The sequence below is a fragment of the Micromonospora sp. NPDC092111 genome (assembly GCF_044755745.1).
Taxonomy (GTDB): Bacteria; Actinomycetota; Actinomycetes; order Mycobacteriales; family Micromonosporaceae; genus Micromonospora.
In genome coordinates this window covers 1-230,686 of record NZ_JBIVRQ010000008.1, presented here as the reverse complement: position 1 = coordinate 230,686, position 230,686 = coordinate 1, and the positions used below count along the sequence as shown (strand labels likewise).

185 protein-coding genes, 1 tRNA gene, 3 pseudogenes and 1 riboswitch (1 of these 190 cut by a window edge) are annotated in these 230,686 nt (G+C 74.1%); of the genes and pseudogenes, 89 read left to right on the top strand and 100 right to left on the bottom strand.

Annotation, left to right across the window (positions count from 1 at the left end; translation table 11 throughout):
* The 4 genes from ACIQG9_RS18395 to ACIQG9_RS18380 all read right to left on the bottom strand — a co-directional run.
* A protein-coding gene (locus tag ACIQG9_RS18395; RefSeq protein WP_400403675.1) for a LacI family DNA-binding transcriptional regulator crosses the window boundary here: on the bottom strand, positions 1–526 show its 5' portion. The gene continues 476 nt to the left of window position 1, outside the view; 526 of the gene's 1,002 nt are visible here — the first part of the coding sequence; its start codon is at positions 524–526; its stop codon lies off the left edge, out of view.
* Between the two features lie 411 nt (positions 527–937).
* Complete coding sequence (locus ACIQG9_RS18390; protein WP_400403673.1) at positions 938–2,500, bottom strand: Na+/H+ antiporter; 1,563 nt, start codon at positions 2,498–2,500, stop codon at positions 938–940.
* 95 nt (positions 2,501–2,595) lie between these two features.
* A complete protein-coding gene (gene kynU, locus ACIQG9_RS18385) occupies positions 2,596–3,849 on the bottom strand; it encodes a kynureninase (protein WP_400403671.1) in 1,254 nt (417 codons plus the stop codon).
* Positions 3,850–4,024: 175 nt separating this feature from the next.
* Positions 4,025–5,662, bottom strand: a complete 1,638-nt coding sequence (locus tag ACIQG9_RS18380) for a copper resistance CopC/CopD family protein (protein ID WP_400403669.1) — start codon at positions 5,660–5,662, stop codon at positions 4,025–4,027.
* A gap of 160 nt (positions 5,663–5,822) precedes the next feature.
* Here ACIQG9_RS18380 and ACIQG9_RS18375 point away from each other — a divergent pair, with 160 nt between their 5' ends.
* Positions 5,823–6,497, top strand: coding sequence for a formylglycine-generating enzyme family protein (locus ACIQG9_RS18375; protein ID WP_400403666.1), 675 nt, complete (start codon positions 5,823–5,825; stop codon positions 6,495–6,497).
* A 51-nt stretch (positions 6,498–6,548) separates the two neighbouring features.
* On the opposite strand, the gene ACIQG9_RS18370 is transcribed toward ACIQG9_RS18375, so the two are convergent.
* Together ACIQG9_RS18370 and ACIQG9_RS18365 are read right to left on the bottom strand one after the other, a co-directional pair.
* Entirely contained in the window at positions 6,549–7,985 is a 1,437-nt protein-coding gene (locus ACIQG9_RS18370) for a cellulase family glycosylhydrolase (RefSeq protein WP_400403664.1), read from the bottom strand.
* A gap of 293 nt (positions 7,986–8,278) precedes the next feature.
* The gene (locus tag ACIQG9_RS18365) at positions 8,279–9,295 is read right to left on the bottom strand and encodes a LacI family DNA-binding transcriptional regulator (protein ID WP_400403662.1); all 1,017 of its coding nucleotides are present in this window, start codon (positions 9,293–9,295) and stop codon (positions 8,279–8,281) included.
* 396 nt (positions 9,296–9,691) lie between these two features.
* Here ACIQG9_RS18365 and ACIQG9_RS18360 point away from each other — a divergent pair, with 396 nt between their 5' ends.
* The 6 genes from ACIQG9_RS18360 to ACIQG9_RS18335 all read left to right on the top strand — a co-directional run bounded on the left by ACIQG9_RS18360 (position 9,692) and on the right by ACIQG9_RS18335 (position 23,348).
* The gene (locus tag ACIQG9_RS18360; protein WP_400403659.1) at positions 9,692–11,398 is read left to right on the top strand and encodes a polysaccharide lyase family 1 protein; all 1,707 of its coding nucleotides are present in this window, start codon (positions 9,692–9,694) and stop codon (positions 11,396–11,398) included.
* 412 nt (positions 11,399–11,810) lie between these two features.
* A complete protein-coding gene (locus tag ACIQG9_RS18355) occupies positions 11,811–14,426 on the top strand; it encodes a discoidin domain-containing protein (RefSeq protein WP_400403656.1) in 2,616 nt (871 codons plus the stop codon).
* A gap of 203 nt (positions 14,427–14,629) precedes the next feature.
* Positions 14,630–18,742 carry a SpoIIE family protein phosphatase gene (locus ACIQG9_RS18350; protein ID WP_400403654.1) on the top strand — a complete coding sequence of 1,371 codons (4,113 nt, stop codon included), beginning with the start codon at positions 14,630–14,632 and terminating at the stop codon, positions 18,740–18,742.
* Complete coding sequence (locus tag ACIQG9_RS18345) at positions 18,739–19,038, top strand: STAS domain-containing protein (protein WP_400403653.1); 300 nt, start codon at positions 18,739–18,741, stop codon at positions 19,036–19,038. The genes ACIQG9_RS18350 and ACIQG9_RS18345 overlap by 4 nt, the downstream gene beginning before the upstream one ends.
* 289 nt (positions 19,039–19,327) lie before the next feature.
* Complete coding sequence (locus ACIQG9_RS18340) at positions 19,328–21,445, top strand: cellulase family glycosylhydrolase (RefSeq protein ID WP_400403651.1); 2,118 nt, start codon at positions 19,328–19,330, stop codon at positions 21,443–21,445.
* A gap of 265 nt (positions 21,446–21,710) precedes the next feature.
* On the top strand, positions 21,711–23,348 hold the full coding sequence (locus tag ACIQG9_RS18335; protein WP_400403647.1) for an ABC-F family ATP-binding cassette domain-containing protein: 1,638 nt from the start codon (positions 21,711–21,713) through the stop codon (positions 23,346–23,348).
* Positions 23,349–23,476: 128 nt separating this feature from the next.
* Here the strand turns inward: ACIQG9_RS18335 and ACIQG9_RS18330 are convergent, their stop codons facing one another.
* Both ACIQG9_RS18330 and ACIQG9_RS18325 read right to left on the bottom strand, forming a co-directional pair.
* Positions 23,477–25,225 carry an ABC transporter ATP-binding protein gene (locus tag ACIQG9_RS18330; protein ID WP_400403644.1) on the bottom strand — a complete coding sequence of 583 codons (1,749 nt, stop codon included), beginning with the start codon at positions 25,223–25,225 and terminating at the stop codon, positions 23,477–23,479.
* Positions 25,222–26,967, bottom strand: a complete 1,746-nt coding sequence (locus ACIQG9_RS18325) for an ABC transporter ATP-binding protein (RefSeq protein WP_400403642.1) — start codon at positions 26,965–26,967, stop codon at positions 25,222–25,224. Before ACIQG9_RS18325 ends, ACIQG9_RS18330 begins: the two co-directional genes overlap by 4 nt.
* Positions 26,968–27,138: 171 nt before the next feature.
* Here ACIQG9_RS18325 and ACIQG9_RS18320 point away from each other — a divergent pair, with 171 nt between their 5' ends.
* A complete protein-coding gene (locus tag ACIQG9_RS18320; protein WP_400403639.1) occupies positions 27,139–28,248 on the top strand; it encodes a hypothetical protein in 1,110 nt (369 codons plus the stop codon).
* 113 nt (positions 28,249–28,361) lie between these two features.
* Entirely contained in the window at positions 28,362–31,667 is a 3,306-nt protein-coding gene (locus ACIQG9_RS18315; RefSeq protein ID WP_400403636.1) for a BTAD domain-containing putative transcriptional regulator, read from the top strand.
* Between the two features lie 42 nt (positions 31,668–31,709).
* On the opposite strand, the gene ACIQG9_RS18310 is transcribed toward ACIQG9_RS18315, so the two are convergent.
* The 4 genes from ACIQG9_RS18310 to ACIQG9_RS18295 form a co-directional block, all read right to left on the bottom strand.
* Positions 31,710–32,375: a hemerythrin domain-containing protein gene (locus tag ACIQG9_RS18310; protein ID WP_400403634.1), complete on the bottom strand. Its 666-nt coding sequence runs from the start codon at positions 32,373–32,375 to the stop codon at positions 31,710–31,712.
* Complete coding sequence (locus ACIQG9_RS18305; protein ID WP_400403632.1) at positions 32,372–32,635, bottom strand: hypothetical protein; 264 nt, start codon at positions 32,633–32,635, stop codon at positions 32,372–32,374. The genes ACIQG9_RS18310 and ACIQG9_RS18305 overlap by 4 nt, the downstream gene beginning before the upstream one ends.
* A gap of 148 nt (positions 32,636–32,783) precedes the next feature.
* Positions 32,784–33,878, bottom strand: coding sequence for a CaiB/BaiF CoA transferase family protein (locus ACIQG9_RS18300; RefSeq protein WP_400403821.1), 1,095 nt, complete (start codon positions 33,876–33,878; stop codon positions 32,784–32,786).
* A gap of 181 nt (positions 33,879–34,059) precedes the next feature.
* Positions 34,060–35,001, bottom strand: a complete 942-nt coding sequence (locus ACIQG9_RS18295; RefSeq protein ID WP_400403629.1) for a serine hydrolase domain-containing protein — start codon at positions 34,999–35,001, stop codon at positions 34,060–34,062.
* Between the two features lie 81 nt (positions 35,002–35,082).
* Here ACIQG9_RS18295 and ACIQG9_RS18290 point away from each other — a divergent pair, with 81 nt between their 5' ends.
* Positions 35,083–35,673, top strand: a complete 591-nt coding sequence (locus ACIQG9_RS18290; protein ID WP_400403626.1) for a hypothetical protein — start codon at positions 35,083–35,085, stop codon at positions 35,671–35,673.
* Positions 35,670–38,726 carry a M48 family metalloprotease gene (locus tag ACIQG9_RS18285; protein ID WP_400403623.1) on the top strand — a complete coding sequence of 1,019 codons (3,057 nt, stop codon included), beginning with the start codon at positions 35,670–35,672 and terminating at the stop codon, positions 38,724–38,726. The genes ACIQG9_RS18290 and ACIQG9_RS18285 overlap by 4 nt, the downstream gene beginning before the upstream one ends.
* Here ACIQG9_RS18285 and ACIQG9_RS18280 read toward each other — a convergent pair.
* The 3 genes from ACIQG9_RS18280 to ACIQG9_RS18270 are packed head-to-tail and all read right to left on the bottom strand — an operon-like array spanning position 38,680 to position 41,494.
* Entirely contained in the window at positions 38,680–39,591 is a 912-nt protein-coding gene (locus ACIQG9_RS18280; protein ID WP_400403620.1) for a DMT family transporter, read from the bottom strand. The two genes, ACIQG9_RS18285 and ACIQG9_RS18280, sit on opposite strands and share 47 nt — an antisense overlap.
* Positions 39,588–40,316 carry a polysaccharide deacetylase family protein gene (locus tag ACIQG9_RS18275; protein WP_400403618.1) on the bottom strand — a complete coding sequence of 243 codons (729 nt, stop codon included), beginning with the start codon at positions 40,314–40,316 and terminating at the stop codon, positions 39,588–39,590. The genes ACIQG9_RS18280 and ACIQG9_RS18275 overlap by 4 nt, the downstream gene beginning before the upstream one ends.
* Complete coding sequence (locus ACIQG9_RS18270) at positions 40,313–41,494, bottom strand: glycosyltransferase (protein WP_400403616.1); 1,182 nt, start codon at positions 41,492–41,494, stop codon at positions 40,313–40,315. Before ACIQG9_RS18270 ends, ACIQG9_RS18275 begins: the two co-directional genes overlap by 4 nt.
* 1,029 nt (positions 41,495–42,523) lie before the next feature.
* Here ACIQG9_RS18270 and ACIQG9_RS18265 point away from each other — a divergent pair.
* The 12 genes from ACIQG9_RS18265 (at position 42,524) to ACIQG9_RS18210 (ending at position 73,085) form a co-directional block, all read left to right on the top strand.
* Positions 42,524–48,691 (top strand): amino acid adenylation domain-containing protein, encoded by a 6,168-nt coding sequence (locus tag ACIQG9_RS18265; protein WP_400403614.1) that lies wholly within the window; start codon positions 42,524–42,526, stop codon positions 48,689–48,691.
* Positions 48,688–56,577, top strand: coding sequence for an amino acid adenylation domain-containing protein (locus ACIQG9_RS18260; protein ID WP_400403612.1), 7,890 nt, complete (start codon positions 48,688–48,690; stop codon positions 56,575–56,577). Before ACIQG9_RS18265 ends, ACIQG9_RS18260 begins: the two co-directional genes overlap by 4 nt.
* Complete coding sequence (locus ACIQG9_RS18255; RefSeq protein WP_400403610.1) at positions 56,574–63,782, top strand: amino acid adenylation domain-containing protein; 7,209 nt, start codon at positions 56,574–56,576, stop codon at positions 63,780–63,782. The genes ACIQG9_RS18260 and ACIQG9_RS18255 overlap by 4 nt, the downstream gene beginning before the upstream one ends.
* Positions 63,779–65,005, top strand: coding sequence for a cytochrome P450 (locus tag ACIQG9_RS18250; RefSeq protein ID WP_400403609.1), 1,227 nt, complete (start codon positions 63,779–63,781; stop codon positions 65,003–65,005). Before ACIQG9_RS18255 ends, ACIQG9_RS18250 begins: the two co-directional genes overlap by 4 nt.
* A gap of 147 nt (positions 65,006–65,152) precedes the next feature.
* Positions 65,153–65,365, top strand: a complete 213-nt coding sequence (locus ACIQG9_RS18245; RefSeq protein ID WP_400403607.1) for an MbtH family protein — start codon at positions 65,153–65,155, stop codon at positions 65,363–65,365.
* Between the two features lie 121 nt (positions 65,366–65,486).
* The gene (locus ACIQG9_RS18240; protein ID WP_400403605.1) at positions 65,487–66,752 is read left to right on the top strand and encodes a KamA family radical SAM protein; all 1,266 of its coding nucleotides are present in this window, start codon (positions 65,487–65,489) and stop codon (positions 66,750–66,752) included.
* Between the two features lie 212 nt (positions 66,753–66,964).
* The gene (locus tag ACIQG9_RS18235; protein WP_400403603.1) at positions 66,965–68,206 is read left to right on the top strand and encodes an MFS transporter; all 1,242 of its coding nucleotides are present in this window, start codon (positions 66,965–66,967) and stop codon (positions 68,204–68,206) included.
* Positions 68,207–68,475: 269 nt separating this feature from the next.
* Positions 68,476–69,213, top strand: coding sequence for a lytic polysaccharide monooxygenase (locus tag ACIQG9_RS18230; protein ID WP_400403601.1), 738 nt, complete (start codon positions 68,476–68,478; stop codon positions 69,211–69,213).
* Between the two features lie 64 nt (positions 69,214–69,277).
* Complete coding sequence (locus ACIQG9_RS18225) at positions 69,278–69,844, top strand: DUF305 domain-containing protein (protein ID WP_400403599.1); 567 nt, start codon at positions 69,278–69,280, stop codon at positions 69,842–69,844.
* Between the two features lie 702 nt (positions 69,845–70,546).
* Positions 70,547–70,864 (top strand): TraR/DksA family transcriptional regulator, encoded by a 318-nt coding sequence (locus ACIQG9_RS18220; RefSeq protein ID WP_400403598.1) that lies wholly within the window; start codon positions 70,547–70,549, stop codon positions 70,862–70,864.
* A gap of 277 nt (positions 70,865–71,141) precedes the next feature.
* Positions 71,142–72,401, top strand: a complete 1,260-nt coding sequence (locus tag ACIQG9_RS18215) for a hypothetical protein (protein ID WP_400403596.1) — start codon at positions 71,142–71,144, stop codon at positions 72,399–72,401.
* A gap of 171 nt (positions 72,402–72,572) precedes the next feature.
* Positions 72,573–73,085 (top strand): DinB family protein, encoded by a 513-nt coding sequence (locus ACIQG9_RS18210; RefSeq protein ID WP_400403594.1) that lies wholly within the window; start codon positions 72,573–72,575, stop codon positions 73,083–73,085.
* A gap of 157 nt (positions 73,086–73,242) precedes the next feature.
* Here ACIQG9_RS18210 and ACIQG9_RS18205 read toward each other — a convergent pair whose 3' ends face one another.
* Genes ACIQG9_RS18205 through ACIQG9_RS18195 form a run of 3 tightly spaced genes read right to left on the bottom strand, consistent with a single transcriptional unit; the run spans position 73,243 to position 75,651 of the window.
* A complete protein-coding gene (locus tag ACIQG9_RS18205) occupies positions 73,243–74,052 on the bottom strand; it encodes a MerR family transcriptional regulator (RefSeq protein ID WP_400403592.1) in 810 nt (269 codons plus the stop codon).
* Between the two features lie 43 nt (positions 74,053–74,095).
* Positions 74,096–74,857 carry an ABC transporter permease gene (locus ACIQG9_RS18200; RefSeq protein ID WP_400403590.1) on the bottom strand — a complete coding sequence of 254 codons (762 nt, stop codon included), beginning with the start codon at positions 74,855–74,857 and terminating at the stop codon, positions 74,096–74,098.
* Positions 74,854–75,651, bottom strand: a complete 798-nt coding sequence (locus ACIQG9_RS18195) for an ABC transporter ATP-binding protein (protein ID WP_400403587.1) — start codon at positions 75,649–75,651, stop codon at positions 74,854–74,856. Before ACIQG9_RS18195 ends, ACIQG9_RS18200 begins: the two co-directional genes overlap by 4 nt.
* Positions 75,652–75,808: 157 nt before the next feature.
* Between ACIQG9_RS18195 and ACIQG9_RS18190 the strand changes: the two genes are divergently transcribed.
* The gene (locus ACIQG9_RS18190) at positions 75,809–76,735 is read left to right on the top strand and encodes a diacylglycerol kinase family protein (RefSeq protein ID WP_400403585.1); all 927 of its coding nucleotides are present in this window, start codon (positions 75,809–75,811) and stop codon (positions 76,733–76,735) included.
* Here the strand turns inward: ACIQG9_RS18190 and ACIQG9_RS18185 are convergent.
* The 3 genes from ACIQG9_RS18185 to ACIQG9_RS18175 form a co-directional block, all read right to left on the bottom strand.
* Positions 76,698–77,726 carry an EamA family transporter gene (locus tag ACIQG9_RS18185; RefSeq protein WP_400403582.1) on the bottom strand — a complete coding sequence of 343 codons (1,029 nt, stop codon included), beginning with the start codon at positions 77,724–77,726 and terminating at the stop codon, positions 76,698–76,700. The two genes, ACIQG9_RS18190 and ACIQG9_RS18185, sit on opposite strands and share 38 nt — an antisense overlap.
* 162 nt (positions 77,727–77,888) lie before the next feature.
* Positions 77,889–78,581, bottom strand: coding sequence for a TetR/AcrR family transcriptional regulator (locus ACIQG9_RS18180; protein ID WP_400403579.1), 693 nt, complete (start codon positions 78,579–78,581; stop codon positions 77,889–77,891).
* A 77-nt stretch (positions 78,582–78,658) separates the two neighbouring features.
* Positions 78,659–79,423 carry an HAD family hydrolase gene (locus tag ACIQG9_RS18175; RefSeq protein ID WP_400403576.1) on the bottom strand — a complete coding sequence of 255 codons (765 nt, stop codon included), beginning with the start codon at positions 79,421–79,423 and terminating at the stop codon, positions 78,659–78,661.
* Positions 79,424–79,508: 85 nt separating this feature from the next.
* Between ACIQG9_RS18175 and ACIQG9_RS18170 the strand changes: the two genes are divergently transcribed.
* The 3 genes from ACIQG9_RS18170 to ACIQG9_RS18160 all read left to right on the top strand — a co-directional run bounded on the left by ACIQG9_RS18170 (position 79,509) and on the right by ACIQG9_RS18160 (position 85,466).
* Positions 79,509–82,310 (top strand): DEAD/DEAH box helicase, encoded by a 2,802-nt coding sequence (locus ACIQG9_RS18170; RefSeq protein WP_400403573.1) that lies wholly within the window; start codon positions 79,509–79,511, stop codon positions 82,308–82,310.
* A 166-nt stretch (positions 82,311–82,476) separates the two neighbouring features.
* Positions 82,477–82,920, top strand: a complete 444-nt coding sequence (locus tag ACIQG9_RS18165; RefSeq protein WP_400403570.1) for a helix-turn-helix transcriptional regulator — start codon at positions 82,477–82,479, stop codon at positions 82,918–82,920.
* A gap of 170 nt (positions 82,921–83,090) precedes the next feature.
* Entirely contained in the window at positions 83,091–85,466 is a 2,376-nt protein-coding gene (locus ACIQG9_RS18160) for an ATP-binding cassette domain-containing protein (RefSeq protein WP_400403568.1), read from the top strand.
* 168 nt (positions 85,467–85,634) lie between these two features.
* Here the strand turns inward: ACIQG9_RS18160 and ACIQG9_RS18155 are convergent, their stop codons facing one another.
* Entirely contained in the window at positions 85,635–86,588 is a 954-nt protein-coding gene (locus tag ACIQG9_RS18155; RefSeq protein WP_400403565.1) for a 5'-3' exonuclease H3TH domain-containing protein, read from the bottom strand.
* 109 nt (positions 86,589–86,697) lie between these two features.
* Positions 86,698–87,963, bottom strand: a complete 1,266-nt coding sequence (locus ACIQG9_RS18150; RefSeq protein ID WP_400403563.1) for an MFS transporter — start codon at positions 87,961–87,963, stop codon at positions 86,698–86,700.
* An 84-nt stretch (positions 87,964–88,047) separates the two neighbouring features.
* Between ACIQG9_RS18150 and ACIQG9_RS18145 the strand changes: the two genes are divergently transcribed.
* The 4 genes from ACIQG9_RS18145 (at position 88,048) to ACIQG9_RS18130 (ending at position 91,937) form a co-directional block, all read left to right on the top strand.
* Positions 88,048–88,941, top strand: coding sequence for a winged helix-turn-helix transcriptional regulator (locus tag ACIQG9_RS18145; protein ID WP_400403559.1), 894 nt, complete (start codon positions 88,048–88,050; stop codon positions 88,939–88,941).
* 115 nt (positions 88,942–89,056) lie between these two features.
* A complete protein-coding gene (locus tag ACIQG9_RS18140; RefSeq protein WP_400403554.1) occupies positions 89,057–90,172 on the top strand; it encodes a M24 family metallopeptidase in 1,116 nt (371 codons plus the stop codon).
* Positions 90,169–91,311, top strand: a complete 1,143-nt coding sequence (locus ACIQG9_RS18135; protein ID WP_400403550.1) for an acyl-CoA dehydrogenase family protein — start codon at positions 90,169–90,171, stop codon at positions 91,309–91,311. The genes ACIQG9_RS18140 and ACIQG9_RS18135 overlap by 4 nt, the downstream gene beginning before the upstream one ends.
* 131 nt (positions 91,312–91,442) lie before the next feature.
* Positions 91,443–91,937: an Lrp/AsnC family transcriptional regulator gene (locus ACIQG9_RS18130; RefSeq protein WP_400403547.1), complete on the top strand. Its 495-nt coding sequence runs from the start codon at positions 91,443–91,445 to the stop codon at positions 91,935–91,937.
* Between the two features lie 136 nt (positions 91,938–92,073).
* Here ACIQG9_RS18130 and ACIQG9_RS18125 read toward each other — a convergent pair whose 3' ends face one another.
* The gene (locus tag ACIQG9_RS18125) at positions 92,074–92,640 is read right to left on the bottom strand and encodes a histidine phosphatase family protein (protein ID WP_400403544.1); all 567 of its coding nucleotides are present in this window, start codon (positions 92,638–92,640) and stop codon (positions 92,074–92,076) included.
* A gap of 166 nt (positions 92,641–92,806) precedes the next feature.
* Here ACIQG9_RS18125 and ACIQG9_RS18120 point away from each other — a divergent pair, with 166 nt between their 5' ends.
* On the top strand, positions 92,807–92,998 hold the full coding sequence (locus ACIQG9_RS18120; RefSeq protein ID WP_400403541.1) for a CsbD family protein: 192 nt from the start codon (positions 92,807–92,809) through the stop codon (positions 92,996–92,998).
* Positions 92,999–93,098: 100 nt separating this feature from the next.
* Here ACIQG9_RS18120 and ACIQG9_RS18115 read toward each other — a convergent pair whose 3' ends face one another.
* Positions 93,099–94,505, bottom strand: a complete 1,407-nt coding sequence (locus tag ACIQG9_RS18115; protein ID WP_400403538.1) for a KamA family radical SAM protein — start codon at positions 94,503–94,505, stop codon at positions 93,099–93,101.
* A gap of 156 nt (positions 94,506–94,661) precedes the next feature.
* Between ACIQG9_RS18115 and ACIQG9_RS18110 the strand changes: the two genes are divergently transcribed.
* The 9 genes from ACIQG9_RS18110 (at position 94,662) to ACIQG9_RS18070 (ending at position 104,883) form a co-directional block, all read left to right on the top strand.
* Positions 94,662–95,711, top strand: a complete 1,050-nt coding sequence (locus ACIQG9_RS18110; protein ID WP_400403818.1) for a zinc-binding alcohol dehydrogenase — start codon at positions 94,662–94,664, stop codon at positions 95,709–95,711.
* 5 nt (positions 95,712–95,716) lie between these two features.
* Positions 95,717–97,282, top strand: coding sequence for an amidohydrolase (locus tag ACIQG9_RS18105; RefSeq protein WP_400403535.1), 1,566 nt, complete (start codon positions 95,717–95,719; stop codon positions 97,280–97,282).
* A gap of 66 nt (positions 97,283–97,348) precedes the next feature.
* Positions 97,349–98,908, top strand: coding sequence for a lysine 5,6-aminomutase subunit alpha (locus ACIQG9_RS18100; protein ID WP_400403533.1), 1,560 nt, complete (start codon positions 97,349–97,351; stop codon positions 98,906–98,908).
* Positions 98,905–99,657, top strand: a complete 753-nt coding sequence (locus ACIQG9_RS18095) for an OAM dimerization domain-containing protein (protein WP_400403532.1) — start codon at positions 98,905–98,907, stop codon at positions 99,655–99,657. Before ACIQG9_RS18100 ends, ACIQG9_RS18095 begins: the two co-directional genes overlap by 4 nt.
* On the top strand, positions 99,654–100,046 hold the full coding sequence (locus tag ACIQG9_RS18090; RefSeq protein WP_400403529.1) for a hotdog domain-containing protein: 393 nt from the start codon (positions 99,654–99,656) through the stop codon (positions 100,044–100,046). Before ACIQG9_RS18095 ends, ACIQG9_RS18090 begins: the two co-directional genes overlap by 4 nt.
* Complete coding sequence (locus tag ACIQG9_RS18085; RefSeq protein ID WP_400403526.1) at positions 100,043–101,368, top strand: glutamate mutase L; 1,326 nt, start codon at positions 100,043–100,045, stop codon at positions 101,366–101,368. The genes ACIQG9_RS18090 and ACIQG9_RS18085 overlap by 4 nt, the downstream gene beginning before the upstream one ends.
* A gap of 482 nt (positions 101,369–101,850) precedes the next feature.
* Positions 101,851–103,452: an apolipoprotein N-acyltransferase gene (gene lnt / locus ACIQG9_RS18080; protein WP_400403523.1), complete on the top strand. Its 1,602-nt coding sequence runs from the start codon at positions 101,851–101,853 to the stop codon at positions 103,450–103,452.
* A gap of 30 nt (positions 103,453–103,482) precedes the next feature.
* Positions 103,483–104,256: a polyprenol monophosphomannose synthase gene (locus ACIQG9_RS18075; RefSeq protein WP_400403521.1), complete on the top strand. Its 774-nt coding sequence runs from the start codon at positions 103,483–103,485 to the stop codon at positions 104,254–104,256.
* A 93-nt stretch (positions 104,257–104,349) separates the two neighbouring features.
* Positions 104,350–104,883 carry an FxsA family protein gene (locus ACIQG9_RS18070; protein WP_400403518.1) on the top strand — a complete coding sequence of 178 codons (534 nt, stop codon included), beginning with the start codon at positions 104,350–104,352 and terminating at the stop codon, positions 104,881–104,883.
* 81 nt (positions 104,884–104,964) lie between these two features.
* Here ACIQG9_RS18070 and ACIQG9_RS18065 read toward each other — a convergent pair whose 3' ends face one another.
* The gene (locus ACIQG9_RS18065; protein WP_007070998.1) at positions 104,965–105,306 is read right to left on the bottom strand and encodes an RNA polymerase-binding protein RbpA; all 342 of its coding nucleotides are present in this window, start codon (positions 105,304–105,306) and stop codon (positions 104,965–104,967) included.
* 242 nt (positions 105,307–105,548) lie between these two features.
* On the opposite strand from ACIQG9_RS18065, the gene ACIQG9_RS18060 reads away from it, so the two are divergent.
* The gene (locus ACIQG9_RS18060; RefSeq protein WP_400403515.1) at positions 105,549–107,606 is read left to right on the top strand and encodes a molybdopterin-dependent oxidoreductase; all 2,058 of its coding nucleotides are present in this window, start codon (positions 105,549–105,551) and stop codon (positions 107,604–107,606) included.
* Here the strand turns inward: ACIQG9_RS18060 and ACIQG9_RS18055 are convergent.
* The 6 genes from ACIQG9_RS18055 to ACIQG9_RS18030 form a co-directional block, all read right to left on the bottom strand.
* Complete coding sequence (locus ACIQG9_RS18055) at positions 107,594–108,733, bottom strand: hypothetical protein (protein WP_400403512.1); 1,140 nt, start codon at positions 108,731–108,733, stop codon at positions 107,594–107,596. The two genes, ACIQG9_RS18060 and ACIQG9_RS18055, sit on opposite strands and share 13 nt — an antisense overlap.
* A 320-nt stretch (positions 108,734–109,053) precedes the next feature.
* Complete coding sequence (locus ACIQG9_RS18050; RefSeq protein WP_400403509.1) at positions 109,054–111,258, bottom strand: glycosyl hydrolase family 95 catalytic domain-containing protein; 2,205 nt, start codon at positions 111,256–111,258, stop codon at positions 109,054–109,056.
* Positions 111,255–112,313: a LacI family DNA-binding transcriptional regulator gene (locus ACIQG9_RS18045; protein ID WP_400403506.1), complete on the bottom strand. Its 1,059-nt coding sequence runs from the start codon at positions 112,311–112,313 to the stop codon at positions 111,255–111,257. The genes ACIQG9_RS18050 and ACIQG9_RS18045 overlap by 4 nt, the downstream gene beginning before the upstream one ends.
* Positions 112,310–114,787, bottom strand: a complete 2,478-nt coding sequence (locus ACIQG9_RS18040; RefSeq protein WP_400403503.1) for a glycoside hydrolase family 3 C-terminal domain-containing protein — start codon at positions 114,785–114,787, stop codon at positions 112,310–112,312. The genes ACIQG9_RS18045 and ACIQG9_RS18040 overlap by 4 nt, the downstream gene beginning before the upstream one ends.
* Positions 114,788–115,023: 236 nt before the next feature.
* A complete protein-coding gene (locus ACIQG9_RS18035) occupies positions 115,024–116,244 on the bottom strand; it encodes an ROK family protein (RefSeq protein ID WP_400403500.1) in 1,221 nt (406 codons plus the stop codon).
* A 297-nt stretch (positions 116,245–116,541) separates the two neighbouring features.
* Positions 116,542–118,878, bottom strand: coding sequence for a TIM-barrel domain-containing protein (locus ACIQG9_RS18030; RefSeq protein ID WP_400403497.1), 2,337 nt, complete (start codon positions 118,876–118,878; stop codon positions 116,542–116,544).
* 165 nt (positions 118,879–119,043) lie between these two features.
* On the opposite strand from ACIQG9_RS18030, the gene ACIQG9_RS18025 reads away from it, so the two are divergent.
* A complete protein-coding gene (locus tag ACIQG9_RS18025; RefSeq protein WP_400403815.1) occupies positions 119,044–121,056 on the top strand; it encodes a beta-galactosidase in 2,013 nt (670 codons plus the stop codon).
* 4 nt (positions 121,057–121,060) lie between these two features.
* Here ACIQG9_RS18025 and ACIQG9_RS18020 read toward each other — a convergent pair whose 3' ends face one another.
* Positions 121,061–121,711: a LysE family translocator gene (locus tag ACIQG9_RS18020; protein WP_400403813.1), complete on the bottom strand. Its 651-nt coding sequence runs from the start codon at positions 121,709–121,711 to the stop codon at positions 121,061–121,063.
* Between the two features lie 113 nt (positions 121,712–121,824).
* On the opposite strand from ACIQG9_RS18020, the gene ACIQG9_RS18015 reads away from it, so the two are divergent.
* A complete protein-coding gene (locus tag ACIQG9_RS18015) occupies positions 121,825–122,373 on the top strand; it encodes a GNAT family N-acetyltransferase (RefSeq protein WP_400403495.1) in 549 nt (182 codons plus the stop codon).
* Positions 122,374–122,472: 99 nt separating this feature from the next.
* On the top strand, positions 122,473–122,958 hold the full coding sequence (locus ACIQG9_RS18010; protein WP_400403493.1) for a DUF1992 domain-containing protein: 486 nt from the start codon (positions 122,473–122,475) through the stop codon (positions 122,956–122,958).
* 33 nt (positions 122,959–122,991) lie between these two features.
* On the opposite strand, the gene ACIQG9_RS18005 is transcribed toward ACIQG9_RS18010, so the two are convergent.
* Positions 122,992–123,759: a maleylpyruvate isomerase N-terminal domain-containing protein gene (locus ACIQG9_RS18005; RefSeq protein ID WP_400403491.1), complete on the bottom strand. Its 768-nt coding sequence runs from the start codon at positions 123,757–123,759 to the stop codon at positions 122,992–122,994.
* A gap of 55 nt (positions 123,760–123,814) precedes the next feature.
* On the opposite strand from ACIQG9_RS18005, the gene ACIQG9_RS18000 reads away from it, so the two are divergent.
* Positions 123,815–125,110, top strand: coding sequence for an MFS transporter (locus ACIQG9_RS18000; protein ID WP_400403489.1), 1,296 nt, complete (start codon positions 123,815–123,817; stop codon positions 125,108–125,110).
* Positions 125,111–125,515: 405 nt separating this feature from the next.
* On the opposite strand, the gene ACIQG9_RS17995 is transcribed toward ACIQG9_RS18000, so the two are convergent.
* The 6 genes and pseudogenes from ACIQG9_RS17995 to ACIQG9_RS17970 form a co-directional block, all read right to left on the bottom strand.
* Positions 125,516–125,842, bottom strand: coding sequence for a hypothetical protein (locus ACIQG9_RS17995; RefSeq protein ID WP_400403487.1), 327 nt, complete (start codon positions 125,840–125,842; stop codon positions 125,516–125,518).
* Between the two features lie 112 nt (positions 125,843–125,954).
* Positions 125,955–126,977 (bottom strand): hypothetical protein, encoded by a 1,023-nt coding sequence (locus ACIQG9_RS17990; protein WP_400403485.1) that lies wholly within the window; start codon positions 126,975–126,977, stop codon positions 125,955–125,957.
* The gene (locus ACIQG9_RS17985; RefSeq protein ID WP_400403483.1) at positions 126,974–127,330 is read right to left on the bottom strand and encodes a PadR family transcriptional regulator; all 357 of its coding nucleotides are present in this window, start codon (positions 127,328–127,330) and stop codon (positions 126,974–126,976) included. Before ACIQG9_RS17985 ends, ACIQG9_RS17990 begins: the two co-directional genes overlap by 4 nt.
* A gap of 97 nt (positions 127,331–127,427) precedes the next feature.
* Entirely contained in the window at positions 127,428–128,444 is a 1,017-nt protein-coding gene (locus tag ACIQG9_RS17980) for a MerR family transcriptional regulator (protein WP_400403481.1), read from the bottom strand.
* Positions 128,445–128,450: 6 nt separating this feature from the next.
* Complete coding sequence (locus tag ACIQG9_RS17975; protein WP_400403479.1) at positions 128,451–129,119, bottom strand: HEAT repeat domain-containing protein; 669 nt, start codon at positions 129,117–129,119, stop codon at positions 128,451–128,453.
* A 91-nt stretch (positions 129,120–129,210) separates the two neighbouring features.
* Positions 129,211–129,576 (bottom strand): annotated as a pseudogene (locus ACIQG9_RS17970) (MarR family transcriptional regulator); the annotation flags it as partial.
* Here ACIQG9_RS17970 and ACIQG9_RS17965 point away from each other — a divergent pair.
* Positions 129,515–129,994 carry a DUF4097 family beta strand repeat-containing protein gene (locus tag ACIQG9_RS17965; RefSeq protein ID WP_400403477.1) on the top strand — a complete coding sequence of 160 codons (480 nt, stop codon included), beginning with the start codon at positions 129,515–129,517 and terminating at the stop codon, positions 129,992–129,994. The pseudogene ACIQG9_RS17970 and the gene ACIQG9_RS17965 overlap by 62 nt on opposite strands.
* 149 nt (positions 129,995–130,143) lie before the next feature.
* Entirely contained in the window at positions 130,144–130,497 is a 354-nt protein-coding gene (locus ACIQG9_RS17960; protein ID WP_400403475.1) for an alpha/beta fold hydrolase, read from the top strand.
* 103 nt (positions 130,498–130,600) lie between these two features.
* Here the strand turns inward: ACIQG9_RS17960 and ACIQG9_RS17955 are convergent, their stop codons facing one another.
* Entirely contained in the window at positions 130,601–132,124 is a 1,524-nt protein-coding gene (locus tag ACIQG9_RS17955) for a glycosyltransferase family 39 protein (RefSeq protein WP_400403473.1), read from the bottom strand.
* 106 nt (positions 132,125–132,230) lie between these two features.
* Here ACIQG9_RS17955 and ACIQG9_RS17950 point away from each other — a divergent pair, with 106 nt between their 5' ends.
* The 4 genes from ACIQG9_RS17950 (at position 132,231) to ACIQG9_RS17935 (ending at position 134,957) form a co-directional block, all read left to right on the top strand.
* Entirely contained in the window at positions 132,231–132,716 is a 486-nt protein-coding gene (locus ACIQG9_RS17950) for a GNAT family N-acetyltransferase (RefSeq protein ID WP_400403471.1), read from the top strand.
* Between the two features lie 180 nt (positions 132,717–132,896).
* Positions 132,897–133,358 carry a MarR family winged helix-turn-helix transcriptional regulator gene (locus ACIQG9_RS17945; RefSeq protein ID WP_400403469.1) on the top strand — a complete coding sequence of 154 codons (462 nt, stop codon included), beginning with the start codon at positions 132,897–132,899 and terminating at the stop codon, positions 133,356–133,358.
* A gap of 76 nt (positions 133,359–133,434) precedes the next feature.
* Positions 133,435–133,857 carry a DUF6069 family protein gene (locus ACIQG9_RS17940; RefSeq protein WP_400403466.1) on the top strand — a complete coding sequence of 141 codons (423 nt, stop codon included), beginning with the start codon at positions 133,435–133,437 and terminating at the stop codon, positions 133,855–133,857.
* Between the two features lie 104 nt (positions 133,858–133,961).
* A complete protein-coding gene (locus ACIQG9_RS17935) occupies positions 133,962–134,957 on the top strand; it encodes a tyrosine-type recombinase/integrase (RefSeq protein WP_400403463.1) in 996 nt (331 codons plus the stop codon).
* Between the two features lie 63 nt (positions 134,958–135,020).
* On the opposite strand, the gene ACIQG9_RS17930 is transcribed toward ACIQG9_RS17935, so the two are convergent.
* Positions 135,021–136,727 (bottom strand): acyl-CoA dehydrogenase family protein, encoded by a 1,707-nt coding sequence (locus ACIQG9_RS17930; protein ID WP_400403460.1) that lies wholly within the window; start codon positions 136,725–136,727, stop codon positions 135,021–135,023.
* A 110-nt stretch (positions 136,728–136,837) separates the two neighbouring features.
* Here ACIQG9_RS17930 and ACIQG9_RS17925 point away from each other — a divergent pair, with 110 nt between their 5' ends.
* On the top strand, positions 136,838–137,296 hold the full coding sequence (locus ACIQG9_RS17925) for a hypothetical protein (protein WP_400403457.1): 459 nt from the start codon (positions 136,838–136,840) through the stop codon (positions 137,294–137,296).
* Positions 137,297–137,301: 5 nt separating this feature from the next.
* On the opposite strand, the gene ACIQG9_RS17920 is transcribed toward ACIQG9_RS17925, so the two are convergent.
* From ACIQG9_RS17920 to ACIQG9_RS17905, 4 genes are all read right to left on the bottom strand, one after another.
* Entirely contained in the window at positions 137,302–138,018 is a 717-nt protein-coding gene (locus tag ACIQG9_RS17920) for a thymidine kinase (RefSeq protein WP_400403456.1), read from the bottom strand.
* A 56-nt stretch (positions 138,019–138,074) separates the two neighbouring features.
* Entirely contained in the window at positions 138,075–139,463 is a 1,389-nt protein-coding gene (locus ACIQG9_RS17915; protein WP_400403454.1) for an MFS transporter, read from the bottom strand.
* Between the two features lie 16 nt (positions 139,464–139,479).
* The gene (locus ACIQG9_RS17910; protein WP_400403453.1) at positions 139,480–140,247 is read right to left on the bottom strand and encodes a glycerophosphodiester phosphodiesterase; all 768 of its coding nucleotides are present in this window, start codon (positions 140,245–140,247) and stop codon (positions 139,480–139,482) included.
* 80 nt (positions 140,248–140,327) lie between these two features.
* Positions 140,328–141,104 (bottom strand): lysophospholipid acyltransferase family protein, encoded by a 777-nt coding sequence (locus tag ACIQG9_RS17905; protein ID WP_400403450.1) that lies wholly within the window; start codon positions 141,102–141,104, stop codon positions 140,328–140,330.
* Positions 141,105–141,281: 177 nt separating this feature from the next.
* Here ACIQG9_RS17905 and ACIQG9_RS17900 point away from each other — a divergent pair, with 177 nt between their 5' ends.
* The 3 genes from ACIQG9_RS17900 to eis all read left to right on the top strand — a co-directional run bounded on the left by ACIQG9_RS17900 (position 141,282) and on the right by eis (position 145,041).
* Positions 141,282–142,694, top strand: coding sequence for a cytochrome ubiquinol oxidase subunit I (locus ACIQG9_RS17900; RefSeq protein WP_400403447.1), 1,413 nt, complete (start codon positions 141,282–141,284; stop codon positions 142,692–142,694).
* A 15-nt stretch (positions 142,695–142,709) separates the two neighbouring features.
* Entirely contained in the window at positions 142,710–143,708 is a 999-nt protein-coding gene (gene cydB, locus ACIQG9_RS17895; RefSeq protein ID WP_400403444.1) for a cytochrome d ubiquinol oxidase subunit II, read from the top strand.
* A gap of 124 nt (positions 143,709–143,832) precedes the next feature.
* Complete coding sequence (gene eis / locus ACIQG9_RS17890; protein ID WP_400403441.1) at positions 143,833–145,041, top strand: enhanced intracellular survival protein Eis; 1,209 nt, start codon at positions 143,833–143,835, stop codon at positions 145,039–145,041.
* A gap of 50 nt (positions 145,042–145,091) precedes the next feature.
* Here the strand turns inward: eis and ACIQG9_RS17885 are convergent, their stop codons facing one another.
* The 3 genes from ACIQG9_RS17885 to ACIQG9_RS17875 all read right to left on the bottom strand — a co-directional run bounded on the left by ACIQG9_RS17885 (position 145,092) and on the right by ACIQG9_RS17875 (position 147,179).
* Positions 145,092–145,781, bottom strand: coding sequence for a hypothetical protein (locus ACIQG9_RS17885; protein ID WP_400403438.1), 690 nt, complete (start codon positions 145,779–145,781; stop codon positions 145,092–145,094).
* A 67-nt stretch (positions 145,782–145,848) separates the two neighbouring features.
* Positions 145,849–146,307, bottom strand: a complete 459-nt coding sequence (locus tag ACIQG9_RS17880; protein ID WP_400403435.1) for a peroxiredoxin — start codon at positions 146,305–146,307, stop codon at positions 145,849–145,851.
* 44 nt (positions 146,308–146,351) lie between these two features.
* Positions 146,352–147,179, bottom strand: a complete 828-nt coding sequence (locus ACIQG9_RS17875) for a patatin-like phospholipase family protein (RefSeq protein WP_400403432.1) — start codon at positions 147,177–147,179, stop codon at positions 146,352–146,354.
* A gap of 78 nt (positions 147,180–147,257) precedes the next feature.
* Here ACIQG9_RS17875 and ACIQG9_RS17870 point away from each other — a divergent pair, with 78 nt between their 5' ends.
* The 3 genes from ACIQG9_RS17870 to ACIQG9_RS17860 all read left to right on the top strand — a co-directional run bounded on the left by ACIQG9_RS17870 (position 147,258) and on the right by ACIQG9_RS17860 (position 150,682).
* Positions 147,258–147,986 (top strand): SDR family NAD(P)-dependent oxidoreductase, encoded by a 729-nt coding sequence (locus ACIQG9_RS17870; RefSeq protein WP_400403429.1) that lies wholly within the window; start codon positions 147,258–147,260, stop codon positions 147,984–147,986.
* A gap of 641 nt (positions 147,987–148,627) precedes the next feature.
* Complete coding sequence (locus ACIQG9_RS17865) at positions 148,628–149,623, top strand: tyrosine-type recombinase/integrase (protein ID WP_400403426.1); 996 nt, start codon at positions 148,628–148,630, stop codon at positions 149,621–149,623.
* 168 nt (positions 149,624–149,791) lie between these two features.
* The gene (locus ACIQG9_RS17860; RefSeq protein ID WP_400403423.1) at positions 149,792–150,682 is read left to right on the top strand and encodes a bifunctional 5,10-methylenetetrahydrofolate dehydrogenase/5,10-methenyltetrahydrofolate cyclohydrolase; all 891 of its coding nucleotides are present in this window, start codon (positions 149,792–149,794) and stop codon (positions 150,680–150,682) included.
* A 4-nt stretch (positions 150,683–150,686) separates the two neighbouring features.
* Here ACIQG9_RS17860 and ACIQG9_RS17855 read toward each other — a convergent pair whose 3' ends face one another.
* A complete protein-coding gene (locus ACIQG9_RS17855) occupies positions 150,687–151,466 on the bottom strand; it encodes an endonuclease/exonuclease/phosphatase family protein (RefSeq protein ID WP_400403421.1) in 780 nt (259 codons plus the stop codon).
* Between the two features lie 186 nt (positions 151,467–151,652).
* Between ACIQG9_RS17855 and ACIQG9_RS17850 the strand changes: the two genes are divergently transcribed.
* The gene (locus tag ACIQG9_RS17850) at positions 151,653–152,426 is read left to right on the top strand and encodes a sulfite exporter TauE/SafE family protein (protein WP_400403418.1); all 774 of its coding nucleotides are present in this window, start codon (positions 151,653–151,655) and stop codon (positions 152,424–152,426) included.
* Positions 152,427–152,451: 25 nt separating this feature from the next.
* Here ACIQG9_RS17850 and ACIQG9_RS17845 read toward each other — a convergent pair whose 3' ends face one another.
* A complete protein-coding gene (locus tag ACIQG9_RS17845; RefSeq protein WP_400403415.1) occupies positions 152,452–153,066 on the bottom strand; it encodes a malonic semialdehyde reductase in 615 nt (204 codons plus the stop codon).
* 97 nt (positions 153,067–153,163) lie between these two features.
* Here ACIQG9_RS17845 and ACIQG9_RS17840 point away from each other — a divergent pair, with 97 nt between their 5' ends.
* Positions 153,164–153,523 carry a winged helix-turn-helix transcriptional regulator gene (locus tag ACIQG9_RS17840; RefSeq protein ID WP_400403413.1) on the top strand — a complete coding sequence of 120 codons (360 nt, stop codon included), beginning with the start codon at positions 153,164–153,166 and terminating at the stop codon, positions 153,521–153,523.
* Positions 153,524–153,527: 4 nt separating this feature from the next.
* Positions 153,528–154,319 carry a GNAT family N-acetyltransferase gene (locus ACIQG9_RS17835; RefSeq protein ID WP_400403411.1) on the top strand — a complete coding sequence of 264 codons (792 nt, stop codon included), beginning with the start codon at positions 153,528–153,530 and terminating at the stop codon, positions 154,317–154,319.
* Positions 154,320–154,337: 18 nt separating this feature from the next.
* On the opposite strand, the gene def is transcribed toward ACIQG9_RS17835, so the two are convergent.
* Both def and ACIQG9_RS17825 read right to left on the bottom strand, forming a co-directional pair.
* Positions 154,338–154,847, bottom strand: a complete 510-nt coding sequence (gene def, locus ACIQG9_RS17830; RefSeq protein WP_400403408.1) for a peptide deformylase — start codon at positions 154,845–154,847, stop codon at positions 154,338–154,340.
* Positions 154,848–154,899: 52 nt separating this feature from the next.
* Entirely contained in the window at positions 154,900–155,655 is a 756-nt protein-coding gene (locus ACIQG9_RS17825) for a TetR/AcrR family transcriptional regulator (RefSeq protein ID WP_400403406.1), read from the bottom strand.
* A gap of 60 nt (positions 155,656–155,715) precedes the next feature.
* On the opposite strand from ACIQG9_RS17825, the gene ACIQG9_RS17820 reads away from it, so the two are divergent.
* Both ACIQG9_RS17820 and ACIQG9_RS17815 read left to right on the top strand, forming a co-directional pair.
* Positions 155,716–158,442 (top strand): DEAD/DEAH box helicase, encoded by a 2,727-nt coding sequence (locus ACIQG9_RS17820; protein ID WP_400403403.1) that lies wholly within the window; start codon positions 155,716–155,718, stop codon positions 158,440–158,442.
* Complete coding sequence (locus ACIQG9_RS17815; protein ID WP_400403400.1) at positions 158,439–159,227, top strand: hypothetical protein; 789 nt, start codon at positions 158,439–158,441, stop codon at positions 159,225–159,227. The genes ACIQG9_RS17820 and ACIQG9_RS17815 overlap by 4 nt, the downstream gene beginning before the upstream one ends.
* Position 159,228: 1 nt before the next feature.
* On the opposite strand, the gene ACIQG9_RS17810 is transcribed toward ACIQG9_RS17815, so the two are convergent.
* Positions 159,229–160,425: a chorismate-binding protein gene (locus tag ACIQG9_RS17810; protein ID WP_400403398.1), complete on the bottom strand. Its 1,197-nt coding sequence runs from the start codon at positions 160,423–160,425 to the stop codon at positions 159,229–159,231.
* A 123-nt stretch (positions 160,426–160,548) separates the two neighbouring features.
* Here ACIQG9_RS17810 and ACIQG9_RS17805 point away from each other — a divergent pair, with 123 nt between their 5' ends.
* Entirely contained in the window at positions 160,549–160,749 is a 201-nt protein-coding gene (locus ACIQG9_RS17805; RefSeq protein WP_400403395.1) for a DUF5999 family protein, read from the top strand.
* Between the two features lie 121 nt (positions 160,750–160,870).
* On the opposite strand, the gene gcvP is transcribed toward ACIQG9_RS17805, so the two are convergent.
* The 17 genes from gcvP to ACIQG9_RS17720 form a co-directional block, all read right to left on the bottom strand.
* Entirely contained in the window at positions 160,871–163,693 is a 2,823-nt protein-coding gene (gcvP, locus tag ACIQG9_RS17800; protein WP_400403392.1) for an aminomethyl-transferring glycine dehydrogenase, read from the bottom strand.
* 75 nt (positions 163,694–163,768) lie between these two features.
* A riboswitch (glycine riboswitch) is annotated at positions 163,769–163,866 on the bottom strand.
* A 125-nt stretch (positions 163,867–163,991) separates the two neighbouring features.
* A complete protein-coding gene (locus ACIQG9_RS17795; protein ID WP_400403389.1) occupies positions 163,992–164,855 on the bottom strand; it encodes an NAD-dependent protein deacetylase in 864 nt (287 codons plus the stop codon).
* 79 nt (positions 164,856–164,934) lie between these two features.
* The gene (locus ACIQG9_RS17790; RefSeq protein WP_400403386.1) at positions 164,935–165,582 is read right to left on the bottom strand and encodes a DivIVA domain-containing protein; all 648 of its coding nucleotides are present in this window, start codon (positions 165,580–165,582) and stop codon (positions 164,935–164,937) included.
* The gene (locus tag ACIQG9_RS17785; protein ID WP_400403384.1) at positions 165,579–166,808 is read right to left on the bottom strand and encodes a globin domain-containing protein; all 1,230 of its coding nucleotides are present in this window, start codon (positions 166,806–166,808) and stop codon (positions 165,579–165,581) included. Before ACIQG9_RS17785 ends, ACIQG9_RS17790 begins: the two co-directional genes overlap by 4 nt.
* Positions 166,809–166,810: 2 nt before the next feature.
* Positions 166,811–167,995, bottom strand: a complete 1,185-nt coding sequence (locus ACIQG9_RS17780; RefSeq protein ID WP_400403810.1) for a nitric oxide synthase oxygenase — start codon at positions 167,993–167,995, stop codon at positions 166,811–166,813.
* A gap of 410 nt (positions 167,996–168,405) precedes the next feature.
* The gene (locus ACIQG9_RS17775; protein WP_400403381.1) at positions 168,406–168,996 is read right to left on the bottom strand and encodes a MerR family transcriptional regulator; all 591 of its coding nucleotides are present in this window, start codon (positions 168,994–168,996) and stop codon (positions 168,406–168,408) included.
* A 199-nt stretch (positions 168,997–169,195) separates the two neighbouring features.
* Positions 169,196–169,660 carry a bifunctional nuclease family protein gene (locus ACIQG9_RS17770; RefSeq protein WP_091241020.1) on the bottom strand — a complete coding sequence of 155 codons (465 nt, stop codon included), beginning with the start codon at positions 169,658–169,660 and terminating at the stop codon, positions 169,196–169,198.
* Between the two features lie 173 nt (positions 169,661–169,833).
* Positions 169,834–170,529, bottom strand: a complete 696-nt coding sequence (locus ACIQG9_RS17765) for a MerR family transcriptional regulator (RefSeq protein WP_400403378.1) — start codon at positions 170,527–170,529, stop codon at positions 169,834–169,836.
* Between the two features lie 50 nt (positions 170,530–170,579).
* Entirely contained in the window at positions 170,580–171,032 is a 453-nt protein-coding gene (locus tag ACIQG9_RS17760; protein WP_088993873.1) for an FHA domain-containing protein, read from the bottom strand.
* Between the two features lie 220 nt (positions 171,033–171,252).
* The gene (gene gcvH / locus ACIQG9_RS17755) at positions 171,253–171,633 is read right to left on the bottom strand and encodes a glycine cleavage system protein GcvH (protein ID WP_400403807.1); all 381 of its coding nucleotides are present in this window, start codon (positions 171,631–171,633) and stop codon (positions 171,253–171,255) included.
* 53 nt (positions 171,634–171,686) lie between these two features.
* Positions 171,687–172,661, bottom strand: a complete 975-nt coding sequence (locus ACIQG9_RS17750; protein WP_400403375.1) for a DUF881 domain-containing protein — start codon at positions 172,659–172,661, stop codon at positions 171,687–171,689.
* A gap of 9 nt (positions 172,662–172,670) precedes the next feature.
* The gene (locus ACIQG9_RS17745) at positions 172,671–173,003 is read right to left on the bottom strand and encodes a small basic family protein (protein ID WP_067311500.1); all 333 of its coding nucleotides are present in this window, start codon (positions 173,001–173,003) and stop codon (positions 172,671–172,673) included.
* Positions 173,000–173,944, bottom strand: a complete 945-nt coding sequence (locus ACIQG9_RS17740; protein WP_400403371.1) for a DUF881 domain-containing protein — start codon at positions 173,942–173,944, stop codon at positions 173,000–173,002. The genes ACIQG9_RS17745 and ACIQG9_RS17740 overlap by 4 nt, the downstream gene beginning before the upstream one ends.
* On the bottom strand, positions 173,941–174,585 hold the full coding sequence (locus tag ACIQG9_RS17735) for a CDP-alcohol phosphatidyltransferase family protein (protein WP_400403369.1): 645 nt from the start codon (positions 174,583–174,585) through the stop codon (positions 173,941–173,943). The genes ACIQG9_RS17740 and ACIQG9_RS17735 overlap by 4 nt, the downstream gene beginning before the upstream one ends.
* Positions 174,586–174,926: 341 nt before the next feature.
* Complete coding sequence (locus ACIQG9_RS17730; RefSeq protein ID WP_400403366.1) at positions 174,927–175,397, bottom strand: MarR family transcriptional regulator; 471 nt, start codon at positions 175,395–175,397, stop codon at positions 174,927–174,929.
* Between the two features lie 36 nt (positions 175,398–175,433).
* Positions 175,434–176,633, bottom strand: coding sequence for a PP2C family protein-serine/threonine phosphatase (locus ACIQG9_RS17725; protein WP_400403364.1), 1,200 nt, complete (start codon positions 176,631–176,633; stop codon positions 175,434–175,436).
* Positions 176,634–176,706: 73 nt separating this feature from the next.
* Positions 176,707–177,453, bottom strand: a complete 747-nt coding sequence (locus tag ACIQG9_RS17720) for an SAM-dependent methyltransferase (protein ID WP_400403362.1) — start codon at positions 177,451–177,453, stop codon at positions 176,707–176,709.
* Between the two features lie 118 nt (positions 177,454–177,571).
* Here ACIQG9_RS17720 and ACIQG9_RS17715 point away from each other — a divergent pair, with 118 nt between their 5' ends.
* The 3 genes from ACIQG9_RS17715 (at position 177,572) to ACIQG9_RS17705 (ending at position 179,195) form a co-directional block, all read left to right on the top strand.
* The gene (locus ACIQG9_RS17715) at positions 177,572–178,453 is read left to right on the top strand and encodes a universal stress protein (protein ID WP_400403359.1); all 882 of its coding nucleotides are present in this window, start codon (positions 177,572–177,574) and stop codon (positions 178,451–178,453) included.
* 71 nt (positions 178,454–178,524) lie between these two features.
* Positions 178,525–178,734 (top strand): phosphatidylethanolamine-binding protein, encoded by a 210-nt coding sequence (locus ACIQG9_RS17710; RefSeq protein ID WP_357775868.1) that lies wholly within the window; start codon positions 178,525–178,527, stop codon positions 178,732–178,734.
* The gene (locus tag ACIQG9_RS17705) at positions 178,731–179,195 is read left to right on the top strand and encodes a hypothetical protein (protein WP_400403355.1); all 465 of its coding nucleotides are present in this window, start codon (positions 178,731–178,733) and stop codon (positions 179,193–179,195) included. Before ACIQG9_RS17710 ends, ACIQG9_RS17705 begins: the two co-directional genes overlap by 4 nt.
* 8 nt (positions 179,196–179,203) lie before the next feature.
* Here ACIQG9_RS17705 and ACIQG9_RS17700 read toward each other — a convergent pair whose 3' ends face one another.
* Positions 179,204–179,404: a hypothetical protein gene (locus tag ACIQG9_RS17700; protein WP_400403352.1), complete on the bottom strand. Its 201-nt coding sequence runs from the start codon at positions 179,402–179,404 to the stop codon at positions 179,204–179,206.
* A gap of 125 nt (positions 179,405–179,529) precedes the next feature.
* Here ACIQG9_RS17700 and ACIQG9_RS17695 point away from each other — a divergent pair, with 125 nt between their 5' ends.
* Positions 179,530–180,186 (top strand): hypothetical protein, encoded by a 657-nt coding sequence (locus ACIQG9_RS17695; protein ID WP_400403350.1) that lies wholly within the window; start codon positions 179,530–179,532, stop codon positions 180,184–180,186.
* 18 nt (positions 180,187–180,204) lie between these two features.
* Here the strand turns inward: ACIQG9_RS17695 and ACIQG9_RS17690 are convergent, their stop codons facing one another.
* The 9 genes from ACIQG9_RS17690 to ACIQG9_RS17650 form a co-directional block, all read right to left on the bottom strand.
* Positions 180,205–180,396 (bottom strand): hypothetical protein, encoded by a 192-nt coding sequence (locus ACIQG9_RS17690; RefSeq protein WP_400403826.1) that lies wholly within the window; start codon positions 180,394–180,396, stop codon positions 180,205–180,207.
* 116 nt (positions 180,397–180,512) lie between these two features.
* Positions 180,513–180,710: a hypothetical protein gene (locus tag ACIQG9_RS17685; RefSeq protein WP_400403347.1), complete on the bottom strand. Its 198-nt coding sequence runs from the start codon at positions 180,708–180,710 to the stop codon at positions 180,513–180,515.
* Between the two features lie 102 nt (positions 180,711–180,812).
* Positions 180,813–182,573, bottom strand: coding sequence for a selenocysteine-specific translation elongation factor (gene selB / locus ACIQG9_RS17680; RefSeq protein WP_400403344.1), 1,761 nt, complete (start codon positions 182,571–182,573; stop codon positions 180,813–180,815).
* 1 nt (position 182,574) lies between these two features.
* A complete protein-coding gene (selA, locus tag ACIQG9_RS17675; RefSeq protein ID WP_400403342.1) occupies positions 182,575–183,873 on the bottom strand; it encodes an L-seryl-tRNA(Sec) selenium transferase in 1,299 nt (432 codons plus the stop codon).
* Between the two features lie 24 nt (positions 183,874–183,897).
* Positions 183,898–183,990, bottom strand: a tRNA-Sec gene (locus tag ACIQG9_RS17670).
* 45 nt (positions 183,991–184,035) lie between these two features.
* Entirely contained in the window at positions 184,036–185,142 is a 1,107-nt protein-coding gene (gene nrfD / locus ACIQG9_RS17665; protein WP_400403339.1) for an NrfD/PsrC family molybdoenzyme membrane anchor subunit, read from the bottom strand.
* Complete coding sequence (locus ACIQG9_RS17660; protein WP_400403336.1) at positions 185,139–186,251, bottom strand: 4Fe-4S dicluster domain-containing protein; 1,113 nt, start codon at positions 186,249–186,251, stop codon at positions 185,139–185,141. Before ACIQG9_RS17660 ends, nrfD begins: the two co-directional genes overlap by 4 nt.
* The gene (gene fdh, locus ACIQG9_RS17655; RefSeq protein ID WP_400403333.1) at positions 186,244–189,549 is read right to left on the bottom strand and encodes a formate dehydrogenase; all 3,306 of its coding nucleotides are present in this window, start codon (positions 189,547–189,549) and stop codon (positions 186,244–186,246) included. The genes ACIQG9_RS17660 and fdh overlap by 8 nt, the downstream gene beginning before the upstream one ends.
* 229 nt (positions 189,550–189,778) lie before the next feature.
* On the bottom strand, positions 189,779–190,372 hold the full coding sequence (locus tag ACIQG9_RS17650; protein ID WP_400403332.1) for a hypothetical protein: 594 nt from the start codon (positions 190,370–190,372) through the stop codon (positions 189,779–189,781).
* A 955-nt stretch (positions 190,373–191,327) separates the two neighbouring features.
* Here ACIQG9_RS17650 and ACIQG9_RS17645 point away from each other — a divergent pair.
* The gene (locus ACIQG9_RS17645) at positions 191,328–191,660 is read left to right on the top strand and encodes a hypothetical protein (RefSeq protein ID WP_400403804.1); all 333 of its coding nucleotides are present in this window, start codon (positions 191,328–191,330) and stop codon (positions 191,658–191,660) included.
* Entirely contained in the window at positions 191,657–192,310 is a 654-nt protein-coding gene (locus tag ACIQG9_RS17640; protein ID WP_400403329.1) for a nucleotidyl transferase AbiEii/AbiGii toxin family protein, read from the top strand. The genes ACIQG9_RS17645 and ACIQG9_RS17640 overlap by 4 nt, the downstream gene beginning before the upstream one ends.
* A gap of 295 nt (positions 192,311–192,605) precedes the next feature.
* Here ACIQG9_RS17640 and ACIQG9_RS17635 read toward each other — a convergent pair whose 3' ends face one another.
* Positions 192,606–193,508: an SDR family oxidoreductase gene (locus ACIQG9_RS17635; RefSeq protein ID WP_400403327.1), complete on the bottom strand. Its 903-nt coding sequence runs from the start codon at positions 193,506–193,508 to the stop codon at positions 192,606–192,608.
* 231 nt (positions 193,509–193,739) lie between these two features.
* Here ACIQG9_RS17635 and ACIQG9_RS17630 point away from each other — a divergent pair, with 231 nt between their 5' ends.
* Entirely contained in the window at positions 193,740–195,542 is a 1,803-nt protein-coding gene (locus ACIQG9_RS17630; RefSeq protein WP_400403324.1) for a bifunctional metallophosphatase/5'-nucleotidase, read from the top strand.
* A 153-nt stretch (positions 195,543–195,695) separates the two neighbouring features.
* Positions 195,696–196,730 carry an NAD(P)-dependent alcohol dehydrogenase gene (locus tag ACIQG9_RS17625; RefSeq protein ID WP_400403322.1) on the top strand — a complete coding sequence of 345 codons (1,035 nt, stop codon included), beginning with the start codon at positions 195,696–195,698 and terminating at the stop codon, positions 196,728–196,730.
* A gap of 31 nt (positions 196,731–196,761) precedes the next feature.
* Here ACIQG9_RS17625 and ACIQG9_RS17620 read toward each other — a convergent pair whose 3' ends face one another.
* The gene (locus ACIQG9_RS17620; RefSeq protein ID WP_400403319.1) at positions 196,762–197,937 is read right to left on the bottom strand and encodes a geranylgeranyl reductase family protein; all 1,176 of its coding nucleotides are present in this window, start codon (positions 197,935–197,937) and stop codon (positions 196,762–196,764) included.
* A 136-nt stretch (positions 197,938–198,073) separates the two neighbouring features.
* Between ACIQG9_RS17620 and ACIQG9_RS17615 the strand changes: the two genes are divergently transcribed.
* Together ACIQG9_RS17615 and ACIQG9_RS17610 are read left to right on the top strand one after the other, a co-directional pair.
* Positions 198,074–198,310 carry a hypothetical protein gene (locus tag ACIQG9_RS17615; protein WP_400403316.1) on the top strand — a complete coding sequence of 79 codons (237 nt, stop codon included), beginning with the start codon at positions 198,074–198,076 and terminating at the stop codon, positions 198,308–198,310.
* Positions 198,311–198,356: 46 nt separating this feature from the next.
* Entirely contained in the window at positions 198,357–199,814 is a 1,458-nt protein-coding gene (locus tag ACIQG9_RS17610) for an MFS transporter (RefSeq protein ID WP_400403313.1), read from the top strand.
* 302 nt (positions 199,815–200,116) lie between these two features.
* Here ACIQG9_RS17610 and ACIQG9_RS17605 read toward each other — a convergent pair whose 3' ends face one another.
* Positions 200,117–200,707, bottom strand: a complete 591-nt coding sequence (locus ACIQG9_RS17605; protein WP_400403311.1) for a hypothetical protein — start codon at positions 200,705–200,707, stop codon at positions 200,117–200,119.
* A gap of 1,164 nt (positions 200,708–201,871) precedes the next feature.
* Between ACIQG9_RS17605 and ACIQG9_RS17600 the strand changes: the two genes are divergently transcribed.
* Entirely contained in the window at positions 201,872–203,500 is a 1,629-nt protein-coding gene (locus ACIQG9_RS17600; RefSeq protein ID WP_400403309.1) for an alkaline phosphatase D family protein, read from the top strand.
* A 79-nt stretch (positions 203,501–203,579) separates the two neighbouring features.
* Here ACIQG9_RS17600 and ACIQG9_RS17595 read toward each other — a convergent pair whose 3' ends face one another.
* From ACIQG9_RS17595 to ACIQG9_RS17570, 6 genes and pseudogenes are all read right to left on the bottom strand, one after another.
* Complete coding sequence (locus tag ACIQG9_RS17595) at positions 203,580–204,272, bottom strand: hypothetical protein (protein ID WP_400403307.1); 693 nt, start codon at positions 204,270–204,272, stop codon at positions 203,580–203,582.
* A 215-nt stretch (positions 204,273–204,487) separates the two neighbouring features.
* Positions 204,488–205,582, bottom strand: a complete 1,095-nt coding sequence (locus ACIQG9_RS17590) for a DUF3626 domain-containing protein (protein WP_400403305.1) — start codon at positions 205,580–205,582, stop codon at positions 204,488–204,490.
* Between the two features lie 43 nt (positions 205,583–205,625).
* Positions 205,626–206,081 carry a VOC family protein gene (locus tag ACIQG9_RS17585; RefSeq protein WP_400403303.1) on the bottom strand — a complete coding sequence of 152 codons (456 nt, stop codon included), beginning with the start codon at positions 206,079–206,081 and terminating at the stop codon, positions 205,626–205,628.
* A 9-nt stretch (positions 206,082–206,090) separates the two neighbouring features.
* A pseudogene (rho, locus tag ACIQG9_RS17580) lies at positions 206,091–207,203 on the bottom strand (transcription termination factor Rho); the annotation flags it as partial.
* A 621-nt stretch (positions 207,204–207,824) separates the two neighbouring features.
* Positions 207,825–208,454, bottom strand: a complete 630-nt coding sequence (locus ACIQG9_RS17575) for an MBL fold metallo-hydrolase (RefSeq protein WP_400403301.1) — start codon at positions 208,452–208,454, stop codon at positions 207,825–207,827.
* A complete protein-coding gene (locus tag ACIQG9_RS17570; RefSeq protein WP_400403299.1) occupies positions 208,451–209,539 on the bottom strand; it encodes an S-(hydroxymethyl)mycothiol dehydrogenase in 1,089 nt (362 codons plus the stop codon). The genes ACIQG9_RS17575 and ACIQG9_RS17570 overlap by 4 nt, the downstream gene beginning before the upstream one ends.
* Positions 209,540–209,800: 261 nt before the next feature.
* Between ACIQG9_RS17570 and ACIQG9_RS17565 the strand changes: the two genes are divergently transcribed.
* Positions 209,801–211,249 (top strand): cryptochrome/photolyase family protein, encoded by a 1,449-nt coding sequence (locus ACIQG9_RS17565; RefSeq protein WP_400403297.1) that lies wholly within the window; start codon positions 209,801–209,803, stop codon positions 211,247–211,249.
* 50 nt (positions 211,250–211,299) lie between these two features.
* Here ACIQG9_RS17565 and ACIQG9_RS17560 read toward each other — a convergent pair whose 3' ends face one another.
* From ACIQG9_RS17560 to ACIQG9_RS17550, 3 genes are read right to left on the bottom strand one after another with little or no spacing between them, the layout of a single operon-like run.
* Positions 211,300–212,166, bottom strand: coding sequence for an alpha/beta fold hydrolase (locus ACIQG9_RS17560; RefSeq protein ID WP_400403295.1), 867 nt, complete (start codon positions 212,164–212,166; stop codon positions 211,300–211,302).
* The gene (locus ACIQG9_RS17555) at positions 212,163–213,062 is read right to left on the bottom strand and encodes an SDR family NAD(P)-dependent oxidoreductase (protein WP_400403293.1); all 900 of its coding nucleotides are present in this window, start codon (positions 213,060–213,062) and stop codon (positions 212,163–212,165) included. The genes ACIQG9_RS17560 and ACIQG9_RS17555 overlap by 4 nt, the downstream gene beginning before the upstream one ends.
* A gap of 47 nt (positions 213,063–213,109) precedes the next feature.
* A complete protein-coding gene (locus ACIQG9_RS17550) occupies positions 213,110–214,594 on the bottom strand; it encodes a flavin-containing monooxygenase (RefSeq protein WP_400403291.1) in 1,485 nt (494 codons plus the stop codon).
* Positions 214,595–214,707: 113 nt separating this feature from the next.
* Here ACIQG9_RS17550 and ACIQG9_RS17545 point away from each other — a divergent pair, with 113 nt between their 5' ends.
* On the top strand, positions 214,708–215,397 hold the full coding sequence (locus ACIQG9_RS17545) for a TetR/AcrR family transcriptional regulator (RefSeq protein ID WP_400403289.1): 690 nt from the start codon (positions 214,708–214,710) through the stop codon (positions 215,395–215,397).
* Between the two features lie 19 nt (positions 215,398–215,416).
* Here the strand turns inward: ACIQG9_RS17545 and ACIQG9_RS17540 are convergent, their stop codons facing one another.
* The gene (locus tag ACIQG9_RS17540; protein ID WP_400403287.1) at positions 215,417–216,898 is read right to left on the bottom strand and encodes a PLP-dependent aminotransferase family protein; all 1,482 of its coding nucleotides are present in this window, start codon (positions 216,896–216,898) and stop codon (positions 215,417–215,419) included.
* A gap of 29 nt (positions 216,899–216,927) precedes the next feature.
* On the opposite strand from ACIQG9_RS17540, the gene ACIQG9_RS17535 reads away from it, so the two are divergent.
* The 4 genes from ACIQG9_RS17535 (at position 216,928) to ACIQG9_RS17520 (ending at position 219,714) form a co-directional block, all read left to right on the top strand.
* Complete coding sequence (locus ACIQG9_RS17535) at positions 216,928–217,542, top strand: LysE family translocator (protein WP_400403285.1); 615 nt, start codon at positions 216,928–216,930, stop codon at positions 217,540–217,542.
* 11 nt (positions 217,543–217,553) lie between these two features.
* Positions 217,554–218,252: a B3/4 domain-containing protein gene (locus ACIQG9_RS17530; protein ID WP_400403278.1), complete on the top strand. Its 699-nt coding sequence runs from the start codon at positions 217,554–217,556 to the stop codon at positions 218,250–218,252.
* Positions 218,253–218,359: 107 nt separating this feature from the next.
* Positions 218,360–218,764 (top strand): VOC family protein, encoded by a 405-nt coding sequence (locus tag ACIQG9_RS17525; RefSeq protein WP_400403275.1) that lies wholly within the window; start codon positions 218,360–218,362, stop codon positions 218,762–218,764.
* Complete coding sequence (locus ACIQG9_RS17520) at positions 218,761–219,714, top strand: RNA polymerase subunit sigma-70 (RefSeq protein ID WP_400403272.1); 954 nt, start codon at positions 218,761–218,763, stop codon at positions 219,712–219,714. Before ACIQG9_RS17525 ends, ACIQG9_RS17520 begins: the two co-directional genes overlap by 4 nt.
* Before the next feature lie 33 nt (positions 219,715–219,747).
* On the opposite strand, the gene ACIQG9_RS17515 is transcribed toward ACIQG9_RS17520, so the two are convergent.
* Positions 219,748–219,951: a hypothetical protein gene (locus tag ACIQG9_RS17515; protein ID WP_400403269.1), complete on the bottom strand. Its 204-nt coding sequence runs from the start codon at positions 219,949–219,951 to the stop codon at positions 219,748–219,750.
* 54 nt (positions 219,952–220,005) lie between these two features.
* Positions 220,006–220,272, bottom strand: a complete 267-nt coding sequence (locus ACIQG9_RS17510; RefSeq protein ID WP_400403267.1) for a hypothetical protein — start codon at positions 220,270–220,272, stop codon at positions 220,006–220,008.
* A 227-nt stretch (positions 220,273–220,499) separates the two neighbouring features.
* Between ACIQG9_RS17510 and ACIQG9_RS17505 the strand changes: the two genes are divergently transcribed.
* The 3 genes from ACIQG9_RS17505 to ACIQG9_RS17495 all read left to right on the top strand — a co-directional run bounded on the left by ACIQG9_RS17505 (position 220,500) and on the right by ACIQG9_RS17495 (position 222,560).
* Positions 220,500–221,390, top strand: coding sequence for a pentapeptide repeat-containing protein (locus ACIQG9_RS17505; protein WP_400403265.1), 891 nt, complete (start codon positions 220,500–220,502; stop codon positions 221,388–221,390).
* A 50-nt stretch (positions 221,391–221,440) separates the two neighbouring features.
* Positions 221,441–221,692 carry a hypothetical protein gene (locus ACIQG9_RS17500; protein WP_400403263.1) on the top strand — a complete coding sequence of 84 codons (252 nt, stop codon included), beginning with the start codon at positions 221,441–221,443 and terminating at the stop codon, positions 221,690–221,692.
* Between the two features lie 139 nt (positions 221,693–221,831).
* The gene (locus ACIQG9_RS17495; RefSeq protein ID WP_400403260.1) at positions 221,832–222,560 is read left to right on the top strand and encodes a tyrosine-protein phosphatase; all 729 of its coding nucleotides are present in this window, start codon (positions 221,832–221,834) and stop codon (positions 222,558–222,560) included.
* On the opposite strand, the gene rnhA is transcribed toward ACIQG9_RS17495, so the two are convergent.
* Together rnhA and ACIQG9_RS17485 are read right to left on the bottom strand one after the other, a co-directional pair.
* On the bottom strand, positions 222,488–223,036 hold the full coding sequence (gene rnhA / locus ACIQG9_RS17490; protein ID WP_400403257.1) for a ribonuclease HI: 549 nt from the start codon (positions 223,034–223,036) through the stop codon (positions 222,488–222,490). The genes ACIQG9_RS17495 and rnhA overlap by 73 nt on opposite strands.
* Positions 223,037–223,167: 131 nt before the next feature.
* Complete coding sequence (locus tag ACIQG9_RS17485; RefSeq protein ID WP_400403254.1) at positions 223,168–224,355, bottom strand: lycopene cyclase family protein; 1,188 nt, start codon at positions 224,353–224,355, stop codon at positions 223,168–223,170.
* Positions 224,356–224,488: 133 nt separating this feature from the next.
* Here ACIQG9_RS17485 and ACIQG9_RS17480 point away from each other — a divergent pair, with 133 nt between their 5' ends.
* Positions 224,489–225,562, top strand: coding sequence for a Gfo/Idh/MocA family oxidoreductase (locus ACIQG9_RS17480; RefSeq protein ID WP_400403251.1), 1,074 nt, complete (start codon positions 224,489–224,491; stop codon positions 225,560–225,562).
* 266 nt (positions 225,563–225,828) lie between these two features.
* On the opposite strand, the pseudogene ACIQG9_RS17475 reads toward ACIQG9_RS17480, so the two are convergent.
* Positions 225,829–226,278, bottom strand: a pseudogene (locus tag ACIQG9_RS17475) (MFS transporter); the annotation flags it as partial.
* 556 nt (positions 226,279–226,834) lie between these two features.
* Here ACIQG9_RS17475 and ACIQG9_RS17470 point away from each other — a divergent pair.
* From ACIQG9_RS17470 to ACIQG9_RS17460, 3 genes are all read left to right on the top strand, one after another.
* The gene (locus ACIQG9_RS17470; RefSeq protein ID WP_400403249.1) at positions 226,835–227,323 is read left to right on the top strand and encodes a hypothetical protein; all 489 of its coding nucleotides are present in this window, start codon (positions 226,835–226,837) and stop codon (positions 227,321–227,323) included.
* Positions 227,324–227,418: 95 nt separating this feature from the next.
* On the top strand, positions 227,419–228,054 hold the full coding sequence (locus ACIQG9_RS17465) for a class F sortase (RefSeq protein ID WP_400403246.1): 636 nt from the start codon (positions 227,419–227,421) through the stop codon (positions 228,052–228,054).
* Between the two features lie 80 nt (positions 228,055–228,134).
* Positions 228,135–229,220, top strand: coding sequence for a magnesium and cobalt transport protein CorA (locus tag ACIQG9_RS17460; RefSeq protein ID WP_400403801.1), 1,086 nt, complete (start codon positions 228,135–228,137; stop codon positions 229,218–229,220).
* A 10-nt stretch (positions 229,221–229,230) separates the two neighbouring features.
* Here the strand turns inward: ACIQG9_RS17460 and ACIQG9_RS17455 are convergent, their stop codons facing one another.
* A complete protein-coding gene (locus ACIQG9_RS17455) occupies positions 229,231–230,235 on the bottom strand; it encodes a phosphotransferase family protein (protein WP_400403244.1) in 1,005 nt (334 codons plus the stop codon).
* Positions 230,236–230,686 lie beyond the last annotated feature (451 nt).

Here is a 230,686-nt window from a genome sequence, read left to right as displayed (position 1 = left end):
CGAGGGCGAGCAGGTGACCGGCGGCGGCGCGGGCGCCGGCGGCGTTGGTGGTCCGTACCGAGGGGAAGCGCGGCTGGTGGGCGCGGTCGTCGATGAGGATCACCGGCAGGCCCCGCCGGTGCAGCCCGGTGATGTAGTCGAGGGTGCCCTCGGGCTCGACGACCAGCAGACCGTCGAACGCCTTCGCCGAGACCTGGGAGGCGAACCGCCGCATCGACTCGTCGCCCCGGTTGCAGGTGAACAGCAGCAGGCCGTAGCCCTCGGTCTCGACGACGTCGACCGCGCCCTGCAACACCTCGCCCATCCACGGCCAGGTGAGGGCGGGCACCAGCATCCCGACCACCCGGGTCCGGCCCCGGGCCAGCCCGACCGCCCGCGCGCTGGGCACGTAGCCCAGGGCGGTGATGACGGCGCGCACCCGGTCGGCGGTCCGCGCGTCCACCTCGCCCTTGCCGTTGAGCACCCGGGACACGGTGGTCTTGCTCACCCCCGCCCGGGTGGCGACGTCGGCGATGGTGATCGGCACGGGGGCTCCCGGGACGCAGGGGGTGGGGTGGTTCGGAACCGGTTGCGGAAGCGGTTCCGTCGCAGTCAACCGAAGTGGCAGTGGTCACGTCAATAACAGCCAGGTAACAAAACATGACTAATTTCAAGAGTTCAAATAAGTGGCCGGGGTTGAGCTGGGTCGATGCCGTCCGGACCGGGTCCGGATCGCCCGGCCGGGCGGCGCCCAGATCCGTGCCGAGCCGCCCCGACCATCGGCGGCGGCTGTCCGGCACCGGACAGTGCGGTGTGGCCGGCGGCGTGACGCTCACCCGCCGACGGGCGTGGAAGGCCGCCGGTGCCGCCGTGCGGGGTACGGCCGGGGGTGCCGACCGGCCAGGTTCGACCGTACGGCCGCCGGAGAGCCCGGACCGGGTCCAGCGGACGGCCGAGGTCACTCCTCGGTCGGCGGACCCAGCAGCCGGATCTCCTCGTTGTCCATCGCGGCCTGCACCTCGCGTAGCACGCTGTCGTCGATCTCGTTGCTGTCGCGCAACCGGGTGACCTCGCGACGCTTGCGGTCCAGTACCTCCAACCGGAGTCGACGGTCCAGCTCGCGGGCCCGGTCGGCCTCCTCCCCCCGGTCGGCCGACGCCGCCTCGTCGAGATGCCGCTGGTAGTCCGCACGGAGCTGGTCGACCGCGTCCGGGGCGGCGTCGATCCCGGCGGCGACCTCGGGCAACGCCCTCAGGGCCGCCTCGGTGGCCTTCCGCCGGGCGTGCCGGACCTCGTCGCCCCGGCCGGCGTCACCCCGCAGGCCGGCCCAGCGGGCCACCGCCGGCAGGGTGGTGCCCTGCACCAACATGATCGACACGATCACCACGGCGGTACAGAAGATGATCAGGTCCCGTTCCCGCACCGGCCTGCCGGTGCCGGTGGCCACCGGCACCGCGAGCGCGGCGGCCAGCGAGACCGCACCCCGGAAACCCGCCCATCCGGCGGCGACCCGCACCTTCCGGTCCACCCGAGCGCCCCGGCCGACCACCGGCAGGCCGTACGAGAAGAGCTGCAACCAGACCAGCCGGACCGCGACCACCATGACGGTGACCGCCGCCGCGATGGTCACCGCCTGCACCACCGACTTGCTGGTCAGGCTCTCCACCGCCCGGGGGATCTGCATGCCGAGCAGCACGAACAGCGAGCCGTTGATCAGGAAGGTGGACAGGTCCCAGAAGGCGTACGCCAGCACCCGGGACCGGGCCCGGATGACCCTCGGCCCGGCGTAGGAGACCACCAGGCCGGCCACCACGACCGCCAGCACCCCGCTGGCGTGTACCGCCTCGGCGAGCAGGAAGGCGGTGAACGGGGTGAGCACGCTCAGCGCACCCTCCGGCAGCGGGTCGTCGAGGCGTCGGCGGATCAGCACCACCACCAGGCTGACCACCAGCCCGGCGGCGATGCCGCCGGTGGCCGAGCCGACGAACCGGCCGAGGAACCCGAGGATCCCCGGCGCGGTGCCGCCGACGATCAGGCCCACCGTGACGGAGAAGAGCACCAGCGCGGTGCCGTCGTTGACCAGGCTCTCCGCGCGCAGCGTGGTGAGGATCCGGCGGGGCATCCGCTTGGCCAGGCCGGCCACCGCCGCCGCGTCGGTCGGGGCGAGCACCGCGCCGAGCACCCAGGCCGCCGCCGGGCTCATGCCCAGCGCCTGCGCGACCACGGACACCGCCACCATGGTCACCACGACCAGCGCCACCGCCAGCGACGCGATCACCAGCACGTTCGCCCGGATCTCCCGCAGGCTGATCACCAGGCTCTCCCGGTAGAGCACGGCGGGCAGGAACAGCAGCAGCACCACCTCGGGTTCGAGCACCACGTGCGACAGCGGCGGCAGCAGCGCGAGCAGCCCGCCCATGGTGATCAGCAGCACCGGCGGCGCGACCCGGTACCGGCCGCCGAGGGTGGTGCCGACCAGCACCGTGGTGCCCAGCACCACGATCAGGACCAGTACCTGCACGGCACACCCCCGCCTCCACCCGCGCCACCCGACATGCTGGTACGAAGTCGGGGTGCGGCGCGGTGGAATCCGGTATCTGCCCGGGGCGGCCCGACTCAGGTGACCCGGGTCGGCTCCGCCGGCACCTCGGTCCAGGCCCGCCGTTCGGCGATGTCCCGCAGCCGGTGCATGGCGTCCCACACGTCGACGTAGCGGGTGTAGAGCGGCGCCGGGCCGAGCCGCAGCCGGTCGGGCTCGCGGTAGTCGCCGACCACCCCGGCCGCCGCCAGGGCCCGGGAGATCCGCAGTGCCTCCGGGTGGCGCAGCGAGACGTGCCCGCCGCGCCGGCCCTGGTCGCGGGGGGAGGCCAGGTGGAAGCCGTGCGGCGCGAGCCAGGCGTCGGCCAGGTCGATCATCAGCCGGCCCAGCCGCACGGACTTGTCGCGGACCCGGTCCACGCCGGCCACGGCGAGCACGTCCAGCGCCGGGTCGAGGGCGGCCATCCCCAGCACCGGCGGCGTGCCGACCAGGAACCGGTCCGGGCCCGGGGCGGGCTCGTAGTCGGCGGACATCCGGAACTGGTCGCGCTGCCCGAACCAGCCCCAGATCGGCTGCCGCAGCGACTCCTGCAGCTCCCGCCGGACGTACAGGAAGGCCGGCGCGCCAGGGCCGCCGTTGAGGTACTTGTAGGTGCAGCCCACGGCCAGGTCGACCCCGTTGGCGGTCAACTCCACCGGCACCGACCCCACCGCGTGCGACAGGTCCCACAGCACGTACGCCCCGACCCGGCGGGCCGCGGCGGTGACCGCCGCGATGTCCAGCAGCGCCCCGCAGCGGTACGACACGGCGGAGAGCACCACCAGGGCGACGTCCTCGGTCAGCGCCGCCTCCAGGGTCGCCGGGTCCAGCCCCTCGTCGAGGTCGGACGGGAGCATCCGCAGGGTGTGTCCGCGCTGCGCGGCGAGCCCCTGGAGCAGGTACCGGTCGGTGGGGAACTCCTCGGCGTCGGCGAGGATGGTCCGGCGTCCGGGCCGCGCGTCGAGGGCGGCGGCGGCCAGCTTGTACAGGTTGACCGAGGTCGAGTCGGAGATGATCACTTCGCCCTCGCGGGCGCCGAGGGCGTGCGCGGCGATCCGGTCGCCGATCCGGCGCGGCCACTCGATCCAGGTGGGCCAGCCACGGACCAGGTCGGTGCCCCACCCGTCGCGGACCAGTCGGGCCAGGTGCTCGGGGGTGGCGGCGGGCAGCCGGCCCAGGGAGTTGCCGTCGAGGTAGATCAGGTCGTCGGTGACGAACCGTTCCCGCAACGCGGCCAACGGATCCTCGGCGTCCCACTGGATGACCGACTGACGCGGCATGTCGCCCGGCATGGCGCTCCTTCCCTTCCCCGGCCCGGGTGCGCCCCGGGCCAGCGCAGGTTAGCCGATCGGGTTGTCCGGCCGGCGGGCGGCGGCGCCCGCCGACCGGACACCGCCGATCTCCCGGCGGTCGGTCCGGGCCCGAGGCGCGGCGGGCGACGCCGTGCGGCGTGACCAGGGCCGACGGTCAGCGGACCGGCACGGTGGCGGTGACGGTGGCCTGGTCCACGTCGCTGGTGCGGACGGTGAACCGGATGGTCCACTCGCCGGGTACCGGCAGGCTGATCTCGGCGCTGCCGTGGTGGGGTTCCGGGCTGTCCACCGGCACCGGCACCGGTTCGATGCCGGCCGCCGGCAGGGCGAGGCTGACCTTCCACTCCACCACCGGCAGCGCCTGCCCCTGTGGCGTGTACACGTAGACGTGCAGCGAGTTGGGCACCCCGACCCGCACCGGGTAGACGTCGAACTGGAGCGTGTAACGGCCGCTGGTCAAGGTCTGCGCGACGCCCTCGCGGGTGGCCCGGGCGGCCTCCGTGCCGGCGGTCCGTCCGGGTGGGGTCTGCACCAGCAGCGCGGTGAGCGCCAGGACCAGCGCGGTGGCGGCGAGTTCGACACCGGCGGCGGTGGCGACCCGGTGGGGCCGGGCCGCCGCCGCGCCGTGCCGTACCGCCCGGCGCTGCCAGGCCGCGACGCCGAGCACGGCGGCGAGCAGCGCCGCCTTGCCGCACAGCAGCCGCCCCCAGGCCGTGTCGACCAGCGCGGCGGGCCGGCCCAGGTCGAGCGCCGCCTGCCCGACGCCGCTGGCGACCAGCCAGCCGACGGCGAGGGTGGCCCAGCGTGACCAGGCGGGCAGGATCCGGGCCAGCACCCTCGGGTGGGTGCCGGGCAGCAGGAACAGCACCAGGGTGAGCAGCCCGCCCAGCCAGACGCTCATCGCGGCCAGATGCACCACGTCGGCGGTGACGCTGACCGGCGGCAGGGGGGAGGCCACCGGGTGACCGGCCAGCGGCCAGGTGACCAGCGCGGCCAGCCCGACCACCGTCAGCGCGGTCCGCCGCCGGCGGGTGGCCCGGCCGGTCAGCACGGCGGGCAGCACCGCGCCGGCCACCCCGACCAGGAGCAGCCGGGCGGCCAGCACCCGGCCGACCTCGCTGTCGGCCACGGTGGCCAGGTCACCGCCGGTGAGCGCGCCCACCGGCGCGCCGACCACGTCCGCCGCCTGGGCCACCCAGGTCCCGATGGTGGCCGCCGCGACCAGCCCGAGCCCCGCGTACGCGACGCGGGCGACGCCGCGCCGGGACCGTCGCCGGGGCCACCGGGCGGCGGCCAGCAGGGTCGGGCCGACGGTCAGGACCAGGCCGAGGTAGCCGGCGTAGCGGGCCACCGGCGTCAGCGCGCCGGCCGGGCGCTCGCCCCGCTCGGTCGCCGGCCGGGGCGGCGTCGCCGAGGGCGCCCCGGCGGAGTACGCGAAGCTGCCCGCGACGGGATGGCTGTCGGCGGAGATCACCCGGTAGCTCACCAGGTAGGTGCCGAGCGGCCGGTCCGGCACCCGCACCGGGATCCGCACCGTCGCGCCCCGCACCACGGGCTCGCCCAGGTCGACCCGCTTGCCGTCGGGGCCGAGCACCTGGACCCGTCCGGCCACCGGGGCGATCCCCTCGCTGAAGGTCAGCACCACCTCCGCGGGCGGGGCCGACACCACCGCGTCGCGTACCGGACTGGTGGCGACCAGGGCGGCGTGCGCGGCGGCGGGCGACGCCGGGGTCACCGGCACGGACAGCAGCGCGAGGAGGAACCCCAGCGGGACGGCGGATCGGATACGCACGCCCAGTGGTTCGGATCCGGCGGTCACATGGTTCAACGCGGCCCGGGTCGATCGCCCCCGGCGGCCTCGCCGGCAGTCCGGTGGCGCGGGGCGAGCCGGGTGGCGGGGTCGTCCCGCGCGCCGCCGGCCGGGGTGCCGCGCCCGGATAGGATCGTCGATCATGGACGCGCACACCGGACCCGGTTTGGTCACCGTCCCGGCGGGGCGGGTGACCCTGTCGGACCGGCGTACCACCCGCACCTGGTCGGTCGAGGTCGCGGCGTACCGGCTCGGCATCGTCCCGGTGACCCGGGGCTGGTACGCCCGGGTCACCGGCGAGCAGCCGGGTACCGCCCGGGGCGACCGGCTACCCGTCGACGGGGTGTCCTGGCAGGACGCGGTGCGCTTCTGTGTCGCGCTGTCCCGGCAGGCGGGGCTGACCCCCGCGTACCGGCCGCACGACGACGGCGAGGGTGTCGACTGGGACCCGGCCGCCGACGGCTACCGGCTGCCGACCGAGGCCGAGTGGGAGCACGCCTGCCGGGCCGGCACGACCGGGCCCCGCTACGGGCCGCTCGACGAGGTCGCCTGGTACCGGGGCAACTCGGGCGAGCGGATCCACGAGGTCGGCGGCCGGCGGCCCAACCCGTGGGGCCTGTACGACATGCTCGGCAACGTCTGGGAGTGGTGCTGGGACGTCTACGACGCCGAGGTGTACGGCAGCTACCGGGTGCTGCGCGGGGGCGGCTGGTTCGACGAGCACTGGAGCTGCCGGGCCTCGGTGCGTCGTCGCAGCCACCCGACCTTCCGGATCGACGACGTCGGGTTCCGGGTGGCGCGTTCCGTCGTGGACTGAGCCGCGACGACGCCCCGTCGGCGGGGGACGGGGCGTCGTGCGGTGCCGCGGTCAGCTCGTGGGGAAGTTGTCCGGGGTGCGGATCCGGTTGCGCATGAAGTTGCCCGAATCGGTGACCACGCCGGTGCCGGTGTACGTCCCGCCGTAGCAGGTGCCGGGGCGGAAGGCGGCGCTGCCCTCGTCGGCGTCCGAGTAGGTCCAGTTCGCGTAGCTGATCTTCAGCCGGTCCAGCATGTCCAGCCAGGCGTTGCTGCTCGCCGTGTCGACGGCGCCGCCGCCGGTGTAGGTGACGGTGCCGAACTCGGTGACGAACATCGGCAGCCGGGCGGCGGCCCGCTCCAGCTCGGCCCGGTAGTTGTCCTTGTGCGACGCGGCGTAGAAGTGGAAGGCGTACATGATGTTGCTGGCGTTCACCGGGTTGTTGATCACCTCGGTGGAGTTGCCGCCCTCGGAGACGCCCAGCGAGGACCAGCCCCGGGTGCCGACGATGACGATCCCGTCCGGGTCGTTGGCCCGGATGACCGGGATGACCTGCTCGGCGTAGTTCTTGATGGTCTGCCAGCTCACCCCGTTGGGCTCGTTGGTGATCTCGTAGATCACGTTGTTCTTGCTGGCGTTGCGCGCCGCGACGTTGGCGAAGAAGGTCTTGGCCCGCTCCAGGTTGAACATCGGGTCACCCGGGGTCAGGGTGTGGAAGTCGATCAGCGCGTACAGGCCGCGCTCGCTCGCCTCGTCGACCAGGGTGTTGACCCGGTTGGTGAAGGCGGTCGGGTTGGTCTCGTAGCCGTCCTCCTGCACGTACATGGAGATCCGCAGCAGGTCGGCGCGCCAGTCGGTGGCGAGCGCGTCGAGCGACGCGTCGTTGTAGCACTGGGCGAACCACTGCAGGCCGTGGGTGCTCATGCCGCGTAGCTGGATCGGCCGGCCGTACTGGTTGCACAGGTTGACCCCGCAGACCCGGAGCTGCCCGTTGATCGCCACCGGGGTCGTTCCGCCGGGCGGCGGGGTGGTGGGCGGCGGGGTGGTCGGTGGGGGAGTGCTGGGCGGCGGCGTGGTGGGCGTGGTCGCGCCGGTGCAGGTGGTGCCGTTGAGGGTGAACGACGTGGGTGACGGGTTGCTGCCGGTGAAGGTGCCGTTGAAGCCGATGGTGGTGGACGCGCCGCTGGCCAGCGACCCGTTGTAGCTGACGTTCTGCGCGGTCACCGCCCGGCCGTTCTGCTGGTACACCGCGGACCAGCCCTGGCCCACCCGCTGCCCGGCGTCCGGGAAGGTGAAGCCGAGGGTCCAGCCGTTGACGGCGTCGCCGACGTTCTTGATGGTCACGCTGGCGGTGAACCCGCCCGTCCAGGAGCTGGTCGTGTAGGTGACGGCGCAGCCGCTGGCCGCCATGGCGCTGGTGGGCGGCAGCAGCATCGACGCGCCGAGGGTCAGCGCGGCGGCGCCGGCCGCGAGCAGGTGCCGTCGCGTCGGCCGGGAAACTGTCTTCATGGGACCGTCTCGATTCTGTGGGTGCCGGGGGTGGTGGTCGCGGTGGCGTCCGGATCACGGTGGGGGCGGTTGCCCGGCCGCCGCCACTGATCCGGGTGGGTCCGTCAGCGATCCGCGACCTCGCCATCGACGTCCGATCGATGCTCGGGAGCGCTCCCACAGCAGCCTAGAGGTGCCTGTAACGTCGCCGCAACATGTCGATACGCCGAAATCACCGACGTCGATCAGTCGATCGCCGCCCGGAGTCCGGTGGCGGCCCGGTGGGTCGTGGTCTCCGGCCCCCGGAGGCCGGGTCAGGGCAGGCGGCGGGTGCTCTGCCGCACGATCAGCGGGGTGGCCAGTTCGATCCGGTGGCTGTCCAACTCCTCGCCGGAGACGAGGGAGAGCAGCATCCGGGTCGCCATCCCGGCCATCTCGGCCAGTGGCTGGCGGACGGTGGTCAGCGGCGGGGCGGCCCAGCGGGCGGATTCCAGGTCGTCGAAGCCGACGATGCTGATGTCGTCGGGGACCCGTGCGCCACGTTCGTACAGCGCCTCGTAGGCGCCCAGCGCCATCTCGTCCGCGCAGGCGAACACGGCGGTGGGCGGGCGGGACAGGTCCAGCAGCGCGTTCATCTCCCGGTACCCGGACGGCGAGAGGAAGTCGCCGTGCCGGACGTAGCCGGAGTGGATCTTGCAGCCGGCGGCGTCCATCGCGGCCCGGTAGCCGTCGACCCGGGCCCGGCTGCACGGGACGGTCGGGGGTCCGCCGATCACGGCGATCCGGCTGTGCCCGAGGTCGAGCAGGTGTTCGGTGGCGGCGACGCCGCCGGCCCAGTTGGTGGCGCCCACCGACGGGATCTCCGCGCCGGGCTGACCGGCCGGGTCGATGATGACCACCGGGATGCCGAGGTCGTCGAGCTGGCTCTGCTGGCTGGGCGACAGGTCGGACAGGACGAGCAGCACCCCGTCGCAACGGCGGCTGGACAGTTGGTCGATCCACCGTCGGTCCGGGCGGGTGCGGTTGCGCCCGTGCACGGCGGAGACGACGACGCCCACGCCGGCGCGGTAGGCCAACTCCTCGACGCCGTCGAGGATCTGCATGGCCCACGGGCTGCCCAGGTCGCGGAAGACGAGGTCGATGAGGCCGGCGCCGCCGGGTGTCGAGGTGGCCCGCCGGGCGGTGTAGGCGTGCCGGTCGAGCAGGTCCTGGATCTTCCGCCGGGTCGCCGGGGCGACGTCGGGCCGGCCGTTGAGCACCTTCGAGACGGTGGGGACGGACACCCCCGCGGCGGTCGCGATCTCCGACAGCGTCGCCCGCTCCACCGGCATGTCATTCTCCTCCACAGTCGATGCGCCCGCCGGCAGCATAGCCCGAAAGTTTCGGAACCCCGACGTCGGCGTGGCCGATCCGGCGGAGGCCGGTCGTGATCCATCGATGACCGCCCCTTGGTCGGTGCGGATCCCGGGCCGGGGCGCTCGGCACCGAAACTTTCCGGAAACTCGCCGGGCCCTGCGGCCGGCAACCGCCGAAGGGCGCGCGACGGGCGGTTGGCGGCGGTGCGGGCGGCGGCGGGCGCCCGCACCGGGACCGCCCATCGATCGACCGCCGTCATTGACATGTCGATGAACGGCGGGTTACGTTCGGCGCATCGGGAAAGCGCTTTCCATGCCTCGTCACCCGGCCCGACCGCGTACCCGGACGGGCCCCACCACAGGAGGTCAGCCATGGACGGTCCCGACTCCGCACGCCCGGCCCACCGGCGGCGGTGGCCGGTCGCCGGCGCCGCGGTCACCCTGATGACCGCGGTCGCCCTCGCCTTCTCGCCCAGCGCCAGCGCCGCGACCGAGTTCAGCGCGGACTTCGAGGACCGCAGCATCACCGCGTGGTCGAAGTCCGGCGGAAGCTGGGCGGTCGTCACCGACGGGTCGCAGGTCGCCCAGCAGGCCAGCACCAGCAGCGAGAACGCCCGACTGTTCAACGCCTCGACCAGCCTCACCGACTACACCGTCGCGGCCCGGGTCAAGCCGGTCAGTATCGGCGCGAACGGGTTCGTCGGGCTGCTCGCCCGCGCCGCCGGCTCGACCACCTTCTACCGGCTCGCCCTGCTGCCCGGCCGGGCCGAACTCCAGGCGGTCAACGGCGCCTCGGTGACCGTGCTCGGCAGCTCGACCCGCACCACCACCAACGGCACCTGGTACCGGCTCTCCCTCACCACCGCCGGTTCCCTGGTCAGCGCCTCGATCGACGGCACCCCGTTCGCCTCCCGCACCGCCTCGGTCTCGTCCGCCGGCCGGATCGGCCTGCAGACCTCGTACTCCTCGGCGTCCTTCGACGACGTCGTGGTCACCACCGGTGGCGGCACGCCGACCACGCCGCCGGCCACCACCCCGCCGGCCACCACCGCGCCGCCCGGCACCCCGCCCCCGAGCACCCCGCCGCCCACCACCCCGCCGGGCAACGCCGCCGGCCTGGCGGGCTTCGCGACCATGACCGGGTACGGGCGCACCGGCACCACCGGCGGCACCGGCGGCCCGATCGTCACCGTCACCAGCTACGCCCAGCTCGCCGCCGCGCTCGCCGACGACAGCCCGCGCATCGTCCGGGTCTCCGGCACCATCACCGGCACCGGCGCGCAGATGCTCGACGTCGGCTCCCACAAGACCGTCATCGGCGTCGGGTCCACCGCGACCATCAGCGGTTTCGGTCTGGACGTCAACGGCTGGGGCCCGGACGAGGTGGCCTGGGGCGGCGACCTGTGCGACCCGGCCGAGAAGGACCGCTTCAGCCCCGTGCAGAACGTGATCATCCGCAACCTGAGCTTCCGCAACTCCCCGGACGACTCGGTCAACGTGCAGTGCTACTCGCACCACGTCTGGGTCGACCACAACACCTTCTACCCCGCCGGTGACGGGTCGGTCGACGTCAAGCGCGGCTCCGACCTGGTGACGGTCTCCTACAACCGCTATGTCGGCACCGACAAGTCGATGCTGCTCGGCCACAGCGACGACAACGGCGCCCAGGACACCGGCTACCTGCGGGCGACCTACCACCACAACTGGTTCGACGGCTCCAACACCCGCCACCCCCGGGTACGGTTCGGCTACGCCCACCTGTACGCCAACCACGTCCAGGTCCAGGACTACTTCATCGGGCTCGGCGTCGAGGGCCACATCTACGCCGACGCCAACTACGTCAAGAGCGCGAAGACCATCACCGAGGACTTCGGCAACGCCGGACTCACCTGGAAGAGCAGCAACGTCTACGACCCGGCGACCATCACCCGGGCCAACGACTCCCAGAAGACCATCGACGACTGGCTGCGCATCGACAACAGCGTCCCGGCGCCCCCGTACAGCTACCAGCCCGGCGCCGCGCCGGTGAGCCCGCCGGCGGCGGGGGCCGGGGTCGGCGGCGCGGACGTGATCCCGTGACCGTGGCACCGCGACGGGGCGCGGCGACGCGCTGATCCGACGGGTGCGGGCCGGCCCCGAAGCCGGCCCGCACCCGTCGACCCGTCCGCCGGCGGGAACCGTGCCGCGCCCGGCCCCGGCGCGGTCCGCCCACGCCGCCGACCCCACCCCGGCCGGCGTCGGCGGGCCGCGTCCCGCCCGGCCGGGCGACCCGGGCCCGCCGGACGGCGTCCACCGCTGGTTGGGGCCGCCGCACGGGCGCGCCTTCCGCCATGACTTATTCCATGACATGATTAAAGCCGGTCGATGTCTGGCCCGCGCCCGGCCGGCACCCTGCCGCCGGGCCACCCGGGCGGCGCCCGCGCCGCGCCCGGTCTGATCCGCGCGTCCCGTCCCCCCGACGTCCGTGGTCCCCTAACCGACAGGCGAAGCCATGACCCCACCTGCCACCCTCCGGCGCGCCCCGGGGCGCCGCCCCGGCCGCCGTGCCGTCGCCGCCCTCGTCCTCGCGCTGGTCGGCGCGCTCTGCCCCGTCCTCGCCGCACCGCCCGCCCAGGCCGCGCCCACCCTGCTCTCGCAGGGCCGGCCGGTCACCGCCTCGTCCACCGAGAACGCCGGCACCCCGGCGTCGGCGGCAGTGGACGGCAACACCGGCACCCGCTGGTCCAGCGCCGCCGCCGATCCACAGTGGCTCCAGGTCGACCTCGGCGCCACCGCCACCGTCACCCAGGTCACCCTGGTCTGGGAGGCCGCCTACGCGCGGGCCTTCCAGCTCCAGACCTCGGCCGACGGCAACACCTGGACCTCCGTCTGGTCCACCACCACCGGCACCGGCGGCACCCAGACCCTCGCCGTCAGCGGCACCGGCCGCTACGTGCGGATGTACGGCACCGCCCGGGCCACCGGCTACGGCTACTCGCTGTGGGAGTTCCAGGTGTACGGCGAGACCGGCGGCACCACCGGCTGCGGCACCGCCAACGCCGCGCTGGGCCGTCCGGCCACCGCCTCCACCACCGAGGGCGCCGGCACCCCGGCGTCGGCGGCGGTGGACGGCAACACCGGCACCCGCTGGGCCAGCGCCGTCGCCGACCCGCAGTGGCTGCGCGTCGACCTCGGCACCAGCCAGTCGATCTGCCGGGTGACGCTGCGCTGGGAGGCGGCGTACGCGCGGGCCTTCCAGCTCCAGACCTCGGCCGACGGCAACACCTGGACCGCCGTCTGGTCCACCACCACCGGCACCGGGGGAGTCCAGTCGATCGACCTCGCCGCCACCGGCCGCTACCTGCGGATGTACGGCACCGCCCGGGGCACCGGGTACGGCTACTCGCTCTGGGAGGTCGAGGTCAACGTGGCAGGCGGCACCACCCCGCCGGTCGAACCCACCGACCCGCGCAACCCCAACCTCGGCCCCAACACCTACGTCTTCGACCCGGCCACGCCGACCGCGACCATCCAGAGCCGGCTCGACACCATCTTCGCCGGGCAGGAGACCAACCAGTTCGGCCCGCAGCGCTACGCCGTGCTGTTCAAGCCGGGCAACTACACCGCCGACGTCAACCTCGGCTTCTTCACCCAGGTCGCCGGGCTCGGCATGTCCCCGGACGACGTCAACCTCACCGGCCACGTCCGCGCCGAGGCGTTCTGGATGGGCGGCAACGCCACCCAGAACTTCTGGCGGGCGGCGGAGAACCTGTCGGTGACCCTGCCCGCCGGGGTGAGCGTCGAACGCTGGGCGGTCTCCCAGGCCGCCCCGTACCGGCGGATGCACCTGCGCGGCGCGCAGAACCAGATCCAGCTCTGGAACGGCGGCGACGGCTGGTCCAGCGGCGGCCTCTTCGCCGACACCAAGATCGACGGCCAGGTCGTCTCCGGCTCCCAGCAGCAGTGGTACTCCCGCAACAGCGAGTTCGGTAGCTGGACCGGATCGGTGTGGAACATGGTCTTCACCGGCGTCACCGGCGCGCCCCCGCCGCACTTCCCCAACCCCTCCCACACCGTGGTCGGCCAGACCCCGCAGGTCCGGGAGAAGCCCTTCCTGTACGTCGACGGCACCGGCGAGTACCGGGTCTTCGTGCCCGCCCTGCGCGCCAACTCCCAGGGCACGAGCTGGTACGGCAAGACCCCGGCCGGCAGCTCGATCTCGCTGAGCCAGTTCTTCGTGGTGCGGCCCGGCACCCCGGCGGCGACCGTCAACGCCGCCCTCGCCCAGGGCCGGCACCTGCTGTTCACCCCCGGCGTGCACCGGGTGGACCAGACCATCCGGATCACCCGCCCGGACACCGTGGTGCTCGGTCTCGGCCTGGCCACCCTGCTGCCCGAGAACGGCGTGGTGCCGATGAGCGTCGACGACGTCGACGGGGTGAAGCTGGCCGGCCTGATGTTCGAGGCCGGGCCGGTCAACTCGCCGGTGCTGCTCCAGGTCGGCCCGGCCGGGTCCGCCGCCGACCACGCGGCGAACCCCACCTCGCTGCACGACGTGTTCTTCCGGATCGGCGGCGCCGGCGTGGGCAAGGCCACCAACACCCTCGTCATCGACAGCGACGACGTCATCGGCGACCACATGTGGCTGTGGCGGGCCGACCACGGCACCGGCGTCGGCTGGGACCTCAACACCGCCGACACCGGGCTGACCGTCAACGGCGACGACGTGACCATGTACGGCCTCTTCGTCGAGCACTACCAGCGGTACCAGACCGTCTGGAACGGCAACGGCGGCCGGACGTACTTCTACCAGAACGAGATGCCGTACGACCCGCCGAACCAGGCCGCCTGGATGAACGGGGCGACCCGGGGCTACGCCGCGTACAAGGTGGGCGCCGGGGTGACCAGCCACCAGGCGTGGGGGCTCGGTAGCTACTGCTACTTCAACGTCAACCCGGCGGTGGTCGCCGACCGGGCCTTCGAGGTGCCGACCACCCCGAACGTGCGGCTGACCAACATGGTCACGGTGTCGCTCGGCGGGGTCGGCACGATCAACCGGGTCGTCAACGACACCGGCGGCACGGCGAACGCGGCCAACCAGATCGTCTACCTGACCAACAACCCGTAACGGTCGAGCCGGGACGGGCCGTCCCGGACGGGGCGCCGGCAGGCCGGAGACGGTCGGCCGGCGTCCCGCCGTGCCCGCTTTCCACGGGCGGCAGCCGTACGGCATGCTGGTCGCCGGGCGGCAGGGACCTCGCTGCCGGTGGCCGGAGACGACGGCGGGCGTGCGGTCGTACCCGCGCGGGCGATGCGGGAGGGCGGGCGGCGATGGCCGGGACCGAGTCGTGGCGGTCGGTGTTCACCGGTGGCAGCGAGATGGCGGCGCGGATGCGCGACTTCGACTGGTCCGCCACCTCCCTCGGTGCGGTCTCCGGGTGGCCGGCGAGCCTGCGCACGGCCTGCCGGATCTGCCTCACCTCGCGCTTCCCCATGATCGTCTGGTGGGGGCCGGAACTGCGGTTCATCCACAACGACGCCTACCGTCCGCTGCTCGGCAGCAAGCACCCGGCGCTGGGCAAGCCGGGCGAGCAGGTGTGGCCCGAGATCTGGCACATCATCGGGCCGATGCTGCGCGGCGTGGTGGAGACCGGCGAGGCGACCTGGTCGGAGGACCTGCTGCTGCCGATGAACCGGCACGGCTACTGGGAAGAGACGTACTGGACGTACTCCTACAGCCCGCTGCACGACGACGACGGGGTGGTGCGCGGCGTCTTCACCGCCGTCAGCGACACCACCGAGCGGGTGATCGGCGAGCGCCGGCTGGCCGCCCTGCAGGACCTCGGCGCCCAGGCCGGCCGGGCCCGCAGCGTCGGCGAGGCGTGCGGGCTGGTCGCCGGGGCGCTCGGCCGGGCCGGCATCGACGTGCCGTACGCGTCGGTGCACCTGCGGACCGGCGACGGCCTGCGGCTGGCCGCCAGCACCCTGGCCGGCGAGGTGGACCGGGCCGGTGGCCAGGCGTCCGCGCGTTGGCCGGTGGCCGAGGTGCTCGGCAGCGGTGCGCCGGCCCACGTCACCGACGTCACCGACCGCGCCGGTGAGCTGCCCACGGGCGGCTGGCAGACCGCGCCGACCGAGGCGATGGTGCTGCCGCTGCACGGCGAGACCGGCGCCGAGGACATCGGCGTCATCGTGCTCGCGGCCAGCGCCGGACGGGCGCTCGACGACAGCTACCGCACCTTCCTGGGCCTGGTCGCCCAGCAGGCCGCCGCCCTGCTCAACGGCGCGGTCGCCTACGAGGTGCAGCAGCAGCGGGCCGAGGAGCTGGCCGAGCTGGACCGGGCGAAGACGGCGTTCTTCTCCAACATCAGCCACGAGTTCCGTACCCCGCTCACCCTGATCACCGGGCCGTTGCAGGAGCTGCGCGCCCGGCTGGGCGACCGGGACGAGCAGGTGCGCGACGAACTGGAGGTGATGCACCGCAACGCGCTGCGGCTGGGCAAGCTGGTCACCGCGCTGCTCGACTTCTCCCGCATCGAGGCCGGCCGGATGCAGGCCCGCTACGAGCCGGTCGACCTGGCCCGGTTCACCGCCGAACTGGCCAGCGTGTTCCGCGCGGCGGTCGAGCGTGCCGGCCTCGCCCTCGAGGTGGACTGCCCGCCCCTGTCCCAGCCGGTCCACGTCGACCGGGACATGTGGGAGAAGGTCGTGCTCAACCTGCTCAGCAACGCCCTGAAGTTCACCTTCCACGGCGGCATCCGGGTCTCCGTCGCCGAGCGGGACGGCGCACCGGTGGTCCTGGTCGCCGACACCGGCGTCGGGGTGGCGGCCGACGAGATGCCCCGGCTGTTCGAGCGGTTCCACCGGGTGCCACAGGCCCGGTCCCGGTCCCACGAGGGCAGCGGCATCGGCCTCGCCCTGGTCAAGGAGCTGGTCGGGCTGCACGGCGGCACCATCACCGCCGCCAGCGTGCCGGACGTCGGCACCACGTTCACCGTCCGGCTCCCGTTCGGCACCGCCCACCTGCCCGCCGAACACGTCGCCTCCGGCACTGGTGTGCCCGTCCCGTCGGACACCGCCGAGCCGTTCGTGCAGGAGGCGCTGCGGTGGCTGCCCGACGACGACGCGGAGGCCCAGCCGTTGCCGGCGTCGGGCGTGCCCGTCCCCGACGGGGACCCCGCCGGCCGCCCCCGGGTGCTGATCGCCGACGACAACGCCGACATGCGGGAGTACCTGCACCGGCTGCTGCGCTCCCGGTACGACGTCACCGCCGTGGGTGACGGCCACGCCGCCCTGGCCCAGGCCCGGGCCCAACTACCCGACCTGGTCGTCAGCGACGTGATGATGCCCGGCCTGGACGGCCTGGAACTGGTCGCCGCGCTGCGCGCGGACCCGCGCACCATGGGCGTGCCGGTGCTGCTGCTGTCCGCCCGCGCCGGCCAGGAGGCCGCCGTGGAGGGCCTGGGGGCCGGCGCCGACGACTACCTGGTCAAGCCGTTCTCCGCCGAGGAGCTGCTGGCCCGGGTACGGGCCAACGTCGACCTGGCCCGGCTGCGCAACCACCACGCCAACTGGCGGACCGCGATGATCAACTCGTTGCAGGAGGGCTTCTTTGTCCTCGACGCCGACGGCGCGCTGGTGGAGATGAACACCGCGTTCGCCGACCTGTTCGGCTACGGCCCCGAGGGCCTGCCCTACCCGCCCCGGTACCCGTGGTGGCCCGACGACACCGGGGACCCCTCGGCGCACCGGCTGGTCGGTGACGCGTTCCAGCAGGCCATGACGCGGAGCCACGGCTCCTTCGTGCTGCCGCTGCGGCACCGTGACGGGCACCGGCTCTGGACGGCGGTCGCCTTCAACGCGGTCACCGACGACCACGGCCGGCGGATGGTGGTCGGCACCATCCGCGACGTCACCGCCGAGCGGTACGCGGTGCAGCGGGAGACCGCGCTCAGCGCGCTCAACCAGCGGCTCTCCCGCGCCGCCAGCACCACCGAGGCGCTGCGGGCGGGCGTGGAGGAGCTGCGCCAACTCTGGCAGGCCCGCCGGGTGTCCGCCGTACTGTGGGGTTCGACCGGTGAACCGTCCCTGACCGCCACGCCCGAGACCGAGTGGGTGCAGGTGCCCGGCCCGGTCCGGGACGCGGTCACCGCCCTGCGCGCGCAGCCACCGCTGCGGATCACCACCGACCCGGCCGGTGGCGCGCGGCCGGCCGGCGCCGGCACCACCGTCGACTCGCCGCAGGGCCCCCTGGTGATCTGGCTCGAACTCGACCCGGCCCGGGGCTTCGGCACCGAGGACCAGATGCTGCTGCTGCTCCTGTGCGGGGCCCTCGGGCAGGCCCTGCACCGCGCCCACGCCGCCGACCAGCAACGCGAGGTCGCCGTCGCGCTGCAACGGTCCATCCTCGGCCCGGCCGAGCTGCCCGACGGCTTCGCCGTACGGTACGAGCCGGCGACCCGGCCGTTGGAGGTCGGCGGCGACTGGTACGACGCCGTCGACCTGCCGGACGGTCGGATCGGCCTCGTCGTCGGTGACTGCGTCGGCCGGGGACTGCCCGCCGCGGCGGTGATGGGCCAGCTCCGCAGCGCCTGCCGCGCCCTGCTGCTGGAGGCGTCGGGGCCGGCCCAGGTGCTCACCGCCCTGGACCGGTTCGCCCGGATGCTGCCCGGAGCCGTCTGCACCACGGTGTTCTGCGGCATCCTCGACCCCGACTCGGGGGAGTTGACCTACAGCAGCGCCGGGCACCCGCCGGCGATCCTGACCCATCCCGACGGCCGCACCGAGCTGCTCGCCGACGGGCGGGGCAGCCCGCTGGGCATCCACTCCCGGGGTGGCCGCCCCGACGCGGCCAGTGTCGTCCCGCCCCGGGCGGTGCTGCTGCTCTACACCGACGGCCTGGTGGAGCGCCGCCGGCTGCCGCTCGACGCCGGGATCGAGCGGGCCGCCTCGGCGGTCCGGGAGGACCACACCGCCGGGGTGGAGCAGCTCGCCGACCGGGTGATGAGCCGGATGACCCCGGAGGGCGGCTACGACGACATCGCCCTGCTGCTGTACCGGCACCCGGCCCCCCTGGAGTTGTCGTTCCCCGCCGACCGGTCGCAGATCGCGCCGGTGCGGTCCTCACTGCGACAGTGGCTGCGGCGTACCGGGGCCGACCCGCACCTGGCCCAGGACGTGCTCGTCGCCACCGGGGAGGCGTGCGCCAACGCCGTCGAGCACGGCCACCGGGACGCCCGGCCCGGACAGATCCGGCTGCTGGCCAGGGCCGCCGGCACCGAACTGTTCGTCTCGGTCGCCGACTCGGGACGGTGGAAGGTGCCCGAGACCGACCACGACCGCGGACGCGGCATCAACCTGATGCGCGCCCTGATGGCCCACGTCGACATCCAGACCACCGACACCGGCACCACCGTCGAGATGCACACGAGGATCCCCGCATGAACACGCCCCTGGACCTCGCCACCGGACTCCAGGCGGACGGCGCTCCGGTGCTGACCGTCGCCGGCGAGATCGACATGAGCAACGCCGACCTGTTCCGCGCCGCGCTGGTGGACGCCCTGGTCGACGGGCACCGGCTGACCGTCGACCTGACCGCGGTGGAATACCTGGACAGTGCCGCCCTGGCGGCGTTGTTCGCCCACGTCGACCACCTGACGGTGGTCGCGAACCCGCTGCTGGAGAGCGTCCTGACGATCTCCGGTCTGAGCGACCTCACCACGGTACGCATCCAGGGCTGACCCGGGTCGGCCGGGACGGCGCGGGCGATCGCGGGATCCGACAGCTCGACGGCGACCGGGCGGCCACCCCCGGGCTGCCGCCGACGGGCGCGAAGCGGGTGACGCGTGGGCGGCTCCGTTCCCGGCGGTCCGGCATGGCGGGCCGACGGGCTACACATTGGCGTACACCGATTGACAAAGTTTAGATACCAAACTTAATCTGCCGGTGACCCGAGCGTCGGGCACCGCCCCCGGCGATGCCCCGCGCGGTACCACCACCAGTGGCACCATCTTCCCGGCGAGGAGCGTCATGACCGGTCTGCGAGGCACCCTACGAAGAACACGCTGGCGGCTCAGCCTGGCCGCGACCGCCACCACCCTGCTGGTGATCGGCCTCGGCATGACCGTCGCCGGCACCGCCCAGGCGGCGGCCGGCTGCAAGGTGACGTACGCGACCGCCAGCCAGTGGCAGGGCGGCTTCACCGCGAACGTCTCCGTCACCAACCTCGGTGACCCGATCAACGGCTGGCGGCTGGTCTGGACGTTCCCCGCCGGGCAGCGGGTGACCCAGGCGTGGAGCGCCACCGTCACCTCCTCGGGCGACCAGGTGACCGCCGCCGACGCCGGCTACAACGCCGCGATCGCCACCAACGCGACCGCGTCGTTCGGCTTCAACGGCTCCTGGTCGGGCACCAACCCCGCGCCGACGGCGTTCACCCTCAACGGGGTCGCCTGCACCGGCGGCACCACGCCCACCACCGGGCCGCCGCCCAGCACGCCACCGGCGACCACGCCGCCCCCCACCACCCCGCCGCCCACCACGCCGCCGCCGGCCGGTGACGCGATGGCGGCGGTCGCGGCGATGCAGCCCGGCTGGAACCTGGGCAACTCCCTCGACGCGGTCGGCGCCGACGAGACCGCCTGGGGCAACCCGCGCATCACCGAGGCGCTGCTGGACAACGTGCGGGCGCAGGGCTTCAAGAGCATCCGCATCCCGGTGACCTGGAGCGCGCACCTGGGCGGCGCGCCCAGCTACGCCATCGAGACCGCCTACCTGAACCGGGTCAAGGAGGTCGTCGACTGGGCGCTCGCCGACGGGTTCTACGTGATGATCAACATCCACCACGACTCGTGGCAGTGGATCAACACGATGCCGACCGACCGCACCAACGTGCTGGCCAAGTACAACGCGATCTGGACCCAGCTCTCCGGCACCTTCCGCAGCTCCTCGACGAAGCTGGTCTTCGAGAGCGTCAACGAGCCGCAGTTCACCGGCAGCTCCGGCGACGCCCAGAACGCCACGCTGCTCAACGAGCTCAACACGTCCTTCCACCGGATCGTGCGGGCCTCCGGCGGCAACAACGCCACCCGCCTGCTGGTGCTGCCCACCCTGCACACCTCCGCCGACCAGCCCCGGGTCGACGAACTGGTGGCCACCTTCAACACGCTCAACGACCGCAACCTGATCGCCACCGTGCACTACTACGGCTACTGGCCGTTCAGCGTGAACATCGCCGGCGGCACCCACTTCGACGCGACCGCGCAGAAGGACCTCACCGACTCCGTCGACCGGGTGTACAACGCCTTCGTCGCCCGGGGCATCCCGGTCATCATCGGCGAGTACGGCCTGCTCGGCTTCGACCGCAGCACCGGCACCATCGAGCAGGGCGAGAAGCTGAAGTTCTTCGAGTACTTCGGCTACTACGCGCGGACCAAGAAGATCACCACGATGCTCTGGGACAACGGCCAGCACCTCGGCCGGACCAGCTTCCAGTGGAGCGACCCGGAGCTGATCGGGCAGCTCAAGTCGAGCTGGACCACCCGCTCCGGCACCGCCTCGACGGACCTGGTGTTCAACGCCAAGGCCAGCGCGATCAGCGCCAAGACGATCACGCTGAACCTCAACGGCACCACCTTCCAGGGGTTGCGGCAGGGCAGCACCGACCTGGTCCAGGGCACCGACTACACGGTCAGCGGCTCCCAGCTCACGCTCACCGCGTCCGCGCTGACCCGGCTGACCGGCAGTCGGGCCTACGGGGTCAACGCGACGCTGTCCGCCCGGTTCTCCCAGGGCGTGCCGTGGCGGATCAACGTGCTCACCTACGACCGGCCGGTCCAGACCAACGCCACCGGGACGACCAGTTCCTTCGCCATCCCCACCCAGTTCCGGGGCGACCAGCTCGCCACCATGGAGGCCACCTACGCCGACGGCACCAACGCCGGCCCGCAGAACTGGACCTCGTACAAGGAGTTCGACCGCACCTTCACGCCGAACTACAGCACCAACGTCATCACCCTGACCTCGGACTTCTTTGCCGAGGTCACCGACGCCAAGCCGGTCACCCTCCGGTTCCACTTCTGGAGCGGGGAGATCGTGACCTACCGGATCACCAAGTCGGGCAGCACCGTCACCGGCACCGTCGGCTGACCACCACCGGCCGCCGCCCCGCCACCGCGACCACCGGTGGCGGGGCGGCGACCGGTCCCGGGCGTCGCTGCCAGGCTGGTAGCATCGGCGGCGGGAAGATCCCTCGATCGGGGAGACCGACATGGCAGGTGACGACGACATCTCCGGGTGACACCGGACATGCCCGGCCGGCGGCCCGCGCCTCAGCGCCGGCCCGGCCACTCGTCGTCCCCCGATCGTCTCGCGGGCGGTCATCGCGTCCGCGCCTTCCCCGAGGACTCCCACCATGTCCGACGCCTGCGTCGTCTGCGCGCACCTGTCGTTCTCCTGGCCCGACGACACCCCGGTCTTCGCCGACCTGTCCCTCACCGTCCCCGGTGGCCGCACCGGGTTGGTGGCACCCAACGGGGCCGGCAAGACCACCCTGCTCAAGCTCATCGCCGCGGAGCTGACCCCGTCCGGCGGGACGGTCACCGTCGACGGGGTGCTCGGCTACCTGCCGCAGAGCCTGCCCCTCGCGGGCGACCTGACCGTCGCCGACGTCCTGGAGATCGCCCCGGTCGTCGCCGCCCTGCACGCCATCGAGGCCGGCGACGCGCGTGAGGAACACTTCGCCACCATCGGCACCGACTGGGACATCGAGGAGCGCACCCGGGCCGAACTGGACCGGCTCGGCCTCGGCGAGGTGACCCTCGACCGGCGCCTGGCCACCCTCAGCGGCGGCCAGGTGGTCACCCTGGGCCTGGCCGCGCAACTGCTCAAGCGGCCCGACGTGCTGCTGCTCGACGAGCCGACGAACAACCTCGACGGCGACGCCCGACGCCGGATCCACGCGGTGGTCGACGGCTGGGGCGGCTGCCTGCTGCTGGTCAGCCACGACCGGGCGCTGCTGGACCGGATGGACCGCATCGTGGCCCTCGACCGGGGCGAGGCCCGCAGCTACGGCGGCAACCACACCGCGTACGAGGCGGCGGTGCGCGCCGAACGGGAGGCCGCCGAACGCACCGTCCGGCACGCGGAGCAGGAGGTGAAACGGGAGCGGCGGGAGATGCAGCAGGCCCGCGAACGCGCCCAGCGCCGGGCCGGCACCGCCGCGCGCAACCTGTCCGACGCGGGCCTGGCGCGGATCGTCGCCGGCGGGCTGAAGCGCAGCGCCCAGGAGTCGGCGGGTCGGGCCGACGAGACCCACGCCGCGCGGGTGGACCGGGCCCGGGGCCGCCTCGACGAGGCCAGCCAGGCGCTGCGCGACGACCAGCGGATCGTCCTGGAACTGCCCGACACCACCGTCCCGGCCGGCCGGACGGTGATCGACGGTGACCGGCTACAGGTACGCCACGGCGGACGCCCCCTGTTCGCCGGCGACGGTGTCGACCTGACCATCCGGGGACCCGAGCGGATCGCGTTGACCGGTCCCAACGGCGCCGGCAAGTCCACCCTGCTGCGGCTGCTGCACGGGGACCTGACCGGCGACGGCGGCGGGGTACGGCGGCACGGCGGGCGCATCGCGTACCTGTCCCAGCGGCTCGACCTGCTCGACCTCGACCGGACCGTGGCGGAGAACCTGGCCGCGTTCGCCCCCGGGCGGACGCCCGAACAGCGGATGAACCTGCTCGCCCGGTTCCTCTTCCGGGGCGCCCGCGCCCACCTGCCGGCCGGTGCGCTCTCCGGTGGCGAACGGCTGCGCGCCACCCTGGCCTGCGTGCTGTTCGCCGAACCCGCGCCGCAACTGCTGCTGCTCGACGAGCCGACCAACAACCTGGACCTGGTCAGCGTCGGCCAACTCGTCAGCGCCCTGGACGCCTACCGGGGCGCGTTCGTGGTGGTCAGCCACGACGAACGGTTCCTCGCCGACATCGGGGTCGACCGCTGGCTGCGGCTGTCCGACGGCCGGCTGCGGGAGGCCGCCGCCCCCGCCGCCGGCTGAGCGGTCGCCCTCCCCGGGCCGGCAGGGCGGTCGCCTTCTCCGGGCCGGCTGAGCGGTCGCCCTCCCGGGGCCGGCAGGGCGGGGGCCGTCGCCCGGCACCGGGGTGGGGAGGGCGACCGGACGGCGGATCAGGGACGCGGCGGGTCACCGTCGTGCCAGGACCGCCAGAGGGAGGCGTACCCGCCGCCGGCCGCGACCAGGTCGTCGTGCCGGCCGATCTCGGTGATCCGGCCGTCCTCCAGCACCGCCACCCGATCGGCGTCGTGGGCGGTGTTGAGCCGGTGCGCGATGGCGATGACGGTCCGTCCGGCGAGCACCGCCGCGAGCGACCGTTCGGTGCGCCGGGCGGTGGTCGGGTCGAGGGCGGCGGTCGCCTCGTCGAGGATGAGCGTGTCCGGGTCGGCGAGCACCAGCCGGGCCAGCGCCACCTGCTGGGCGTCGGCGGCACCGAGGTCACGCACGCCGTCGCCGAGCGGGGTGTCGAGGCCGTCGGGCAGGTCGGCGTACCAGTCGGCGCCGACCGCGGCCAGCGCGGCGCGCATCCGGGCGTCGCTGGCGTCCGGTGCGGCGAACGCCAGGTTGTCGCGCAGCGACCCGATGAAGACGTGGTGCTCCTGGGTGACGAGGGCGATCCGTCGGCGACGCTCGCCCGGCTCCAGGTCGGTGACCGGTACGCCACCGAGGCTCACCACCCCCTGCCGTGGGGCGTCGATCCCGGCGAGCAGCCGGGCCAGGGTCGACTTGCCCGCGCCGGAGGGGCCGACGACGGCGATCCGTTCGCCGGGCTCGACCGTCAGGTCGATGCCGTGCAGCACCTGCGGGCCGCCGGGGTAACAGAAGGTCGCCCCGCGGACCTCCAGCCGTCGCCCCTGGGGTGTGACGGCCCGGCCCCGTGGCTCGGGCGGCACCTGCCCCACGCCGAGCACCCGGGCGAACGAGGCGACGCCGCGCTGCGCCTGCTCCATCCACTGCAACAGCCGGTCCAGCGGATCGATCGCCTGTTGCAGGTAGAGCGCCGCCGCGACCACCTCGCCCAGGGTGGCCGTCCCCCGGGACAGGAGGAACCCGCCGGTGATCAGCACGGCGGCGACCGGCACCGGGTAGCTCCCCTCCACCACCGGGAAGTAGACGGACCGCAACGCGAGGGTGCCCCGCCGGGCGGCCCACACCGCGCCGATCCGTGCCGTGCCGGCGGCCACCCGGTCGGGGCCGAGGCGGAGCGCCTCGACGGTGCGGGCTCCCTCCGCGGTGGTGGTCAGCGCCTCGGTCAGCTCTGCGGTCGCGGCGCCCTCGGCGAGGTAGGCGGGGCCGGCCCGGCGCAGGTACCAGCGGGTCACCGCGCAGATCGACGGCAGCCCGGCCAGCGCCACCACGCCCAGCAGCGGGTCCAGCAGGAACACCGCGCCGAACAGCAGGCACAGGTGGGTCACCGCGATGACGATCACCGGCACCACGTCGCGCAGCGTGGTGCCCACCGTGGACACGTCCACCGAGCTGCGGGTGGCCAGGTCACCGGTGCCGGCCCGTTCGACGACGGAGACCGGCAGCCGAAGCAGCCGGCCGACGAAGTCCTCGCGCAGCCGGGCGACGGCCCGCTCGCCGAACCGGTGCCCGGCGTACTGCGCGTAGCGGGCGAGCAGCCCCTGGGCCAGCACACACCCGCCGATGGCGAGCGCCAGCCGGTCCACGGCGGCGGCGCCCGCCCCGGCGGAGACCTCGTCCACGATCCGGCCGAGCAGCCACGGCGCGGCCAGCCCGGCCACCGCGGCGCCGGCGTGCAGCAGCAGCACGACGACCACCGCGCGCCGGTCCGCGGCGAGCAGGCCGAGGGTGGCGCGGCGCACCACGGCCCGGTCCGCGACGGGAAGCCTCGTCACCGCAGCGCCTGCCGGGCGTCGACGGCCCCGTCGTCCGCGCCGCTGGTACGCGACACCAGCTCCCGGTAGCCCGCGTCCCCGGCCAGCAGCGTGGCGTGGGTGCCGGTTCCGGCGATCCGGCCGCCGCGCAGGTGGGCGACCGTGTCGGCGGCCCCGAGCAGCACCGGCGAGGTGGTCAACAGCACCGTGGTCCGGCCGGCCCGGGCCTGCCGCAGCCGTTGCGCCACGCGCGCCTCGGTGTGCGCGTCCACCGCCGACGTCGGGTCGACCAGGATCAGCACCTCCGGCTCGGTGAGCAGGGCGCGGGCCAGCCGCACCCGCTGCCGCTGACCGCCGGAGAGGGTACGCCCCCGGGCACCCACCGGGGTGTCGAGCCCGTCGGCCAACGCCTCGGCGACGTCCCGGGCCGACGCGGTGTGCAGCGCCGCGCCGACGTCGGCGTCGTCGGCCCGGCCCCGGCCGCGCAGGACCTCCCGCAGCGTCCCGGCGAAGAGGTACGCGTCGTGGTCGGCGACCAGGATCCGCGCCCGCACCTCGTCGAGCGGGACGTCGGTGACCGGCACGCCGCCCCAGGTCACCCCGGCGGGGACGTACCGGCCGAGCCGGTCGGCCAGCGCCACCGCCTCGGCCGGGTCGTCGGCGGCGACGCCGATCAACCGGCCGGGGGACACCACCAGCCCGGTGTCGGGATCGGACAGCTCGGCCGGGCCGTCCGGCGCGGGGCTGGTCACCGCCCCGCCCACCGGATCGGGGACGAGCCGGAGCAGACCGATGATCCGGCGGGCGGCGACCCGGCCCTGGATGAGCTGGTAGCTGCCCTCCAGCAGGAACCACACCGGCACGATGAGGACCGCCACGTATCCGTAGACGGCGACAAGTTGACCGATGGTGATCCCGCCGTCGGCCGCCATCCGGGCGGCGAGCCAGACCACGGCCGCCAGGAAGAGCCCGGGGATGGTGGTGCTCAACGCGTCGATCCAGCTTCCGACCGCGCCCACCCGGTAGCCCTCGGCCCGCAGCCGCTGCGACCGGACGGCGTACCGGCGGGCGAACAGGTGGCGACCACCCACCCCGGCCAGCACCCGCAGGCCGGCGACGATGTCGTCGGCCCGGGTGGTCAGCTCGCCCTGCTGCTGCCGGTAGGCCGACTCCGCCCGGTCCAGCCGGCGCAGCAGCGGCCCGACGACCAGCGCGATCGCCGGCACCCCCAGCAGCACCACGAGCGCGAGCAGCGGGTCGACCGACCAGAGCACCACGGCGGCCACCGCGTACGCGACGACGGCGCCCACCCCGGGGCCGGTCAGGGTGAGCACCTGCGAGGTGCGCACGATGTCGTACCCGCCGACCGTGGCCACGTCACCGGCGGCGAGCCGGCGCGGCAGGACCGCGCCGACCCGGGCGAGTTGGCGCAGCAGGACGGCCGCCGAGCGGGCACTGGCGTCCTCCCGGATGAACGTCATGGTGCGGTGGCGCATGATGCCCAGCCACGCCAGGCCCAGCCCGGCGGCGACCACCGCGGCGACCCAGAGCAGCAGCGCCCGGGTGTCGCCGGCGCGCAGCCCGTCGTCGACGGCGCGGGCGATCAGGTAGGGCCGGACGGAGAGCCCGACCATCCACGCCGTGCCGAGCAGACTGCCGCGCAGCACCCGCCACGGCTGGCGGCGCACCAGCCACCAGATGTACCGCAGCGGCCCCGCCGTGTCCGGCGTGCCGGGATCCGGGTGGGGCAGGCGTGGAGGCACCGACCCAGGCTAGCCATCGGACCGGCGTCGCACCGACCCGCGCGCCGCATCCACCAGGTGGCGTACGCCTCATCCCGCCGCCCGCCGTGACATTGACGTGGCGGGCCGGAAGCGGCCAGGCTCCTGACGGCGCAGCGGGACGAGGGGCACCGGCGCGGCGGGGGAGGACGGGTGACGCGGACGGGCGGCGTGGCGGGCCGGGCACGGTGGACGGTCGCGGTGACCGTGCTCACCGTCGCCCTCTGGCCGGGTACCGCGGTGGCGGGCCGGTCGTCGCCGGACCCGGTGCCGGTGTGCCAGATTCGCGACCCCCGGCTGACCGAGATCTCCGGAATGGTGGCCACCGACGCCGGTTTCGTGGTGGTCAACGACAGCGCCGACGAGGCGTCCCGCCGCCGGATCTTCTTCCTCGACGGTGACTGCGCGGTGGTGCGGACCGTGCCCTACCCGTCGCGGCCCCGCGACACCGAGGACCTGGCGGTCGGCGTGGACGGCACCCTCTGGGTGGCCGACATCGGCGACAACGACCGGTCCCGAGACACGGTCGCCCTGTGGAAGCTCGCCCCGGGCGCCGGCCGGCCGGTGCTGCACCGGATGGCGTACCCCGACGGCCCGCACGACGCCGAGGCGCTGCTGCTCGACGGCGCGGGCCGCCCGGTGGTGGTGACCAAACAGGGCGGCGCGGCCGGCCTGTACACCCCGACCGCGCCGCTGCGGCCGGGCACGACGACGCCGCTGGCCCGGGTGGGGCAGGTGCGGCTACCGGCCACCACGACCGCCAACCCGTTCGCCTTCGTCGGCCGGCGGCTGGTCACCGGCGGTGCGACCGCGCCGGACGGCCGCCGGGTGGTGCTGCGTACCTACGCCGACGCCTTCGAGTTCGACGTCCCCGACGGCGACGTGGTCGCCGCGCTCACCGGCGGCACGCCCCGGGTCGTGCCGCTGCCCGACGAGCCACAGGGCGAGTCGGTCGCCTACCGCCGGGACGGTCGGGCCCTGTTCACCGTCTCCGAGACCGCGGACCAGCCGCCGGGCAGCAGACCGACGATCCTGCGCTACGCCCTGCCGGCCCCGGCCCCGGCCGCGTCGGGCACCCGGGCGCCGGCTGGTACGGCGGGACCGACCGGCGGCGACCCGACGCCGAGCGCCGTCCCCGCCGCCGGCACCCCGGGCGGGTCCGGCGGCGTCCGGTCGCTGCTGCTGGGGGTCGGGGTGATCGTCGCCGGCCTGCTGGTCGTGTCGCTGACCGGCGCCGGCCGTGCACGGCGTACCGGCCGCTGACCCGGGCCGGCCCGCCGACGTTGTCGCCCGGATCACCGGGCCCACCGGTCGAGGACGGCCAACTGTCGACCAGCCGTCTGCCCGGTCCGCCCCCCTGGCCTAGGCTGCTGTCCGTGCTGAAGATCGACGTCCTCGGTCCGGTGCGGGCATGGATCGGTGACGGGCCGGTGGAGCTGGGCCCCCTGCGGCAGCGTGCGGTGCTGGCCCGGCTGGCCACCGCGATCGGCCAGGTGGTCCCGGTGGACCGGCTGATCGAGGACCTGTGGGCCGGTGACCCGCCGCCCCGCGCCCAGGCGGCGCTCCAGGTGTACGTGTCCAACCTGCGCCGCGCCCTCGAACCCGACCGGCCACCCCGGACACCCGCGCAGGTGATCGTCACCGCCGCCCCCGGCTACACGCTGCGCCTGCCGGCGGACCAGCTCGACGCGGGACGGTTCGAGGAGCTGACCCGGTCGGCGATCGCGCTGCTCGACGCCGGTCCCGACCCGGCGTACCACCGGTTGGACGCGGCGCTGGCCTGCTGGCGGGGCCCGGCGTACGTGGAGTTCGCCGACGAGGCGTGGGCCGCCGCCGAGGCGGGCCGGCTGGCCGAACTCCGCCTGGTCGCCGTCGAACACCGGGCCCGGGCCGCGTTGGCGCTGGGCCGGGCGGCGCAGGTGGCCCCGGAGCTGGAGCGCCACGTCCGGGCACACCCGCTGCGGGAACAGGCGGTCGCCCTGCTGGCCCTGGCCCTCTACCGGTCGGGTCGGCAGGCCGACGCGCTGGGCGTGCTCCGGCGGCTGCGCGCCGAGCTGGCCGACCAGCTCGGCGTCGATCCGAGCCCCGACCTGCGGGCCCTGGAGACGGATCTGCTGCACCAGGCGCCCTCCCTGCAACAGCCGGCCCCCGCCGGTCCGCTCCGGCCCACCGCCCCGCCGGGACCCGCCGGGCCGGTCGCGCCCACCCCGGCGTCCGGGGACCCGCTGCCCCGCCCGGACGAGATGGCCCGGCTGCGTCGGGTCGCCGCGCACGCGGTCCGCGCCGGGTTCCAGGTGTCCTGGGTGTCGGGTGACGCCGGCGCGGGCAAGACCACCCTCGGTCGGCTGCTGGCCGGGGAGTTCACCGCCGACGGCTGGCGGACGGCCACCGGCCGCTGTCCCGAACTGGACGGCGCGCCGCCGGCCTGGGCGTGGGGCGAACTGCTCCGGGCGCTGCGGACCGGCACCGAACCCACCCCCGAGCAGGCCCACCGGCTCGCCCCGCTGCTCAGCGAGAGCGGCGCCCCGGCTCCCCTGCCCGGCGGCGAGTTCCACCTGCGCCGCGCGGTCGGCGACTACCTCACCACGGTGGCCGCCGCCGGGCCGCTGCTGCTGCTCCTCGACGACGTGCACCGCGCCGACGGGGAGACCCTCCAGGTGCTGCGGCACCTGGCCGTCGCGCTGGCCGACCGGCCGGTGCTGGTGGTGGCCAGCTACCGGCCGGACGAGGTGAACGACGACCTCGTCGCCGCCCGTGCCGCGCTGGCCGGCGCGCACTCCGAGGACGTGGCCCTGGCGGGCCTGCCCGAGGCCGACGTCGCCGAACTGCTGCGTCGGCACGGCGCGGGGGAGGTCGGCCCGGACCTGGTCCGGGCGGTCTGGCAGCGCACCGGCGGCAATCCGCTCTTCGTCACCGAGACCGCCCGACTGATCTCCGCGGAGGGTCCGTCGGCCGCCGTCGCCGGAGTGCCCGCCGGCCTGCGGCACGTGCTCCGCCGCCGGCTGGCGCGGCTGCCGGCCGCCGCCCGGACGACGCTGCGGACCGCCTCGGTGATCGGCCCGGACGTCGACGTCGACCTGCTGATCGAGGTCGTCGGCGGTCCGGAGGAGACGGTGCTCGACGGGCTGGAGGCCGGGCTGTTGGCCGGACTGCTCGTCGAACCCCGCCCCGGGCAGGTCAGGTTCGCGCACGCGCTGATGCGCGACGCCCTCTACGAGGACATCCCGCTGCTGCGCCGGACCCGCGCCCACCACCGCACCCTGGAGGCGCTGGAGCGGCGCCGGCCCGGCGAGGTGGCCGACCTGGGCCGGCACGCGCTCGCGGCGCTCACCACGTCCACCGCCGAGCGGGCGGTGCGCTACGCGTCCGCCGCGGCCCGCCAGGCCGCCGACCTGGACGCGCCACGGGAGGCGGCGGCGCTGTGGTCGGGGGCGAGCCGGGCGATCGCGCTGCTGCCCGACACGCCCCTGGCCACCCGGCTGGCCGGCTGGTGTGCCCGGGCGGCGGCCACCGCCCGCGCCGGCGACCTCGTCGCCGCCCGGCAGATCCGGGGCGAGGCGGTCGCGCTGGCCGCCATGGCCGCCGACCCGGCAGCCCTGCGCCGGGCACTGACCTGCCTGGACGCCCCGGTCGCCGGGACCGTCCGGCCGGATCGGGACATCGACGCGGAGTTCGTCGGCACGGTCGAGCAGGCGCTGACCCAGCTCGGCCCGGCGGATCCGGTGTCCCGCTGCCGGTTGCTGTGCACCCTGGTCTCCGAGGTGGCGGGCGCCGACGACGACCGGGCCGACGAGGCCAGCCGGGAGGCGCTGCGGCTGGCCCGGGAGATCGGGGACCCTGAGCTGCTGTGCCGGGCGCTCAACGCCCGCTACCTGCCGGCCCTGGCGCCCGGCCGGCGGGCCGAACTGCCGACGGTCGGCGCCGAACTGCTGCGGGTGGCCACCGCCCACGGGCTGACCGGCTACCGGGCCCAGGCGCACCACATGCTGTTCCAGGCCGCCCTGCACCGGGCCGACCTCGCCGACGCCCGCCGGCACGTCACCCAGGCCGTGGAGCAGGCCACCACCGGACAGCTCGGCCTGATGCTGGCCGTGCTGTCCGGGTTCGACGCGCTGACCGCCCTGTTCGCCGGGGACCACCCGCAGGCGTTGCGCCGCTACGACGAGGTCGCCCAGCGGATGGCACCGGCGGGTGGACCCGACGCGCGGGCGACGGCGGTGCTCGGCCGGTTCGTGGTCCGGTTGACCACGGGCGGGGCGGGCGAGTCGGTGCCCGAACTGCGGCAGGCGCACGCCCGGGGGCCCGGCGACTTCCACGACCTGCTCGCCCTGGCCCTGCTGGACGCGGGTGAGCCGGCGCAGGCACGGGCCGTCTGGCGACCGGACCTGCCGCTGCGCCCCGACCACCTGTGGCTGTTCCGGGCCTGCGTACGCGGACAGGTCGCGGCCCGGCTCGGCGACCGGGACGCCGCCCGACACTGGTACGCCGAGCTGTCGCCGTGGCGGGGGTGCTTCGCCGGTCTGGAGACCGGCGCGTTGTCGCTGGGGCCGGTCGACCAGACCCTGGCCGCGCTGGCCGGGCTGCTCGACGACCCGGCGGCGGCGGACCGGCACCGGGCCGACGGCCGGCGGCTGGCGCGGCGGGTCGGCGCGGTGCCGTGGCTGGCGGGCGAGGACGGGTGACCGCCGGCCGGCGGTCACCCGTCGGCGGTCACCCGTCGGCGGTCACCCGAAGACGCGGGCCTCGCGTCGCCGGAACCCGGGCCGGAGCAGGAACAGCATCACCCGCAGCGCCGGGCCGGCCAGCGCGTGCAGCTCGGCCAGCTCCTCCGGCCGGGCGTGCCGCTCCATCCGCGGCAACTCGAAGCGGAACGCCGAACCCTTCCGTACCGCCTGCTCCACCCGCTGCCAGTCGGCGGTCGGGACGTACCGGCGGATCACCGGGAAGAGCAGCCGCTCCTCCTCCTCGATGTGCTCGTCGAGCTGGTCGCGGAGCCGGGTCAGCGCGGCGGCGAGCCGTCCCGCCGCCGTCCGGTCGCCCGGCTCGGCGACGAACCGGTCGGTCAGCTCGTCCACCCGGGCCAGCAGCGGATCGAGGGCGGCGTGGTCGTCGCTGAGTTCCCGGAGGTCGATCTCGGCACCGGCCCGTCGGGCCAGCACCGGCCAGAGCACCTCGTCCTCGGCCTGGTGATGGTGGTGGATCCCGGCGGTCAGCGACCGCAGGTAGCGGCCGAGCGGCACCGCCCGCCGCCGGTCGTAGCCGCGTTCGCCGTCGGCGACCGCGCGCAGCAGTTCGGCCAGCCGGCGGGTGTCCGACCGCATCGCCCGGTGGTTGACCTGGAAGCCGACCAGGTTGGGGCCGTCCTGCGCGGGCCCGCGGCGCGCGCTCACCGGGTACGCCGCCCGCCGGTCGGTGCGGGACGGGCGGGGCCGCCGCGCACCGCCACGACGACCCGTACGTGGGTGTCAGGAGGCAGGTCCTGGACCCGGCCGGGATCCGGCGAGCCGGGCGGGTGGTCGATCGCAGACTGCGTCCGGTAGGGCCCGGCCGGCACCGGGCGGCCACGGTCCGGCGCGGCCAGCGCGGGGGCGGGTAGCACCATCGTCGTGGCGCATGCGGCCGGCGCGACGGTGCGAGCTGACTTCCTCATGCGCCCAGTAGGCGGCCCGCTGCTTGGCCGCCACTTGGCCGCGACTTGGCGTGCGGACGCACCTCGGCGGCGGGGAAGCTCGACACCGGTGACACGAGGTCGGGAACGGCACCGACCCCGGTCGCCCCGCCCGGTCCGGCCGGCGGTGTCACGGCCGGGCGGGCCAGCCGTCGACGATCGCCGAGACGTCCAGCGGCGCACCGGGGTCCGGGGCCGGTCGTGGCGTCGCCGTCGGGGTCCGCCCGAACCGGGGCGCCGGTGCCGGCTGCACCTCGCCGCCCACCTCGACGAACGTCCCCCGGGCGGCGTTGTGCGGGTGCCGGTGCGCCTCGGTGGGGGCGAGCACCGGCGCGACGCACGCGTCCAGGTCGGCGAAGACCGCCGTCCACTCGTCCCGGGCGCGTTCGGCGAACCGGGCGGCGAACCGGCGGCGCAACTCCGGCCAGCCGGTCGGGTCGTACTGGGCCGGCAGGTCGGGGTCGTCGGCCAGGCCCAGCCCGGTCAGCAGCGCGGCGTAGAAGGCCGGCTCCAGCGCGCCCACCGCCAGGAACCCGTCGTCCGCCGTGCGGTACGTGTCGTAGAACGGGGCGCCGCCGTCGAGCAGGTTGCGCCCGCGCGGCGCGGACCACCCGCCGGCGCCGAGCAGTCCGTGCAGGAACGAGGTGAGCAGCGCCGAACCGTCCACCATCGCCGCGTCGACCACCTGCCCGACGCCGGAGCGTTCCCGCTCCAGCAGCGCCGCCAGCACACCGGTGGCGAGTAGCAGCCCACCGCCGGCGAAGTCGCCGATCAGGTTCATCGGGGCGTGCGGACGCTCACCGGCCCGGCCGAGTGGTTCGAGCGCGCCGGCCACCGCGATGTAGTCGATGTCGTGCCCCGCCCGGGCGGCCAGCGGGCCGTCCTGGCCCCAACCGGTCAGCCGGGCGTACACCAGCCGGGGGTTGCGGTCCCGGCAGGTCTGCGGCCCGACGCCGAGCCGCTCGGCCACCCCCGGCCGGTACGCCTCGACCAGCACGTCGGCCCGCTCCACCAGGCGCAGCAGGTCGGCCACCCCGTCGGGCGACTTGAGGTCCAGCGCGGTGGCCCGGCGACCGCGTTGCAGCGGCCCGGTCGTCGGGGCGGCCAGCCGACCCGCGCCGGGGCCGCCCGGCCGGTCGACCCGCACCACGTCCGCCCCCAGGTCGGCCAGCACCATGCACCCGAACGGGGCCGGGGCCAGGCTGGCCAGCTCGACCACCCGCACCCCGGCCAGCGGCCCGCCGCTTCCGGCCGGCGGCGGCCCGCCGTCGGCCCGGTGGGTCGCGCGATCCGGACCGGCGGCGGCTCGGCCATGGCGGTCAGAGGGCACGGGCGATCAACTCCTTCATGTTCTCGTTGGTGCCGCCGTAGATCTTCTGCACCCGCGTCGGCGTACATCCTCGCCGTCAGGCCGATCCGCCCGCCTCGGGCAGGACGGTGCCGAGCAGGTCGTCGAGCATGGCGGACGACAACACGGCGGAGTTGCTCAGCACGGCGACCCGCCAGTCCGCGTCCGGAATGCAGGCGTCGAACGCGCGGAAGCCGGGGTTGTCGCCGGAGTGCTGGAACCACCGCCGACCGCCACGGCGGCCGACGAACCAGCCGTAGCCGTATCCCCGGGCCTCCGGCCGCCCGCCGGTGGGTGCCTGCTCGGTCAGCATCAGGTCGAGGTGGCGCGCGTCCAGCAGCCGCCCCGACCGCAGACCGTCGATCCAGGTCAGCAGGTCACCGGTGGTGGACCAGACGTCGCCGGTGCCCATGTTGGTGACGTCGAGCTCCCACGACGGCACCGGCCCGCCGGCGCTGTCGTGCCCGTCGGCGACGTCGTGGCGGTCGCCGGGGGAGCCGGCGAAGGTGTCCGACATCCCCAGCGGCGTGCAGACCAGGTCGGCCAGCACCTCGTGGTACGGCCCGTCGGCGGCGCGCTGCGCCACCTGGGCCAGCAACACGTAACCGGGGCTGCTGTAGTGCCAGCCGGTGCCGGGGGCGAACAGCGGCGGCACCCGGTGGAACATCGCCACCAACTCGTCGGGGTCGTACCGGCGGCCGGGGTCGACCAGCGGATGGTCCTCCCAGTGCCCCAGCCCCGAGGTGTGGGACAGCAGGTGGTGCAGGGTGATGGCGGACCAGGACGGCGGGCCGCCGCCGATCCAGCGCCCGATCGGGTTGGCCAGTTCGAGCGCGCCCCGCTGGGCCAACAGCAGCACCGCCGAGGCGGTGAACTGCTTGCTGAGCGACGCGATCTGGAAGCGGGTACGCGGGGTGCAGCCGGCCGCGGTGACCTCCGCGAGCACCGTTGCGCCACGCATGGCCAGCATCGACACGGACTCCTGCGGGACGGTCGCCATCCACCGAACCTACGCGATCCGGGTGACCGATTGCTGACCCACGGGTCCACCCGGTTGCCACGATGGCGGCAAGATGGGGCGGTGATCGATCCACGGCAGCGCGTCGCCGCCCTCGTCGTCGATGCCGCGCGCGACGCGGTGACCCGGTACGCCCCCGAGGAGCTGGAGGTGTTCGACGCGGTCGCCGCCGACTGGCGGGTGTCGCCGGCCCGCCGGCCGAGCGCTCCGGGCAGCGCCATCGGGTTCGGCATCGACGCCTCGCTGGTCAGTGAATTGTTCCTTCAGGCGATCTCCGCCGCCACCACCGAGGTGCTCGTCCTCGGGGCGGCCGGACTCGGGTCGGGGATCCGCGCCGGCTGGCGGCGACGCCGCTCGGCGGGGCGCACCCCGGCCGACCCGGCGGCGGTCACCGGGTCACCGCAGACCGGGCCCGCCCCGTCCGCGCCCGACCCCGCCGAGGCGGCCCCGGCAGCGCAGGCCGTGCCCGACGGCCACGCCCCGGCGGGCGGCCCGGCCCGGTCGACCGGCCCACTGGAGTTGACCGACGAGCAGGCGGCGAGGCTGCACGAGGCGTGCCGCCGGCACGCGCTCGCGCTGGGGCTGCCCCCGGAGGCGGCCGACCTGCTGGCCGACGCGACGGTCGGTGCGATGGTCGCCCCGGTCGACCGGTGACCGGCCCGCCGGATCCCACGGCGGCAGCCCGCGCCGGTCGGCCCGGGACCGACGCCGGTCCGCGCCCCGCCGGTGGAAGCGCGCCGGCCGGGGCCGGCGACCCGGCCCCGTCCGGTGTGGCCGGTGGCGACGTCCCCTCGGCCGGCGGTGCCGACCCGGCCACGGCACCGGCGGACGGCGACGGGGCACCGGACCGGCTGGGCTGGTGGTACCTGCTGGTGACGGCATCGCTGGTCGCGGTCGGGGTCGGCGCCGGCGACCTGTTCTTCCTCGCCGACGGGTCGCTGAGCGTGCCCTGGGCGCTGGCCTTCGACGCCTGCGAGCGGGCGTACGGGGCGACCGTGGCGAACCCCGTGCCGCCCGGGTTCACCGACTGCCTGGCCGGGCCGGCCCGGGAGCGTGGGCTGGTCCTGCTCGGTGCGGTCGGGGTGGTGCTGGTCTGCGCGGCGGTGCTGCTGGTGTCGGCGCCCGCGGTCGACCGGTGGCGGCTGCGCCGGCACCGGGGCCGGTACACCGTCGCGGGGGCGGCCGACCGGTTCGCCGCGCTGTGCGCCGCCGCCGGGCTCACCGGCCGCGACCGGCCGCGCCTGCTGATCGCCGGTCCGCCGGTCCGGCAGGCGTTCACCATCGGGGTGGTCGGCGGGCGGCCGACCGTCGTGCTCCCGGTGGGGGTCGCCGTGGCGTACCGGAATCCGGCCCGGTTCGACCCGGTGGTCCGGCACGAACTCGCCCACGTACGGGCCCGGGACGTGGTCCGGGTGGGGGTCGTCCGCGGGCTGGTCTGGCTGCCGGTGCCCGCAGTCGCCGTCGGCGGCCTGCTGAAGGTCGGCAGCCTGTCGGAGGTCGGCGGCCCCGGCCCGGACGCGGTGGTCGTCGCCGGCGCGTTTCTGCGCGCCCTGCTGCTGGCGGTGCTGGTCGCGGTGCTGGCGGCGGCCCTGCTGCGGGCCCGCGAGCGGGAAGCGGACCGGTACGCGGCGCGGGCCGGCCAGGCCGAGGCGTTGACCGCGTTGCTGCGGTCCGGCACGGCCGGGCCGGCCCCGGTGGGCAACCGGATACGGGCCGCCCTGAGTGGACCGCTGGCCCGCCATCCGTCACCCCCGGCCCGGATCCGCTCGCTGCGGGAACCGGCCCATCGGCACACCGGCGACCTAACGCAGGGGGTGGCGGTCGGCACGGTGACGGCGGCGACCATGGTCGCCGCGTACGACCTCGTCCGGGAGTGGCACTACCCGGCGCTGGGTTGGCTGCCCGCGGTGGTCGCCGTCGGGGTCGGGGCCGGGCTGCTCGTCGGTGGGCTGCTGCCGTCGCTGCTCCGGCGGGCCCATTCGGCCGGCCGGGCCGGCCGCACGGCCGGCTGGTGGCGGCTGGTCACCGGCACCGCTGCCGGCCTGTTCGTGGTCGCCTTCGGCACCACCTGGCTGCCGCTGCCCGGCGGGACGGGCCTGTTCCCCGGCCACGGGCCGGGTGCCGGCCTGCTCTTCGCCGTGGTCACCGCGGCGCTCGGCGCGGGCGCGGTCGGGCTCTGCGTGCTCGTCGCGACGGCGCTGGTCGACGGGCAGCGGTCCCCGAACCCGCCCGGCCCCGGCTGGCGGTCCGCCGGTCACGCGACCGCGCTCGGCGTCACGGTGGCGGTGCTGTGGCCGGTGCCGTGGCTGCCGCAGGTGTGGCCCGACCCGGCCGTGGTACGGATCTGGCTGGCCTACGACCTGCCCCGTACCGGTTGGCTGTTGCTGGCTCTCGGGCTGCCGGTGCTGCTCGCGCTGCGTCGCCTTCCGGTCGTCGTACCCCGGCCCGGTGTCGGCGCTGCCGTCGTGCGTCGGGTGGTCCGCTCGACGCGGGCGCGGGTGGTCGCGGTCGTCGTGCTGGTCTGCGGTGGTGGCGCGGCCCTGCAGCTCCGGCTCGCCCCGCCCGGCACGCTCGACGAGGCGGTGCGTGACGCGCAGGCCCGGTGGCTGCTCACCGCGCTCGCCGGGTGGGTGGTGCTGCTGGTGACCTCGGCCGGGCCGGGCCGGCGACGGCTCGACCGGGCGGTGCTCGCCGCCGTCGCCGCGACCGTCGGGTCTGCCCTGGTGCAGTTCCTCGATGCGGCGGTGGGCGGGCGGTCCGCCGACGCGTTGGCGTTCCGGCTGACCGTCGGCCGACCGTTGGTCTGGCTGCTGTACCTGGTCGCCCTCAGCGTGCCGGTCCTGCTGCTGCGCCCGCCCGGCCGGGTCCGGCCCCGCCGATGGGCGCTGCCGGGCCGGGCGGTGCTGCCGGCGGTGGCGCTGGCCACCGTGGCGCTGACCGTGCTGGTGCTCGGCCCCGGAGCGTCCGGCAGCTACCTCTCCCTGCCGACGGCGTCCCACCCGGTCGCCGGCCCGCCGGACGCGACCCGGTCGACTCCGCCCGCCGCGACCCCGTCGGCGGTGGACCCGCCCGGACCCACGCCCGTCGGCGGCCCGACGACCCCCGGCGCACTGCCCGCCGGAGGGCGGCGGCTGGCGCTGGCCGAGGCGCGTGCCGCCGTCCGGGCGGTCCGGCCGGCGCTGCCGCCGTCCTGGGTGTCCCAGCAGGTCACCCCCGGCGGGAACGCCCGCATCGCGCCCGCCGCCTGCGTCCCGCTGGCCCGCGACACCTACCTTGACGTGCTTCGGCCGGGGGCCCGGTCCAGGGCCGAGGCCCGGTACGGTACGCCACCCGGTCGGGTCGGCATCGTCTCCACCACGCTGGACGTCACGGTCACCTCGTACGCCGAGCCGGTGCCCGGCGCGGTGTTCGCCGCGGCCGACGCGGCCCGCGCCGCCTGCCGACGGTTCACCGCCGGCAGCCCTCCCGTCCGGTTCACCGTCGGTGGCCGGCCGCCCCCGGTGCTCGGTGAGCAGTCCTGGCGGGTCGACTACGCGCTGTCCAGCGGTAGCGGCCGGAACCGGATCACCGGCGCGACGGTCCTCGTCCTCGTCCGGGTGGGCCACAACCTGGTCACCGTCGTCGTCACCACGGTAATGCGGCCACTGGACGAACGGATCGTCACCGGCGCGGTGACCGCCGTGGTACGCGCCCTCGACCGGCCCTGACCGCCGGTGGCCGGCCCGCCGCCCGGCCGGTGCCGGCCCGGGCCGCGCCGAGCCAGACACCCACCACGAGGGCGACGACGGAGACGACGACGAGGGGCAACCGGATCCCGGTCAGCGTCAGGGTCTCCCGGAACGCGGTCGCCCCGACGAGGACCCCGGTGACCGGCTCGGTCAGGGTCAACGCGACCAGCGGGGCGGCGATCCGCCCGTGTTGGAAGGCGTTCTGGTTCAACTGCACCCCGAGCAGGGCGACCACCAGCAGCGCCCACAGGCGCGGGTCGAGGGCCAGGGCGGCCAGGTCGCCGGTGAACCGTGTGGTCACCGACTTGAGCAGCGCGGCGCTCACGCCGTAGAGGATCCCGGTGGCGACGCCGAGCAGCGCGCCCCGGGTCGCGTCGCCGACCGGCCGGGCGACGAGCAGGCAGGCGACCACCGCCGTGCCGGCCACCGCGGCGACCCACCACCACGCGCGGGTGCTCGGGTCGGTCACGCCGGCCCGTGGGTCGGCGGCGGCCAGGAAGGTGACCAGCCCGGCGGTGCCCACGAGCGTCGCGGCGAGGTCCCGTCGGTGCACCGGCTGCCGGTTCCAGACCGCCTCGATCAGGATGGCCATGAACAGCCCGCTGGCCAACAACGGCTGGACGAGGGTGAGCGGGCCGTGCCGCAGGGCCAGCGTCTGGGCGGCCACCCCGGCGACGTCCGGGGCCCAGCCGAGCTGCCAGAGCCGGGTCCGGAGCAGTCGTAGCAGCAGGCGGGGGTCCAACGCCCGCCGTTGCTGCTGCCGTTTCGCGGCCCGCTGATGCAGCGTGGTGGACAGGGCGAAGCAGAAGGCCGCGACGAGGGCGGCCACCACCGAGACGGTCATCGCGTCCCACGCAGGTGCTCACCGAGCGGGCCCACCGTCCAGCCCCGCCGACGGCACTCGTCGAGCAGGTGTGGCAGGGCGTTAAGTCCCGCCCGCCACGCACCGGGCGCCGCCGCGCAGGAGGAGTCGTGCAGCAGGACCGTGCCGCCGCCGGAGAGTCCGCTGCGGACCCGGGCGAGCACCGATCCCGCGTCGGCCGAGCGGGTCCAGTCCCGACCCCAGCACGTCCAGAGCACCGGCCGCAGGGCCAGCCGTCGGGTGGTGAGCAGCGCCGCGCCGGTCAACACCCCGTACGGTGGGCGGAAGAACCTGGGGGGCTGGCCGGTGACGGCGGTGACCAGTGCCCGCCCGGCGGCGATGTCCCGGCAGGTGCCCACCGGCCCGCGCAGCAGCAGGTTGCGGTGCTCCCACCCGTGCAGGGCGACCTCGTGACCGGCGGCGACGATCTGTCGACCGAGGGCGGGCGAGCGCAGCAGCATCGAGCCCAGCAGGAAGAAGGTGGCCCGCACCCGGTGCGCGGCCAGCACCTCCAGGAACCGGGGGGTGGACTCCGGGTCCGGACCGTCGTCGAAGGTCAGCGCGATCCGGTCCGGCGGGCCCACCCCGTCGAGCCGGTGGAGCAGCCGTCCCCGCAGCGGTGGCAGGGCGGTGACCGCCGGGGCCAGGTGCAGGCCGCCGAGCGCGGCGAGCCCGGTCACCAGCCGGCCGGCCGTGCGGTGCCTCACTGGCGACCACCGGACGACTGGAGCAGCGCCGCGACCACCGCCACGGCGTCCCCGAGGGCATCGAGCGGGGACCGCCGGCGATGCCCGTCGTACGCGTCCGCGCCGCCCGGTACGGCGGCCACCTCGGCGACCAGCCCGGCCACGTCGACCCGGCCGTGCGGTGCGGTGGCGGAGCGGGGTCGCCCCGTGGTCGTCTCGACCAGCGCCGGCCCCAACTGCTCCGCCGACGACACCCGCCGGGTCAGGCCGGCCCGAGCGAGGATCGAGGCGTTCGCCCGCCCGTGCCCGGGAATAGGACGGTAGGTCACCACCGGCACCCCTGCGGAGAGCGCCTCCTGACAGGTCAGGCCGCCCGCGTTCTCCACCACCACGTCCACCGCGCGCATCAGCGTCGGCATGTCGTCGACCCAGCCGAACACGTGCTCCCAGTCCTGCCGCAGCCGGTCGTAGAGCAGGGTGTTGCGCCCGCACACCACCACCGGTCGGGCCCAGCCGGTCGCGCCCACCTCGGCCACCGTGGTCTCGACGTCCCCGGCGCCCCACGCGCCCGCGACGACCAGGGCCAGCCGGTCCCGCTCGGGCAGGCCGAACCGCCGCCGGGCCTGCCGCCGGTCGGTCCGGCGCGATCCGTCGAAGGCGGACGACACCAGCGGCTGCACGACGGTGACCTCCACCCCGTCGGCGCCGTCGACCGGTGGCACCTCGGCGTGCCGGAGCGCGCAGTACCGGTCCACCCCCGGACTGACCCAGGTCGGGTGGACCACGAAGTCGGTGACGTAGCTGATGACCGGCACGATCAGCCGTCCCTGCCGGCGCAGCGGTCCGAGGAGCTGGTTGGCGAACGGATAGGTCGTCACCACGGCACGGGTGTCCGGCGGGATCGCCCGACCCATGCGGCGCCGGACGGGACGGAGCAGGGCACGGATCACCGAAACGGACAACCGGGACCGGGCGGTCAGGGCGAACAGGAGGTCGTAGCCCCGGGGCAGCCAGCGCAGGATGTCCCGGTACGCCTCGCGGAACGCCCAGCGCACCGGGCGCGGCAGGACGTCCAGCAGGTTCAGCCGGTCCACCGTGAAGCCGCGCTCCCGCAGGCGGTGCGCCAGCTCCTCGGCGGCGGTGTCGTGGCCCGCGCCGACGTCTGCCGAGATCACGACTATCCGCCCTCGGCACTCCATGTGAGCGCGCTTACCCGTCGCCGACCCGGACAGTCCCCGGGGCCGTGGTGGGGTTCGCCGGACCGGGGAGCCGGCGCGACCGGAAGAGTGGGGTGCCGGCCGGCGGGCGGATCGGGGGAGCCGGCGCGACCGGAAGGGCGGGGTGCCCGGCCGGCGGGCGGATCGCCCGGCGGCCGGCCGGGCTCCGGCCACCCGGTGCTGACCGTCGGTCAGCGGGATCAGTCCGCGCTGGGCCGGGGTGGTCAACGCCCTGGCCTGGCGTGGGTGCGGTGGTGGGGTTCGCTGGCCGACGGCGTCCGGGCTCCCGCCGGGTCCGACGGCTGCCCCACCAGGCCCGGGTGGCGGGTGTCCCGTCGACCCGGGACAGCCGTCCCTGGTGGGTGGGTGTGACCGCCGCGCAGACTCCATTCGTCGCTACCGCAGCGGCCGACGAAGGGAACCTCGACGATGGACGTGCCAGCCGGAACCGTGGCCGGTGCGGAAAAAATCCTGAGCCACCACACAGTCCCTTGTGGACGTGATCATGGCCTCTGACGGGCGGAAGATGATCTGTCGGCTTAGCTGCTGCAACGTTGGAAATCTTGATCAGAATCGCGTCGGACATTCAGGACCGCCGTCATGAAGCCGGCCGTCCATAGGTCGCCTTGTTGACAGTCTTTGGTTTGCGCCGTCGCTTGCGGCGTTGCAGAATGGACCGCGGTCAAGGGCGCTCGGGGGATCCGCCCAGGTCAGTGACTAAGGGACCGTAAAGGTGCTGGGGGAACTATTGATGATCTCTGGATAGTGGTCGAAGCGGGCAAATGCTCTCGCTGGGCCCGCCGATCACGTCCAGATTGATCGTTTCCGAGGCTGACGCATGCCTGCGGAACACGCCGCATTTGTGCGGCTGTTCCGGTTGTTGGCATGCCCCTGATCGGGGGGTGCGTCACGATTCCGACATCACGAAAAAGTGGCCGTCGGTCGACCAAAACGCATTAACCTGCGTTAAGTCGACGGTGGTCCGTCCGTTCTCGTCTGGGGAGCTCTAAATTGCGTCAGCAGGAGAACTGCGCCAAGGTCGAATACCTGCCATCCTTTGCGCAGCACCGAATGTGGTTCCTCGACCGGTTGTCCGGCGGGCGCGACACGGCGTACGTCGCCACGCCGATGTGGCGGGTGCACGGGCGGCTCGACCGGGACCGGCTGGAACGGGCGGTGGCCGCACTGGCGGCCCGGCACGACTCGCTGCGCACCACCTTCGTCGAACGGGACGGCGTGCCGCTGGCGCGGGTCGCCGGCCAGCTCCACCCCCGCGTCGACTGGCGGACCGCCACCAGCGCCGACGAGGTCGACCGGCAGGCCGAGGTCGAGGCCGGCAGGTCGTTCGACCTGACCACCGGACCGCTCTGGCGGGTCGTGGTGTGGCGGCTGAGCGAGACCGAGCACGTGCTGCTGGTGGCGATCCACCACATCGTCTCCGACGGCTGGTCGATGGGCCTGCTGGTCCGCGAACTCGGCGCGCTGCACGACGGGGACGCCCTGCCCGACCTGCCCACCCGGTACGCCGACTTCGCGCCGGCCCAGCGCCGGGAACTCGACGGCGACCGGCTCGCCGGTGACGTCGCCTACTGGCGGGACCGGCTGGCCGGGCTGCCGGCGCTGACACTGCCCGCCGACGGGCCCCGCCCCGCCCCGCCCTCCCACGCCGGGGCCACCCGCGAGTTCACCCTCGACCCCGACCTGGTGGATGGACTGCGCCGGCTGAGCCGGGACCACGGCGGCACGCTCTACATGACCCTGCTGGCCGCGTTCCAGGTGCTGCTGGGCCGGTGGAGCGGGCAGACCGACTTCGGCATCGGCACCCCCGTCGCCGGGCGCAACCGGCCCGAGGTGGAGAACCTGATCGGCCTCTTCGTCAACACCCTGGTCATGCGGGCCGACCTGGCCGGCGACCCGACCTTCGCCGAACTGCTGGCCCGGGTCCGCGACGACGCCCTGGACGCCCTCGACCACCAGGACGTGCCGTACGAGCGGGTGGTGCGGGAACTGCGCCCGGAGCGGCCGGACACCGACACCCTGATCGACGCGTGGTTCGCCATGCAGAACGTGCCCACCGCCGACGGTCCGGGCGGGACGCTGCGGTTCACCGACTTCGAGACCGACCGACCCAAGGCCCTCTTCGCCGTCTCGCTCTTCGCCCAGCCGCGCGGCGACGAACTGGTGATGACCGTCGTCTACCGCACCGACCTGTTCGACGCGGCCACCGTCGAGCGGTTGGTGGGGCGGTGTCGGGAGCTGTTGGCCGCGGTGGTGGCCGATCCCAATGTCCGGATCGGTGCGCTCGGCCTGCCGGCCGGGGAGCGTGCGCTGCTGCGCCGGCTCGGTGCCGGTGACCTGGCGGGCCGCAGCCAGGATCCGGTGGTCCTGTTCGAGGAGCGGGTTCGTCGGGATCCTGGCGCGTTGGCTGCGGTGGGTGGTGGCGGGGTGGTGTCGTACGGGGAGTTGAACGCTCGTGCGAATCGGGTTGCGTGGTGGTTGCGGGGGCATGGGGTGGGTGTGGAGTCGCTGGTGGGGGTGCGGCTTCGTCGTGGGGTGGACATGTTGGCTGCGGTGTTGGGGGTGTTGAAGGCTGGTGGGGCGTACGTGCCGATCGACCCGGCCTGGCCCGCCGAGCGGGTCGACTTCGTCACCGCCGACGTGGGCGCGACCGTCGTCATCGACGGGCCGCTGCCCGACGGGGGCCGGGACGACGATCTCGGGCTGCCGGTGGAGCCCGGCCAGCTCGCCTACGTGATCTACACCTCGGGGTCGACCGGTCGGCCGAAGGGGGTGGGGATCTGCCGGGGTGCGATGGGTGGGCATGTGTCGCGGATGCGGCGGCGGTTCGGGCTTGGTCCGGTCGACCGGGTGCTGCAGTTCGCCGCGCTTGCCTTCGACGCCTCCGTCGACCAGATCTACCCGGCGTTGACCTGCGGGGCGGCCCTGGTGCTGCCCGAACACGGCCTGGTCGCCCCGGCCACCCTGCTGCCCCTGCTCGACCAGCACGGCGTGACCGTCGCCAACCTGCCGCCGGCCTACTTCGGTGAGCTGGTCGCCGAACTCGCCGAGCGCGACGGTGTCGTCCCCGGTGCGCTGCGGCTGATGGTCCTCGGCGGCGACGTGGTCCGCCCCGCCGACGTGGCCCGGCTCGCCGCGTGCTGCCCGGACGTCGCGGTACTCAACGCCTACGGCCCGACCGAGTCGACCGTCACCACCACCCTGTACGACGTTCCGGCGGACGTCACCGACCCGGTGCCGGTCGGTCGTGCGGTGGGTGATCGGCAGTTGTACGTGCTGGATTCTCGGGGTGACGAGGTGCCGGTGGGTGCGGTGGGTGAGTTGTTTGTGGGTGGTGGTTTGTTGGCTCGGGGTTATGTGGGTCGGGGGGGTTTGACGGGGGAGCGGTTTGTGCCGGATTCGTTGGGGGGCGGGTCGGGTGGTCGGTTGTATCGGACTGGGGATCTGGTGCGGTGGCGTGGTGATGGGCAGTTGGAGTTTTGTGGGCGTTTCGATGGTCAGGTGAAGGTGCGGGGGTTCCGGGTCGAGGTTGGTGAGGTGGAGGCCCGGTTGCGGGAGCATCCGGCGGTGCGGGATGCCGTGGTCGTCGCCTGGCAGGACCGGCTCGTCGCCTACCTCGCCGGGGAACCGACCGTCGACGCCCTGCGCGACTGGCTCGCCGAACGGCTGCCCGAGTACATGGTGCCGTCCGTCGTGATCGTCCTGGACGAACTGCCCCGCACCGTCGGCGGCAAGATCGACCGGGACAAGCTGCCCGACCCGGACGGGCACCGGCCCACCCTCACCGAGGAATTCGTCGGCCCGCGCGACGCCACCGAGGAGGCCGTCGCCGAGGTGTGGCGGCAGGTCCTCCAACTCGACCGGATCGGCATCCACGACAACTTCTTCGACCTCGGCGGGCACTCCCTGCTCGCCACCCTCGCCGTGGCCCGCCTGGTCAAGGCCCTCGACCGTCCGGTCGACGTGCGCGGCTTCTTCGCCCACCCGACGATCGCCGAGTTCGCCGCCGCCCTACCACCGGCCCGGCCGCAGGCCACCCCGTCCATCGGCCGCCTGGTCCGCAGCGGCGACTTCCCGCTGTCGTTCGCCCAGGAACGGATGTGGTTCCTGCACCGGCTCGAACCCGACGCGCCCGACTACATGGCCGCCCTGGCCTGGCGGGTCGACGGGCCGCTCGACGCGGACCGCCTCGACCGGGCGCTGCGGCACCTCGTCGACCGGCACGAGTCGCTGCGCACCACCTTCCCGGTGGTCGACGCGCAGCCGGTGCAGCGGGTCGCCGCCCGCGCCGACGTCGCCGCCACCTGGCACGACCTGCGGTCGGCCCCCGACCCGTACACCGTCGCCGTCCGGCTGGCCGGTGCGGAGCTGCACCGCCCGTTCGACCTGGCCACCGGCCCGCTGTTCCGGGCCCTGGTCTGGCAGCTCGACACCGCCGACCACCTGCTCGTCCTCGCGATGCACCACATCGTCTCCGACGGCTGGTCGATGGGCGTGCTGGTCCGCGAGCTGGGTGCCCTCTACGCCGGCGACACCCTGCCCGACCTGCCCGTCCAGTACGCCGACTACGCCGGCTGGCAGCGGCAGGAACTCGCCGGCGAGCGCCTCGACGCCGAGCTGGGCCACTGGCGCGAGCGGCTGGCCGGGCTGCCGGCCCTGGAGGTGCCCACCGACCGACCCCGCCCCGCGCAGCCGTCCTGGGCCGGCGCGACCACCGAGTTCAGCCTCGACCCCGAACTGGTCGCCGGGCTGGAACGGCTCGGCCGCGCGCACGGCGCCACCCTCTACATGACCCTGCTCGCCGCGTTCCAGGTGCTGCTGGCCCGGTGGAGCGGGCAGACCGACTTCGGCGTCGGGGTGCCGGTCGCCGGTCGCACCCGGCCCGAGGTGGAGAACGTCATCGGCTTCTTCGTCAACACCCTGGTCATGCGCGCCGACCTGGCCGGCGACCCGACCTTCACCGAGCTGCTCGGTCGGGTCCGGGACCGGGCCCTCGACGCGTACCAGCACCAGGAGGTGCCGTTCGAGCGGGTGGTGGAGGAGCTCCGGCCGGACCGGGACCTCAGCCGCTCCCCGCTGTTCCAGGCCATGTTCGACCTGGAGGTCCGCTCCATCGGCGCGCCGCGCCTCGGCGACGCCCGGCTGCGCCCCGCCGAGATCCCCTTCGACGTCACCAAGTTCGACCTGATGTTCACCTTCACCACCGACCCGGGCGCGGCCGGCGGCTTCGTGCAGTACCGCACCGACCTGTTCGACGCGGCCACCGTCGAGCGGTTGGTGGGGCGGTGTCGTGACCTGCTGGCCGCCGTGGTGGCCGATCCCGGTGTGCGGGTCGGTGCGCTCGGCCTGCCGGCGGGGGAGCGTGCGTTGTTGCGTCGGTTCGGGGCCGGTGAGGTCGCCGGTCGGGTGGCGGACCCGGTGGTCCTGTTCGAGGAGCGGGTTCGTCGGGATCCTGGCGCGTTGGCTGCGGTGGGTGGTGGCGGGGTGGTGTCGTACGGGGAGTTGAACGCTCGTGCGAATCGGGTTGCGTGGTGGTTGCGGGGGCATGGGGTGGGTGTGGAGTCGCTGGTGGGGGTGCGGCTTCGTCGTGGGGTGGACATGTTGGCTGCGGTGTTGGGGGTGTTGAAGGCTGGTGGGGCGTACGTGCCGATCGACCCGGCCTGGCCCGCCGAGCGGGTCGACCTGGTCACCGCCGACGCCGGGATCACCACCGTGCTGGACGGGCCGTTGCCCGACGGGGGCCGGGACGACGACCCCGGGTTGCCGGTCGACGGTAGCCAGCTCGCGTATGTGATCTACACGTCGGGGTCGACCGGTCGGCCGAAGGGGGTGGGGATTTCCCGGGGTGCGATGGGTGGGCATGTGTCGCGGATGCGGCGGCGGTTCGGGCTTGGTCCGGTCGACCGGGTGCTGCAGTTCGCCGCGCTCGCCTTCGACGCCTCCGTCGAGCAGATCTTCCCCGCGTTGACCTGCGGGGCGGCCCTGGTGCTACCCGAACACGGCCTGGTCGCCCCGGCCCAGCTCGTCGCCGACGTCGAACGACACCGGGTCACCGTGCTGGAGGTCGTCCCCGGCTACCTCACCGAACTGATCGCCGAGGTCTCCGGCGACGGCACCACCCCGCTCACCTGGAGCCCCGCCCACCTGCGGCTGCTGATCCTCGGCGGCGACGCCGTCCGCACCGCCGACCTCGCCTGGTGGACCCGGCACTTCCCCGACATGGCCGTGGTCAACACCTACGGCCCGACCGAGACCACCATCAGCGCCACCATCTACGACGTGCCGTCCGAAGTGGACGGCCTGGTGCCGGTCGGTCGTGCGGTGGGTGATCGGCAGTTGTACGTGCTGGATTCTCGGGGTGACGAGGTGCCGGTGGGTGCGGTGGGTGAGTTGTTTGTGGGTGGTGGTTTGTTGGCTCGGGGTTATGTGGGTCGGGGGGGTTTGACGGGGGAGCGGTTTGTGCCGGATTCGTTGGGGGGCGGGTCGGGTGGTCGGTTGTATCGGACTGGGGATCTGGTGCGGTGGCGTGGTGATGGGCAGTTGGAGTTTTGTGGGCGTTTCGATGGTCAGGTGAAGGTGCGGGGGTTCCGGGTCGAGGTTGGTGAGGTGGAGGCCCGGTTGCGGGAGCATCCGGCGGTGCGGGATGCCGTGGTCGTCGCCTGGCAGGACCGGCTCGTCGCCTACCTCGCCGGGGAACCGACCGTCGACGCCCTGCGCGACTGGCTCGCCGAACGGCTGCCCGAGTACATGGTGCCCGCCGTGTTCGTCGTCCTCGACGAACTACCCCGCACCGTCGGCGGCAAGATCGACCGGGACAAGCTGCCCGACCCCGACCGCCACCGGCCCGCGCCGGGCGACAGCTTCGAGGCCCCCCGCAACCCCACCGAGGAGGCCGTCGCCGATGTCTGGCGGCAGGTCCTCAACCTCGACCGGATCGGCATCCACGACAACTTCTTCCACCTGGGTGGCCACTCCCTGCTCGCCACCCGGGTCGCCATCCGGCTGCGCGCGGCCTTCGGCTGCGACATCGGCGTCCGCACCCTCTTCGAGCGGCCCACCGTGGCCCGGCTCGCGGTCGCCGTCGAAGACCGGTTGATGCGCGAGATCGCGGCGATGACCAGCGAGGACGTCGAGCAGGCACTGAAGGAGCAGCAGGCATGAGCACGATGCACGGGCTGGTCGAGGCGCAGGTCCGACGGACCCCCGACGCGGTCGCCCTGGAGTTCGAGGGCGAGGAGCTGACCTACCGGGAGATGGACCGGCGGGCCAACCGACTCGCCCACGCCCTGCGCCGGCACGGCGCCCGGCCGGAGACCGTGGTCGCCGTCGGCGCCCACCGCTCCCTGGACCTGGTGGTGGCGCTGCTCGGCATCCTCAAGAGCGGCGCCGCCTACCTGCCCCTGGACCTGGAGCTGCCCACCGACCGGCTGACCTACATGACCGGCCAGGCCGGGGCGATCGCCCTGGTCCGTGGCCCCGGCATGGACCGCGACCTGGGCCTGACCGGGCTGCCCGAACTGACCCTCGCCGACACCGCCGGCGAATCCGACCAGCCCTGCGCCGTCGCCGTCGACGAGCGTCACGCCTGCTACGTCATGTACACCTCCGGCTCCACCGGCCGCCCCAAGGGCGTCGTCGCCGAACACCGGGGAGTGGTCAACCGGCTGCGCTGGGGCCAGCACGAGTACGGCATGACCGCCGACGAACGAGTGCTCCAGAAGACCCCGTACGCCTTCGACGTGTCGGTGTACGAGCTGTTCTGGCCGCTGATCGTCGGCGCCCGGCTGGTCATCACGAAGCCCGGCGGGCACCGCGACAGCCGCTACCTGGTCGAGACGATCCAGCGCCGGGAGATCACCACCGTCCACTTCATCCCCACCATGCTCGCCCTGTTCGTCGGCGAGCCCGGCGCGGCGGACTGCCACCACCTGCGCCGGATCATGGCCAGCGGCGAGGCGCTCCCCGCCGAGCTGTCCCACCGGGTGCTGCGCACCCTGCCGCACGTCGAACTGCACAACCTGTACGGCCCGACCGAGGCGTCCATCGAGGTCAGCGCCTGGGCCTGCCAGCCCGACTGGCCCGACGCCACGGTGCCGATCGGCGCGGCCGTCGACAACACCCAGTTGCACATCCTCGACGCCGACCTGCGCCCCGTCGCCGACGACGGCCAGGGCGAGCTGTACCTCGCCGGGGTGCAGCTCGCCCGGGGCTACCTCGGCCAGCCCGGCCTCACCGCCGACCGCTTCCTGCCCGACCCGTACGGCGAGCCCGGCGGGCGGATGTACCGCAGCGGCGACCTCGCCCGCTGGCACACCCCCGGCGTGGTCGACTACCTCGGCCGGGTCGACGAACAGCTCAAGCTCGCCGGCAACCGGGTCGAGCTGGGCGAGATCCAGGCCGTCCTCAACGACCAGCCCGGCGTCCGCGCCTCGGTCGTCGTCGCCACCGGTCCGGCCGCCGAGACGCGGCTCGTCGGGTACGTCGTCGGCGACCACCTCGACACCGCCGTGCTGCGCGCCCGGCTCGCCGACCGGCTGCCCGGCTACATGGTGCCGTCGACCTTCGTCGCGCTGGCCGAGCTGCCGCTGACCCCGAGCGGCAAACTGGACCGCAAAGCCCTGCCCGCCCCCGACCGGCCCGACCTGGCCACCCCGTACCGGGAGCCGGAGAACCCCGTCCAGGAACGGCTGGCGAAGGTGTGGGCGGCGGTCTTCGGCGTCGCCCGCGTCGGCGTCGACGACCCGTTCTTCGCCCTCGGCGGGCACTCCCTGCTCGCCGTCCGGCTGATCTCCCGGCTGCGCGAGGAGGTGGGCGTCGACGTCTCCATCCGGGACCTGTTCGAGGGCCTGACCGTCGCGGCCCTCGCCGAGGTGGTCACCGCCGCCCCGGCACCCGACGACACCGCGCCGGCCCTGGCCCGGGGCGGCGACGACGAGCCGACGGTGCTCTCCTTCGGGCAGGAACGGCTGCTCTTCCTCCAGCGACTGCACCCGGACAGCCCCACCTACGTCATCCCCGTCGCCTGGCGGGTCGACGGCCGGCTCGACGAGACGACCCTGCGCCGCGCCCTGGACCGGCTCGCCGCCCGGCACGACGCGCTGCGGACCCGGTTCCCCGGCGACGCGCCGGTCGTCGACCGTGCGCCGCACGTCGAGCTGCGCCGCCTCGACGCCGACGGGTGGACCGACGACCTCGCCGCGGCGGAGATCCGCCGCCCGTTCGACCTGGCCGCCGGGCCACTGTGCCGGGCCACCCTGGTCCGCCTGCCCGACCACGACGTGCTGCTGCTGGTGCTGCACCACGTGGTCGCCGACGGCTGGTCCCTCGGGGTGATCGCCCGCGAACTGGGCGAGCTGTACGCCGGGGCGACCCCGCCCGCGCCGCCCGTCCGGTACGCCGACTACGCCCGCTGGCAGCGGGCCGACCTCACCCCCGCCCGGTTGACCGGCGAACTGGACTGGTGGCGGGACACCCTCGCCGGGGTGCCCGCGCTGGAGCTGCCCACCGACCGGCCCCGCCCGGCCGTGCTCGGCACCGACGGCGCCACCCACCGCTTCGACCTGCCCGCCGACGCGCTGCGCGCGCTGACCGGGCTCGCCCAGCGGCACTCCACCACCCTGCACACCGTGCTGCTGGCCGCGTTCCAGGTGCTGCTGGGCCGGTGGAGCGGGCAGCGCGACTTCGCCGTCGGCACCCCCGTCGCCGGGCGTACCCGCGCCGAGGTGGAACACGTCGTCGGGTTCTTCGTCAACACCCTCGCCGTCCGCGCCGACCTGGCCGGCGACCCCACCCTCGCCGAGCTGCTCGGCCGGGTCCGGGCGGCCACCCTCGGCGCGTACGAGCACCAGGACGTGCCGTTCGAGCAGGTGGTGGCGGAGCTGCGCCCGGAGCGGGACCTCAGCCGCACCCCCGTCTACCAGACCATGTTCGCGCTGCGGGACACCGCGGTCACCGCCCTGCGGCTGCCCGGGACGCGCACCGCAGAGCTGCCGCTGGGCTGGCGCACCGCGAAGTTCGACCTCACCCTCTTCGTCGACCAGGCCGCCGACGGCACCTGCACCGGGCTCGTCGAGTACGCCACCGACCTGTTCGACGCCGCCACCGTGGCGCGGATCGCCGCCGGCTACCGCCGGCTGCTCACCGCCCTCGCCGACGACGACGGTGGCCGGCTCGGCGACTGGGACGTCCTCGACCCCGCCGAGCGGGACGCGCTGCGCGCCGCCGGCACCGGGGCCACCCCGCCGATGCCGGCCCGCCCACTGCACCACCTGATCGCCGACCGGGTCGCCGCCGCCGGCGACCAGCCGGCCGTCGTCGACGGCGACACCGAGTGGACGTACGCCGAACTGGACCGCCGGGCGAACCGGCTGGCCCGGCACCTGGCCGACCTCGGCGTCGGCCGGGAGACCGTGGTGGCGGTCAGCCTGCCGCGCGGCGCGGACCTGGTCTGCGCCCAGCTCGCCGTGCTCAAGGCCGGCGGCGCCTACCTGCCGCTGGACGCCGACCAGCCCGCCGGGCGCAGCCGGTTCATGACCGCCGACACCGGCGCGACGCTGCTCGTCACCGCGCACGGCCACCTGGCCGGCGACGGCCTCGACTGCCGGGTCGTCGACCTGGCCGAGGCCGACCTCGACGCCCTGCCGGATACCGCCCCGGACGTCGCCGTCGACCCCGACCAGCTCGGCTACGTCGTCTACACCTCCGGCTCCACCGGCCGGCCGAAGGGCATCGGCATCACCCACCGGGGGCTGGTGCGCACCGTCCACGACGGCGACTACCTCACCCTCGACCCGGGCGACCGGGTCGCCTTCGCCGCCAACCCCGTCTTCGACGCCGCCACCTTCGAGGTGTGGGCCACCCTGGTCGCCGGCGCCACCCTGGTGGTCACCCCGCCCGACGTGGCGCTGACGCCCGCCGCGCTCGCCGCCCACCTCACCCGGCACCGGGTCACCACCCTGTTCCTCACCACCGCCCTGTTCCACCAGGTCGCCCGGGAACGCCCCGACGCCCTGAGCGGGCTGCGGCACGTGCTCTTCGGCGGGGAGGCCGCCGACCCGGCTGCCGTCGACGCCCTGCTCGCCCACGGCGGCCCCGACCGGCTGCTGCACCTGTACGGCCCCGCCGAGTCCACCACCTTCGCCACCTGGCACGAGATCACCGCCCCCAGCGGCGGCCGGGGCGCCGTCCCGATCGGCCGCCCCATGCACCACACCACCGCGTACGTCGTCGACGAGCGGCTGCGGCCGGTCCCCGTCGGCGTGGTCGGGGAACTGCTGCTCGGCGGCGCCGGCCTGGCCCGCGGGTACGTCGGCGGGGCGCGCCGCACCGCCGAGAGGTTCCTGCCCGACCCGTTCGGCCCGCCCGGCGGCCGGGTCTACCGCACCGGCGACCTGGTCCGCTGGGCCGCCGACGGGGTGCTGGAGTTCGTCGGCCGCGCCGACGGGCAGGTCAAGGTGCGCGGCTTCCGCGTCGAACCCGGCGAGATCGAGACCGTCGTCCGCCGCCACCCCGCCGTCCGGGACGCGGTGGTGCTGGCCCGCCCCGACCGCAGCGGCGCGCTCAGCCTCGTCGGGTACGTCGTCGCCGACCCGGCCGAGCTGGGCGACCTGCGCGCCCAGCTCGGGCAGAGCCTGCCGGCGTACCTGGTGCCCGCCGCCGTGGTGGTCCTCGACGAACTGCCGCTGACCGCCAACGGCAAGGTCGACCGGGCCGCCCTGCCCGAACCGACGTACGCCACCGGCACGGGCCGCCGGGAACCCGCCGACGAGTGGGAACGGCAGGTCGCCGAGATCTTCGCCGACGTGCTCGGGGTCGACCACCCCGGCATGGACGACGACTTCTTCGCCCTCGGCGGGCATTCCCTGCTCGCCATCCGGGTGGTCGGCGCGGTCGCCGCCCGCACCGGCCGGCAGCTCACCTTCCGGGACCTGTTCACCACCCGCACCGTCGCCGGGCTGGCCCGGCTGCTCGCCGACGCCGACCAGGTCAGCGCCCCCATCGTCCGGGGCACCGCGACCAGCGGGCTGCCCGTGTCGTTCGGGCAGGAACGCCTCGTCTTCCTCGACCGCCTGGAGGGGGCCGGCCCGGCGTACACCATCCCGCTGGCCTGGCGGCTCGACGGACCGCTGGACGCCGACCGGCTCGCCGCCGCCCTCGACGCCCTGGTCGACCGGCACGAGGCGCTGCGCACCCGGTTCACCCTCACCGACGGCGTGGTCCGCCAGGACGTCGACGCCGACTGGCCCGGCCTGGACCGGCGGGACGCGGCCGGCCCCGCCGCCGCCGAGGCCGCCCTGGCCGAGGCCGCCCGCGAGCCGTTCGACCTGACCGGCGGGCCGCTGCTGCGGGCCGTGCTGTGGCGGGTCGACGCCGAGGCGCACCTGCTGCTGGTCGCCATGCACCACACCGTCTCCGACGGCTGGTCGGCCGCCGTGCTGGTCCGCGAGCTGGAGGCCGGCTACGACGGCCTCGACGTGCCCCGCCCGCCGGTCCGCTACGCCGACTTCGCCGGCTGGCAACGCGGCCGGCTCACCGGCGACCGGCTGGCCCGGGAGCTGGACCACTGGCGGAACCGGCTGGCCGACCTGCCCACCCTGGAGCTGCCCACCGACCGGCCCCGCCCGGCCCGCCGCACCGGCGCCGGCGGGACCGTCGAGTTCACCGTCGAACCGGACCTGGTCGCCGGCCTGGAACGGCTCAGCCGGGAGCACGGGGCGACGGTGTTCATGACCCTGCTCGCCGCGTACCAGGTGCTGCTGGGCCGATGGAGCGGGCAGGCCGACTTCGCCGTCGGCACCCCCGTCGCCGGTCGGGGCCGCCCCGAGGTCCGCGACGTGGTCGGGTTCTTCCTCAACACGCTGGTGCTGCGGGCCGACCTGACCGGCGACCCGACCGTCACGGAACTGCTCGGCCGGGTCCGCGACGACGCCCTCGGCGCGTACGAGCACCAGGAACTGCCGTTCGGCCGGCTCGTCGAGGAACTGCGCCCCGACCGGGACCTCAGCCGCTCCCCGCTGTTCCAGGCGCTGTTCAGCTACAACGACTGGACCCTGGACACGCTGCGCCTCGGCGGCACCACCGGGGCGGCGCTGCCCGTCGACCGGGGCGCGGCCAAGCTCGACCTCACCCTGGAGCTGGTGCACCGCCCCGACGGGCTGGCCGGCGCGTTCGACTACACCACCGACATCTTCGACCCGGACACGATCGCCCGGATGGCGGCGGCGTACCGGCTGCTGCTGCGGGCGATCGTCGCGGACCCCACGGCCCGGGTCGGCGACCTGCCGCTGACCGACGCCGCGCCCGCCGCGCCGCCGGCCCGCCCGGTGGCGACGTTCCGGTCGCTGCCCGAGCGGATCGCCGAGTGGGTCCGGGCCACCCCGGACGCCACCGCCGTCATCGCCGGCCGGGCCGAGGTGACGTACGCCGAACTGGACCGGCGGGCCAACCGGCTCGCCCACCACCTGGTGGCCCTCGGTGTCGGCCCGCAGACCCCGGTCGGGCTGCGGCTGCCGCGCGGCGTGGACACCGTCGTCGCCGTGCTCGGCGTCTGGAAGGCCGGCGGCGCGTTCGTCGGCCTCGACCCGGAGCTGCCCGAGCGCCGGCTGGCCCACCTCGCCGCCGACTCCGGTGTCACGGTGGTCGTCGACCCGGCGATGCTCGCCGACCCGGCGCTGGCCGCCCGGCCGACCACCCCGCCCACCGGCGACACCCGCCCCGACCAGCTCGCCTACCTCGTCCACACCTCCGGCTCCACCGGCACCCCGAAGGGGGTGCTGGTGGAACACGCCAGCATCACCGGGTACCTCGACGAGATCCTGGCCCACTACCGGCTCGACGCCGCCGACGTCGTCCTCCAACGGGCCTCGCCCAGCTTCGACGCGTTCCTGCGGGACTGTGTCGGCCCGCTCACCGTCGGCGCGACCGTGCTGATGGCCGGTCGGTCCGACCTGTCCACCCTCGGCGTGGACCTGCCCGGCCGGCCCGCCCCGACCGCGCTGCTGAGCATGGTGCCGTCGCTGCTGCACCAGCTCCTCGACGCCGGTGACGTCGCCTCGGCCACCCTGCCGGCGCTGCGGCTGCTGGTGCTCAGCGGCGAACCGTGCACCCCGGCGCTGCTGGCGAAGCTGCACGCCGCGCTGCCCGGGCTGGGCCGGGTGGTCAACCAGTACGGCCCCACCGAGGCCACCGTCACCACCACCATCGCCGACCTCGACCCGGCGGTGGCCCACCAGTCGGTGTCCATCGGCCGGCCCATGCCCGGCACCAGCGTGCACGTGCTCGACGCCGGCCTGCGCCCGGTGCCGGTCGGCGTGTACGGCGAGGTCCACATCGGCGGGACGGGCGTCACCCGGGGCTACCGCAACCGGCCCGGCCTGACCGCCGCCGCCTACCTGCCCGACCCGTACGGGCCGCCGGGCGCGCGGATGTACCGCACCGGCGACGCCGCCCGGTGGCTGGCCGACGGGACGCTGGAGTTCCGGGGTCGCCTCGACCGCCAGGTCAAGGTGCGCGGGGTACGGGTCGAACCGGCCGAGGTGGAGACGGCCATCGCCGCCCACCCCCAGGTCGGCGGGGCGGCCGTGGTGGCCCGCCCCGACGGGCCGAACGGCTGGAAACTCGCCGGCTACGCCCAGCGCGCCCCCGGCGGCGCCATCACCGAGACCGCGCTCCGCGCCCACCTGGAGGCCGTCCTCCCGCCCGCGATGGTCCCGGTGGAGCTGCTGGTCCTCGACGTGCTGCCGCTGCTCGGCAACGGCAAGGTCGACCGGGCGGCGCTGCCGGAGATCACCACCGCGGGCACCGGCGTCGGGCACGTGGCCCCGCGGACCAGCACCGAGAAGATCATCGCCGAGGTGTGGGCGGAGCTGCTCGACCGGCCCGACGTCGGTGTCCGCGACGACTTCTTCGCCCTCGGCGGCCACTCGCTGACCGCGCTGCGGGTGATCTCCCGGCTCCGCGACCGGCTCGACGGAAAGCTCACCCTTCGCGCCTTCTTCGAGGCCCGAACCATCGCCCGGCTCGCCCGGAAACTGGAGGAGACCGCATGACCGCCCTCTCACCCGCCCAGCGGGAGCTGCTGCGCCAGCGGCTCGCGGGGCGCGCGGACCAGCGCCCCGCCCCGGCGGGGATCACCCGGGGTGCCGGCACCAGCGGGCTGCCCGTCTCGTTCGGCCAGGAACGCCTGGTGTTCCTCGACCGGCTGGAGGGTGCCGGCCCGGCGTACACCATCCCGGTGGCCTGGCGGCTCATCGGCCCGCTGGACGGCGACCGGCTGGCCGCCGCGTTCGCCGGCCTGGTCGACCGGCACGAGGCGCTGCGTACCCGGTTCACCGTCGTCGACGGCGTGGTCCGGCAGGAGATCGACCCCGAATGGGCCGGAATCCGCTGGGTCGACCTGACCGACCGGCCCGACGCGGTCGGCGCGCTCGCCGCCGAGGCCGCCGCCGCGCCGTTCGACCTGACCGCCGGCCCGCTGTTCCGGGTCACGGTGTGGCGGCTCGGCCCGGCCGAGCACGTGGTGCTGCTGGCGATGCACCACATCGTCGCCGACGGCTGGTCGATGGGCGTGCTGGTCCGCGAGCTGGAGGCCCGGTACGCCGGCACCGCCCCGCCCCCGCCGCCGGTCCGGTACGCCGACTTCGCCGCCTGGCAGCGCGCCGAGTTCACCGGCGACCGGCTGGCCCGGGAGCTGGCGCACTGGCGGGACCGGCTGGCCGGCCTGCCGCCGCTGGAACTGCCCACCGACACCGCGTCGCCGGGGCAGCGCCGCACCGCCGGGGCGACCTGCGAGTTCACCGTCGCCCCCGAACTGGTCGCCGGCCTGGAACGGCTCGGCCGCGCGCACGGCGCGACCCTCTACATGAGCCTGCTCGCCGCCTTCGAGGCGCTGCTCGGCCGGTGCGCCGGGCAGGTCGACTTCGGCGTCGGCACCCCGGTCGCCGGGCGCAGCCGGCCCGAGGTGGAGAACGTCGTCGGGTTCTTCGTCAACACCCTGGTCATGCGGGCCGACCTGACCGGTGACCCGTCCTTCGCCGAGCTGCTCGGCCGGGTCCGCGCCGACGCCCTCGGCGCGTACGAGCACCAGGACGTGCCGTTCGAGCGGGTCGTCGACGAGGTCGCCTCCGACCGGGACCTGCACCGCACCCCACTGTTCCAGGCCATGTTCAGCCTCGACGACGACGCCGACGACCGGCCCGTACGCCTCGGCGGGGTGACCGGCGAACGGTTCGACCTCGACCTGGACGCGGTGAAGTTCGACCTCATCCTGCAGACCGCCCGCCGCGCCGACGGGCTGGCCGCCGCGTTCTTCCACCGCGCCGACCTGTGGCGGCCGGCGACCATGCGGCGCTGGGCCGCGCAGTACACCCGGCTGCTGGAACAGGTCGTCGCCCACCCGGACACCCCGCTGTCCGAACTGGACCTGCTCCCCGCCGACGAGCGGCGGCAACTCGCCGCCTGGTCCGCCCCGGTCCGGTCGTACCCCTCGGCGGACCTGCTGCACGAGCGGTTCGCCCGGCACGCCGCCGCCCGGCCCGACGCCGTCGCCGTCGTCGCGGGGGAGCAGCGGACCGACTACGCCACCCTGAACCGGCGGGCCAACCAGCTCGCCCACCGGCTGCGCGCCGCCGGCGTCGGCCCGGAGACGCTGGTCGCGCTCTGCGTCAACCGGGACGTCGACCTGGCCGTCGGCATCCTCGGCATCCTCAAGGCCGGCGGCGCGTACCTGCCGCTGGACGCCGAGCACCCGCGCGACCGGCTGGAGTACACCGTCGCCGACGCCGGGGTCACCCTCGCCGTCGTCTCACCCGGCCTCACCGACCGGGTACCGGTCGACCCGGCCGGGCAGCTCCGCCTCGACGACGCCACCCTCGCCGACGAGCCGGCCGACGACCCGGCCCCGGTCACCGACCCGGACCACCTCGCCTATGTCATCTACACCTCGGGCTCCACCGGCCGGCCCAAGGGGGTGGCCGTGCCGCACCGGCAGGTCGTCCGGCTCCTCGACTCCTGCGACGACGCCCTCCACCTGCCGCCGGCCGGGGTGTGGAGCCTGTTCCACTCGTACGCCTTCGACTTCTCCGTCTGGGAGCTGTGGGGGGCGCTGACCCGGGGCGGCAGCGTCGTCGTGGTGGACAGGTCCACCGCCCGCGACCCGTACCGGTTCGCCGCGCTGCTGGAGGCCGAGCGGGTGTCGGTGCTCAGCCAGACCCCCGGCGCGTTCCGCAACCTGCGCGCCGCCCTCGGCGACCGGCCACTGGCCGACCTCGGGGTGCGCACCGTCGTGCTCGGCGGGGAGAAGCTCGACCTGCCCGAGCTGGACGGCTGGCTCGACGGCCCCGGCGTCGGCGTCACGCTGGTCAACATGTACGGCATCACCGAGACCACCGTGCACGTCACCCACCGCGTCGTCACCGCCGCCGACCGCACCGGCCCGGCCACCTCCCCGATCGGCCGGGCGCTGGGCGACCTGACCATCCACGTCCTGGACCCGCACCTGCGGCCCGTCCCGGTCGGCGTCACCGGGGAGCTGTACGTCGGCGGCGCCGGCCTGGCCCGGGGCTACCTCGGCCGGCCCGGCCTGACCGCCGAGCGGTTCGTCCCCGACCCGTTCTCCGCCACCCCCGGCGCGCGGCTGTACCGCACCGGCGACCGGGCCCGGCACCTGCCCGACGGGGACCTGGAGTACCGGGGCCGCGCCGACGACCAGGTGAAGATCCGTGGCCACCGGATCGAGCTGGGCGAGGTGGAGGCGGCACTGCTGCGCCACGACGCCGTCGTGCAGGCCGCCGTGGTGGCCCGGGGCGAGCGCACCGGCGAGCACCGGCTGCACGCCTACCTGGTCGTCGACGGCGAGCCCGCCGCCGACGAGCTGCGCGGCTGGCTGCGGGAGCGGCTGCCCGAGCCGATGGTGCCGGCGACCTTCACCGCCCTGCCCACCCTGCCGCTGACCGCCAACGGCAAGGTCGACCGCCGGGCGCTGCCGGCCGTCGAGGGGGCCACCCTGGACACCACCCGGGTGTACGTCCCACCGGCCACCCCCACCGAGCGGGCCCTCGCCGAGGTGTGGTGCGCCGCGCTGGGCGCGGACCGGGTCGGCGTCACCGACCGCTTCTTCGACCTCGGCGGCGACTCCATCCTCGCGCTGCGGGTGGTGGGGCTCGCCGAGCGGCGCGGGGTGACCGTGGCGCTGCGCGACGTCTTCGCCCACCAGGCGCTCGGCGAGCTGGCCCGGGCGGTGGACTCCGCCGCCGACGCGGCCCGGGACGCCCCCGCCGTGGGCGGGCCGGTCGACCGGTTCGCCATGGTCGCCCCCGGCGACCGGGACCGGCTGCCCGCCGGGCTGGACGACGCCTACCCGCTGACCCGGATGCAGCAGGGCATGCTCTACGAGCTGCTCGCCGACGCCGGCAAGGGCGCCTACCACAACGTGACCAGCTTCCGGATCCAGGAGCCGGCCGGCTTCGACGCCGCCGCCATGCAGGCCGCCGCCGACGCGGTGGTCCGCCGCTACGAGATCCTGCGCACCGGCTTCGACTGGGCCTCCTACGAGGAGCCGCTGCAACTGGTCCACCCCGCGGCGGACCTACCGGTCGGCGTGGACGACCTGCGTGGCCTCGACGACGTCAGCCAGGCCGAGCGGGTCCGCGAGCACCTGCACGCCGAGTCGGTGCGCTGGTTCGAGCTGGCCGTGCCGCCGCTGATCCGGCTGCACGTGCACGTGCTCAACGACGCCGAATACCGGCTCACCATCACCGACTGCCACGCCGTCCTCGACGGCTGGAGCCTCACCTCGCTCATCGCCGAGCTGGTCGACCGGCACCGCCGGACGGTCAGCGGCGCGGGCGAGGAGCCGGCCGGCCCGCCGGTGCCCCGCTTCGCCGAGTACGTGGCCCTGGAACGCGCCGCCGTCGCCGACCCGACCGCCCGGGCATTCTGGGACGCCATGGTGGAGCAGTTCCCGCCGGTACGGATCCCCCGGTCGGCCGGGGGCACGCCGGTCGACAAGTCCACCTGCGAGGCGCTGCGCGGCTACGCCCACCTGCACGCCGGCATCGACGCCCTGGCCGCCCGCGCCGGGGTGCCCCGCAAGACGGTGCTGTTCACCGCGTACCACCACCTGATGGGGCAGCTCGCCGACGGCGAGGCGTACTCGACCGGGTTCGCCACCAACGGCCGCCCCGAGCGGGCCGGCGCGGACGGCATGCGCGGGCTGTTCCTCAACGTGGTGCCGTTCGGGGTCCGGTCGACCGCGGCGAGCTGGCTCGACCTGCTGCGCGACGTCTTCGCCGCCGAGCAGGAGGTCATCGGGCACCGCCGGTTCCCCCTCGCCGAGCTGCAACGCGGCCGGTGGGCGGGGGAGGTGCTGGTCGACACGGCCTTCAACTACGTGCACTTCCACGCCCTGGGCAGCGAACACAAGCAGGAGATCGAGGAGATCGCCCGGACCAACTTCGGGCTGATGGTCACCACCGGCCCGCAGGGCGTCTCGTTCGAGGCCGACGCCGGACGGATGTCGCAGGGCGAGGTGGAACGGCTCGCCGACGCGTACTGCGCGCTGCTCACCGAGATGGTCACCGACCCGCAGTCCGCCCCCGGCGCCGCCGTCGCGGCGGCGGACGTCCGTACCGAGGTCACCGGCCCGGCCCGCGACGACCGCAGCCTGGTGGACCTGCTCGCCGTCCAGGTGGCCGCCCATCCCGACCGGGTGGCCCTGGCCGCCGTCGGCGGCACGCTCAGCTACGCCCAGCTCGACGCCCGGGCCAACCAGGTCGCCCACCACCTGCGCCGGCACGGCGCCGGCCCGGAACGGGTCGTCGGGCTGTGCGCCGAACGCGGCGTCGACCTGCTCGTCGGCATGCTCGGCATCCTCAAGGCCGGAGCCGGCTACCTGCCGATGGACCCGGCCGACCCGCGCCGCCGCCTCGACCTGCTGGCCGCCGACACCGGCGCGGACCTGGTCCTGGTGCAGCCACGCTGGCGGGACGTGGTGCCCGCGCGGGTCGGCACCGTGATCACCCTCGACGCGGCGACCTTCGCCGCCGAACCGACCGGTGACCCGGGGGTGGCCCCGGACGCCGACAACCTGGCCTGCGTGCTCTACACCTCCGGCTCCACCGGCCGGCCCAAGGGCACCGCGGTCACCCACCGGACGATCGTCGACAGCCTGGTCGGGCAGACCTTCGCCCACCTCGACGCCGACGAGACCGTCCTGCACCTCAGCAGCGTCAACTGGGACGCGGCCATCTTCGAGATCTTCGGCCCGCTGCTGCACGGCGGCACCTGCGCGCTCTACCCGGCCGGACCGGTCACCCCGGCCGGCATCGTCGCGGCGGTCCGCCGGCACGGCGTCAGCACCGTGTTCCTCACCACCACCCTGTTCAACCTGGTGGTCGAGGAGTGCCCGGGGGAACTGGGGGTGCTGCGCCAGGTCCTGCTCGGCGGGGAGGCGGCGTCCGCGCCGCACCTGCGGGACCTCACCGCCCGCTGGCCGCACCTGCGCGTCGTCAACGGGTACGGCCCGGTCGAGGCGATGTTCATCGTCACCGCCCACCAGGTGCGTGACGTGCCGGCCGACGCGGTCAGCGTGCCGATCGGCACACCGCTGGCCCGGACCGCCGTCGTCGTCCTCGACGAGGCACTGCGCCCGGTGCCGGTGGGCGGGTCCGGGGAGATCCACCTCGGCGGCGACGCCCTGGCCCGTGGCTACCTCGGTCAGCCCGGGCTGACCGCCGACCGGTTCGTCCCCGATCCGGCCGGCGGGGGCCGGCGGCTCTACCGCACCGGCGACCGGGGCCGCTGGCGCGCCGACGGGGTGCTGGAGTTCGGCGGCCGGGTCGACGGGCAGGTGAAGATCCGGGGCCGGCGGATCGAGCTGGGCGAGATCGAGGCGGTGCTGTCGTCCCGCCCGGACGTGGCGGTCGCCGCGGTGCTCGCCCGCACCGACCTGCCCGGCGATGCCCGGCTGGTGGCGTACCTGGTGCCGGTGACCGGGGCGGCCCTGCCCGGTCCCGCCGAGCTACGCCGCTGGCTGCGCGACCGGCTCCCCGGCTACCTGGTGCCGGCCGCGTTCGTGCCGCTGGACGCGCTGCCGGTCACCGCCAACGGCAAGCTCGACCGGGCCGCCCTGCCCGCCCCGGACGGGAACGCCGAGCCGGACCGCCCGTACACCGAGCCGCGCACCGAGGCCGAGGCCACCCTGGCCAAACTCTGGGCGGAGACGCTGCGCCTGGACCGGGTCGGCGTGCACGACGACTTCTTCGACCTCGGCGGCCACTCGCTGGCCATCGTCCGGCTCGCCGCCCGCGCCTGCGACCTCGGACTGCCGGTCGGGGTGGCCGACATCCTGGAACACCCCACGGTGGCGGCACTGGCCGAGGCGGTCACCGCCCGGGAGTCCGGCCAGTCCGGTGCCCCGGCCCGCCGCGACGGCGGGGTGCTGGTGACGCTGCGCGACGGCGACGCCGGCCGTCCGCTGTGGTGCGTGCACCCCAGCGGCGGCAGCGTCGCCTGGTACCTGCCGCTGGCCCAGGCGCTGCCCGCCGGCCGCCCGGTGTACGGCCTGCAGGCGCGGGGCATCGACGGCGGCGTCGACGCGGACACCATGACCGGCCTGGCCGCCGACTACCTGCGCGAGCTGCGCGCCCGTCAGCCGCACGGCCCGTACGCCCTGCTCGGCTGGTCGATGGGGGGCAACATCGCCCAGGAGATGGCGATCCAGCTCACCGCCGCCGGCGAGCACGTCGACACCCTGCTGCTGCTGGAGCCGGCGGTGCCGGACGACGCCGGGATGTTCGCCGTCACCGAGGCCCTGGACCTGCTCGACCGGGCGGTCGCCATGCGTGAGGCGGTCCGCGAACTCACCCCGGGCACCCCGGCCCGGCTCAGCCAGGAACGCGAGCTCGTCGCGACGCTGCGCGCCGCCGGGGTCGACGAGGCCGAGGCCGAGTTGGGCGCGGACTGGCCGGTGGCGATGTGGACGGCGCTGCTGCGCGCCGCCGCCGGCTACCGTCCCGCCCCGTACTCCGGGCCGGCGCACCTGGTGGTGACCGCCGAGGCGGCCACCGCCGGACCCGGCCGGCCGTCGGTGGTGGCCGGTGCGAGCGGCCCCACCTACCAGCGGCGCTGCCGGGAGATGTTCCCGGACGCGCTCACCGTCCACCACCTGCCCGGCACCCACCGGAGCATGGTCACCGCACCCGACGTGGCGGTCGTGGCCGCCATCGCCGCCGAGCTGATGGAGCGCACGGCATGACCAGCACCTTCCCGCTCACCGAGCGCTACCTGGTGGACGACGAACTCGTCGCCGACCCGTTCCCGTACCTGGCCGGGTTGCGGGCCGCCGCGCCGGTGCACTGGAGCCCGGTGCACCGAGCCTGGCTGGTCACCGGCTACGACCCGGTGACCACCTGCTTCACCGAGCCGGCCGTCTCCGCCGACCGGATCGGCCCGATGCTCGCCCAGACGCCGCTGCACCTGCTCAGCCCGGAGGCGGCCCGCGCCTTCCAGATCATGGCCGGCTGGATGGTCTTCGTCGACCCGCCGGAGCACCGCCGGCTGCGCAGCGTCTTCCGGGGGGCGTTCGGCCCCAGCCAGATCCGCCGCAACCGGCCCATGGTGCAGGAGGCGGTGGCCCGGCTGACCGCCCAGGCCGGCGCCGGCCGTACGGTCACCGACCTGGTCACCGACTTCGCCCGGCCACTGCCGGCCACCGTGGCGGCGGCCTGGATGGGGGTGCCCGCGACGGACACCGCGATGTTCCAGCGCTGGGCGATCCAGGTCGGCGACCTGGCGTTGGGCTCGGTGCAGTCGCCCGACGAGCACGAACGCTCCCAGCAGGCCCTGCTGGACCTCTTCGACTACCTGCGCCGGCTGGTCCGGCTGCGCCGCGCCGAGCCCCGCGCCGACCTGGTCAGCGCGGCGCTCGCCAGCGGCCTGGTCGGCGACTCGGTCAGCGAGGACGAGTTCGTCGCGATGCTCACCCACGTGGCGTTCGCCGGCGGGGAGACCACCAGCAACCTGATCGCCGTCGGGGTGTGGAACCTGCTGCGCCACCCGGACCAGCTCGACCTGCTGCGCGCCGAGCCGGAACTGGCGCCCACCGCCGTGGAGGAGTTGCTGCGTTTCGACGGCCCGTCGAAGATGTCCATCCGGCAGGTGAAGACCGACTTCGAGCTGGCCGGCCAGCGGCTGCGCGCCGGGCAGCGGATGTACCTGGTCACCGCCGCCGCCAACCGCGACCCGGCCCGGTTCGATCAGCCGGACACCCTCGACCTGCGCCGGCACCCGAACCCGCACCTGGGCTTCGGGCAGGGCGCGCACTTCTGTCTGGGCGCGCCGCTGGCCCGGCTGGTGGCCGGTGCCGCGCTCACCGACCTGCTGGCCGCCGCGCCGGGGCTGGCGCTGGCCGGCAGCGAGGTGCGCTGGCAGCCGTCCCTGCTCAACCGCAGCCTCCAGGCCCTGCCGGTCCGGCTGTGACCTGCGGGGCAGCCGCCCGGCCGCCCCGCACCCGTCCCCGGCCCGGGCCGGGGACACCCACCGTCACCGGCCCCCGGGCCGGGACACCCACCGTCCCGCCCGCCGGGCCGGGACACCCCGAAGAGGACCGAGAGAAGGAGAACGGCGATGGCCGTCGACGACGACACCCGCACCTACCGCGTCGTGGTGAACCACGAGGAGCAGTACTCGATCTGGGTCGCCGGGCGCGAGCTGCCGGCCGGCTGGACCGCCACCGGCTTCGAGGGCACCCGGCAGGACTGCCTGGCCCACATCGACGAGGTGTGGACCGACATGCGGCCGAAGAGCCTGCGCGAGCGGATGGCCGCCGCCCAGGGCTGACCGCCCGCCGGGGCGGCCCGCACCGGGCCGCCCCGCCCCCGGCCGCCCTCCGGCGGCCCCTGTTCGACCCCCGGGCGCTCCGCACCCGGGGTGGTACCGCACACGAACTGAGGCGACGGTGATGAAGGTCTATTCCCACGAGCGTCTGGCGCGACTCGCCGCCGACCGGGGCATGCCCGAGGAGTACCTGCACGACCTGCGGGTGGTCTCCTCGGTGCTCCCGTTCAAAGTCAACCAGTACGTCGTGGACGAACTCGTCGACTGGTCCGCCGTCCCCGACGACCCGATCTTCCGGCTCACCTTCCCGCACCGGGACATGCTGCCGCCGGACATCTTCGACCATCTGTCGGCGCTGCACCTGTCCGCCGCCGACCCGGGGGTGATCCGCAAGGCCGCCCGGGACGCCCACGCCCGGCTCAACCCGAACCCGGGGGCGCAGTTGGAGGCGAACGTGCCCACCCACGCCGGCCAGCGGCTGGTCGGCCTGCAGCACAAGTACGCCGAGACGGTGCTGGTCTTCCCGTCGCAGGGGCAGACCTGCCACTCGTACTGCGGCTACTGCTTCCGGTGGGCGCAGTTCGTCGGCAACGCCGAGATCCGGCAGGCCGCCGCCGACGTGGGCCGGGTGATGGCGTACCTGGCCGACCGCCCGACCGTCACCGACGTGCTGTTCACCGGCGGGGATCCGATGATCATGAGCGCGGCGGTGCTGGAGCGCTGGGTGGCGCCGCTGCTCGACCCGGCCCTGGACCGGGTGCGCACCATCCGCTTCGGTACCAAGGCGCTGTCCTACTGGCCGGCCCGGTTCACCACCGACGCCGACGCCGACGACCTGCTGCGGCTGCTCGAACGGATCGTCGCCGCCGGCCGGCACGTGGCGGTGATGGCCCACTTCTCCCACCCCCGCGAGCTGGAGACCCCGGCGGTACGCGAGGCGATCCGCCGGATCCGGGCCACCGGCGCGGTGATCCGGTCCCAGGCCCCGCTCATCGCCCACGTCAACGACCGGGCCGGGGACTGGGCCACCATGTGGCAGCGGCAGGTGGAGCTGGGGGTGGTGCCGTACTACCTGTTCGTGGAGCGCGACACCGGCGCCCGCAGCTACTTCAGCGTCCCGCTCGCCCGCGCCTGGCAGGTCTACACCGACGCGATCCGGGGCGTCTCCGGGCTGGCCCGTACCGCGCGTGGCCCGGTGATGTCCGCCGCCCCCGGCAAGGTGCTGCTGGACGGGGTGGTCGACGTCGCCGGCACCGAGGTGTTCAGCCTGCGGTTGTTGCAGGCCCGCGACGCCGCCCAGGTGGGCCGGCAGTTCTTCGCCCGGTACGACCCGGGCGCCGAGTGGTTCGACGACCTGCGGCCCGCGCTCGGCTCCTGGTGGCCGGCATGACCCGCGTCGCCCCCACCGAGACCACACCCCCCACGGCTTCCCCGTCCACGGTGGCCGCCTCGTCCACGGCGGCTCCGTCCACGGCTCGCCCGCCCACGGTGGCCGCCGCGCCGACCACGGCCGTCCCGGCCGTGGCTGCCGTGGCCGGGCCGGCCGGCCCGGGTGCCAGCGATGCCGTCCGACCCGACCCGTCCCGCCCGGAAGGACCGCAGGTGACAACGACGATCGAGGACGCTCCGGCGCAGACCCGCCCGGTGAGCCTCTGGCGCAACCGGGCCTTCAACCTGCTCTGGGTCAGCCAGTGCCTGTCCGACCTGGGCACCGCGATGTCCAACCTGGCGTTGCCGTTGCTGGTGCTGTACCTCACCGGCTCGGCGGCTCAGGCCGGCCTGGTCGGCACGGCCGGCCTGTTGGTCACCCTCGTCTGCCGGCTGCCCGCCGGGGTGCTGGCCGACCGGTTCGACCGGCGCCGGCTGATGATCGTCTGCGACGCGGTGCGCATCGTCGGCTACGCCGCGCTGGCCGGCGCGGTGCTGGCCGGGGTGGCGAACCTGGCGATGATCCTGACGCTCGCCGTCCTCGGCGCGGTGGCGAACGCGGTGTTCAGCACCGCCGAGCACGCCGCGGTGCGCAACCTGGTCCCGGCCGTCCAGCTCTCCACCGCGGTGGCCCGCAACGAGGCCCGCGCGTACGGCACCCAGCTCGGCGGGCCGCCGCTGGGCGGCCTGCTGTTCGGGCTGGGGCGGTCGCTGCCGTTCCTCGGCAACGCGCTCAGCTACCTGCTGTCCCTGGTGGCCGTGCTGTTCATCCGGGAGCCGATGCAGCAGCCCCGCGAGCAGGCACCCCAGTCCGGTGGGGCCGCGGTGGCCGAGGGGGTCCGCTTCGTGCTGGCCAACCCGTTCCTGCGGGCGCTGGTGCTGATCGCCGCGCCACTGAACATGGCCTTCACCGGCATGATCTTCGCGATCACCGTGTCGCTGGAACGGGTCGGCACCTCGGCGTTCCTGGTCGGCCTGGCCACCACGATCTTCGGCCTGGGCGGGTTCCTGGGGGCGTTCGCCGCGCCGTGGGTGCAGCGCTGGCTGCGGCTGCCCACCCTGGTCGTCGTGCTCTGCTGGGCCACGGCCGGGCTGATCGCGGTGAGCAGCCTCTTCGCCACCAGCGTGCTGGCGGCGGTGCCGCTGGCGGCGGCGGTCTTCCTCGGCCCCACCGCCAACGCGGTCCTCTTCGGCTACCAGGCGGCGATCACCCCGGACCGGCTCCAGGGCCGGGTGGTCAGCGTCATCTTCCTCGCCGCGACCTCCGCCGCGGCGCTCGCGCCGGGCCTGGCCGGCCTGCTGTTGACCCGGTTCTCCGGCACGACCACGATGTTGGTCTTCGCGGCGCTGGTGGCCGTCTCGGCGGTCGCCGCCACCGTCAGCACCGGCATCCGGTCGATGCGTACCGAGCCGTGACGGCCTGCCCCGTCGCAACCGACCTGTGACGGGGCGGCCCGTCCCAACCGACCTTCCCACGGATCGGCCCGATCACGGTCGCCGTCACCCGTCGTCAGACCGCCGCCAGGCACCTGGTGCGGAAAATCAGTACGGTGTATTTACTGTTAACAAAGTTTAATTTACCGTCATGGCAATCGCCCGAGATCGATGCGTCTCGACCGGTGGCGGCTGCCCTGACGGCCGCCGACGCCGGTGGGACGCCCGACCCCACCTCGAGGAGTGTCACCATGCGTCGAACGATCACCGTCCCACTGGTGGCGGCCGGTGCCGTCGTCACCTCCCTGGGCCTCGCCGCGCCCGCCCAGGCCCACGGGTACGTCTCCGCCCCGCCCAGCCGGCAGGCCCTCTGCGCCCAGGGGCGGGTGCCCAACTGCGGCCAGATCCAGTACGAGCCGCAGAGCGTGGAGGGGCCCAAGGGGCTGCGCAGTTGCAGCGCCGGGATCAGCCAGTTCGCCGTCCTGGACGACGAGAGCAAGGGCTGGCCCGCCACCTCGGTGGGCAGTTCGGTCACCTTCACCTGGGTGAACACCGCCCGACACGCCACCAGCAACTGGGAGTACTTCATCGGCGGCAGCCGGTTGGGCGTCTTCGACGGCGGCGGCCAGCAGCCCGGCGCCACCGTGTCGCACACCGTCAACTTCGGCGGCTACTCCGGCCGGCAGAAGGTCCTTGCCGTCTGGAACATCGCCGACACCGCCAACGCCTTCTACTCCTGCGTGGACGTACAGATCGGCGGCGGTGGCGGTCCGACGCCCACCCCGAGCCCGACCCGTACCGCCACCCCGAGCCCGACCAGCACCCCCACCAGCTCGCCGACGGTCGGCGGTAGCTGGACCGCCGGCCGCAGCTACCAGGTCGGCGACGTGGTCACCTACAACGGCCTGAGCTACCGGTGCCGGCAGGCGCACACCGCCCTGCCCGGCTGGGAGCCGCCCTACGTGCCCGCGCTGTGGGCGCAGGTCTGACCGGAGCCGGCCCGTGTCCCTCGTCCGGGCACGGGCCGGGCCCCGACCGACCCCGGAGGGCGGCATGAATCGGCGGTCCGCCGCGGTCCTGGTCGCCGCCCTGCTGCTCGCCGGATGCGCACCCGCCCGCCCGGCCGACACCGCCGCGCCGACACCGACCGTCTCCGAGGCGGCGATCGGCGGACTCGACCTGGTGTTCCTCCACGCGATGGTGGCCCACCAGGAGCGGACCCTGGCCATCGTCCGCGCGGCCCCCGAACGGATCCAGGACCGGCAGCTACGTACCCTCGTCGCGGCCGTCGAGGCGACCGAGGCCGACGAGGTCGCGCAGATGCGCGGGTGGATCCGGGCCGCCGGCCCGGACCAGGGTCACCACCAGCACGACCACCCCGACCCCACCGGCTCACCCGACCCGGTGTCCCGGCTACGCACCACCCCGGCGTCCGGCTACGACGCCGTACTGGTGGAGATCCTGGTGCCCCAGCAGCGGCAGGCCGCCGAGCTGGCCCGGGCACACCTGGCGCTCGCGGCCGCCCCGGCGGTCCGCGACCTGGCCCGGCGCATCGACCAGTCCCGCACCGCGGAGATCCAGCTCGTCACGGCGCTCCCCGTCGGCCGGACCGCGTCCTGACCGGCCGGCGGGCCCGACCCGTTGCGGGACGGGCCCGCCGGCCGGAACCCGGCCGTCCGCCACGACGGCGACGACCGGGTACGCCGCCACCGGCCATCTTTCGCCCACTACGCCGCCATCGGCCATCTTTCGCCCACTAAGCCGCCGGCGGGCGCTGCTCGACCGCCGTGCCGCCGATGGGCATCGTTCGACCACTACGCCGCCTGCCGGACCCGGCGTCACCCGGGGTCGAATGATGGCCGGACCCGACCGGCTCGCCGCGGCGGGGGCGGAAACGGTTTGCATCCGCTGCGGCCCCGTCTATGGTGGCCGCATGTCCCCGGCAGCCCGGCCCGTCCGCGCCACCGTCACCGTCGTGACGGTGCCGCCGGTTGCTGTCCCCGTGGTGCCGCTTGCTGTCCGCGTGGTGCCGGCTGCTGTCCCCGTGCCGCCGGTTGCTGTCCCCGTGATGCCGGTTGCTGTCCCCGTGCCGGCGGTTGCTGTCTCCGTGGTGCCGGCTGCCGTGATCGTGCCGCCGGCTGCCGCCCGTCGTCGTACCGCCTCGCCCGCGCGGGTCGCCCGAGCGGCGGTCGCGCCTATCCACGGGCTGCCGAGCCCGATCCCCGCCGGCCGTGGCCCACCGGGGACTCGTTCACCCCCAGTCGGCCACCCGGGACGAAGCCTCGCGCTTCGGCCCTTTTTCTTTTTCCGGAAGGACTCAGCATGAGCACCGACATCCACGCCGACCCGCACCGCCTGGACACACTGCGCAGAAGCCTCACCGACGAGTTCGCGGCGCAGACGGCCCGACTGACCGAGTTGACCGCCGACACCGGCGACCCGGCCGAGGCGCACACCCGGGGCGCGATGATCGCCTCCACCCGGCAGAACCTGCACCACCTGGCCGCCGCGCTGCGCCGCCTCGCCGAGGGGCGCTACGGCGTCTGTGAGCGGTGCGCGGCGGAGATCCCGGCGGAGCGGCTGGAGGCGCTGCCCCACGCCCGGTTCTGCGTGCCCTGCCAGCAGCGCACCCACGGCTGACCCTCCCGGCAGGTCCACCGCCTTCGGGTGCGTTTGTTGCGGTCCCGGCAGCAACAAACGCACCCGAAGGCGAGCCCCCCGCCCACCCACCTTGCTGCGCGACGGCCGGCACCACGCTAGCAACCTAGGACGCTCTACGCGGTGTGTGGCCCGCCGTCGGCCCGGACCGAGGACCACGACGCACATCGCTGTCCTGTTGAATAGCCCGGCGTGGGTCCTTCATCGACGAGAGGACGGGACGAAGGTGGTGACCGGACACCCTCTGTTGCCCGCGGCCATGCGCGAGCTACCTCCGCCGTGGAACGACCTGACCGGGCAGCGGAAGCGGAAGCTGGAGGAGCTGCCGCACACGCGAGCCAGTGAGCAGGCTGCCCTCGACGCACTGACCGCGGTGCTGTCCGACCTGCCGTCGGGGTTACGGCACGGCTGGAGGGGCGACTCCTGGGAGGAGTTCTTCTACCGGTTCCGCAACGAGACCGGCCACCGGCTCGGACAGCTCATGCCGACGGCTGACCTGCTCACCCAGGAGGGTGTCACCGACGTACTTCGGCAGTGGGCCCAGACAGCGGATCCGCCTGTGCCGGCCTGGTGGTTCGAGGGGGAGTCGGACCAGATCGTCCGGGAGCGAGCCGACAGTGTGCTCTCGGGCTGGGCCCATGACCTGCTGTGGTGGCTGCGGCAGGAGCCGCGGGACGCAGCGCGGGTCGCGGCGGTGGCCGAGCGCTGCATCCGCGACGACCTCGCCGCCCACGACGCGGTGTACCTGCTGAACGGCCTCGGCGCGCCCCACGGCGAGCAGGCCCTGCTCCGGGTGGTGCGCGACGACGGGGTGCGCGAGTCCACTCGCGCGGGGGCGCGGGAATGGCTCTGGCAGTTGCGTCGGCCAGGCTACGAGGCCCGTGGCCGGGAACCGGCGCACGGCGAGGAGCCGTTGCTGCCTCCCGTCGTACGGGAGGTGCCCTATAGCTGGGATTCCGGCTTCCAGTGGCCCGGTGAACTGCCGGAGACCGCCGGGAACATCGCCCGCGCACGGGCGATTCTGGAGGCGTGCGCGCCGGCCGGGCCGGTCCCCGAACCTGTCCCCGCCGCCTCGTGGGACGGCGACCAGGAGTCGCCCGCCTGGCTTGAGGTCCGCGCGGTGCTGCGGAGCCTGATCCGGTACGCCCGGCAGGTCACCCGGGAACGGCTGACCGAGGCGATGCGGGAGTGCGCCCTGCTCGGCATCCCCGGCGTGCCGCAGGATCCGGAGGGTGCGGAGGCGGAGCGGTTCGTCCAACGGTGGGTGACGTGGATCGGTGCCTGGATCGCGGACGAGGTCTTCCGCTGGCTCGGCGTATGCGTCGACGACCGGGCGCGGATCACCCCGTGGGCGATGGAACTCGCCGAGCAGTACGCCCGCAACGGCGTGGGCGGCGAGCAGACCGTGGGGATGCTGCGCTGGCACCACACCGTTCCCCGCAGCCGCGAGGCGCTCGCCCGGATCGCGGCCGACGACTCGTTACCGCCGGAGCTGCGGGAGTTGGCCGGCGACTCTTGAGACCGGCGGCGACTCCGGCCGCGCGGAAGCCCCGGGGGGTGGTGACGCTTGCTGGGAGAGGTGCCCTGATTGCCGAGGAGGGGCCTGACTACGGGGAGCCCTGAGCCGGAGGAGCGGGTCCTGCCGATCCTGGTCGGCGAGACGCAACCCGCAGACCTCTAAAGTGTCGACGTGACGACCACACGACCGCTCGACAGCGAGGAACTCGCGAGCACGGCTCCGGAGCGCGAGGTTCTGGAGGCCTTCGTCGACGCGTACCGCGATGAGATCGTCGGCAAGGTCCGGGGGCTGTCGGAGGAGGACGCCCGCCGGAGCCTGGTGCCCTCGCTCACCACGCTTGTCGGCCTCGTCAGCCATGCCGCCGCTGTCGAACGGAACTGGTTCCAGCACTGTCTGGCCCAGCAGCCGCGTGCACAGATCGTCGGCAACTCGTTCGGTGACGACGCCAGTTGGCAGGTCGGCCCGGATGAGACGGTCGCAGGCGTCATCGCGGAGTACGCCACCGCCTGCGAGCGATCGAGGCAGATCGCAGCCGGCTTCGCCCTCGACGACACCGTGCCCCATCCTCGGCTGGGCCGGGTGTCACTGCGCTACATCTACGTGCACATGATCCGTGAGTTGGCACGGCACTGTGGCCACGCCGACATCCTCCGGGAGCAGATCGACAGCATGACCGGGGATTAGGCGGCATCCCTGTCGATCGTCGAAGCCGGACGACGGTGGCGACGACGACCAGGCTGGCCCGGCAGCGGAGCTTCGGGCTCAGGCAGCGGCGGCGGGAGCACCGCCCAGGCTTCGGCGGTCAGTTCGCCACGACCGACCACCGGCACATCGTCAACGATCAACGGCTACCGGGTCGGCCGGACCCGGCCTGGTCGGGCGGCGTCGCCACCCGCTCCAGCCGGGTCCAACCGGTCCAGCCACGTGCGCGCATCAGGTCCCGCAGCCGCTCCGCCCGCGGGTCGGACTCGACGGCGAGTGCGTCCAGCAGGTCGAACGGTAGGTCGTCGTGCTCCACCTCGCCGAGGTCGGTCCCGCCGGAGGTGAATGCCTGCTCGGCCAGGTCGGCCATGATGTCGGCGGCTTCCTCCAGCCGCGGGTCGTCGCCCACGTCGCCGTCGAAGATCTCGGACAGGACCCGGTAGAGCCGGACGAGTCGCGGGTCGTCGAGCTCCGCGAGTTTCCCGGGTATCCACTCGTGGATGCGACCGGGCCAGCGAGCCGCGATCAGGATCCACCCGTCCCGCTCACCCTCCACCATCCGCGCCGACGCGCCGATCTCCCGAAGTCGATCGAGGTAGGTGGTCACCTCCGGTGGGAGCACCAGGCTGTCCCCGGCGGCGAGCTGCGCGATCTGCTTGCGGTTGGTCTCCAGTCGTTCGATCTCGTCGCTCAGGTGGCCGTCGATCTTTCGGACGGCCTCGGCGAAGGTCGACGCGTCGGCGTCGAGCATCCGACCGATCTGGGACAGCGGCACGCCGGCGTCGGCGAGGGTACGGATCTTGATGAGGGACACGACCGCCGTCGCGCCGTACCGCCGGTAGCCCGAGGCATCCCGCGCCGGCTCGGGCAGTAGTCCGATCTGGTGGTAGTGGCGCACCGCCCGCACCGTGACGCCCGCGTACGCCGCCAGTTGACCGATCGTCAGCATGCTCTGATCCTGCCCTCGACTCGCCCGGCCCGGTCGACGCCGCTCAGGAGATCCTGCGACGGTAGGAGACGGTGGCGAACAGGTAGGCGACGGCGAGGATGCCGACGCACCAGGCGAGGGCGGTCCAGATGTCGGTGCCGACCGGTTGCTGGGTGAACAGGTCGCGGATCGCGTTGACGATGGAGGTCACCGGCTGGTGCTCGGCGAAGGCGCGCACCGGGCCGGGCATGGACTCGGTGGGCACGAAGGCCGAGCTGAGGAACGGCAGGAAGATCAGCGGGTAGGAGAACGCGCTCGCGCCGTCCACCGACTGTGCGGTGAGACCGGGGATCACCGCGATCCAGGTCAGCGCCAGGGTGAACAGGACCAGGATGCCGGCGACCGCGAGCCAGCCCAGCACGCCCGCCCCCGTGCGGAAGCCGATGAGGAGGGCGACGAGGACGACGACCACGAGCGAGACCAGGTTGGCGACCAGCGAGGTCAGCACGTGTGCCCACAGCACGGAGGACCGGGCGATCGGCATGGACTGGAACCGTTCGAAGATGCCGCCCTGCGTGTCCAGGAAGAGCCGGTAGGCGGTGTAGGAGATGCCCGAGGCGATGGTGATGAGCAGGATGCCGGGTAGCAGGTAGTTCACGTACGAGTCGGACCCGGTGTCGATCGCGCCGCCGAAGACGTAGACGAACAGCAGCAGTAGGGCGATCGGCATGATCGCGGTCGTGACGATGGTGTCCGGGCTGCGGGTGACGTGGCGCAGCGAACGTCCCAGGAGTACCGCGGTGTCGCCGAGGAAGTGCTTGTTCATCGTTGTTCCCTGTCCGTTCTGGCGCCGACGAGGGTGAGGAAGACATCCTCGAGGGTTGGCTGCTTCTCGACGTACTCGACCTTGGCGGGTGGGAGGAGCTGCTTGAGTTCGTGGAGGGTGCCGTTCACGATGATCCGGCCCTCGTGGAGGATCGCGATCCGGTCGGCGAGCTGCTCCGCCTCGTCGAGGTACTGGGTCGTGAGCAGTACGGTCGTGCCGCCCCTGGCGAGTTCCTTGACGGCCTGCCACACCTCGATGCGCGCCTCCGGGTCCAGCCCGGTCGTCGGCTCGTCGAGGAAGATGACCGGCGGACTCCCGATGAGACTCATCGCGATGTCCAGCCGGCGGCGCATGCCACCGGAGTACGTCGCGACCCTCCGGGTGCCCGCCTCGGTCAGCGAGAAGCGCCGCAGGAGGTCGTCCGCGATGGTGCCCGAGTTCTTGAGGTGTCTCAGTCTGGCGACCAGGACGAGGTTCTCCCGTCCGCTGAGGATCTCGTCGACCGCCGCGAACTGCCCGGTGAGGCTGATGGACCGGCGTACGTCGGCGGCCTGTGTCGCGACCTCGAAGCCGTTGACCCGGGCTGTCCCGGTGTCGGCCTTGAGCAGCGTGGACAGGATCTTCACCACCGTGGTCTTGCCCGCCCCGTTCGAGCCGAGCAGGGCGAAGATGCTGCCCCGCGCCACGGTGACGTTCACGCCGCGCAGCACCTTGAGCTGCTTGAACGACTTCTCCATGCCCTGCACGTGTATCGCGGGTTGTTCGAGGTGATCGGTTGTCGGCGGGATGCTCATGGCAGGCAGCATGAAGGGTTGACGCAGCGTCAGGGTCAAGGCCGCCGGGCGGATTCGATTCGTCCGTTCCAGCGGCCGACCGCGACGGGGGTGGCTGACGGCGATCGGTCCGGTGGTGCGCCGGCCGGGAACTCCCGGGTTGTCTGGTGCCGGTACGGTGCTCGCCGTGACCGCAGACGATCACCGGGCGGCCGGCCCGGTCGCCGTGCTCGCCAACCCCACCGCCGGCCGGGGCCGCCACCGTGGCCTGCTGCCCCGCCTCCTCGACGGGCTCGCCGCCGCCGGCCGCCCGGTGGAGCTGTTGACGGCGCACACTCCCGACGAGGCGGAGGCGGCCTGCCGGGCCGCGGTCGCTGCCGGGGCGTCCGCGTTGGTCGCGGTCGGCGGCGACGGCACCGTCCACCGGGCTTTGCAGGCGGTCGCGGGTACGGCGGTGCCGTTCGGCCCGGTGCCGGCCGGCACCGGCAACGACTTCGCCGCCGACACCGGCTTCCCGGCCGATCCGCTCGCCGCCGTCGGGGTGATCGCCGCCGCGCTGCGCGACGGTCGTAGCCGCCCCGTCGATCTGGCCCGGATGTCCGGCGGTACCGGCGGCGACCGCTGGTACGGTGCGGTTCTCGCGGCCGGCTTCGACGCGATCGTCAACGAGCGGGCCAACCGGATGCGCTGGCCGCGCGGACCTCGCCGCTACGACCTGGCGATCCTCGTCGAGCTGGCCCGGTTGCGCCCGCGTCGCTACACGCTGCGCCTCGACGGCGAGGAACACCACCTGGACGCCGTGCTGGTCGCGGTGGGCAACTGCGCCAGCTACGGCGGCGGGATGCGGATCTGCCCGGACGCCGACCCCACCGACGGGTTGTTGGACGTGGTAGTCGGCGGCCGGTTCGACCGGCGCACCCTGATCCGGGTGAAGCCGCGCATCTACGCCGGCACCCACGTGAACCATCCGCTGGCGCGCAGCTACCGGGCGGCCACCGTGGAACTGACCGCCGAGGGCATCACCACCTACGCCGACGGCGAGCGGTCGCTGGACCTGCCGGTGCGGATCACCGCGGTGCCCCGGGCGGTCCGGCTGCTGCGCTGAGCTGCCGGTCCGGCTCCCCGGCCCCGATCGCCCCCGCCCCCTCCACCCCGGCCGTGCCTTCCATCCCGGCCGTGCCCTCCATTCCGGCGACGGCCGGGCCGACCGTCCGCCGGGCCGCGCCGGCCCGTACCGCGCCGACACTGGCGGCGATCACCAGGCCGATGGCGAGCAGCTCCACCGGGTGCAGCGCCTGGTCGAGCACCAGCCAGCCGGCGAGGGCGGCGATCGCCGGGCCGAGGCTCATCAGCACCGCGAAGGTGGCGGTGGGCAGCCGGCGCAGGGCCAGCAGCTCCAGGGTGTAGGGCAGCACCGAGGCGAGCAGGGCCAGCCCCGTGCCGAGGACCAGTACCGTCGGGTCCGCCAGCCGGGATCCGGCGTCGACCAGTCCGATCGGCAGGCTGACCAGCGCCGCCACCCCGAGGGCCAGGGCCAGGCCGTCCGCCTTCGGGAAGCGCCCGCCGACCCGGGCGGAGCAGACGATGTACGCCGCCCACAACGCGCCGGCGCCGAGCGCGAGACCCGCGCCCAGCGGGTCCAGCCGCTCGAAGCCGCCCTGACCGAGCAGGGCGACCCCGGCCAACGCCAACCCGGCCCAGCACCAGGCGGCGAGCCGGCGGGCGGTCAGCACGGACAACGCCAGTGGGCCGAGCACCTCCAGGGTCACCGCCGGTCCCAGCGGAATCCGCTCGATCGCCTGATAGAAGATCGAGTTCATCCCGGCCAGGGTCAGGCCGAACGCCACCACCGAGCCCCAGTCGCCCCGTCCGTGCCCGCGTAGCCGGGGCCGGCTGACCGCCAGCAGGAGCAGCGCGCCGATGGCCAGCCGCAGCGTCACCGTGCCGGCCACCCCGGCCCGGTGGAAGAGCAGGGCGGCGACGGCGGCGCCGAACTGCACCGACAGCGCCCCGCCGAGCACCAGCCCGACGGCGCCGGGGTGACCGGTGGCCGGTCGACGCGGCGGGGGAGCGGGTGGCTGGGCGGCGCGGGTCACGACCGCGACGCTAGCCCGCCGGCCCGGACGGCCCACGGCCGGTAGGGGTGAGCTGCCCTGCCCAACGGGTGCGCCCGGACCGCGCCGGCCTCGCCCTGCCGGCAGGCTGAGCCCGGAGCACGCCTGCCGGACGGGTGCGCCCGGACCGCACCGGTCGCCGGCTCAGGCCGTGGTGAGCCGGTCCAGCCACTCGGCGAGCAGTGCCCGTTCGGCGGGGCTGAGGTCGGCGGCGACCTCCGGCAGCGCCGCCCGCAGCGCCACGGCGTGCCGGATCGCCCGGTCGGGTGGCCGGATCGCCCGGGCGGCGGGGCTGTCGGCGCAGACGGCCGTCACCACCGCCTCCCGGCTGGCGACGGAGAGGCCGGGGTCGCCGCCACGGATCAGGGTGAGGGTGACGCCGCAGCTCGCCGCGTGCACCATCTCCGCCGCCCGGTCGACGTCCACCCGCAGCCGTCCCGCCTCGGCGACCCGGGCGACGAGCTGGCGCAGGATGTCGGCGGCGACCCGGGCGGCGGTGGGTCGGACGCGGGGGCGTGGGTCGCCGTACATGAGGGCGTGGAAGGCCGGGTTGGCGACCCCGAAGCCGACGTGCAGGTCCCAGCCCCGGCGCAGGTCGTCCACCGGGTCGTCGGCCGGGTCCCGGGCCGCCTGGGCGTGCAGGTACGCGGCGAAGCCCCAGCTCGCGGCGGCGTCGAGCAGCCCGGCCATGTCGCCGAACTGCCGGTAGATGGTGGGGGCCTGCACCGCGGCGGCCCGGCTGACCGAGCGGACGGTGACGGCCTCCCGGCCGCCCTCGGTGAGCAGGTCGGCGGCGGCCCGCACGATCCGGTCCCGCACCGGCGTCTCGCTCAGCACAGTGACGATAACCGGTGCGGGTTAGCGGTGATCACGCCAGGGGCTAACACGATCGTGTTAGCGGCGCTGTGCGCTGGTCACGGCCGGAGGGCCAGGTCGAGGACCGCGCCCAGGCCGCCGCTGCGCCCCGGGCCGGCGGCCGGCAGCACCAGTACGCCGCAACCCGCGTTGACCGCTCCCGCGTCGGCGGGGGTGTCGCCGACCATCAGCGTCCGCTCCGGGTCCACGCCGAGCATGCCGCAGGCCCGCAGGAAGATGCCCGGATCCGGCTTGCAGCGTCCCACCTCGTACGACAGCGCGTACGCGTCGACCAGCCCGGCCAGCCCCCAGGCGTCGAAGAAGGGCCGCAGGTCGAAGCCGATGTTGCTCACCACCGCCACCTTGACCCCGGCCGCCCGCAGTGCGCTCAGCACCGGCTCGGTGTCCGGGTAGGGGACCCAGCCGTCCGGGACGAGCACCCGCTCGTAGAGCGCGTCGGCGAAGCCGTCGATGCCGGCGTCCACCGTCTCGGCCAGCCCGGTGTACGCGCCCCGGTGGGCGTGCTCGTAGAGGTCCCGGTCGGCCCACAGCTCGGCCAGCCGGGGCGGTACCCGGGCCGGCAGCGGCCCGCCCGCCCGACCCGCGGTGAGCAGCCGGTCGGCCAGCACGGTGGCCCGGATCCGCTCCAGGCTCACCCCGCAGGTCGCCGCCGCGGCGACCACCCAGTCGTGGGCGTCCTCCACCTGGGCGAGGGTGCCGTGGAAGTCGAAGAGCACCGCCTCCACGGGGCGGCGGGACGCGCGCGAACGGGCGGCGTCGACGCCGCCGTTCGAGGCTTCGGGCGGTTCGGCATGATCCGGCACGTCGTGCACCCTACCGACCCGCTCCGACCGTCCTGCCGGACGGCCTTGCCCGGTGGCCGTCGGTGGCACCGATTAATCTTGGGGCATGTCGAGCCCCGCCGAGCGGTACGCCGAGGCACGCCGCCGGGCCGCCCAGGCCTCCCAGTTCCCGGCCCTGGAAGAGTTCGCCCTGGACCTGGGGTTCGATCTCGACGACTTCCAGCGTGAGGCGTGCCAGTCCCTGGAGCGGGGCAGCGGCGTGCTGGTCTGCGCGCCGACCGGGGCCGGCAAGACGGTGGTCGGCGAGTTCGCCGTACACCTGGCCCTGCGCGGCACGCCCACGACGCCGGCGGGGGCCGACGGCGCGGCGGCGCTCCCGGCCCGGCGCAAGTGCTTCTACACCACGCCGATCAAGGCGCTGTCCAACCAGAAGTACCACGACCTGGTGGAGCGGTACGGCGCCGAGCAGGTCGGCCTGCTGACCGGCGACAACGCGATCAACGGTGACGCTCCGGTGGTGGTGATGACCACCGAGGTGCTGCGCAACATGCTCTACGCCGGCTCGGCCACCCTGGAGGGCCTGGCGTACGTGGTGATGGACGAGGTGCACTACCTCGCCGACCGGTTCCGGGGCGGGGTCTGGGAAGAGGTGATCATCCACCTGCCCGCCTCGGTCACCCTGGTCTCCCTGTCGGCGACCGTCTCCAACGCCGAGGAGTTCGCCGACTGGCTGGTCACCGTGCGCGGCGAGACGGTGGTGGTGGTCAGCGAGCACCGGCCGGTGCCGCTGTGGCAGCACATGCTGGTCGGCAAGCGGATGTTCGACCTGTTCCACGACGCCGACGCGGCCCGCAAGCACGACGTGCACCCCGAGTTGCTGCGCCACACCCGGGACACGCTGCGCCGCCTGGAGCTGGGCGAGGGGCGCAGCGCCGGTCCCGGCGCGGGCCGGCGTGGCCCGCGCTGGCGGGGGCCGATGCGCCCGGACATCGTCGACCGGCTCGACCGGGAGGGGCTGCTGCCGGCGATCCTGTTCATCTTCAGCCGGGCCGGCTGCGCCGCCGCCGTGCAGCAGTGCCTCGCCGCCGGGCTGCGGCTGACCTCGCCGGAGGAGCGGGCGGAGATCCGCCGGGTCGTCGAGTCGAGGGTCACCGCGATCCCCGGCGAGGACCTGACCGTGCTCGGTTACTGGGAGTGGCTCGACGGGCTGGAGCGCGGCCTCGCCGCCCACCACGCCGGCATGCTGCCGGTGTTCAAGGAGGTCGTCGAGGAACTGTTCGTCCGGGGCCTGGTCAAGGCGGTCTTCGCCACCGAGACCCTGGCGCTGGGCATCAACATGCCGGCCCGCTGCGTGGTCCTGGAACGCCTGGTGAAGTTCAACGGCGAGGCTCACGTCGACCTGACCCCGGGGGAGTACACCCAGCTCACCGGTCGGGCCGGCCGGCGCGGCATCGACGTCGAGGGGCACGCCGTCGTCGTCTGGTCCCCGGAGACCGACCCCCGGCACGTGGCCGGTCTGGCGTCCACCCGCACCTATCCGCTGCGGTCCAGCTTCCGTCCGTCGTACAACATGGCGGTCAATCTGGTCGGCACCGTCGGCACCGACCCGGCCCGGGCCCTGCTGGAGTCGTCCTTCGCGCAGTTCCAGGCGGACCGGTCGGTGGTCGGCCTGGCCCGCCAGGTGCAGCGCAACACCGAGACCATCGACGCGTACGGCGTCGAGGCGGTCTGCCACCACGGCGACTTCGACGAGTACTTCGCGCTGCGGGTGGCCATCGCCGACCGGGAACGGGCCATCGCCCGGCAGGGCCAGACGCAGCGCAAGGCCGCCGCGGTGGCCTCGCTGGAGCGGCTGCGGGTCGGCGACGTGATCCGGGTGCCGTCCGGGCGGCGGGCCGGCCTCGCGGTGGTCCTCGACCCGGCCACCGGCGGCTTCGGCGAGCCCCGGCCACTGGTGCTCACCCAGGACCGCTGGGCCGGCCGGGTCACCCCCGGCGACTTCACCACCCCGGCCGAGGTCCTCGCGCGCATCCGGGTGCCCAAACACTTCAACCACCGGTCCCCGGCCGCCCGCCGGGACCTCGCCGCCGAGGTCAGCGGCACCGGGCTGGACCGGCACGGCGGTCGCCGGGGTGGCCGGTCCCGGCAGGCCGTCGGTGAGGACCACCGGCTCAGCCAGCTCCGTACCGAGCTGCGCCACCACCCGTGCCACGCCTGCCCGGATCGGGAGGAGCACGCCCGTTGGGCGGAGCGGCGGCGCCGGCTGGAGAAGGACACCGAGGAGCTGCGGCAGCGGGTCACCGGCCGGACCGGCTCCCTGGCGCGGACGTTCGACCGGATCGTCGCGCTGCTCACCGCGCGCGGCTACCTGTCGGCCGACGGCGGGGTCACCGACGCCGGCCGGATGCTCGGCCGGATCTGGACGGAGGCGGACCTGCTGGTCGCCGAGTGCCTGCGGCGCGGCGTCTGGGACGGGTTGTCCCCGGCCGAGCTGGCCGCGGCCGTGTCGGTGGTGGTCTTCGAGGCGCGCCGCGACGTCGACGAGCGGGCGTCGCTGCCGCGTGGTCCGGTCGCCGACGCGGTCGAGGAGACGCTCACGCTGTGGAGCGAGATCGAGTCCGACGAGGCCGACCGGGGCCTGACCGTCACCCGCGAACCGGACTTCGGCTTCGCCTGGCCGATCTACCGGTGGGCGCGCGGCGAGGCCCTGGCCAAGGTGCTCGCCAGCGGTCACCAGATCGACGGGGAGATGCCGGCCGGTGACTTCGTCCGGTGGGCCCGGCAGGTCGTCGACCTGCTCGGCCAGCTCGCCGACTCCGGTGGTGCGCCGACGGAGCTGCGGGCCACCGCCCGGCAGGCGATCGCCGCCGTCAACCGGGGTGTCCTGGCCTACCACGCCTCCGCCTGATCGTTACTCTCGGTGATCTGCTCGGCGGTGGTCGACACCTCGACCGGTCGCCCGGACAGCGCGGTCGACAGGGGGCGCGTGCGGCCGTCGGACCGGGCCTGTTCCGCCCGGCGCCCCCCACTCGGCGCTCGGCCGCTGGCCCGTACGCTGTGGCATGATTTGGCAGGTGACCAGCAAACCCGCCGCGGCGCAGCAGCTTCGCGACCTCGCGCGGTTGCGCCGCGTCCGGGACCGGATCGACCGGGAGTACGCGCAGCCGCTGGACGTCGAGGCGCTGGCCCGGGGCGCGCACATGTCGGCCGGACACCTCAGCCGCGAGTTCCGGCGTGCCTACGCTGAGTCGCCGTACGGCTACCTGATGACCCGGCGTATCGAGCGCGCGATGGCGCTGCTGCGCCGGGGCGACCTGAGCGTCACCGATGTCTGTTTCGCGGTCGGCTGCTCGTCGCTGGGCACCTTCAGCACCCGCTTCACCGAACTGGTCGGGGTGCCGCCCAGCACCTACCGGCACCGGGAGGCGCGCGCCACGGCGGGGATGCCGTCGTGCGTGGCGAAACAGGTGACCAGGCCGATCAGGAATCGAGAAGCGCGGTCGGCGAACCGCACCTAGCGTTACCGCCATGAACGTCACCGCGCACTGAGCCCTGCTGCCGCCTGATCGGGAGACCCTCGCTGTCGAGGTCCGCAACGACGTCAGATCCGGCGGGACGCGCGAGCCAGCCGACGCCGACGGAGACCGCGACGAGCGGTCCCGCCCGAACAGATGGAGACACTGGAAGCATGGCCACGAGGACGGACCCGGCGCCGCACGTTGCTGACCGCCACGATCTGATCCGGGTGCACGGCGCGCGGGTGAACAACCTCAGGGACGTCAGCGTGGAGATCCCGAAGCGCCGGCTGACGGTGTTCACCGGCGTCTCCGGCTCGGGCAAGAGCTCGCTGGTGTTCGGCACGATCGCCGCCGAGTCGCAGCGGATGATCAACGAGACGTACAGCGCCTTCGTGCAGGGCTTCATGCCGACGTTGGCCCGGCCGGAGGTCGACGTCCTCGAGGGGCTGACCACCGCGATCATCGTCGACCAGCAGCGGATGGGTGCCGACGTCCGCTCCACGGTCGGCACCGCCACCGACGTCAACGCGATGCTGCGGATCGTCTTCAGCCGGCTCGGGCAGCCGCACATCGGCTCGCCCAACGCGTTCTCCTTCAACGTCGCCTCGATCAGCGGTGCGGGCGCGGTCACCCTGGAGCGCGGCGGGAAGACCGTGAAGGAGCGGCGCAGCTTCAGCGTCACCGGCGGCATGTGTCCGCGCTGCGAGGGCCGGGGTGCGGTCAACGACATCGACCTGTCCGCGCTGTACGACGACAGCAAGTCGCTCAACGAGGGCGCGCTCACGATCCCCGGCTACAGCATGGACGGCTGGTACGGCCGGATCTACGGCGGCTCCGGCTTCGTCGACCCGGACAAGCCGATCCGCCGGTACACCAAGGCCGAGCTGCACAACCTGCTCCACAAGGAACCCACCAAGATCAAGGTCGACAACGTCAACCTGACCTACGAGGGCCTGATCCCGAGAATCCAGAAGTCGTTCCTGTCCAAGGACGTCGACGCGCTCCAGCCGCACATCCGTGCCTTCGTGGAGCGGGCGGTGACGTTCACCACCTGCCCCGACTGCGGTGGCACCCGGCTCAGCGCGGCGGCCCGGTCGTCGAAGGTCAACGGGATCAGCATCGCCGACGCCTGCGCGATGCAGATCAGCGACCTGGCCGGATGGGTCGACGGCCTCGACGAGCCGTCGGTGGCGCCGCTGCTCGACACCCTGGGGCAGACCCTCGACTCGTTCGTGGAGATCGGCCTGGGCTACCTATCGCTCGACCGGCCGTCGGGCACGTTGTCGGGCGGTGAGGCGCAACGCGTCAAGATGATTCGCCACCTCGGCTCCTCGCTCACCGACACCACCTACGTCTTCGACGAGCCCACCATCGGCCTGCACCCGCACGACATCCAGCGGATGAACGACCTGCTGCTGCGGCTGCGGGACAAGGGCAACACGGTGCTCGTCGTGGAGCACAAGCCGGAGACGATCGCCATCGCCGACCACGTCGTCGACCTCGGCCCCGGCGCCGGCACGGCGGGCGGCACCGTCTGCTTCGAGGGCACCGTCGAGGGGTTGCGGGCCGGCGGCACCCTCACCGGCCGCCATTTCGACGACCGGGCCGCCCTGAAGAAGACGGTGCGGACGCCCACCGGCGCGCTGGAGATCCGGGGCGCGACGGCGAACAACCTGCGTGACGTCGACGTCGACGTCCCGCTCGGGGTGCTGGTCGTCGTCACCGGCGTCGCCGGCTCCGGCAAGAGTTCGCTCGTGCACGGGTCGATCCCCGCCGGCGCGGGTGTGGTGTCCATCGGCCAGGGCGCGATCCGCGGCTCGCGCCGGAGCAATCCGGCGACCTACACGGGGCTGCTCGACCCGATCCGTAAGGCGTTCGCGAAGGCCAACGGTGTGAAGCCGGCGCTGTTCAGCGCCAACTCCGAGGGCGCCTGCCCCACCTGCAACGGCGCCGGCGTCATCTACACCGATCTGGCGATGATGGCCGGCGTCGCCACGCCCTGCGAGGAGTGCGAGGGCAGGCGGTTCCAGGCATCGGTGCTGGAGTACCAGCTCGGCGGCCGGGACATCAGCGAGGTGCTCGCGATGTCGGTGACCGAGGCCGAGGAGTTCTTCGGCGCCGGCGAGGCGCGTACGCCGGCCGCGCACGCCATCCTCGGCCGGCTCGCCGACGTCGGGCTCGGCTACCTCAGCCTCGGCCAGCCGCTCACCACGCTGTCCGGCGGGGAGCGGCAGCGGCTCAAGCTGGCCACCCACATGGCCGAGCGGGGCGGCGTCTACGTCCTCGACGAGCCGACCACCGGCCTGCACCTCGCCGACGTCGAGCACCTGCTCGGCCTGCTCGACCGGCTGGTCGAATCCGGCAAGTCGGTCATCGTCGTCGAGCACCACCAGGCGGTCATGGCGCACGCCGACTGGATCATCGACCTTGGTCCCGGCGCCGGCCACGACGGCGGCCGGATCGTCTTCGAGGGCACCCCCGCCGACCTGGTCGCTGCCCGTTCCACCCTCACCGGCGAGCACCTGGCGGCCTACGTCGGCCGCTGACCGGGCCGTCGCGGACACCGTGGGACGGGTTCCCGCCGGGTCGACCTCGGGCGGCTGCGCCGCGTCCGGACCGCCCGGAGGCAGCGCGACCGCCCGGCGGGCGGGGCGGTCGCCGGCGGCGGGAACAGGTCGGCCGGGCATCCCGGCGGCGGGTTCCGGGGCAGCCGGTCAGGGGTGGGCGGCGAGCGCGTCGACCAGCCGCCGGCACGAGCCGGCCAGGTTCCACCGCTGTGCCAGCGCCAACAGCCGGTCCGGGTCGGCGGGCGCGCCGGGCAGCGCGGTGGGCAGCGCCGGCAGCGGCACGTCGGTGGCGACCCGCACCACCTTCGGCGCCACCGCCAGGTAGTCGCGGGCGGCGTCGAGCCTGGTCCGCAGCCCCGGCGCGAAACCGGACCCCGGCTCGTCCAGCGCGGCGAGGATGCCGGGCAGGCCGCCGTACCGGTCGATCAGCCGGGCGGCGGTCTTCTCGCCGACCCCGGGCACTCCCGGCAGGCCGTCGCTCGGGTCGCCGCGCAGCGCCGCGAAGTCGGCGTACCGGTCGGCGGGTACGCCGTAGCGGGCGCGGACCGCCGCGTCGTCGCAGTCCTCCAGCTTGGCCACCCCGCGCCCGATGTAGAGCAGCCGCACCCCGCGTGCGTCGTCGACGAGCTGGAACAGGTCCCGGTCGCCGGAGACCACCTCCGCCGGGCCGGGCTGGGTCACCGACAGCGTGCCCAGCACGTCGTCGGCCTCGTAGCCGGTGGCCCCGACGGCGGGGATCCCGATCGCCTCCAGCACGTCGAGGATCACCGGCACCTGCGGGGAGAGGGTGTCGGGCACCTCCTCGCCGCCCTCCGGGGCCACCCGGTGCGCCTTGTACGACGGCAGCAGCGCCACCCGCCAGGCCGGGCGCCAGTCGTGGTCCAGCGCGCAGACCATCCGGCCGGGCCGGCGGGTGCGGACCAACTGGGCGAGCATGTCGAGGAAGCCGCGCACGGCGTTGACCGGCTGGCCGTCCTCGGTGCGGGCGGCCGACTCGGGCACGCCGAAGTAGGCCCGGAAGTAGAGGCTGGGGGCGTCGATCAGCAGGATGGGGGGTTGGTCTGCCACGCCCGACAGCCTGGCACAACCCCCCGACGACATGGGGGAGGGCACGGTCCGACATCGCTGACCCTCCGTCAGGCTGCCGGCGTGGCCGGCCGGTGGAGGAGGCAATCGGTGGGTGGGCGTGCGCCCACCCGCTGGCCGGCGGTCAGACCCGTTCCCGGGTCCGGATGCCGCCGGCCGGCGCGGGCACCGGCAGGTCGGTCAGGTCGCGCAGCCCGCGTACCGGGGAGCACAGCAGCGCCAGGGGCGCCAGCACCGTGGCGGCGGCGACGGCGAGCAGGGTCGCCCGGGCGCCCGTCATCCCGGCCAGGGCGCCGGCGGCCAGCCCGCCGACCGGGATGGCCCCCCAGGAGACGAACCGGACGGTGGCCATCACCCGGGCGAGCAGGTCGGGTGGGCTGGCGGTCTGCCGGTAGGTGCGGGTGGTGACGCTGAGCACCACCACCCCACCGGCGAAGACCACGTTGCCGGCGGTGAACGCCAGGTACGCCGGCCAGCCGGTGCCGAGCGGGACGACGACCGCGCCGACGACCGTGAGCAGGGAGGCCACGACCAGCGCCCGGGCGGTGCCCCAGTGGCGGGTGGTCCACGGGGTGAGGCCGGCGCCGACCAGGGAGCCGACGCCCTCGACGGCGAGCAGCACGCCGACCAGCGCGATCGGGGCGTGCAGTTCGCGCACCAGGTAGAGCGGGTAGACGGCGAGCTGCGCGCCGCAGACGAAGTTGACCGCGGTGGCCGCCCACATCCCGGGGCCCATCACCGGGTGGCGGGTGACGTAGCGCCAGCCCTCGCCGATCATCTCGCGTACCGGCGGCCACCGGTCGGGGGCGTCGACCCGGCGGGCCGGCAGCGACCGCAGCAGCGCGCCGGAGAACAGGTAGCTGGCCGCGTCGACGAGCAGGGTCGGCGCGGCGCCGAACGCCTGCACCGCGAGGCCGCCGACGGCCGGGCCGCTGAGTTGGGTGGCGGCGTGGGTGGCCGAGGTGAGGCTGTTGCGGGCCTCGAGCTGGTCGCGGCCGACGATGCCGGGCAGGAAGGTGGAGTTGGCCACGTCGAAGAGCACGTTGGCGAAGCTGACCACCAGCGCGACGGCGACGAGCTGCGCGACGGTCAGCCAGCCCTGCCACCAGGCCAGCGGCACGGAGGCCACCGCGACCGCCCGGGCCAGGTCGCCGCCGACCTGCGCGCCGCGCAGCGGCAGCCGTTGCACGACCACGCCGGCGGGCAGCCCGATCACCAGCCAGGCGACGTAGCTGGCGGCGGTGATCAGGCCGAGCTGGAACGCCGTGGCGTCCAGCGCGGTCAGCGCCGTCAGGGGCAGCGCCACCGCGCCGACCGCCGACCCGACCGAGCTGATCGTGCCGGCGGTCCACCAGCGCCAGAACACGCCCGCTCCCTGTCTGACGGTCATGCCGTCGACCCCCGTCCTCAAGCAAGTGAGTTCCAAACTGAAACGGACTATAGTCGAGGTGTCCAAAGGCGATGGGAGGTGCCCGTGCGGCGTGTGGATCTCGCCGACGCCGACTGCGGCATCGCCCAGGCCCTCGGCGTGCTCGGCGACTGGTGGACGTTCCTGATCGTCCGGGACGTCGCCGGCGGCACCACCCGCTTCGACGCCCTGCAACGCGAACTCGGCGTCAGCCGCCGCGCCCTCACCGAACGGCTGACCGCGCTGGTCGCGCACGGGGTGCTGCGCCGCCAGCCGTACTCGCAGCACCCGCCGCGCTACGACTACCTGCTCACCGCCAAGGGGGAGGGCCTGTTGCCGGTCCTGGTGGCGTTGCAGGACTGGGGCACCCGGCACGTGATGGGCGACGGCGACCTGACCGCCACCGCCGACGCCGGCTCCGCCGAGGCCCGCCGGGTGCACCACCTGGTCGGCCGGCGGCTGCCGGAGAGCACCCTGTGCCGCCACGACGGCGTCGAGGAGTCCGTCGCCGGGGCCGGACGCTGGCGGGTGCTCTACCTCTTCCCCGGCGCCTTCACCCCCGACGGTCAGGGCCTCCCGCCGGGCTGGGGCGAGATTCCGGGCGCGGTGGGGTGCACCCTGGAGTCACGCGCGTACGCCGAGCGGCACGAGCGGTTCCGGGCGGCCGGCGCCGACGTACGCGGGATCAGCACCCAGCGCCCCGACCAGCTGGCGGCCTTCGCCGGGTACGCCCGGCTGCCGTACCCGCTCCTGTCCGACCAGGACGGCCGGCTCGCCGCAGGGCTGCTCCTGCCGACCTTCCGGGCCGGCGGGGTGGACCGGTTCAAACGGTTGACCCTGCTGGTCGACCCGACCGCCGTGGTGCGTGCCGTGCAGTTCCCGGTGACCGACCCGGCGGGGTCGGTCGACGAGATGCTCGCCCTGGTCCGCGCCCGCACCGCTGCCGGCGTCCACGGATAGCCGGTCGCGGGCCAGGGTCGGGTTCCGGCTGCTGCGGCGCACCGTGACCGGTGGGCGGTCCCGGCGGCGGTCGACCGGAGTAGGTGTTGGCCCAAACGACCGTTAAGCTGACGGTGTGGGAACCGACGAGCTGTACCCGCCGCAACGGCTTGCCGCCGCCCAGCGCGCCACCGCCGCCGCCGGCCTGGACGCGCTGCTGCTCACCCCCGGCTCCGACCTGCGCTACCTCACCGGCTACGACGCGCACGCCGGCGAGCGCCTGACCTGCCTGGTGGTGCCGGCCGAGGGCGAGCCGACCCTGATCGTCCCGGCCCTGGAGCGCCCGGCCGCCGAGGCGTCCCCCGCCCCGGCCACCGGGGTACGCCTGGTCGACCACGTCGACGGCAGCGACCCGTACCCGCTGGTCCGGGCCGCGCTGCCCGGCCCGGTGACGGCCGTCGGCCTGGCCGACCGGATGTGGGCCGAACAGGTCCTCGCGCTGCGGACGACGCTGCCCGACGCCACCCAGCGACTCGCCGGCGAGGTGCTGCGCGAGCTGCGCCTGCGCAAGTCCCCAGCGGAGGTGGCGGCCCTCGCGGAGGCGGGCGCGGCGATCGACGCCGTGCACGCCGAGATGGGCCGTTGGCTGCGGCCCGGCCGTACCGAGGCGGAGGTAGCCACCGACATCGCGGCGGCGATCCGGGCGGCCGGCCACGCCACCGTCGACTTCGTCATCGTCGCCGCCGGCCCGAACGGCGCCAGCCCCCACCACGGCACCTCCGACCGGCCGATCGGTGCCGGCGAGCCGGTGGTCGTCGACATCGGCGGCACCATGCCGTCGGGCTACTGCTCCGACTCCACCCGCACCTACGTCACCGGCGGCCCGGCACCGGCGCAGTTCACCGACTACTACGCGGTGCTGCACGCGGCCCAGCTCGCCGCGGTCGCCGCCGTGCGTCCCGGGGTGCGCGCCGAGGCGGTCGACGCCGCCGCCCGCGAGCCGATCACCGCCGCCGGGTACGGGGAGGCGTTCCTGCACCGCACCGGGCACGGCATCGGCCTGGACGGGCACGAGGAGCCGTACCTGGTCTGCGGCAACACCCGGCCGCTGGAGGCCGGCATGGCGTTCTCCATCGAACCCGGCATCTACCTCGCGGGCCGACACGGCGCCCGCATCGAGGACATCGTCGTCTGCACGACGGACGGCGTGCAACGGCTCAACACCACCCCCACGGAGCTCATCGCGCTATGACTGTCGACCGGATCCTCCCCACCGACGAGGCCCACGACCTGCTGGATCTCGCCACCGAACTCGCCGACCGGGAGCTGGCGCCGAGGGCCGCCGGCTTCGAGGAACGCGCCGAGTTCCCCCGGGAGGTGCTGCGCACCCTCGGCCGGGCCGGCCTGCTCGGCCTGCCCTACGCCGAGGAGCACGGCGGCGCCGCCCAGCCGTACGAGGTCTACCTGCAGGTGCTGGAGATCCTGGCCAGCCGGTGGCTCGCGGTGGCCGAGGCGGTCAGCGTGCACACCCTGTCCTGCTACCCGCTGGCCCAGTTCGGCACCGACGCGCAGCGCAAGCTGCTGCCCGACCTGGTCGGCGGTGACCTGCTCGGGGCCTACTGCCTCTCCGAGCCGCAGGGCGGCTCCGACGCCGCGTCGCTGACCACGAGGGCGGTCCGCGACGGCGACGACTACGTGGTCACCGGCGTCAAGGCGTGGATCACCCACGCCCAGGTCGCCGACTTCTACAACATCTTCTGCCGTACCGGCGGGCCGGGTCCCAAGGGCATCTCCTGCCTGTTGGCCGACCGGGGCACCCCCGGCATCACCCCCCAGGCGGCCGAGCGGACCATGGGGCTGCGGGCCTCCCCGGTGGCGCAGCTCGCCTTCGACGACGCCCGGGTGCCGGCCGACCGGCTGATCGGCGGGGAGGGGGCGGGCTTCACCATCGCCATGTCCGCCCTGGACTCGGGGCGGCTCGGCATCGCCGCCTGCGCCGTCGGCCTGGCCCAGGCGGCGCTGGACTACGCCGTCGACTACGCCCGCGAACGGCAGCAGTTCGGCCGGGCCATCATCGACTTCCAGGGCCTCGGCTTCATCCTGGCCGACGCGGCCACCCAGATCTCCGCCGCCCGGGCGCTGATGCTGGCCGCCGCCCGGCTGCGTGACGCCGGCCGGCCGTACTCGATCGAGGCGGCCAAGGCGAAGCTCTTCGCCACCGACGTGGCGATGCGGGTGACCACCGACGCGGTGCAGGTGCTCGGCGGCGCGGGCTACGTCGCCGACCACCCGGTGGAGCGGTACATGCGGGAGGCGAAGGTGCTCCAGATCGTCGAGGGCACCAACCAGATCCAGCGGCTGGTGATCTCCCGGGCGCTCGCGAAGAGTTAGCCGGTGGCCTTCCCCGGGCCCGGCGACATGCCCGACGGCGTGGACGCGGAGCGTGACCGGATGGTCCGCCGAGCGTCACGCCGAGCGGGGCGTCGTCGCCAGGGGAGCGCTCCACCGGGTAGGTTGCACGCGTGGAGGAGATCGACCGTGCCATCGTCGCCGCGTTGACCGCTGACGGCCGTCTGTCGTACACGGACCTGGCGGAGAAGGTCGGGCTGTCGGTCTCGGCCGTGCACCAGCGGGTCCGCCGGCTGGAGCAGCGCGGGGTGATCAGCGGCTACACCGCGCGGGTGTCGTTCGAGGCGCTGGACCTGCCGTTGACCGCCTTCGTGGCGATCCGGCCGTTCGACCCGTCGCAGCCGGACGACGCGCCCGAGCGGTTGGCCCACCTGCCCGAGATCGACTCGTGCTACTCGGTGGCGGGGGAGGACTTCTACCTGCTCCTGGTGCGGGTGGCCAGCCCGGCCGACCTGGAGCGGGTGCTCCAGGAGATCCGTACCGCCGCGAACGTCACCACCCGCACGACGGTGGTGCTGTCCACGCCGTACGAGGGCCGGCCGCCGAAGGTCGCCGCCCCCGGCCAGGGACGTCGCGTCCGGGGCAACGCGGACGCGACGTCAGCCTGAGCGCGACTGCCGTATCCGCACACTGCGTCACCCGTACCCGGGCACATCACCCCTGACACCGGTATGCCTCTCCGGCATATTTATGCCACAGCGGCATACCGGTGTCAGGGGTGATGTCGATGGGCGAGGACCAGGTTCAGCTCCCGTTCCAGCGCAGGATGACCCGGCGCCCGTGTTCGTGGCCGAGGACGCTGACGGTGGCCGTGTCCAGGCGCAGCAGTCCGCCGCCGGCCGGGGGCAGGCCGATCCACCGGGCGCCGACCACCCGTAGGCAGTGGGCGTGCCCGACCAGCCCGACGGTGCCCCGGTCGAGCAGGGGAGTGACCCGGGCGAGCAGCCGGTCGACGCGTGCGCCGATCTGGGCGGGGGACTCCCCGCCGGGGCAGCCGTCGGTCCAGATGTTCCAGGTGGGGCGTTCTCGCTGGATGTCGGCGGTGGTCCGGCCCTCGTACCCGCCGTAGTGCCACTCGGCGAGGTCGTCGTCGGTGGCGTCGACGGTGAGGCCGGCGAGCTGCGCGGTGTCCAGCGCCCGTAGCCGGGGGCTGGAGAGCACGGTGGCGAACCGCTGGCCGGCCAGTACCCCGGCCAGCGCCCGGGCCTGGCGTTCACCGTCGGGGGTCAGCCCCAGGTCGGTGTACGAGGTGTGGCGGTGGCTGGCGCTCCAGGTGGTCTCGCCGTGCCGGATCAGGAGGATCTCACTCACCCGCCCAGTCAACCACTCCTAGGACACCACCCTACATCTAGTGTCCTAGGACGCCATACCGGGTGTGCGCCGCCCCGCACACCCGGGTTTCGCCACCTGGGAACCGGGGACGCACGAGGAAGGCCGGGGCGGTAGCCCCGGGACCGCCGCAGCGACAGGAGGCGACATGAGCTTCACCGACAAGGCGAAGAACAAGGCCCAGGAGCTGAGCGGCGTTGCCAAGGAGCGGATCGGCGACGTCACCGACAACGAGCGGATGCGGGCCGAGGGCAGCACCGAACAGAGCTCGGCCCGGGCCCGTCAGGCCGGTGAGCACGCGAAGGACGCCGGCCGCGACGTGAAGGACGCGATGCGCTGACCGGCGTACGTGTGCGAGTGGCCCCCGGGATTTCCCGGGGGCCACTCGTGTCGCAGGCGCGTCGCCCCGAGACCGGTCGGTCGCGGAGGCGGCGGGTCGGTCAGTCGTCCCGGTGCGCGGCCCACCACTGCTGGCCGGGCTCGGGCAGGGTGTCGATCGGGTCGTAGTAGGCGTAGCGCTTGTTGAGCGCCTCCAGGTCGGCCGACTCGATCGAGGTGCGGTAGTTCTTGGTCCAGTAGGAGATGCCGCGTTCGCGGTCGTACTCGGTGAGCATGTGCACCCAGCGCTTGCCGACGAACGGCACGTCGCAGACGATCCGTGGGGTGGCGTAGCCGGGCAGGTAGCCCATGATGTCGTGCTGGAGCTGCTGGGCGTGCCAGACCGGGACCCGCCAGTGTTCGGCGTTGGGGATCATGTCGCACATGTAGAAGTAGTACGGCAGGATGCCCGCCTCGCCCTGGAGGGCGAAGCAGAGGTCGAGCAGGTCGGGGGCGGTGGCGTTGACGCCGCGCATGAGCACGCCCTGGTTGCGGACGTCGCGGACGCCGACGTCGAGGGCGGTCTGGGCGGCCCTGGCGACCAGCGGGGTGATCGACTGGGCGTGGTTGACGTGGGTGTGGATGGCGAGGTTGACCCCGCGCCGGGCGGCGGTGCGGGCGACCCGCTCCAGGCCCTCGACGACGTCGGGCTGGAGCCAGTGCTGGGGCAGGCCCATCAGCGCCTTGGTGGCGAGCCGGATGTCGCGGACGGTCTCCAGTTCCAGCAGTCGCATCAGGTACGACTCCAGGTTGCGCCACGGGACGTTGGCCACGTCACCGCCGGAGACGACGACGTCGCGGACGCCGGGGTGGGCCTTGAGGTAGCTGATGTGGGCGTCGTAGCGGTCGACGGGCTTGAGGGTGAGCTTGAGCTTGTCGACGGCGGGGGTGGAGTTGCCGACCAGGTCCATCCGGGTGCAGTGCCCGCAGTACTGCGGGCAGGTGGAGAGCAGTTCGGCGAGGACCTTGGTGGGGTAGCGGTGGGTGAGTCCCTCGGCGACCCACATGTCGTGTTCGTGGAGGGAGTCGCGGCTGGCGTAGGGGTGCGACGGCCAGTCGGTGCGCCGGTCGGAGGCGACGGGGATCATGTAGCGCCGGATCGGGTCGGCGAGGAACGCCTCGGTGGTCATCGGCGCGAACGGGACCATCGTGTTGATCATTTGCGGCGGCACCAGCATGGACATGGTGGCCAGGGCCTGCTGGTCGGCTTCCAGGTCGGCGTAGAAGGTCTCGTCGACGGTGTCGCCGAGGACGGTGCGTAGCTGTTTGATGTTCTTGACGCAGTTGACGCGCTGCCACTGGGCGCTCTCCCACTGTTCGCGGGTGATGTGGCACCAGCCGGGGAAGCGGGTCCAGTCGGGTTCGACCAGGGGGTTGCGGCGGTACTCGTAGGGCTGCCCGGCGGTCGGTACGGCGACCGGGGCGGGGCGGGGCCCAGGGATGGTCTCAACCGGTTGGGTCTGGGTCACGGCCCCTCCTCGTTGCGTGGTGCGGATGATCAGAGAGCCCGAAGGCTACTGGAAAATATCCGGTGAAGAAATTAGTCTGCCGTAAGTTTTCCCGCGACGCGAGTCCTGGTCGGGGCTTCGGGCGGTGGAGAAGGGGAGGTCGGCGTGACGTCACCGGTGGGTCTGCACCGTGTCGTGGAACCGGCGGGGGTGCTGCCGCAGGCGGCCTGGCGGCTGGACGCCGACCCGCGCATCGCCGCCAACGAGGTGCGCATCCGGGTGGAACGGCTGAATCTCGACGCGGCGAGCTTCCGGCAGTTGTCGGAGAAGCACGGCGGTGACGGGGAGAAGGTCCGCGCCGAGGTGCTGGAGATCATCGCCAGTCGGGGCAAGATGCAGAACCCGGTGACCGGTTCGGGTGGCATGTTGATCGGCACCGTCGAGGAGTCCGGCCGCCGGTCGCCGCTGGGGTTGCGGGTCGGTGACCGGGTGGCGACGCTGGTGTCGTTGACGCTGACCCCGTTGACCGTCCTCGACGGGTTGGCCCGCTGGGACGGGCGCAGCGAGCAGGTGCCCTGCGACGGGTACGCGATCCTGTTCGCCCGGTCCATCGCGGCGGTGCTGCCGGCGGATCTGCACCCGGAGTTGTCCCTGGCGGTGCTGGACGTGTGCGGGGCGCCGGCGTTGACCGCGCGGGTGGTCCAGGAGCAGGTGCGGCGGCGGGGCTGGGAGCAGGATTCGCGGCCGGTGAGTGTGGCGGTGATCGGCGGGGCGGGCAAGAGCGGGTCGTTGTCCCTGGCGGCGGCGCGGCGGGCGGGCGCCGGTCGTACCGTCGGGGTGGTGCCGGTGGCGGTGGAGCGTGACGCGCTGGAGGCGGCCGGTCTGGCGTCGGTGGTGGCGTTGGCCGATGCCCGGGATCCGGTGGCGCTGTCGACGGCGGTGACCACGGCGTTGGGTGCGCCGGCGGACGTGACGGTGGTCTGCGTGGACGTGCCGGGCTGTGAGCACGGGGCGGTGTTGGCCACCGCGGACGGCGGTACGGTGATCTTCTTCTCGATGGCGACGAGTTTCGCGGCGGCGGCGTTGGGTGCGGAGGGTCTGGCGGCGGACGTGACGATGCTGGTGGGCAACGGGTACGTGCCGGGGCATGCGGAGCTGGCGTTGGATCTGCTGCGGTCGGAGCCCGGGGTCCGTGGTCTCTTCGAGTCCCGGTTGGCGGCAGACTGAGTGCCATGACGAACCCCTCGACGTTGTACCGCGGCGGAGTGCTGCACTGTCCGGCGGAGCCGAGCGCGACGGCGCTGCTGGTGCGTGACGGTCGGATCGCCTGGTTGGGTGTCGACGCGGATGCGCCGGCCGCGGACCGGGTGGTGGAGCTGGGCGGTGGTTTGGTGACGCCGGCGTTCGTGGACGCGCACGTGCACGCCTCGGACACCGGGTTGGTGTTGTCGGGGCTGGCGCTGTCGTCGGTGCGGTCGGCGGGGGAGTTGCTGGACGCGGTGTCGGCGTTCGCGGCGGGTCTGCCGGGTGACGGGGTGGTGCTGGGGCACGGCTGGGACGAGTCGTACTGGGCTGACCGGCGGTTGCCGGACGCCGGTGAGCTGGATCGGGCGGCGGGTGGGCGGCGGGTGTATCTGTCGCAGGCGTCGATCCATTCGGCGTTGGTGTCGCGGGCGTTGTTGGCGGCGTGTCCGGAGGTGGTCGACGCGGCGGGGTACGACGCGTCGGGATGGTTGCGGCGGGACGCGCACCATGTGGTGCGGGCGGCGGCGCAGGGGTCGGTGGGTCGGGCGCAGCGGGTGGCGGCGCAGCGGGTGGCGCTCGCGCACGCGGCGTCGTTGGGGATCGCGGCGGTGCACGAGTGTGGTGGTCCGGAGATCTCCGACGAGGAGGACTTCACGGGTCTGCTGGCGTTGTCCGGGGTGGGTTTGCCGGAGGTGTACGGCTACTGGGGTGAGTTGTCGGGTGCGGCGCGGGCCCGGGAGTTGGGTGCGGTGGGTGCGGGTGGTGATCTGTTCGCCGATGGGGCGTTGGGGTCGCGGACGGCGCACGTGTCGGCGGCGTACCTGGATGCGGAGGGTTGTGGGCATGGCTATCTGACGGCTGATCAGGTGCGTGATCATCTGTTGGACTGCGCGGCCCACGGCATGCAGGGTGGGTTTCACGCGATCGGGGACGCGGCGATCGGCACGGTGTTGGCGGGGTTCGCGGCGGCGGCGGCGAGGTTGGGTACGGATCGGGTGCGGGCGGCCCGGCATCGGGTCGAGCATGCGGAGATCATGAGCAAGCGGTTGATCGCCGGGTTCGTGGAGTACGGGATCGTGGCGAGTATGCAGCCGGCGTTCGACCGGTTGTGGGGTGGCGCGGGTCGGATGTACGAGTCGCGGCTGGGGTTGGACCGGTCGTGGGAGTCGAATCCGATGGGGGCGATGCACTCGGTGGGGGTGGCGTTGGCGTTCGGGTCGGATTCGCCGGTGACGCCGTTGGATCCGTGGGGTGCGGTGCGGGCGGCGGCGGCGCATCACAACCCGAAGCAGCGGATGAGTGTGCGGGCGGCGTTCGCCGCGCACAGCCGGGGTGGTTGGCGGGCGGTGCATCTGGACAGCGAGGGGGTGCTGGCGTTGGGGGCGCCGGCGACGTTCGCGGTGTGGTCGACGCCGGCGGGGGTGGATCGGGGGCTGCCGGTGGTGCAGGCCGATGATCCGGAGTTGCGGGGTGTGGACGATCCGACGCCGTTGCCGGTGTGTCGGCGTACGGTGCTGCGCGGTGAGGTGATCTATGAGGAAGGGTCTGCGTGAGCGAGCGAACCGTCGGTGTGGCAGGGGCGCGGGTTGTGCTGTCGCCGAGCGATGCGGGGTGATGGCGTGACGGGCAAGCTTGACCTGGATCCGGTGTTGGTGGGTCGGGCGCGGGAGTTGGCGCGTCGGGCCGGGCAGCCGGTGGTGGATCTGGCGCGGAGTCATACCACGGTGTCGGTGGAGCGGGCGGTGCTGCGGTTGGCCGGGGTGGCCGGCGCGGATCCGGATGGTATTCCGTGGGTGAACCGGTTGGTGGATGCGGTGGTCGCCGACGTGGGGTTGGGGCACGGGGTGGCGGTGCCGGTGTTCGACGCCCTGGCTCGGGAGCAGATCACCGATGTGACGTTGTTGGCGCAGCAGGCGGCGGCCGGGTCGGTGCGGTTCGGGGTGCCGTCGGGTCGGGCGGCCACGGCGGCGCGGCGGGCGGCGCGGCGGGCGGTCGGGGTCGGGGTGCGTGCGATCGATCGGCGGCGGGCGGAGCGGGATCGTCTGGTGCGGCGGTACGGGGATCCGGTGCGGCGGCCGTGGATTTATCTGATCGTGGCGACCGGGGACATCTACGAGGACATTCCGCAGGCGCAGGCGGCGGCTCGGGCGGGCGCGGATGTGATCGCGGTGATCCGGTCGACGGGGCAGTCGTTGTTGGACTATGTGCCGGAGGGGGCGACCCGGGAGGGGTTCGCGGGCACGTATGCGACGCAGGAGAATTTCCGGTTGATGCGGGCGGCGTTGGATGTGACGTCGCGGGAGTTGGGTCGGTATGTGCGGCTGACGAACTACGCGTCGGGGTTGTGTATGCCGGAGATGGCGACGCTGGCCGGCCTGGAGCGGCTGGACATGATGCTCAACGACTCGATGTACGGGATTCTGTTCCGGGACATCAATCCGATCCGTACGTTCGTGGACCAGCGGTTTTCCCGGCAGGTGCACGCGCGGGCGGGGATCATCATCAACACCGGTGAGGACAACTACCTGACCACTGCGGACGCGGTGGACGAGGCGCACACGGTGACGGTGTCGCAGTTGCTCAACGAGTTCTTCGCGCACGAGGCGGGGTTGGCGGACTGGCAGTTGGGGTTGGGGCACGCGTTCGAGATCAACCCGGAGGTGCCGGAGTCGTTCCGGTTGGAGTTGGCGCACGCGTTGCTGGCGCGGGAGTTGTTTCCGGATGCGCCGTTGAAGTGGATGCCGCCGACGAAGCACATGACCGGGGACGTGTTCCGGGGCAATCTGCTGGACGGGTTCTTCAATCTGGTGGGGACGATGACCGGGCAGGGGATCCTGCTGGTGGGGATGATGACGGAGGCGGTGGTGACGCCGTGGTTGTCGGATCGGGACATCGCCTTGCAGAACGTGCGGTACGTGTTGGGTGCGGCCGGTGGGTTGCATGAGGATTTCGTGCCGGCGCCGGGTGGGTTCATCCAGCAGCGGGCCAACCTGGTGTTGGGTGCGGCGGTGGATCTGTTGGAGCGGATCGGGGACCAGTCGTTGTTGACGGCGATCGCCGAGGGCACGTTCGGGATCATGAAGCGGCCGGCGGACCGGGGTAAGGGTCTGGCCGGGGTGGCGGCGCACGCCGGGGACTACTACAACCCGGTCACCGAGATCCTGGAGCAGTCGGTATGAGTGGCGGGTCGATCGTGCGGCCGTACGGGGACACCACCGGTGACGGGATGGTGCAGGTGTCGTTCACGTTGCCGGTGCCGCATGACAAGCGGGCCGAGGGTGCGGCGGTGCAGTTGGCCAACCGGATGGGCATTGATCCGGCGATGCTGGTGCACGCCAAGCCGATGAGTGACGGGTTCACCTTCTTCGTGGTGTACGGGCGGGTGAACCATCTGGTGGATCTCTCCCAGGTGCAGGTGGTGGAGCGGGATTTCGCGCTGCTGTCGGCCAAGGAGGTCAACGCGGTGGTGAAGCAGCGGTTGCGGCGCAAGTTGTCGGTGGTGGGGGCGTGTATCGGTACGGACGCGCACACCGTGGGCATCGACGCGATTCTCAACGTGAAGGGCATCGCCGGGGAGAAGGGTCTGGAGTACTACCGGGAGTTGAAGGTGACCAATCTGGGTGCGCAGGTGAGTGTGCCGGAGTTGGTGGAGGCGGCCCGGGTGGAGAAGGCCGACGCGGTGTTGGTGTCGCAGGTGGTGACGCAGCGGGACGCGCATCTGCACAACACCCGGGAGATGTCGGCGGCGTTCCGGGAGGCGATGCCGGTGGGGCGTCGGCCGTTGCTGATCGTGGGTGGGCCGCGGTTCGACGAGACGATGACCGGCGAGTTGGGTGTGGATCGGATCTTCGGTCGGGGCACCACCCCGGGTGAGGTGGCGTCGTACCTGGTCCATGCGTTGATCACGAGTAAGAGGGTGAAGGTATGAGCGACGCGCGGCTGGGGTTGACGGTGACGCATCGGCGGTATGTGCCGTACTCGCATGCCCATTACGCGGGGAACCTGGTCGACGGGGCGTACGCGTTGGGGTTGTTCGGGGATGTGGCCACGGAGGTGTGTATCCGTACCGACGGTGACGAGGGGTTGTTCGCCTCGTACGCGGATGTGCAGTTCGTGGCGCCGATGAAGGCCGGTGACGTGTTGGAGGTGACGGCGACGGTGACCCGGGTGGGTACCCGGAGCCGTACCGTCGATTTCGTGGCGCGGGTGGTGTGCCGGGGGCGTCCGGACCGGGGTGAGTCGGCCGCCGAGGTGCTGGCGGAGCCGATCGTGGCGGTGACGGCGACCGGCACCGTGGTCGTCCCTGCGGCGGCGTGAGTCTGGCTGTCTGCGCCGACGTCGGGTCGACCTGGACCAAGGCGGCGGTGGTGGATCTCGACGGTGGGGTGTTGGTGGCGGCGGCGTCGGCGCCGACGACGGTGGGCACGGACGTGCTGCGTGGTCTGGACGCCGCCGTCGGCCTGGCCGGCGGGGCGGACCTGCCGTGGTATGTGTGTTCGTCGGCCGGGGGTGGGTTGCGGCTGGCGGTGGTGGGTTACGAGCCGCTCGTCACGGCGCAGGCGGGCCGGCGGGTGGGTCTGTCGGCGGGGGCGAACGTGGTGCACGTGGCCGCCGGGCGGTTGGGCGCGGCGGAGGTGGCGGCGCTGCGGGCGGCCCGTCCGGACGTGGTGCTGCTGGTCGGTGGCACCGATGGTGGGGACGCCGAGACGCTCACCCACAATGCGACCCGGCTGGCGAGGGCCCGGTGGCGGGTGCCGGTGGTGTTGGCCGGCAACGTCGATGTCCGGGCGGGGTTGCATGCCCTGTTGGCGGCGGCGGGGGTGCCGGTGTCGGTGGCGGACAATGTGCTGCCCCGGATCGGGGTGCTCGCGCCGGGGTCGGCGCGGGCGGCCATCCGGGAGGTGTTCCTGCGGCATGTCATCGGCGGTAAGCGGCTGTCGCGGGGCGGCCGGTTCGCGCGGCTGGTGCGGGCGGCCACGCCGGACGCGGTGTTGACCGGGGTGGAGGTTCTCGCCGACGCGGTCGGCGGTGACCTGGCCGTGGTGGATGTGGGTGGGGCCACCACCGACGTGTACTCGGTGCTGACGCCGGACGAGCGGGACAGTGGGCCGGGTCGGGAGGTGGCCGGGACGTTGTGGCGGGCCCGCACCGTGGAGGGGGATCTGGGGATGCGGTGGAGTGCCCCGGGTGTGGTCCGGGCGGCCGTCGAGGAGCGGCTGCTGGGTGGCGACGAGTCGGATCTGCTGGTGTCGGCGGCGGCGGCGCGGGCCGCCGACCCGGGGTTTCTGCCCGCCGGTGACGCTGATCGGGCGGTGGACCGGCGGATTGCCGGGCTGGCGGCGACGGTGGCGTTGCGTCGGCATGCCCGGGGCGCGTCGACGGGGGAGCGGGCCGGGCGTGACCTGCGGGATGTGAAGCTGCTGGTGGGTTCCGGTGGTGTGCTGCGTCACGCTCGCGTCGACGACGCGGTGGAGGTGCTGGCGGGGGTGCTGGCCGACCATGCCGGGGGGTGGGCGTTGCCGCGGGCGGCTCGGCCGGTGGTGGATGTGGATTACGTGCTGGCTGCCGGGGGTCTGCTCGCGGGGGAGCATCCGGTGGCGGCGGCGGCGTTGTTGCGTCGGCATCTCGGCACGGATTGAGACGCGCCGACGCGACACGCCGTGGTGGACGACACGACTGGCCGGGGGTGGGTTGACAGCGGCGGGGGTGTAGGCCGTACCGTCTTTGAGTCCTACTACGGGAAGCGGCTGTTGTTCGCTTCGTCCCTTCGTCCGCTGGCCGAGCGACATTTGGTGCAACTCGTCGCGGCGGCCAGGTCCAGCGGGCGGGGGTCGGCGGGGCGGCGCGAACCGGCCGCGGTTACCGGTGTACGGGCAGGGTGAAAGGCACGGCCAGTAGACAACGGCCAGGCGGGGGCAGCCAGTCCACCGTCCGGTCGGTCCGAAGGTCGGCGCCGCTCATTCTCGCCCCACCGGCCGGGAAGGGCCTGGGAGCATCGGGGCGCGGCTTAGGCCGCGCCCCGATTTTGTTGCCCCGGCCGGGGCGGGGTGTCGCCGCCGGCGGCGGACATCCATCGGCGCTGGCCGGGTAGCCTTCGGCCCGTGATCGTGGTGAGGTGCCGGTGACGACGCTCGACCGGGATGAGACCCGTACCACCCCGGTGGTGCGGCGGGTGGACGCGGTGCCGCTGCGGGTGGCGGTGCCCCTGGCGGTGGCCGCCGGGGTGGCGCTGCTGCTGGCGTTCCCCCCGTACGGGCTGTGGCCGCTCGCCCCGGTGGGGGTGGCGGGGCTGGCCGTGGCGGCGCACCGGCGGCGGCTGCGGGCCGGCGCGGGGTTGGGTTTCCTCACCGGGTTGGCGTTGTTCGCGCCGCTGCTGGAGTGGACGAACCTGCACACCGGCTACCTGCCGTGGGTGCTGCTGTCGCTGCTGCAGGCCGGCTACCTGGCGTTGTTGGGGGCCGCCACCGCCTGGGTGTCGCCGCTGGTCGACCGGCACCGGTGGGGGTGGCCGGCGGTGACCGGGGTGCTGTGGGTGGGGCAGGAGGCGCTGCGCGACCGGACCCCGTTCGGCGGGTTCCCGTGGGGGCGGCTGGCGTTCAGCCAGGACACCTCTCCGCTGCTGCGGCTGGCCTGGCTGGGGGGCGCCCCGCTGGTCACCTTCGCCGTCGCGGTGGCCGGTGGGCTGCTGGTGGCGGGGCTGTGGCGGCGTTGGCCGGGCGTCGAGGGGGCGTGGCGGCCGGTCGCCGGGGTGGCCGCCGCGGTGGTGCTGCTGTGCGCGGTGGGGCTGGCGATGCCCACCGGGTCGGCCGGGGACGGCCGGTCGGTGCGGGTGGCGATCGTGCAGGGCAACGTGCCGCGGCTGGGTCTGGACTTCAACGCGCAACGGCAGGCGGTGCTCGACAACCACGTCGACGCGACCCTCGACCTGGCCCGGCAGGTCACCGCCGGTACGGCGCAGCGGCCCGACCTGGTGGTGTGGCCGGAGAACTCCTCCGACATCGACCCGTTGCGCAACACCGGCGCCGGGGCGCGGATCTCCGAGGCCGCCGACGCGATCGGCGTGCCGATCCTGGTCGGCGCGGTGCTCGTCGGCCCCGACGACGGGGAGGTCCGCAACGCGGGCATCCTGTGGCGGCCCGGTGCCGGACCCGACCTGTCGCAGCTCTACACCAAGCGGCATCCGGTGCCGTTCGCCGAGTACGTGCCGCTGCGGTCGCTGGCCCGGATGGTCTCGACCCAGGTCGACCGGGTCCGCGCCGACTTCGTGGCCGGTGCCACCCCCGGGGTGGTCGACGCGGGTCCGGCGGTGCTCGGTGACGTGATCTGCTTCGAGGTGGCCTACGACGGGCTGGTGCGCGACACCGTCGACGGTGGGGCGCAGGTGCTGGTGGTGCAGACCAACAACGCGACGTTCGACGTCGCCGAGGCCCGCCAGCAGTTGGCCATGGTGCGGCTGCGGGCGGTGGAGCACGGCCGTGCCGCGTTGATGGCCTCCACGGTCGGGGTGTCCGGGTTCGTTTCCCCCGATGGGCGGGTAAGCGACGCCACCGGGTTCAACACCCGTGCGGTGGTGGTGCGACAGTTGACCCTGGCCGACGGTGGCACTCCGGCCACCCGGGCCGGGGTGTGGCCGGAGGTGGCCCTGGCGGGGCTGGCGGTGGCCGTCCTGGCCGGGGCGGCGGGGCTGCGCCGGCACCGACGGCGGGCCGCCGTCGGCAGGTGAGCCGCGGCACCCGGAGAGGCGGGGGAGACGGTGGGCGAGGCAGTGGTGGGACATCCCGGTGTGGGACGGGTGCTGGTGGTGATTCCCACCTACAACGAGGCCGACAACGTCACCGACATCGTGGCCCGGGTCCGCCGGGCCACCCCCGCCGTGGACGTGCTGGTCGTCGACGACAACAGTCCCGACGGCACGGGTGCGCTCGCCGAGGCGATGTCGGCCACCGACTCCCACGTGCACGTGCTGCACCGGCGGGGCAAGGAGGGCCTGGGGGCGGCGTACCTGGCCGGTTTCGGGTGGGCGCGGCAGCGCGGCTACGACGCGGTGGTGGAGATGGACGCCGACGGTTCGCACGCCCCGGAGGACCTGCCGAGGCTGCTGGCGGCGGCCCGTGACGCGGATGTGGTGATCGGGTCGCGGTGGACCAGCGGGGCGCGGGTGGTGAACTGGCCGCTGCGGCGGCTGCTGCTGTCGCGGTGCGGCAACCTGTACGCGCGGATGGCGTTGGGGATGCCGGTCTCGGACGCCACCGGTGGTTTCCGGGTCTACCGGTTGTCGGCGTTGCGGGCGATGGAGTTGGAGTCGGTGTGCTCCCAGGGGTACTCGTTCCAGGTGGAGCTGTCCCGGCTGGCGCACCGGGCGGGGGCACGGATCGTGGAGGTGCCGATCACGTTCGCCGAGCGGGAACGCGGCGCCAGCAAGATGAGCCCGCTGATCGTGGCGGAGGCGTTGTGGCGGATCACCACGTGGGGGCTGCGGGACCGGCGGCCGCGTCGGCTGCGTCCCGGTCACGACCGGTGGCCGTGAGCGCCGTGGCATGCTGGAGGGGCGGGCCTTTCGCCCCCGGGCGGGTCCGGCCGGCGGCGACGACCGGGCGCCGCGCGACGCGGATGAGGTGAGATGCGCCGATACCTGAGGTTCGTGCCGCTGGGCCTGCTGCTGGCGGTGGTGCTGGAGCTGGCGGTTTTCGTCGGGGTGGGTCGGGCCGTCGGGTTCGGTTCGGCGGTGCTGCTGGTGTTCGCCGCGTCCCTGCTGGGGTTGGTGCTGCTGCGCCGGGAGGGGATGCGCGCCTGGCGGGGGTTCCGCAGTTCGGTGGAGTCCCGGCAGCCGCCGGGACGGCAGGTGACCGACGGTCTGGTGGGGTTGGTGGGTGCCCTGTTGCTGGCGATCCCCGGCCTGGTCAGTGGCGTGGTGGGGTTGCTGCTGCTGGTGCCGCCGGTGCGTCGGCTGGTCCGCGCCGGGGTGCAGCGTGCCGCCGAGCGGCGGGTGTCGTCGATGGTCGCCGGTGACCTGTTCGGCCCGCGTACGGTGCGGGTGCGCCGGGGGGAGCCCACCCCGGCCGGGCCGCCGCCGGCCGAGGACGTGGTCAGCCCGCAGGTGGTCGACGGTGGGCGGGCCATCGAGGGGGAGATCGTCGAACCTCGCCGGCCCTGACCCGATCGACGGGCCGTACGGCTGAACGACGGCGCCCCCGGGGATCATCCCCGGGGGCGCCGTCGTCGGTGCGGGTGCGGCTCAGGCCCGGCCGCGGCGGGTGCGGACCTCCTGCAGCCGCTCGGCCAGGATGTCCTCCAGCTCGGCGATGGAGCGACGCTCCAGCAGCATGTCCCAGTGGGTACGCGGCGGCTTGGCCTTCTTCTGCTCCGGCTCGGTGCCGTCGACGAGCCGGGCGACGCTGCCGTCGAACTTGCACTCCCAGGTCGTGGGGACCTCGGCGTCGACGGCGAACGGCACCTCGAACTGGTGACCCTTGGCGCAGAGGTACTCGCGGGTCTGACGCGGCGCGAGCTCCGTGTTGCGGTCGGATTCGTAGCTGACCGCGCCCAGACGGCTTCCGCGCAGCATACGCTCGCCCATGATCGACTTCCCCTCGCTCGTGGTGCTGGTCTACCGGTGTAACGGCCGGTCACCGCCGGGGCATTCCCGCCCAGCCGGGTGGTGGGGCCCCAGCAAGGGTAGCCGGCCACCAGACGAACCCGACGGGGTCATCCCCGGCCGGGTCGAATCGGTGGAGTGGTTCGGTGTTCACCGGCGATGGTAGCCGCCCCGGGTCCGCCGGCGGTGACGACGGGCCGGGCCATGGCGATAGCATCCGCCCCATGACCACCACCGTGCACCCCGGCGCCTGCCCCCTGGACTGCCCGGACACCTGCGTCTGGCAGCTCACCGTCACCGACGGCCGGGCGGTGGCGCTGCGCGGCGACCGGGAACACCCGTTCACCCGGGGCGCGCTGTGCGGAAAGGTCAACCGCTACCTCGACGCGGTCAACGGTCCCGACCGGCTCACCACCCCGCTGGTGCGGGTCGGACCCAAGGGCGCCGGGCCGGTGTCGTACCGGCCGGCGACCTGGGACGAGGCGGTCTCCCGGGTCGCCGACGGGCTGCGCGCGAGCATCGACGCCCACGGCCCGGAGTCGATCCTGCCGTACTACTTCGCCGGCACGATGGGCCTGGTGCAGGGCTGGACGATGGGGCCGCGGCTCTTCGCCCACCTCGGCGCGTCCCGGCTGCGTACCACCATCTGCACCGCCGCCTCCCGCGCCGCCCTCGGTTCCATCTACGGCAGGTCGGTCGGCTTCGAACCGGAGTCGGTGGTGGACGCGAAGCTGATCGTGCTGTGGGGGGCGAACCTGCTCTCCACCAACCTGCACCACTGGCCGTTCGTCCGCCAGGCACAGGCCGACGGCGCGTACGTGGTCACCGTCGACCCGCTGCGCACCGACACCGCCGCCCGCAGCGACGAGCACGTGGCGCCGCTGCCCGGCACCGACGCGGCGCTCGCGCTCGGGCTGATGCGGCAGGTGCGGGACCTCGGCGGCGCCGACCGGGAATGGTTGGCCGCGTACACCGCCGGCTGGGACCGGCTGGAGGCCCGCCTCGACGAGTGGCCGGTGGAGCGCGCCGCCGCCGAGTGCGGCCTCGACGTCGACGTGGTCCGCCGCCTCGGCACCCGGATCGCCACCACCCGCCCCACCGCCATCCGGATCGGGCTCGGCCTGCAACGGCACGCCGGCGCCGGGCAGGCGGTCCGGGCGATCGCGGCGATCCCCCTGATGACCGGTGACTTCCGGTATCCGGGCGGTGGGGCGCTGGCCACCACCTCCGGGCACCACCGCATCGACCCCGACCGGGTCGCCCGGCCGGCCGGCATGCCCGCCCCGCCGGCCCGGTCGATCAACATGAGCCGGCTCGCCGCCGCGCTGACCGGTGAGGCCGACCCGCCGGTCAGCGCGCTGGTGGTCTTCGACACCAACCCCGTCGCCACCGTCCCCGACCAGAACCGGCTGCGACAGGGACTGCTCCGGGCGGACCTGTTCACCGTCGTGCTGGAGCAGCGCTGGACCGACACCTGCGACTTCGCCGACGTGGTGCTGCCCGCCACCATGCAGCCCGAACACCTGGACCTGCAGACCTCCTACGGCCACCACTACGCCACGCTGAACCTGCCGGCGAGCATCCCGCCCGGCGCGGCACTGCCCAACACCGAGATCTTCCGCCGGATCGCCGCCGCCCTCGGGCTGGACCACCCGCGGCTGCGTGACAGCGACGAGGACCTGGCCCGGCAACTGCTCGACGGCAGTGGGGTCAGCTACGAGCAACTGGCGGCGACCACGTACGCCCGGGCCACCGGCGTGGCGGTGGGCTGCGCCCCGTACGCGGAGGGTGGTTTCCCCACCCGCGACGGCCGGGCCCGGTTCCACGACCCGCAGCTCACCGCGCAGGGCGTCGACCCGCTGGTCGGCTACACGCCGCCGGCCGAGGCCGGTGACGCCGCGCTGGCCCGCCGGTTCCCCCTGGCGTTGATCTCCCCCGCCGGCCGGTTCTTCATGAACTCCACGTTCGCGTCGCTGCCGTGGCACCGGGACCGCACCGGCCCGCCCCGCATCCACCTGCACCCCGACGACGCCGCCGCCCGGGGTCTGACCGACGGCGACCCGGCGCGGGTGCACAACGACCGGGGCGAGTTCCTGGCCGCCGTCGCCGTGGACGACGCCACCCGCCCCGGGTTGGCGTTCACCTACAAGGCGTACTGGGCGCGGCTGAGCCCCGGCGGCAGCACCGTCAACGCGGTCACCGGGGTACGCGACACCGACCTGGGTGGCGGGCCGACGTTCCACGACACCCGGGTGGAGGTGACGGCCGCTCAGCCGGCCTGAGCCGCGCCGCTGAGCCGGGCCAGCGCGGCGGCCAGGTCGCTGACCTGGTCGGCGAGCTGACCGGCCCGACGCTGGGCGGCGTCCCGCTCGGCCTGCGCCGCCGGTAGCCGTAGCGCCAGTTCGGCGCGGCGGGCCTCGGCGTCGGTGCCGGCCTGCCGGGCCTCGGCCAGCGCGGCGGTCAGGCCGTCCACCCGGGCCAGGGCGGCGGCCAGCTCCTCCCGCGTCCGGGCGGTCGACGCGGCGGCCTCCTCACGGACGGCGTCGGCGTCGGCGCGCGCGGCGTCGGCGTCGCGGCGGGCCGCCTCGGCGTCAGTCGTGGCCTGCCGGGCCCGCCGGCCGGCGGCGTCGGCCGCGGTGCGGGCCGCCGCCGCGTCGGCCTGCGCCCGTTCGGTCTCCGCCCGCGCGGCGGTGGCCTCGGCGGTGGCCCGCACCGCGTCGGCGCGGAACCGGTCGGCGTCGGCGCGGGCGGTGTCCCGCTCGGCGGTCAACGCGACGCCGCGCTGCCGTGCGTCGTCGCGTTCGGCGCGCAGGGTACGCAGCTCGTGGCGGGCGGCGTCGCGGTCACGTTCGGCCTGCACCCGCAGGGCCTCGGCGGCGGTGGCGGCCCGGCGGGCCGTGTCGGCCTCGGCCCCGGCCCGGGTGGCCTGCTCCTCGGCGGCGGCGGCGCGCGCGTCGGCCCGCCCGGCCAGGGCCTCCGCGGCCTCCCGCCCGGCGGTCGCGGCCCGGGTGTCCTGCCGGGCGCGGGTGGACTCGGCGGCAGCCGTCTCGGCGGACTCGCGGGCCTCGTCGCGTTCGGTGTGGGCCTGGGCGACCTGCGCGGCGGCGTCGGCGCGGACCTGCGCGAGCTGCCGTTCCACCCCGACCGGGGACAGTTCGGCGTGCAGCGCCTCGGTCAGCGTGTCCACGATCTGGTCCAGCCGGTCGACGGCCTCCCAGGTGCGGGCCACCTGACCGGGCAGGCCGGGGGCGTTGCGGTGACGCATCCGCGAGTTACGTGACGCCCGCTGGCAGGCGCCGTCGTTGTCCCGGCAGTAGCGAAACGGGCGGCCCGCGCCGGCGCGCTGCGGCACGTCCCGTCCACAGTGCGCGCAGGGTCGGGTGTCGGCGGGGGCGGGCTGGACGTCCATCGAGGCGGAAGTCTAGTGCGCTGTCCAGGACCGTACGCCGGGTCGGTCGGCCGGGCCGCCACCACCACGCCGCCGGCCGACGAAGACGAAACGAAGATTCCACCCGAACGTCCCCTGCCGGTGGACATCACGCCCGCCACCGGTATGCCACCGTGGCATAAATATGCCACGGTGGCATACCGCTCCACGGGTGACGGCCACCCCCGTGAGACTGCCAGCAACGCCAGGATCCACCCCGGGGCACCTACCCCGACATCTCGCCGGTCACCCCACGCGCGATCGGCCGACACGCTCCGGCCGGCCGACACGCAGCCGGCCGGTCAGCCGCCGAAGGCCACCCTTACGGCCGTGCCGGCCGGCAGGTCGAGCAGCGCCTCGCCGTACGGGCTGCCGACCCGGACCCGTTGATCGTGGTCGGCGACCAGCCGGGCGGTGACCCGGCCGACGTCCCAGGCCAGTTCCTCGACGGTGAGCCGGCCCCGGCAGGTCACCCCGCGCAGCACCCCCCGGTCGAGGCCGGGCGGCACGGCCGGCAGCAGCCGCAGCAGGCCGGGCCGGGACTGCACCAGGGCCTCGATCAGCACCGCCGGCAGGGTGTGCGCGGCGTCGGCGTTGTACGTCACCAGGCCCGGGTTGTGGGCGCTCATCAACGACCGGAAGAACATGTCCCCGCCGACGATCTTGCGCAGGTTCACCCCGACCAGGTCACCGTCGCCCAGCCGGGCCGCCACCAGGGCCCGGTGCAGACTGCCGTGCGCCGATACGTTCTCGTCCCCCCGTACCTCCAGCGCCCGGCGGGCCGCCCCGGCCAACTCCGGGGTGTCCTCCGGGTCGATCTCGTCGGCCGGCCACACCGGGTAGAGGTGGCTGACGTGCCGGTGGTCGTCGTCGGCGCGGTAGCCGGGCCACACCCACTCGGCCAGGGCGCCCCGCTCGTCGACCCGGTAGCCGGGCAGCCGGTCCAGCAGCGCCGCCCACCGCTGCGACCCGGTCACCTCGGCGGCCACCACCATCGCGTGCCGGGCGGCGGCGACGTCCATCGTGGCGTTCACCGCGACGGGCACCGGCCGACCGTCGTCGTCCAGCGGCCCGGTCTCCGCCGAGTACGACGGCACCAGCGCCAACTCACCGTCGACGTCGGTGAGCACGTCGGCGAAGAAGTCGGCCACCTCACCCAGCCAGCCGGCCACCTCACCCAACGGCTCCCCGGTCACCTGATGGTGCTCGTACAGCGGTTGCAGCAGCCAGTCCGCGCCGGCCAGCCAGGCGGTGAACGGCCAGTGCGGGTGGACGTGGAACAGGTGCCCGTGCTCCCCGTCGGTGCGGCTGGGCGCCAGCAACCCGCGCGCCCCGTACACCGCGCGGGCGTTGCGCCGCCAGTCGTCGACCTGGGCGCGCACCAGCCGGGCGTGCGCCGCGGTCACCTCCGGCAGCGCGCCGACGTTGGCGCCGGCCAGTTGCAGGTTCAGGTTCGCGTCGGTGGTGAAGTCCCCGGCCCAGGCGGCGTCCCAGGACGCCAGCCAGATCCCGGTCAGCCGGGGCGGCAGCACCCCGCTGGCGCTGAACAGCAGGTACCGGCCGGCGTGGAAGAGCCGTTCCAGCAGCGCCGGGTCCAGCCGGTCGGGCGCGGCGAGTTGCCGGGCGATCAGCTCGCCCACCGGCCGGTCCCGGTCGGTCTTCGGCACCGCCAGGTCCAAGCTGACCCGGCCGTAGGGGCGGGCATGCCGGTCGACGTGGCGGGCCAGCAGCGTCGGGTAGTCGTCCCCGCCGTCGGCCAGCCGCCGCTGCAACTCGGCGGTCCGCCACGCCGGCGTCTCCGTGCGGTCCAGCACGGTGGTCAGCAGCGCCGGCCCGCGCACCAGCACCCGGTCCCCGGCGGGTTCGGCGTCCCCGCGCACCAGGGTCAGCCCCTCGAAGCCGTACGCCCCGCCGGCGTCCGGGTAGCGGCCCCGCACCCGCAGGAACACCAGCCCGTCGTGGCGGTACGCGGTGGTCTCGTAGGACACCGTGTCGGGGCGACCGGGCAGGTCACCGGTGCCGCCCAGGACAACCGCCCCCATGTCGAGGTGGGTGACGACCAGCCGGTCGGCGCGGGAGACGAAGCAGCGCCGCCGCCCACCGGACCAGACGACGACCACCTCCCCGGTGGTAAAGTCGGTGTGCCGCCGGTAGTCGTGCACCGGCGCCGGCGGGGCGTCGACGGTCAGCGCGAACCCCGGGTGGTACGACTGCGTCCACACCAGCTCCCGGCCGCCGGTGAGCAGCTCGCCCGCCTCGGCCCGCCGGCCGGCGAGGACCAGTTCCCGGATCCGGGGCAGCATCGCGGCCAGCTCCGGCGGCCGGGCGTCGCGGGTGCCGTTGGGCAGCACGAACCGGTGGTGGTTGAGCACCAGCCGCTCGGCGTACGGATCGCCGTGCACCATCAGCCCGTACTCGCCGTTGCCGGTGAGGAACGCGTCCTCCCAGCCGGCGGCGGGACGGTCGTCCCAGATGCGGTGCGCCGACGGTGGCGGCCCGGCCGTCACCGTCGCACCTCCACCGCCGGTGCGGCGGTGCTGTCCCGGATGGTCAGCCGGGGCGGCAGCAGGGTGACCTCCGGTACCGGCTCGTCACGCAGTTTGCGCATCAACAGCGCCACCGCCTGCCGGCCGACCTCCTCGGCGGGCACCGGCACCGAGGTGAGCCGGGGGCCGGCCTGCTCGGCGAACTGGTCCGGGCAGATCGCCACCACCGACATGTCCTGCGGCACCCGCCGGCCCAGGGTGGGCAGGACGGCCAGCACCGGGCCGACGGCCGCCTCGTTCTGCACCACCAGCGCGGACAGCTCCGGGTGCCGGTCCAGCAGGGCGGCCAGGTCGCGGCGGATCACCGTCGGCCCCTCCTCGCAGGGCTGGGTGACCACCTCGACGCCGTGCCGGCGGGCCGCCTCGACGACACCGGCCCGGGTGCGGTGGGCGAAGCCGGTACCCCGGTCGTAGACGGCGGCCGGCGCGCCGAGCAGCGCCACCCGGCGGTGCCCCAGCCCGGCCAGGTGTTCCACGCACACCTGGCCGGCGCGCTGGAAGTCCAGGTCCACACAGGTCAGCCCGGTCGGGTCGGCGGGGACGCCGATCAGCACGCTGGGCCGGGCCAGCTCCCGCAGCAGCGGCACCCGGGAGTCGTCCAACTCGACGTCCATCACCAGCACCCCGTCGACCATCGCGCTGCCGGCGATGCGGCGCAGCCCGGACGGCCCCTCGTCGGAGGTGACCAGCAGGACGTCGTGGTCGACCCGGCGGGCCGTGGTCACCACCGCGATGGCGAACTGCATCACCACCGGCACCTGCATCCCGGCCCGCAGCGGCAGCACCAAGGCGATGGTGTTGGCCCGCCGGCTGGCCAGCGCCCGCGCCCCGGCGTTCGGGTGGTAGCCCAGCTCCCGGATGCTGGCCAGCACCCGGGTACGGGTCACCTCGGAGATGGCCCGTTTGCCGCTGAGCACGTACGACACGGTGCTCACCGCCACCCCGGCGTGCCGGGCGACGTCGACGATGGTGACCTGGTCGGCCGACTTGCGGCCCCGCCCGGGCGTGCCGGTCACCGCGGCCCGCCGCCGGCCCGCACCGCCGGTCGCTCCTGCGCCGCTGCGCTCCCCGCGCGTACGGTCACCGCGCCGACCAGCCGGATGTCCCGCGCGGAACGGCCGACCAGCAGGGTGTGCGTGGCGTCCTCCACCACCGGGCCGCCGTGCTGCTCGTCCCACCAGCTCAGCTCGGCGGTGCGCAGCCGCAGGGTGACCACCCGCCGCTGGCCGGGGGCGAGGGTGAGCCGGGCGAAGTCCCGCAACTGCCGCAGTGGCTGCTTGGCCCGGGACCGCCGCTGCCGGGTGTAGAGCTGCACGATCTCCTCGCCCTCCCGGTCGCCGGTGTTGGTGACCTCGACGCTCACCTCGACCTCGTCGCCGGCGGTCACCGCCGGCACGCTCACCCGGAGGTCAGCGTAGTCGAACCGGGCGTAACTGAGGCCGTGGCCGAACGGGTACAGCGGCTCGCCCCGGTAGTACAGGTAGGTGCTGTCGGCGCCGATCACGTCGTAGTCGAGCAGGTCGGGCAGCTCTGTCGCGTCGGCGTACCAGGTCTGGGTGAGCCGGCCGCCGGGGTCGGCCTCGCCGAGCAGCACCTCGGCCAGGGCGGTGCCGTGTTCCTGCCCACCGTGCGCCGACCAGAGCACCGCCGGCAGGTGTTCCTGCGCCCAGCCCACCGCGTACGGGTAGCTGCTGGTCACCACCAGCACGGTGCGCGGGTTGGCGGCGTGCACGGCGCGCAGCAGCCGTTCCTGCCCGGCCGGCAGGGCCAGGTCGACCCGGTCCTCGGTCTCCCGGCCGTTGACCATCGGGTGGTTGCCCAGCGCCACCACCGCCACGTCGGCGTCGGCGGCCAGCGCGGCGGCCTCGGCGGCGCCGTCGGCGACCAGTTCGACGGTGAACGCGGTGGCGGTGTCCGGGTCGGGGGCGTCGGCGCGCAGCCGCCCGTCGTCGCCGACCCGCACGTACGCGCCGGTGGCGAGGTGGTGCAGCAGCGCGGTGCCGTCGGGGCGGGGCTGGAAACGGAAGGTCTCCCGGACCACCCAGCCGCCCGGCCCGGGTCGGTCGTTGGTCAGCGCGCCGTCGTCGTCGGCGCCGACGTGCCGGCCGTTGGCCACCGCCCGCAACGCCACCGTGTCGCGTCCCCAGTCGAACACGTCGAACGAGGTGTCGTCGGGGCCGTCGCCGGCGGTCAGCGGGCCGCCCTGCGGTGAGCGGGGGCAGCGGACGTACCGGTCGCCGATCCGCAGCGCGATCCGGTCCGCCCCGGGGTGGGTGGTGACCGCCGGCAGCCGTCCGGCCAGGCCCTCCCGGGCGGTGACCGCGTACGGCAGGGTGCCGCTGTACCAGTCCTCGTGGACGGTGTCGGCGAGCGGGCCGAGCACCGCGACCCGGGGCGTCGCGGCGGGGGACAGCGGCAGCAGCCCGTCGTTGCGCAGCAGCACCATCGACTGGCGGGCGGCCTCGCGGGCCAGTTCCCGGTGGGCGGGGCCGTCGACCACGTCCAGGGACACCCCGGCCCACGGGTCCCGCTCCGGTGGGTCCAGGTCGCCCAGCCGGATCCGGACGGTGAGGACGCGCCGCACCGCCCGGTCCACGTCGGACTCCTCGATCAGCCCCCGGTCCAGCGCCTCGGTGAGCCGCCGCACGGTCGGTCCGCTGTCGGCGTCGTCCTCGGTGAAGTTGTCGATGCCGGCCCGCAGGGCGGCGGCGAAGCCGGCGACGTGGTCGGGCAGGTGGGCCTGCACCCCGGCGATGTTGGTGACCGCCCCGGCGTCGCCGACCACCATCAGCTCGTCCGGCGTCCACCGGCGCAGCTCGGCGTCGAGCAGTGGGCTCAGGTGCGCCGGCACCCCGTTGACCAGGTTGTACGAGGCCATCACGGCGACCGCCGCGCCGGCGGCGAGCGGGGCGCGGAACGCCGGCAGTTCGTACTCGTGCAGTACCCGCGGTGGCAGGTCGCTGGAGGTGGTGGCCCGGTCGGTCTCGTTGTTGTAGCCGAGGAAGTGCTTGACCGTGGGGGCGGTGCGCAGCCGGTCGGGGTGGTCGCCGCGCAGCCCCTGCGCGTACGCGGTGGCGAGCCGGCCGGTCAGCCACGGGTCCTCGGACCAGCCCTCCTCGTTGCGGCCCCACCGGGGGTCGCGCAGCGGGTTGACCACCGGCGCCCACACGTTGAGGCCGACGGCGGCCGGGGCGGCCTGGTGCTTGACCCGGACCTCGTCGCCGACGGCGGCGCCCACCGCCCGGATCAGCTCGGGGTTCCAGCTACTGGCCAGGCCGATGGCCTGCGGGAAGACGGTGGCCGGGCCGAGCCAGGCGACCCCGTGCAGCGCCTCGGTGCCGGTGCGGAACCCGGGCAGCCCCAGGCGGGGCACCGGGGCCTGCCACTGGTGCAGCAGGCCGATCTTCTCCGGCAGGGTGAGCTGGGCCAGCAGGTCGTCGGCGCGCGCCTCGGGGGACGGTCCGGTGGCGCGGGCGGTGGGGTCGTTCATCTGCGGTTACCTTCCGGTGGGCTCGCGGTGAGGCGCCGGCCGGCAGTCGAAGCGCTTCGACTGCCGTGGTGACGAGCGGCATCGTGCCGTGGTGGAGGTGACAGTCGTCGGCCCGGAGCGGCGAAGCGCTTCGACGGCTGTGGAAAGCATGCCGCCCCGGGTGCCCGAACGACGGGGCGGCGGTTCGAGGTTGGCACCTGCCCGCCGATCCGGTCAAGGGGTGACCGGCACCCGGGTCAGCCGGCGGGGAGCCGACCGGCCTCGATGGTGGCCAACGCGGCGGTCGCCCCGCCGAGCGCGGTGGCGCAGGAGTCCAGGGTGGAGGCGTCGAGCCGGCAGCCGCCGGCCTGCGGGGCGAGGGTCCGCGCGGCCAACTCCGCCCGGGCCGCCGGCAGCAGCCAGGGGGCCAGGGTGGCGAAGTGCCCACCCACCACGACCGCCTCCGGGTTGAGCAGGTTGGCCAGCACCGACACGCCGTGACCGAGATGCCGGCCGACCTCGGCGAGCCCGGCCAGGACGAACGGGTCCTCCTGGCGGGCGAGCACCAGGATCCGGTCGACCTCCGGCAGGTAGTCGGTGACCGGTCCGTCCTGTTCGGTGTCGGGCAGCAGCCGGCGGACCACGGCCGGCAGCGCGGTCAGGCCGGCCAGGCAGCCGCGCCGCCCGCACGGGCACGCGGGGCCGGCCGGGTCGAGGCAGACGTGCCCGAGTTCACCGGCGTGACCACGGCCGCCGCGCAGCAGCCGGCCACCGGCGAGCACCCCGGCGCTGACGGACACGCCGCCGGTGAGGTGGACCAGGTCGGCCGTGCCGGCGTACGTGCCGTGCCGCTGCTCGGCGAGCACGGCGAGGTTGGCGTCGGTGTCGACGCCGATGGTGAAGCCGGTCTCCCGCAGCGCGGCCCGCAGCTCGGCGGCGAGCGGCACGTCCCGCCAGCCGAGGCCGCTGGCCAGTGGCACGGCCCCGGTGGTGTCGACCAGCCCGGGCACCCCGACGGTGAGGCCGAGCACGGTACGCCCCTGGCCGGTGACCCGGCCGACCGCCCGCCGGGCCAGGGTGGCCAGGGCGCGGACGGTCTCGCCGGGGGAGGACGTCGGTGCGGGGAACGCCCGTCGCCAGGTGAGCAGCCGGTTGCCGCCCAGGTCCACGGCGACCACCACCAGGTCGTCCGCGCCGATCTGCAGGCCCAGTGCCGCGTACGGTTCACCGTCGAGGACGAGCATGGTGGCCGGCCGGCCGACCCGGTTCTCGGTCAGCCCGGTCTCGCGGACCAGACGCCGCTCGATCAGCTCGGCGACCAGGCTGGACACGGTGGCCTTGTTGAGCCCGGTGGCGGCGGCGATGTCGGCCCGCGAGCAGGGCGCGTGCAGGCGGACGTGCCGGAGGACCACGGCCCGGTTGGCCACCCGGACGTCGCCGAGGTCGGTCGGCTGCGGTTCGTTGTGGATGCTGATCACGATCTGCCCGCTCCCTGCGCCCGATGGTGCGCGATCCCGCGCCGGTGAATCATCGCCCACCGGCGCCGCCGGGGTTGGCGGCGGCGGGCGACGCTGCCGTGGCGGACGGATCACCGTCGAGAAGATTGTTCGGCTGGAAACCCAACTAACTTTAGCGGCCCGCACCTGCTCCGGATACCCGTCCACGACGGCGGGGACGGTGTGCCGCGCCACCATCCCGGCCCGCCAGGGGCGGGCCCGTCACGGTGGTGGGGGCCGACGGCGACCGACCCTCGGCCGGTCGCCGTCGGCCGTGGCTCAGTGGCGCGGGAACCACTCCTCGAACGGCGTCACGGTGACCTGCTCGCCGTTGAGCAGCAGCCGACGCGGCGGGTCCTCGCCGACGACGCTGAGCCGCCGTACCCGCAGCGGGCCGTCGGTGCGCACCCGCAGCGTGTCCCCGTCGCGGACCGCCTCCACCGTGGTGTCGCCGTCGACGTCGTGCAGCACCGTCCGGGCGTCCACGCCACCCCAGCTCACCAGGGTGACGTCGGCGAACGGCCCGTCGGCGACGGTGCCGGCCGGCGCGACCAGCGGGACCAGCGCGCCGTGGCGCACGTAGAGCGGCAGCCGGTCCAGCGGGACGGCCACCCGCAGGTGCCGGCCGCCACGGTGCCGTTCGCCGGTGGCGGCGTCGACCCAGTCGTCGCCGGTCGGCAGGTAGACGACCCGCCGCCCGGACGGGTCGGTGACCGGGGCGACCAGCAGGTCGACCCCGAGCCGGTACTGCAGGTCGGTGGTCCACGCGGTCGGGTCGTCGGGGGTGTCGACCAGCAGCGCCCGCATCATCGGCGCACCGGTGCGCGCCGCCTCCACCGCCGCCGACCACAGGTACGGCATCAGCCGGTAGCGCAGCCGCAGCGCGGCCACCGCGTCCCGCTCGGTGTCGGCCGGGAAGTCCCACGGCAGCCGGCTGGTGGTGCCGTGCAGCCGGACCAGCGGCGACAGCGCCCCGAACTGGGTCCACCGCACGTACAGCTCCGGGTCGGGGGTGCCGTGGAAACCGCCGGTGTCGTGACTCCAGAACGGCACCCCGGACAGCCCGTGGGACAACCCGCCGCGCATGGTGCTGGACAGTCCGGGCCAGGTGGCGTTGACGTCGCCGCTCCACTGCGCGCTGTGCCGCTGCCCGCCCAGGTACGACGAGCGGGCCCACACCGTCCGGTGGCCGGCCACCTCCCCGGTGACGTCGGCCACCACGTCGTTGAAGAGCAGGGCGTAGACGTTGTGCAACTCGACGCCGGTCATCCCGTTGTGTGCCACCGCGTCGGCCGGCACCCCCTCGGCGAAGTCGGTCTTGAACACCGCGACCCCCTGGGCCAGCAGCGGGCGCAGCAGCCCCCGGAACCAGGCCACCGCGTCCGGGTTGGTGAAGTCGACGATCGCGCTGGCCGGGTGGCTGCCGTGCCACACGTCGGCGACGTAGGCGCTGCCGTCGGCGCGGCGCAGGAAGTAGCCGGCCTCGGCCGCGTCGGCGTAGAGCGGGCTGTCGGTCATCAGGTACGGGTTCATCCAGAGGCAGACCCGGAAGCCCTGCTCGGCGAGGGCGCTCAGCATCCCGGCCGGGTCGGGGAACGCCTCGTCGTCCCAGCGCAGGTCCGACCAGCGGCCGGCGACCTGCCAGTAGCAGTCCAGGTGCAGCACGTCGCAGGGGATGTCCCGCTCGCGGATCCGGCGAGCCCGGTCCAGCACCCGCTGCTGGCTGTCCGGGAAGAACCCGGAGGAGATCCACGCCCCGAACGCCCACTTCGGCGGCAGGTACGGCCGGCTGGTCAGCTCGTCGAAGCGGTCCAGCACCTCGGTGGGGGTGGGGCCGGCCAGCACGTAGTAGTCGATCAGGTCGTCCGGGACGACGATCTGCACGCTGCTGTGGGTGGACTGGCAGACGTCGAACTGCACCGGCATCCCGCTGTCGACCAGCACCCCGTAGCCCCGGTCGGAGAGGTAGAACGGCACGTTCTTGTGGGACCGGTCGGACTCGCCGCCGAAGGCGTCGAAGTTCCACATCAGCGCCCGCTGGCCGCGCTTGTCCAGCGGGGTGAACTTCTCCCCGAAGCCGACGAACCGTTCGTCGCCGAACGCGACGAAGCTCTCGTGCCAGGCGACGTGCGCGCCGTCGGCGGTGGACCGGCCGAAGGGCAGGGTGCGCCGCCGGCCGCTGATGTCCCGGGTGCCCGCGTCCTGGTCGAGCAGCAGGTGACCGTCGGGGGTGAGGAACCGCAGGTGCCACGGGTCGAGGCGGATCTCGGCGACCAGGGTCCCGGCGTCGAGGTGTACGTGCGTGTCGTCCACGGTGATCGCGGCGGGGTGCGGCCGGGGGTGGACCAGGGGCAGGGCGCGGGCCGAGCGGCTGCGGGCCTGGGGGTCGTCGGCGAGGCGTACCCGGATCACCCCGTGACCGGCGGCGTCGACCCGCAGCACCATGGTGCCGCCGTCGGACAGGGCGGCCTTGAACGTCACTCCGTGCGGGTCGGTGGCGACGACCTCGGCCCGGCCGACGATGGCCGCCCCGTCCTCACCCGGTCCCCGTACGGGCAGGTCGGGCGGGTCGGCCACGAAGGTCTCGTACGGGACCAACGGCGGTCGGTACGGCATCGGCGTCTCCTCTGGAGCGTTTTCCGGCGGTACCGACAGTTTCTTTGGCTTCCCAACGAACTGTCAACGAGTGTCTTCGATACCTCCCTTATCTACCCGATTGACATGCGCAAACCACCTCCATAGTTTGGACACCTATCCAACAAAGTCGACAGGACGGTGGGTATGTGGGACGACGGCCGGCTCTGCCACGGCGGTGACTACAACCCCGAGCAGTGGCCCGCCGCCACCTGGCGCGAGGACGTCGCCCTGATGCGCCAGGCCCGGGTCAACCTGGTCACCGTCGGCGTCTTCGCCTGGTCCCGGCTCGAACCCGCGCCCGGCCGCTACGAGTTCGGCTGGCTCGACGAGGTGCTGGACCTGCTGCACGACGGCGGCATCCGGGTCGCCCTGGCCACCCCCACCGCCTCCCCGCCACCCTGGTTCTCGCAGGCGCATCCCGACTCGCTGCCGGTCACCGCCGACGGCGTCCGGCTGCATCACGGCAGCCGGGACACCTACTGCGCCGCCGCGCCCGCCTACCGGGCCGCCGCCCGGGGCATCGCCGCCACCCTCGCCGCCCGGTACGCCCACCATCCCGCCGTGGCGATGTGGCACGTGCACAACGAGTACGGCACCACCTGCCACTGCCCGCACGCCGAGGCGGCCTTCCGCCGCTGGCTCACCGCGCGGCACGGCGACCTCCACACCCTCAACGCCGCCTGGGCCACCAGTTTCTGGAGCCAGCACTACGCCGACTGGGCGCACATCAGCACCCCCCGGGCCACCCAGTACCTGGCCAACCCCGGCCACCTGCTGGACTTCCGCCGGTTCTGGTCGGACACCCTGCTCGCCGCGTACGTCGAACAACGCGACCTGCTCAAGGCGGTCAACCCGGCGATCCCCGTCACCACCAACTACGTCCTCGGCGACTGGGTGCCGGTCGACCACGCCCGCTGGGCGTCCGAGGTGGACCTGGTCGCCGTCGACCACTACCCGTCGGCGGTGGACGGGGGCGCCGAGGAACAGACCGCCCTCGCCGCCGACCTGGCCCGCGGCTGGGCCCGGCACGGCGCACCGGAGCGCGCCGGCCGGCCGGCGACCTGGCTGCTGATGGAGAGCGCCGCCAACCAGATCCACACCGCCGGCCGGATGCACACCAAGGAACCCGGCCGGATGGCCCGGCACAGCCTCTCCCACGTCGCCCGCGGCTCCCGGGGCGCGATGTTCTTCCAATGGCGCGCCCCGCTCGGCGGCGCGGAACGCTTCCACTCCGCGCTGGTGCCGCACGCCGGGCCGGACAGCCGGGTGTTCCGGGAGTCCGTGCGGCTCGGCGAGACCCTGGACCGGCTCGCCGAGGCAACCGCCGGCGAGGTGGCGGCCCCGGTCGCCCTGGCCTGGGACGCCGCCAGCGGCTGGGCCCTGCGGCACCCGGGCATGCCGTCGGACCTGCCCGACCAGCACGACGAGCTGGCGGCGGCGCACCGGGCGCTGTGGCGCACCGGGTACGGCTGCGACGTGGTGCTGCCCGGCGACCCGCTCGACCGGTACCGGCTGCTCGTCCTGCCCGCCCTCTACCTGGCCTCCGACGCCACCGTCGACTGGGTCCGCGACCACGTCGAGGCCGGCGGGCATCTGCTGGTCACCTACCTCAGCGGGGTCGCCGACCCACACGCCCGGGTGCGCCCCGGCGGCTACCCCGGCGCGTTCCGCGACGTGCTCGGCATCCGGGTCGAGGAGTTCCACCCGCTCGCCGCCGACGAACAGGTGCTGCTCTCCGACGGCGGGACCGGCCGGATCTGGTCGGAGACCGTCCACCTCACCGGCGCCGAGGCGAGCTGCGCGTACGTCGGCGGGGTGCTGGACGGCCGACCGGCGGTGACCCGGCACCGGTACGGCGCGGGCACCGCCTGGTACCTGTCCACCCGCCCGGACGACGACACCTACCGGCGGCTGGTCACCGAGGCGGCCCGGGCCGCCGGTGTGCACCCGGTCTGCCCGGACGCCCCGCCCGGGGTCGAGGCGGTACGCCGGCAAGGCCCCGAGGCAAGCTGGCTGTTCCTGCTCAACCACACCGACCGGCCGCAGCGGGTGCCGGTCACCGGCGTGGAACTGCTGACCGGCACGGTCGTCGCCACCGCCGTCACGGTGCCGGCCGGCGGCGTGGCGGTCGTCCGGGAGGACCCCGACGGGCGCTGAACGGTCAGCCGGTGGCCACGGCGGCCCGGGACCGGTCCGCGGCGATCCGCACCGCCATCGCCGCCAGCACGCTGCCGGTCACGTACCGCTGGACCCGCGCCCAGCCGGGCCGGCGCACCAGGAACGCCGACACCGACCCGGCGGTCAGCACGATCAGCGCGTTCACCGCCAGCGCGATGGTGATCTGGGTGAGCCCGAGCAGCAGGCTCTGCACCGCCACGCTGCCCCGCGCCGGGTCGACGAACTGCGGCAGCAGCGACACGTACAGGATGGCGATCTTCGGGTTGAGCAGGTTGGTCAGCAACCCCATGGTGAACAGCCGCCGGGGCCGGTCCACCGGCAGCGCCGCCGGCACGAACGCGGACTGCCCGCCCGGACGCACCGTACGCCAGGCCAGCCAGAGCAGGTATCCCGCGCCGGCCAGCTTCACCGCCGTGTACAACGCCGGCACCAGCACGAAGATCGTGGCGATGCCGGCGACCGCCGCGGCCAGGTAGACCAGGAACCCGACGGCCACCCCCAGCAGCGAGACCAGCCCGGCCCGCCGGCCCTGGGCCACCGACCGGGACACCAGGTAGACCATGTTCGGCCCGGGCGTGAGCACCAGACCGAGCGCCACCAGCGCTATCCCCACCACCGCACCGACCGTGACCATCGACGTCCCCCGTCCACTCGTCCTCACCGGCACCCTACGCCCGGGGGCGGTACCGGTGCCGGCCGGCGATCCAGGGGTTACCGCCGGGCGGTCGCAGCGGCCACACTGCTCAGATGTCCATGACCCTGCGGGCCGCCCCGACCGCCGCCGCCCCCGGACTGGTCCTGCGCTGCTGGCGCGACGACGACGTCGACGCGCTGCTGGCGGCGTACCGGGACCCGGAGCTGCGGGCCCGGACCCGGCACCCGCTGACCACGGCGGCCCAGGCCCGACGCTGGGTGGCCGGCAACCGGCAGGGCTGGGCGGCGGGCCGCCGGTTCAGCTTCGCCGTCTGCGAGCCCACCTCCGACGGTGACCGGCTGGTCGCCTGCGTGCTGCTCAAGGACGTGGTGCCGGGCCGCGCCGACGCCGAGGTGGGCTACTGGACGGCCGCGCCGGCCCGGGGACGCGGGGTCGCACCCCGGGCGGTGGACGCGGTGAGCCGCTGGGCGTTCACCCGGTTCGCCGCCACCGGGCTGACCCGCCTGGAGTTGCTGCACCAGATCGACAACCCGGCCTCCTGCCGGGTGGCGGAGAAGAGCGGGTACGCCTTCGTCGAGGTGCTGCCCGCCCGGCCCCCGTTCCCCCTCGACGGGCACCGCCACGTCCGTCACCACGACTGAACCCGCCCGCGCCCCGAGGCCGGGAATGCCGCCCGCCCGGCCGACGCTGTACCGGGGACGACCAGGGCGGATACGGCGGGACGCGGGGAGGTGCCCGGGATGGTTGACGCGTGGGAGGCGGCGGTCGAGGCGCAGATCCGCAGCGCCCAGGACCGTGGCGAGTTCGACAACCTGCCCGGCCTGGGCAAGCCGATCCCCGGGCGCGGCCTGCCCTACGACGAGTCCTGGTGGATCAAGAGCTTCCTGGAGCGGGAGGCGCTCCCCACCGACCTGCTGCTGCCCACGCCGCTGCAGCTACGCCGCCGCGCCGAACAGGTCCCCGACGAGGTCCGCGACCTGCCCACCGAGGAGTCGGTACGGGCCTTCGTCGGCGCCCTGAACGCGGAGATCGTGGCCTGGCTGCGGTGTCCCTCCGGGCCCCGGGTGACGGTCCGCCCGGTCAACGTCGACGACGTGCTCCGGCGGTGGCGCGCGGAGCGGGAACTGCTGGCCGCCCGGCGTACCACGGCGGCCACCCCGGCCCGCCGGGACGCCCCGAGCGGCACCCGGCGGCGCTGGCGCTGGCCCTGGCGGCGCGACCGCTGAACGCCGGCCGGGCGGACAATCCGACGGCGGCGCTCAGCGCAGCGCCGCCTGCCAACTCCACCCGGTACGCCGGGGGCGGTCGCCCAGCGCCGTCCGTCCGGTCATCCAGAGCAGCACCTCGGGCGGGTCACCGGCCGGCGCGTCGGGGAAGAGCCGCCGCAGCACCACCGCGCTGAGCGCCGCCGGGGGCTGCCAGGCGACCGCCAGCCCCCGGGTGATGTCGTAGGTGTGCAGCAGCGTCTCGGCGATGCCCATCGCGGCGAAGCCGGGCGGGTCGCAGGGCCCCCAGTGCCAGGCGCGGGCGTCGGCCGGAGCGGTGTCGATCGCGGCGGCGAGCAGCCCCGCGCTGGCGGCGACCACCGTCAGCACGTCCGCCGGCGGGGCGTCGTCGCGCACCCGTAGGTCCAGGGGGAGGTACCGGGTGTCCGGCCGGCCGGTGAGCTGGGTGGCGTAGCCGAGCAGATCGTGGGCGACGTGCGCGGCGGTGGTCCAGCACGACCACTCCAGGTCGCCGGCGCGGCGGGCCCAGTCCCGGTCGGTGTGCGGGCCGAGGGTACGCGTCATCTCGCCGGCCGCCTCCCGCACGCCGCGCCCGGACAACGATCCCTCGGTCGACATCCCGCGATCCTCGCACAACCCGCGCCGGGTCGGCCGGGTCCGGCGGTCGGCCGCGTCCGGGCTGCTGGCACGTGACGCCAGGTCCCGCAGCCGGGTGGTGTCGGCCGGGTCGAGGGGCCCGACCCGCCAGGCGTCGTGCCCGGGCCAGCAGCCCGGCGCGCCGCGCCGGTCGGTCGATGGCACAGACTCTCCGGAAACCGGTTGATGCATCTCATTCGTGCTGGCAGGGTGGCCCCTCGTGCCCAAGGCCGAAGCATCCGAGAATCGGGATTCGCAATCCCCGGGAAGCGATGCAGAAGCGGCATCCAGCACCAGCCGCGCCTCTGACAGGCCACTTCGCTCGTCCGCCTTCTGGTGGTTCTTCGCGGGTCGTTCGATCTCCATGGCCGGCAGTTTCATGTCGCCCGTCGCACTGGCGTTCGGCGTCCTGGAGATCACCGACAGCGCCGGCTGGCTGTCCGCGGTCACCGCCGCCGCCTTGGTCCCGATGGTCGCGACGATGCTCCTCGGCGGCGGCATCGCCGACCGCCACCGCCGCGACACCGTGCTGCGCCTCACCAGCCTCGGCGCCGGCCTCACCCAGGCCGGCGTCGCGGTCGTCCTGCTCACCCACCAGCACCCCGTACTGCTGCTCCCGTTGTCCGCCGTCAACGGCGTCTTCCAAGGACTGACCACACCCGCACTGCGTGGCATCGTCTCGAACCTCATAGCCGGACGCGGTCTCCAGCAGGCCAGTTCGCTGCTGGCCTCCGCCAGAAACACCACCCGGATCCTCGGCCCGACCACCGCCGGCCTACTGACCGCTTCCGTCGGCGGAGGCTGGGCGATCGCCGCCGACTCGGCCTCTTTCCTGCTGGCAGCCGCGTGCTTCGCCCGGATATCACTGCCCGCCCTGCCACCACGCGGCGAGAACGGGCCGACGATGCTCGGCGAAATGCGCGAGGGCTGGCAATACTTCAGGTCCCAGCCGTGGATCTGGTCGGTGACGCTGGCCTTCGCCGTCTTCAACGCCACCAACATGGGCTTCTGGCAGATCCTCGGCCCGGTCATCGCGAACGACACGATCGGCGCCAAGGGCTGGGGCCTCGTACTGAGCGCCCACGGAGTCGGGGCACTGCTGGCCAGCGCGGCACTGGTGAAGCTGCCGTTGATGCGACGACCGATGACGCCGGCACTGTCCTCGATGGCCCTGGCCACCCTTCCCCTCATCATCCTCGGAATCGGCGCGAACACGCTCTGGCTGGCCGCGGCGTCTTTCCTGGCCGGAGTGGCCGCCGAGTTCTTCACCGTCGTCTGGGAGACCGTCAACTACACCCACATCCCCGAGCGCCTGCTGTCCCGGGTCGGCGCCCACGACGAGTTCTGGTCGTCGGCGTCCTTCCCCATCGGCCAACTGTCCGCGCCCCTCCTCGCCGCGGCCTTCGGGACGGCGGCGGTCGCTGTCACCGGCGCCAGCGTGGCAGCGGCAGCGATGCTGTTGACGTCGCTCGTGCCTTCGCTTCGACGGATCACGATCAGCCACGACGAAGCCTGAGCGGGGACTGCGTACCGAATGCGTCCGCCAGCTTTCGTGAGACTCCGCCATCTGTACCGACAGATCGCCGGAGACTCCGCCACGTCGACTGAGACCTGACAGTCGCCACCCGACTCACGTTGGCCGCGACGTCCCGGCACCCAACCTATGCCGATTAACGAATAGTTATTACCGGTAATCCGTTTATTGGAGCCGACATAACGGGCAAACTAGCCGTGCACCATAATGACTGTTCTGTTGTTCCCCGCGTCGGCCCCCATTCCGGAGGGCCGTCCGTGGTTTCCAGACCAGAAACAACGCCAGGCAGTTGATCTGGGCCCGCACCCGGGGTGACTGCCGCGAGGTGGCGGGTTGCTGGAAAGCTGCTCCGCCGTTTTCCGCGATCTTGGTAGCTGGGATGCGAGATCAGCGCCTGTGCCGCCGGTGGTGGTGCTCGTCGTTCTCGGCGGCGCTGCGACCGCGAGCAGCGAGGTGGTTCAGGCCGCTGTGGCGCAACTGGTGCAGGGTGTACCCGGCGCCGTGCGGGTCGTGCAGCTTGGACGCCTGCTTGAACAGGTACTCGGCGCGCGGGTGGGACAGCCGGCCGCAGCCGGTGTCGGTGTCGGTGTCGCGCAGCGCCGGCGCGCGGCGTCCGGCGGCGGGGGCGCGCCGGTCGGCGAGGAACACCGTCCCGGTGGTGCGCCCGGCCAGCAGCCGGGGCAGGAGCCGGGCGGTCGGGGTCTCCCAGTGCACGTAGGCAGGGTGCGGGTGCGGCTGTGTAACACCGAATACGGGGTTCTGTGCTTCAGCCGGCCAGGCAGTGCGTTGACAACGGTCGACCAGTGGCTTGGTGCTAGACAGGCTGCTATCGCTGCGCGCTGTCGCTGGTGACGGAGCCACACGCCGTACAACGCTCGACGGCGGCATGGGTGAAGGCGACCCGTCGTTGGACCATCAGCACCGCCGCCATGACGATCGCCGCCGCAACCGCCACGATGATCGCCGCTGTGGCCAGCGTCGTCCAGTCCGCATTCGGTCCGCCGCCGTACACGCTGACGGCGAGTTCTTCGGCCAGCGGATGCAGCCACAGCATGCCGATCGGGCAGAGCAGCACCAGCAGTGCCCAAGCACCACGAAGGTCGTTGCGCGCCGCCAGCCCTACGCCGACGAGCAACGTGACCAAGAAAAGCGCCATCCCGGCGCCGGGCAGGACCTGCCCGGCGGGCCAGCCGTAGTACCCAAGAAGCACGTCGCCACCGTTACGGGCGAAAGTCGCCGCTACGGGTAGAGCCGCGGCGGCGCCGGCGACGGGCAGCAGTCGTAGCCACCCGGGCGGCTGGCCGGGAACGCCGAGCGCCACGAATCCGAGGCAGACCTGGGCGAGTAGTACGAACAGCGGAGGCCGGGACCGGTCGACGACGGCGGCAAGCGGTACGACAGCGACGGTGAGGACAAGGGCGAAACCGATCGCCAGGCGGGTCCACCGGCCGGATGCCACCACGTGCACCACCGCGGCGAGCAGCCATGCCGCCCACACGCCGAGACCGAGCGAGACGGACGTGCCGTGCTGCTCGAAGCCGAACCAGGCCGTCGTCCACGGATTGAGCTCCAGCATGGCCCAGCCGCCGGCGAGAGCCGTGGCGGTCAACAACGCCAGCGTCGCGGCCAGCCGCACTCCGGGGTCGATTCCGGTGGCGCCGATCGCGCGTAGGCGCTGGCGTAGCCCGCCGCCGGCTACGTCGGTCACGTCGGCGACCGAAGGCCACCGCCGGTCCGGCGAGGACAGAGCGAGGTACGTACCCACGATCTCGGTGCCGCGCTCGCTGCGGTAGCCGGCCGGATAGAAGATCCGGACCAATCGCAGATAGCGGCGTTCCAGGTCGCTCATGCGATTCCTCCGCTGAGTCGGGGCGCGCCTCGACGGGTACGGGTGTTCAACCGCGCCGTTGCGGCCTCGACGTTGCGGCGCATCCGCTCGGTCTCGTTGGCGAGCAGGTCACCGCCGTGCTCGGTGAGCCGGTAGTAGCGGCGCAGCCGGCTGTCCACCACTTCCTCCCGCTCGACGGTGACCAGACCCGCTTCGAGCAGCCGGTCGAGGGCACCGTAGAGCGTGCCGGGGCGCAGCGACACGCGGCCGTCGGAAAGCCGGGCTACCTCGATGATCAGTCCGTAGCCATGAAGCGGCTCCGCGGCCAACGCCGTGAGGATCAGGAACGTGGGTTCGCGTACCGGTGTCTCCACGCCATCAATATATCGGGTGCGAAGATATAACGGCAGGTGCGTGAGGATGACTGTTGCTGACAGCGCGACGGCGCTGCCGTCCGGTTCAGCGGTGCCACTACGGCCCCTGTCCTACACAGTCGCGCAGCGTGAGAACGTAGGCCGCGGTGAGCGCAACGACACGGTCGCCGTCACGTGACAGCTCGGCGAGGGCACGTGACGCCGTGATCCCCGGGATGCCCGCGAGGGCCTGGGTCAGCCGTCGACGGGCAGACGGTGCGACGGTGTCGTGGGCGAGGCAGTCCACCAGCCTGGTGGCGATCTGATCCGCCAACGCGGGATCACCCGCGAGCGCGCTCAACGCATCGGCGGCGGCGACGTCGTTCGCCTTTTCGACGATCATGTCGATGAGCGTCGGGACCGGGTCGGCCACGCCGCGTGCCCCGAGCGCCAGCGCCGCATACCGGCGGACCACGATGTCGGAGTTCGTCAGGGCGTCCCGCAGCAGCGTGGTCGCCGCATCGTCCGGGATCTCGGCGATGGACTCGACGGCACGTTTCCGCACCTCCGCTACTGGTGCGCCAAGGCCCTCCGCGAGCAGCGCCAACCCGCCGTCGCCCGAGTGCGCCAAGGCCCATCGAAGGGCTCCGGCGACGTTCGGGTCCGTCTCGCTGAGCGCCGCCTCGACCAGCGCCTCCACTGGCATTGGAACCTCGTCGACCGAGGACAGGGCCGCGCGCTGGCGCCTGCCCGCGCTCTCCGACCCCAGCGCGTGGAGCAGGGCGACGATCTGGAGGACGTCCTCCCAGCCGGCGGGTTCCGCGGCACCGATCCGCCGGAGTCGAGTGAGCAGCTCCGTCTCACCGGCGATGCGTTCGCGGGTCTGACGGATGAGGTCGTCCACGAGCGCCGAGGGTGTGAAGCCGGGGTCATCCAGCGCGCGCCCGACATCCCGCAGCGACAGCCCCAACGACCGCAGGCTCTCGATGTGAAAGATCCGCCGGATGTCCTCGCTGGAGTACTGCCGATAGCCGGCGTCGGTACGGCCCGTCGGTCGTACCAGGCCGAGCGAGTCGTAGTGCCTGAGCATGCGGGCGCTGACCCCGGACCGTCGGGCCACCTCACCGATCAACACCGCCGGTCACCCCTGCGGGCTGGTACGGCCGAGGGCCACGACCCGCCTCGCCTCCTCGACCGCGAACACGAATCCGGCATCCGGGTCGCGCCACAGCCGTTCCGTGGCGATCGTGTGCTGCCGCACGCGAGGGTCGGGATCCGTCATCGCGGCGCGCAGGGTCGGCAGGATCACCTCACCGAGCGCGATCAGCGCCCGGCTGAGGCTCAACTGCGTCTCCCGCTCACCGCGCCCGAGCTGGGTCGCCAACACAGCGGCCAGTTCGGGCCCCTCACCGTCGGGCACGAGTACGACCGCTGCCCGCCAGGCGCTCCGCGCCACCTCGTCGTCGGCGTCGGTCAGCAGCGCCCGGGTGATCGCCGGCCACGCTCGCCGATCCCCGATCTTGGACAGCGTGTGCAACGCCTGGCTTCGTGCCTGCGCCCGCTCCGAGCGGAGTTCATCGATGAGTCTCGGCACCGTCGTTGATGCTGAATGGCGGGTGAGTGCCCAGGTCAGCATCTCGCGCACCGAGAATTCGGGCTCGATCGCGCATCGTTCGACGAGCGTGTCGATGAACCTCGGGTCAGGGGTCGTGCCGACCGCCAGCGCAGCCCGCAGCCGCGCCGACGGGCTGCTGTTCGCCAGCCCTTGGCGGGCTCGGGTCGTATCCGTGTCGGGTGTCGGCAGGGTCATCGGGACCACCTCCTTGGCACAGTGAAGACCTTGGCACTGTGTGAAGGTCAAGCCGGGGACTGGAGTTGCGGGTGGCGGGGGTGGGCGGCCGTCAGGGCGTTGTTTCGGGTTTGGTGTGGAGGAGTTCGCGGGCCCGTCCGGCGGCGCGGGTGATGCTCTCGCTGATGAAGTCGAGGAAGCGGGCGATGTTCTCCAGCCGGGTGGCGGCGGGGGTGTGCGGGCCGAGGATGGCCACGCTCTGGCGTGCGGTCTCGACGAGTTGGTCGTTGGCTCGGGCGCTGGCGATCGTCGCCCGGTAGAAGAGTTCGTCGTCGTCGACGTAGCGGTCGCGGCGGCGTTCGTCGCGTTCCCGGCGGACGAGGCTCTGGCTCTCCAGGAAGGCGATCGCCTTGGAGATGGACGCCGGGCTGACCTGGAGGCGCTGGGCGAGTTGGGACGCGGTGAGGCTACCCGCGTCGGGGCTGCCCGCCGGCTCCCGGATCGAGGCCAGGACCGCCAGCGCCGAACTGCGCGGCGTCGGTCGGCTCGGCGACGTCGCGTTCGACGGCGCGTACCGCCGGATCAAGATCGACGAGGCTGCGAGCGTCCGCCTCACCGCGACCGACGGCGACGTCGACGTCGGCCGGCTCAACGGCCCCGCGGAGATCAGCACCGCACGGGGCGACATCCGGATCACCGAGGCCGTGCGCGGCACGGTCGTGCTCCGTACCCGGTCCGGCGACATCTCGGTCGCCGCCGCTGCCGGTGTCTCGGCCGCCCTGGACGCCGGCAGCGGCCACGGCCGGATCAGCAACGCCCTCAGGAACGACGGCACCGCCGAACTCGACATCCGCGCCACCACCGTCGATGGCGACATCACCGCCCGCAGTCTCTGAGAAGCCAGGAACCGGGACGGTCGGCCGCGTCCGCCGCGATCGAGACCCGGTCGGTCGTCGGCGACGACCCGGCCCCCGTCCTTCTCCCCGCAGGCGTGCCGCGCCCGGGAAGTCGTCCGAGAACGCCCCACCCGACCAGGAGGAAGAGCATGACGAAGAACAGCACGCCCTCGACCAGCTCGACGTGGACCGGCATGATGCCGGTCGACGACACGGCCCTGGCCGTGACCGACACCGGCGGTCCCGGTGTCCCGGTGGTCTACCTCAATGGCCAGTTCGCCACCCAGGGGTACTGGCGGCGGATCGTCGCCGATCTGGGCACGGGATGGCGGCACCTCAGCTACGACGAGCGGGCTCGCGGCCGGAAGTCGAGGCGTTCGGCGGACTATTCCTTCGAGGCCGCCGTCCGGGACGTCGATGCCGTCCTCGCGGCCCAGGGTGTGGACCGGGCGTTGCTGGTGGGCTGGTCCTACGGGGCGGTCGTCGCTCGGAAGCCGCGGTGACGAGCAGGAACGGATCCGTACCAGCAGGTCGAGATGGCGGTGCCAGAGCGGGAGAAGCCCCGACGACACCGGGCGGTGCGGCGAGACGGAACGCCGCAGATGCTCAGCCGGCGTGGCGGACCTCCGGCTCCCAGATCTGCTCCCACGGGCGGCGCAGGCCCCGGCAGAGCCAGATCGGGCCGCCGTTCTCGTCGTTGTCGACGCCGACGCGCTGGTCGACGCGGCCGGCGAGGTCCACCTCGTCGAACCAGGCCCGTAGCTGGTCGGGGCGTTCCCAGCCGACCGCGATCACCACGTCCGCGTCGGCGGGTGGCCGGCCGAAGTCGGCCATGCTGTTGTGCCCGGAGTAGGCGCGGGGCAGCCCGCGTGGTGGGCCGTACCGGGCGACCGCGCCGGCCTCGCCGTAGTTGCCGGTGAGGACGACCGCCCGCCGACGCTGCTCGGCCGGCAGGGCGCGGTGGACGGCGGCGAGCGAGTCGGCGAAGGCGGGCCAGCCGATCGTCTCACCGGAGTCGTAGTTGACGTCGACCACGAAGCCGGGCAGCCGGTCGGCGGGCAACGTGGGCAGCAGCAGCACCGCGCTGCTCGCGACGGTGACCGCGGCCCCGACGGCGAGCAGGATCCGGCGGGTCGCGGTGCGGGCCCAGGCGGTGGTGACCACCGCACCGGCGGCGGTGAGCACCAGCAGCAACGGCGCGTCGTAGTAGCCCTTGCCGCCGGCGGCCAGCACGATGCCGAACACCACGGGCCAGGCCCAGCCGAGCGCCCGGTACGCCCGCCAGGCCGGGCGGCGCAGCAGGGCGATCAGCCCGGCGACCCAGATCGGTGCGGCGTACGGGCTGATGATGAGCAGTTGCAGGACGGCGGCGTCGAGTCGTCCACTGTAGGAGCTGTCCCCGTCGGCGATGGACGAGGCGACGCCGAGCTGCGGGAAGCCGTGCGCCGCCTGCCAGGCCAGATTGGGCGCGGCGAGCAGGACAGCCACCAGGGCGCCGGCCAGCACCCACCGGTCCCGTAGCAGTCGGCGTGGGCCGGCGATCGCCACTCCGGCGAGCAGGCCCACCGCGAGCAGCGCCGGGAGCAGCTTGTTGAGCATGCCGACGCCGAGCGCGAGCCCGATGAGCAGCGCCCAGCGGTGCTCGCCGCGCAGCACGCGGATCGCCGCGTACCCGGCGGCCAGCCAGACCAGCAGGTCGATGGTGGTGGTGCTGAGCAGGTGCCCGCCGGCCAGCACGATGCCGGACGTACCGGCCAGGACGGCGGCGAGCAGTTGCCCGCCGCGCCCCGCGCCGAACTGCCGGGCGATCGCCGTCACCAGCAGCACCGCGCCGCCGGCGACCAACGCCGACGGGGTGCGCAACGCCACCAGGTTGCCGGGTGCGACGGTGTCCATCACCCGGGCCAGGGCGGGGACCAGGGGGCCCTGGTCGACGTACCCCCAGTCGAGGTGTCGGCCGCAGAGCAGGAAGTACAGCTCGTCGCGGTGGTAGCCGTAGCGGCCGGCGAGCAGCACCAGCACGACGGTGACCAGGCCGGCGACCAGCCATGGCGCGGTGCCTCGCGGCCCGGGTGGTGGTGGGCCGGCGAGCGCGGTCGGCTCGTCGCGGGACAGGGCGGTGGCGGCCACGTACCCATGGTGGCGTGGCGGGCCCGCCACCGCTGTCCCGATCGGTCACGCTTCGGCGACACAAACCCGGTGGCGGTGCCGCCCGTGGGTGGCTACCGTCCGCCGGGTGCGGATCAGAGCAGTCACCGAGAACGACTGGCCGGCGGTGTGGCCGATCGTCGCGCAGGTCGTCACGGCCGCCGACACCTTCCCGTACGACCCGGGCCTGACGTCGGCGGCGGCGCGCGGGCTGTGGCTGGAGTCGCCTCCGGGGCTGACCGTGGTCGCGGTGGACGGCGACCGGGTGCACGGCACGGCGAAGATGGGCCCGAACCGGCCGGGGCCCGGCGCGCACGTCGCCACGGCGAGTTTCATGGTGGCGGCGGACTCCCGTGGTCGCGGGGTCGGCCGCGCGTTGTCCGAGTACGCGCTGGCCTGGGCACGCCGGCAGGGGTACGCGGCGATGCAGTTCAACGCGGTGGTGGAGAGCAACGAGGTGGCGGTGGGGCTGTACCGGCGGTTGGGGTTCGCGGTGGTCGGCACGGTGCCGGAGTCGTTCACGCTGCCGTCGGGGCGGCGGGTCGGGCTGCACGTGATGCACCGGTTCCTGTGAGCCGGCCGGGACAGTCCGCCGAACAGCCGGCGGACCGGGTGTTGCGGATCTTCCTGCGGGACGGGGTCGGCTGCTGCGAGGCCCTGCTCAGCCGGGAACATGGGTCTACTGGCGGGCCGGGCCCTGATCGTCGCGTCGCGCCACGGTCCCGGGCCGGAGCACGTTGTTAGCCTCGGTGGCATGACCTCCTGCTCGCCCGGTGGCACCCCGGACCTGATGTTCCTGTTCTCCCGGGCGAGTCACGCCCTGATGGTGGAGCACGCCGCCGGGCTGACCGGGCTCGGCATCTCACCGCGCGCGTACTGCGTGCTGTTGAAGGCGTACCCGGGTGGGCTGACCCAGCGTCAGCTCGGCGACCAGTGTGGCATCGACAAGACCACGATGGTGGTCACGCTCGACCAGTTGGAGGCGGCCGGGCTGGTCCGTCGCCGGCCGTCGCCGAGTGATCGGCGGGCCCGGCTGGTGGAGGTCACGCCGCAGGGGGAGGCGGTGCTGCACCAGGCGTGGCGGATCTCCGTCCGGATCCAGCAGGACGTGCTGGCCAGCCTGCCCGACGCCGACCGGGAGGTGTTCCTCCGTACGCTCAGCGATTTGGTCGACGGGCCGTTGGGTGGGGCGGGTCCCTGCACCCCCGCCAGTTAGTTGGTAAGAAGATAGTTCAGATCAAGACTATCTGGTACGGTCGCATTCGTCGTCGTTCCCTGACCGAGGAGCCCGCATGAGCGCGACCACCCGATCCGTCACCACCGGCACCGCCACCCCGTCCCTGAAGCGCCGCGCCCTCGGCGTGGCCGTCACCGTACTGGCCTGCGCGCTGATCTGGGTGGTCGGCGCGATCGCCGGCGTGGACTACACGGTGCTCAGCCCGGGTCGGCCGGCCTTCGTCGTCGGGCTCGCCCCGGTGCTGCTCTTCGCGCTGGCCTCGGCGCTGATCGGCTGGGTCGGGCTGATCGTGCTGGAGCGCGTCACCGGCCGCTGGGCCGGGACCGTCTGGACCGCGCTGGCCGTGGCGATCGCCCTGCTCTCCCTCATCCCGGTCTTCGCCGTCGAGGCCACCGTCGGCGCCCAGGCGACGCTGACGGTGCTGCACCTGGCGGTGGCGGCGGCGCTGATCGCGTTCCTGCCGGCCCGGTCCCGCTGACCCAACCCCGCCCGGCGGCGTGACCGCCGCCGGGCGGGGGACCGGCGAATCCCGTCGGGCGCGCCTCGTGGTGATTCCCGACCAGTGCTGAGAGTATTTTTCACATGCTCCGTTCCGACGCGGTCCTGCCCCGCGCCTCGGCCCGCCCCGCCCTGCCGACCGGACCGGTCGACTTCACCGAGGCGTGGCTGCGCAACCGCCGGTTGTCGGAGCACACCCGCGACGCGTACCGGCGCGACATCGCCGGCTGGCTGGCCTGGTGCGCGGCCCGCGAGCTGGATCCGCTGCGGGCCAACTTCCTCGACGTCAACACCTACGCCCGGCAGTTGGAGGCCACCCCGGCGGCGCGCAGCGGCCGGCCACTGACCCCGGCCACCGTGGCCCGCAAGCTCTCCGCCCTGTCGAGCTGGTACGAGTTCCTGGTCAAGCTGCGCGCGGTGGACGCCAACCCGGTCGCCGGCGCCGACCGGCCACGGATCGACCGGGACCACTCGGCCACGGTCGGCCTGACCCCGGAGGAGGTGGACGCCCTGCTGGCCGCCGCCGACGCCGACACCGGGCCGACGGCCGCCCGCAACCGGGCCGCCGTCGCACTCCTGGCCGACCTCGGGCTGCGGGTGGGGGAGCTGGTCTCCCTCGACCTGGCCGACCTCGGGGCCGAACGCGGGCACCGCAGCGTGCGCTTCGTGGGCAAGGGCGGCAAGCCGCGCCGCCGGGCGCTGACCCCCGGTACCGCGTACGCGGTGGACGCCTACCTGGCCGCCCGGGCGGCCACCGAAGGGGTGACGGTGGACGAGCTGACCGGCCCGCTGCTGGCCACCGCCACCGGTGGCCGCCTCGACCGGCACTCGGTGTTCCGGCTGGTCCGTCGCCTGGCCGCGACCGCCGGCATCGCGGCGGCGGCGAAGCTGTCCCCGCACTCGCTGCGGCACGCCTTCGCCACCACCGCCCGCGCCGAGGGGGTGCCGCTGGAGGACGTCCAGGACGCGATGGGGCACGCCGACCCGCGGACCACCCGCCGCTACGACCGGGACCGGCACAACCTCGACCGGGACCCGGCGTACGTCATCTGGGCGGCCCGGGCACGCCGGCGAAACTGAACGACGACCGGCCCACCCACTCGGGGTGGGCCGGAGACCGGCCGCGCGACCCCGGCCGGCGGCTCAGCCGAGCAGGTCGAGGTGATGGTGGGCGTCGGCGGAGATGTCCTCGTGCCGCAGCCACCGCCGCGCCCACAGCCGGGCGGCCAACTCGGCCTGCTCGTCACCCCACGCGGCGTGCTCGACCAGCAGCGCCGTGGTCAGCGCGTACGCCATCCGCAGGGCCAGCCCGCGCGCGCCCGCCAGCACCGTCGCCGCACCCGGGTCCTCGGCCACCTCGGCGAGGGTGCCGCGCAGTTCCCCGGTCACCGCGGCGAGGGTGTCGGCCAGGGCCGGGGCCAGCGGGCGGGCCAGGTCGACCGCGGCGGCGAGCCGGCGCAGCAGCGGCGCGGCGGCGTCCTCCCGGGTGACCGCGCGCAGCACGTCGAGGGCGAGCACGTTGGTGGTGCCCTCCCAGATCGGCAGCACCTGGGCGTCGCGCAGCAGCCTCGGCACGCCGGTGTCCTCGACGTAGCCGGCCCCACCGAACGCCTCCACGTACTCGGCGGCCGACGAGACCGCCAGCCGGCCGGTGGCCAGCTTCGCCAGCGGCGCCACCACCCGAAGCTCGGCGGAGGCGTCCGGGTCGGCACCGACCTCCACCCGGCCGAGCAGCGCGAACGCGTGCCCGGCCAGGGCGAACGCGCCGGCCGCGTCGACGGCCAGGGCACCGAGGGTGGCCCGGTGCAGCGGGTTACCCGACAACGGCCCGCCGGCCACCTGCCGCAGCCGGGCGTACGCCTGGGCGTAGGCCAGGCCACGGCGCATCCCGGAGGCGGCGGCCGAGGCGTTGTGCACCCGGGTCACCACCACCAGGGTCATCGCCCGGACCAGCCCGGGTACCGCCGGGTCGCCCAGCGGCAACGCGTACGCGTCACGCAGCCCGATCTCGGCGGTCGGCAACGCCCGGGTGCCGAGCTTGTCCTTGAGCCGGTGCACGGTGACGCCCGGCGCGGCGGCGTCCGCCGCGGTGGTGGCCCCGGCCAGCGGCGAGTCGGCGGCGTAGCGGGGCACCAGGAACGGGGCGAGCACCCGACTGCCCCGGCCGGCGCCCTCGGGCCGGGCCAGGGCCACCGCGACCGCCGCGTCGGCGGCCGAGCAGAACCACTTCTCCCCGGTCAGCCGCCACGACCCGTCCGCGGCGGGCCGGCCGGTGGTGCTGGACCGGGACAGGTCCGAGCCGCCCTGCGACTCGGTCATCCACTGCCCGCTGACGATCGCCGTGTCCGGATCGGTGGCGGTCAACCGGGGCAGCCAGGCGTCCCGGACCCCCGCGTCCACCTCGGGCAGGCTGAGCAGCGCGGCGGCGCCGTCGGCCATCGCCACCGGGCAGGAGAAGGTGGCCGACTCCGGGCCGTACAGGTGCAGCAGGGCGTGCTGGACGACGCGGGCGGCGGCCCCCCACGTGCCGCGCGCGGACTCCAGGTAGGGCAGCGCGACCACCGCGTGCCGGGCGGCGGCGGCCCGCTGCGCCTGCCAGCCGGCGGAGGTGGCCACCCGGTCGACGCGGGCACCCCACGGGTCGTAGCGGACCAGGGCCGGCGGGTGGGCCTCGGCGTCGGCGTGCGCGGCCCGCAGGGGCCCGGCGACGTCGGCGGCCAGGTCGGCCAGCCGGCCCTTCGCGGCGGCGTGCCCGGCCGCGCCGAGCTGCCGTTCCAGCCAGGACCGCAGCAGCGGGTCACCGGTGTACGGGTCGTCGGGGGTGGGTGCCGGCTGCACGTAGCGGCTCATCCGTCGCTCCTTCGCCAGGGTGTGCGCCGACGGTAGACGATCCGCCCGGCGGCGCGACAGGGGGCGATGTTCCTGCGCGGGGGCGTACCGGACACCTACGGTCGCAGGTGATGGGCGTTGAGCAGGCATGGACCCGACCGGCCCGGCGGCACCGGCCGGTGCGCACCGGCCTGCTCCTGGGCGGCCTCGGCACCGCGCTGTGCCTGGTCGGGGTGGCCGGGCTGGGCCTGTGGAACGTGCAGGTCGTCACCCAGTCCAGCGGCCCGGTCCGGGAGACCGCCGACGGGTTCTTCCGCGAGCTGTCCGCCGGTGAGGTGGAGCAGGCCTACCAGCGGCTCTGCGCGCAGGCGCGTGGCCGGTGGAGCGAGGTCGGCTTCGCCGGCTGGGTACGCACCCCGCCGGTGGTCACCGGCTACGACATCGTCGACGTGTCGGTGCGGACGAAGGCCGGCCGACCGGCCGGTGAGGTGGTCGTACGGGTCACCCGTGACGGCGGGGCCAGCGAGGAGCGCACACTGCCGGTGGTGCGGGAGAACGGGAAGTGGCGGGTCTGCGGGGACCCGTTCTGACCCTCTCAGGCCCGTGGGCCGAGGTCACCGGAGCGGTAGTGCCGCCGGCAGAGCACCTGGTAGCGCACCTCGGCGGTGTCCTGGGTGTCGCCGATGACGACCTGCTCGCCCTCGCGGACCACCCGCCCGCCGACGACCCGGGCGTTGAGCAGCCCTTCCCGCCCGCACCAGCACAGCACCTCGACCTGGATGCGGGCCACCTCGTCGGCCAGTTCGAACAGCCGCCGCGCGGCGGGGAACAGGCAGGACCGGAAGTCGGTGGCCAGGCCGAAGGCGTACACGTCGACGTCGTAGCTGTCGACCAGGTCGGCCATCTGCTCGACGTGCTCGACGTTGTAGAACGACGCCTCGTCGCAGATCAGGTAGTCGATGCGGACGCCCTCGGCCCAGGTGTCGCGGACCAGGGCCCGCAGGTCGAGGGCGTCGGTCACCTCGATGGCCGAGTGGGCCAGCCCGATCCGGGTGGTCACCTGCGGCCCGAGCGACCGGTCGATGCGGGTGGTGACCAGTCCCCGGCGGCCCTGCCGGGCGTGGTTGTGGTTCATCTGCAACGCCATGGTGGACTTGCCGCAGTCCATCGGCCCCCAGAAGAACTTCAGCGCGGCGGCGTGCAGCGGGCGGCCGTCGACGCCCCGGGCGGCGGCGCAGCCGGTACGCCCGTCGTCCGGACCCGGGAGCGGGCGGGCCAGGCAGGTCGTGGTGGCAGCGGCGTCGTCGGTCACGTCGGGGCAGCCTAGTCCATCGACCCGCCCCGATCGGGTCGATGGACCGGACCGGGTCAGAGCACCCGGGGCGGGGTGTTGCCGGCGGCGACGATGGCCTTGCGGATCGGTACGGCGGCCAGCAGCGCGAAGCCGAGCACGAAGAAGATCAGCAGGGAGACCAGGCCCACCCGGTAGGAGGAGGTGAGCTGGAACACCAGGCCGAAGGCGAGCGGGCCGAGCCAGCTCGTACCCTTGTCGCTGATCTCGTAGAAGCCGTAGTACTCGCCTTCCTTGCCGGCGGGGATGAGCTGGCTGAACAGCGACCGGCTCAGCGCCTGGCTGCCGCCGAGGACCAGGCCGATGGCCCCGCCGAGGATCATGAACGGCAGGGGCGCCTCGGCGGGCAGCCGGAACGCCGCGACGATCACCCCGGTCCACAGCACCAGCGACAGCAGCACGGTCTTCCACGCGCCGATCCGCCGGGCCAGCGCGCCGAGGGCCAGCGCCCCGCCGAAGGCGAGGAACTGCACCAGCAGGATCGTCACGATCAGGGTGCCCTGCTCCAGCCGCAGCTCCTCGGTGCCGTACTGGCTGGCCAGGGTTATCACGGTCTGGATGCCGTCGTTGTAGACCAGGAACGCCAGCAGGAAGAACAGCGTCAGCGGGTACGCCTTGATCTCCCGCAGGGTACGGCCGAGCTGCCGGAACCCGTCGGTGAGCACGTTGCCGCCGCCGCGCAGCGCCTCGGCGGTGGGGTGTTCGCGCAGCCAGCGCAGCGGCACCAGGGTGAACACCGCCCACCACACGCCGGCCGACACGATCGACCAGCGGGCCAGGTCCAGGGTGCGCTGCGGGTTGCCGTCCTCGCTGAGCAGGCTGACGGCCACCAGGTTCAGCGCGAGCAGCAGGCCACCGCCGAGGTAGCCGATGGCCCAGCCCCGGCTGGAGATGGCGTCGCGTTCGTCCGGGCCGCCGAGCTGCGGCAGGAACGAGTTGTAGACCACCACCGCCGCGCCGAAGGCGATGTTGGCGACCAGGAACAGCGCCCCGCCGAGCAGGTACCGCTCGCCGGTGACGAAGGCCATCGCGACGGTCGCCCCGGCGCCGGTGAACGCGGCCCCGGCGAGCAGCCGCTTCTTGTGCACGGTGCGGTCGGCGACCGCGCCGACCACCGGCAGCACGAACACGGTCAGGAAGACCGACAGCGAGATCAGGTACGGGTAGTAGGAGCCGGCGGCGACCCGGATGCCCAGCGGGTGCACGTAGCCGTCGCAGCGGTCCGCGCCGAGTTCGCAGCCGGCGGCCAGCTCGGTGACGGTGGTGAGGAACGGGCCGAGGAAGACCGTGATGACGGTGGTCTGGAAGGCCGAGTTGGCCCAGTCGTAGAGGTACCAGCCACGGCGTTCGCGGCGGGTGCTGGCCGGGGGCGGCTGCTCGACCGCAGGGGTCACTGTCTCGGCCATCGGGGTTCCTCGGGTGTCAGGCGGCCCAGTGGCCGCGGCTGCGGTAGACGTCGCGCAGCACGCCGACGTGATCGGTCATAATGCCATCCACACCAAGATCAAGTAAGTCGTGCATCTGGGCAGGTTCGTCGATCGTCCAGACGTGCACCTGCAACCCCAGCCGGTGGCAGTAGGCCAGGAACCGCCGGTCCACCACCGGCACCCGGCCGTAGCGGGGCGGCACCTGGGCGGCCACCACCGACGGCGGCAACCGCAGCGCCCGGCCGTGCCGCGAGGCCAGCCACAGCCGGGCCACCCCCCGCATGCCCAGGCTGGTCGCCACCCGCCCGCCGGTGGCCGCCCGCAGCCGGGTCAGCCGGGCGTCGCTGAACGAGGCCAGCAGCACCCGGTCGGCCGCCCCGGCCCGGGTCACCGTGTCGACCGCCGGCCCGACACCGCCGTCGGCCTTCACGTCGATGTTGAACCGGACCTGCGGCCAGGCCGCCAACACCTCGTCGAGCCTCGGTACGACCGCCGCCCCGCCGACCCGCACCGAGGCGAGGTCGGCCCAGCGCAGGTCGGCGATGCGCCCCCGCTCACCGGTGACCCGGGCCAGGGTGGCGTCGTGGAAGACCACGGCCACCCCGTCGGCGGTGCCGTGCACGTCGGTCTCCACGTACCGGTAGCCCAGGCCGACCGCCCGGGCGAACGCGGCGGTGGTGTTCTCGTCACCGTCGGCGGCTCCACCACGGTGGGCGAAGGCCAGCGGCGCGGGCGCGTCCAGGTAGCCGGAGCGGGTCGACACGCTGCGCAGTATGCCCGCCGCCGGTGGCCGACGGGTGACCGGCCGGCGACAGTCGCGGTGCGCCGCCGGGCCGACCAGGATCAGCCCGGCGGCGGCCGGCGGTGGACCCGGCTGGTGTCGACGGGGCGGCTCGGGTCGACGTACCGGGGCGTGTCGGGTTCGTCGGGGCGCAGCGGCGCCAGGGTCTCGGTGATCGCGTCGATGATCCGGTCGGTGCCCTGACGGGCGGCGCTGGGGGCGTGCGGGGTCAGGTCCCGCAGGTCGAGCGGGTCACCGAAGCGGACCCGGACGACCGGCCGGCGCCACCCGGCGCGGGCGAGGGCGCGCAGCATGCCCCGGGGCGCCCGGTAGGGCAGCACCTCGTGCGACCCCCACTGGGCGACGGGGACGACCGGGGCGCCGCAGGCCAGGGCGAGCCGGGCGGCGCCGGTCTTGCCGCGTTCGGGCCACATGGTGGGGTCCAGGCCGATGCGTCCCTCCGGGTAGACCAGCACCACGGAACCGGCGACGACCGCGTCGGCGGCGTCGTCGAGGGCCCGGTGCACGGCGGCGGTGCCCCGGTCGACCCGCAGGTGCCCGGCGTGGCGCATCAGCGTGCCGAGGACCGGGGCGCGGAACAGCCCACCGGTGGCCATGAAACGCGGGGAGATGCCCCGGGCCCGGCAGGCGGCGCCGAGGACGATCGGGTCGAACGGGCTGATGTGGTTGGCGGCCAGGATCAGCGGCCCTCGGCGCAGGTGCGCGGGGACGTCGCCGGTGACCTCCAGGCGGGCCAGCGGAGCGACGATCAGCCGGGCGAGCAGCTGGGCGGCGCGCCACAACCGTGGGGGCCGCCAGCCGGAGTGCGGGGTGTTCATCAGTGACGGATGGTCGCACGTCGGCGGGGGAGGGCGGGCACCGGTCCCGGGTCCTGCGGCCGAGGTGATCAGGGTCATTGGTCCCGGGTCGGGTCGGGACCCCCGGCCCTGCCCCATCCGCTACGACACGCAGTAGTATTTACTACGTCTCGTAGTATAAACAGCAGGGGGTTCCCGGTGGACGCGTTGGACGTCGCCCGCTGGCAGTTCGGTGTCACCACCGTCTACCACTTCCTTTTCGTGCCGCTCACCATCGGCCTGTCCGTCCTGGTGGCCGTCCTCCAGACGAGGTGGCACCGCACCGGCAACGACAAGTACCTCAAACTCACCAAGTTCTACGGCAAACTCTTCCTGATCAACTTCGCGATGGGAGTGGTCACCGGCATCGTCCAGGAATTCCAGTTCGGCATGAACTGGAGCGACTACTCCCGCTTCGTCGGCGACATCTTCGGCGCCCCCCTGGCCATCGAGGCCCTGGTCGCCTTCTTCCTCGAATCGACCTTCATCGGCCTGTGGATCTTCGGCTGGGACCGGCTGCCCCGACGCCTGCACCTCGCCAGCATCTGGGCCGCCGCCATCGGCACCAACCTGTCCGCCTACTTCATCCTCGCCGCGAACTCCTTCATGCAGAACCCGGTCGGCTACCGGATCAACCCGGACACCGGCCGCGCCGAACTCACCGACTTCCTCGCCGTACTGACCAACAAGGTCGCCCTGATCACCTTCCCGCACACCCTCGCCGGATCGTTCCTGGTCGCCGGATCCCTGGTGGTCACCGTCGGCCTCTGGCACCTCATGCGCAACCGGGACAGCACCGACACCGACGCCTACCGGTTCGCCACCAGATTCGGCGCCTGGGTGGTCCTGGTCGCCTCCGCACTGGTACTGCTCACCGGCGACATCCAAGGCAAGATCATGACCCAGGTGCAGCCGATGAAAATGGCCGCCGCCGAGGGCCTCTACACCACCGAGAGCCCCGCCTCGTTCTCCGTACTCACCGTCGGCAGCCTCGACGGCAGCCGCGAGATCTTCGCCATCAAGATCCCGTACCTGCTGTCCTACCTGGGCACCGGCGACCCCAACGGCACCGTGCACGGCATCAACGACCTCCAGGCCCAGTACGCCAGCCAGTACGGCCCCGGCAGCTACACCCCGATCATCCCGGTCACCTACTGGAGCTTCCGCTTCATGATCGCCTTCGGACTGGCCGCCGCCGCCATCGCCCTGCTCGTCCTGTGGTCCCAACGCAAAGGCCGCACCCCCACCAGCCGCTGGCTGCTCCGCGCCGGCCTGGCCATGCCCGTGCTGCCCCTGCTGGCCAACTCCTTCGGCTGGATCTTCACCGAGATGGGCCGCCAACCCTGGATCGTCTTCGGCGAGATGCTCACCCGCGACGGCGTCTCCCGCAGCGTCTCCCTCACCGAGGTCCTCACCTCCTTCACCGCCTTCACCCTGATCTACGCCACCCTCGCCGTCATCGAGTGCAAACTCCTCGTCCGCTACGCCCGCGCCGGCGTACCCGACCTCACCCCGACACCCGTTCCCGACGACACCGACGACGCCGAGCGCCCGCTCGCCTTCGCCTACTGATCCCCGGAGCCCACCGTGGAACTGACCACCGTCTGGTTTCTCCTCGTCGCCGTCCTCTTCACCGGCTACTTCATCCTCGAAGGCTTCGACTTCGGCGTCGGCATGCTGCTACCCGTACTCGGCCGCGACGACCGGGAACGCCGCGTCCTGATCAACACCATCGGCCCGGTCTGGGACGGCAACGAGGTCTGGCTGATCACCGCCGGCGGCGCCATGTTCGCCGCCTTCCCCGAGTGGTACGCCACCCTGTTCTCCGGCTTCTACCTGCCGCTGCTACTCATCCTGCTCGCCCTCATCGCCCGCGGCGTCGCCTTCGAATACCGACACAAACGCCCCGAAACCTCCTGGAAACGCCGCTGGGACACCGCGATCTTCCTCGGCTCACTCATCCCCGCGATCCTGTGGGGCGTCGCCTTCGCCAACATCCTGCGCGGCGTACCCCTGGACGCCGACCACGAATACGTCGGCGGCCTCCTCGACCTACTCAACCCGTACGCCCTACTCGGCGGCATCACCACCGCCACCCTGTTCCTTACCCACGGCGCGGTGTTCATCGCCCTCAAAACCACCGGCGACATCCGCCACCGCGCCGGCACCCTCGCCGTCAAACTCGGCGTCGGCACCGCCCTGACCGCCGTCGCCTTCCTGACCTGGACCCTGACCATCCGCTCCAGCACCACCGCCGTCGTGCTCGCCGTCGGCGCCGCGCTCGCCCTGCTCGCCGGACTCGCCGCCGCCCGGGCCCGCCGCGAGGGCAGGGCATTCACCGGCACCGCCATGGCCATCGCACTCGCCGTCGCGACCCTGTTCGCGGCCCTGTTCCCCAACGTCATGCCCTCGACCCTGGACACCGCCGGCACCCTCACCACCACCAACGCCGCCTCCACCCCCTACACCCTCACGATCATGACCTGGGTGGCGGTGATCTTCACTCCCATCGTGCTGGCCTACCAAGGCTGGACCTACTGGGTGTTCCGCAAGCGAATCGGGGTACAGAACATCCCGCAACACTGAAACACGCGCACGTGCGGGGCGCGAGGACGCGGGGCCGGTGCGAGGGGGTCGCACCGGCCCCGCGCAGCGTCCACCCCACCGAAACCGCTTCGCCGCCCCCACCACCCACCGCTATCGTCGCCGGATGCACAGCCGCCCCCCGCACGTCCGCGAACTCACCGAGCACGACCACACCGACGCCTGGACGCTCGGCCGGCTCGCCTTCGGCTCCGACCCACAACCACCACCACAGGCCACCACCGCCACCCCCGGCACCACCCGCTACGGCGCGTTCGACACCACCGGCCGCCTCATCGGCAAAGCCGTCGACCTGCACCACGACCAGTGGTGGGACGGCCGCACCGTCACCGCCGCCGACGTCGCCGGAGTCGCCGTCGCCCCCGAGGCACGCGGCCGGGGCGTCGCCCGCACCCTGCTCACCGCCCTGCTCCGTGGCGCCCACGACCGAGGCGCCGCCGTCAGCGCCCTCTACCCGACCGTCGCCGCCCCCTACCGGGCCTGCGGCTGGGACATCGCCGGGACCCTACGCACCGTCGACCTACCCACCGCCCTGCTGACCCGCCACCGCCCCGCCCCACACCTCACCGTCCGCCCCGGCAGCCCCGACGACCTACCCGCCGTCGACGACCTGTACGAACGCACCGCCCGGCACCGCCGGGGCCTCCTCACCCGCCGCGGACCCCTGTTCGACCACCACCGCGCCCGCGCCACCGCCACCGGCACCCTGCCCTTCGACGGCCTCACCCTCGTCGAACACGACGGCCACCTCACCGGCTACGCCGGCTGGGACCGCGGCCGAGGCTACGGCCCCGACGGCACACTCACCGTCGAAGACCTCGCCGCCACCACCGCCGACGCCGCCCGCGAACTCGTCAGCACCCTCGCGAGCTGGCACAGCGTCGCCCCGACCCTCCGGCTCACCCTGCCGCCCGGCGACCCCCTCACCGCCCACCTGCCCGTCGAGAAAGCCCGCGAACACCAGCAGGACACCTGGATGCACCGCCCCGTCGACGTAACCCGCGCGGTAACCGACCGAGGCTGGCCCGCACACATCCGCGGCACCGCCACCTTCACCCTCGACGACCCACTCGCCGACTGGAACACCGGCACCTGGCAACTGGAAATCACCGACGGCACCGCCGAACTACGCCGCACCGACACCGACGCCGACCTGCACCTGACCGTACGCGGCTTCGCCCTGCTCTACACCGGCACCGCCACCGCCCGCACCGTCGCCCAGACCGGCCTGCTGCACCACAGCCCCGGCACCGACCCCGCCACCCTGGACCTACTCGCCGCCGGCGGACCCGCACAACTCGGCGACTACTTCTGACCCACCCCGCACGGTGCCGGGCGAACCCACCCGCCCGGCACCCCGACCCCTCAACGGGCCTCGCGCAACTCCGCCAACCGCGCCTCGATCTCCGCCAACTCGGCCCGCAGCTTCTCCGCCTGCTGCTCCGCCTCCGACCGCTCCGCCGACAGGATCTGCTCCACCGCCTCCTGCACCCCCGGCACATCCACCAACGCCACCATCCTCAACGCCTCCGCCGGCTTCACCACGTACGGCTTGGCAAGCGCCTTCACCCCCTGCTGCGCCGCCACCGTCCACTCACCGTCGGCGTACGCCAGCGTCACCGTCAACCCGGCCGGACCCTTCGGCTTCGCCACCTTCGCCGGACGACGCGGCGCCGGCTTCTCCACCTGCTGCTCCGACTCCACCCTCGGCTCCTCCCGGCGCGCCACCGGCACCCGCGGCGTGTCCAACACGAACTCCGGCACCACCGGCACCACCGGCTCCTCCACCGACTCCACCTTCGGCTCCACCACCCGCCGCCCCGCACCACGCGGCGCCACCGCCACATCAGCGGGGGAGAAGGGCAACTCGTCGCGCCCGAACCGCACCACCACGAACTCGTCGGACACCGCCGGATCGGTCAACTCCACCACCTGACCCACCTGCCCGGCGATCTGCCCCGCCGACGCGGTGAACACCACCTTGGGCTTCCGACCCGCCGCCAACGCCTCCCGGATGCCCTGCACCTCGTCATCGGACAAACCCTGGCCCGCCATCACAGCCCTCTTCCGTACACGTGTTTGATTCCTGCCTTGATACCAGCCGGCTACGACAACCGGAAGATCAACCCCCGAGCACCCGCAACGCCTCGTCCGCATGCTCGTTCATCCCCAGCTCACTACGGACCACCGCCAGCACCCGCCGATCCCGACCGATCACGAACGTCATCCGCCGGGTACCCAACGGCCCCAACGGCAACCGCCGCCGCACCCCGAACGCCCGCGCCACCACACCGTCCACATCCGACAACAGCGGAAAGTCGAACCCATGCAACCGGGAGAACTCCGCCTGCCTGGCCACCGGATCCCGACTGATCCCCACCCGCTGCGCCCCCACCGCCGCGAACTCCGCCGCCAGATCCCGGAAGTGACACGACTCCGCCGTACACCCCCGGGTCATCGCCGCCGGGTAGAAGAACAACACCACCGGCCCCACCGCCAGCAACTCCGACAACCGCCGAGGCGTACCCGTCTCGTCCGGCAACACGAAATCCTCGACCAGATCACCGACACCCACCGCCACCACACACCTCCGCAGCTCGTCCGACGCGCGGTGAGCGTAAGCGATCAACCCCACACCGCAGCCACCTCCTCGGCCACCGCCACCCCCTGCGCGAACCCGGCCCGCGCCGCACCCGCCCGCCGCGCCGGATCCAACACGTGACGACCGATCGCCGCCCGCGCCGCCCGATCCGGCGACACCACCACCCGCGCCGCCGACCCCAACGCCGCCAACTGCGCCGACAACCGGGGCATCGGCCCGAACCCCGCCGTCGTCGGCGCCAACACCACCACCCGCCGCGCACCCGCCGCCAGATCCGCGTTCACCGCCGAACGCACCCCACCGTCGACGTACCGGCGATCCCCGATCGTCACCGGCGGCCACACCCCCGGCACCGCGCAACTCGCCCCCACCGCGTCCACCAGCGACACCCCGCTACCGGCATCGAACACCACGAACTCACCCGAACCCGCGTCCACCGCCGTCACCAGCAACCGCCGCGCCGGCCACACCCGGTCCGGCAACCGGGCCTCGATCACCGCCCGCCGCGACACCTCCGACACGGTCCGCGCCGCCAACGCCATCGCCCCCACCCGGGCCCGCGCCCGCACCGGATCCCGCGACCGGCCACCGGCCCACACCAACCGGGCCACCGCCGCCACCCCGAACCGCGCCGCCACCTCACCACGCGCCACCGCCAACTGCGCCTCGTACCACTCGACCACCGGCCGACCCGCGCACAACTGCGCCCCCACCACCGAACCCGCCGACGTGCCCACCACCAGATCGGCGTCCGCCAACACCACCCCACCCTCCGCCAACCCGGCCAGCAGCCCCCACTCCCAGGCCACCCCGGTCACCCCGCCACCACCCAGCACCAACGCCCGCGTCATCGGATGACCACCCTCTCCATGCCCGTCCCGTGCCGCAGAAGGTAGCGTCGGCGCACAGCGCACAGGGGGAGCGGGGCATTGAATCCGGTCACGGTCATCACCGGCGGCAGCCGCGGCATCGGCGCCGCCACCGCCCGGCGGCTCGCCGCCGAAGGGCACCACGTCGCCATCGGCTACCGCCGCGACCACGCCGCCGCCGCCACCGTCGTCGCCGACGTCGAACGCCACGGCCGCCGCGCCGTCGCCGTACCCGCCGACACCACCGACCCCGACCAGATCCACCGGCTCTTCGCCGCCGCCGCCGACCTCGGCCCCCTCACCGGCCTGGTCAACAACGCCGGCGTCACCAGCCCCATCGGCCCGTTCACCGAACTCCGCGCCGAGCACCTACGCCGGGTCGTCGACGTCAACCTGATCGGCTACGTCCTCTGCGCCCAACAGGCCGCCCGCCGACTCACCCACGGCGGCGCCATCGTCAACATCTCCTCCGCCGCCGCCACCCTCGGCAGCCCGGGGGAGTACATCCACTACGCCGCCGTCAAGGCCGCCACCGACACCCTCACCGTCGGCCTGGCCAAGGAACTCGCCCCGCGCGGTATCCGGGTCAACGCCGTCGCCCCCGGCATCATCCGCACCGACATCCACGCCGACTCCGGCGTACCCGACCGCGCCGACACCGCCGTCGGACGCATCCCGCTCGGTCGCGCCGGTGAACCCGACGAGGTCGCCGGCGCCGTCGCCTGGCTGCTCGGCCCGGACGCCACCTACACCACCGGGACGGTGCTGCGCGTCGCCGGCGGCCTGTAGCCGGTGCGGCCCGCCGCACCGGCCGGAACAGACAACCCGGGCGGACGCCGGGTACGCGATCAGAGCGGTGCGCACCCGGCTGCCAGGCGGGTAACTGGTCGATGAGCCGGGTGGGTGGGGCGTCGGCCCGTGTGATCGACCGGTCGGGCCGGGCGGTGCGCCGGTGTCGACCAGGGCGCGCCCCGGGTCGGGCCGGCGCTGCCGTCTTGCGGTGTGCTGAGGTTCGTGTGACGGCCGGCAGTCCCGGCCACTACTGGCCTCGGAGTCCCCCGACATGCGGTTCGATAATGTGCATTATGTAAAGCTGACCTGATCGGGGCCCCCTCCGAGGGCGTAGCCGGGGTAACCAGTCCGGCCGACCGTACGCAGGCCGCATATTGCCGCGCTCCCCGCGACATCCATGGCGACCAGGACGGGCAACCCGCCGCAGTCCATCGACGCGACGCCTGGTCGCGCCGCGACGGGCGGCCTGGCCGACCCGGCCGAAAATCCGGCCAGGTAGCGGCACGGCGGCGAACAGGCAGATTCCGGGCGGACGGTGCGGTGCGCCGCCCAGCGGGGGTCCGCCCGGCCGTGACGTTCCGCCGCTCCCCTGCGTTGTGGGGTCGCCGGGAACCTGAGGAACATGCATAATATCCCTTATGCATGACAAACAGGACGAATCGGTCGGGCGGCTCATCGAGGAGTTCCTGACCGCGCGAGCCACCCGCAAGCCCTCCCCGCACACCCTGGAGGCGTACCGGCGAGACCTGCGCGGCATCGCCTCGCTGGCCGGCGAGGACGCCACCCCGCCCCGCCCCCTCGACGACCTGATGATCTCGACCCTCTCCCCCCGGGTGATGCGGGCGGCGTTCGCCCGGTTCGCCGCTCCCCGGGCGGCGTCCTCGGTGCACCGGGCCTGGTCGAGTTGGAACAGCTTCTTCACCTTCCTGGTGGCCGAGGGGGTGGTGGCGGGCAATCCGATGCCGGCGGTGGGCCGCCCCCGTACCCCGCTCCCCCAGCCCAAGCCGTTGCGCGGCGAGGACACCCCGGAGGTGCTGCTGGCCTCGGTCTCCCGGGAGGACGGCCGGCAGCGCGATCCGTGGCCGGAGCGGGACGTGGCGGTGCTGGCGTTGGCGCTCTGCGCCGGGCTGCGGCTGTCGGAGCTGTTGGCCCTGCGGGTGTCGGCGCTGTCGGGGCGGGTTGGCGAGCGGCGGGTGGACGTGGCGGGTAAGGGCGGCCGGCCCCGGGTGGTGCCGGTGGAGCCGGAGCTGGACGAGGTGGTGCGGGTCTACCTGGACAGTCGGCGGCGGCGGTTCGGTGCGCGTAGCGTGCGGCCGGACTCGGTGCTGCTGGTGGACCGGCGGGGCGAGGCGCTGCGCCGGGGTGGGTTGCAGTACCTGGTGGATTCCTGTTATCGGCGGGCGGGGATCACCGACCGGGTGCCGTCGGGGGCGCGGTTGCACGCGTTGCGGCACACGTTCGCGACCCGGTTGGCCGAGGACGGGGCGAGTGCGGCGGAGATCATGCGGTTGCTGGGGCATGCGTCGTTGGCGTCGTCGCAGACGTACATCGAGGTGACGGCGGGTCAGCAGCGGGCGGCGGTGCGGTCGAACCGGACCAATCGGGTGTTGGCCGGGTTGGTGCCCGGGGGGTGAGGTGTGGTGACCGCTGCCGGTCGGGGTGTCGGTGCTGCCCTGTCGTCGTGGGCCGGTGGGGTTGTGGCAGGGTGGGGGTGGATGCGACTGGCGGCACGGGGATGGGTCAACCATCGGGGAGCTCGTCGCGGGGGTCGACCGCCTGGGCCTCCGTGGTCGAGGTGAGTCATGTCTGTTTCCTCTTCCCCCGCCCCCGGTACGGCCCGGCTGCTGCCCGGTGGGCCGGTGGCGGAGCAGGTGTTGGCCGAGGTGGCCGAGGGTGTGGCGGCGTTGCGCGCGGTCGGGGTGACCCCGGCGTTGGCGACGGTGCTGGTCGGTGACGACGACGCCAGTGCGGGGTATATCCGGATCAAGCAGCGGCAGGCGGCGGAGTTGGGTTTCGCTTCCCCGCACGTGCACCTGCCGGCGTCGGCGACGCAGTCCGATCTGCATCGGGTGTTGGAGGATTTCAACTCCGACGCCGGTGTGCACGGGGTGTTGGTGCAGCATCCGATTCCGGGGCAGTTGGACTACGACCGGGCGTTGCAGGTGCTGGATCCGGACTCCGACGTGGACGGGATGCATCCGGTGAACATGGGTCGGCTGGCGTTGGGGCTGCCCGGTCCGTTGCCGTGTACGCCGGCGGGGATCGAGGCGTTGCTGGCGTACCACGGGGTGCCGGTGTCGGGGCGGGAGGTGGTGGTCCTGGGTCGGGGGGCGACGTTGGGTCGTCCGCTGGCGATGTTGTTGGCGCAGAAGCGGCCGACGGCGAACGCGGCGGTGACGGTGGTGCACACCGGGGTGGCGGACTGGCCCCGGTACACCCGGCGGGCGGAGATCCTGGTGGCGGCGGCGGGGGTGCCGGGGATCGTGCGGCCGGAGCATGTGCGGCCGGGTGCGGTGGTCGTCGGTGGCGGGGTGCGGTACGAGGGGCGGCGGTTGTTGCCGGATGTGGACGAGTCGTGTGCCGAGGTGGCGGGGGCGATCACGCCGCGGCTGGGTGGGGTGGGGCCGACGACGGTGGCGATGTTGTTCCGTAACGCGTTGCGGGCGGCGCAGCGGGCGACCGGGCGGGGTTGACGGGTCAGCCGAGGTCGACGATGAGGGGCCGGTGGTCGGAGATCGTCGAGTGGGGGGTGTCGACGGCGGTGACCGGGGGTAGCCGGTCGAGGCCGTGTCGGTCGGCGAGGATGTGGTCGAGTTGCACGCGGGGTGCGGCGGCCGGGTAGGTGGGGTGGCGGCCCAGGGGTCGCCAGCCGGTCAGCAGCCGGGCCGGGCCGGCGGGCAGGTTCAGGTCGCCGAGCAGGATGCGTGGGGCGGGTAGCGCGCGTAGGGCCTTGACCACTCGGCGTAGCTGGTGGGCGTTCCAGCCGGGGACGAAGGACAGGTGGGTGGCGGCGACGGTGAGGGGGCCGTGCGGGGTGTCCAGGACGGCGGCGAGTACCACCCGGGGTTCGTCGCGGAGCAGCATGAGTCCGCCGCCGGGGCCGGGTACGTAGATCGGGGATCGTACGGGGGCGGGTTTGAGGCGGGTGACCTGCCAGGAGCGCACGGGGTGGCGGCTGACCAGGCCGATGCCGTAGCAGGGTTCGCCGTGGCCGTCGTCGTCGTGTCGTAGGGGGCGGAACTGTTCGCCGGGGGTGCCGACGACGGCGGCGGCGAAGCGGTGTTCGGGGGCGTCGAGGGCGCGGGCGGCGATGGCGGTGAGGTCGAGGTTGCCGCTGCGGGACTGGTCGCGGTCGACTTCTTGGAGGGCGAGTACGTCGGCGTCGAGGGTGCGGACGGCGGCGGTGAGCCGGTCGGGGTCGACGAGTCCGTCGGTCAGGGATCGGCCGTGCAGCAGGTTGAACGTCGCCAGGCGCACCTTTGCACCCTACGTGGCCGTGGCACAGTTGCCCGGTGCTCAAGCTGTTGTGTTGTTCGGTGCTGCTGTTCGTGGCGGTGGGGTCGGTGGGGGTGTGGTTGCGGCGGCGGCGGGGTCGCTGAGTGGCCGGTGAGGTGGACCACAGGGGCGGGCGGGTGGTGTTGGTGGGTGGGGAGAATGCCGCCCGTGGATCCTCTGTCGCTGACCACCCTGCTCGCCGCGGCCGCGATGGCTGGCTGGGTCGACGCGGTGGTGGGTGGGGGTGGTCTGTTGTTGTTGCCGGCGTTGTTGGTGGCCGCGCCGGGGGTGCCGGTGGCGACGGCGTTGGGGACGAACAAGTTGGCGGCGATCGCGGGGACGTCCACGGCGGCGGTGACGTTCGCCCGTCGGACGGGGGTCGACTGGGCGGTGGTGGGTCCGGCGGCGGTGCTGGCGGTGGTGTGTGCCGGGGTGGGGGCGGCGTTGGCCGGGTCGGTGCCGGCGGGGGCGTACCGGCCGGTGGTGCTGGTGGTGTTGGTGGCGGTGGCGGTGTTCGTGTTGGTGCGGCCCCGGTTGGGCACGGTGTCGGTGCCGGCGCGGCGGACCCGGGTGCGGGTGGTCGTGGCGGTGGGTGTGGCCGGGGTGGGGATCGCGTTGTACGACGGGTTGATCGGGCCGGGTACCGGCACGTTTTTGGTGTTGGCGTTCACCGCGTTGGTGGGTGCGGATTTCGTGCGGGGTTCGGCGATGGCGAAGGTGGTCAACGCCGGTACGAATCTGGGGGCGTTGGTGGTGTTCGCCGCGAGCGGGCACGTGTGGTGGTTGTTGGGGGCGGCGATGGCGGTGTGCAACGTGGCGGGGGCTGCGGTGGGGGCGCGGATGGCGTTGCGCCGGGGTGCGGGTTTCGTGCGGGTGGTGTTGTTGGTAGTGGTGTTGGCGCTGGTGGGGAAGTTGGGTTACGACCAGTGGCTGGCCGGTTGAGCGCCGGCCGGCCGCTGGGGTTGTGTCAGGCGTGTCGTACGGCGGTGTCGTAGTCCAGGCGGGGTAGCCGGGGGAACCAGGCGTCGGGGCCGGGGTGGCCGATGTTGACCAGTAGTAGGGATTTCCAGCCGGTGCCGGTGAGGAATTCGGCGTCGACGCCGGCGGGGTCGAAGCCGGCCATCGGGCCGGCGGCGAGGCCGGCGGCGCGGACGCCGAGCATGAAGTAGCCGATCTGTAGGCCGGCGTTGAACCGGGCCATGTTCTCCCGGCCGGTGGGGTCGGCGGCGAAGTGGTCGCGCATGCCGGGGCGGATCGGGAAGACGGTGTCCAGGTGTTCGTGGAAGTCGGTGTCGGCGGCGAGTACGGCGACGACGGGGGCGGTGGCGGTCTTGGCCTGGTTGCCCTCGGAGACGTGGCGGAGCAGTCGGTCGCGGCCGTCGCCGGGTCGGACGAACAGGACTCGCAGGGGTTGGATGTTCATCGCGGTGGGCGGGTATTTCACCAGGTCGAAGATGGCGCGGAGTTGGTCGTCGCCGACTGGGGCGTCGGTGAAGGTGTTCGCGGTGCGGGCTTCGGTGAACAGTTGGGCTTGGGCCTGGGCGTTGAGGGTGATGAGGTGGTCGGGCAGGACGTCGGTCATGGGTTCCTCCGGTCGCGGCAGAGCTGACTGCGACAACGCTAGCAGCTAGCTTTTTAGTAGTGCAGGGGGTGAGTTGAAGACCACGTATGCTGGGCGGATGACGACGTGCCCTCCGGTCGGTGGCGTGCCCCTCGCCTGCCCCGGGGGCCTCGCCCGCGCGTTCGCGTTCCTCGGCAAGCGGTGGAACGGCATGATCATCGGGACGCTCGCCAGCGGCCCGGCCGGCTTCGCCGAGCTGTCCCGGGCGCTGCCCGGGATCAGCGAGTCGGTGCTGTCCGACCGGCTCGGCGAGCTGGCCCGCGTCGACCTGGTCAGCCGCACCGTGCGCGAGGGTCCCCCGCTGGGCGTCAGCTACCAGCTCACCGAGCGGGGCGCCGCCCTGCTGCCGGCGCTACAGGCGCTGTCGCGGTGGGCCGACGAGAACCTGCCCGCCACCACCACCACCGGCGGCTGCTGACCCCGTGCCGGTCCGCGCCGAACACGACCGGGCCGTCCTGGCCGAGTTGCTGCGCCGCGACCCGGTGCTGCACGCCTACCAGCTCGGCGACCTCGACGACTTCTTCTGGCCGTACACCTCGTGGTTCCGCCGGGGTGAGCAGGTGGCGTTGCTGTACCACGGCACGGACGAGCCGGTGCTGCTCGCCTTCGCCGCCGACGCCGACCGGCCGGGTCTGGCCGCGCTGCTCGACGAGCTGGGCCCGGTGCTGCCCGCCCGGCTCTACGCGCACCTGTCCCCCGGCCTGGAAGGCACCCTGGCCCGCCGGTACGCCGTCACCCCGGCCGGGGCGCACCACCGGATGGCGCTGGCCGACCCGACCCGGCTGGCCGCCGTCCCCGGCGCCGGGGAGGTGCTCGGCCGCGCCGACCTGCCCGCGCTGCGCGCCCTCTACGCCGCCGCCTACCCGGGTAACTGGTTCGACCCACGGATGCTCGACACCGGCCACTACATCGGCGTACGTGAGGGTGGCGACCTGGTCGCGGTCGCCGGGGTGCACGTGTGGTCGCCGACCTACCGGGTGGCCGCGCTGGGTAACGTCACCACCCATCCCCGGGCGCGCGGGCGTGGCCTGGCCACCGCGGTGGTCGCCCGGCTCGGCGTCCGGCTTCGCGACAGCGTCGACCACGTCACGCTCAACGTGAGGGCCGGCAACACGTCCGCGGTGCGCCTCTACGAGCGGCTCGGCTTCACCCGGGTCGCCGACTTCGGCGAGTACACGCTGACCGTCGTGGGCGGGCCGGCCTCCGCCGGCTGAACCGGCCCGCCGGGGCGGTCAGCGGCGTCGGCTGGGCGAGTCGAACCGGCCGGCGCGGATCTCCCGCAGTGCCCGCCGCCGGACGTCGCCGTGCAGGGTGTCGACGTAGAGGCGGCCGGCCAGGTGGTCGGTCTCGTGCTGCAACGCCCGGGCCAGGAACCCGCTGCCGGAGATGGTCAACGGCTCGCCGTGCCGGTCGACGCCGCGCACCGTGGCGTGCATCGCCCGGCGGGTCGGGAAGTACAGCCCGGGGATCGACAGGCAGCCCTCGTCGTCGTCCTGCGACTCCTCGGACAGCTCGATGGTGGGGTTGACCAGGTGGCCCCGGTGGCCGTCGGCGTCGTAGACGAACACCTGCGCGCTTACCCCGATCTGCGGGGCGGCCACCCCGGCGCGGCCGGGCGCGCCGAGCAGGGTGTCCATCAGGTCGTCCACCAGCTGCTGCAACTCGGTGTCGAAGCTGGTCACCGGTTCGCAGGCGGTGCGCAGGACGGGGTCACCGATGATCCGGATCGGGCGTACGGTCATGCCCGGAAGGCTATCCGTGCGTTACCGGCGGCGGTACCGGCACCCCACCGTGTCACCGGTCGGCGACCAGTACGGCGATGCCGTCGAGCACCCGGGCCAGCCCGAACTCGAACGCCCGGGCCGGGTCCGTGGCCGCCTGGTACTCCTGGCCGGCGGCGGCGCCCACCCGGGCGGCGGTCGGGAACCGGCCCGGGTCCATCGCCTGTTCCAGGTATGGCGCGTGCGCCCGCCACCACTGCTCGTCGGTCATCCCGGTGCGCTGGGCGGCCTGGGCGGCGTCCACCGCGCTGCGGGCCGCGCCGTGGACGTAGGAGTCGACGAGGGTGACCACCGCGTCCATCTCCAGGTCGGTCAGGCCGATGCCCTCGACGGCGCGCAGCTCGTAGTCGTAGCGGGCGGTGACGTGGGGGCCCAGCGGGGGGCGGGTGGTGGCGACCTGCACCAGCCACGGGTGGCGCAGGTACAACGCCCAGTTGTCCCGGGCGATGCGTTCCAGCCGTGCACGCCAGCCTCCGGGGACGTCCGGCGGCCGGGGGGTCTCGCCGTGGACGGTGTCGAGCATGACGTCGAGCAGTTCGCCCTTGCCCGGCACGTGGGTGTAGAGGGACATGGTGCCCACCCCGAGGCGTTCGGCGACCCGGCGCATGGACAGCGCGGTCAGTCCCTCGGTGTCGGCGACCCCGATGGCGGCCCGCACGATCCGGTCGACGCTCAGGTCGCCGCCCCGGCGGCTGGTCTTCTCCCGGGTCCGCCAGAGCAGGGCGAGGCTGCGCGCGGGATCACCGGTGCCGCTGTACTCGACGCTCATGGCGACACCCTACCGTCCGGCGTACCGTATGGTGTACGGCAACGATGGGAAGGACGTCACGTGACCCTCGACAGCCGCCACCGGCCGACCCCACCGCTCGGCCCGACGCCGGTGACCTTCACCCCCGCCGATCCGCCGCGCGCCGGGACGCTGCTCGTACCCGCCGACGCGCCGGACGACACCGGCACCGTCATGCTGGCCACCCCACCCGACGGCGCGCCCCGACCCGTGCCGGTGCGCCGGGTGGGCGTCGCCGACGCCGTACCGCTGCTGCTGGCCGTCGGCGGCGACGCCCACCCGGCGGCGGCGTTCTGGGCGACCGCCACCCGGCACGCCCTGCACCTGGCCGCCCGGGGGCGGCTGCTGCCCACGGTCACCGCCGCCGGGCACGACGCCTGGCGGGTCGGGCCCCTCGACCCGGCCGACACCACCCGGCTGCGGGACCTGGCCGCCGCCATGCCACCGGCCGCCCGGGCCCACCCGCTGCCCGGCCGCACCCCGGCCCGGCTGCCCGACCGTGGGCACCTGCTGCGGGACTTCCTCGACGCGGTCGCCGACACCCTGCCGCGCACCGCGCCCGGCGACGGGCCGTTCTCGGCCACCACCGTCACCGCCGTGCCCGGCCTGCGCGACTGGGCGGCCCGGGTCGCCACCGGCGCGGCGGCCGCCGTCCGGCTGTCCCTGCGGCTGGAGCCCGTCGGCGACCCGGACGGGTCGTGGCGGGCGGTGGTCCAGCTCCGATCGCGCGCCGACCCCGGCCTGGTCACCGACGCCGCGACCCTGTGGGCCGGGCCGGTGCCCGGCTTCCCGGCCGCCGCCCGCGACGCGGCGCTGCTCGCCGTCGCCGACGCCGTGCGGCACTGGCCGCCCCTGGCCGGCCTGCTGGACCGCCCCACACCCGACGCGCTGGACCTCGACGACGCCGAACTGGCCGACCTGCTCGGCGACGCCGGCCGCCGCCTCGCCGACACCGGCATCGACGTGCACTGGCCGGCGCAGGTCAGCCGGGCCGTCACCGCCACCGCCCGGCTGCGGTCCCCCGCCAGCCCGTCGGGGCTCTTCGACGACCTGTCCGACCTGGCCCTGGACTGGCGGTTCACCCTGCACGGTGCGCCGCTCACCCCCGCCGAACTCGCCGCACTGGCCCAGTCCCGGCGGCCGGTGGTCCGGCTGCGGGAACGCTGGGTGCTGGTCGACCCCGACCTGGCCCGCCGGGCCCGACACCCCACCGGGGCGACGCTGCCCCCGGCGGCGGCGCTGCGGGCGGCGCTCACCGGCGCGGTCACCGGCGACGACGCCGACACGCCGGTCACCGTCGACGGCTGGCTGGACGACGTGCGTCGCCGGCTCACCGGCCCACCCACCCCGGTCACCGTGCCGGTCGCCCTCGCGGCCACCCTGCGCGACTACCAGCGGCATGGGCTGAGCTGGCTGGCCGGGCTGACCGGCCTCGGCCTCGGCGGCTGCCTCGCCGACGACATGGGGCTGGGCAAGACGGTCACCCTGATCGCCCTGCACCTGCACCGGCAGGCCGACCCGGGCACCGCCGGGCCGACCCTGGTGGTCTGCCCCGCCTCCCTGCTGGGCAACTGGCACCGGGAGATCACCCGGTTCGCCCCGGGTGAGCCGGTGCACCGCCACCACGGGCCGGGCCGCCGCCTCGACGGGGTCACCGGCGGGTTCGTCCTCACCACCTACGCCACGCTGCGCCGCGACGTCGACCGGTTCACCGGCCGGCCCTGGCCGCTGCTGGTGGCCGACGAGGCGCAGCACGTGAAGAACCCGACGGCCGGGGTGTCCCGGGCGTTGCGCGCGGTGCCGGCACGCGCCCGGGTGGCGTTGACCGGCACCCCGGTGGAGAACGACCTCACCGACCTGTGGGCCGTCCTGGACTGGACGGTGCCCGGCCTGCTGGGCAGCCTCGCCGCGTTCCGCGCCCGCTGGGGCCGCCCGGCCGGCGTCGACCCGGACCACACCGCCGCCCGGCAGTTGGCCCGGCTGGTCGCCCCGTTCCTGCTGCGCCGCCGCAAGAGCGACCCGGGCATCGCCCCGGAGCTACCCGCCAAGACCGAAACAGATCAGCCGGTGCCGCTCACCGCCGAGCAGGCCGCCCTCTACCAGGCCACCGTGGCGGAGCTGCTCGACGTGATCGCCGACGCCGACGGCGCGGCCCGGCGCGGGCTGGTGCTGCGGCTGTTGACCGCCCTGAAGCAGATCTGCAACCATCCGGCCCACTACCTGCGGGAGACCGCACCCCGGCTGGCCGGCCGCTCCGGCAAGCTCGACCTGCTCGACGACCTGCTCGACGGCATCCTGCCGGCCGGCGGCGCGGTGCTGGTCTTCACCCAGTACGTGGCGATGGCCCGGCTGCTGCGCCAGCATCTGCGCGAACGCGACGTCGGGGCGCTGCTGCTGCACGGCGGGTTGCCGGTGGCCCACCGCGACGACCTGGTCCGCCGGTTCACCGCCGGCGAGGCGCCGGTGTTCCTGCTGTCGCTGCGTGCCGCCGGCACCGGGCTGAACCTCACCCGCGCCGACCACGTCGTGCACTACGACCGCTGGTGGAACCCGGCCGTGGAGGACCAGGCCACCGACCGGGCGTACCGGATCGGGCAGACCCGGCCGGTGCAGGTGCACCGGCTCGTCGCCGAGGGCACCGTCGAGGACCGGATCGCGGCGCTGCTGGCCGGCAAACGGGACCTGGCCGGGGCGGTCCTGGACGCCGGCCCGGGCGCGCTGGCCGCGCTCAGCGACGCCGACCTGGCCGACCTGGTGCGGCTGCGGTGACCGCCCGGGGGTTCCCGGCGTTCCCCGCCGGGCCGGCGCGGCGGGTCCGGTCCCGCTGGGCCACCGGGTGGGTGGCCGCGCTGACCGACGCCGCCCTGGACCCGCAACCGGTCCGGCAGGGCCGCCGCCTCGCCGCCCGGGGGTACGTCGGGCCGGTCACCGTCAGCCCGGGGCGGGTCGCCGCGAGCGTGCACGACGGCGACCCGGAGCTGGCGTACCGGGCGGTGGTGCGGGTGGAGGTGCTGCCGGACGTCGACTGGGACCGGCTGGTCGCCGCGCTGACCGACCGGGCCGGGCACCGGGCCGCGCTGCTGGCCGGGCGGCTGCCCGGCGAGCTGGCCGAGGCGGCGGGGGTGGACCTGCTGCCCGGCCCGGAGCACCTGGCCGCGGGCTGCGGGTGCCCCGACTGGGACCACCCGTGCCGGCACGCGGCGGCCCTGTGTCACCAGGTGTCCTGGCTGATCGACACCGACCCGCTCCTGCTGCTGCTGATCCGGGGGCGTGACCCGCACGCCCTGGCCGACGCCGGCCCGCCGGACGACGCCGCCCCGCCCGGGCCGGTGCCGCCGCACCCGGCACCGGCCGGCGGGGACGACGCCGCGGGGGCGTACGCGGCGCCGGTCGGTCCGCTGCCCGCGCCGCCGGGCCCGCCGGGCGTGCCGGACCTGCCGTTGCTGCCGCCGGGTCCGGGCGTCGACCCGGACGCGCTGCGGGCGCTGGTGGCGGTCGCCGCGGCCCGGGCGGCGGCCCTGCTGCGCGGCGACCCCGACCAGCCGGCGCGGTGAGTCAGCCCGCGGCGAGCAGGGCCCGCACCGGGGCGGCCTTCGCGGCGGCCTCGGCGACCTCGGCGTCGGGGTCGCTGTCCCAGGTGATGCCGCCGCCGGCCCACACGTGCAGCCGGTCCGCGTCGGCGGCGGCGGTGCGGATGGTCAGCCCCAGGTCGAGCCGGCCGGGGCCGACCCAGCCGAACGCGCCCATGCCGGCGCCCCGGCCGACGGGTTCCAGGGCGGCGATCCGGTCCAGGGCGGCGCGTTTGGGCGCGCCGGTGACGGAGCCGCCGGGGCAGCTGGCACGCAGCAGTTCGGCCAGGCCCACGCCGGGCGCCAGCGCCGCCGACACGGTGGACTCGGCCTGCCACAGGTCGCACCAGCGGCGGACGGCGAACAGCTCGTCCACCCGCACCGACCCGGTGCGGGCCACCCGGGCCAGGTCGTTGCGTTCCAGGTCGACGATCATGATGTGTTCGGCGCGTTCCTTGGCCGAGGCGAGCAGGTCCCGGCGTCCGGTGGCGGTGGCCGGGCGGGTGCCCTTGATCGGTCGGGTGACCACCCGGCCGGCGTGCACCTCGACCAGCGTCTCCGGTGAGGCGCAGCCGATCGACCAGCCGGCGCCGTGCAGGGTGCCGCCGTAGCGGGCGCCGGGCAGCCCGGCGAGCCGGGCCAGGGCGGGACGCGGGTCGCCGGTGTACCGGGCGGCGGCGTGCCCGACCACGTTGACCTGGTAGACGTCGCCCCGGGCGATGGCGGCCCGGACGGCCTGCACCGCCTCGGCGTGCTGTCGGGGCGTCCAGCTCTCCTGCCAGGGGCCGAGCCACCAGCCGGGGCCCGCCGGTGCCGCCGGGGCGGACACCGGGGCGCAGGCGTGTCCGTAAACGACCGCGACGACGTCGGGCAGGGCGGGGACCGGGCTGGGTGCGCCGGCCGGCGCGCCGACCATGGTCGCGCCGGCGGCGGCGGAGACGTACAGGGCGGCGCCGCACGGGCCGTCGGGGCGGTGCCCGGCGGGGCGGGTCAGGTCGTCGACGGGCAGGCCGTGCCCGGCGAGGAACCGGGCCACCTGCGCGGCCGGGTCACCACCGTCGGTGACGTGCCATTCGTACCGGCCCCGCTCGACGAGTACGCTGCGGCACCGGGCCGGTACTCCCGGTACGTCGATCAGCGATTGTGGAAGCGTTTCCACACCGTGTGGACCATTCTTACTCATCCGTTCAGCGGATTTCGGGTGAACAAGACGGATGGCTGCTCGATCCAGCGCGCTTCCGCTTGGTACTGTGCGTCACTGGTCATGTGAACCATGACACAGTGCCCCCACAGTCCGGAGAACCCGATGTGCCAGCACCAACCCACCTGCCCCTTTGCCGAAGCGACCGACCGGGAAGCCGCCCGCGTCATCGCCTGCTTCCCTGAGCAGGGCTGGAGCCTGCTCTGCAACGGTGTCATCGTCTTCGAGGACACCGGTGAGCTGCTCCCCGACGGCAGCACCATCGCCCCGCACCGCGGGCCCGCCCGGCACGCCCTTGTCGCCTGATTGATCACGTTCCGTCATCGGCGCTGGTCACGCCGCACCAGGCTAGTCCCCCGGGCAGGGACCGCCCTCCCCAGGTCGCCGCACCGGGGCGGCACGAACGCCGCCCCGGCACCGATCACGATCACTGCTCGAACGCCTCCGGCGACGGGCACGAGCAGACCAGGTTCCGGTCGCCGTACGCGCCGTCGATCCGCCGCACCGGCGGCCAGTACTTCACCGCCCGATCCACCCCGGCCGGGTACGCCCCCACCGACCGCGGGTACGGGTGCGACCACTCGTCGCCGGTGACCATCGCCGCCGGATGCGGCGCGTTGGCCAGCGGGTTGTCCCGCGCCGGCCACTCACCCGAGCCCACCTTGTCGATCTCCGCCCGGATCGCGACCATCGCCGCGCAGAACCGGTCCAGCTCGGCCAGGTCCTCACTCTCCGTCGGCTCCACCATCAACGTCCCCGCCACCGGGAACGACATCGTCGGGGCGTGGAAGCCGTAGTCGATCAGCCGCTTGGCCACGTCGTCGATGCTCACCCCGGTCGCCTTGGACAACGGCCGCAGGTCCAGGATGCACTCGTGCGCCACCAGGCCCTTGTTGCCGGCGTACAGCACCGGGAAGTGGTCCCGCAGCCGCGCCGCCACATAGTTCGCCGCCAGCACCGCCACCCCGGTCGCCCGGGTCAACCCCTCGGCGCCCATCATCCGCAGGTACGCCCACGGGATCGGCAGGATCCCCGCCGACCCGTACCGGGCCGCCGAGATCGCCGGCTGCCCCTGCACCCGCCCCGCCCCCGGGTCGCCCGGCAGGAACGGCGCCAGGTGCGCCCGCACCGCCACCGGACCCACCCCCGGCCCACCGCCGCCGTGCGGAATGCAGAACGTCTTGTGCAGGTTCAGGTGCGACACGTCCGCCCCGAACCTGCCCGGCTTGGCGAACCCGACGAGGGCGTTGAGGTTCGCCCCGTCGACGTACACCTGACCGCCGGCGTCGTGCACCTTCGCGCACAGCGACGCGATGCCCGCCTCGTACACCCCGTGCGTCGACGGGTACGTCACCATGATCGCCGCCAGGGCGTCCCGATGCTTGTCGATCTTCGCGTCGAGGTCGGCCAGGTCGACGTTGCCGTCGCCGTCGCAGCCGACCACCACCACCCGCATGCCGGCCATCACCGCCGACGCGGCGTTCGTGCCGTGCGCCGACGACGGGATCAGGCAGACGTCCCGGTGCCCCTCGCCCCGGTCCCGGTGGTAGGCGCGGATGGCCAGCAACCCGGCCAGTTCCCCCTGGGAGCCGGCGTTGGGCTGCACGCTGACCGCGTCGTAGCCGGTCACCTCGGCCAGCCACCCCTCAAGCTGGGCGATCAACTCCCGGTACCCGGCGGTCTGCGCGTCCGGCGCGAACGGATGCACGTGCGCGAACTCCGGCCACGTCACCGGCTCCATCTCGGTGGTGGCGTTGAGCTTCATCGTGCACGACCCCAACGGGATCATGCCCCGGTCCAGGGCGTAGTCGAAGTCGGCCAGCCGGCGCAGGTAGCGCAGCATCGCCGTCTCCGAGTGGTGGCTGCCGAACACCGGGTGGGTGAGGAAGTCACTGGTGCGGACGAGCGCCGCCGGCAGCACCTCCGCGACGTCACCGTCGACCGGGTCGACCCCGAACGCCGCCCACACCGCCGCCAGGTGCGCCCCCGTGGTCGTCTCGTCGCAGGACACCCCCACCCGGTCGGCGTCGACCAGACGCAGGTTCACCCCTCGCGCCTCGGCCGCCGCCACCACCCGCGCCGCCCGGCCCGGTACGACCGCCGTGACGGTGTCGAAGAACGGCACGTCGGCCACCTCGACGCCACCGGCGCGCAGCCCGGCCGCGAGCCGCGCCGCCAGAGCATGGGTACGCCGTGCGATCCGCCGCAGCCCGTCCGGGCCGTGGTAGACGGCGTACATGCCGGCCATCACCGCCAGCAGCACCTGCGCGGTGCAGATGTTGCTGGTCGCCTTCTCCCGCCGGATGTGCTGCTCCCGGGTCTGCAACGCCAGCCGGTACGCCGGGTTGCCGTCGGCGTCCCGGGACACCCCGACCAGCCGGCCCGGCAGCATCCGCTCCAGACCCGACCGGACCGCCAGGTAGCCGGCGTGCGGCCCACCGAACCCCATCGGCACCCCGAACCGCTGGGTGGTGCCGGCCGCGATGTCGACGCCGATCTCCCCCGGCGGGCGCAGCAGCGTCAACGCCAGCAGGTCCGCGGCGACCGTGACCAGCGCCCCGACCGCGTGCGCCGCCGCCACCAGGCCGGTGTGGTCACGCACCGCCCCGGACGCCCCCGGATACTGCAGGTGCAGGCCGAAGAACTCCCCCGGCAGCTCCTCGACCGTCAGGTCGACCACCCGCACCTCGATGCCCAACGGCTCGGCCCGACCGGTGATCACCGCGACGGTCTGCGGCAACGCGTCCGCGTCGACGACGTACACCGGGCTCTTGCTCCTCGACGCGCGGCGGGCCAGCGTCATCGCCTCCGCCGCCGCGGTGGCCTCGTCGAGCATCGACGCGTTCGCGGTGGCCAGACCGGTCAGGTCGGTCACCATCGTCTGGAAGTTCAGCAGCGCCTCCAGCCGCCCCTGGCTGATCTCCGGCTGGTACGGCGTGTACGCCGTGTACCAGGCCGGGTTCTCCAGCACGTTGCGGCGGATCACCGCCGGGGTGTGCGTGCCGTGGTAGCCCAGCCCGATCATCGACACCGCCACGGTGTTGCGGCCGGCCAGGGCCCGCAGCTCGGCGATCGCCTCCCGCTCGGTGGCCGGCTCCGGCAGGTCCAGGGTGCCGTGCCACCGGATCACCTCGGGGATCGCCGCGTCCATCAGCTCGTCGATCGAGCCGTAGCCGACGGCCTCCAGCATCCGGCGCTCGTCGTCCGGATCGGGACCGATGTGCCGGTCGGCGAACTGCTCTACGGTCATGCGCGGCGCTCCTAGCAGGGGGCGAGGTCGACGGGTCGGCCTCCCCCTGAGTCACGCGCACAGCGCTCCACAGTGCCTGCCCACGCGGTCCTTTTGCCTGAGAGGTTCCGGGGAGAATCTGCCCCTTCGGCGCCGCCCGGCTGCTGCTGGGCGGTCTCTCCCGCGTGAGTGGTACCGGCATGGTCAACGCTACCAGCGTCGCGATCACCGGCGGATGTCATACCCCCACCGGCCGGCGGCAGGGGGTGTTCGGGGTGTCTCCCGGCACACCCCGGCCGGCGGCACGGTCACCGGCGGCTCAGCGGACGCTCGCCGCCGGCAGCGGCCCCGGGTGACCGGCGGCGAGGCGGTCCGCCACCGCCGGCAGCAGCCTGCCCAGCGGGGCGTCCACCCGCAGCGCCGCGTACCCGTCCCCCCGGGTCGCCCCCTGGTTGACGATCGCCACCGGGACACCCAGCTTCGCCGCCCGCAGCACGAACCGCCGCCCCGACAGCACCGTCAACGACGACCCCAACACCAACAGCAGCCGCGCCCCGCCGACCATCGCGAAGCACCGCGCCACCCGCTGCGCCGGGACTGTCTCACCGAAGAACACCACGTCCGGTTTCAGCCTCCCCGTGCCGCAGAACGTGCAGTCCACGACGCGGAACCCGGCCACCCGCGCGTCGTCGAGCTCCACGTCACCGTCCGGGTTCACCGGCCCCGCCGCCGCGTCGAAGCCCGGGTTGGCCTCACCCAGCCGCCGGTCCAGTTCCTCCCGCGACGTCCGGTTGCCGCAGTCCAGGCAGACCACCTCGTCGAGCCGGCCGTGCAACTCCACCACCGCCCGGCTGCCCGCCGCCGTGTGCAACCCGTCCACGTTCTGGGTGACCACCCCATCGACCAGGCCGGCGGCCTGCAGCCGGGCCACCGCCCGATGCCCGTCGTTCGGCGCCGCCCGGGCGATCGTGCGCCACCCCAGGTGGCTGCGCGCCCAGTACCGCCGCCGGGCGTCCGGATCCCCGACGAACGCCTGGTACGTCATCGGAGTGTGCCGGCGGGCCGCACCACTGGGCCCCCGATAGTCCGGGATGCCCGACTCGGTGGACAAACCCGCCCCGCTCAGCACCACCACACCACCGGCCGCCACCCCGGCGGTCAACGCGTCGATCGTCTCCGTCACCCGTCCATGCTGCCTCGCCCGGCCCACCACCGGCGACCGGCGTGACCGCCGTCGCCCGCGACCACGAACAGTCGGCGGCTCAACCGCCCAGCACCGCCCGAAGCTGCGAACTCGCGCCACCGGCCGCCGCCGCGTCCGCACGCAACTGCTCCGACTGCGCCGACAGGTACGCCTGCCACCGGTTCAACTGCTGCTGCGCCGCCGCCACCGCGGCCAACGCCGCCGCGTGCCGCTCCTCCAAGTCCTGCAACGTACGGGCCAACTCCGGCGACCCACCACCGGCCGGCTGACCCGGCACGCTCATCTCCCCAGCCCGCCGGTGCGCCTCCGACAGGATCTCGTCGGCCTGCCGCCGCGCATCGGCGATGATCTCCGCACCCTCCGCGCTGGCCTCACCGATCGTCCGGTTCGCCTCGTCCTGCGCCCGCATCGCCAACTCGACCGTCATCGGGTCCGGCCCCTGCGGGGCGTTGCTCGGCAGGGTGCCGTGCCGCAGCATCTCCACCTGGCTCAGCAGCCCCTGGTTCTCCCGCTTCTGCCGCTCCACCTCCGCGACCAGCAGCCCGATCCGGTCATCCGCCGCCCGGACCACCCCCGCGACCTCGTCGGCCGACAACCAGTGACTACCCCGGAACCGCCGCGCCTCCAACAGGGACAACTGTCGGGCGATCTCACCCTGGTCGGCGAGGGCGGGCAGACCGATCCGGTCGGTGTGATCGATGCTCATCGGGCACCTGTCCAGCTGAAGTCGCGCGGGGCAGCGGCACCGGCCTCGGCGAGGGGCGGGTAGAGGGAGTGATCGTAGCTCTCCGTCAGGATCTGCTCGGGCTGCACACCCGAACGGGCCAGGATCGTCACGGTGTCCCGGGTCATCTCCGGGCTCCCGCACACCAGGATCTCCGTGTCCGCCCACGGCCCCAACCGCACCGCCGTGTCACCGGCCCGACCGATCGCGCCCTGCCAACCCCAACCCGACTCCACCGTCGGCACGTACCGCAGCCAACCCGCACCGCCGTTCTGCCACGCCGCCGCCGGTGGCATCGACGCCAACTGCGACACCGCCTGATCGTCGTAGAGATCGTCCGGGGTGCGGCCGCCCACCACCAGCGTGGTACGCCGCCCCGAACCCTGCTGCAACGCCTCCAGCACCGCCCGCAGCGGCGCCAACCCGGTCCCCCCGGCGATCAACAGCAACGGCAGGTGCGGCGACCGGTCGTACGACGACAACGCCGTCCCCGTCGGATGCCCCAGCAGCAGCCGCTCACCGGCCCGCAGCTTACGCACCAGATGGGTGGAGAACCGGCCCGTCGCCCGCACGTGGAACTCGATCGTCCCGTCCGCCCGGGGCGCATTCGCCGGCGACAGGTACCGCCAGGTCCGCAACTGCGGCACCTGCACCGGCAGCGACTGCCCCGGCCGGTAGTTGCACAGGTAGTTCGGGCGCACCGTGAACACCGCGACGTCGGCGCGCCGCCGCTGCGTGGTCAGCACCTCCGCCTCCCAGTACGGCGGCGACGTGCGTTCCGCCTCCGCCGCGCCACCCAGCATCAACTTCGTCACCACCTCGTACGCCGCCGCCCACTCCGCCCGCAACGCCGGGGTGAAGTACGGCCCGAGGAACCGGTCCAACGTCGCCAGCAACGCCTGACCCACCCAGCTGTAGTGCTGCTCCCCCAGCACCACCGGGTTGCCCCGCTGATCCTGGCCGTGGAACCGGCGGTGGTCGGCGCCCAACCGCTGCGCGAACCCGGTCAACGCATCCGGGTCGTCGAGGCTGGTGATGATGTGCCCAAGCGCCTTGAGCAGCTTGTCCTCCTGGTACTGCATGTTCGTCGGGAACATCGACCGGGCCTCCGGCGCCACCACGAACAACGTGGCGTAGAAGTACTTGGCCGCCTCCGGCCCGGCAGTGGAGAACTGGCTCCAACTCTGGCGCAGCGCCGCGTTGTCCATCCTCAGTCCTCCTGCGCGCGGGCGATGTCGTGACGCTGCCGCAGCGTCAACTCCGCCACGCCATCCGGGTCGTAGGCGCGGTCAGTCTGCCAGAGATTCGGATTCGGAACCCGGCTGTCGTAGTAGCGGTGGTGCACCGCGTGCAACGCCGCCCACCCCACACTGCCGTTGAGCCACGACCAGTCACCGTGCACCGGCCGGCCCGCCCGCTCCTCCTGCGCGCAGAACCTCATGAACAGCTCCGACTCCGTGTGCGGATCGGACACCCGCACCCCGGCCACCCGGAACGAGTGCAGCACCGCCTGGTTCAACACCAGCGCCGCGTGTTCCCGCCACAGGGTGTCCTCCCGCGACGTGTCCAACCCCAACGCCGCCGCCACCACGTGCAACTGGTCGTACCGGTCCCGGTCGCCCATGTTCCGGGTGCCGATCTCGTCACCCAGGTAGTGGCCGTTGAACGGCGCGCAACTGTAGTCCACCCCACCGACCCGCAACCGCATGTTGCTGATCACCGGCAGCGCGTGCCAACGCAGCATCAGGTCCGCGAACCACGGGTGGTCCGGATGGCTCAACGCCACCTCCCGCACCAACTCCCGGGGCACGTCCAGCACCGCCGGGTCCTCGTGCGCCGTCTCGATCACCCACGGCAACAGGTCGAACCGGCCCGGCACCGGCGGCGGACGCCAGCCCAGCCGACGCGCCGCCCAGGTCATCCCCACCTGCGCCCGGTCACCCAGCACCGACCCGTCCTCCCGGAGGTGACCGCAGTAGCGGACCAACTGGTCGTTCCAGATCCGCGCCCGCGGACCCACCCCCGGCCGGTCCGGCGCGAAAACCGTGATCACCGACTGGATCCGACCACCGTTGTCCCCCGCCGCCAGGTGCGCCGACAACTCCCGCGCGATCCCCGCCACCGTCGTCACGTGCCGACGGTCCCGCACCTTCAACCCCGCCCAGCGGATCCGCCCGACGCACCGCGCCGACTGCCGCCACGCCACCTTCGCCCCGTACACCAACTCCTCACCGGTGTGCCGGTACGACCCGGTCAACGCGATCTCCTCGCGGACCTCCGCCAGCCGCCCCGACAACCCCGGCAGCCGCCGCTCGCGGTGGAACAGCTCAAGGAACTCCGCCGCCTCCACGGCCACGTCCCCACCGGCACCGACCGGCTCCCGCGGCGCGGGCACCCCGGTTACCGGGCAGGTGACGTGGTCGGCGACAGCACTGCCGGCCCGCACGGAACGGAGGCCGACATGGTGATCAGTCTGCACTTCGGCTCGTTTTCCCGTCCTCCGGCGGAGCCCCGGTGCGATCCCCGCACCCGGCTCCGCGCATCAGCTCGACGACACCCACCAACCATCGCCCACAGTGACCAATCGGTGCATTTGGTGATCGCCCTGGACAGGATTCCTGGCCGGACCACAACTGTCAACATCACGACTCCACCGAAGCATGTGCACAGTGGACAACTCCCACATCTCGGTCCCACCAACGGGACCGCCCAGGTCACCAACCCGGCCAACACGACGACCATCACTGTCCGCACACGAAAACGCCGCGACCGGAACCCGGCCGCGGCGCCCGAACAACCCCGAGATCAACCCGCCCGACGCCGCGCCCGACGCGCCGCCAACTCGTCACCCACCACATCCGACACCGGCTCGACGGCACCCCCGCCACCCGCCGCCGGCTCCGCCGGCAGATGCGACAACGAACCCTGGATCTCCTTGAACGCCCCACCGATCGCGATGCCGAACACACCCTGGCCACCCTGCAACAGGTCGACCACCTCCTCCGGCGACCGGCACTCATACACCGTCGTACCGTCCGAAATCAGCGTGATCCCCGCCAGATCCGCCACCCCACGCGACCGCAACGCCTCGATCGCCTTCCGGATGTTCTGCAGGGACACCCCGGCGTCCAACAACCGCTTGACGACCTTCAACACCACCAGGTCCCGGAACGAGTACAACCGCTGCGTCCCCGAACCCGACGCGTCCCGCACACTCGGCACCACCAGCGCCGTCCGCGCCCAGTAGTCCAACTGCCGGTAACTGATCCCCACCGCGTGGCAGGCCGTCACACCCCGGTAACCCACCGAATCGTCATCGGCAGCCGGCACCGGCGACGACACCGCACCCGACTCGCCCCGCTCCACACCTGGCTCAGGATCCCGCGGCTCGTGCATCCCGACAACCTCCCCGTCAGTGCGGTGGCACGTCGTTTCCGGGACGTGCACCCCTCGACACGGCAACCCTAACGCCGCACGAAGGGGTTACCACGGAGAAACGGCCGCGACACGCCGCGCGGCGACACACCACACCAACCGAAACCCCACAAGGCATCACCCACAGTGACACCCGGGCGGCGGCGACGAGAACCGGCGATCAGCCGGCGAAATCCTCCGGACGCACCTGCTCCAGGAACTCCCGGAACTTCTCCACCTCATCCTCCTGCTCGTCGGGAATCACAATCCCCGCCTCACTGAGGACCTGCTCCGCACAACGAATCGGAGCACCCACCCGCAACGCCAACGCGATCGAGTCACTCGGCCGGGCCGACACCCGCACCCCGTCACCCAACAACAGATCCGCGTAGAAGACGTTCTCCTTCAACTCGGTGATCTCCACCGCCCGCAACGGCGCCTTCAACGCCGCCAGCACGTCCCGCAACAAATCATGCGTCAACGGCCGCGCCGGCTTGACCCCCTGCTGCTCGTAGGCGATAGCCGTGGCCTCGACCGCACCGATCCAGATCGGCAGATAGCGGTCACCCTCGACCTCCCTGAGCAGGACGATCGGCTGGTTGCTGGGCAGCTCCACCCGAACCCCGACCACGCTCAGCTCGCGCACCGCCGCCTCCGTGTCGTTGTCACCTACGCCCGCACCGCGCCCTTCCCTGCACGGTACACGGACCGCGACACGGTCGTCCCGTGCGCACCCGCGCCCAGAAAAGGGGTTACCCCGGCAAGCCTACGGCACGCTTCCCGGGGCAGAACTTTCCGCACACACCACACAGACCGGGGTCACCGACCCAACGTCGACCGCAACCCCACCCGCACCAACGCCGCGTGCAACTGCTGCGACAACGCCACCAACTCCCGCGCCGTCTCCGCCGCCCGCGCCCGCGCCGCCGGATCACTCTGCCGCGCCAACGGCGCCACCAACTGCGCGAACAGACCGACCTCCCGATCCGCCGACGACCGGTACCCCCGCAGATGCCGCGGCTCCAACCCGTACGCCGCCAACCCCGCCACCGCCCGCGCGATGATCAACGCATCCGCGTCATACCACCCCGGCGGATCCGGCACCAACACACCCAGCCGCTCCAACTCACCCAACGTCGACTCGGCGATCCCACTACGTGCCACCAGATCGGCCCGCCCGAGCCGCACCTGCGACTCGGGCTCCTCCGCCGACCGGCCCGGCACCTCACCACCCGGACCCACCGCCACCAACGTCGGCCGCTGCCGACCCGGACCACCGTCACCGGCGTCCCACTCCGCCAACTGCTCACGGATCACCCGCAACGGCAGATACTGGTCCCGCTGCGCGGTCAACACGAACCGAAGCCGGGCCACATCGTCCCAGCTGTACTTCCGGTAACCCGCCGCCGTCCGCTGCGGCTCCACCAGACCCTCGGCCTCAAGGAACCGCAACTTCGAAATCGTGACGTCCGGAAACTCCACCCGTAGCTGACCCAGCACCTCACCGATACTCATCAGCGGGTGCGACCGGGCCGCCCCGGAAGGCATGGAGGCCGCAGGCTCGTTCACCCCCGGCCGGCCTCCCCCTCCGGGCGAGGACCGGCGATGAACACCACCCGGAACTTGCCGATTTGCACCTCGTCACCATTGCTCAACGTGGCCGCCTCGACCCGCTCCCGGTTCACGTAGGTGCCGTTCAGGCTCCCCACGTCCCGCACCGTGAACGTCCCACCGTCCCGGTGGAACTCCGCGTGCCGCCGCGACACCGTCACATCGTCCAGGAAGATGTCACTGTCCGGATGCCGGCCACTCGTCGTCACATCATGGTCCAACAGGAACCGGGCACCCGCGTTCGGGCCCCGACGAACCACCAGCAGCGCCATACCCGGCGGCAGCGAGCCGGACATCCGACTCGGCACCACATCGGTGTCCGGCCCCTCCAGCACTTCGTCCAGCGAACCGAGATTGAGCGTCGAAGTGACGTCGAGCGGGGGGAACTCGTCGCCTGGGCGCGTCATGGGACCACCTCACGGATCAGTTCGGTCAGCGTCAGGGTAATGGCGGGTCTGGCCGCCGGGCAGATCACACACCCGGCGGCTGGCTCCCCGTGCCCGGGAAGGCAATTACACAACGCTCAACTATTGGGTTCTCGGTCGACTGGGCGAGCCTAGCCAGCGCCGAAATGCAGGGCAACCGGGACGCGCGGAGAACATCACCCACGCCCCGGCACGACACCACTCAGCTCTCGGTGAGCTCACGGTACGCGTCAGCGGTCAACAACCCGTCCACCGCGGCCGGATCCGCCGGCGTGATCTCCAGCAACCAACCCGCACCGTACGGATCCGAATTGATCAACTCAGGAGTGTCACCCAGCGCCTCGTTCCGCGCCGCCACCGACCCACTCACCGGGGCGTAGATCTCCGACACACTCTTGGTCGACTCGATCTCACCCAACGGCTCACCGGCCGCCACCACCGCACCGGCCTCCGGCAACTGCACGAACACGATGTCACCCAACGCATCCTGCGCGAACTGGGTGATACCAACCCGGACAGCACCGCCGTCGGCACCGACCACCCACTCATGCTCGGCGGTGTAACGCAGATCCTCAGGAATCACCAGCGCGTCCTTCATCCATCGGTGCACCGGACCACCCGGCGCGGCCGCGCCGGTCAGGAGACCGGACGGGCGTGTTCCAGCTTCAACGGCGCGTGCAGCGCCGAAACCTCGGCAACCTCACGCTCCTCGACGATCACGTTACCGCCGTCACCGGAAACCGATGCGGCCACCCCGCCCGGAATGTTCAACGCGGTACGCATCGTCTCCGGGTCACCGATCACCGTGATCGTGAACGGACCCGTCAACGTCCGCCCGTCCACCACCAACGCCCCGTCCTGCCCGTCCAGGAAGTACGTCGACGCGATCACCCGCGCCGTGGCCCGATCCCCACCCGAGATCTGCATCGCCTCCCCGCCCGCGCCCCGCAACTCCTGCACCGCGTCCAGGATCCGGTCCGCCCGAATCGGCTTGCCACCCGCCTCGAACCGCACACTCAACCCCGGCCCCCGCGCCGGCAACGTCCCCGCCAGGATCCCCAACTCGTCGGCCCGCCTCGTCGCCTCCTCCAGCGCCGCCTGCCGACCCTGCTCACCCGAGCGCAACTGCCGCTGACTGTCCTCCAGGGCCTCGATGTCCTGCTGCAGCCGCTTCTCCCGGGAATCCAGATCCGAGAAGATCCGAACCAGGTCCTCCTGCCGGGTCGCCGCCAACGTCGGATCCGTCGACGTCGTCTTCAACTGCACCACCAGCGTGAACCCCAGCAACGCCAACAACGCCGCGATCATCACCCCCGCCGAGGACAACTTCCGCCCCGCCGGCTTGCCCGCCCCGGCCGCCACCGACCCGGCACCCTCGACCGAACCGGACCCGTCAGCCGGAGAACCGGCCGACACCTCCGCCAGGTCGACCGTCACACCGCCGTCGTCGACGCCCTCCGCCGGCTCCGGCTCCCCCGGCACCAACGGACTCAACTCGTCCGGATCCGGCGCGTCCGGCCGAGGATCCGGCTCACCCGCCGGCCCCGACGGATCGACCGGCTCCGCCGGCTCCGGCCACCCGGTACCCGTCTCCCGATGCTCGTCGCTCACGCCACCAACCTACGCCCGGAACAGGTGACGACGGATCGCCGCCACGTTCCCGAAGATCCGCACCCCCAACACGACCACCACACCGGTGGAGAGCTGACCACCCACGCCCAACTGGTCACCCAGATACACGATCAGGCCCGCCACCAGCACATTCGAGATGAACGACACCACGAACTGCTTGTCGTCGAAGATCCGGTCCAGCTTCGCCCGCACCCCGCCGAACACGGCGTCGAGCGCCGCCACCACGGCGATCGGCAGGTACGGCTGCAACGCCGCGGGCACGGTCGGATCCAGGTAGATCCCGAGCACCACACCGGCGAGCAGCGCCAGCACCGCGATCATCGAACACCTCCGGAGGAGCGGGGGGACGAACCCGAACCGGACGGCCCGGGACTGCTCGGACGGCCGGCGGCCGACCCCGACGGACTCGGACTGACCGACGGCTCCGCGTAGCGTAGTCGCGGCTCCGCAGCGGCCGGCAGCGCGAGGTCGTCCTTCTCCCGCACCTCGAACGACAGACCGGTGTCCTTGGCCACCCGACGCATCAGATACGCCGCCCGACTGTCGTCGAACCGGTCCCGCAACGACCCCGGCCCGATCGCGCTCACCTCGTACGGACTCGTCACCGGACGGAAGTCCACCAGGATCGCCGCCCCCGCCGACCGGATCGTCGACGTGGCCGTCAACCGCTGCCCGTTGATCGCGATCGCCTCCGCCCCCGACGCCCACAGGTCGTTCGCGACCTTCTGCAGATCGGAGTAGATCACCCGGGACGGACCCGAATCCGAGTCACCGGTCACCGCACCGTCGTCCTTCGGGGCCGCATCGGTCAACCGCACCACCACACCGTCGCCGCGCACCCGCCCCAGCCCGGTGCCCGCCTCCAGGATGCGCAGCCGCGCCGCCTGCGAGCCGCCCAACGCCGCGTCCCGCTGCCGACCGACCTCCTCACGCAGCTCGTCGGCCCGCGCGGACAACTCGTCGGTCTCCGCCTCACGCTGGTTGATCTGCGCGATCAGTGCCGCCCGCGCCTGACTACGGCTCGGCTCCTCCGCCATCGTCTCCCGGTACGCCACCGCGAACAGGAAGCCCACCGCGGCCACCACCAGCACCGCGACGGCCCGCGCCGAAGCGCCCTGCCACCCGGTCGGCGCCGGCGCGCCCTGCCGCCGGGCCGCCGCGTCGGCGTAGCCCGGGTCCAGCGGGTTGCGGAACAGCTCGGTGAGGAAGTCCGGGGTGAACAACCGGGTCGGGGGCTTCTGCTCGCCCCGGGGTGCGCTCACGCCGCCGCTCCCCCGGACCGGGTACGCACGGCCCGGACCAGGCGGACGGCCTGCACCACGTACATCGCCCCGGCCACCCAGTACAGGACCAGACCCCACCAGGCCAGCGCCCAGCCGATCGCGCCGGCGGTGGTCGCCGCCGCCGACGACGACGCCGAGGCCAGCAGCAGCACCGGGAACGCGGCCAGCAGCAGGAAGGTGGCGGTCTTACCCACGTAGTGCACCGGCGGTGGGCCGTACCCGTACCGGCGCAGCACCCCCAGCGAGCCGAGCAGCAGCAACTCCCGGGCCAGCAGCGCGGCGGTGAACTGCCACGGCACCACCTCGCGGGCGGTGAAGGCGAGCAGCGTGGCGAGGATGTAGAGCCGGTCGGCCAGCGGATCGAGCAGCTCACCCAGCCGGCTGACCTGGCCGAGCCGACGGGCGATCCAGCCGTCCACCCAGTCGGAGGTGCCGCCGATGGCGAGTACCACGATCGCCGCCACGTCGGCCTTCACCACCAGTAGGAGCCAGAGGAACAGGGGTACGCCGAGCAGCCGGACGAAACTGATCAGGTTCGGCAGCGTCAGCACCCGGTCCCCCGCGGCGGTGTCGCCGCCCGGTCCCCGCGGGTGCTCTGCCCGAGCCGGCCGACGCGACACCGAACCTCCCTCCGCAGCACGATCCGGATGCCGGCGAGGGCACCACGGTGGGACGTGCGCTAACGGGCCGGCACTGCCGGCGCCTCGGTGATCCCGGGCCGGGACCTCCCCCTGATGCGGCCCGGGAGCGTCGAGTTCCCGGGCCGGCTGAGTTGCGCAGCCACTATATCGGGCTCGGGTGGTGGCGCCGTGACCCCGGCGTTCGTGCCGTCGACCGGTGTCTGGTGTGCGGTGCGTCACCACCGCTAGGGCGTCCTAGGATACTGGTGGAACGGCCGGCGGGGTCGAGGGGCGTCCGCGACCGCGCGACGCGCCCGCGCTGGACAGCGCGCGGCAGTTCGTCAGGCGGTACGCACGGCGGGGTCGACCTGGGGCGCCGGGGTGCCCGCCTCGGCCGCCTGACCGAACGCCAGCAGGGCCAGCAGCAGTTCGTGCTGGGCCCGGGGTGGCATCCGGTCCAGCACCGCCTGCACCGCCCGGTGCCGCCGCTGCTTCAACTCCCCCAGCAGGGTCTCCGCCGCGCCGGTGAGGACCAGCCGCACCTCGCGCCGGTCCCGGGGGTCCGGCTTGCGGCGCAGCAGGCCGGTGGCCTCCAACCGGTCGCACAGCCGGCTGGCCGAGGAGGGGACCACGTCCAGCAGCTCGGCCAGCCGGTTGACGTTGGTCTCCGGCCGTTCGCTGATCAGCGCGAGCACCCGGAGCTGGGTGGGAGGCACGGTCACGTGGTGCCGGGAGGTGGCGGAATCGCGCACACCGACGAACGCCTCGGCCGCGGCATCGATCGCCGCGGCAAGATCGGGAGGTCGCTCCACCAGCTATCCTCTGCGATTGTCCGCTGTCGTGTGTCGCTAACGGCCGGTCACCGTTCGCACCGCCCGTCCCGCCCCACCGGCCCCGTGCCAGTCCAGGCAGACGACGACGGCATCGTCGCTGAGATCGGTGTCGGCATGGTATGCGAACAGCTCGCGCATCACCGTACCAACCGCTTCGGCCGCCGGTTGCAGCCGAGTGGACCGCATCGACCGTGCCATGGCCCGCTCACCGTAGGACTCCTGGCCGCCCGGGCGCGCGTCGTACACGCCGTCGCTGACCACGAAGAGACGGTCCCCGGGCTCCACGTCGAACTCCTGCACGACGTACCGGGTCTCGGCGAACATGCCCAGCGGTAGCTGCTGCTCCAGGGCGATCGGCTCGACGGTGGTCCCGCGCAGCCGCAGCACCTGCGGGGAGCCGGCGTCCACCGCGCGGACCCGGCCGGTGGCGGTGTCCACCGACAACAGCAACGTCGCCACGTGCCGCTGCCCCCGGTGCTGGTAGAAAAGCGTGTCCGAGGCCAGCTCGGCCTGCTCCACCAGTCCCCCGCCGGAGCGCCGGGCGTTGCGCATCGCGTTGACGGTCAGCGCGGTGAGCATCGCGGCGGCCAGCCCGGTGCCGGTGCCGTTGAGCACCGTGAGGGTCAGCCGACCGGTGTCCACCGACCAGTCGAAGTGGTCACCGCCCACGGTGTACGCCGGTTCGAGCTGCCCGGCCAGCAGGAACGCGTCATGGGTGACGCTGCGCCCGGGCAGCAGTTCCCACTGCATCTCGGCGGCCATGCTGAGCCGTTCCCGCCGCCGGGCCCGCCGGTAACGGTCGGTCTCCCGGTCGGCCGCGCGCAGCGCGATGGCCAGGTCGCGGGCCATCTCGCCGATCCGGGCCACGGTCTGCGGGTCGGGCTCACGGGGCAGCTCGACCAGCAGCACACCCAGCCGCTCGCCCCAGGTGGTCAGCGGCACCCACACCCGGCAGTGCCCGCCGTCCTGCGCCTCGGTCGCCGGTTGCTGACTGCGGAAACAGCGCTGCGCGACGCCCTGACCGGCGAGGAAGCCGGCGGCGGACAGATCGGGGTCGAGCACCGGCCACAGCCCGCTGATCCGGTAGTCGGCGAGGAACACGTCGACCCGCGACGCGGCGAGGGTCGACCGGACGGCCCGGTCGATCGCCTCCACCAACTGGTCCGGCGGGGCCTCACGCAGCGCGCGCGACACCGCGGCGAGCGCGTCCGACATCTTCGTCCCCTCCGAAAGATTCTTGCTGTAGGGCAAGCATCATACGGAGGGACCGGCGCCGCGCGGCCCGGGGTCACCCGGCCGGCTTCACCACCAGGCCGCCGTGGAAGGCGGCCGGCACCTCGGCCGGCGCGCCCACCGGCCGCCAGCGGGACACCGGCACGATCCCGTCGGCGGTCGGCACCCACCGGCCCAGCAACGGCGGGAACGACGCCGGGGCCCGCATCCGGAACTGCGGCCCCATCATGGCCAGCGCCTGCGGGTACGCCGCCAGCTCCTCCGCGTCGAAGTCGATCGCCAGGAGGCTGCCCGGCGCCACCGACTGGTAGAGCTCGTCGAGGGTACCGGCCAGGGTGGCGTCGTCGAGGAAGGCGGCCAGGCCGAGGAAGACCACCCCCACCGGCCTCCTCCCCCAGCCCGGTACGAAGCGGTGCAGTTGCGCGCGGTCGACGGTGCCGACGTCGGTGGCGTCACCGTAGCCGTAGCCGACCCGGTCGCTGTCGGCGAGGATCCGCTGGCCGAGCCGGATGGTGACCGGGTCGACGTCGGTGTAGAGCACGGTGGCCTCCGTCGCCACCTCGTGCACGTTGCCCCGGGTGGGCACCCCCGCGCCGAAGACCAGGAAACCGTCCACCCCGGCCGCCACCATCGCCCGCACCGCCCGGCCGAGGAAGGCCCGCAGGTCGCGGAAGATGGCCGCGCACGGGCCGTACGCCTGCTCGAAGGCCCGGGCCGCCGCCACGTCGACCGGGAAGTGGTGCTCCCCACCCAGCCAGTGGTCGATCATGCGGGCGGTGCTCGGCTGCTGCGGCTCGGCCATCGACGGCGCTCCCTCCCGATGGGTCGCGGTCAGGTTAGCCGCGCGGGCCCGGTCGCGGTATCGGCCCGCCGACACTCCCCGGCCCGCGATACTGGCCGCGGGCAGGAGGTGCGACCAGGTGAACTCGGCGAACGGCGCGGCGGTCGTGGTGGGCGTGGACGGCTCGGAGCCGGCGCTGCGCGCCGTCCGGCTGGCCGCGGCGGAGGCGGCCCGTCGGCACCGGCCACTGCGGGTGGTACACGGCTTCATCTGGCCGCTGCTGCGGGTGCCGATCGACCCGCTGGCCGGCAACCCGCCCGGCGGCGGGCTGCGTCGCCAGGCGGAGAAGCTGGTCGCGGCGGCGGTCGCCGAGGCCGAGGCGGCCAGTCCCGGGATCCGGGTCACCGGCGAGATCATCGACGGCGAGGCGTCGGCGGTGCTGCTCGGCGAGTCCCCCACCGCGGCGATGATCGTCCTCGGCGACCGGGGCCTGGGCGGGTTCACCGCCCTGCTGGTCGGCTCGGTGGCGATCCAGGTGAGCACGCACGCCGACTGCCCGGTGCTGGTGGCCCGCGGCGAGGACCGGCCGGACGGCCCGGTGGTGGTCGGGGTGGACGGCTCGGCGGCGTCCCGGGCGGCGGTGGAGTTCGCCGCGCAGCAGGCGAGCGGACGCGGTGTGCGGCTGCGCGCGGTGCACGCCTACACCCACCCGGCCTCCGGTCGCCCCGGCGACATGCAGCCGCTGGTCTACGACGAGGCCCGACTGCGCGACGAGGAGGACCAGGTGCTCGCCGAGGCCCTCGCCGGGCTCGACCAACGACACCCGGACGTGCCGATCAACCGGGAGCCGGTACACGCCCGACCGGTCGCCGCGCTCACCGAGGCGTCCCGACGGGCGCAGTTGGTGGTGGTCGGCGGCCGGGGGCACGGCGAACTGACCGGGCTGCTGCTCGGCTCGGTCAGCCACGGGGTGCTGCACCACAGCGCCTGCCCGGTGGCGGTGGTCCGTACCCCGGACTGAGCGGTTGACCGGCCCGCAGACGGGTAGTCGGCACGGGTACCGCACGCGCGAGGACCACCGAGGAGGCGGCGATGCCAGGACCACGGCCGGGAAGCAACGCGTACGACAAGGAACGCGCGCGGCTGCGCGACCTGATCGAGCAGTCGGGCCGCGCGAGCGACCAGGAGGCCAACCAGGCGGCCAACCGGATCCTCCAGGAGGATCGCGGTCAGCGGGGCGTGGTCCGGGGCGAACGGACCTACGGCCCCAAGGGGGAACGCGAACCCGGCGACCCGAAGTGAGGGGCCGGGCCCTGCTGGACGGGGCGATCGCCGGCGCGGTGGGCAGCGCCGCGTTGAACGTGGTCAGCTACCTGGACATGGTGGTCCGGGCCCGGCCGGCGAGCAGCACCCCGGAGGAGAGCGCCGGCCGGCTGGCCGGGAAGGCCCACGTGGACCTGGGGGCCGGGGACCGGGCGGCCAACCGCCGCTCGGGCCTCGGCCCGCTCCTCGGCTACGGGATGGGGATCGCCGCCGGGGCCGCGTACGGTCTGCTGTCCGCCGGTCGGCGGGTGCCGCCGCTGGTGGCGGTCGGACTGCTCGGCGGCGGGGTGATGGCCGCCTCCGACGGCTCGTTGGCCGCGCTCGGGGTCAGCGACCCCCGGACCTGGCGGCGGACGGACTGGCTGGCCGACGTCGTGCCGCACCTGGCGTACGGCGGGGCGGCCGCAGCCACCTGGAACCGGCTGCGGCCGCCCCGCTGACGGGCGGGTCAGCCCCGGTCGCTGTCGTCGTCGGCCCGCGAGCCGGCCGGCCCGTACGGCGAGGCCTGGCCCCGGGGCGTCGGGCGGCCCCGGTCACCCGGCGAGGTGCCCCGGTTGCCGGGGTGTCCCGCCACGCCGGGACGCTTGCTGTCCTGCACGGTCGGGTTGTTCCCGTTGCGGCGCATCTCGGGCTGCTGCACGTTCGTCACGGGTGTCTCCTTCCGGGTGGACGGACGCGGTGCTCCGCGCCCACCACCGGGTTACCCGGCCCCGGCGGGCGCATTCGACCACCGGGAGCCGGGCTGAACCGCTGCGGGACGGGTACTGCGAGGTGATGCGGGACGAACGACGGGTGGCCCGGGCGCTGCTGGACCGGCAGGGCCGCACGTACGCCGAGGAAGCCGACATCACGCTGGCCGACCGGCCGGGTCCGCTCTACCAGCTCCTGGTGCTCACCACGTTGCTGAGCACCAGGATCCGGGCCCAGGTGGCGGTGGCCGCCGCCCGGGAACTGTTCGCCGCCGGGTGGCGTACCGCGCCGGCGATGGAGGCGTCGAGCTGGCAGGACCGGGTGGACGCGCTGGGCCGTGGCCACTACCGCCGCTACGACGAGCGGACCGCGACGATGCTGGGCGCCGGCGCCCAGCTCTGCCTGGACCGCTGGCACGGCGACCTGCGGCGGCTGCACCGGGAGGCCGGCGGGGAGCCGACGGCGCTGCGCCGGCGGCTGACCGAGTTCCCCGGCATCGGCCCGACCGGGGCAGACATCTTCCTGCGTGAGGCGCAGACGGTCTGGCCGGACGTACGCCCGTACGCCGACCGGCGCACCCTGGCCGGGGCGAAGCGGCTCGGCCTGCCGGCCAACCCACGGGGGCTGGCCGGGCTGGTCGCCGAGCCCGACTTCGGGCGGCTGGCGTCGGCGCTGGTCCGGGTGGCGCTCGGCGCGGAGTCGGCGGGCGAGGTCGGCCGCAGCGCCGCCGGCACCCGCTGAGCCGCCGCCGACCGGCCGTCACTTGACCGGCTTGTCGCCCGCCGGCTTGGTCAGGTGCCACACCAGCGCGGCGGCGAGCACGGCCAACAGCACCACCCCGCCGGACACCCCGCCGCCCTCCTCGGTGGAGCCGCGCCCGGTCACCCCGAAGTAGATCACCGCGAGCCCGGCGAGCACCGCCAGGAACGTCCGCATTCCTCGGTCCCTCACGCCCCGGACCGTACGACCATCCGCCGGCCCGGGAAGCACCAATCGGACGTCATTCCCCCGTCCGGGCTACCCGCCGGCCACGGCCACCAACCGGCCGCCCGCGCACCGGCGCCGGTTCAGTCGGTCTCCAGGTCGTCCAGGGAGATGGCGTGGGTCATCAGCCAGCGGGCCAGCGCCGCCATGCCGAACAGCCACAGCGGCGCGGACTCGGTGGGGCCGTTCGTGGCGAAGATGGCGAACCGCAGGTCCGGGGCCCGGTACGCCTCGATCCGCCAGCGGTGGTTCTTGTCCCGCCAGACCGCCGAAGGGTCCATGGCGTCACGGTAGGCGACCCGGGGGCCACCGGGAGGGCGGCTTGGCGCCGGCTCACTCCGTACCCGGCCGGCGGTTCGGGCCCGTCGACACCCTGCCACCACTCAACCCGGGACGGTCACCTCGCGGGCGTCGTCGGGGAGCCGGCGGGTGACCCCACGCCGGTCCAGCAGCTCCAGCAGCGGCACCGCCACCCGTCGGGTGGTGTCCAGGGCCTGCCGGGCGGCGCTGAGGGTGAACGGCTGCGGCAGCCGGGCCAGCACCCGGGCCGCCTCGTCGACCGCACCGGGCGGCAACACCACGTTCTCCGCCAGCCGCAGCAGCGCGCCGGCCCGTACGGCGGCACCGATCTCCCGGGGGCCCAGGCCGAGGGCGGTGAGCCGGTCCGCCTCCGGGGCGCGGAACGGATGGCTGGCGCACTCGGCGCGGACCCGGTCGACCGCCCGGGCCACCGGCTCGGGCAGGGCGTCGTCACCGCCGGTGCCGACCCGACCGGCGCGCAGCGTCAACGGCGGTGTGACCAGCGCCTCCACCAGGGCCCGGTCGGGCAGGTCGAGCCGCTGCCGCAGCACCTCCACCGGGGCGCCGGGTTCGAGCGGGTGGGCACGGGCGTACCGGATGGTCTCCTCGGCCAGCCGGACGCCGAGCCGCCGCCAGTGCCCGGGGTCGGCCAGCCAGTCCCCGGCGACCGGGGCGGCGGGGCCGGTCACCCCCATCCGGGTCAGGTCGGCGGCCCGGACCAGGGCCCGGCGGCGCAGCTCACCGGCGAGGTCGGGACGGCCGTCCAGGCCGGCCAGGGTCGTCGCCCGGGCTACCGCCGCGCCCCGCCGGGTCAGCGGGGGCGGGTCCACGTCGAGCACGGTCACCCCGCCGCAGACGTGGTGCCGGCCGGGGTCGCGCAGCAGCGCCCGATCGCCGATCAGCAGCGGCAGCGGACGGGCCAGCCGCAGCCGCAGGGTGTCCGCGCCGAGCGGCCGGACCCGGGCCGGCACGGCCGCCGAGCCGACGTGCAGGGTCAGCGTCGCCGGCAGGTCGGCGGCCGGGTCACCGGCCAGCCGGACGTCGAGCAGGTCGGTCGGACGGAACCGGCCCGGGGCGAGCAGCGCGTCGCCCCGGCCCAGCCGGTCCTTCGGCACGCCCCGCAGGTTGACCGCCACCCGGGCGACGGCGGCGACCCGCTGGTGGGCGGTGCCCAGGCAGTGCAGGCCGCGCACCCGCACCGGCTCCCCGCCGGAGGCGAGTTCGAGCTGGTCGCCGACGTGCAGCGCACCCGCGCCAAGGGTGCCGGTCACCACCGTGCCGCTGCCCCGGACGGTGAACGCGCGGTCCACCCAGAGCCGCACCGGCCGGTCCGGGGCGGGCGCGGGCAGCCGCCCGACCAGCCGGTCCAGCGCGGCCCGCAGCGCGGGCAGGCCGACGCCGGTGACGGCGCTGACCGGCACCGACTCGACCACGCCGAGCGACGACGCGGCGATCTCCGCCCGCGCCTGCGCCAGCGCCGGGCCGGGATCGGCCCGGTCCGCGCGGGTCACCACCAGCAGGCCGTACGACACCCCCAGCGCGTGCAGGGCGGCCAGGTGCTCCGCCGACTGCGGCATCCAGCCCTCGTCGGCGGCGACCACGACCAGCGCGGCCGGCACCGGGCCGACCCCGGCGAGCATGTTCGGCACGAAACGTTCGTGCCCGGGCACGTCGACGAACGCGATGGTGCCGCCGGTGGGCAGGGTGGTCCAGGCGAAGCCGAGGTCGATGGTCATGCCCCGGCGACGCTCCTCCGCCCACCGGTCGGGTTCCATCCCGGTCAGCGCCCGGACCAACGTGGACTTGCCGTGGTCGACGTGCCCGGCGGTGGCGACGACGTGCATGTCAGTCGACCACCCGCAACACCGCGTCGCGCAGCGTGGCGTCGGCGGCGGGCGGGACGCAGCGCAGGTCCAGCAGGAGCCGGCCCCGGACCACCCGGCCGAGCACCGGCGGGTCGCCCAGCCGCAGCGGTGCGGCGTACCGCTCGGGCAGGCTGACCGCCCACGAGTCCAGTTCGACGCCGGGCGCGCCGCCCCCACCGACGACCGCCGCGCTGGGCACCACCTCGGCCTTGCGCCCCCGCCCGCCGAGAACGTCGCGCAGCCGTTCGGACCGCGCACGCAGCACCGCCGGGTCGGCGTGCAGGGCGGCCCGGGTGGGGGTGTCCGGCCCGTGCAGGGTGGCCGCCAGCGCGGCGAGGGTGAGCTTGTCGACCCGCAGCGCCCGGGCCAGGGGGTGCCGGCGCAGCCGCTCGACCAGGGCGGCGTCGCCGAGCAGCAGCCCGGCCTGCGGGCCGCCGAGCAGCTTGTCGCCGCTGGCCGTGACCAGCGTCGCCCCGGCCCGCAGGGTGCTGGCGGCGTCGGGTTCGGCGGGCAGCAGCGGGTCGGCGGCGAGCAGGCCCGAGCCGATGTCGGCGACCACCGGCACGCCGAGGGTGGCCAGCTCACCGACCCCGACGGCCGAGGTGAAGCCGGTGACCACGAAGTTGGACGGGTGCACCTTGAGCACGAAGCCGGTGCCCGGCCCGACCGCCCGGGCGTAGTCGTCGCGGGTGGTGCGGTTGGTGGTGCCCACCTCGCGCAGCCGCGCGCCGGTGCTCGCCAACAGGTCGGGCAGGCGGAAACCGTCGCCGATCTCCACCAGTTCGCCCCGGCTGACCACGATCTCCCGGTCGGCGGCCAGCGCGGTGGCGGCGAGCACCAGGGCCGCCGCGCCGTTGTTGACCACGTGCACGTCGGCCGCGTCCGGCACCGCGGCGGCGAGCGCGTCCAGGGCGTCCCGGCCGCGCCGGGCCCGCCGGCCGGTGCGCAGGTCCAACTCCACGTCGGTGTGCCCGGCGGCGGCGACCACCGCCTCGACGGCGGCGGCGGACAGCGGGGCCCGGCCCAGGTTGGTGTGCAGCACGACGCCGGTGGCGTTGAGCACCGCCCGGGGCGTCGGGGTGGGCAGCGCCGCCAGGGCGGCGTCGCGTACCTCGCCGGGGGTGATCTCGCCGTGCCGGGCGCGTTGCTGGGCCCGGACGACGGCGGCCTTGACCCGCTCCCGGCCGAGGGCGGCGGCTGCGGCGGCCAACGCCGGGTCGGCGAGCAGCGTGTCGGTGCGCGGCACCCGCCGTCGCGGGTCGGCCGGCACCTCGCCCATCGCGTCATCTCCCGAGCAGCTTGACGGAGACGGACGGGAATCGAACCCGCCTGGCCCGGGTCCCGGACCACACCGGTGTTGAAGACCGGGAGGGGCACCAGCCGCCTGAACGCCTCCGTCGTGGAGTCAACCACAGGGCCGCGCCGCCGGTACCGCGAGGTGTCAGATCCCGCCGGCCTCCCGACGGCGGATCCGCTCCCGCTGCGGCAGCACGGTGTACTTCGGGTCCCGCGCGGAGGCCACGCCGCCGTGGAAGATGCCGAACCGGGTGGCCACCGACGCGGCCAGCAGCGCCGTGCCGGACAACGCGGACAGGGTACGGCTGCGCCGGCCGACCAGCGCACCGGCCACCCCGGCGACGGTGAGCACCCGGCCGGCGCGCAGCAACCGGCCGGGGGTGCCCGTCCGGTAGGGCTCGCTGAGCAGCCCCAGCCGGGTCTCCACCGAGTGCGAGCCCCACAGTTCCATCGCCGCGCCGGCCACCGCGAACCGCCGGGCCGGGCCGGCCTGCGCGCAGGGCGCGGCGATCAGGCCGACACCGGCGGCGCTGGCCAGCGCGCTGCCCGCGAAGATGGTCGGCAGTTCCGGGTACGCCTCGTGCCAGGAGGGCACGGCCGTCCCGGCGAGCAGCACCCCGGTGTACGTGGCCAGGGCGGGCGCGGTGGCGGCGGCGGCCAGCCCGGCGACCTGCCCGGCCGGGGGCAGCAGCCGGCGGGCCAGCCCGAACAGGCCCCGCTCCGGCAGCAGGTGCGCCCCCTCGGCGACGGCGGCCAGCCCGGCGGCGGGGCCGAAGGCGCTGAGGATCCAGGTGCCCACCGACATCGGCGAGGTCGGCTTGGCCACCCGCAGCATGTGGTGGAAGCGCGCCGGCCGGCCCAGGTCGTTGACGAGGAAGTACGCGCTGGCGGCGACCGCGCCGAGGGCGGTGACCCGGCCGGCGCGGCGCAGCGCGGGCCGGCCGGTGAGCTGACCGCCGGCGGCCAGCAGCGACGACCCGGCGGCCAGCCCACCGGTGAACAGGTACGCGGCGATGTCCCACCGCCACACCGGTGCCTTCAGGATCGGCCGGCCGTAGTACGAGGTGAACTCCGCCTCGGGGACCCGCAGTTCCTCGCCGCTCCGCCGGCCGCGCCGCCGCCCACCGGCCGGCGGGTGCACAACCGGGCCGACGTCGGCACGCGGCGACCGCGCGCCCGGTGCCGCGCCGGCCGCCAGCCGGTCCCGGAAGCGGTGGAACAGGGCACCCACGGGGGCGCGGTCCGGACTCACGAGGAACCTCCGACGAAGGCGGCGACGGCCGCCGCGGTCATGGCCAGCGCGGCCAGGCCGGCCCGCTTCCACATCCTCGGCAGGTCCCGGGTGGTGACCACCGGGTCCGGCGGCAGGCCGTACACCTCGGGCTCGTCGAGCAGCAGGAAGAACGCGCCGTCGCCGCCCACCCCGTCGTCCGGGTCGTGGCCGTAGAGCCGGGCCTCCGGCACCCCCCGCTCGTGCAGGGTGGCGACCCGCCGGGCGGCCCGCTCCCGCAGCTCGTCGAGGGGGCCGAACTGGATGGACTCGGTCGGGCAGGCTTGCGCGCACGCCGGCGTCATGCCCGCGCCGAGCCGGTCGTAGCAGAGCGTGCACTTCCACGCCCGCCCGTCGTCCCTGCGCTGGTCGATCACCCCGTACGGGCAGGCGGGGATGCAGTAGCCGCAGCCGTTGCAGATGTCCTCCTGCACCACGACGGTGCCGAACTCGGTGCGGAACAGCGACCCGGTGGGGCAGACGTCCAGGCAGGCGGCGTGGGTGCAGTGCTTGCAGACGTCCGACATCATCAGCCAGCGGAAGTCGGTGCGCCGCGCGGCGCCGGTGCCGCGACCGGGTGGTTGCGAACCGGGCATGCCGAGGAACTGCGCGCCCCCGACGCCCGCCGGCCCCGACCCGGCGACCCCGTCGGTGCCGGTCGGGTCGGTGCCGGTCGGTGCGGCGGTGGCCATCCGGGCGGCGGCGTCGGCCGTACCCGGCGGGACACCCGGGTTGGTGCCACTGGAGTCGCCGGTGCCGGCGGCGACCGCCGCCGACCCGGCGCTGCCCGACGAGCCGGTCGGATTCCCGGCGAAGGGCGGGGTACGGTGGCCGGCCGGCACCGGCTGCTCGATGAAGGCCACGTGCCGCCACGAGTTCGCGGTCAACGCGCCGGTGTTGTCGTACGACATGCCGAGCAGGTCGAAGCCGGAGGCGGGGACGGCGTTCCACTCCTTGCAGGCCACCTCGCAGGCCTTGCAGCCGATGCAGACGCTGGTGTCGGTGAAGAAGCCCAGCCGGGGACCGGCCTCGACCCAGCCCGCGTCGGGGGCCGGGTCGAGCGGGCCGTAGAGGCTGTTGCCGTCAGGCATGCTCGCCACCCTTCTCGCGCGGCCCGTCGGCACTGCGCCCGGCCGGACGTCGGACCGGCGTGGTCACCATCGGCGGCGGCTCCCCGGGCACGATCCCGGCCCTACGGCGGTAGTCGTCGACCAGGTCCCGCAGGGCCGGGCCGGTCGGCCGCCGCCCCGGCCGGACGTCACAGGTGCCGACCTTGCTCTCCTGGATCAGCACGTTCGGATCCAGGGTGATGCCGAACAGGTCGTTGGCCGAGTCCCCGGTGACGATCCCCTCGTAGCCGAAGTGGTACGGCAGCCAGACCTGGTGGATCACCCGGCCGTCCACCCGCAACGGGGTGAGCCGGTCGGTGACCAGCACCTTCGCCTCGATCACCGCCCGGCCGCTGACCAGGTGGGCCCAGCCGAGATGGGCCAGCCCCACCTCGGCGGCCAGCTCCGGCGACACCTCCACGAACATCTCCGGTTGCAGCTCGGCCAGCGGCCGTACCGTCCGGCTCATCCCGCCGGCGGTGTGGTGCTCGGTCAGCCGGCTGACCGTGAACACGTACGGGAAGACCGCCACGTGCTCCTGCGGCGGGCTCGGGTTCACCGAGTTCACCGGGTGCCGGTAGACCTTGCGGGTCGGGTTGGCCTGCTGGCCGTGGAGCGGGTTGCGCATCGGCGACTCGGCCGGCTCGTAGTGCGTCGGCAGCGGACCGTCGAGCACGCCGCTCGGCGCGTACAGCCAGCCCTTCCCGTCGCCCTGCATGATGAACGCGTCGTCGCCGGCGATCCCCGCCGGACCCGACGCGCCGGGCGGCGGCCGGTACGTCGGCGGTGTGGTCCTCTCGAAGTCCGGCACGTCGTGGCCGGTCCACTCGCCCTTCTCCCCGTCCCACCAGACGTAGCGTTTGCGTTCGCTCCACGGCCGGCCCTGCGGGTCGGCGGAGGCCCGGTTGTAGAGGATGCGGCGGTTCGCCGGCCAGGCCCAGCCCCACTCGGCGGCCACCCAGTCCTGCTCGTGCCGGCTCCGGCGCCGGGCCGCCTGGTTGACCCCGTCGGCGTACACGCCGGTGTAGATCCAACAGCCGATCGCGGTGGAACCGTCGTCCCTGGCCTCGGTGAACGCCGACAGCGGACGGCCGGTCGCCACGTCGTACCCGTTGATCTCGCGCAGCACCGCCTCGGCGCTCGGCTCCGCGTACCGGCCGTGCGTGGGATAGTCCCAGGTCAGGTCGAGCAGCGCGCGGTCGCGGGGGGCGTCGGAGCCGGCCAGCCGTTCCCGCAGCTTCCGCCCGAGGTGGTAGAAGAACCACAGCTCGGACCGGGCGTCGCCCGGCGGCTCCACGGCCTTCTCCCGCCACTGCAACAGCCGCTGCGTCTGGGTGAAGGTGCCCTCCTTCTCCACGTGCGACGCGGCGGGCAGGAAGAACACCTCGGTACGGCACTCCTGCGGCACGATCTCGCCGGTGGCCACCTCCGGGCCGTTCCGCCAGAAGGTGGCGCTCTCGATCATGAACAGGTCGCGGACCACCAGCCAGTCGAGGTTGGCCATGCCCAGCCGCTGGGCCCGACCGTGCGCCGAGCCGACCGCCGGGTTCTGGCCGAGCAGGAAGTACCCCTTCACCTTGCCGTCGATCATGTTCAGCACCTGCTGGTAGGTGCCGTGGTCGCCGGTCATCCGGGGCAGGTACCCGTAACCGAAGTCGTTCTCCGGGGTCGCCGCGTCGCCCCAGTATGCCTTCAGCAGGCTCGCCGCGTACGACCGGGCGTTGCCCCAGTACCCCTTCTGCCCCGGGTGCCGGATGCTGGTCACCCAGTCGTCGAAGGTCGGGTGGTCGGCGTGGTGCGGCATGGGCAGGTAGCCCGGCAGCAGGTTGAACAGCGTCGGGATGTCCGTCGAGCCCTGGATGCTGGCGTGCCCCCGCAGCGCCAGGACGCCACCGCCGGGGCGACCCATGTTGCCCAGCAGGAGCTGGATGATCGCGCCCGCGCGGATGTACTGCACACCGACGCTGTGCTGGGTCCAGCCGACCGAGTAGATCAGCACACCGGTGCGCTCCCGGCCGGAGTTCGCCGTCCAGGCCCCGGCCAACTCCAGGAACCGCTCCCGCGGGATGCCGCAGACCCGCTCGACCATCTCCGGGGTGTAGCGGGCGAAGTGCCGCTTGAGGATCTGGTAGACGCAGCGCGGATGCTGGAGCGTCTCGTCGCGCCGGGTCTGGCCGTGTACCTGCGCGCCGTGCGACTCGTGCCGCAGGCCGGCCGCGCTGTCCCGCTCCTTGGCCGTGTGCCCGCTGCCCGAGTCCCGCTCGTGGCCCTCGTACTGCCAGCTTGTCTGCACGTAGCTGCCGGTCTTCGGGTCGAAGCCGGAGAACAGGCCGTCGCCGTCCTCGGTGTCGACGAACTGCTCGCTGACGATCGTGGCGGCGTTGGTGTAAGCCAGCACGTACTCCCGGAAGTCCAGCTCGTTGGTCAGGATGTGGTTGACCACGCCACCGAGCAGTGCGATGTCGGTGCCCGCCCGGATCGGCAGGTAGGTGTCGGCCACCGCACTGGTCCGGGTGAACCGGGGATCGACGTGGAAGACCTTCGCGCCCCGGCGCTTGGCCTCCATGACCCACTGGAAGCCCACCGGGTGGGCCTCGGCCATGTTCGAACCCTGGATGACGATGACGTCAGCGTTGGCGACGTCCTGCTGGAAGTCCGTCGCACCACCGCGACCGAAGCTGGCCCCCAGACCGGGGACGGTGGCGGAGTGTCAAATCCGGGCCTGGTTCTCGATCTGGAGCGCCCCCATCGCCGTGAACAGCTTTTTGATGAGGTAGTTCTCCTCGTTGTCCAGCGTCGCCCCGCCCAGGCTGGAGATGCCCAGCGTGCGGTGCAGCGGCCGGCCCTCGCCGTCGACGTCCTCCCAGGTCTGCTCGCGGGCGGCGAGGACCCGGTCGGCGATCATGTCCAGCGCCGTGTCGAGGTCCAGGTCCTCCCACTCGGTGGCGTACGGCCGCCGGTAGCGGACCGTGGTCTGCCGCAGCGGGCTGGTGACCAGGCTCTTGCTGGCCGAGCCTTTCGGGCAGAGCCGACCCCGGGAGATCGGGCTGTCCGGGTCGCCCTCGATCTGGGTGACCTGGTTGTCCTTGACGTACACCCGCTGCCCACAACCCACCGCGCAGTACGGGCAGACCGAGCGGGCCACGCTGTCGGCGGTCTCGGTGCGGGCGGTCAGCTCCGCCGAGCGGCCGGACCGCGCCGCCGCGCCCCGGCCGAGCGGGTCGGTGCCGGTGAGCTGGCGGTAGACCGGCCAGCCCTCGATGAAGGTACGCAGACCCATCGGACCGCACCTCCTCCGCGCTGGAAACTGACCCTCTGAACATAGGCCAGCCGACCGGGACGCGCGAGCAGAGCATCCGATCTTCTGCGCCCGACCTGCCCTGCACACTGTTCACGTTCAACCCACCGGCGGTGCGGGTCGGCACAGCCGGCGCTGGCCGGCGGAGACGCCGCTGGCCGGCACCCCGGTTGGGGGTGCCGGCCAGTCTGCTGGTCGTGATCGGTGAACGTCAGCCGTTCCAGTGCTGGGCGACGAGGTCGGCGGCCTGCTGCTCCCACTGCGCGTACGCGTCCGGGTACGCCGACACCTGCACCGTCTGGGCGGCCTCGGTCAACGGCATGTCCCGCCAACCGTCGACCTGCTTCAGACCCTTCTGGAACGCCATCGTCGAGTAGACCGGATCGGTGATCTGCTCCGGGGTGCCCCAGCCGGAGGAGGGACGCTGCTGGAACAGACCCAGCGAGTCGTGGTCGTTACGGTCACCCAGGTGACCCAGGTTCTCCAACTTCGACTCCTGCAAGGCGGTACCGACAGAGATCACCGCGGCCCGCTCGTCCAAGCCCGACTTCTTCGTCGCGGCGACAATCGCCTTCACGTTCGCGGTCTGCTCGCCGTTCAGGTCGATCCGCGACTGGGCACCCTGCGTGCCATGCGGGACCAACTTCGCGGCGTCGGGCTTGTCGGCCTGCACCGCCACGGCGACAGGCCTGGCATCGACCGCAGGCGCGGTGGTGGTGTGGTTCAGCGGACCGGCGGCGAGACCACCAGCGAAAGCCAGACCAGCGACACCGAGCACACCCTTACGCAGAATCGTCGTGTTCATCGAGGGCTCCTTCACAGGGGAACGACACCCACCACCAGCCCGAAGACCGACAGCAGTACCCGACAGAAAAGAGGGGGGCCGGGCACACGGGCGTAAGCACCACAACAGGGCACTCAGGAAACAACAAGAGGAAAGACCAGGAAACAACAAGGGGAAGACTCAGAAGATCCGCATGCATCACGGTGCGGGTCACCGCCAACGCCGCGAGGCTCACCGGCCACGGGGAACGCGGGCCGCACATCGAGGGGCATGCACCGGAAGGGGCTTACGGGTCGCACGGCGAGCGGGGCTCGCGTTGCCGGGACCATGCACAACGACCCGCCAGCCACCGACATTCCCGCCGGCCCGGGGCCGCTGCTGCAGTCGTACAGAGGTGTAACCACCGGGGGCCCGCCACCATTCCACCGCCAGCGTGCCGCCGGTCACCGAAACCCGCGCACAGACCCCGACAACGGACAACCGACCCGGCCCACGCTTCAACCAAAGGACGCATAGTTCGCCAAACCGGACACACATCCCACCATCGAGATGGGCCACACCGCTCGCATCCGCCGCTTTGGGTGCGTTTGTTGTCGCTATCGCCGCAACAAACGCACCCAAAGGAAGGGTCGCTCGGCGCGGTTGGTCCATGCGAGGACCTGTGTCGGCACGCCACCCGCCGACAGCAAGGCCATCGGATGCCATCGGATGCCATCGGATGCCGCCGGAAACGCCGGAAACGGCGGAACGGCGGAACGGCGGAACGGCGGAACGGCGGAACGGCGGAAAGATCAGGGAGGCGGGGAGGCGGGAAAGCGCTGTTCAGGCAAGTCGGGCGCCGACTTCCTGGTCACCAGCGCCTACATCGCCGTCGGGGGCTCGTCGGCCAGGTCGACCGGGGGTATCGGAAGGAGGAGAGGCCGTGTCGCGGAAAGCCGCGTACCGGACCGGGCCGACCCGGCGTTACCCTGACACCATGCAGGCCACCTCGCCGATCACCCCCCGCCTGGCCCGACCGGGCCGTCCGGTGGTGGTGGCGCGCACCCTGGCGGAGCTGGCCGGCCCGACCCGGGGCGTGGTGGAGCTGCCGGTACGGCTGATGTGGAGCAGCGAGCGGACGTTCGACCTGGCCGAACCGGACGACCTGCTCTGGCTGTACGAGAACGTGCTGCGGGAGACCACCCGCACCGACGACCTGCGCGCGTTGATCGACGGGCGCACCCTGCGTCGGGTGTGGCGTCGACTCAACCTCCCCCGAGGTGTACGGCAGGCATGGGAGGTCCGGCACCGGGGTCTGCGTACCGCGTGACGCACCTGCACGACTTCTACCGGGAGGTCGCCCGGGTGGCCCTTGAGGTGGCCGGGCCGCACCGGTTCGTCCTCGGCGGCGGGGTGGCCTGGGCGGCACACGGCCTGGTCACCCGGCCCACCGAGGACGTCGACCTCTTCGCCGACGTGGAGGGGGCCGCCGCGGCGGCGGGCAACGAGGTACGCGCCGCACTGGAACGCGCCGGGTACACCGTCGTGGACGCCGACCCGGACAGCGAGCTGGGTGCCCTCTTCGAGGGCTTCGACCGGGACCTGCGGGACTTCGTGGTCACCCGGGGCACCCGGCAGATCCGGCTGAGCCTGGCCCGCCTGGACCGGCACCGCTCCCCCGTGGTGATGGACTTCGGCCCGGTGATGGACGTCCGGGACCTGCTGGCGAACAAGACGGCCGCCCTGGTCAACCGGCGGGAGGTACGCGACTACATCGACGTCGCGGCGGCGCTGGAGCACTACCCGGTCGGTGAGCTGCTGGCGTTGGCCCGGCAGGTGGATCCGGCGCTCGACGACGAGGAGGTCCGGGAGGCCGGCCGTTACCTGGACCGGGTGCCGGACCGGCGGTTCGCCCGGTACGGCCTGGACGCGGATCAGGTCGCCCAGGTACGGCACCGGATGGCGGCCTGGCCGCGCTGACCCCCGTCCAGGGACCGGAAGCCCCGCACCACCGACCGCCCCTCGACGCTCCGCCCCGACCATGCCTCGCGGAACAATGCCCGGAGCGGGCGGAGCGGGCGGAGCGGGCGGAGCGGGCGGAGCGGGCGGAGCGGGCGGAGCGGGCGGAGCGGGCGGAGCGGGCGGAGCGGGCGGAGCGGGCGGAGCAGGCGGAGCAGGCGGAGCGGGGCCGGGTAGACAAGGCGGGCCGGGCCCGCGCCGGGTAGACAAGGCGGGCCGGCAAGACGGGCCGACAAGGAGGCGGGCCGGGCCGGTGCTAGCTGGTGAAACGGCCGCCGGTGACGCCGAGGATCTCCCCGGTGACGTAGCTGGACTCCTGGGAGGCGAAGTAGACGTACGCCGGGGCCAGTTCGGCGGGCTGACCGGGACGTCCCATCGGGGTGTCGGTGCCGAACTGCCGCACCTTCTCCGCCGGCATGGTGGCCGGGATCAGCGGGGTCCAGATCGGCCCGGGGGCGACCGCGTTGACCCGGATCCCCTGCCCGGCGAGCTGCGCGGCGAGGCCCTTGGTGAAGGTGGCGATGCCCGCCTTGGTGGTGGCGTAGTCCAGTAGCTGCGGAGATGGGTCGAACGCCTGGACGGAGCTGGTGTTGATGATGGTCGAGCCCGCCGCGAGGTGCGGGAGCGCGGCCCGGCAGAGCCAGAACATGGCGTACAGGTTGGTCTTCAGCACCCGGTCGAACTGCGCGGTGCTGATCGCCGCGATGCCCTCGTCCTGGGATTGCTGGTAGGCGGCGTTGTTGACCAGGATGTCGAGCCCACCGAGGTCGGTCAGCGTCCGGTCGACCAGGTCGCGGCAGTGCTGCTCGTCGGTCAGGTCGGTGCGCACCGCCACCCCCCGGCGGCCGGCCTCCTCGATCAGCCGTACCGTCTCCCGGGCGTCGGGGTCCTCCTCCTCGTCGAGGTAGGAGACGACCACGTCGGCGCCCTCCCGGGCGAAGGCGATCGCCACGGCCCGGCCGATGCCCGAGTCACCGCCGGTGATGAGGGCGCGTCTGCCCGCCAGCCGCCCGCTGCCCCGGTACGACTGCTCGCCGTGGTCCGGCTCCGGACCCATCCGGCCGGTCGTGCCGGGCGTCGACTGCCGCTGGGCCGGCTGACCCTCCTGGTGGCCGTACTGATCGGTGGGGTCCTGCCCGGTGTACTGGTCCTGGCTCACCGCGGGGGCTCCTTGCCTGGTTCGTCCGTCCTGGCCTCTTCTGCCCTACCCCGGCGGACGGGCGGGAAACCGCGGTGACCGGCCGCCCGGATGACCCCGGTGTTACAGACAGGTGGCCGTCGGCTCCGGTGGCGTGAAACATCTCGGGCCGCTGTGGCCGGCGCGACGAGGGCTCGTTATGGTGCGCAACGGCGCCCACGAGGCGCGTCCACCCCCATGGAAAGGCATCTCATGACCTCCTCCTCCGGCGCCTCGCGGCGTCAGGTGCTGGCCGTCGCCGCCGCCGCCGCGACCGCCCCGCTGATCGCCGGCGCGCCCGCCCAGGCCGCCGACAAGAAGGGCCCGAAGCCTCCGACGACCTGGGACCTCACCGTCCTGGGCACCTCGGACACCCACGGCAACATCTACAACTGGGACTACTACAAGGACGCCGAGTTCGACGACAGCAAGCACAACGACGTCGGCGTCGCCAAGCTGGCCACCCTGGTCAACCAGATCCGCGCCGAGCGCAAGGGCAAGGCCACCCTGGTCCTCGACGCCGGCGACACCATCCAGGGCACCCCGCTGGCCACCTACTACGCCAAGCAGGAGCCGATCACCGTCACCGGTGCGACGCACCCGATGGCCAACGCGATGAACGTCCTCAAGTACGACGCCATCACGCTGGGCAACCACGAGTTCAACTACGGCCTGCCGCTGCTGGCGAAGTGGATCGGGCAGCTCGGCTTCCCGGCACTGGCCGCGAACGCGGTGAACGCCAAGACCGGCAAGCCGGCCTTCCTGCCGTACGTGATCAAGGAGGTGCGGCTCGGCGGCCACGGCGCGCCGACGCTGAAGGTCGGCATCCTCGGCCTGACCAACCCCGGCGTGGCCATCTGGGACAAGGGCAACGTCGAGGGCAAGCTGGTCTTCCCCGACATGGTGGAGACCGCCGCCAAGTGGGTGCCGGTCATGCGGGCGCGCGGCGCCGACCTGGTCATCATCTCGGCCCACGGCGGCGACAGCGGCACCTCCAGCTACGGCCCGGAGCTGCCGAACGAGAACCCGGTCGCGCTGATCGCCCAGCAGGTCCCCGGCATCGACGCGATCCTGTTCGGCCACGCCCACAACGAGGTGGTGGAGAAGTTCGTCACCCACACCGCCACCGGTGCGCAGGTGCTCACCGCCGAGCCGTCGAAGTGGGGCCAGCGGCTGACCCGGATGGACTTCACGCTGACCCGGGAGCGGGGCTGCTGGAAGGTCGTCAGCAAGGGTGCGACCATGCTCAACACCAACACGGTGGTCGAGGACCCGAAGGTGCTCGCGGCCGTACGCGGCCAGCACGCCAAGACGGTCGGCTACGTCAACACCGTGGTCGCGCAGTCCTCGCAGGAGCTGTCCGCCGCCGAGTCGCGGTACAAGGACACCCCGATCCTGGACTTCATCAACCACGTCCAGACCGAGGTCGTCACCGCCGCGCTCGCCGGCACCTCGTACGGGTCGCTGCCGGTGCTGTCGATCGCCGCGCCGTTCAGCCGTACCGCCGTCTTCCCGCAGGGTGACGTGCGCATCCGCGACGTCGCCGGGCTGTACGTCTTCGACAACACCCTCGAGGCCGTGGTGCTCACCGGGGCCGAGGTGAAGGCGTACCTGGAGTACTCGGCGAAGTACTTCAGCACCGTCGCGCCGGGCGCGCCCGTCGACCCGGCGACCATCAGCGACCCGGCCGTCCCGGACTACAACTACGACGTGATCTCGGGTCTCGACTACGACATCGACATCAGCAAGCCGGTCGGCCAGCGGATCACCCGGCTGGTGCTGCCGGGCACCGCCACCCCGGTCGCCGCCGACGCGCAGTTCGTGATCGCGGTGAACAACTACCGGCGCAGCGGTGGCGGGAACTTCCCCGGCATCGTCAAGACCCAGGTCTACAACCAGCAGCAGGAGATCCGCCAGTTGCTGATCGACTGGGCGCAGGCCAAGGGGACGATCGACCCGGCCGACTTCTTCGTGCCGAACTGGAAGCTGGTCCGCGAGGGCGTACCGGTCTTCTGAGCGGCGCCACCGTCGACGGGCCGCGGGTGATCCCCGCGGCCCGTCCGCGTACCGGCGTCCGGCCACCGGGTGCGTACCGCTGGTGGGGCGGCGGCATCAACCCCGCCGACCCGGGTAAGCCGAGCGGCGTCGGCGACGAGACGGAGGACGACGATGCGCGCGGTACGGATGACCGCCCCCGGGACGCTGGAACAGGTCGACGTCCCCACCCCGACCGCCGGGGCCGGTGAGGTGCTGCTCGCCGTCGGCGCGGTCGGCGCCTGCCACTCCGACCTGCACGTCCTCGACGCCCCGCCCGGGCTCTTCCCCACCCCGATCACCCTCGGCCACGAGATCGCCGGGACGGTGCAGACGGTCGGTGCCGGGGTGACCGGCTGGTCCCCCGGCGACCGGGCCGCGGTCTACGGGATCATCGGCTGCGGCACCTGCCGGGGCTGCCTGCGGGGCCGGGAGAACCAGTGCCGCCGGGTGCCGCCCGGCGGCGTCGGCCTCAGCCGCGACGGTGGGCTGGCCGAGCACGTGGTGGTGCCCGCCTCCCGGCTGCTGCACGTCGGCGACCTGGAGCTCACCCAGGCGGCGCCGCTGACCGACGCCGGGCTGACCCCGTACCACGCGATCGAGCTGGCCCGGCCGGGGCTGCGACCCGGGACGTACTGCGTGGTGATCGGCATCGGCGGGCTCGGACACATGGCGGTGCAGATCCTCGCCGCCACCACCGCGGTACGGATCGTCGCGGTGGACAGCAACGTCGCCGCCCTGGACCTGGCCACCCGGGTGGGGGCGCACCACGTGGTGCGGGCCGGCCCGGACGCGGTCGACCGGATCCGCGAGATCGTGGGTCCCGCGCCGGACGGCGCGGACGTGGTCATCGACTGTGTCGGGCTCGACCCCACCCTCACCACCGCCCGTGGCGTCGTCGCCACCGGCGGCCGGCTGCTCCTGGTCGGCCTGGGCGGCGGCACCCTGCCGGTCCGGCCGGTCGCCGACGAGCCACCCACCGTGCCGCTGGAGACCAGCGTCGAGATCCCGTTCTGGGGCACCCGCGCCGAACTCGCGGAGGTGATCGCCCTGGGCCGGGCCGGACTGCTCACCGCCGACGTGCAGACCTTCCCGCTGGAGCGCGCCCCGGAGGCGTACGACCTGCTGCGCGCGGGGGAGATCCACGGCCGCGCGGTGATCGTGCCCTGACCCGGCCACCGCCCGGCCGGGCCCCGGGCGGTCAGCGGGGCGCGGCGGTCAGCGGCCGACCGGCGGACGCCGGCCGCGGACGCAGCGGCGGCAGCCGGTCCAGCAGGGACAGGGCGGCCCGGACCGGGACCCGGTCCAGGGTCCGGTCGAAGCTCGCCCGGCCCTGGCAGAACCGGACGAACATCGACCAGCCGGCCGGGGTCGCCAGCAGGGCGTGGAAGACGTCCGGGCGGCGTTCGAAGACCTCCAGCAGCCGGTGCCCGGCCCGCATCGACGGCACCAGCCGCTCGTGCACGTCCCGGGCGTAGCGGTCCAGGTCACCGGCGGCGACCGCCGCACCGGCCAGCGTCCCGGAGCGCAGCGCGAAGCTGATCCCCTCCCGGCTCCACGGCTCCAGCAGGCCGGCCGCGTCCCCGGCGACCAGCACCCGGCCGTGGCGCAGCGGCGAGTCGTCGGCCCGGCAGCGGGTCAGGTGGCCGGAGTCGTGTTCGGCCGGCACCTCGGCCAGGCCCAGCCGGGCGAGGAAGTCCCGCAGGTAGGCCCGGGTCCGGTCGCCCTCACCCCGGGCCGCGATCACCCCGACGGTGAGCCGGTCGCCCTTGGGGAAGACCCAGGCGTACGAGCCGGGGACCGGACCCCAGTCGAGCAGCAGCCGGCCGCGCCAGCGGGCCGCCTCGGCGGGCGGCACCGGCAGTTCCCGCTCCAGCCCCAGGTCCACCTGGCGGAACCGGACGCCCACGTGCCGGGCGGTCACCCCGGAGGAGCCGTCCGCCCCGATCACCGTGCGGGCCGTCACGGCGGTGCCGTCGGCCAGCCGTACGCGTACCCCGTCGGGGTCCTGGTCGAGGCCGCGGACGGCGAGGCCGCCGCGGACCTCGGCCCCGGCGGCCACCGCCGCCGCGCGCAGCCGGTCGTCGAACTCGTCCCGGCGCACCATCGTCACCAGCGGGGTGCCGTGCCGGCGGGTGAAGCCGCGCCGCCCGTCCCGGGTGAAGGTCACCCGGTCGACCCGGTCGTGCGCCGGCACCTCGATCCGGCCGGCCACCGCCGACAGGGAGGTGCCGATCAGGCCACCGCCGCAGGTCTTGTATCGGGGGTGGACGGCCCGGTCCAGCACCAACGTGCGGACGCCGGCCGCGGCGGCCACCCGGGCCGCGCAAAGCCCAGCGGGTCCGGCGCCGACGACGACGAGATCCCAGATGATCACGGGAGCCAGCCTAGGCCACCCGCCGGCCGACGGGCGCGCGCGACCCGACCGTCCGGCGGCGCATTGTCGGTCGTCCAGTGGGTAAGCCGCGGCACCCAGACCGCCCGGCCGGGCGGGTCGCAGCGAGGAGGTCACCATGCAGCAGGTACGTCTGTCGGAGGCCGAGGTACGGGTCTACGAGGCGGTGTCCGCGCTGGAGGCGCGCGGCCAGGTGCCGTACCCCGACATGATCGCCGAGGAGGCGGGGATGGCCGAGGACGAGGTGCACGCCCCACTGCACCTGCTCACCGAGAAGGACCTGCTGCACCGCGAGGACTCGCCGATGGCCGGGCTGGACTTCGGTCCACGCTGGTGCGCCCGCCAGACGGCGTGAGCGGCGCCGCCGGTTTGCCCCGCCGGAGCCCGGGTAGCGGTCGGATGTGCCCGACCGACGGCCCGTCGTGAACCCGGCGGACGACCGGCGCCGCTGGCAGGCCCTCGGGGTGGGCCTGGTCGCGGCGTTCATGACGCTGCTGGACGTCAGCATCGTCAACGTCGCCGTACCGTCGATCGAGCGGGCGCTGCACGCCGGTCCGAGCGACCTGCAGTGGGTGCTGTCCGGGTACGCGCTGACCTTCGGGCTGATCCTGGTGCCGGCCGGCCGGTTCGGCGACGCCCGAGGCCGCCGCAACGCCTTTGTGCTGGGCGTCGCCCTGTTCACCGTGACCAGCGCGCTCGCCGGACTCGCCCAGTCCCCCACCTGGCTGGTCGCCGCCCGGCTGCTCCAGGGCGCCGCCGCCGGCGTGGTCAACCCGCAGGTCGCCGGGCTGATCCAGCAGTTGTTCCGGGGCGCCGAGCGAGGTCGCGCGTTCGGTCTGCTCGGCGCGACCATCGGCGTCTCCACGGCCGTCGGCCCGCTGCTGGGCGGCCTGCTCATCCAACTCGGCGGCGAGGCACACGGCTGGCGGTGGGTCTTCTTCGTCAACGTGCCGGTGGGCATCGTCGCCGTGCTGCTCGGCTGGCGGCTGGTACCGGCCCGCCCCACCGGCCAACCCGACCGGCACAAACTCGACCCGGTCGGCGTACTGCTGCTCGGCGTCGGGGTGACGCTCCTGCTGCTGCCCCTGGTGCAACGGCAACAGTGGCCCGGCCCGTGGAAGTGGGCGCTGATCCCGGCCGGGCTGGTCGTGCTCGCCGGCTTCGGCCTCTGGGAACGCCGGTACGCCCGGCACCAGCCACCGCTGTTCGACCTGCGGCTGTTCCGGCTGCGTTCGTACAGCCTCGGGGCGCTGATCGGGCTGATCTACTTCGGCGGCTTCACCGCGATCTTCTTCATCTTCACCCTCTACCTGCAGAACGGCCTCGGCTCCAGCGCGTTGGTCGCCGGCCTGGCGATCACCCCGTTCGCCCTCGGGTCGGCGCTCACCGCCACGCTCGGCGGACGGGTCGTCAACCGGTTCGGTCGCCCGCTGGTCGGGATCGGTCTGCTCATGGTGCTGGTCGGTCTCTGCGCGGTGGATCTCGTGCTGCGCGGCTCCCCACACGGCTCGGTGCCGCTGCTGACGGCGGTGCCGCTGCTCCTCGCCGGCCTGGGCAGCGGCCTGGTGATCACCCCGAACCAGACGCTGACCCTGTCCGAGGTGCCGGTGCCGCAGGCGGGCAGCGCGGCCGGGATGTTGCAGACCGGGCAGCGGATCGGCTCGGCGGCCGGCATCGCCGGCGTCGGGGCGCTGTTCTTCTCGTCGCTGGCCAGCAACGGCGGTCAGTGGTCGGCGGCCTTCCGGCACTCCCTGGTGCTCGCCATCGGCATCATCGCGCTGGCCCTGATCGCCGCGGCGGTCGACATCGCGCTCAACCACCGCCGGCACCCCTCCTCCGCCCCGCCCGCACGGCGCTGACCACGAGGCGGGTGCTTCACCCCATCGCCGACCTCGTGTGACCAGGGGGCGCTCACCCGGCCGGCTCCGTACGGTCCATCGGGCGCGGCCGTGGCCCCGCACGGTCCACCGGGGCGACCCGTGGGCACCGCACGGTCCAGCGGGCGTGCCGTTCCCACGGTCCATCGGGCGTGGTGGTGGACTCCGCACGGTCATCGGTCGTGGCCGGGGCGGACGGTGACCATACGCGCGGTCCGGAGACGCCGCCGGCCGGCACCCCGGTTCGGGGTGCCGGCCAGTCTGCTGGTCGTGATCGGTGAACGTCAGCCGTTCCAGTACTGGGCGACGAGGTCGGCGGCCTGCTGCTCCCACTGCGCGTACGCGTCCGGGTACGCCGACACCTGCACCGTCTGCGCGGCCTCGGTCAACGGCATGTCCCGCCAACCGTCGACCTGCTTCAGACCCTTCTGGAACGCCATCGTCGAGTAGACCGGGTCGGTGATCTGCTCGGGGGTGCCCCAGCCGGAGGAGGGGCGCTGCTGGAACAGACCCAGCGAGTCGTGGTCGTTACGGTCACCGAGGTGGCCCAGGTTCTCCAGCTTCGACTCCTGCAGGGCGGTACCGACAGAGATCACCGCGGCCCGCTCGTTGAGGCCGGACTTCTTGGTGGCGGCGATGATCGCCTTGACGTTGGCGGTCTGCTCGCCGTTCAGGTCGATCCGCGACTGGGCACCCTGGGTGCCGTGCGGGATCAGCTTGGCCGGGTTGGGCTTGTCGGCCTGCACGGCCACGGCGACGGGCTTGGCGTCGATCGTGGGGGCGGCGAGGGCATGGGTGGCCGGGCCGGCGAACACCCCACCGGCGAAGGCCAGACCAGCGATACCGAGCACGCTCTTACGCAGCATCGTGTTCATGGGAAAGCTCCATTCGGGGGTCGGCGACGCACCCAGGGGGATGCGACGCAAGCACCACGACGGGGCGCTCAACAAACAAGGGGGAAAGTCATCGACCGGCGGCGGACCACACGAACCGGGGGGCTCGCGGCGCCGGGACCAGATGTAACGACCACCGGCCCACCGTCATTCCCAACGGGTACCGCCATCGAGCCAGGCAGCGGGGGCCGCTACTGCGGTCGTACGCAGGGTGTAACGCCCCGGGCCCGGCCGGGATTCCAGCCTGCGGGTGCCGCCGGTCACGGTCGGCGCGGATCACTCCTGGACGTCGCCGACGTGGCCTGCACGTCATCGCCACCGTGCGAGGCATGTCCGGAACGCTCCGGGCCAAGCGCGCCCCCACCCACGCCCAGCCCCGACGCAGGCCCGGCTCCTCCCGAGGCTCGGAGTCGGTCCCCCGGCCACCCGGCTTCGGGTGCATCTGTTGTCGCCATCGCCGCAACAAACGCACCCAGAGGGAGGCCGCGCCGCCCGGAGGCCGAGACGTGCCGGCTTGGCACCGGTCTTCGGGTGCGTCTGTTGCGGCCACAGCGACCAGAAACGCACCCCGAAGTGAGGGATGCGCGGATGTGGCGGAGCGCGGACGGGGTCAGCCCGGCCACCAGAGCCGACGCCAACCCGACTCCACATCCCAAACCGGACGGCGACGGGCATAGTCGAGCGGGGACAACGTCGCCGGGGACCGGGTGCCGGCACTGCCGCACTGATCGATTCCGTCGGCCATGACCGCGCCACTTGCTCGGAAGAGCACCGCAATCGACGTCGCCAGCTACGGCGATGATCCGCAGCGACAGGCTCGGGGACCGTGCCGCAGCGCCCGCACGCAGGCCCGACCAGTCGCCGCCGCACAGGCCGCCCAGGTCCCGCACTCGGGCCGCCGCGCCCCATGCCGGCCGACCAGGTCCCGCACCCGGGCCGCCGCGCCCGCACGCCGGCGGATCAGTCACCGCCGCACAGGTCCGCGCCGCGCCGACCCGACGACCTCAGCGGGGGACGGTCCCGCACCCGGGCAGCCGGCGGGGGAACAGCGCCACGGAGGCCGGGACGAACCACAGTGGAAGCATCGGCGAACACTCACCGCACGGGGCTGCGGACGGAGCGTGCCAGGCGGTAGACACATAGACCATGACGAACACCCTCGACCGTCGTACCCTCCTGCGCATCGCCGGCGCGTCCGCCGGCACCGCCGTGCTCGCCGGCGCCACCCTCGCCGCGGCCGGTACCGCCCACGCGGCGGACGGCGCGTTCCGGCACGGAGTCGCCTCGGGCGACCCGCTGCCGGACGGGATCCTGCTCTGGACCCGGATCACCCCCACCCCGGAGGCGCTGCCGGGCTCCGGAGTGGGCCCGGACGTCGACGTACGGTGGCAGGTCGCCGCCGATCCCGACTTCCGGTCGGTGGCCGCCGAGGGCGTGACGCCGACCGGCCCCGGCCGCGACCACACCGTGAAGGTGGCGGTGTCCGGGCTGGCCCCGGCGACGACGTACTGGTACCGGTTCGGGTACGCCGACGGCTGGTCGCCGACCGGGCGGACGATGACCGCCCCGCCGGTGGACGCGGCGGTCGACCGGCTGAGGATGGGGGTGGTGTCCTGCGCGAACTGGGAGGCGGGACACTTCGCCGCGTACCGGCGGCTGGCCGACCGGGGCGACCTCAACCTGGTGGTGCATCTCGGCGACTATCTCTACGAGTACGGCACCGGCGAGTTCGACGCCGGCGGCACGGTGGTCCGCCCCGTCGAGCCGGCGCACGAGGTGCTCACCCTGGCGGACTACCGGATCCGGCACGGGCTCTACAAGACCGACCCGGACCTGCGGGCGCTGCACGCCGCGCTGCCCTGGGTGATCACCTGGGACGACCACGAGGTCGCCAACGATGCCTGGTCCGGCGGGGCGGAGAACCACACCCCGGGCACCGAGGGCGCGTGGCCGGACCGGGTGGCCGCCGCCCGGCAGGCGTACCAGGAGTGGATGCCGGTGCGCATCGGCGCGGACGGCGCGATCTACCGCCGGTTCCGCTACGGCCAGCTCGCCGAGCTGTCCATGCTGGACCTGCGGTCGTACCGGTCGCAGCAGACCTCGGGTACGGCGGTGGACGACCCGGCGCGGACCATCACCGGGGACGCCCAGATGCAGTGGTTGAAGGCGGGCCTGGCCGGGTCGACGGCGCGCTGGAAGCTGGTCGGCAACCCGGTGATGATGGCCCGGGTGGACGTCGGTTCGCTGCCGGCGTGGCTGCTCGGGCCGCTGGGAGCGCTGCTCGGCATCCCGCAGAACGGCGCGGTGCTCAACGCCGACCAGTGGGACGGCTACAACGCCGACCGCAACGAGCTGGTGGACCACCTGCGGGCAACCGGCACGCGCGACGTCGTCTTCCTCACCGGGGACATCCACACCTCGTGGGCCAACGAGGTGACCACCCGGTCGACGGGGCTGTCCGACCCGGCCGCCGCCGAGTTCGTGGTGCCGTCGGTGACCAGCGACAACGTCGACGACTTCCTCAACCTGCCGGCCGGCAACGGGCTGAGCCTGCTCGGCGCGACCCTGCTCCGGACGACGAACCCGCACGTGAAGTGGACCGAGCTGGACGGGCACGGCTACGGCGTACTGGAGGTGACCCCGCAGCGCTGCCGGATGGACTGGTACCACCTGGCCGACCGGACCCGGGCGGACAGCGCGAGCCGCTGGGTGGCCGGTTTCTCGGTGGGCGCCGGCTCGTCGAGGCTGCGCAGGGAGAACGCGCCCGCCGGGTGATCGGGCAGACCGGCCCGGGCGCGCGGACGGCGACCGGCCGGCCCCCGGGACGGGGACCGGCCGGTCGGGTCGTACCAGGTCACCAGACCTGCTGGACGATGTCCGCCGCCTGCTCCTCCCACTGCGCGTAGGCGTACGGGAAGGCCGAGACCTGGACGGTCTGCGCCGCGGTGGTCAGCGGCAGGTCCTGCCAGCCGTGCACGTTCTTCAGCGCGTCGAAGAACGCCCGCGAGGCGTACCGCGGGTCGGTGATCTCCTCCGGCGTGCCCCAACCCGACGACGGGCGCTGCTGGAACAGGCCCTGCGAGTCGTGGTCGTTGTACGCGCCGAGATGACCCAGGTTGTACAGCTTCGACTCCTGCAACGAGGTGGCGACGCCGATCACCGCGCCGCGCTCCCCCACCCCGGTCCGTTTGGCCTCCTCGACGATGGCCCTGGCGTTGGCGAGCTGCGCGTCGTCCAGCGGGACGCGGGACTGGGCGCCCTCCACGCCGCGCGGGACGAGGTCGTCCTTGCTCGGCTTGTCGGCCGGGACGGCGGCCGTCCGGCTGCCCATGGTCAGCCCGGACTCGACCGTGGTGCTCTCCCGGCTCTTGCCGGTGGCCAGGTCGATCGCGGCCCTGGCGCCCTCGTGCGGTCCGCTGGTGACGGGGGCGGCCACAGCGGCCGGGCCGAACGCCAGGCCGCCGAGGGCGGCGACGCCGGCGATGCTCAGTGCGGTCCTACGGTCCTTCGCGATGGCCGGGAGCCATCGAGTGAAGTCCAGCTTCACGATGGTTGCCCTTTCGATCGTGGCGGCCCGCTCCGGATTGAGCGGGCCTCGGGGGACTACTGCCGGGCCGGCCCCGGGTTTGGGCACCGGCGGTACGGGAAACACAACCAGCTTCGCGTGTCGGTCATTCCGGAAATGCCGGCCCCGGCTCGGGCCGCGACGCCGGTCACCCGGCAGACCGGACAGCGGCCACCGGACCGGGACGGCCGGGCCGTTCAGGCGTACGGGGTGCCGTACCGCACCAGGACGTGCCAGAGCTGCTTGAGGTGCTGGAGGGTGTCCGCCGCCGGTCCCCGGTCCGCCCACCGGTCCGGCTCGCGGACCACGGCCGCCGCCGCCCGGCCGACCAGGGCGGCGTCGATCCGCTGGCCCGGCCGACCGAACTCGGCGTACACCCGGGCGGCCAGCGGCGGGATGGCCGGCCCACGGAACTCCGGGTCGACGCCGTCGACCGGCAGCGTGAAGCCCGCGTGGTAGCGCAGCGCGAAGCCGTGCCGACGGGCGGTCCGGGCCAGCACGCGCCCGGTGTCCGTGCCCCGGAACGACGGGTCCACCACCAGCTCGGCCACGTCCCGGGACAGCGCGATCCCCCCGTGCACCTGCGCCTCGACGTAGTCGTCCAGGGACCGCCCGTGGGCACCCGGCCGCCCCGCGACCGCCGCCCGGCGGCGGAGCAGGCCGCGCACCAGCCGGGCGGTGTCCATCCCGGCGACGCCCAGACTGGTCCCGGTCGCGGCGGTCGCGACGAGCAGCGCCGCCAGGATCGGCTCGCCGACGTCGGCGACCCCGAAGTCGGACGGGCCGACATGACTGTCGCCGAAGCAGAGGGTGGTCCGGGCCAGCACCTCCGGGCGCAGCCGCAGGTGGCACGAGCCGAACCGGGGGCAGGCGCCGTCCGGATGGTCCAGCAGGTTCAGGCCGCCGTAGACCGGACGCTCGGCGGGATCGACGCCCGGCCGCTGGTACGCCCCACCGAAGAGCGCCTCCTCCCAGCGGTCCCGGTCCCCGCCCGGGTACGCGGTCAGGCCGCCGTTGGAGATGCCGGTGACGAACTGGCTGACGTACCCGTCGTCGTCGGCGAGCGCCTCGGCCACCGTACGGCCGTCCGCGACCAGCCGGTCGGGATGGAAGTTGACGGTGAGCCGGCCGGCGGTGACCACCGCCCCGATCAACTCCTCGGGCCGATAGCTGGTGCCCGACCCCGCGAGGTACCGGGCGATCGTCGCCAACGCCGCCGGGCGGTCCCGCAACGCCACCGCCCGGACATGGTGCAGCGCGGCGGCCTGGGCGGGAGTCAGTACGACGGACACACCCGGCAGTATCGGGGACCGGCCGAAGCCCGGTCGACCGGATTCAGCCGCCGGTACCGAAACCGTCCTCGGTGGACCGTTCGTCGAGCGGGCGCAGTTCCTGGAAGAGGGTGAGCTGGAGACCTGCCGGCGCGTCGAGGCGCGAGTTGAGCGACTGCCAGGGCGTGACGGTGGGCGGGGCGATCTCGGTCGCACCGGCGGCGACGAGCCGGCCGGTGGCGGCGGTGGCGTCGTCCACCTCGAACGCCACCCGGATCCGTGGCGCCACCTGACGGCCCACCTCGACGTCGTCGATCATCCGCTTCTGCGCCGGGTTGGCGATCTCCAGGGTGGCCCGGCCGGCTTCCAGGATCACCACCCGGGCGTCCCCGTCGCCGGAGAACGCGGCCTGCTCGGGCAGGCCCAGGGCGTCCCGGAAGAAGGCGACCGCGGCGTCGTAGTCCTCGGCCTCCACCACCAGGCGGAGCTGTCGAACGGTCGGGGGCCGGTCGTCGCTCACCGGTCGATCCTAGGCCCGGGCGGGGCCGAGCCGGGCGAGCAGGGTCTGGTTGTCCGGGGTGGCGACGAGCCGACGCAGGAGCTGCTCCATGGCCTGCTGCCGGTCCAGTGCGGACAGCGCGGTGCGCAACGCCCGCAGCCGGTCCCCCTCCCCCGACCGGGCCAGCAACTCCTCCCGCCGGGTCCCGGACGACCGCACGTCCACCGCCGGGAAGGTCCGCCGGTCGGCCAGGGCCCGGTCCAGCCGCAGCTCGGCGTTGCCGGTGCTCTTGAACTCCTCGAAGATCAGCGTGTCGGCGGCGGAGCCGGTCTCCACCAGCGCCGAGGCCAGCATCGTCAGCGAGCCGCCACCCTCGACGGCGCGGGCGGCGGCGAGCAGCCGCTTCGGCGGCGCCAGCGCGGCCACGTCCACCCCGCCGGAGAGGGTACGGCCGCTGGGCCGGGCGGCCAGGTTGTAGGCGCGGGCGAGCCGGGTCAGCGAATCGAGCAGCACGACCACGTCGTGCCCCAGCTCGACCAGGCGCTTGGCCCGCTCGATCGCCAACTCCGCCACCGTGGTGTGGTCCTGCGGCGGACGGTCGAACGTGGCCGCGATGACCTCGCCCTTCACCGAACGAGACCAGTCGGTGACCTCCTCGGGCCGCTCGTCCACCAGCACCACCATCAGGTGACACTCCGGATTGTTGTGCGTGATCGCGTTCGCGATCGCCTGGAGCACCATCGTCTTACCGGCCTTCGGCGGCGACACGATCAACGCCCGCTGCCCCTTGCCCAGCGGCATCACCAGGTCGATCACCCGCGTGGTCAGGATGTGCGGCTCGGTCTCCAACCGCAGCCGCTCCTGCGGGTACAGCGCGGTCAGGTCGGCGTACTCGGGCCGGCGGCGCACCCGCTCGGGCGGCAGCCCGTTGACGTCGTCCACCCGTACCAGCCGGCCGTCCCGGGCGGCGCCGGTGATCAGGTCGCCGCGCCGCAGCCCGTGCCGGCGTAGCTGGGTGAGGGAGAGGTGCGGGTCGTGCGGCGAGGGCAGGTAGCCGTCGACCCGGACGACGGCGCGCCGGTCGTCGGCGTCGACCACACCGGCCACCGGCGTGAGATTTCCCTGTTCCATGGTCATCCCTTCAGGGCACGGCCCGGCGTGCGCCGGACTCGTGGTGGGCGGGCCGCCACCGTGCGGTGGCCGGCGTTGGAGAAGGTGTCCGGCGCGGACCGGTGCCGGCCCGGTGATCGGGGGTGACCGGCCCGACGGACAGCGCGACGGCGAACCGGACGGCCGGCAGGGTTCGGCCGTGGGGTCGCGGCGACCGGGCCACCACGGGACGGTGCCGGTGACTCCGTGGTCGGTGCCGGTGCTTCGCGGGCGACCGGGCGGCGGATGCACCACGGGCCGGGCGACGGCCTCGGGGAACTGCCGGGACGGGTGGACCGTCGGGCGGGGATCTGACCACGGGCGGCGCGGTGCGCCAACTTCCGGGTCTGGCCGCAGAATAGCGCAGCGGGACGGGGCCGGGCAAGCATTCCGGCGGTGGGGCGGCGAGCAGGGCGAGGTACCCCGTCGCACGACGACGGCGGTGGGGACCGGCCCGGCCGTTCCCCGTGCCCTCCCCGCCGCGCAGGTCCAGGCGGACGGCGCTGGGCGGCGGACGGGACGGGCGCGGCGGGGCGGGGCGGGCGCGGCGGGGCGGGCGCCGGTGATGCCGGGCGGGGGGACGGCGCTGGGCGCGGCCCGGCCGCCCGGCCGTGCTCAGTGGCCCCGGGCCAGCCACTCCGGCAGGTGCGGGGCCTCGGCGCCGACGGTGGTGTCGGCGCCGTGCCCGGTGTGCACCACCGTCTCCGGCGGCAGGGTGAGCAGCCGGGTCCGGATCGACTCCACGATGGTGGCGAAGTCGCTGTACGAGCGGCCGGTCGCACCCGGACCGCCGGCGAACAGGGTGTCGCCGGTGAAGACCGCGCCGAGCGCCGGGGCGTGGAAGCTGCACGCCCCGGGGCTGTGGCCGGGGGTGTGCAGCACCCGCAGGGTGGTGCCGGCGACGGTGATCTCCTGCCCGTCGGCCAATTCCCCGTCGGGGTCGAGACCGGGATGGACCAGGTCCCACAGCACCCGGTCGGCGGGGTGCAGCAGCACCGGCGCGCCGGTGGCCCTGGCCAGCCCGGGGGCGACCCGGACGTGGTCGTCGTGGGCGTGGGTGGCGAGGATGGCCACCACCCGCCGGTCGCCGACGGTCCGCCGGATCGCGTCGACGTCGTGCGGGGCGTCGACCACCACGCACTCGGCGTCGTCGCCGACCACCCAGACGTTGTTGTCGACGTCGAAGGTCTGCCCGTCGAGGGAGAAGGTGCCGGAGGTGACGGCGTGGTCGACCCTGGCCGTCACGGGAACACCACCACCGAGCGCAGCACGTCGCCGTGGTGCATCCGGCTGAACGCCTCCTCCACCTGGTCCAGGGCGATCTCCTCGGTGACGAAGGCGTCCAGGTCGAGGCGGCCCTGCAGGTAGAGCTGGGTGAGCACCGGGAAGTCCCGGCTGGGCAGGCAGTCGCCGTACCAGCTCGACCTGAGCGCGCCGCCCCGGCCGAAGACGTCCAGCAGCGGCAGGTCGACGGTCATCTCCGGGGTCGGCACCCCGACCAGGACGACGGTGCCGGCGAGGTCGCGGGCGTAGAAGGCCTGCTTCCAGGTCTCCGGGCGGCCGACCGCGTCGATCACCACGTCGGCACCGAAGCCGCCGGTGGCGGCCCGGATCGCCGCGACGACGTCCTCGGCGGAGGCGTTGACGGTGTGGGTGGCGCCGAACGCGCGCGCCCAGTCGAGCTTGCGGGCGTCGGTGTCCACCGCGATGATCGTCGACGCGCCGGCGAGGACGGCACCGGCCACCGCCGCGTCACCGACGCCCCCGCAACCGATGACGGCGACCGAGTCGCCCCGGGTGACCTGCCCGGTGTTCATCGCCGCGCCGAGGCCGGCCATCACGCCGCAGCCGAGCAGCCCGACGGCGGCGGGTCGGGCCGACGGGTCGACCCTGGTGCACTGTCCGGCGTGGACCAGTGTCTTCTCCGCGAACGCGCCGATGCCCAGCGCCGGGGTGAGTTCGGTGCCGTCGGTGAGGGTCATCTTCCGGGCGGCGTTGTGGGTGTTGAAGCAGTGCCAGGGTCGGCCGCGTCGGCAGGCCCGGCACTCGCCGCAGACCGCGCGCCAGTTGAGCACCACGAAGTCGCCGGGCGCCACCTCGGTGACGCCCTCGCCGACCTGTTCGACGATGCCGGCCGCCTCGTGGCCGAGCAGGAACGGGTAGTCGTCGTTGATGCCGCCCTCGCGGTAGTGCAGGTCGGTGTGGCAGACCCCGCAGGACTGCACCCTCACCACCGCCTCGCCGGGCCCCGGGTCGGGCACCACGATGGTGGTGACCTCGACCGGAGCACTCTTGCTCCGCGAAATGACGCCCCGGACTTCCTGGCTCACGCTGTCCTCCTGCTCCCGGCCCGGCGGTGGCCGTCTCGGTCACGTTCCCCGCCGAACCTACCGCGATCATGCCGACCGGCCCATCGGTCCGCCGGACTCGCCCCGCGCCCCGGCGCACGGCGCGGCCGACCCGGCTCGGGATGGTCGGGCGGGGCCGGGCGACCCCGACCCGGACAGCCGTCGGTGGGTGAACGGTCACCGGTGGTCACCCGACCCGACCCCGCCACCTGTGGTTACCGGACGGTTGGGCACAATCGACCCATGTCTCCCCGCCGGTGGCTGCTCGCCGATCAACTCGGGCCGCACTTCCTGGACGACGACCAGCAGCCGGTGCTGCTGGTCGAGGCCACCGAACTGTTCCGGCACCGGCGACTACACCGGCAGAAGGCGCACCTGATCCTCAGCGCCCTGCGGCACCGCGCCGCCGAACTGGGCGACCGGGCGCTGCTGGTGCGTACCGGCACGTTCCGGGAGGCCCTCGCCACGGTCGACGGCCCGGTCGAGGTCTGCCATCCGACCACCCGCACCACGGCGCGTTTCGCCCGGTCCGTCCCGGGGCTGACGGTGCTGCCGCCGCGCGGCTTCCTCACCGACCGGGCCGACTTCGCCGGCTGGGCGGACCGGGCCCGGCGGGGGCCGCTCCGGATGGCCGACTTCTACCGGCACGCCAAGCGCCGGCACGCCGTGCTCACCGGCCCGGGGCCGACCGGCCGTCCGCGTACGGCCACCACCGCCCGCACCCTGGACGTGCCGCCTCCACCGCCGATCGTCGAGGACGAGATCGACGCCGGGGTCCGCGCCGACCTGGACCGCTGGGAGCGGGACGGGGTCCGCTTCACCGGCCGGGACGCCCCGCGTGCGTACCCGGCCACGCACGCCGAGGCCGAGGAGCGGTTGACCCACTTCGTGCGGTACCGGCTGCCCGAGTTCGGCCGGTACCGCGACGTGATGAGCGCCGGGGATCCGCTGCTGGCGCACAGCGTGCTCTCCTCGTCGTTCAACCTGGGGTTGCTCGACCCGGAGGTGGCCGTCCGCCGGGCGGAGGCGGCGTGGCGCGACGGCGACGCTCCGCTGGGCTCGGTCGAGGCGTTCGTCCGGGGCCTGCTCGGCTGGCGGGAGTTCCTCTGGCAGCTCTACTGGTACTTCGAGCCGCCCTTCCGGGGCGCCGGCTGGCTGGCCGCGACCGGTTCGCTACCCGAGTGGTTCGTCGAGCTGGACGCCGACGCGGTGGAGGCCCGGTGCCTGTCCGACGTGCTCGCCGGGGTGCGGGACCGGGCCTGGGCGCACCACGCCCAACGGCTGCTGGTGCTCGGCAACTACGCGTTGCAGCGGGGCTGGCGCCCGGCCGAGCTGGCCGACTGGTTCACGCGCAACTTCGTCGACGGCGCCGACTGGGTGATGAACGCGACCGTGATCGGCATGAGCCAGTACGCCGACCTGGCCCGGGTGGACACCCGCCCGTACGCCGTGGACGGGCGGTACGTCGACGAGATCAGCGACTACTGCACCGGCTGCCGCTACCAGCCGGACCGGACGCTCGGCGACCTCGCCTGCCCGTACACCGGCGGTTTCGACGCGTTCCTGCACCGTAACCGGGAGAAGCTGGTGGCCGACCCGCGGCTCGCCGCGGAGCTGACCTCCCGCGACGATCCGGAGCAGCGGGACGCCGTGCTGGCGCAGGAGGAGAAGCGGGGCAGCACCGCGCCGTGACCGGCCGCCCGCCAGGGGCAGCCGGTTGGGCGGGTCGGCGTCCCGACCGGTCAGCCGGCCGGCGGGGCCGCACCGGCCGACCAGAACTCGCGCAGCATCCGGTGCAGCTCGTCGGCCCGCTCGATCTGCGGCATGTGCCCGCAGTCGGCGAAGAGGTGGGTACGGGCCCGGGGCAGCCGCGCCCGGGCCGCGTCGAGGTGCGCGGCGGGCAGGATCAGGTCCCGGTCGCCCCAGACCACCAGCACCGGGACGTCGAGCCGGGCCACCTCGGCCAGCAGTTCGTCCCGCCACTGCGGACGGACCCCTCCGGCGGTGCCGAGGTCGCGCACGATCTCGGCCATCACCCGGGCGGCGTAGGGCTGGCGGGCCAGTTCGAGGGCGTACGCGATCCGCTCGTCGGTGACGTACCCCGGGTCGTGGAAGATGGCCCGCTCGGTACGACGGGCCACCGCCCGGCTGGGCCGCAGCAGCACCCGGGCCAGCGGGCGCACCGCGAGCAGCCGCAGCGCGACGGTGACCTCCCGGCCGAAGCCGGCGCTGTCGACCAGCGCGAGGCTGGCCACCCGGGACGGCTCGGCGACGGCCAGCCGCATGGCGACCGCGCCGCCCAGGGAGTTGCCCACCAGATGCGCGGGCCGGTCGACGCCGACGGCGTCGAGGTAACGGCCGACGAACCGGGCCAGCGCCGGGAGGGTGGCCGGGCCGGCCATCGGCAGCGAGCCGCCGTGGCCGGGCAGGTCGACGCTGTGCACCCGGAACCCGTGGGTGAGCAGTTCGTGCTGGTCGGTGAAGTCACGCAGGGACCGCCCGATGCCGTGCAGCAGGACCACCGGCGGTCCGGCGCCGTCGACGCGGTGGCGGACCCGCCGTCCGTCGACGGTGACGTGCCGGGGGCGCAGACCGGCCGGGGCGCTCACGCGACGTCCCCGACGGGCAGCTCGGACGCGGTGGCCGCCGGGCGGCCGGCACCGGGCACCCGGGTGCCGGCGAGGCGGTTCATCCCGACGGCGAGCAGCCGGCCGTAGGAGGCGGGCGCGATCCGGGCCAGCAGGTCGGGCAGCTTCGCCGACCAGCCGATCAGCACCCGACCGCGGCGGCGCTCGACGCCGCGCAGGATCACCTCGGCGGCCCGCTCCGGCGCGATGGTGAGCAGCTTCTCGAACTGCCGCCGCCCGGTCTCGAACTCCTCCCGGGCCACCCCGCTGCCGACCCGGGCGTTGCGGGCGATCCGGGTGGCGATGCCGCCGGGATGGACCGAGGTGACCCCGATGCCGTCGTCGACCAACTCGTGCCGCAGCGCCTCGGTGAAGCCCCGGACGGCGAACTTGCTGGCCGAGTAGGCGGCCTGCCCGGCCGGGGCGATCAGCCCGAACAGGCTGGAGACGTTGACCAGGTGGGCACCGGGCTCGGCCTTCAACGCGGGCAGCAGGGCATGGGTGAGCTGCACCGGCGCCCGGAAGTTGACGTCGACAACCCAGTGGAACTCGTCCATGGTGACCTGGTCGAACCGGCCGCCGAGGGCGACCCCGGCGTTGTTGACCAGCAGCCGGATCCGCGGGTGCCGGGCCTGGATCTCCTCGGCCACCCGGGCGGTCGTACACAGGTCGGCCAGGTCGACCAGGTGGGTGTCGACCCGCCGGTCGGGGTGGCCGGCGCGGATCGCGGCGGCCACCGCGTCGAGCCGTTCGGCGTCCCGGTCGAGCAGGACCAGGTCGCTGCCGCGCCGGGCCAGCCCGTGGGCGAGCGCCGCGCCGATTCCGCTGGCGGCGCCGGTGACCACTGCGGTCCCGGCCGTGAAGACGAAGGTACGCACGCGGCCTCCTTGCTGCGTGGTAGGGGTGGTGGGGTGGGTGGACGGGCTCAGCCGACCGGGGCGTCGGCGGCGACCGGGGTGGCCCGGGAGAAGCGGACCCCCTCGTCGGTGAGCCGGCCGTGCCTCATCATCATGACGTCCCGCGGATAGTTCTGGTAGAGCCGCCAGGGCGCCCGGGCACCCTGCTTGGGCAGGGCGTCCACACTGCGCAGCACGTACCCCGAGTGGAGGTCGATCAGTGGCGCCAGGTCGCCGTCGGGCGGGGCGACCGGGGTGACGATCTGCTGGCCGGTGGCGTCCAGGTGGCGCAGCAGCCGGCAGACGTAGGTGGCGACCAGGTCGGCCTTCAGCGTCCAGGAGGCGTTGGTGTACCCGATGGTCAGCGCGAAGTTCGGCACCCCGGAGAGCATCATGCCCTTGTACGCCACGGTCCGCGCCAGGTCGACGTCGACGCCGTCCACGGCGAGGGTCATCCCGCCCAGGGCGAGCAGGTTGAGGCCGGTGGCGGTGACGACCACGTCGGCGGGCAGTTCGGTGCCGGAGCCGAGCCGGACCCCGCCCGGGGTGAAGGTGTCGACGGTGTCGGTGACCACCGAGGCGCGACCGGCGGTCAGGGCCGCGAACAGGTCCCCGTCGGGGACCACGCAGAGCCGCTGGTCCCAGGGGTCGTAGCGGGGTGAGAAGTGCCGGTCGACGTCGTAGCCGGCCGGCAGCCGGCCCTTGGCGGCCCGCCGCAGCAACGACCGCACCAGCTTCGGGGCACGCCGGCTGAGCTGGTAGTTGGCGGTGCCGAGCAGCACGTTCTTCCAGCGCACCACCGGGTACGCGGCCTTCGGCGGCAGCCAGCGGCGCAGCGCGTCGGCGATCCTGTCCCGGGCGGGCAGCGCGATCACGTACGTGGGTGAGCGCTGGAGCATGGTGACGTGGGCGGCGCGCGCGGCCAGCGCCGGTACCAGGGTGACCGCGGTGGCGCCGCTGCCGATGACGACCACCCGGCTGCCGGTGTGGTCGAGGTCCGCGGGCCAGTGCTGCGGGTGCACCAGCCGCCCGGTGTACCGCTCCACGCCCGGGAACTCGGGGGTGTGGCCGGCGTCGTAGCGGTAGTAGCCGGCGCAGGTGAAGAGGAACCCGCAGGTCAGCACCACGTCCTCGGCGGTGTCGTCGCGCCGGGCGTGGACCGTCCAGCGCGCGGTGGCCCGGTCCCACTCGGCGCGCACCACCCGGTGCTGGAAGCGGATGTGCTCCTCGACGCCGTAGTCCCGGGCGGTCTGGCGGACGTAGCGGCGGATGGACTCGCCGTCGGCGATGGCCTTCGGATCGGTCCACGGTTTGAACGAGTAGCCGAGGGTGAACATGTCCGAGTCGGAGCGGATGCCCGGGTAGCGGAACAGGTCCCAGGTGCCGCCGATCGCGTCGCGCGCCTCGAGCACCGCGTACGTCTTGTCGGGACAGTCGCGGCGCAGGTGGCAGGCGGCACCGATGCCGGACAGCCCAGCTCCGACGATGAGCACGTCGACGTGGTCGGTGGCCATCGCATCTCCCGGGTCCGAGGCGGTGACCGGACACTATCCACCGCCGTCGACGTCGTCAACAGCGTGTCGAGCAGCGTCGACAGGCTGTCGAGTCACCGGTAGCATCGACGGACATGACGTCCTGCCGTACCTCCGCCGGCCCGGCCCGGGGTCGGCGGACCGCCCGGTCCGTCGGCGACGACCGGGAGCTGGCCATCCTGGCGACCGCCGAACGGCTGCTGGAGCAGCGCGCCTTCGCCGAGATCTCGATCGACGACCTGGCCCGGGGCGCCGGCATCTCCCGACCCACCTTCTACTTCTACTTCCCGTCGAAGGACGCGGTGCTGCTCACCCTCCTCGACCGGGTCACCGAGGAGGCCCACCGGGCCGCCGGGGACGTGCTGGTCCACCTCGCCGACGACCCACGGGCCCGCTGGCGGGAACTGATCAGCCGGTTCCACGCCACCTTCGGCGGGCACCGCGCGGTGGTGCTGGCCTGCGCCGAGGTGCGCGGCACCAACGCCGAGGTGCGCCGACTCTGGGCCGACGTGCTGCGCCGCTGGGTGCAGGCGGTCGAGGGGGTGATCGAGGCGGAACGGCACCGTGGCGGCGCCCCGCCCGGCGTGCCCGCCCGCGACCTGGCCATCGTGCTGATCTCGATGAACGAACGGGTCTGGTACGCCACCTTCGCCGGCGACGGTCCGGCGGTGGCCGAGCGGGACGCCGTCGACGTACTGCTCGACGTGTGGTTGACCAGCGTCTACCGCACCACCCACCCGACGCCCGGCCCGCCGCCGGACGGGTGCCACCCACCGGCCCGCTGACGCCCGGCACCGTCGGCGCTCAGCGGCCGACGTCGCGCAGCGCCGCGCCGATCGCGGCGACCCCGTCGGCGATGTCACCGGCGGTGTTCGCGGCATAGCCGAGCACCAGGCCCGGCGGGTACGGGCGTTGGGCGTGCCAGGACAGCGGCTGCGCCTTCACCCCCCGGCGCAGCGCCGCCGTGGCCAGCGCGACGTCGTCGAACCGGCCGGCGAAGGTGACGGTCAGGTGCAGCCCGGCCGCCGCGCCGTGCACCGTCGCCCCGGGCAGGTGCGCGGTGACCGCCCGGATCATCGCGTCCCGGCGGCGTACGTGGCGGCGACGCAGCAGGCGCAGGTGCCGGTCCAGGTCACCCGAGGTCATCAGCTCGGCCAGCACCAACTGCGGCAGCACCGCGTTGCCCAGGTCGGCCATCCGTTTCGCGTCGACCAGCGCGTCATGGTGCTGGTGCGGCACCAGCGCCCAGCCGATCCGCAACGCCGGGGCCAGCAGCTTGGAGACGCTGCCGGTGTAGCAGACCCGGTCGGGCAGCAGGCCGCGCAGCGCCGGCACCGGGGGCCGGTCGTACCGGTGCTCGGCGTCGTAGTCGTCCTCCAGCACCAACCCGCCGTCGCGGGCCCACTCGGCGAGGCGGCGACGCCGGTCACCGTGCAGCACCACGCCGGTCGGGAACTGGTGGGCCGGGGTGAGCAGCACCGCCGGGTGCCCGGCGGCGGCCAGCTCGTCGACCCGCAGGCCGTGCCCGTCGACGGCCACCGGTGGGGTGTCCAGCCGCCAGTTGCGCAGGTGCTGGCGTACCCCGAGCGAGCCGGGGTCCTCGACCGCGACGGTGTGCACGCCGCTGTCGTGCAGGACCTGGGCGAGCAGGCCGAGCGCCTGGGAGACCCCGGCGACGACCACCACCTCGTCCGGGTCGGCCCGGATCCCCCGGGTGCGGGCGAGGTGGGCGGCGACCGCCCGGCGCAGCCCCGGGGCGCCCCGCGGGTCGCCGTAGCCGAAGGCCGCCGCGTCCAGGTCGCGCAGCACGGTCCGCTCGGCGCGCAGCCAGGCCGCGCGGGGGAAGGCCGCCAGGTCGGGTACGCCCGGCGAGAGGTCGACCCGGGCCGGCACCGCACGCAGCGCCTCGAACACCTCGGTGCCCGGCGTGGGGGCGAAGAGCGCCTCGGGCGCAGGTGCCGGCGGCGCGGCCAGGGAGCGGGGGGCGACCGGCGCGGCGACCACCACGGTGCCGGCGCGGTCCCGGCCGGCGACGTGCCCCTCCTCGGCGAGCCGCTGGTACACCTCGGTGACCACGCCCCGGGACACGCCGAGGTCGGCGGCGAGTTCCCGGCTGGCCGGGAGCCGGCCGCCGAGCGGCAGTCGACCGTCGGCGATCGCGGCGCGCAGCCGGTCGGCCAGCCAGTCGGTCCGGCGGCCGGGCGGGGCGGTGCCGACGTCGAGGGCGAGGAAGTCCGACCCGGCAGTTGTGGACCCGTCGGCAGCGTGCGGTTTGGCCCTGTTCACCGGGCCATTGTGGCAGCAGGGTGGAGCCTGTGAGCATCACCTTCCTGCTGGCCACGCTGGTCGTGGTCGGCACCCCGGGCGCCGGGGTGGTCTACACCCTCTCGGCCGCGCTGTCCCACGGCCGCCGCGCCGGTGTGATCGCCGCGTTCGGCTGCGCCACCGCCATCGTGCCGCAGCTCCTGGCCGCGTGCACCGGCCTGGCCACGCTGCTGCACACCAGCGCGACCGCGTTCACCATGCTGCGCTACCTCGGGGTCGGCTACCTGCTGTACCTGGCCTGGCTGACGGCCCGGGACCGGTCCGCCTTCACCGCCACCGGGCCGCCCGTACCGCCCCGGCCGGCGCACCGGGTGATCCTGTCCGCCGTGCTGGTGAACGTGCTCAACCCCAAACCCGTCCTGTTCTTCGTGGCGTTCCTGCCCCAGTTCGTGCCGGTGGACGCGCCGGACGGCACCGTCCGGATGCTGACCTGCGGCGCGGTGTTCGTCCTGGTCACCTTCCTGGTCTTCGCCGGGTACGGGATCGCCGCCGGCGCGGTACGGGACCGGGTGCTGGCCCGGCCCCGGCTGACCGACTGGCTGCGCCGCGCCTTCGCCGGGTCGTTCGTCGCCCTCGGCGTCGCCCTGCTGTTCGCCGACCGATGAGGAGCCCCACCATGCGTTTCCGACACTCCCCCGCCGTACGGGCGGCCCACCCGGAACTGGTCGCCGGGGTGCTCGCCGCCGACGGCATCACCCCGGACCCCGTGCTGGACGAGCGGATCGCCCACTTCACCGCCGTGGCCGCCCGCCGGCTGGCCGGCGGGGGCGAGAGCGGCTTCCCCGAGATCCGTGCCTGGCGTCGCGCCTTCGCCGCGACCGGCCTGCCGCCGACCCGGTACCGGTGCGCGGCCGAGTCGCTGCTGCGCCGCTACCGCCGGGAGGGCGCGCTGCCCCGGCTGCACCCGCTGGTCGACCTCGGCAACGCGGTCTCGGCGGCGTACGCGATCCCGGTCGCCGTCCTCGACCGGGACCGGATCGACGGCGACCTGGAGGTGCGCCCCGCCCGGGGGGACGAGGAGTACCTGACCTTCACCGGCGGCGCCGAGCGCCCCGACCCCGACGAGGTGATCTTCGCCGACGACGCGGGACGGGCGCACTCGCGACGCTGGACCCACCGGCAGAGCGCCTGGTCGGCGGTCCGCCCCGACACCACCCGGGTGCTGATCGTGGTGGAGGCGCTGCACGCCGGGGCGGACCGGGACGTGCCAGCCCTGCTCGACACCCTCACCGCCGAACTGGCGAAGGGCTGGCGGGTCGACTCCCGTGGGACGGTGCTGACCGCAGACGCGCCCGGGTACCGCGTGTCCGGTTGAGTCGCGGCGGCGACCCGGGAGAGCATTCGTCGCGACACCGATGAGTCGACGCGTCCACCGACGTTGTACCGGCGACGACGACAACCGACAGGCCGGGAGGCCGGATCGTGGACTTCAAGCTCGAACTCGTGGTGGTGCCGGTGACGGACGTCGACCGGGCCAAGGAGTACTACCAGGAACGCACCGGCTTCCGGCTGGACGTCGACCACCGGGACGGAGACTTCCGGGTGTTGCAGTTGACCCCACCCGGCTCGGCCTGCTCCATCGCGCTGATGGGCAGCCCGGACACGGCCGGCACCCTACGCGGCCTGCACCTGGTGGTCGCCGACGTGGAGGAGGCCCGCACGGAGCTGCTGCGCCGGGGCGCCGAGGTGGGCGAGGTGTTCCACTTCGCGGCCGGCGGGGTGCAGACCCCCGGGCCCGACCCGCAGCGCCGCGACTACGGGTCGTTCCTGTCGCTGCGCGACCCGGACGGCAACGAGTGGCTGGTGCAGGAGGTGGGCCGGTCGTGACCGCCCCGGACGACGTCGCCCTCGGGCCGGACTTCGCCGAACTGGTACACCGGCACCACCGGGAGCTGCACCTGCACTGCTACCGGCTGCTCGCCTCGTTCGACGACGCCGAGGACGCGGTGCAGGAGACGTACCTGCGGGCCTGGCGGGGCCGGGACGGCTTCGACGGCGGGCCGCTGGTGCGGGCCTGGCTCTACCGGATCGCCACCAACGTCTGCCTGGACGTGCTGCGCCGCACCGCCCGGCAGCCCCGCGCCGCGCGGTCGCTCGCCGAGGTGCCGTGGTTGCAGCCGTACCCGGACCGGCTGCTCGACGGGGTGGCCCCCGACGAGGAGCGACCGGACGCGGTGGTGGTCACCCGGGAGACGGTGGAGCTGGCGTTCCTCGCCGCGATGCAGCTCCTGCCGGCCCGGCAGCGGGCGGCGTTCCTGGTCCGCGACGTGCTCGGCTGGTCGTCGGCGGAGACCGCCGAGCTGTTGGGCACCAGCGTGGCGGCGGCGAACAGCGCCCTGCAACGGGCCCGGGCCACCATGCAGGCCCGGCTGCCGGCCCGGCGGGCGGACTGGACCACCGGCGCGGACGCCGACCGGGAGCTGCTGGCCCGGTTCATCGACGCGCACGAGCGTGGTGACGCGGCGGCGGCGCTGGCCGTCGCCGCCCCGGACCTCCGGGTCACCATGCCGCCCGCCCCGCTCTGCTTCGACGGCGTCGACCAGGTCAGGCCGCTGCTGGAACGGGCCTTCGGCCCGGACCGGGCGGGCGACTGGCGGTTGCTGCCCACCCGGGCCAACCGGATGCCGGCGGCGGCGAGCTACCTGCGGCGGCCCGGGGACACCGCGTTCCGGCCGTTCAAGCTGGACGTGCTGCGGGTGCGGGACGATCGGATCGCGGAGATCACCACCTTCGGGTACGCGCTCTTCCCCCAGTTCGGGCTGCCGGCCTCGCTGTGACCCCGGCCGCCCGCCCGGTCCGGGCGGGCGGGGTCAGGCCGTCGTGCCGGGCGGAAGGTAGCGGTAGCCCGACCCGAGGGTCTCGGTGAACCAGCCGTCGACACTGGCCAGGCCCCGGTCGTTGAGCTGCGCGTCGTGGATCGGGTGGGTGTGCGCCGCGCCGACCGCCCGCGCGAAGTCGATCGCCTCGGTGAGCTTGAGCCAGGACGCCTGCGCCGGCACCAGCAGCGTCTCCACCGGCCGGCCGGGCCGGTGGAGACTGTCACCGGGGTGATCCGCACCTGCGGCAAGCTACGCCGGCCGCCGCCGGTCCGCCGTCCCGTCGACGCCCCGGTCGGTGGCGGCGGACCGGCTCGGTTCCGCGCCCGCCGGCTCGTCGCCGTGCAGCCGGCGCAAGGCGGCGGCCAGCGCGACGTCGGCGGCCGGGCCGTCACCCCAGGCCCGAGCCAGCTCGACGGTGCGGCCGAGGGTGCCCTCGCCGGGTCGTTCGGCCGCCACGGCGGCCCGCATCATGCGGTGGAAGGTGACGGTGATGGCATCGGCGTCATCGGCGATCATGTGCAGCACGGTAGCCACCCGGTCCGACGGTTCCGGCGACCAGGGCCCACGCCGGCAGGTACGGACGATGCCGACCGCCCCGGCACACCCGGCCCGCCCACCGCCGGCGAGGCCGGTCCCGGGCGGCGGGAGGCCGACGTCGGGCGGCGGCCCGGCCGGACGGACAATGGTCGGGTCGGTCCGGATCAGCGGGCCGGCACCGTCGAGGCAGGGAGAGACCGGTCAGCATGTCGGAAACCCCCGGGCTGCGCGCCGACTGCGCCCGCTGTGTCGGGTTGTGCTGCGTCGCCCCGGCCTTCGCCGCGTCGACCGACTTCGCCCGGGACAAGCCCGCCGGGCAGCCCTGCCCGAACCTGCGCGCCGACTCCCGCTGCGGCATCCACACCGAGCTGCGGGAGCGCGGCTACCCCGGCTGCACCGTGTTCGACTGCTTCGGCGCCGGGCAGCAGGTCACCCAGGTCACCTACCCGGGACGGGACTGGCGCGACGACCCGGCCACGGCGGCGGGCATGTTCGCCGCCTTCACCGTCGCCCGGCCACTGCACGAGCTGCTCTGGTACCTCACCGAGGCGCTGGCGCTCACCTCGGCCGGCCCGCTGCGGGACGAGCTGACCGCCGCCCTGGACACCACCCGTGCCCTGGTCGCCGGCGGCCCGGAGGAGCTGCACGCGGTCGACGTGGACGACCACCGGGCCCGGGTGAACCCGCTGCTTTCGGCGGCCAGCGAGGCCGCCCGGGCCGGCACCGGCGGGCCCGACCGGCGGGGTGCGCTGCTGCTCGGCGCCGACCTGCGCGGCGCCGACCTGGTGGGGGCGAACCTGCGCGGGGCGCGCCTGGTCGGCGCGGACCTGCGCGGAGTGGACCTGCGCCGGGCCGACGTCACCGGCGCGGACCTGCGCGGCGCGGACCTACGCGGCGCCGACCTGTCCGGCACGCTCTTCCTGCACCAGTCCCAGCTCGACGCGGCCCGTGGTGACCGGCGCACCGCCCTGCCGGCGGGGCTGGCCCACCCCGGGCACTGGACCGGGCTGACCCTCACCCCCGTCCGGCGACGCCCCACCGGGGGCCGGGCCGCCGGCACCGGCGTCGCCCGCCGGGGACGCGGCCCCCGGCGCTGACGCCCGACGGGGTTGGTTTGCCGGCCGGCATCGCGGGCAGGCAGGTCGGCATGACGGATGAACGACGCACCGACCGGGCCAGCACCGACGAACCGGACGGCGTGCCGGCGTACGAGGCGTCGCTGCGCCCGCCGGGCGAGTCGCTGGGCCGGGGCGGGGACACCGGCGACGACTTCGCCGACCTGCCGGCCGAGGAGCACCTGTCGGCCCGGCAGACCAGCCGCGCCGGCTACGACGTGGACGCGGTCTCCGGCGCGGCCGACCCCGCCCAGGACGAGGCGGTGCACCCACCCACCGAGTAGCCACCCGCCCGGGCCGCCCGGTCCCCCGGCCGGGCGCTCTGTGGCCTGGGCCGCCCGGTCCCCCGGTCGGGTGCACCGTGGCCTGGGCCGCCGTGGGACGGGACGGCGCGATCGGGATCGCCTCGGTAGGGTGCCCCAGGTGACCAGGCACCTGGAGTTCGACCGGCTACACAACTTCCGCGATCTCGGCGGCTGGCGGACGGCCGACGACCGGACGGTGCGCTGGCGCCAGCTCTACCGATCCGACTCACTGGCCAAGCTCGCCGGCGACGACCTGGACCGGTTCCGGGCGCTCGGTGTCGGGACCGTCATCGACCTGCGGTACCCCTGGGAGATCGCCGCCCGCGGCCGGGCCCCCGAGGTCGACGGCGTCACCTGGCTCAACCTGAGCGTCGAACACCGCCCCTACGACCAGGCCGAGATCGACCCGGACGTCGACCCGTGGCGGTACCTCGCCGACCGGTACGCCGAGGTCGCCGTCGACGGCGCGGACGAGCTGCGGCAGGCCGTGCAGACGATCGCCGCCGCCGACGCCCCGCTGGTCTTCCACTGCGCCTCCGGCAAGGACCGCACCGGTCTGCTCGCCGCGCTGGTGCTGGCCCTGCTCGACGTCTCCGACGAGCAGATCGCCGAGGACTTCGCGCTGACCGAACTGGCCACCGCCCGACTGGTCGCCGACTGGCGGGCCGCCCACCCGGGCCGGACCCTGCGCTGGCCCGGCTACGGGCGGGCACCGGCCCGGATCATCGAGCTGGTGCTGGCCGACCTGACCGCCGCGCACGGCTCGCTGCCCGGCTACGCCCGGGACGTACTCGGTGTCGACGACGACGTGGTCGCCGCCCTGCGCGACCGGCTGCTGGAGGCGTGAGGAGACTCCCCGCCGCCCGCCGCCCGCGCCTCGGTCATCCCCCGGTTGGCCAGGGCGTCCGCCCGCTCGTTCTCCGGGTGGCCGTTGTGCCCCTTCACCCAGTGCCAGCTCACCTCGTGCCGGCCGCAGGCCGCCTCCAGCCGCTGCCACAGGTCGGCGTTCTTCACCGGCTGCTTCGCCGCGGTCAACCAGCCGTTGCGTTTCCACGACGCCAGCCAGCTCGTGATCCCGTTGCGCACGTACGTGCTGTCGGTGTGCAGCCGCACGGTGACCGGCCGGGTGAGCGTCTCCAACGCCTCGATCGCGGCGGTCAGCTCCATCCGGTTGTTGGTGGTCGGGGTGGCCTCACCGCCGCACAGCTCCCGCTCGTGCCCGCCGTAGCGCAGCACCGCGCCCCAGCCACCCGGGCCGGGGTTGCCGCTGCACGCCCCGTCGGTCCAGATCTCCACGACCCTGCCGGCCGCCGCGTCCACCATGCCGCCGAACCTACCGGGCCCGGCCGCGGCGACCGGCAGCCGGCCCGGCACCCGTCGGGGGGCCGGCCGGTGCTGGTCCGGCGGGCCGGCCCCCCGACGGAAGTCGGCCCGGCGTCACCCGAACCGGTCGGCTAGCCCCGGGACAGCCGGGCCCGCAGCCGGCCGGCGGCGTCGCCGACCACCGCCGACGTCATCGGCAGCAGCGGGCTGGACCGCATCACCGCCAGGTCCTCCGCCGGACCGGTCGCGCCGTCGAGGAACCGCAGCACCCGCTGCGCCGGGTTCCGGTCGAAGAGCCGCTCGAAGAACTCCGGGCCGCCAACCGTGCCGGAGTCCAACGCCCGCAGCGCGACCGCGTCCATCCACCGGTGCCGACCCGGGTACGCCGGCCGGGGCACCGGGGGCCGGCCGGCCGCCAGCGCCCGGGCCACCTGGTCGGCCTGCCGGTGCATGGCGGAGAAGGTGAACCCGGTGGACGGGCGGGTCGCCCCGCCGGCGGTGCCGAGGCGGACCACCCGGGGCGAGGGCCGGCCGTCGAACGGCGCGTCGGTCATCGGGATCACCCCGTCCTCCACCTCGCGGACGGTCAGCGCGGCCAGGTCCAGGCCGAGCAGCCCGGCGTAGCCGCGCAGCCCCGCGTCGTACCCGTCGTCGCCGAGCAGCGCCGGGGAGAACTCGGTGTACTCGACCAGGGCGTACCGGTCGCTGACCGGCAGCACGTACCCGAAGGAGACACCCCGGGCCGGCTGCGGGGTCCGGAAGTCCATCAGCACCGCCCGGGCCGGGTCGAAGACCGGGACCGGCGACTCCAACCACCAACCCCGGAAGTGCTGCCACCAGGTGGTCCGGCCGGGCCGCCGGGGCGGCCGGGGACGCGAGTCGAGCACCCAGCCGGCCCGCAGCAGCACCCGCCCGTCGGTGTCCCGCACGGCCACCGTCGTACCGTCGTCGTCGAGCGCGCCCACCGACGCGTCGACCCGGGTGGCGCCGAGCCGCCGGGCCGCCTCGGCGGCCCGCTCGTACACCGGCGCGGAGCGCAGCATGGCGTACCGCAGCGGCGCCAGGTCCAGCACCCGCCGGCCGGCCCCGGTGGTCACCTCCACCCGCGACCAACTCGCGCTGAGCATCGGATCCAGATCGCCGCCGGGAGGGCCCCAGAACGCCCAGGTACGGTCCTGGCCGCGCTTGCGCACCGGGTCGACCACGGCGATCCGCAGGCCGGCGACGTCGTACCGGTCGAGCGCGGCGAGGACCAGCGAACCGGCGCCGCCGCCGCCGACCACGGCCAGGTCGACCTCGCGCGGTGGGCTGGACTTCACCCGGCCACGCTGTCACACCGGCGGCCGGCGGACCGCCGGCACCCCCACGGCGCGCCGGGCCTGCCGCGCCAGCGCCGCCGGTCGCCGCGTAGGTTCGGTGGGACCGGGCAACCAGCGGGAACGGGAGCACACCATGGCGGACACCACGCGCGACCCCCTGCGGGTCGGGCTGCTCGGCTACGGCATCGCCGGCCGGGTGTTCCACGCCCCACTGATCGCCGCCACCCCCGGGCTCCGGCTGGCGACGGTGGTCACCGCCAGCCCGCAACGCCGGGAACAGGTGACCCGCGAACACCCCGACGCCCGGGTCGTCGACGACGCCGAGGAGCTGTGGCGGGCCCCGGACGCCCTCGACCTGGTGGTGGTGGCCAGCCCGAACAGCACCCACGTGCCGGCCGCCCGGGCGGCGCTCGCCGCCGGCCTGCCGGTGGTGGTGGACAAGCCGCTCGCCGCCACCGCCGCCGATGCCCGCGCGCTGGTCGACGAGGCCGCCCGACGCGGCGTGCCGCTGACCGTGTTCCAGAACCGCCGCTGGGACGGCGACTTCCGCACCGCCCGACGACTGGTCGAGGACGGCACGCTGGGCCGGGTGACCCGTTTCGAGTCCCGGTTCGAGCGGTGGCGGCCGACGATCAAGCCGGGCTGGCGGGAGAGCGGCGCCCCCGCCGAGGCCGGCGGCGCCCTCTACGACCTCGGCGCCCACCTCGTCGACCAGGCGGTGCTGCTGTTCGGGCCGGTACGCGGCGTCTACGCCGAGGTGGACCGGCGCCGCCCGGGGGCGCAGGTCGACGACGACGCCTTCGTCGCGCTCACCCACGCCAACGGGGTCCGCTCCCACCTGTGGATGAGCGCGGTGGCCGCCCAGCTCGGGCCGCGCCTGCGGATCCTCGGCGACCGGGCCGGGTACACCTGCCACGGCCTCGACGGGCAGGAGGAGGCGCTGCGCGCCGGTGGCCGGCCGGACGCGCCAGGCTGGGGCGAGGTCACCCCCGACCGGTACGGCCTGCTCGGCGCCGGCGACGACGTACGCCCGGTGCCCACCGAGCCGGGCCGCTACCAGGACTTCTACGCCCAGGTCGCCACCGCGCTGCGGGACGGGACGGCACTGCCGGTGGACCCGCGCGACGCGGTGACCACGGTGGAGCTGATCGAGCTGGCGCACCGGTCCGCCGTCGAGGGGGTCGTGCTGCCGGTGCCGGCCGGCTGACCGGTCACCCGGCCGGCACCGGCTGCCGGGCCGGCGGCTCCGCGTACGCGGCGGCGACGGTGGCCCGGTCGAAGACCCGCCAGGTGGCGGCGGAGACGGCGAGGGCCACCACGAACCCCGCCCAGTAGGGGGCGGTCAGCCCGAAGGCCCCGGCCACCACCCCACCGAGCAGCGCCCCGGCGCAGTTCCCACCGGCGGCGATGAACAGCGTCGCCCCGGTACGACCCGGCGATCAGCGCGACGAGGACGGCGCTGAGCGCGTACGTGCCGGCGTTGACCAGGAACGGGATGCTCTCGGCGAGCACGAACAGGAAGCCGCCGAGCGGACCGGCGAGCATCCCCTGGGTCAACGTGGTGCCGCCGCCGAGCCAGCCGTTGGCCCGTTCCAGCCGGGCCCTCGGCACCACCGCCGGCAGCATCGCCTGGCTGGCCGCCCGGAACACGATCTCACCGGTGTTGACCACGAACAACACCACGTAGAGCAGCGGGACCCCGGCCCGGCCGGCGAGCATCGCCCCGGCCAGCACGACGAGGGCGGCCACCCGCACCCAGTCGATGACCACCATCAGCCGCCGCCGGTCCACCCGGTCGGCCAGCACCCCGCCGGGTAGGGCGAACAGCAGCCAGGGCAGCCACGCCACCCCCGACGCCGCAGCCACCACCAGCGGGTCGTCGGTACGCGCCGCCACGTACAGCGGTGCCGCCACGGTGGCCATCCCGCTGCCCAGGGCGGAGAGCGTGCTCGCCGCCCACAGCCTCGTGAACCGTCCGTCCAGCCGTTCCCCCGTCACGGTCCGGCAACCTACCAGCGCCCCCGGACGACAAACACCGTTGAGCGGGCGGCGGCTGGCCGAGCGGCCGTGGCGGCTCGGCCAGCCGTACACCCTCCAGGCGCGCAGGCGCTGACCGGGGCGTGCTGGGCGCGGATCGGTCCGGCCGCGTGGCGCGCGCCGCCACCTCTAGAGCGTCCTAGGAGGCTGGGTCTGATTGGTGACGCGCCCGAGATGAGCGCGGGGTGACGCGAGGGCGGCTCCGAACCGGACGCAGGGCCCGGGTGCGCATCCTCGGGCGGGTGGTGTGTGCGGTCCTGTGCCGGCATTTCCGCAGCTCTCCGGCGTAGAGGAAAACACGTGACGGCAACGAAGATTTCTCATTTACACCGGTCCGAGGGGCCAACCCTCCTAGTGTTGGCCACACCGGTGCTAGTTACGGAGTTGGCCACCCGAACGACGTCCCACGCAGACAGCGGACGAAAAGTGAGGGAAGACGCGTATGAAGGCACAGAAGGTTCTCGTATCGACGGCGCTCGGCGTGGGACTCGGCACGCTCCTGCTCCCGGCAGCCGCACTCGCGGACACCACCGTGTCACCGTCCACCACACCGGTCGGCGGGACGGTCGTGCTCACCGCGACGACCTGCAACCCGAAGTCGGGCGACGTGATCTTCCACGTCACCGGCCCCGACCGGGACCAGAACGTCCGCTCCACCACCGCCGCCGCGGGCGGCGGACTGAGCGCGGAACTCTTCACCGCCGGCTTCACCCTCGGCACCTACACCGTCGCGGCGACCTGCGGTGACGGCAGCTCCGCCGGCAGCGCCACCTTCGCCGTCACGCCGATCGGCGCCGCGCCGGCCGGTGGCGGCGGCGGCTCCGGCACCACCGGCCTGCTGGCCGCCGGCGGAGCGCTCGCCGGGGCCGCCGCCCTCGGCACGACCGTGCTGCTGCGCCGCCGACGCCGGACGGCGGCCACCGTCGCCTGAGCCGCGGCACACACACCATCCCTGGGGACGGGTGCCCGCACCGGTGCGAACCGGCGCGGGCACCCCGACCACGTCGGCGTCGGGGAGGTCAGCCGATGGGCGCAGGCAGGTGGGGCACCCGGACCCGGGCGGCGGTCGCCGCCGTCGCGGTCACCGGCACCGCCGGGATCGCCCTGATCACCGCCGGGCTGACACTCGGCCCGGCGGGACCACCACAGCCGAGCATCGACGTCAGCGGCGGCAGCAGCAGCAGCAGCTCCCCGGTGCCGGCGCTGCCCCGCTCCGAACCGGTCCGGATCGACATCCCGGCCATCGGCGTGCACGCCGACCTGGTGCCCGTCGCTGGTGACCCGAACGGCACCCTGGAGGTGCCACCGCTGGACCGCCCCACCGTGGCCGGCTGGTACCACCCCGGCGCGAGCCCCGGCGAGGCCGGCAACGCCGTCGTCGTCGGGCACGTCGACACCCGGGACGGGCCGGCGGTCTTCTTCGACCTGGGCCGGCTGCGCCCGGGCGACACCGTCCGGATCACCCGGGCCGACGGCCGGACGGTGACCTTCGCGGTCGACGGCGTCGGGGCGTACCCGAAGAAGAGTTTCCCCACCGCGCTGGTCTACGGTCCGGGCGGACCGGGGCCGGCGTTGCGCCTGGTCACCTGCGGGGGACGCTTCGACGAACGGGCCCGGGACTACTCCGACAACATCGTCGTGCGGGCCACCGCCGTCGGCTGACCGCCGCGCCACGTACTACGGTGGGCCGTCGGGCGGCGGCGAGGCGGAGGTGGCGGGTGGAGCGGCGACCGCTGGAGACCATGCTCGGCCCCCGGCTCGGCACCCTGGTCGGCCGGCTGCGCGGACGGGCGGACAACCCGTCCGGGGACCCGCCCCGACGGTCCAACCCGGACGCCGTGGTCGACTGCGCGGTGTACGTCAACGGCCGCCGCGAGCCCGGCCGGCCGCACTACACCGACGCGTACGCCCGCTCCCGGCGCGGTCGCCACGCCTTCGTCTGGCTGGGCCTGCACGACCCGGACGCGGCGGTGATGGCCGCCGTCGGGCGGGTCTTCGGCCTCGACGAGCTGATCGTCGAGCAGGCGCTCGCCGACGGGCACCGACCCACCGTGCAGCGGCACGGCCCGGTGACCCTGCTGGTGCTGCGCACCGCCGCGTACGTGGCGCAGGGTGAGCTGACCGCGACCTCCGAGGTGGTCGACACCGGCGACGTGATGGTGCTGCTCGGTGACCGGTTCGTGGTCACCGTCCGGCACGGCGCCTCCGGCGCGCTCGCCCCGGTGCGCCACGACGTCCAGGACCGTCCGTCGCTGCTCGCCGAGGGGCCGTGGGCGGTGGCGTACGCGGTGACCGCCCGGATGGTCGACCTCTACCTGGAGGTGGCCGCGCACCTGGAACGGGACCTGGAACGGGCCGAGGAGAGCGTCTTCGCCCCCGACCGCAACGCCGACATCCAGCAGATCTACCAGCTCAAGCGGGAACTGGTGGAGTTCAAGCGGGCGGTGCTGCCGTTGCAGGAGCCGCTGCGGGTCCTGGTCGCCGGGCACCAGGACGGCCCCCCGCCGGGCCTGCGCCGCTGGTACGTCGACGTGGAGGGCCGGCTGACCCGGGCGGTCGACCGGATCACCTCCTACGACGAGCTGCTCAACTCGATGCTCCAGGCCCGGCTGGCCCAGCTCGCGGTGGACCAGAACAACGACATGCGCAAGATCGCGGCGTGGGCGGCCATCGCCGCCACCCAGACCGCGGTGGCCGGCGTCTACGGGATGAACTTCACCCACATGCCCGAGCTGGCCTGGCGGTACGGCTACTGGGCCGCGCTGGGACTGATGGCCACCGCCGCGATCGTCCTGCACCGGCTGTTCCGCCGCTCCGGCTGGCTCTGACCCGTCCCGCTCAGGGCTGGTCCAGTTCGGACAGCTCCTGGTCGAGCAGCGCCCCCACCGTGACGGCCCGCCACGGCTCGGACTCCACGGTGATCCCCCGGCTGGGCATCTCCACGGTCATCAGCAGGTAGAGGTAGAGCCGGTAGAGGCCGAGCCGTCGGCGCACCCCCGGATGGTCCAGCGACACCGACCCGCCCGCCGCACGGTAGCCCAGCAGGAACGCGTCGTCCGGGACGTCCTCGGCACGCTGGAACAGCAGCGGCGACACCAGGTCCATCAGCGGGTCGCCGTGCAGGTACCGCTCGCCGTCGACCAGGCCGCTGAGCCGGTGTCGGCCGTCCGGGCCGACGACGGCGAGGACGTTGCCGGCCCAGCCGTCGAAGTGCAGCAGCACCGGGCGGCGCACCGCGTCCAGCACCTCGGCGTGCCGGTCGACCAGGCGCCGGATCCGGTCCGCCGGCAGCGGCAGCGGCACCGCCCAGTCGGCCGCGTCGGCGAGCAGGTCGTCCAGCATCGCGGTGTACGCCGCCCGCCAGGTCGGGCCGCCGGCCCGACCACCGTCGTAGCCGTACCGGCTCCCGGTCACCCGGTGCAGGGCGGCGAACGCGCCACCCAGCTCGGCCCGGACGCCGTCGACGGCGACCCGGTCGGCGGCGAGCGCGTCCAGCGTCCGCCCGGCCACCAGACCGGTGAGCAGCCAGTCACCGAGGGCCGGGTCGCTGCCGTGGTGCAGCAACGACGGGACCGGCACGGCCGGGGCGTACGCGGCCACCAGCCGCAGGTAACGCGCCTCGGCGGCGACCATGCCCCGCTCGTAGCGCAGCAGCGGGACCTGCGGCGGCGGCCCGACCTTGAGCACCACGGTGCGCCCGTCGTCCAGCGTGACCCACCAGACGGCGGCGAAGCCGCCCCCGTCGAGCGGCCCGCAGCCGGTGACCCGGACGGCCGGGCCGAGGGAGGCCGCGACGTAGCGACGGACCTGGTCGGCGTCGAGGAGGCGTTGGGTGGGGCTCATCCGGCGTACGCCCCCGTACCGCCGGCGGGTGTCCCCTGTGCCGCGCTCATGACCGTGCCCAGGCTAGCGGCCGCCCGGTCCTGGCGGAAGCCGCCGGGGGTGGGATCAGGAGTCCTGTGGACCTGATGTCGTCGACGACTCGCAGCCGACGACGTCCTGCGTGATGCGGTGGCGTCATCAGGTCCATAGGACGGGTCGGCGGCGGCCGTCCCCCGCCGGCACCGTCACCCACCCCCGTGCGGTCACCACCCGGATGTCCGGTTCGTTACGCCCGTTTTGCGCCGCGACGCGCAGGGCGTGCCCGCGCGTCCCGTGGTCGGGGCTACCCCCACGACGGAATCCCCGCCGGGGTCCGAGCGTTGTACATGGCATACCACCGCCGCTGGCCCACCCCCACGGTCGCCCGGTGGTGCGCGCCGGTCCCTCCCGACCAGCCCCGGAACGGGCCGTG

Bases quoted from the DNA above. Each gene is read 5' to 3' on its own strand.
- gcvP (WP_400403392.1), bottom strand. From the start codon at position 163,693: ATGACCGTAGAGCAGTTCGCCGACCGGCACATCGGTCCCGATCCGGAC.
- ACIQG9_RS18070 (WP_400403518.1), top strand. From the start codon at position 104,350: ATGCGCCGATACCTGAGGTTCGTGCCGCTGGGCCTGCTGCTGGCGGTG.
- ACIQG9_RS18200 (WP_400403590.1), bottom strand. From the start codon at position 74,857: ATGAACAAGCACTTCCTCGGCGACACCGCGGTACTCCTGGGACGTTCG.
- ACIQG9_RS17965 (WP_400403477.1), top strand. From the start codon at position 129,515: ATGGACGCCGGGCTGACCTGGAGGCGCTGGGCGAGTTGGGACGCGGTG.
- ACIQG9_RS18355 (WP_400403656.1), top strand. From the start codon at position 11,811: ATGACCCCACCTGCCACCCTCCGGCGCGCCCCGGGGCGCCGCCCCGGC.
- ACIQG9_RS18150 (WP_400403563.1), bottom strand. From the start codon at position 87,963: ATGACCGTCAGACAGGGAGCGGGCGTGTTCTGGCGCTGGTGGACCGCC.
- ACIQG9_RS17645 (WP_400403804.1), top strand. From the start codon at position 191,328: ATGCAGGCCACCTCGCCGATCACCCCCCGCCTGGCCCGACCGGGCCGT.
- ACIQG9_RS18135 (WP_400403550.1), top strand. From the start codon at position 90,169: ATGACTGTCGACCGGATCCTCCCCACCGACGAGGCCCACGACCTGCTG.
- ACIQG9_RS18225 (WP_400403599.1), top strand. From the start codon at position 69,278: ATGAATCGGCGGTCCGCCGCGGTCCTGGTCGCCGCCCTGCTGCTCGCC.
- ACIQG9_RS17805 (WP_400403395.1), top strand. From the start codon at position 160,549: ATGTGCCAGCACCAACCCACCTGCCCCTTTGCCGAAGCGACCGACCGG.
- ACIQG9_RS18280 (WP_400403620.1), bottom strand. From the start codon at position 39,591: ATGACCGTCTCGGTGGTGGCCGCCCTCGTCGCGGCCTTCTGCTTCGCC.
- ACIQG9_RS17765 (WP_400403378.1), bottom strand. From the start codon at position 170,529: ATGAGTATCGGTGAGGTGCTGGGTCAGCTACGGGTGGAGTTTCCGGAC.
- ACIQG9_RS18095 (WP_400403532.1), top strand. From the start codon at position 98,905: ATGAGTGGCGGGTCGATCGTGCGGCCGTACGGGGACACCACCGGTGAC.
- ACIQG9_RS17530 (WP_400403278.1), top strand. From the start codon at position 217,554: ATGCGTTTCCGACACTCCCCCGCCGTACGGGCGGCCCACCCGGAACTG.
- ACIQG9_RS18015 (WP_400403495.1), top strand. From the start codon at position 121,825: ATGTCCATGACCCTGCGGGCCGCCCCGACCGCCGCCGCCCCCGGACTG.
- ACIQG9_RS18230 (WP_400403601.1), top strand. From the start codon at position 68,476: ATGCGTCGAACGATCACCGTCCCACTGGTGGCGGCCGGTGCCGTCGTC.
- ACIQG9_RS17565 (WP_400403297.1), top strand. From the start codon at position 209,801: ATGTCTCCCCGCCGGTGGCTGCTCGCCGATCAACTCGGGCCGCACTTC.
- ACIQG9_RS17745 (WP_067311500.1), bottom strand. From the start codon at position 173,003: ATGATCGCGGTGCTGGCGCTGCTCGCCGGTGTGGTGCTCGGGATCTAC.
- ACIQG9_RS18010 (WP_400403493.1), top strand. From the start codon at position 122,473: ATGGTTGACGCGTGGGAGGCGGCGGTCGAGGCGCAGATCCGCAGCGCC.
- ACIQG9_RS17550 (WP_400403291.1), bottom strand. From the start codon at position 214,594: ATGGCCACCGACCACGTCGACGTGCTCATCGTCGGAGCTGGGCTGTCC.
- ACIQG9_RS17710 (WP_357775868.1), top strand. From the start codon at position 178,525: ATGCCAGGACCACGGCCGGGAAGCAACGCGTACGACAAGGAACGCGCG.
- ACIQG9_RS17905 (WP_400403450.1), bottom strand. From the start codon at position 141,104: ATGAACACCCCGCACTCCGGCTGGCGGCCCCCACGGTTGTGGCGCGCC.
- ACIQG9_RS18205 (WP_400403592.1), bottom strand. From the start codon at position 74,052: ATGCTGACGATCGGTCAACTGGCGGCGTACGCGGGCGTCACGGTGCGG.
- ACIQG9_RS17885 (WP_400403438.1), bottom strand. From the start codon at position 145,781: ATGGCGGGCCAGGGTTTGTCCGATGACGAGGTGCAGGGCATCCGGGAG.
- ACIQG9_RS17505 (WP_400403265.1), top strand. From the start codon at position 220,500: ATGTCGGAAACCCCCGGGCTGCGCGCCGACTGCGCCCGCTGTGTCGGG.
- ACIQG9_RS17695 (WP_400403350.1), top strand. From the start codon at position 179,530: ATGCGGGACGAACGACGGGTGGCCCGGGCGCTGCTGGACCGGCAGGGC.
- selA (WP_400403342.1), bottom strand. From the start codon at position 183,873: ATGGGCGAGGTGCCGGCCGACCCGCGACGGCGGGTGCCGCGCACCGAC.
- ACIQG9_RS17925 (WP_400403457.1), top strand. From the start codon at position 136,838: ATGGGCGTTGAGCAGGCATGGACCCGACCGGCCCGGCGGCACCGGCCG.
- ACIQG9_RS18055 (WP_400403512.1), bottom strand. From the start codon at position 108,733: ATGGACGTCCAGCCCGCCCCCGCCGACACCCGACCCTGCGCGCACTGT.
- ACIQG9_RS18040 (WP_400403503.1), bottom strand. From the start codon at position 114,787: ATGAACGACCCCACCGCCCGCGCCACCGGACCGTCCCCCGAGGCGCGC.
- ACIQG9_RS18345 (WP_400403653.1), top strand. From the start codon at position 18,739: ATGAACACGCCCCTGGACCTCGCCACCGGACTCCAGGCGGACGGCGCT.
- selB (WP_400403344.1), bottom strand. From the start codon at position 182,573: ATGCACGTCGTCGCCACCGCCGGGCACGTCGACCACGGCAAGTCCACG.
- ACIQG9_RS18260 (WP_400403612.1), top strand. From the start codon at position 48,688: ATGAGCACGATGCACGGGCTGGTCGAGGCGCAGGTCCGACGGACCCCC.
- ACIQG9_RS17990 (WP_400403485.1), bottom strand. From the start codon at position 126,977: ATGAGCGACCTGGAACGCCGCTATCTGCGATTGGTCCGGATCTTCTAT.
- ACIQG9_RS17845 (WP_400403415.1), bottom strand. From the start codon at position 153,066: ATGACCGACGTCCTGCCCGACCACCTCATCACCCTCAACGCCCAGGCC.
- ACIQG9_RS17840 (WP_400403413.1), top strand. From the start codon at position 153,164: ATGACGACGTGCCCTCCGGTCGGTGGCGTGCCCCTCGCCTGCCCCGGG.
- def (WP_400403408.1), bottom strand. From the start codon at position 154,847: ATGACCGTACGCCCGATCCGGATCATCGGTGACCCCGTCCTGCGCACC.
- ACIQG9_RS17810 (WP_400403398.1), bottom strand. From the start codon at position 160,425: ATGAGTAAGAATGGTCCACACGGTGTGGAAACGCTTCCACAATCGCTG.
- ACIQG9_RS17960 (WP_400403475.1), top strand. From the start codon at position 130,144: ATGACGAAGAACAGCACGCCCTCGACCAGCTCGACGTGGACCGGCATG.
- ACIQG9_RS17650 (WP_400403332.1), bottom strand. From the start codon at position 190,372: ATGAACACGACGATTCTGCGTAAGGGTGTGCTCGGTGTCGCTGGTCTG.
- ACIQG9_RS17470 (WP_400403249.1), top strand. From the start codon at position 226,835: ATGAAGGCACAGAAGGTTCTCGTATCGACGGCGCTCGGCGTGGGACTC.
- ACIQG9_RS17615 (WP_400403316.1), top strand. From the start codon at position 198,074: ATGCAGCAGGTACGTCTGTCGGAGGCCGAGGTACGGGTCTACGAGGCG.
- ACIQG9_RS17460 (WP_400403801.1), top strand. From the start codon at position 228,135: ATGCTCGGCCCCCGGCTCGGCACCCTGGTCGGCCGGCTGCGCGGACGG.
- kynU (WP_400403671.1), bottom strand. From the start codon at position 3,849: ATGCCGGGCGACATGCCGCGTCAGTCGGTCATCCAGTGGGACGCCGAG.
- ACIQG9_RS18350 (WP_400403654.1), top strand. From the start codon at position 14,630: ATGGCCGGGACCGAGTCGTGGCGGTCGGTGTTCACCGGTGGCAGCGAG.
- ACIQG9_RS17625 (WP_400403322.1), top strand. From the start codon at position 195,696: ATGCGCGCGGTACGGATGACCGCCCCCGGGACGCTGGAACAGGTCGAC.
- ACIQG9_RS18365 (WP_400403662.1), bottom strand. From the start codon at position 9,295: ATGCCGGTGGAGCGGGCGACGCTGTCGGAGATCGCGACCGCCGCGGGG.
- ACIQG9_RS17930 (WP_400403460.1), bottom strand. From the start codon at position 136,727: ATGAGCCGCTACGTGCAGCCGGCACCCACCCCCGACGACCCGTACACC.
- ACIQG9_RS17720 (WP_400403362.1), bottom strand. From the start codon at position 177,453: ATGGCCGAGCCGCAGCAGCCGAGCACCGCCCGCATGATCGACCACTGG.
- ACIQG9_RS17865 (WP_400403426.1), top strand. From the start codon at position 148,628: ATGCATGACAAACAGGACGAATCGGTCGGGCGGCTCATCGAGGAGTTC.
- ACIQG9_RS17725 (WP_400403364.1), bottom strand. From the start codon at position 176,633: ATGTCGGACGCGCTCGCCGCGGTGTCGCGCGCGCTGCGTGAGGCCCCG.
- ACIQG9_RS17790 (WP_400403386.1), bottom strand. From the start codon at position 165,582: ATGAGCATCGATCACACCGACCGGATCGGTCTGCCCGCCCTCGCCGAC.
- ACIQG9_RS18030 (WP_400403497.1), bottom strand. From the start codon at position 118,878: ATGCCGTACCGACCGCCGTTGGTCCCGTACGAGACCTTCGTGGCCGAC.
- ACIQG9_RS17785 (WP_400403384.1), bottom strand. From the start codon at position 166,808: ATGGACAACGCGGCGCTGCGCCAGAGTTGGAGCCAGTTCTCCACTGCC.
- ACIQG9_RS17860 (WP_400403423.1), top strand. From the start codon at position 149,792: ATGTCTGTTTCCTCTTCCCCCGCCCCCGGTACGGCCCGGCTGCTGCCC.
- ACIQG9_RS18020 (WP_400403813.1), bottom strand. From the start codon at position 121,711: ATGGTCACGGTCGGTGCGGTGGTGGGGATAGCGCTGGTGGCGCTCGGT.
- ACIQG9_RS18335 (WP_400403647.1), top strand. From the start codon at position 21,711: ATGTCCGACGCCTGCGTCGTCTGCGCGCACCTGTCGTTCTCCTGGCCC.
- ACIQG9_RS18170 (WP_400403573.1), top strand. From the start codon at position 79,509: ATGTCGAGCCCCGCCGAGCGGTACGCCGAGGCACGCCGCCGGGCCGCC.
- rnhA (WP_400403257.1), bottom strand. From the start codon at position 223,036: ATGGTGGACGCGGCGGCCGGCAGGGTCGTGGAGATCTGGACCGACGGG.
- ACIQG9_RS17940 (WP_400403466.1), top strand. From the start codon at position 133,435: ATGAGCGCGACCACCCGATCCGTCACCACCGGCACCGCCACCCCGTCC.
- ACIQG9_RS18360 (WP_400403659.1), top strand. From the start codon at position 9,692: ATGGACGGTCCCGACTCCGCACGCCCGGCCCACCGGCGGCGGTGGCCG.
- ACIQG9_RS17685 (WP_400403347.1), bottom strand. From the start codon at position 180,710: ATGGACCCTTCGGCGGTCTGGCGGGACAAGAACCACCGCTGGCGGATC.
- ACIQG9_RS18105 (WP_400403535.1), top strand. From the start codon at position 95,717: ATGACGAACCCCTCGACGTTGTACCGCGGCGGAGTGCTGCACTGTCCG.
- ACIQG9_RS18120 (WP_400403541.1), top strand. From the start codon at position 92,807: ATGAGCTTCACCGACAAGGCGAAGAACAAGGCCCAGGAGCTGAGCGGC.
- ACIQG9_RS17975 (WP_400403479.1), bottom strand. From the start codon at position 129,119: ATGACCCTGCCGACACCCGACACGGATACGACCCGAGCCCGCCAAGGG.
- ACIQG9_RS18245 (WP_400403607.1), top strand. From the start codon at position 65,153: ATGGCCGTCGACGACGACACCCGCACCTACCGCGTCGTGGTGAACCAC.
- ACIQG9_RS18065 (WP_007070998.1), bottom strand. From the start codon at position 105,306: ATGGGCGAGCGTATGCTGCGCGGAAGCCGTCTGGGCGCGGTCAGCTAC.
- ACIQG9_RS17935 (WP_400403463.1), top strand. From the start codon at position 133,962: ATGCTCCGTTCCGACGCGGTCCTGCCCCGCGCCTCGGCCCGCCCCGCC.
- ACIQG9_RS18250 (WP_400403609.1), top strand. From the start codon at position 63,779: ATGACCAGCACCTTCCCGCTCACCGAGCGCTACCTGGTGGACGACGAA.
- ACIQG9_RS18090 (WP_400403529.1), top strand. From the start codon at position 99,654: ATGAGCGACGCGCGGCTGGGGTTGACGGTGACGCATCGGCGGTATGTG.
- ACIQG9_RS17500 (WP_400403263.1), top strand. From the start codon at position 221,441: ATGACGGATGAACGACGCACCGACCGGGCCAGCACCGACGAACCGGAC.
- eis (WP_400403441.1), top strand. From the start codon at position 143,833: ATGCACAGCCGCCCCCCGCACGTCCGCGAACTCACCGAGCACGACCAC.
- ACIQG9_RS18220 (WP_400403598.1), top strand. From the start codon at position 70,547: ATGAGCACCGACATCCACGCCGACCCGCACCGCCTGGACACACTGCGC.
- ACIQG9_RS18270 (WP_400403616.1), bottom strand. From the start codon at position 41,494: ATGGAGTGCCGAGGGCGGATAGTCGTGATCTCGGCAGACGTCGGCGCG.
- ACIQG9_RS18295 (WP_400403629.1), bottom strand. From the start codon at position 35,001: ATGGCGACCGTCCCGCAGGAGTCCGTGTCGATGCTGGCCATGCGTGGC.
- ACIQG9_RS17455 (WP_400403244.1), bottom strand. From the start codon at position 230,235: ATGAGCCCCACCCAACGCCTCCTCGACGCCGACCAGGTCCGTCGCTAC.
- ACIQG9_RS18375 (WP_400403666.1), top strand. From the start codon at position 5,823: ATGGACGCGCACACCGGACCCGGTTTGGTCACCGTCCCGGCGGGGCGG.
- ACIQG9_RS18370 (WP_400403664.1), bottom strand. From the start codon at position 7,985: ATGAAGACAGTTTCCCGGCCGACGCGACGGCACCTGCTCGCGGCCGGC.
- ACIQG9_RS18060 (WP_400403515.1), top strand. From the start codon at position 105,549: ATGACCACCACCGTGCACCCCGGCGCCTGCCCCCTGGACTGCCCGGAC.
- ACIQG9_RS17605 (WP_400403311.1), bottom strand. From the start codon at position 200,707: ATGAACACGATGCTGCGTAAGAGCGTGCTCGGTATCGCTGGTCTGGCC.
- ACIQG9_RS18025 (WP_400403815.1), top strand. From the start codon at position 119,044: ATGTGGGACGACGGCCGGCTCTGCCACGGCGGTGACTACAACCCCGAG.
- ACIQG9_RS17465 (WP_400403246.1), top strand. From the start codon at position 227,419: ATGGGCGCAGGCAGGTGGGGCACCCGGACCCGGGCGGCGGTCGCCGCC.
- ACIQG9_RS17945 (WP_400403469.1), top strand. From the start codon at position 132,897: ATGACCTCCTGCTCGCCCGGTGGCACCCCGGACCTGATGTTCCTGTTC.
- ACIQG9_RS17545 (WP_400403289.1), top strand. From the start codon at position 214,708: ATGACGTCCTGCCGTACCTCCGCCGGCCCGGCCCGGGGTCGGCGGACC.
- ACIQG9_RS18155 (WP_400403565.1), bottom strand. From the start codon at position 86,588: ATGTCGTCGGGGGGTTGTGCCAGGCTGTCGGGCGTGGCAGACCAACCC.
- ACIQG9_RS17660 (WP_400403336.1), bottom strand. From the start codon at position 186,251: ATGCCTGACGGCAACAGCCTCTACGGCCCGCTCGACCCGGCCCCCGAC.
- ACIQG9_RS18195 (WP_400403587.1), bottom strand. From the start codon at position 75,651: ATGAGCATCCCGCCGACAACCGATCACCTCGAACAACCCGCGATACAC.
- ACIQG9_RS17510 (WP_400403267.1), bottom strand. From the start codon at position 220,272: ATGATCGCCGATGACGCCGATGCCATCACCGTCACCTTCCACCGCATG.
- ACIQG9_RS18160 (WP_400403568.1), top strand. From the start codon at position 83,091: ATGGCCACGAGGACGGACCCGGCGCCGCACGTTGCTGACCGCCACGAT.
- ACIQG9_RS18305 (WP_400403632.1), bottom strand. From the start codon at position 32,635: ATGAGGAAGTCAGCTCGCACCGTCGCGCCGGCCGCATGCGCCACGACG.
- ACIQG9_RS17875 (WP_400403432.1), bottom strand. From the start codon at position 147,179: ATGACGCGGGCGTTGGTGCTGGGTGGTGGCGGGGTGACCGGGGTGGCC.
- ACIQG9_RS17760 (WP_088993873.1), bottom strand. From the start codon at position 171,032: ATGACGCGCCCAGGCGACGAGTTCCCCCCGCTCGACGTCACTTCGACG.
- ACIQG9_RS17480 (WP_400403251.1), top strand. From the start codon at position 224,489: ATGGCGGACACCACGCGCGACCCCCTGCGGGTCGGGCTGCTCGGCTAC.
- ACIQG9_RS18215 (WP_400403596.1), top strand. From the start codon at position 71,142: ATGCGCGAGCTACCTCCGCCGTGGAACGACCTGACCGGGCAGCGGAAG.
- ACIQG9_RS17775 (WP_400403381.1), bottom strand. From the start codon at position 168,996: ATGCACGAGCCGCGGGATCCTGAGCCAGGTGTGGAGCGGGGCGAGTCG.
- ACIQG9_RS17600 (WP_400403309.1), top strand. From the start codon at position 201,872: ATGACGAACACCCTCGACCGTCGTACCCTCCTGCGCATCGCCGGCGCG.
- ACIQG9_RS17825 (WP_400403406.1), bottom strand. From the start codon at position 155,655: ATGAGCGTCGAGTACAGCGGCACCGGTGATCCCGCGCGCAGCCTCGCC.
- ACIQG9_RS17630 (WP_400403324.1), top strand. From the start codon at position 193,740: ATGACCTCCTCCTCCGGCGCCTCGCGGCGTCAGGTGCTGGCCGTCGCC.
- ACIQG9_RS18240 (WP_400403605.1), top strand. From the start codon at position 65,487: ATGAAGGTCTATTCCCACGAGCGTCTGGCGCGACTCGCCGCCGACCGG.
- ACIQG9_RS18340 (WP_400403651.1), top strand. From the start codon at position 19,328: ATGACCGGTCTGCGAGGCACCCTACGAAGAACACGCTGGCGGCTCAGC.
- ACIQG9_RS18255 (WP_400403610.1), top strand. From the start codon at position 56,574: ATGACCGCCCTCTCACCCGCCCAGCGGGAGCTGCTGCGCCAGCGGCTC.
- ACIQG9_RS17915 (WP_400403454.1), bottom strand. From the start codon at position 139,463: ATGGCCGAGACAGTGACCCCTGCGGTCGAGCAGCCGCCCCCGGCCAGC.